This window comes from Oscillospiraceae bacterium, from assembly GCA_022483045.1.
Taxonomy (GTDB): Bacteria; Bacillota; Clostridia; order Oscillospirales; family Acutalibacteraceae; genus Caproicibacterium.
The window spans coordinates 773,179-1,003,864 of sequence record JAKVOA010000001.1; the positions used below are offsets into that span (position 1 = coordinate 773,179).

At 49.1% G+C, this 230,686-nt stretch carries 212 protein-coding genes, 8 tRNA genes, 1 pseudogene, 3 riboswitches and 1 other annotated feature (2 of these 225 running past the window's edge); of the genes and pseudogenes, 117 read left to right on the forward strand and 104 right to left on the reverse strand.

Features of this window, described 5'->3' with window-relative positions:
• From LKE53_03730 to LKE53_03830, 21 genes are all read left to right on the forward strand, one after another.
• Positions 1–243 carry the 3' end of an NAD(+)/NADH kinase gene (locus LKE53_03730; GenBank protein ID MCH3971870.1) on the forward strand. Its footprint begins 612 nt before the window's first position, so the window shows 243 of its 855 coding nt (coding positions 613–855); its start codon lies off the left edge, out of view; it ends in the stop codon at positions 241–243.
• Between the two features lie 2 nt (positions 244–245).
• On the forward strand, positions 246–695 hold the full coding sequence (locus LKE53_03735) for an arginine repressor (GenBank protein ID MCH3971871.1): 450 nt from the start codon (positions 246–248) through the stop codon (positions 693–695).
• Between the two features lie 6 nt (positions 696–701).
• Positions 702–2,378, forward strand: coding sequence for a DNA repair protein RecN (gene recN / locus LKE53_03740; protein MCH3971872.1), 1,677 nt, complete (start codon positions 702–704; stop codon positions 2,376–2,378).
• 32 nt (positions 2,379–2,410) lie between these two features.
• Positions 2,411–2,664 (forward strand) — a binding site (T-box leader).
• Between the two features lie 57 nt (positions 2,665–2,721).
• A complete protein-coding gene (gene tyrS, locus LKE53_03745) occupies positions 2,722–3,948 on the forward strand; it encodes a tyrosine--tRNA ligase (protein ID MCH3971873.1) in 1,227 nt (408 codons plus the stop codon).
• 146 nt (positions 3,949–4,094) lie between these two features.
• Positions 4,095–6,764, forward strand: coding sequence for a YfhO family protein (locus LKE53_03750; protein ID MCH3971874.1), 2,670 nt, complete (start codon positions 4,095–4,097; stop codon positions 6,762–6,764).
• A gap of 97 nt (positions 6,765–6,861) precedes the next feature.
• Positions 6,862–7,635, forward strand: a complete 774-nt coding sequence (locus tag LKE53_03755; protein MCH3971875.1) for a DUF1624 domain-containing protein — start codon at positions 6,862–6,864, stop codon at positions 7,633–7,635.
• A 166-nt stretch (positions 7,636–7,801) separates the two neighbouring features.
• Positions 7,802–8,698, forward strand: coding sequence for a MurR/RpiR family transcriptional regulator (locus LKE53_03760; GenBank protein MCH3971876.1), 897 nt, complete (start codon positions 7,802–7,804; stop codon positions 8,696–8,698).
• Positions 8,685–9,926: an NAD(P)/FAD-dependent oxidoreductase gene (locus tag LKE53_03765; GenBank protein ID MCH3971877.1), complete on the forward strand. Its 1,242-nt coding sequence runs from the start codon at positions 8,685–8,687 to the stop codon at positions 9,924–9,926. Before LKE53_03760 ends, LKE53_03765 begins: the two co-directional genes overlap by 14 nt.
• A 102-nt stretch (positions 9,927–10,028) precedes the next feature.
• The gene (gene cmk / locus LKE53_03770; protein MCH3971878.1) at positions 10,029–10,697 is read left to right on the forward strand and encodes a (d)CMP kinase; all 669 of its coding nucleotides are present in this window, start codon (positions 10,029–10,031) and stop codon (positions 10,695–10,697) included.
• 24 nt (positions 10,698–10,721) lie between these two features.
• Complete coding sequence (locus LKE53_03775) at positions 10,722–11,348, forward strand: 1-acyl-sn-glycerol-3-phosphate acyltransferase (protein MCH3971879.1); 627 nt, start codon at positions 10,722–10,724, stop codon at positions 11,346–11,348.
• 17 nt (positions 11,349–11,365) lie between these two features.
• Positions 11,366–11,971, forward strand: coding sequence for a 1-acyl-sn-glycerol-3-phosphate acyltransferase (locus LKE53_03780; GenBank protein MCH3971880.1), 606 nt, complete (start codon positions 11,366–11,368; stop codon positions 11,969–11,971).
• A 2-nt stretch (positions 11,972–11,973) separates the two neighbouring features.
• The gene (locus LKE53_03785; GenBank protein ID MCH3971881.1) at positions 11,974–13,947 is read left to right on the forward strand and encodes a bifunctional 4-hydroxy-3-methylbut-2-enyl diphosphate reductase/30S ribosomal protein S1; all 1,974 of its coding nucleotides are present in this window, start codon (positions 11,974–11,976) and stop codon (positions 13,945–13,947) included.
• A gap of 131 nt (positions 13,948–14,078) precedes the next feature.
• The gene (yunB, locus tag LKE53_03790; GenBank protein ID MCH3971882.1) at positions 14,079–14,720 is read left to right on the forward strand and encodes a sporulation protein YunB; all 642 of its coding nucleotides are present in this window, start codon (positions 14,079–14,081) and stop codon (positions 14,718–14,720) included.
• Between the two features lie 75 nt (positions 14,721–14,795).
• Positions 14,796–16,778: an NAD-dependent DNA ligase LigA gene (ligA, locus tag LKE53_03795; protein MCH3971883.1), complete on the forward strand. Its 1,983-nt coding sequence runs from the start codon at positions 14,796–14,798 to the stop codon at positions 16,776–16,778.
• A gap of 31 nt (positions 16,779–16,809) precedes the next feature.
• Positions 16,810–17,118 carry a YhbY family RNA-binding protein gene (locus tag LKE53_03800; protein MCH3971884.1) on the forward strand — a complete coding sequence of 103 codons (309 nt, stop codon included), beginning with the start codon at positions 16,810–16,812 and terminating at the stop codon, positions 17,116–17,118.
• 55 nt (positions 17,119–17,173) lie between these two features.
• Positions 17,174–17,779 carry a nicotinate (nicotinamide) nucleotide adenylyltransferase gene (gene nadD, locus LKE53_03805; GenBank protein MCH3971885.1) on the forward strand — a complete coding sequence of 202 codons (606 nt, stop codon included), beginning with the start codon at positions 17,174–17,176 and terminating at the stop codon, positions 17,777–17,779.
• 2 nt (positions 17,780–17,781) lie between these two features.
• Positions 17,782–18,363: a bis(5'-nucleosyl)-tetraphosphatase (symmetrical) YqeK gene (gene yqeK / locus LKE53_03810; GenBank protein MCH3971886.1), complete on the forward strand. Its 582-nt coding sequence runs from the start codon at positions 17,782–17,784 to the stop codon at positions 18,361–18,363.
• 4 nt (positions 18,364–18,367) lie between these two features.
• Complete coding sequence (gene rsfS, locus LKE53_03815) at positions 18,368–18,727, forward strand: ribosome silencing factor (GenBank protein ID MCH3971887.1); 360 nt, start codon at positions 18,368–18,370, stop codon at positions 18,725–18,727.
• Between the two features lie 47 nt (positions 18,728–18,774).
• A complete protein-coding gene (gene leuS / locus LKE53_03820) occupies positions 18,775–21,186 on the forward strand; it encodes a leucine--tRNA ligase (protein ID MCH3971888.1) in 2,412 nt (803 codons plus the stop codon).
• Positions 21,187–21,287: 101 nt separating this feature from the next.
• A riboswitch (cobalamin riboswitch) is annotated at positions 21,288–21,479 on the forward strand.
• 154 nt (positions 21,480–21,633) lie between these two features.
• Positions 21,634–22,953 (forward strand): DUF4430 domain-containing protein, encoded by a 1,320-nt coding sequence (locus tag LKE53_03825; GenBank protein MCH3971889.1) that lies wholly within the window; start codon positions 21,634–21,636, stop codon positions 22,951–22,953.
• A gap of 21 nt (positions 22,954–22,974) precedes the next feature.
• Positions 22,975–26,229: a cadherin-like beta sandwich domain-containing protein gene (locus LKE53_03830; protein ID MCH3971890.1), complete on the forward strand. Its 3,255-nt coding sequence runs from the start codon at positions 22,975–22,977 to the stop codon at positions 26,227–26,229.
• A 90-nt stretch (positions 26,230–26,319) separates the two neighbouring features.
• Here LKE53_03830 and ribE read toward each other — a convergent pair whose 3' ends face one another.
• From ribE to LKE53_03855, 5 genes are all read right to left on the reverse strand, one after another.
• On the reverse strand, positions 26,320–26,787 hold the full coding sequence (gene ribE, locus LKE53_03835) for a 6,7-dimethyl-8-ribityllumazine synthase (protein ID MCH3971891.1): 468 nt from the start codon (positions 26,785–26,787) through the stop codon (positions 26,320–26,322).
• A gap of 35 nt (positions 26,788–26,822) precedes the next feature.
• On the reverse strand, positions 26,823–28,022 hold the full coding sequence (locus tag LKE53_03840; GenBank protein ID MCH3971892.1) for a bifunctional 3,4-dihydroxy-2-butanone-4-phosphate synthase/GTP cyclohydrolase II: 1,200 nt from the start codon (positions 28,020–28,022) through the stop codon (positions 26,823–26,825).
• Between the two features lie 19 nt (positions 28,023–28,041).
• A complete protein-coding gene (locus LKE53_03845) occupies positions 28,042–28,677 on the reverse strand; it encodes a riboflavin synthase (protein ID MCH3971893.1) in 636 nt (211 codons plus the stop codon).
• Positions 28,662–29,762: a bifunctional diaminohydroxyphosphoribosylaminopyrimidine deaminase/5-amino-6-(5-phosphoribosylamino)uracil reductase RibD gene (gene ribD, locus LKE53_03850; protein ID MCH3971894.1), complete on the reverse strand. Its 1,101-nt coding sequence runs from the start codon at positions 29,760–29,762 to the stop codon at positions 28,662–28,664. The genes LKE53_03845 and ribD overlap by 16 nt, the downstream gene beginning before the upstream one ends.
• 170 nt (positions 29,763–29,932) lie before the next feature.
• A riboswitch (FMN riboswitch) is annotated at positions 29,933–30,048 on the reverse strand.
• Between the two features lie 87 nt (positions 30,049–30,135).
• Positions 30,136–30,423 carry a DUF1294 domain-containing protein gene (locus tag LKE53_03855; protein MCH3971895.1) on the reverse strand — a complete coding sequence of 96 codons (288 nt, stop codon included), beginning with the start codon at positions 30,421–30,423 and terminating at the stop codon, positions 30,136–30,138.
• Positions 30,424–30,505: 82 nt separating this feature from the next.
• On the opposite strand from LKE53_03855, the gene LKE53_03860 reads away from it, so the two are divergent.
• Positions 30,506–31,801 carry a family 10 glycosylhydrolase gene (locus tag LKE53_03860; protein MCH3971896.1) on the forward strand — a complete coding sequence of 432 codons (1,296 nt, stop codon included), beginning with the start codon at positions 30,506–30,508 and terminating at the stop codon, positions 31,799–31,801.
• A 3-nt stretch (positions 31,802–31,804) separates the two neighbouring features.
• Here the strand turns inward: LKE53_03860 and mtaB are convergent, their stop codons facing one another.
• The 3 genes from mtaB to LKE53_03875 all read right to left on the reverse strand — a co-directional run bounded on the left by mtaB (position 31,805) and on the right by LKE53_03875 (position 35,574).
• Positions 31,805–33,085 (reverse strand): tRNA (N(6)-L-threonylcarbamoyladenosine(37)-C(2))-methylthiotransferase MtaB, encoded by a 1,281-nt coding sequence (gene mtaB / locus LKE53_03865; GenBank protein ID MCH3971897.1) that lies wholly within the window; start codon positions 33,083–33,085, stop codon positions 31,805–31,807.
• Between the two features lie 31 nt (positions 33,086–33,116).
• Positions 33,117–35,024: an ABC-F family ATP-binding cassette domain-containing protein gene (locus LKE53_03870; protein MCH3971898.1), complete on the reverse strand. Its 1,908-nt coding sequence runs from the start codon at positions 35,022–35,024 to the stop codon at positions 33,117–33,119.
• A 115-nt stretch (positions 35,025–35,139) separates the two neighbouring features.
• A complete protein-coding gene (locus tag LKE53_03875; GenBank protein MCH3971899.1) occupies positions 35,140–35,574 on the reverse strand; it encodes a hypothetical protein in 435 nt (144 codons plus the stop codon).
• A gap of 132 nt (positions 35,575–35,706) precedes the next feature.
• On the opposite strand from LKE53_03875, the gene LKE53_03880 reads away from it, so the two are divergent.
• From LKE53_03880 to nrdR, 3 genes are all read left to right on the forward strand, one after another.
• Positions 35,707–36,690 (forward strand): asparaginase, encoded by a 984-nt coding sequence (locus tag LKE53_03880; GenBank protein ID MCH3971900.1) that lies wholly within the window; start codon positions 35,707–35,709, stop codon positions 36,688–36,690.
• A 54-nt stretch (positions 36,691–36,744) separates the two neighbouring features.
• Entirely contained in the window at positions 36,745–37,590 is an 846-nt protein-coding gene (locus LKE53_03885) for a sugar phosphate isomerase/epimerase (protein ID MCH3971901.1), read from the forward strand.
• A 67-nt stretch (positions 37,591–37,657) separates the two neighbouring features.
• Positions 37,658–38,140: a transcriptional regulator NrdR gene (gene nrdR, locus LKE53_03890; GenBank protein MCH3971902.1), complete on the forward strand. Its 483-nt coding sequence runs from the start codon at positions 37,658–37,660 to the stop codon at positions 38,138–38,140.
• 73 nt (positions 38,141–38,213) lie between these two features.
• On the opposite strand, the gene LKE53_03895 is transcribed toward nrdR, so the two are convergent.
• From LKE53_03895 to LKE53_03905, 3 genes are all read right to left on the reverse strand, one after another.
• Positions 38,214–38,594 (reverse strand): DUF4363 family protein, encoded by a 381-nt coding sequence (locus tag LKE53_03895; protein MCH3971903.1) that lies wholly within the window; start codon positions 38,592–38,594, stop codon positions 38,214–38,216.
• Positions 38,591–39,205 (reverse strand): DUF421 domain-containing protein, encoded by a 615-nt coding sequence (locus tag LKE53_03900; protein ID MCH3971904.1) that lies wholly within the window; start codon positions 39,203–39,205, stop codon positions 38,591–38,593. The genes LKE53_03895 and LKE53_03900 overlap by 4 nt, the downstream gene beginning before the upstream one ends.
• 177 nt (positions 39,206–39,382) lie before the next feature.
• Complete coding sequence (locus LKE53_03905) at positions 39,383–40,636, reverse strand: glycosyltransferase (GenBank protein ID MCH3971905.1); 1,254 nt, start codon at positions 40,634–40,636, stop codon at positions 39,383–39,385.
• 250 nt (positions 40,637–40,886) lie between these two features.
• Here LKE53_03905 and LKE53_03910 point away from each other — a divergent pair, with 250 nt between their 5' ends.
• The 9 genes from LKE53_03910 (at position 40,887) to dhaS (ending at position 51,388) form a co-directional block, all read left to right on the forward strand.
• Positions 40,887–41,951, forward strand: coding sequence for a glycosyltransferase (locus LKE53_03910; GenBank protein ID MCH3971906.1), 1,065 nt, complete (start codon positions 40,887–40,889; stop codon positions 41,949–41,951).
• A gap of 9 nt (positions 41,952–41,960) precedes the next feature.
• Positions 41,961–43,184 carry a glycosyltransferase gene (locus LKE53_03915; protein ID MCH3971907.1) on the forward strand — a complete coding sequence of 408 codons (1,224 nt, stop codon included), beginning with the start codon at positions 41,961–41,963 and terminating at the stop codon, positions 43,182–43,184.
• A gap of 11 nt (positions 43,185–43,195) precedes the next feature.
• Complete coding sequence (locus tag LKE53_03920) at positions 43,196–44,668, forward strand: UDP-N-acetylmuramoyl-L-alanyl-D-glutamate--2,6-diaminopimelate ligase (protein ID MCH3971908.1); 1,473 nt, start codon at positions 43,196–43,198, stop codon at positions 44,666–44,668.
• Positions 44,669–44,770: 102 nt separating this feature from the next.
• Positions 44,771–46,138 (forward strand): UDP-N-acetylmuramoyl-tripeptide--D-alanyl-D-alanine ligase, encoded by a 1,368-nt coding sequence (locus LKE53_03925; GenBank protein ID MCH3971909.1) that lies wholly within the window; start codon positions 44,771–44,773, stop codon positions 46,136–46,138.
• Positions 46,139–46,296: 158 nt separating this feature from the next.
• Positions 46,297–46,734, forward strand: coding sequence for a hypothetical protein (locus tag LKE53_03930; GenBank protein ID MCH3971910.1), 438 nt, complete (start codon positions 46,297–46,299; stop codon positions 46,732–46,734).
• Positions 46,735–46,985: 251 nt separating this feature from the next.
• The gene (gene spoIVB, locus LKE53_03935; GenBank protein MCH3971911.1) at positions 46,986–48,029 is read left to right on the forward strand and encodes a SpoIVB peptidase; all 1,044 of its coding nucleotides are present in this window, start codon (positions 46,986–46,988) and stop codon (positions 48,027–48,029) included.
• 127 nt (positions 48,030–48,156) lie between these two features.
• Positions 48,157–48,912, forward strand: a complete 756-nt coding sequence (spo0A, locus tag LKE53_03940; GenBank protein ID MCH3971912.1) for a sporulation transcription factor Spo0A — start codon at positions 48,157–48,159, stop codon at positions 48,910–48,912.
• A gap of 185 nt (positions 48,913–49,097) precedes the next feature.
• Positions 49,098–50,747 (forward strand): dihydroxy-acid dehydratase, encoded by a 1,650-nt coding sequence (ilvD, locus tag LKE53_03945; GenBank protein MCH3971913.1) that lies wholly within the window; start codon positions 49,098–49,100, stop codon positions 50,745–50,747.
• 44 nt (positions 50,748–50,791) lie between these two features.
• Entirely contained in the window at positions 50,792–51,388 is a 597-nt protein-coding gene (dhaS, locus tag LKE53_03950) for a dihydroxyacetone kinase transcriptional activator DhaS (protein MCH3971914.1), read from the forward strand.
• Between the two features lie 51 nt (positions 51,389–51,439).
• Here dhaS and LKE53_03955 read toward each other — a convergent pair whose 3' ends face one another.
• On the reverse strand, positions 51,440–52,342 hold the full coding sequence (locus tag LKE53_03955) for a patatin family protein (GenBank protein MCH3971915.1): 903 nt from the start codon (positions 52,340–52,342) through the stop codon (positions 51,440–51,442).
• 199 nt (positions 52,343–52,541) lie between these two features.
• Between LKE53_03955 and LKE53_03960 the strand changes: the two genes are divergently transcribed.
• The 4 genes from LKE53_03960 (at position 52,542) to LKE53_03975 (ending at position 56,348) form a co-directional block, all read left to right on the forward strand.
• A complete protein-coding gene (locus LKE53_03960) occupies positions 52,542–53,015 on the forward strand; it encodes a VanZ family protein (protein MCH3971916.1) in 474 nt (157 codons plus the stop codon).
• Entirely contained in the window at positions 53,012–54,079 is a 1,068-nt protein-coding gene (locus LKE53_03965; GenBank protein ID MCH3971917.1) for a zinc ribbon domain-containing protein, read from the forward strand. The genes LKE53_03960 and LKE53_03965 overlap by 4 nt, the downstream gene beginning before the upstream one ends.
• A gap of 182 nt (positions 54,080–54,261) precedes the next feature.
• Positions 54,262–55,584, forward strand: a complete 1,323-nt coding sequence (locus LKE53_03970; protein ID MCH3971918.1) for a MurT ligase domain-containing protein — start codon at positions 54,262–54,264, stop codon at positions 55,582–55,584.
• Positions 55,581–56,348, forward strand: a complete 768-nt coding sequence (locus LKE53_03975; protein MCH3971919.1) for a glutamine amidotransferase — start codon at positions 55,581–55,583, stop codon at positions 56,346–56,348. The genes LKE53_03970 and LKE53_03975 overlap by 4 nt, the downstream gene beginning before the upstream one ends.
• Positions 56,349–56,476: 128 nt before the next feature.
• On the opposite strand, the gene pepT is transcribed toward LKE53_03975, so the two are convergent.
• Complete coding sequence (gene pepT, locus LKE53_03980; protein MCH3971920.1) at positions 56,477–57,703, reverse strand: peptidase T; 1,227 nt, start codon at positions 57,701–57,703, stop codon at positions 56,477–56,479.
• 149 nt (positions 57,704–57,852) lie between these two features.
• On the opposite strand from pepT, the gene LKE53_03985 reads away from it, so the two are divergent.
• From LKE53_03985 to LKE53_04000, 4 genes are all read left to right on the forward strand, one after another.
• Positions 57,853–59,541: a M3 family oligoendopeptidase gene (locus LKE53_03985; protein MCH3971921.1), complete on the forward strand. Its 1,689-nt coding sequence runs from the start codon at positions 57,853–57,855 to the stop codon at positions 59,539–59,541.
• Between the two features lie 54 nt (positions 59,542–59,595).
• Positions 59,596–59,784: a hypothetical protein gene (locus tag LKE53_03990; GenBank protein MCH3971922.1), complete on the forward strand. Its 189-nt coding sequence runs from the start codon at positions 59,596–59,598 to the stop codon at positions 59,782–59,784.
• Positions 59,785–59,887: 103 nt separating this feature from the next.
• A complete protein-coding gene (locus LKE53_03995) occupies positions 59,888–60,136 on the forward strand; it encodes a hypothetical protein (protein ID MCH3971923.1) in 249 nt (82 codons plus the stop codon).
• Entirely contained in the window at positions 60,123–61,943 is a 1,821-nt protein-coding gene (locus LKE53_04000; protein MCH3971924.1) for a PASTA domain-containing protein, read from the forward strand. Before LKE53_03995 ends, LKE53_04000 begins: the two co-directional genes overlap by 14 nt.
• Before the next feature lie 103 nt (positions 61,944–62,046).
• Here LKE53_04000 and rpsR read toward each other — a convergent pair whose 3' ends face one another.
• The 5 genes from rpsR to LKE53_04025 all read right to left on the reverse strand — a co-directional run bounded on the left by rpsR (position 62,047) and on the right by LKE53_04025 (position 65,428).
• Positions 62,047–62,289: a 30S ribosomal protein S18 gene (rpsR, locus tag LKE53_04005; GenBank protein MCH3971925.1), complete on the reverse strand. Its 243-nt coding sequence runs from the start codon at positions 62,287–62,289 to the stop codon at positions 62,047–62,049.
• Between the two features lie 49 nt (positions 62,290–62,338).
• On the reverse strand, positions 62,339–62,848 hold the full coding sequence (locus tag LKE53_04010) for a single-stranded DNA-binding protein (GenBank protein MCH3971926.1): 510 nt from the start codon (positions 62,846–62,848) through the stop codon (positions 62,339–62,341).
• Positions 62,849–62,877: 29 nt separating this feature from the next.
• On the reverse strand, positions 62,878–63,174 hold the full coding sequence (rpsF, locus tag LKE53_04015; protein ID MCH3971927.1) for a 30S ribosomal protein S6: 297 nt from the start codon (positions 63,172–63,174) through the stop codon (positions 62,878–62,880).
• 177 nt (positions 63,175–63,351) lie between these two features.
• Entirely contained in the window at positions 63,352–64,236 is an 885-nt protein-coding gene (gene galU, locus LKE53_04020; GenBank protein MCH3971928.1) for a UTP--glucose-1-phosphate uridylyltransferase GalU, read from the reverse strand.
• A 79-nt stretch (positions 64,237–64,315) separates the two neighbouring features.
• A complete protein-coding gene (locus tag LKE53_04025; protein MCH3971929.1) occupies positions 64,316–65,428 on the reverse strand; it encodes a zinc-ribbon domain-containing protein in 1,113 nt (370 codons plus the stop codon).
• A 378-nt stretch (positions 65,429–65,806) separates the two neighbouring features.
• Between LKE53_04025 and prfB the strand changes: the two genes are divergently transcribed.
• Positions 65,807–66,940, forward strand: coding sequence for a peptide chain release factor 2 (gene prfB / locus LKE53_04030; GenBank protein MCH3971930.1), 1,134 nt, complete (start codon positions 65,807–65,809; stop codon positions 66,938–66,940).
• 71 nt (positions 66,941–67,011) lie between these two features.
• Here the strand turns inward: prfB and LKE53_04035 are convergent, their stop codons facing one another.
• Positions 67,012–67,992, reverse strand: coding sequence for an ATP-binding protein (locus tag LKE53_04035; protein ID MCH3971931.1), 981 nt, complete (start codon positions 67,990–67,992; stop codon positions 67,012–67,014).
• Entirely contained in the window at positions 67,992–68,999 is a 1,008-nt protein-coding gene (locus LKE53_04040) for a DnaD domain protein (protein MCH3971932.1), read from the reverse strand. The genes LKE53_04035 and LKE53_04040 overlap by 1 nt, the downstream gene beginning before the upstream one ends.
• Positions 69,000–69,331: 332 nt before the next feature.
• Between LKE53_04040 and LKE53_04045 the strand changes: the two genes are divergently transcribed.
• The 7 genes from LKE53_04045 to LKE53_04075 all read left to right on the forward strand — a co-directional run bounded on the left by LKE53_04045 (position 69,332) and on the right by LKE53_04075 (position 76,463).
• On the forward strand, positions 69,332–70,552 hold the full coding sequence (locus LKE53_04045; GenBank protein ID MCH3971933.1) for a cation:proton antiporter: 1,221 nt from the start codon (positions 69,332–69,334) through the stop codon (positions 70,550–70,552).
• 116 nt (positions 70,553–70,668) lie between these two features.
• Positions 70,669–70,744: transfer RNA gene (locus LKE53_04050), tRNA-Gly, on the forward strand.
• Positions 70,745–70,933: 189 nt separating this feature from the next.
• Complete coding sequence (gene typA / locus LKE53_04055) at positions 70,934–72,757, forward strand: translational GTPase TypA (GenBank protein ID MCH3971934.1); 1,824 nt, start codon at positions 70,934–70,936, stop codon at positions 72,755–72,757.
• A gap of 21 nt (positions 72,758–72,778) precedes the next feature.
• Entirely contained in the window at positions 72,779–73,660 is an 882-nt protein-coding gene (locus LKE53_04060) for an exonuclease domain-containing protein (protein MCH3971935.1), read from the forward strand.
• 108 nt (positions 73,661–73,768) lie between these two features.
• Positions 73,769–74,602 (forward strand): peptidoglycan editing factor PgeF, encoded by an 834-nt coding sequence (pgeF, locus tag LKE53_04065; GenBank protein ID MCH3971936.1) that lies wholly within the window; start codon positions 73,769–73,771, stop codon positions 74,600–74,602.
• A complete protein-coding gene (locus LKE53_04070) occupies positions 74,599–75,498 on the forward strand; it encodes a radical SAM protein (GenBank protein ID MCH3971937.1) in 900 nt (299 codons plus the stop codon). Before pgeF ends, LKE53_04070 begins: the two co-directional genes overlap by 4 nt.
• Before the next feature lie 62 nt (positions 75,499–75,560).
• Positions 75,561–76,463, forward strand: a complete 903-nt coding sequence (locus LKE53_04075; protein MCH3971938.1) for a polysaccharide deacetylase family protein — start codon at positions 75,561–75,563, stop codon at positions 76,461–76,463.
• Positions 76,464–76,536: 73 nt separating this feature from the next.
• On the opposite strand, the gene LKE53_04080 is transcribed toward LKE53_04075, so the two are convergent.
• Both LKE53_04080 and gltX read right to left on the reverse strand, forming a co-directional pair.
• Entirely contained in the window at positions 76,537–78,237 is a 1,701-nt protein-coding gene (locus LKE53_04080) for a glutamine--tRNA ligase/YqeY domain fusion protein (GenBank protein MCH3971939.1), read from the reverse strand.
• Between the two features lie 52 nt (positions 78,238–78,289).
• Positions 78,290–79,753 carry a glutamate--tRNA ligase gene (gltX, locus tag LKE53_04085; protein MCH3971940.1) on the reverse strand — a complete coding sequence of 488 codons (1,464 nt, stop codon included), beginning with the start codon at positions 79,751–79,753 and terminating at the stop codon, positions 78,290–78,292.
• A 309-nt stretch (positions 79,754–80,062) separates the two neighbouring features.
• On the opposite strand from gltX, the gene LKE53_04090 reads away from it, so the two are divergent.
• The 5 genes from LKE53_04090 to LKE53_04110 all read left to right on the forward strand — a co-directional run bounded on the left by LKE53_04090 (position 80,063) and on the right by LKE53_04110 (position 84,523).
• Entirely contained in the window at positions 80,063–80,527 is a 465-nt protein-coding gene (locus tag LKE53_04090) for a DUF5684 domain-containing protein (GenBank protein MCH3971941.1), read from the forward strand.
• Positions 80,528–81,084: 557 nt separating this feature from the next.
• Positions 81,085–82,269, forward strand: a complete 1,185-nt coding sequence (locus LKE53_04095; GenBank protein ID MCH3971942.1) for an acetyl-CoA C-acetyltransferase — start codon at positions 81,085–81,087, stop codon at positions 82,267–82,269.
• A gap of 38 nt (positions 82,270–82,307) precedes the next feature.
• Positions 82,308–83,084, forward strand: a complete 777-nt coding sequence (locus LKE53_04100) for an enoyl-CoA hydratase-related protein (protein ID MCH3971943.1) — start codon at positions 82,308–82,310, stop codon at positions 83,082–83,084.
• Positions 83,085–83,126: 42 nt separating this feature from the next.
• Positions 83,127–83,966 carry a 3-hydroxybutyryl-CoA dehydrogenase gene (locus LKE53_04105; GenBank protein ID MCH3971944.1) on the forward strand — a complete coding sequence of 280 codons (840 nt, stop codon included), beginning with the start codon at positions 83,127–83,129 and terminating at the stop codon, positions 83,964–83,966.
• 191 nt (positions 83,967–84,157) lie between these two features.
• Entirely contained in the window at positions 84,158–84,523 is a 366-nt protein-coding gene (locus LKE53_04110; protein ID MCH3971945.1) for a DUF6483 family protein, read from the forward strand.
• Positions 84,524–84,672: 149 nt separating this feature from the next.
• Here LKE53_04110 and LKE53_04115 read toward each other — a convergent pair whose 3' ends face one another.
• Positions 84,673–86,016 carry a butyryl-CoA:acetate CoA-transferase gene (locus tag LKE53_04115; GenBank protein MCH3971946.1) on the reverse strand — a complete coding sequence of 448 codons (1,344 nt, stop codon included), beginning with the start codon at positions 86,014–86,016 and terminating at the stop codon, positions 84,673–84,675.
• 283 nt (positions 86,017–86,299) lie between these two features.
• Here LKE53_04115 and LKE53_04120 point away from each other — a divergent pair, with 283 nt between their 5' ends.
• Entirely contained in the window at positions 86,300–87,334 is a 1,035-nt protein-coding gene (locus LKE53_04120) for a WYL domain-containing protein (protein MCH3971947.1), read from the forward strand.
• A gap of 9 nt (positions 87,335–87,343) precedes the next feature.
• Here LKE53_04120 and LKE53_04125 read toward each other — a convergent pair whose 3' ends face one another.
• Entirely contained in the window at positions 87,344–87,934 is a 591-nt protein-coding gene (locus LKE53_04125) for a manganese efflux pump MntP family protein (GenBank protein MCH3971948.1), read from the reverse strand.
• A gap of 222 nt (positions 87,935–88,156) precedes the next feature.
• Here LKE53_04125 and hisH point away from each other — a divergent pair, with 222 nt between their 5' ends.
• From hisH to LKE53_04145, 4 genes are all read left to right on the forward strand, one after another.
• The gene (gene hisH, locus LKE53_04130) at positions 88,157–88,774 is read left to right on the forward strand and encodes an imidazole glycerol phosphate synthase subunit HisH (protein MCH3971949.1); all 618 of its coding nucleotides are present in this window, start codon (positions 88,157–88,159) and stop codon (positions 88,772–88,774) included.
• A 5-nt stretch (positions 88,775–88,779) separates the two neighbouring features.
• Positions 88,780–89,541 carry an imidazole glycerol phosphate synthase subunit HisF gene (gene hisF / locus LKE53_04135; protein MCH3971950.1) on the forward strand — a complete coding sequence of 254 codons (762 nt, stop codon included), beginning with the start codon at positions 88,780–88,782 and terminating at the stop codon, positions 89,539–89,541.
• 390 nt (positions 89,542–89,931) lie between these two features.
• Positions 89,932–90,480 (forward strand): hypothetical protein, encoded by a 549-nt coding sequence (locus LKE53_04140; GenBank protein ID MCH3971951.1) that lies wholly within the window; start codon positions 89,932–89,934, stop codon positions 90,478–90,480.
• Positions 90,481–90,545: 65 nt separating this feature from the next.
• Entirely contained in the window at positions 90,546–91,049 is a 504-nt protein-coding gene (locus LKE53_04145; protein MCH3971952.1) for a hypothetical protein, read from the forward strand.
• Positions 91,050–91,175: 126 nt separating this feature from the next.
• Here LKE53_04145 and LKE53_04150 read toward each other — a convergent pair whose 3' ends face one another.
• On the reverse strand, positions 91,176–91,352 hold the full coding sequence (locus LKE53_04150; protein ID MCH3971953.1) for a hypothetical protein: 177 nt from the start codon (positions 91,350–91,352) through the stop codon (positions 91,176–91,178).
• A gap of 160 nt (positions 91,353–91,512) precedes the next feature.
• On the opposite strand from LKE53_04150, the gene LKE53_04155 reads away from it, so the two are divergent.
• The 14 genes and pseudogenes from LKE53_04155 to LKE53_04220 all read left to right on the forward strand — a co-directional run bounded on the left by LKE53_04155 (position 91,513) and on the right by LKE53_04220 (position 106,318).
• The gene (locus LKE53_04155) at positions 91,513–91,977 is read left to right on the forward strand and encodes a MarR family transcriptional regulator (GenBank protein MCH3971954.1); all 465 of its coding nucleotides are present in this window, start codon (positions 91,513–91,515) and stop codon (positions 91,975–91,977) included.
• Entirely contained in the window at positions 91,974–92,930 is a 957-nt protein-coding gene (locus LKE53_04160; GenBank protein MCH3971955.1) for a ketoacyl-ACP synthase III, read from the forward strand. Before LKE53_04155 ends, LKE53_04160 begins: the two co-directional genes overlap by 4 nt.
• A gap of 28 nt (positions 92,931–92,958) precedes the next feature.
• A complete protein-coding gene (locus tag LKE53_04165; protein ID MCH3971956.1) occupies positions 92,959–93,195 on the forward strand; it encodes a phosphopantetheine-binding protein in 237 nt (78 codons plus the stop codon).
• A gap of 4 nt (positions 93,196–93,199) precedes the next feature.
• Positions 93,200–94,144 (forward strand): enoyl-[acyl-carrier-protein] reductase FabK, encoded by a 945-nt coding sequence (gene fabK, locus LKE53_04170; protein MCH3971957.1) that lies wholly within the window; start codon positions 93,200–93,202, stop codon positions 94,142–94,144.
• A complete protein-coding gene (locus tag LKE53_04175; GenBank protein ID MCH3971958.1) occupies positions 94,132–95,055 on the forward strand; it encodes an ACP S-malonyltransferase in 924 nt (307 codons plus the stop codon). The genes fabK and LKE53_04175 overlap by 13 nt, the downstream gene beginning before the upstream one ends.
• Positions 95,056–95,079: 24 nt before the next feature.
• Positions 95,080–95,823: a 3-oxoacyl-[acyl-carrier-protein] reductase gene (gene fabG / locus LKE53_04180; protein ID MCH3971959.1), complete on the forward strand. Its 744-nt coding sequence runs from the start codon at positions 95,080–95,082 to the stop codon at positions 95,821–95,823.
• Between the two features lie 15 nt (positions 95,824–95,838).
• A complete protein-coding gene (fabF, locus tag LKE53_04185) occupies positions 95,839–97,071 on the forward strand; it encodes a beta-ketoacyl-ACP synthase II (GenBank protein ID MCH3971960.1) in 1,233 nt (410 codons plus the stop codon).
• A 3-nt stretch (positions 97,072–97,074) separates the two neighbouring features.
• A complete protein-coding gene (gene accB, locus LKE53_04190) occupies positions 97,075–97,524 on the forward strand; it encodes an acetyl-CoA carboxylase biotin carboxyl carrier protein (protein ID MCH3971961.1) in 450 nt (149 codons plus the stop codon).
• A gap of 28 nt (positions 97,525–97,552) precedes the next feature.
• Positions 97,553–97,966, forward strand: a complete 414-nt coding sequence (gene fabZ, locus LKE53_04195; protein ID MCH3971962.1) for a 3-hydroxyacyl-ACP dehydratase FabZ — start codon at positions 97,553–97,555, stop codon at positions 97,964–97,966.
• A 26-nt stretch (positions 97,967–97,992) separates the two neighbouring features.
• The gene (gene accC / locus LKE53_04200) at positions 97,993–99,336 is read left to right on the forward strand and encodes an acetyl-CoA carboxylase biotin carboxylase subunit (protein MCH3971963.1); all 1,344 of its coding nucleotides are present in this window, start codon (positions 97,993–97,995) and stop codon (positions 99,334–99,336) included.
• Positions 99,337–99,383: 47 nt separating this feature from the next.
• Positions 99,384–100,223, forward strand: coding sequence for an acetyl-CoA carboxylase, carboxyltransferase subunit beta (gene accD, locus LKE53_04205; GenBank protein ID MCH3971964.1), 840 nt, complete (start codon positions 99,384–99,386; stop codon positions 100,221–100,223).
• Entirely contained in the window at positions 100,210–100,986 is a 777-nt protein-coding gene (locus tag LKE53_04210; GenBank protein MCH3971965.1) for an acetyl-CoA carboxylase carboxyltransferase subunit alpha, read from the forward strand. Before accD ends, LKE53_04210 begins: the two co-directional genes overlap by 14 nt.
• Positions 100,983–101,807 (forward strand): DegV family protein, encoded by an 825-nt coding sequence (locus LKE53_04215; GenBank protein ID MCH3971966.1) that lies wholly within the window; start codon positions 100,983–100,985, stop codon positions 101,805–101,807. Before LKE53_04210 ends, LKE53_04215 begins: the two co-directional genes overlap by 4 nt.
• A 296-nt stretch (positions 101,808–102,103) precedes the next feature.
• Positions 102,104–106,318: pseudogene (locus LKE53_04220) on the forward strand (acyl-CoA dehydratase activase-related protein).
• A 127-nt stretch (positions 106,319–106,445) separates the two neighbouring features.
• Here the strand turns inward: LKE53_04220 and LKE53_04225 are convergent.
• Both LKE53_04225 and LKE53_04230 read right to left on the reverse strand, forming a co-directional pair.
• Entirely contained in the window at positions 106,446–108,059 is a 1,614-nt protein-coding gene (locus LKE53_04225) for an MBL fold metallo-hydrolase (protein ID MCH3971967.1), read from the reverse strand.
• 33 nt (positions 108,060–108,092) lie between these two features.
• A complete protein-coding gene (locus tag LKE53_04230; protein ID MCH3971968.1) occupies positions 108,093–108,857 on the reverse strand; it encodes an exodeoxyribonuclease III in 765 nt (254 codons plus the stop codon).
• Between the two features lie 203 nt (positions 108,858–109,060).
• On the opposite strand from LKE53_04230, the gene LKE53_04235 reads away from it, so the two are divergent.
• The 5 genes from LKE53_04235 (at position 109,061) to metF (ending at position 113,811) form a co-directional block, all read left to right on the forward strand.
• A tRNA-Leu gene (locus tag LKE53_04235) sits at positions 109,061–109,145 on the forward strand.
• A gap of 314 nt (positions 109,146–109,459) precedes the next feature.
• Positions 109,460–109,535: transfer RNA gene (locus tag LKE53_04240), tRNA-Ala, on the forward strand.
• 113 nt (positions 109,536–109,648) lie between these two features.
• A complete protein-coding gene (locus tag LKE53_04245; protein ID MCH3971969.1) occupies positions 109,649–110,545 on the forward strand; it encodes a LysR family transcriptional regulator in 897 nt (298 codons plus the stop codon).
• A 145-nt stretch (positions 110,546–110,690) separates the two neighbouring features.
• Positions 110,691–112,964: a 5-methyltetrahydropteroyltriglutamate--homocysteine S-methyltransferase gene (gene metE / locus LKE53_04250; protein MCH3971970.1), complete on the forward strand. Its 2,274-nt coding sequence runs from the start codon at positions 110,691–110,693 to the stop codon at positions 112,962–112,964.
• Positions 112,951–113,811 (forward strand): methylenetetrahydrofolate reductase [NAD(P)H], encoded by an 861-nt coding sequence (gene metF, locus LKE53_04255; GenBank protein MCH3971971.1) that lies wholly within the window; start codon positions 112,951–112,953, stop codon positions 113,809–113,811. Before metE ends, metF begins: the two co-directional genes overlap by 14 nt.
• Before the next feature lie 106 nt (positions 113,812–113,917).
• On the opposite strand, the gene LKE53_04260 is transcribed toward metF, so the two are convergent.
• From LKE53_04260 to sigK, 6 genes are all read right to left on the reverse strand, one after another.
• Positions 113,918–114,964, reverse strand: a complete 1,047-nt coding sequence (locus LKE53_04260) for a glycoside hydrolase family 5 protein (GenBank protein ID MCH3971972.1) — start codon at positions 114,962–114,964, stop codon at positions 113,918–113,920.
• Between the two features lie 220 nt (positions 114,965–115,184).
• The gene (locus LKE53_04265; GenBank protein MCH3971973.1) at positions 115,185–115,559 is read right to left on the reverse strand and encodes a metal-dependent transcriptional regulator; all 375 of its coding nucleotides are present in this window, start codon (positions 115,557–115,559) and stop codon (positions 115,185–115,187) included.
• A 102-nt stretch (positions 115,560–115,661) separates the two neighbouring features.
• The gene (locus LKE53_04270) at positions 115,662–117,011 is read right to left on the reverse strand and encodes an MATE family efflux transporter (GenBank protein MCH3971974.1); all 1,350 of its coding nucleotides are present in this window, start codon (positions 117,009–117,011) and stop codon (positions 115,662–115,664) included.
• 174 nt (positions 117,012–117,185) lie between these two features.
• Positions 117,186–117,932 (reverse strand): YebC/PmpR family DNA-binding transcriptional regulator, encoded by a 747-nt coding sequence (locus tag LKE53_04275; protein ID MCH3971975.1) that lies wholly within the window; start codon positions 117,930–117,932, stop codon positions 117,186–117,188.
• A gap of 93 nt (positions 117,933–118,025) precedes the next feature.
• Positions 118,026–118,541, reverse strand: coding sequence for a peptidylprolyl isomerase (locus LKE53_04280; GenBank protein ID MCH3971976.1), 516 nt, complete (start codon positions 118,539–118,541; stop codon positions 118,026–118,028).
• Positions 118,542–118,721: 180 nt separating this feature from the next.
• Positions 118,722–119,408 (reverse strand): RNA polymerase sporulation sigma factor SigK, encoded by a 687-nt coding sequence (gene sigK, locus LKE53_04285; GenBank protein ID MCH3971977.1) that lies wholly within the window; start codon positions 119,406–119,408, stop codon positions 118,722–118,724.
• A gap of 230 nt (positions 119,409–119,638) precedes the next feature.
• Here sigK and LKE53_04290 point away from each other — a divergent pair, with 230 nt between their 5' ends.
• From LKE53_04290 to hisE, 19 genes are all read left to right on the forward strand, one after another.
• Entirely contained in the window at positions 119,639–121,180 is a 1,542-nt protein-coding gene (locus LKE53_04290; protein MCH3971978.1) for an SH3 domain-containing protein, read from the forward strand.
• Positions 121,181–121,295: 115 nt separating this feature from the next.
• Positions 121,296–122,261: a bile acid:sodium symporter family protein gene (locus LKE53_04295; GenBank protein MCH3971979.1), complete on the forward strand. Its 966-nt coding sequence runs from the start codon at positions 121,296–121,298 to the stop codon at positions 122,259–122,261.
• Between the two features lie 161 nt (positions 122,262–122,422).
• On the forward strand, positions 122,423–123,127 hold the full coding sequence (gene pyrH, locus LKE53_04300) for a UMP kinase (protein ID MCH3971980.1): 705 nt from the start codon (positions 122,423–122,425) through the stop codon (positions 123,125–123,127).
• A 32-nt stretch (positions 123,128–123,159) separates the two neighbouring features.
• Positions 123,160–123,714 carry a ribosome recycling factor gene (gene frr / locus LKE53_04305; GenBank protein ID MCH3971981.1) on the forward strand — a complete coding sequence of 185 codons (555 nt, stop codon included), beginning with the start codon at positions 123,160–123,162 and terminating at the stop codon, positions 123,712–123,714.
• Positions 123,715–123,814: 100 nt separating this feature from the next.
• Positions 123,815–124,549: an isoprenyl transferase gene (locus LKE53_04310; GenBank protein ID MCH3971982.1), complete on the forward strand. Its 735-nt coding sequence runs from the start codon at positions 123,815–123,817 to the stop codon at positions 124,547–124,549.
• Positions 124,550–124,551: 2 nt separating this feature from the next.
• Entirely contained in the window at positions 124,552–125,394 is an 843-nt protein-coding gene (locus LKE53_04315) for a phosphatidate cytidylyltransferase (GenBank protein ID MCH3971983.1), read from the forward strand.
• 20 nt (positions 125,395–125,414) lie between these two features.
• The gene (locus LKE53_04320; GenBank protein MCH3971984.1) at positions 125,415–126,557 is read left to right on the forward strand and encodes a 1-deoxy-D-xylulose-5-phosphate reductoisomerase; all 1,143 of its coding nucleotides are present in this window, start codon (positions 125,415–125,417) and stop codon (positions 126,555–126,557) included.
• A gap of 81 nt (positions 126,558–126,638) precedes the next feature.
• Complete coding sequence (locus LKE53_04325) at positions 126,639–127,673, forward strand: M50 family metallopeptidase (protein ID MCH3971985.1); 1,035 nt, start codon at positions 126,639–126,641, stop codon at positions 127,671–127,673.
• A gap of 3 nt (positions 127,674–127,676) precedes the next feature.
• Positions 127,677–128,720: a flavodoxin-dependent (E)-4-hydroxy-3-methylbut-2-enyl-diphosphate synthase gene (ispG, locus tag LKE53_04330; protein MCH3971986.1), complete on the forward strand. Its 1,044-nt coding sequence runs from the start codon at positions 127,677–127,679 to the stop codon at positions 128,718–128,720.
• A 97-nt stretch (positions 128,721–128,817) separates the two neighbouring features.
• Positions 128,818–133,173 carry a PolC-type DNA polymerase III gene (locus LKE53_04335; GenBank protein ID MCH3971987.1) on the forward strand — a complete coding sequence of 1,452 codons (4,356 nt, stop codon included), beginning with the start codon at positions 128,818–128,820 and terminating at the stop codon, positions 133,171–133,173.
• 84 nt (positions 133,174–133,257) lie between these two features.
• Complete coding sequence (gene hisZ, locus LKE53_04340) at positions 133,258–134,451, forward strand: ATP phosphoribosyltransferase regulatory subunit (protein MCH3971988.1); 1,194 nt, start codon at positions 133,258–133,260, stop codon at positions 134,449–134,451.
• On the forward strand, positions 134,448–135,086 hold the full coding sequence (gene hisG, locus LKE53_04345; GenBank protein MCH3971989.1) for an ATP phosphoribosyltransferase: 639 nt from the start codon (positions 134,448–134,450) through the stop codon (positions 135,084–135,086). Before hisZ ends, hisG begins: the two co-directional genes overlap by 4 nt.
• A complete protein-coding gene (gene hisD, locus LKE53_04350) occupies positions 135,083–136,366 on the forward strand; it encodes a histidinol dehydrogenase (GenBank protein ID MCH3971990.1) in 1,284 nt (427 codons plus the stop codon). The genes hisG and hisD overlap by 4 nt, the downstream gene beginning before the upstream one ends.
• Before the next feature lies 1 nt (position 136,367).
• Positions 136,368–136,892 carry a hypothetical protein gene (locus LKE53_04355; protein MCH3971991.1) on the forward strand — a complete coding sequence of 175 codons (525 nt, stop codon included), beginning with the start codon at positions 136,368–136,370 and terminating at the stop codon, positions 136,890–136,892.
• On the forward strand, positions 136,819–137,433 hold the full coding sequence (locus tag LKE53_04360) for an aminotransferase class I/II-fold pyridoxal phosphate-dependent enzyme (GenBank protein MCH3971992.1): 615 nt from the start codon (positions 136,819–136,821) through the stop codon (positions 137,431–137,433). The genes LKE53_04355 and LKE53_04360 overlap by 74 nt, the downstream gene beginning before the upstream one ends.
• A gap of 35 nt (positions 137,434–137,468) precedes the next feature.
• Entirely contained in the window at positions 137,469–138,041 is a 573-nt protein-coding gene (gene hisB, locus LKE53_04365; GenBank protein ID MCH3971993.1) for an imidazoleglycerol-phosphate dehydratase HisB, read from the forward strand.
• 30 nt (positions 138,042–138,071) lie between these two features.
• The gene (gene hisA, locus LKE53_04370) at positions 138,072–138,797 is read left to right on the forward strand and encodes a 1-(5-phosphoribosyl)-5-[(5-phosphoribosylamino)methylideneamino]imidazole-4-carboxamide isomerase (GenBank protein ID MCH3971994.1); all 726 of its coding nucleotides are present in this window, start codon (positions 138,072–138,074) and stop codon (positions 138,795–138,797) included.
• On the forward strand, positions 138,794–139,144 hold the full coding sequence (hisI, locus tag LKE53_04375) for a phosphoribosyl-AMP cyclohydrolase (GenBank protein ID MCH3971995.1): 351 nt from the start codon (positions 138,794–138,796) through the stop codon (positions 139,142–139,144). The genes hisA and hisI overlap by 4 nt, the downstream gene beginning before the upstream one ends.
• On the forward strand, positions 139,141–139,467 hold the full coding sequence (hisE, locus tag LKE53_04380; protein MCH3971996.1) for a phosphoribosyl-ATP diphosphatase: 327 nt from the start codon (positions 139,141–139,143) through the stop codon (positions 139,465–139,467). The genes hisI and hisE overlap by 4 nt, the downstream gene beginning before the upstream one ends.
• A 55-nt stretch (positions 139,468–139,522) precedes the next feature.
• On the opposite strand, the gene LKE53_04385 is transcribed toward hisE, so the two are convergent.
• Together LKE53_04385 and LKE53_04390 are read right to left on the reverse strand one after the other, a co-directional pair.
• Positions 139,523–140,986 (reverse strand): J domain-containing protein, encoded by a 1,464-nt coding sequence (locus tag LKE53_04385; protein ID MCH3971997.1) that lies wholly within the window; start codon positions 140,984–140,986, stop codon positions 139,523–139,525.
• A gap of 13 nt (positions 140,987–140,999) precedes the next feature.
• The gene (locus LKE53_04390) at positions 141,000–141,962 is read right to left on the reverse strand and encodes an RluA family pseudouridine synthase (GenBank protein MCH3971998.1); all 963 of its coding nucleotides are present in this window, start codon (positions 141,960–141,962) and stop codon (positions 141,000–141,002) included.
• Positions 141,963–142,153: 191 nt separating this feature from the next.
• Here LKE53_04390 and radC point away from each other — a divergent pair, with 191 nt between their 5' ends.
• The 3 genes from radC to uvrA are packed head-to-tail and all read left to right on the forward strand — an operon-like array spanning position 142,154 to position 147,726.
• Positions 142,154–142,912 (forward strand): DNA repair protein RadC, encoded by a 759-nt coding sequence (gene radC / locus LKE53_04395; protein MCH3971999.1) that lies wholly within the window; start codon positions 142,154–142,156, stop codon positions 142,910–142,912.
• Positions 142,913–142,916: 4 nt separating this feature from the next.
• Complete coding sequence (uvrB, locus tag LKE53_04400; protein ID MCH3972000.1) at positions 142,917–144,884, forward strand: excinuclease ABC subunit UvrB; 1,968 nt, start codon at positions 142,917–142,919, stop codon at positions 144,882–144,884.
• A 1-nt stretch (position 144,885) separates the two neighbouring features.
• Positions 144,886–147,726, forward strand: coding sequence for an excinuclease ABC subunit UvrA (gene uvrA / locus LKE53_04405; GenBank protein MCH3972001.1), 2,841 nt, complete (start codon positions 144,886–144,888; stop codon positions 147,724–147,726).
• A gap of 2 nt (positions 147,727–147,728) precedes the next feature.
• Here uvrA and sdaAA read toward each other — a convergent pair whose 3' ends face one another.
• The 3 genes from sdaAA to LKE53_04420 form a co-directional block, all read right to left on the reverse strand.
• Positions 147,729–148,613, reverse strand: a complete 885-nt coding sequence (gene sdaAA / locus LKE53_04410; protein ID MCH3972002.1) for an L-serine ammonia-lyase, iron-sulfur-dependent, subunit alpha — start codon at positions 148,611–148,613, stop codon at positions 147,729–147,731.
• 10 nt (positions 148,614–148,623) lie between these two features.
• A complete protein-coding gene (sdaAB, locus tag LKE53_04415; protein ID MCH3972003.1) occupies positions 148,624–149,286 on the reverse strand; it encodes an L-serine ammonia-lyase, iron-sulfur-dependent subunit beta in 663 nt (220 codons plus the stop codon).
• A 286-nt stretch (positions 149,287–149,572) separates the two neighbouring features.
• Positions 149,573–151,102, reverse strand: a complete 1,530-nt coding sequence (locus LKE53_04420; protein ID MCH3972004.1) for a YifB family Mg chelatase-like AAA ATPase — start codon at positions 151,100–151,102, stop codon at positions 149,573–149,575.
• Positions 151,103–151,300: 198 nt separating this feature from the next.
• Here LKE53_04420 and LKE53_04425 point away from each other — a divergent pair, with 198 nt between their 5' ends.
• The 7 genes from LKE53_04425 to LKE53_04455 all read left to right on the forward strand — a co-directional run bounded on the left by LKE53_04425 (position 151,301) and on the right by LKE53_04455 (position 156,284).
• Complete coding sequence (locus tag LKE53_04425; protein ID MCH3972005.1) at positions 151,301–151,891, forward strand: sigma-70 family RNA polymerase sigma factor; 591 nt, start codon at positions 151,301–151,303, stop codon at positions 151,889–151,891.
• A 65-nt stretch (positions 151,892–151,956) separates the two neighbouring features.
• A complete protein-coding gene (locus LKE53_04430) occupies positions 151,957–152,247 on the forward strand; it encodes a zinc-ribbon domain containing protein (GenBank protein MCH3972006.1) in 291 nt (96 codons plus the stop codon).
• Positions 152,248–152,322: 75 nt separating this feature from the next.
• Positions 152,323–152,526: a DUF1858 domain-containing protein gene (locus LKE53_04435; protein MCH3972007.1), complete on the forward strand. Its 204-nt coding sequence runs from the start codon at positions 152,323–152,325 to the stop codon at positions 152,524–152,526.
• Positions 152,527–152,592: 66 nt separating this feature from the next.
• Positions 152,593–153,327 carry a class I SAM-dependent methyltransferase gene (locus tag LKE53_04440; GenBank protein ID MCH3972008.1) on the forward strand — a complete coding sequence of 245 codons (735 nt, stop codon included), beginning with the start codon at positions 152,593–152,595 and terminating at the stop codon, positions 153,325–153,327.
• The gene (locus LKE53_04445; protein ID MCH3972009.1) at positions 153,302–154,069 is read left to right on the forward strand and encodes a Nif3-like dinuclear metal center hexameric protein; all 768 of its coding nucleotides are present in this window, start codon (positions 153,302–153,304) and stop codon (positions 154,067–154,069) included. Before LKE53_04440 ends, LKE53_04445 begins: the two co-directional genes overlap by 26 nt.
• Before the next feature lie 40 nt (positions 154,070–154,109).
• Positions 154,110–155,867: an NFACT family protein gene (locus tag LKE53_04450; GenBank protein ID MCH3972010.1), complete on the forward strand. Its 1,758-nt coding sequence runs from the start codon at positions 154,110–154,112 to the stop codon at positions 155,865–155,867.
• A gap of 15 nt (positions 155,868–155,882) precedes the next feature.
• Positions 155,883–156,284: a hypothetical protein gene (locus tag LKE53_04455; GenBank protein ID MCH3972011.1), complete on the forward strand. Its 402-nt coding sequence runs from the start codon at positions 155,883–155,885 to the stop codon at positions 156,282–156,284.
• Positions 156,285–156,339: 55 nt separating this feature from the next.
• Here LKE53_04455 and LKE53_04460 read toward each other — a convergent pair whose 3' ends face one another.
• From LKE53_04460 to asd, 5 genes are all read right to left on the reverse strand, one after another.
• Positions 156,340–157,401 carry an IS30 family transposase gene (locus LKE53_04460; GenBank protein MCH3972012.1) on the reverse strand — a complete coding sequence of 354 codons (1,062 nt, stop codon included), beginning with the start codon at positions 157,399–157,401 and terminating at the stop codon, positions 156,340–156,342.
• Positions 157,402–157,575: 174 nt separating this feature from the next.
• Positions 157,576–158,037, reverse strand: a complete 462-nt coding sequence (locus LKE53_04465; GenBank protein ID MCH3972013.1) for a hypothetical protein — start codon at positions 158,035–158,037, stop codon at positions 157,576–157,578.
• A gap of 16 nt (positions 158,038–158,053) precedes the next feature.
• Positions 158,054–158,803, reverse strand: a complete 750-nt coding sequence (gene dapB / locus LKE53_04470; GenBank protein ID MCH3972014.1) for a 4-hydroxy-tetrahydrodipicolinate reductase — start codon at positions 158,801–158,803, stop codon at positions 158,054–158,056.
• Between the two features lie 28 nt (positions 158,804–158,831).
• Positions 158,832–159,719, reverse strand: a complete 888-nt coding sequence (gene dapA / locus LKE53_04475; GenBank protein MCH3972015.1) for a 4-hydroxy-tetrahydrodipicolinate synthase — start codon at positions 159,717–159,719, stop codon at positions 158,832–158,834.
• Positions 159,720–159,737: 18 nt separating this feature from the next.
• Positions 159,738–160,817 carry an aspartate-semialdehyde dehydrogenase gene (gene asd / locus LKE53_04480; GenBank protein ID MCH3972016.1) on the reverse strand — a complete coding sequence of 360 codons (1,080 nt, stop codon included), beginning with the start codon at positions 160,815–160,817 and terminating at the stop codon, positions 159,738–159,740.
• A gap of 119 nt (positions 160,818–160,936) precedes the next feature.
• Positions 160,937–161,113, reverse strand: a riboswitch (Lysine riboswitch).
• Positions 161,114–161,242: 129 nt separating this feature from the next.
• On the opposite strand from asd, the gene queA reads away from it, so the two are divergent.
• The 9 genes from queA to LKE53_04525 all read left to right on the forward strand — a co-directional run bounded on the left by queA (position 161,243) and on the right by LKE53_04525 (position 169,183).
• Positions 161,243–162,289 carry a tRNA preQ1(34) S-adenosylmethionine ribosyltransferase-isomerase QueA gene (gene queA / locus LKE53_04485; protein ID MCH3972017.1) on the forward strand — a complete coding sequence of 349 codons (1,047 nt, stop codon included), beginning with the start codon at positions 161,243–161,245 and terminating at the stop codon, positions 162,287–162,289.
• A gap of 45 nt (positions 162,290–162,334) precedes the next feature.
• Entirely contained in the window at positions 162,335–163,465 is a 1,131-nt protein-coding gene (gene tgt / locus LKE53_04490; protein MCH3972018.1) for a tRNA guanosine(34) transglycosylase Tgt, read from the forward strand.
• A gap of 109 nt (positions 163,466–163,574) precedes the next feature.
• On the forward strand, positions 163,575–164,009 hold the full coding sequence (gene yajC, locus LKE53_04495) for a preprotein translocase subunit YajC (protein MCH3972019.1): 435 nt from the start codon (positions 163,575–163,577) through the stop codon (positions 164,007–164,009).
• 114 nt (positions 164,010–164,123) lie between these two features.
• Positions 164,124–164,531 (forward strand): TIGR04086 family membrane protein, encoded by a 408-nt coding sequence (locus tag LKE53_04500; GenBank protein ID MCH3972020.1) that lies wholly within the window; start codon positions 164,124–164,126, stop codon positions 164,529–164,531.
• A 70-nt stretch (positions 164,532–164,601) separates the two neighbouring features.
• On the forward strand, positions 164,602–164,748 hold the full coding sequence (scfA, locus tag LKE53_04505; protein ID MCH3972021.1) for a six-cysteine ranthipeptide SCIFF: 147 nt from the start codon (positions 164,602–164,604) through the stop codon (positions 164,746–164,748).
• Between the two features lie 104 nt (positions 164,749–164,852).
• Positions 164,853–166,214, forward strand: coding sequence for a thioether cross-link-forming SCIFF peptide maturase (gene scfB / locus LKE53_04510; GenBank protein ID MCH3972022.1), 1,362 nt, complete (start codon positions 164,853–164,855; stop codon positions 166,212–166,214).
• 420 nt (positions 166,215–166,634) lie between these two features.
• Positions 166,635–167,213: a stage II sporulation protein M gene (locus tag LKE53_04515; protein ID MCH3972023.1), complete on the forward strand. Its 579-nt coding sequence runs from the start codon at positions 166,635–166,637 to the stop codon at positions 167,211–167,213.
• A gap of 34 nt (positions 167,214–167,247) precedes the next feature.
• Positions 167,248–168,141 (forward strand): site-specific tyrosine recombinase XerD, encoded by an 894-nt coding sequence (gene xerD, locus LKE53_04520; protein MCH3972024.1) that lies wholly within the window; start codon positions 167,248–167,250, stop codon positions 168,139–168,141.
• Between the two features lie 118 nt (positions 168,142–168,259).
• Positions 168,260–169,183: a YesL family protein gene (locus LKE53_04525; GenBank protein MCH3972025.1), complete on the forward strand. Its 924-nt coding sequence runs from the start codon at positions 168,260–168,262 to the stop codon at positions 169,181–169,183.
• 84 nt (positions 169,184–169,267) lie between these two features.
• Here the strand turns inward: LKE53_04525 and LKE53_04530 are convergent, their stop codons facing one another.
• From LKE53_04530 to LKE53_04830, 61 genes are all read right to left on the reverse strand, one after another.
• Positions 169,268–170,305 (reverse strand): tyrosine recombinase XerC, encoded by a 1,038-nt coding sequence (locus LKE53_04530; GenBank protein ID MCH3972026.1) that lies wholly within the window; start codon positions 170,303–170,305, stop codon positions 169,268–169,270.
• Between the two features lie 36 nt (positions 170,306–170,341).
• Positions 170,342–170,821, reverse strand: coding sequence for a hypothetical protein (locus tag LKE53_04535; protein ID MCH3972027.1), 480 nt, complete (start codon positions 170,819–170,821; stop codon positions 170,342–170,344).
• 542 nt (positions 170,822–171,363) lie between these two features.
• Positions 171,364–172,746, reverse strand: a complete 1,383-nt coding sequence (radA, locus tag LKE53_04540) for a DNA repair protein RadA (protein MCH3972028.1) — start codon at positions 172,744–172,746, stop codon at positions 171,364–171,366.
• 49 nt (positions 172,747–172,795) lie between these two features.
• Entirely contained in the window at positions 172,796–173,584 is a 789-nt protein-coding gene (locus tag LKE53_04545) for an N-acetylmuramoyl-L-alanine amidase (GenBank protein ID MCH3972029.1), read from the reverse strand.
• Positions 173,585–173,708: 124 nt separating this feature from the next.
• On the reverse strand, positions 173,709–175,091 hold the full coding sequence (locus LKE53_04550) for an MATE family efflux transporter (protein MCH3972030.1): 1,383 nt from the start codon (positions 175,089–175,091) through the stop codon (positions 173,709–173,711).
• Positions 175,081–175,587 carry a DNA-deoxyinosine glycosylase gene (locus tag LKE53_04555; protein MCH3972031.1) on the reverse strand — a complete coding sequence of 169 codons (507 nt, stop codon included), beginning with the start codon at positions 175,585–175,587 and terminating at the stop codon, positions 175,081–175,083. Before LKE53_04555 ends, LKE53_04550 begins: the two co-directional genes overlap by 11 nt.
• An 84-nt stretch (positions 175,588–175,671) precedes the next feature.
• Positions 175,672–175,746, reverse strand: a tRNA-Cys gene (locus tag LKE53_04560).
• A 4-nt stretch (positions 175,747–175,750) separates the two neighbouring features.
• A tRNA-Gly gene (locus LKE53_04565) sits at positions 175,751–175,826 on the reverse strand.
• A 3-nt stretch (positions 175,827–175,829) separates the two neighbouring features.
• Positions 175,830–175,905, reverse strand: a tRNA-Phe gene (locus LKE53_04570).
• A gap of 6 nt (positions 175,906–175,911) precedes the next feature.
• Positions 175,912–175,988, reverse strand: a tRNA-Asp gene (locus tag LKE53_04575).
• 5 nt (positions 175,989–175,993) lie between these two features.
• Positions 175,994–176,070: transfer RNA gene (locus LKE53_04580), tRNA-Val, on the reverse strand.
• A gap of 90 nt (positions 176,071–176,160) precedes the next feature.
• On the reverse strand, positions 176,161–177,063 hold the full coding sequence (gene hslO, locus LKE53_04585; GenBank protein ID MCH3972032.1) for an Hsp33 family molecular chaperone HslO: 903 nt from the start codon (positions 177,061–177,063) through the stop codon (positions 176,161–176,163).
• Positions 177,064–177,066: 3 nt separating this feature from the next.
• On the reverse strand, positions 177,067–177,837 hold the full coding sequence (locus LKE53_04590; GenBank protein ID MCH3972033.1) for a class I SAM-dependent methyltransferase: 771 nt from the start codon (positions 177,835–177,837) through the stop codon (positions 177,067–177,069).
• Entirely contained in the window at positions 177,834–178,154 is a 321-nt protein-coding gene (locus LKE53_04595; protein MCH3972034.1) for a YerC/YecD family TrpR-related protein, read from the reverse strand. Before LKE53_04595 ends, LKE53_04590 begins: the two co-directional genes overlap by 4 nt.
• Positions 178,155–178,292: 138 nt before the next feature.
• A complete protein-coding gene (lysA, locus tag LKE53_04600; protein MCH3972035.1) occupies positions 178,293–179,594 on the reverse strand; it encodes a diaminopimelate decarboxylase in 1,302 nt (433 codons plus the stop codon).
• A gap of 36 nt (positions 179,595–179,630) precedes the next feature.
• Entirely contained in the window at positions 179,631–180,218 is a 588-nt protein-coding gene (gene yihA / locus LKE53_04605; protein MCH3972036.1) for a ribosome biogenesis GTP-binding protein YihA/YsxC, read from the reverse strand.
• Between the two features lie 9 nt (positions 180,219–180,227).
• Complete coding sequence (gene lon, locus LKE53_04610; GenBank protein ID MCH3972037.1) at positions 180,228–182,615, reverse strand: endopeptidase La; 2,388 nt, start codon at positions 182,613–182,615, stop codon at positions 180,228–180,230.
• A gap of 97 nt (positions 182,616–182,712) precedes the next feature.
• Complete coding sequence (clpX, locus tag LKE53_04615; GenBank protein MCH3972038.1) at positions 182,713–184,044, reverse strand: ATP-dependent Clp protease ATP-binding subunit ClpX; 1,332 nt, start codon at positions 184,042–184,044, stop codon at positions 182,713–182,715.
• 12 nt (positions 184,045–184,056) lie between these two features.
• Entirely contained in the window at positions 184,057–184,644 is a 588-nt protein-coding gene (locus LKE53_04620) for an ATP-dependent Clp protease proteolytic subunit (protein ID MCH3972039.1), read from the reverse strand.
• A 56-nt stretch (positions 184,645–184,700) separates the two neighbouring features.
• The gene (gene tig / locus LKE53_04625; protein MCH3972040.1) at positions 184,701–186,164 is read right to left on the reverse strand and encodes a trigger factor; all 1,464 of its coding nucleotides are present in this window, start codon (positions 186,162–186,164) and stop codon (positions 184,701–184,703) included.
• A 111-nt stretch (positions 186,165–186,275) separates the two neighbouring features.
• Positions 186,276–186,965, reverse strand: coding sequence for a metallophosphoesterase (locus LKE53_04630; protein ID MCH3972041.1), 690 nt, complete (start codon positions 186,963–186,965; stop codon positions 186,276–186,278).
• 38 nt (positions 186,966–187,003) lie between these two features.
• A complete protein-coding gene (thrC, locus tag LKE53_04635) occupies positions 187,004–188,512 on the reverse strand; it encodes a threonine synthase (protein ID MCH3972042.1) in 1,509 nt (502 codons plus the stop codon).
• A 117-nt stretch (positions 188,513–188,629) separates the two neighbouring features.
• Entirely contained in the window at positions 188,630–188,986 is a 357-nt protein-coding gene (locus LKE53_04640; GenBank protein MCH3972043.1) for a YraN family protein, read from the reverse strand.
• On the reverse strand, positions 188,976–189,614 hold the full coding sequence (locus tag LKE53_04645; GenBank protein ID MCH3972044.1) for a ribonuclease HII: 639 nt from the start codon (positions 189,612–189,614) through the stop codon (positions 188,976–188,978). The genes LKE53_04640 and LKE53_04645 overlap by 11 nt, the downstream gene beginning before the upstream one ends.
• The gene (gene ylqF / locus LKE53_04650; protein MCH3972045.1) at positions 189,611–190,486 is read right to left on the reverse strand and encodes a ribosome biogenesis GTPase YlqF; all 876 of its coding nucleotides are present in this window, start codon (positions 190,484–190,486) and stop codon (positions 189,611–189,613) included. Before ylqF ends, LKE53_04645 begins: the two co-directional genes overlap by 4 nt.
• Positions 190,483–191,058 carry a signal peptidase I gene (lepB, locus tag LKE53_04655; protein MCH3972046.1) on the reverse strand — a complete coding sequence of 192 codons (576 nt, stop codon included), beginning with the start codon at positions 191,056–191,058 and terminating at the stop codon, positions 190,483–190,485. The genes ylqF and lepB overlap by 4 nt, the downstream gene beginning before the upstream one ends.
• Before the next feature lie 96 nt (positions 191,059–191,154).
• Positions 191,155–191,466 carry a 50S ribosomal protein L19 gene (gene rplS / locus LKE53_04660; protein ID MCH3972047.1) on the reverse strand — a complete coding sequence of 104 codons (312 nt, stop codon included), beginning with the start codon at positions 191,464–191,466 and terminating at the stop codon, positions 191,155–191,157.
• Between the two features lie 182 nt (positions 191,467–191,648).
• Positions 191,649–195,194, reverse strand: a complete 3,546-nt coding sequence (gene addA, locus LKE53_04665; GenBank protein ID MCH3972048.1) for a helicase-exonuclease AddAB subunit AddA — start codon at positions 195,192–195,194, stop codon at positions 191,649–191,651.
• Positions 195,191–198,538, reverse strand: coding sequence for a PD-(D/E)XK nuclease family protein (locus tag LKE53_04670; protein ID MCH3972049.1), 3,348 nt, complete (start codon positions 198,536–198,538; stop codon positions 195,191–195,193). The genes addA and LKE53_04670 overlap by 4 nt, the downstream gene beginning before the upstream one ends.
• Before the next feature lie 74 nt (positions 198,539–198,612).
• On the reverse strand, positions 198,613–199,218 hold the full coding sequence (locus tag LKE53_04675; protein ID MCH3972050.1) for a stage II sporulation protein R: 606 nt from the start codon (positions 199,216–199,218) through the stop codon (positions 198,613–198,615).
• Between the two features lie 72 nt (positions 199,219–199,290).
• Positions 199,291–199,515, reverse strand: coding sequence for a DUF3006 domain-containing protein (locus LKE53_04680; GenBank protein ID MCH3972051.1), 225 nt, complete (start codon positions 199,513–199,515; stop codon positions 199,291–199,293).
• 28 nt (positions 199,516–199,543) lie between these two features.
• Positions 199,544–202,147 (reverse strand): DNA translocase FtsK, encoded by a 2,604-nt coding sequence (locus LKE53_04685; protein ID MCH3972052.1) that lies wholly within the window; start codon positions 202,145–202,147, stop codon positions 199,544–199,546.
• A gap of 94 nt (positions 202,148–202,241) precedes the next feature.
• The gene (locus tag LKE53_04690) at positions 202,242–202,988 is read right to left on the reverse strand and encodes an ATP-dependent Clp protease proteolytic subunit (GenBank protein ID MCH3972053.1); all 747 of its coding nucleotides are present in this window, start codon (positions 202,986–202,988) and stop codon (positions 202,242–202,244) included.
• Positions 202,989–203,104: 116 nt separating this feature from the next.
• Complete coding sequence (locus LKE53_04695; protein ID MCH3972054.1) at positions 203,105–203,758, reverse strand: TIGR03936 family radical SAM-associated protein; 654 nt, start codon at positions 203,756–203,758, stop codon at positions 203,105–203,107.
• Positions 203,742–205,589, reverse strand: coding sequence for a TIGR03960 family B12-binding radical SAM protein (locus tag LKE53_04700; protein MCH3972055.1), 1,848 nt, complete (start codon positions 205,587–205,589; stop codon positions 203,742–203,744). The genes LKE53_04695 and LKE53_04700 overlap by 17 nt, the downstream gene beginning before the upstream one ends.
• A 66-nt stretch (positions 205,590–205,655) precedes the next feature.
• A complete protein-coding gene (locus LKE53_04705; GenBank protein ID MCH3972056.1) occupies positions 205,656–206,255 on the reverse strand; it encodes a site-2 protease family protein in 600 nt (199 codons plus the stop codon).
• Complete coding sequence (locus LKE53_04710) at positions 206,252–206,551, reverse strand: hypothetical protein (GenBank protein ID MCH3972057.1); 300 nt, start codon at positions 206,549–206,551, stop codon at positions 206,252–206,254. Before LKE53_04710 ends, LKE53_04705 begins: the two co-directional genes overlap by 4 nt.
• Positions 206,552–206,819: 268 nt before the next feature.
• Positions 206,820–208,220, reverse strand: coding sequence for an NADPH-dependent glutamate synthase (gene gltA / locus LKE53_04715; GenBank protein ID MCH3972058.1), 1,401 nt, complete (start codon positions 208,218–208,220; stop codon positions 206,820–206,822).
• On the reverse strand, positions 208,213–209,061 hold the full coding sequence (locus tag LKE53_04720) for a sulfide/dihydroorotate dehydrogenase-like FAD/NAD-binding protein (GenBank protein ID MCH3972059.1): 849 nt from the start codon (positions 209,059–209,061) through the stop codon (positions 208,213–208,215). The genes gltA and LKE53_04720 overlap by 8 nt, the downstream gene beginning before the upstream one ends.
• Positions 209,062–209,214: 153 nt before the next feature.
• A complete protein-coding gene (gene spoIVA / locus LKE53_04725) occupies positions 209,215–210,693 on the reverse strand; it encodes a stage IV sporulation protein A (protein MCH3972060.1) in 1,479 nt (492 codons plus the stop codon).
• A gap of 49 nt (positions 210,694–210,742) precedes the next feature.
• Complete coding sequence (locus LKE53_04730) at positions 210,743–212,260, reverse strand: DUF3794 domain-containing protein (protein ID MCH3972061.1); 1,518 nt, start codon at positions 212,258–212,260, stop codon at positions 210,743–210,745.
• 135 nt (positions 212,261–212,395) lie between these two features.
• The gene (gene spoVM / locus LKE53_04735) at positions 212,396–212,494 is read right to left on the reverse strand and encodes a stage V sporulation protein SpoVM (protein MCH3972062.1); all 99 of its coding nucleotides are present in this window, start codon (positions 212,492–212,494) and stop codon (positions 212,396–212,398) included.
• 243 nt (positions 212,495–212,737) lie between these two features.
• Positions 212,738–213,376, reverse strand: coding sequence for a thiamine diphosphokinase (locus LKE53_04740; protein ID MCH3972063.1), 639 nt, complete (start codon positions 213,374–213,376; stop codon positions 212,738–212,740).
• Positions 213,373–214,260: a ribosome small subunit-dependent GTPase A gene (gene rsgA, locus LKE53_04745; protein ID MCH3972064.1), complete on the reverse strand. Its 888-nt coding sequence runs from the start codon at positions 214,258–214,260 to the stop codon at positions 213,373–213,375. The genes LKE53_04740 and rsgA overlap by 4 nt, the downstream gene beginning before the upstream one ends.
• Before the next feature lie 2 nt (positions 214,261–214,262).
• Positions 214,263–216,344: a Stk1 family PASTA domain-containing Ser/Thr kinase gene (pknB, locus tag LKE53_04750; protein MCH3972065.1), complete on the reverse strand. Its 2,082-nt coding sequence runs from the start codon at positions 216,342–216,344 to the stop codon at positions 214,263–214,265.
• Between the two features lie 25 nt (positions 216,345–216,369).
• Positions 216,370–217,107 (reverse strand): Stp1/IreP family PP2C-type Ser/Thr phosphatase, encoded by a 738-nt coding sequence (locus LKE53_04755; GenBank protein MCH3972066.1) that lies wholly within the window; start codon positions 217,105–217,107, stop codon positions 216,370–216,372.
• Positions 217,100–218,122 (reverse strand): 23S rRNA (adenine(2503)-C(2))-methyltransferase RlmN, encoded by a 1,023-nt coding sequence (gene rlmN, locus LKE53_04760; GenBank protein MCH3972067.1) that lies wholly within the window; start codon positions 218,120–218,122, stop codon positions 217,100–217,102. The genes LKE53_04755 and rlmN overlap by 8 nt, the downstream gene beginning before the upstream one ends.
• 25 nt (positions 218,123–218,147) lie before the next feature.
• A complete protein-coding gene (gene rsmB / locus LKE53_04765) occupies positions 218,148–219,482 on the reverse strand; it encodes a 16S rRNA (cytosine(967)-C(5))-methyltransferase RsmB (GenBank protein MCH3972068.1) in 1,335 nt (444 codons plus the stop codon).
• Positions 219,479–220,186: a zinc metallopeptidase gene (locus tag LKE53_04770; GenBank protein MCH3972069.1), complete on the reverse strand. Its 708-nt coding sequence runs from the start codon at positions 220,184–220,186 to the stop codon at positions 219,479–219,481. Before LKE53_04770 ends, rsmB begins: the two co-directional genes overlap by 4 nt.
• Positions 220,187–220,199: 13 nt before the next feature.
• A complete protein-coding gene (gene fmt / locus LKE53_04775; GenBank protein MCH3972070.1) occupies positions 220,200–221,120 on the reverse strand; it encodes a methionyl-tRNA formyltransferase in 921 nt (306 codons plus the stop codon).
• A gap of 60 nt (positions 221,121–221,180) precedes the next feature.
• Positions 221,181–221,654 (reverse strand): peptide deformylase, encoded by a 474-nt coding sequence (gene def, locus LKE53_04780; protein MCH3972071.1) that lies wholly within the window; start codon positions 221,652–221,654, stop codon positions 221,181–221,183.
• Between the two features lie 74 nt (positions 221,655–221,728).
• A complete protein-coding gene (gene priA, locus LKE53_04785; protein ID MCH3972072.1) occupies positions 221,729–224,179 on the reverse strand; it encodes a primosomal protein N' in 2,451 nt (816 codons plus the stop codon).
• A gap of 22 nt (positions 224,180–224,201) precedes the next feature.
• Positions 224,202–224,543, reverse strand: coding sequence for a DNA-directed RNA polymerase subunit omega (locus LKE53_04790; GenBank protein MCH3972073.1), 342 nt, complete (start codon positions 224,541–224,543; stop codon positions 224,202–224,204).
• A complete protein-coding gene (gene gmk, locus LKE53_04795) occupies positions 224,536–225,144 on the reverse strand; it encodes a guanylate kinase (GenBank protein MCH3972074.1) in 609 nt (202 codons plus the stop codon). The genes LKE53_04790 and gmk overlap by 8 nt, the downstream gene beginning before the upstream one ends.
• Entirely contained in the window at positions 225,137–225,412 is a 276-nt protein-coding gene (locus tag LKE53_04800; protein MCH3972075.1) for a DUF370 domain-containing protein, read from the reverse strand. The genes gmk and LKE53_04800 overlap by 8 nt, the downstream gene beginning before the upstream one ends.
• Positions 225,413–225,442: 30 nt before the next feature.
• Complete coding sequence (locus LKE53_04805) at positions 225,443–226,351, reverse strand: YicC family protein (GenBank protein ID MCH3972076.1); 909 nt, start codon at positions 226,349–226,351, stop codon at positions 225,443–225,445.
• Between the two features lie 129 nt (positions 226,352–226,480).
• A complete protein-coding gene (locus LKE53_04810; GenBank protein MCH3972077.1) occupies positions 226,481–227,881 on the reverse strand; it encodes an oxaloacetate decarboxylase subunit alpha in 1,401 nt (466 codons plus the stop codon).
• Between the two features lie 12 nt (positions 227,882–227,893).
• Positions 227,894–228,313, reverse strand: coding sequence for a biotin/lipoyl-binding protein (locus LKE53_04815; GenBank protein ID MCH3972078.1), 420 nt, complete (start codon positions 228,311–228,313; stop codon positions 227,894–227,896).
• A gap of 34 nt (positions 228,314–228,347) precedes the next feature.
• Positions 228,348–229,703 (reverse strand): carboxyl transferase, encoded by a 1,356-nt coding sequence (locus tag LKE53_04820; GenBank protein MCH3972079.1) that lies wholly within the window; start codon positions 229,701–229,703, stop codon positions 228,348–228,350.
• A gap of 138 nt (positions 229,704–229,841) precedes the next feature.
• Entirely contained in the window at positions 229,842–230,618 is a 777-nt protein-coding gene (locus LKE53_04825; GenBank protein MCH3972080.1) for an rRNA pseudouridine synthase, read from the reverse strand.
• Positions 230,619–230,681: 63 nt separating this feature from the next.
• Positions 230,682–230,686: the 3' end of a D-alanyl-D-alanine carboxypeptidase gene (locus LKE53_04830; GenBank protein ID MCH3972081.1), read on the reverse strand. 1,141 nt of this gene lie beyond the right edge of the window; only the last 5 of its 1,146 coding nucleotides appear in the window; its start codon lies beyond the right edge, outside the window; its stop codon occupies positions 230,682–230,684.

Below are 230,686 nucleotides of genomic sequence, written 5' to 3' on the forward strand. Positions count from 1 at the left end.
TGTTCGCTGTCGCTTGCCAGCCGCCCTGTTGTCTTTGGGCAGGACGCCTGCCTGACCGTAAAGGCTTTTTCCGATGAAAATGACAAAAACTACCTTACTGTAGACGGCGACGACGCCATTGCCCTAAACGCCGGGCAGACCATTACGGTCAGCCGTTCGCCGTATACAGCACAGTTGATTAAATTAAAGAAAAATCATTTTTATGAAGTCGTAAATAAAAAACTGATAGAGAGGAGGACCTAACCATGAAAGCACGCCGACATGCAAAAATTTTGGAACTCATCAGCCAGTACGATATTGATACACAGGAGGAACTTTTGCGCCGCCTGCGTGACGCCGGCTTTGAAGTGACCCAGGCAACTGTTTCCCGCGATATCAAAGAACTGCGGCTGATTAAAACGCTTTCATCCGAGGGCCAGTATAAATACTCCACAGGAAAAGAGGAAAATAAAGATATTTCCTCTAAGTTTTATTCGCTGCTGCGTGACTCAACAGAGTCTATTACCTGTGCGGGAAATCTGGTCGTTATCAAGACCGTTTCCGGTATGGCGCAGGCAATTTGTGCGGCAATGGATACCATGCATTGGGAAGCCGTGGTTGGTACGCTCGCCGGGGATGACACGATTTTTGTCGCTGTGCGCAGCGAACATTCTGCTCAGCAGTTTGCAGCGGAGCTCACCAGAATGATGGGGTGATTTCTAATGCTGGAAGAGTTATATATTGAAAATATTGCCGTTATTGAAAAGGCAACGATTGATTTCGGTCCGGGCTTCAATGTTCTGACCGGCGAGACCGGTGCCGGTAAATCAATGATTATTGACGCTATTCATGCGGTGCTCGGGCAGCGCACTTCTAAAGAATTGGTACGCGCGGGTGCAAAAGATGCGTTTGTCAGCGCCAGTTTTTCCGGTCTTTCGCCGCAGGTACTGCAGATGCTCGATACTTTGGGCTTTTCCCCGGAGGAAGATGGTACTCTACTTTTGCAGCGCCAAATTAAAGAAGACGGCCACACAGTCTGTCGTGTCGGTGCCCGCCCGGCGCCGGTTGCCGCGCTGAAAAAACTGGCTGCGCTGCTCATCAATATCCACGGCCAGCACGAGAGCTATGGCCTGCTTTCGCCGGAAAACCATTTGCTGTATCTCGACCAGACCGGCGTGCCGCGCACCCTTTTGCAAGCATACCGCAAAGCTTATCAGCACTGGAAAGCCCTGCAAAAAGAGTTTTCTTCCCTGGATATGGATGAAGCGGAAAAAGCGCGGCGGGTGGATTTGCTTTCTTATCAGGCACAGGAATTGGAAGAGGCAAAGATCCGCCCCGGCGAAGTACAGGAGCTGCAGAACAGGCGGCTGCGCATTCGCAGCAGCGGAAAGATTACAGAAGCCCTGCAGAAAGCAGATGCCTCCCTCGGCGGTACAGAAGAAACGCCTGGCGCCTGCGATGCAGTGCAGGAGGCGGCACAGCAGCTTTCCGCTGCTGCGGAAATTGTGCCAGAGTTGTCAGACCTTGCCGGCAGGGTGGAAAGCCTCGGCTATGATTTGCAGGACTGCATGGAGGAAATCCGCGGCCAGAGCGAAGAGTCGTCTTTTGATCCGCAGGAACTGGAAGATATCGAAGCTCGGCTGGACGTGTATTATCATCTATCCTTAAAGTATGGAAAAACCGAAACGGAAATGCTGCAGTTTTTGCAGAACTGCCAGACAGAGCTTTCGACAATTCAGCACAGCGGCGAGCGGCTGGAGCAGCTGCAGAAAGAGACAGCTGCCGCTGAAAAGGAAGTGCGCACACTGGGCAGCAAGCTTTCGGCTGACCGGCGCAGAGCAGCCGCTGCTTTTTCGCGCCAGGTGCGCGCGGAACTTACTTATCTGGATATGCCAGGGGTCGTTTTTGAGGTCGAGCAGAACCCCTGTGAGCCGGGGCCGCGCGGCTGTGATGAGGTGCAGTTCCTGATTTCCGCCAATCCCGGGGAACCTGCCCGCCCGCTTGCAAAGATTGCGTCGGGCGGTGAACTTTCGCGTATTTTGTTGGCAATACAGTCTGTCCTTTCCGGAAAAGACAGCGTGGGCACGCTCATTTTTGACGAAGTGGACACCGGCGTTTCCGGCAGTGCCGCACAGAAAATCGGGCAGAAACTGCGCCAGACCGCGCGCGGCCGGCAGGTGCTGTGTGTGACCCATTTGGCACAAATCGCTGCGCTGGGGGACCGGCAGTACCAGATTGAAAAACATACAGAAAATGGGCGCACTTATACGCAGGTTGCGCTGCTTAACCACGAGGGCCGTTGCCAGGAACTGGCCCGAATGATCGGCGGTACGCAGATTACCCCACTGACTTTGCAGAATGCGGAGGAAATGCTGCGTCTTGCGGCGGAGAAAGCTTGACAGGAACCGCCAAAAGCACTATAATTCGTAGTTGAAAAGCTGTGAAGGGAACCTAAGTAAGCGAAACAGCAAACTGCAGAGAGCTGGCGGCTGGTGTGAGCCGGTGTTTGCTTTCGCCCAAATTACATCCCGGAGCTGCCCGCTGAAAGCATCTGCTGTGTAGGCTGGGCCGTGTGCGCGCGTTACTGCGCAGGGGTATCTTTCGTTATATCGAAATGTACCCGTGAGGCCGCTTTTGTGAGAAAGCGGTAAACTGAGGTGGTACCGCGGAATTTCCGCCCTCTGCAAACAAAAGCAGGGGGCTTTTTTGCGGCCTTCTGCAAATTTTCAGGAGGTATTTTTTATGGGTGTGTACGAAGAACTGAAGGCGCGCGGGCTAATCGCGCAGGTCACGGACGAAGAAGCGGTGCGTGACCTTTTAGACAACCAGAAATGTGCATTTTATATCGGCTTTGACCCCACCGCGGACAGCCTGCATGTCGGCCACTTTGTCACGATTATGACCATGGCCCGCTTGCAAAGGGCCGGCCATACGCCGATTGCGCTGTTTGGCGGCGGCACCGGCATGATCGGCGACCCTTCGGGTAAGACCGATATGCGTAAAATGCTGACCCGTGCAGAAATCGACCACAATGTCGAGTGCTTTCGCAAACAGATGGCGCCGCTGATTGATTTTTCAGAGGGCAAAGCCATTATGGCAAACAATGCCGACTGGCTGCTGGATTTAAATTATGTAGAATTTATGCGGGAAATCGGCGTACATTTTTCTGTAAACCGTATGCTTGCGGCCGAGTGCTACAAACAGCGGCTTGAGCGTGGCCTGACTTTCTTTGAGATGAATTACATGCTGATGCAGGGCTATGACTTCCTGCAGCTCAACCGCCGCTACAACTGTGTACTGGAAGTTGGCGGCGATGACCAGTGGAGCAACATTATCGGCGGCGTCAATCTCATTCGCTGCAAAGAGCAGCGCCCGGCTTATGGTTTGACTTTGGGCCTTCTGACCAATAGTGAGGGCAAAAAAATGGGCAAAACTGAAAAAGGCGCCGTTTGGTTGGACGCTAAAAAGACTACTCCATTTGAGTTTTATCAGTACTGGCGCAACATTGGCGACGGCGACGTTGAGCGCTGCTTAAAGTTTCTGACATTCCTGCCGCTGGAAGAAATCCATGACCTGACGGACTGTGACGGAAGCGCTCTCAATAAAGCAAAAGAAGTGCTTGCCTACGAGGTAACCAAGGCGATTCACGGTAAAGAAGAGGCGGAGAAAGCCCGCGAGGGCGCGCGTGCGTTGTTTGGCGGCGGTGCCCATACCGACAACATGCCTACTTCCACGATTACTGCCGCTGACATGCCGGCGGGTTCCATTGGTGTGCTCGACCTTTTAGCCAAGGTAAAGCTGGTTTCCAGCAAGAGCGAGGGCCGGCGGTTGGTGCAGCAGGGCGGTCTGACAATTAACGATGTCAAGGTAAAAGACCCAGCTGCAGTGCTGACTTCTGCAGATTTTCCAAATGGCGCAGCCGTTATCCGCAAAGGCAAAAAAGTGTACCATAAGGTTTTACTTTCATAAACCTGCCTAAAAATCGAACAGCAGAAGAGCGCAGAAATACGTTGCGGCGACTCTTCTGCTTTTGTTTTGTTCAGATTCTGCACAAATTTTACACAGTTTCTGTTATACTGAAAGATACAGGGGATAAACGAAAGGGGCTGGAACTTTTGCAGAAAGAGAGAAAACAATCGGCGGTTTTGCTGGCGCCGCTGGCGGTCTTTGCGCTGCTGTGCGTCTGCTTTGCCGTGGCCGGGCTGTTTCCATTTGGCAGCCAAACGGTTTCGTGGTGTGATATGAACCACCAAACGGTGCCGCTGCTGATGGACTTCAAAGACATTCTTTCTGGAAAAACAAGCATGCTCTTAAACTTGCAGAATGCAGGCGGCATGAGCTTTTGGGGCGTTTTCTTTTTCTTTCTGTCCAGTCCCTTTACATTCCTTGTCATATTTGTGCCAAAGGCGGAAATGTATCTGTTTATGAATGTGCTGGTGCTGCTGAAAATTCCGCTCTGCTCGGTTACGGCGGCCATCCTTTTCAGGCGGGTCTTTCCCAAGCTGAATGTGCCCCAAATTTCCTGCTTTTCGGCCATGTATTCATGTTCTGGATTTGCTTTGATGTATTACCAGAATATTGTCTGGCTCGACATTGCCTGCCTATTTCCGCTTGTGGTGCTGGGCGTATGGAAGCTGTGCAGAGAAGAAAAACCGGCTGTCTATTTGTTTTCGCTGAGTGCAGTGATTGTGGTCAGCTACTACCTGAGCGCCATGATCCTTTTTTGGCTGGTCATGATTTTCTCACTCTTTTTTTCTTTCCTGGCAAGCCGCCGGCGTCGCAGCAGGCTGGCTCTAAAAATGGCCTTGGCAACTTTGGCAGCGCTTTTGCTCACCGCTGTGGTCTGGCTGCCGTCGCTTTTGCAGTGCACGGTCTCAGGGCGCAGCATCGACCTGGTTTCCAGTCTGAGCAGCGGCAGCATTCTAACTGGCTTTTCTACTACGCTGCCGATCCTTTTCTGTACGTCTGCCGCTGTTGCGGCAGTTCCACTTTTCTTTTTAACACACCGGAAAAACAGTGCGAAACGGACACTGCTTGTTTCTTATTTGCTGCTGCTTCTGCCGCTCTTTGTGGACCCGATCGACCGCATGTGGCATCTTGGCAGCTACCAGGCGTTTCCGGTCCGCTTCGGCTATATTATCACCATGACCGGGCTTCTGCTGGCGGCCGGTTATCTTCATGAGGGGCAGCAGATGCAGCTAGAGTATCCCCCCGAAAAAAGCCGCCCGCTGCCCACACTGGCGCTGGCTGTGCTCACGGCAGCGCTGGCTGTCTGGGCTGCATATCTGCTGCTGAATCCGTCTCTGCATGAGAAACTTTCTCATTATGTCAACAACCTTTGGGGCAGTGACGAGTCTCTGTACTGGGGGCTTGCTTTTGCGCTGCCGGCGGCCGGCATTTTTGTACTGCTGTTCTTGCTTTTTCACCGCCGCCAAATTTCCGTAAAACCGCTGTGTATTCTGCTGTGCGCGCTGACCGCTGTGGAAATCTGCTTTAATATCAATGTCTATATCACACCGGCTGCCAATGACGGTCATACATACAGCAATGCGTTGAATTTGGAAAATAGAATCGAAGATCATTCCCTGTATCGGGTAAAGACCGACAGCCTTTATTTCGATACCAACCTGATGGGTGCCCTCGGCTACCCGACACTGGATCACTACACTTCGCTGACAGATGGCACCTACATGGATACCCTGCAGAAAATGGGCTATTCTTCTCACTGGATGGAGAGCCACTCCAGCGGCGGCACCGTGTTGACCGATGCGCTGTTGGCACAGAAATACAGCATTGTCAGAGCGGGAGAAACAAATGGCCGCATAGCAGTTTACCAGAATGCGCAGTATTCGATTGTAAAGCAGCCGTACACACTGCCGTTTGGGTTTGTCACGCAAAAACTAGGCAGCACTCTGCAGGAGGGAGACCGCTTTGGCGTGCAGAATACTCTGTACCAAACTTTTTTTGGCAGGACCGATTCCATTCTAACCCGCTACGAGCCGAAAAGTATGGATTTTGCGCAAATACAGAAATCCACAGACGGCAGCGTGCGCGTTTCCGGATCTTCATACAGCAGCATTGTGTATCACATTTTGGTGACGAAAAAAACGGCCCTTTATTTTGATTGCTATACCAAGGCTTCACGTGATTTACAGAATGCAAACGACAATGCTTTCAGCCTTACCGTAAATAACCAGTCGATACGCCAGACCTACCCGACCTCTGATGACAACGGCCTTGTCAGCCTCGGCACCTTTGAAAATCAGATTGTCGACATTCGGGTGGATGTGCTGCATTCGGTAAACTGCCGTTCTTTTGGCGTAGCAGGTATTGATATTGAAAAACTTCAGAATGCTCTGCAAAGCCAGCCTGCGGTGCAGCTTTCCGCAAAAGGCAACTGCCTTTCCGGTACAGTTTCTTCGGGAGGCGGGTGGCTGGTGCTGCCAATGCGCGGCGGCAGCGGCTTTACTGCTACAGTCAATGGAAAAGCGGCGCAGGTTTCACAGGCCGCTGGCATGTTTCTTGCCGTCAAACTGCAAAAAGGCGAGAATCAAATTGCTGTGCGCTATCGGCCGCCCGGCCTTGTAGCGGGTGCTGTCTGCAGCCTTTTGGGTATCCTTGCTGTATTCTTCCTGCTGTATCAGAAAAAATGGCAGAAACACCTGGGTGTATTGGAAACCCCTGTCTATATTCTATTCGAAATCTTTGCGGCAGCTCTCGGCATTCTGCTGTATCTTTACCCAGTTGCTGTTTATGTCATGTGGAACTTGGAAAAACTGATGTAGGAAAGCGGATGCGGCGTTTTGCAGGACAGCGTTTCCTGCTTTGCACAGCGGACGCTCCATCTGTTGTTCTCCGTAAACCGGAAAAGGAAAATTCATTATGAAAACACTTGCTTTGGCAGCCGCGGCGGCTGCCGAACGGCCGCGTTTTGTGCTGTTGGACCTTATTCGCGGTGCAACGGTTTTGAGTATGATTTTGTATCACACCATATGGGATCTCGTCCATCTGTTTGGTGTGCAGTGGCAGTGGTTCTACGGCGGCGGCGCAGCTTTTTGGCAGCAGAGCATTTGCTGGACCTTCATTTTCCTTTCTGGGTTTTGCTGGCCTTTTGGGCACAAGCCGCTTCGGCGGGGATTAACAGTCTTTGCGGCCGGCCTGCTTATCACGCTGGCAACGCTGCTGTTTATGCCGAAAGACCGCATTGTATTTGGCATTTTAACCTTTATCGGCTCTGCAATGCTGCTGATGATTCCACTCGAAAAACTGTTTCGGCGGGTTCCTGCCGCCGCAGGTGCGGTGGGCAGTATGCTGCTTTTTTTGGTGTTTCTTCCGCTGAACCACGGCTATGTCGGCTTTGGGGGCTGGAATTTTTCTCTGCCGCAGGTGCTGTATCACGGCGGCTTGGCTACTTACCTGGGATTTTTGGATAAAAACTTTTTTTCTACCGATTATTTTTCGCTGTTCCCGTGGCTGTTTTTATTTGCAGCCGGGTATTTTTGCTGCCGGATTTGGCGCACTTCTGGAAAAATGCCCGGCGGGCCGAAAATTCCTACCCTCAGCTTTTTGGGAAGGCATTCTCTCGGCATTTATGTGCTTCATCAGCCGCTCGTCTTTTTCATTCTTGCGCTGCTTTTCGGCAGAATGCCTTTGTAATCGGCGGCGCGGCGGCGTATGCCTACAAAAGGGAAAGGGAATAGAACCTTGACAGCACAGGAAGGCGTTTTTGCAGTTTTAAAATCATAAAAATGCAGATTATAAAGTTTTCTCTTGCATTTTTGCCGTCAAGGCTTTAAACTTGTTACCGGGAGTGAGTAATGATATGAATGACAGTTTAACAACACGAATCCAAGAAAAAATGGGTAGCTTCTCAAAAGGGCAGCGCCTAATCGCTAAATATATAATGGAGCACTATGACAAAGTTGCTTTTATGACAGCTTCCCGTTTGGGTACGACCGTGGGGGTCAGTGAATCTACAGTTGTACGCTTTGCTACTGAGATCGGTTATGACGGCTACCCTGAGCTGCAGCGCGCCATGCAGGAAATGATCCGCAGCAAGCTGACAATTCTGCAGCGTATGGAGGTTACCCGCGAGCGCGTTGGCAAAAGCGATATCCTCGACTCAGTCCTGAGCCAGGACAGCGATGTCATTCGACGCACCATGGAGTACACTTCACATGAAGCTTTTTACAAAGCGGCGGATACAATCCTCGCCGCGCGCAAAGTCTATATTTTGGGTGCGCGCAGCTGCCAGGCATTGGCTTCTTTTTTGGCGTACTATCTGGGGCTGTTGCTGGAAGATGTCATTTTGGTACAGGCAACCAGTGAAGCGGAAATCTTTCAGCAGATGATTCATATCAACAGTCAGGACGTTGTCATTGTTTTAAGCTTTCCGCGCTATTCCCGCAAGGCGACCAAAGCCATGCAGTTTGCCCATATCTGCGGTGCAAAAGGCATCGCCATTACCGACACAGCGGCTTCGCCGCTTGCAAAATATGCCGACTATGCACTTTTGGCCCGCAGTGATATTGCGGCAATTGTCGATTCGCTTGTAGCGCCGCTCAGCCTGATCGATGCGTTGGTTGTTACGCTTTCGCTGAAGAAAGAAAAGACAATGGACCCGACTTTTGAGCGCCTTGAGGCTATTTGGGACGAGTACCATGTCTATGAAACAGTAGAAAATTCCGAAAAGGATGACAGTAAAAATGCAAAATCCTGATGTCATTGTTGTCGGGGCAGGCGCGGCCGGTTTAATGGCCGCCGGCACGGCAGCACACCGCGGCCTGCAGGTTTGGCTGGTCGAAAAGAATACCCAGCCGGGCAAAAAGCTTGCGATTACCGGCAAGGGCCGCTGCAATCTGACCAATAACTGCACGGTACAGGAATTCTTAGAAAATGTGCCGACTAACCCCCGCTTTCTCTATGGCGCGCTCAGCCGTTTTGCGCCGGCAGACACGATGGCCTTTTTCGAGGGACTTGGGGTTCCGCTCAAAACCGAGCGCGGCCGGCGCGTTTTTCCGCAGTCTGACAAAGCTGCAGATATAGTAAAGGCACTGTCCGGCTGGGCTTTGGGCAGCGGTGTATCGATGGTGCGCGGCAGTGTCAGCCGCGTGCTGACCCGTGCCGGCCGTGCGGCCGGCGTACAGCTTTCAGACGGCCGCCGCATAGAGGCAAAACAGGTTGTCCTTTGCTGCGGCGGTTCCTCTTACCCGGCAACCGGCTCCAATGGATCCGGCTGCTGGCTTGCGGCGCAGGCGGGGCATAGCGTTACGCCGCTGCGGCCATCCCTGGTTCCGCTGAACTGCGCAGGGGAGGAGTGCCGCAAAATGATGGGCCTTTCCCTGCGGAACGTTTCCTGTACCTTTTACGACTGCACTGCAAAAAAAGAAGTGTACCAGGACTTCGGCGAAATGCTCTTTACCCATTTCGGCGTTTCCGGGCCGATTATTCTAAGCGCCAGCACCCGCCTGCGGAACATGGCGGTGGGCCGCTATCGGCTGGATATCGACTTAAAGCCGGCGCTCTCACCGGAAAAACTGGATGCCCGCCTGCTGCGCGATATTTCACAGCATCCGGCTCGTGCCTTTTCCAATGCGCTCGTATCGCTGCTGCCACATAAGCTGATTCCAGTTGCGGTTAAGCGTAGCGAGATTTCCCCGCTGACCCGCTGCTGCGACATTACACGTGAAGAGCGCCTTGCCCTTGGCGCCCTGCTCAAAAAGTTTTCGTTTACGATTACGGGCTTTCGCCCGATTGAGGAAGCCATTGTCACCAGCGGCGGCGTTGCCGTACGGGAAGTGGACCCCAAAACCATGCAGTCTAAAAAAGTACCCGGACTTTTTATTGCCGGTGAAATGCTGGATGTAGATGCCTATACGGGCGGCTACAACTTGCAGATTGCTTTTGCGACCGGCCGCGCGGCCGGTGACAATGTGCAGGCGATATAGTGGAAAAATAAGCGGGCAGACTTTGCCTTTTTCAGATATTTGTAGTATACTAAAATATTGCATACGCAGGTATTTTAATCTTTTTATCGGAGGCCTCTATTCATGATCCAGATTGCCATTGATGGTCCAGCTGGGGCGGGCAAAAGCACGATAGCACGAAAGGTAGCCGCAGAGATCGGTTTCCTTTACGTAGATACCGGTGCACTTTACCGCGCGCTGGGCCTGTTTGCTCTGCAGCGGGACGCCGCGCCTGACGATGTGGCTGCGGTAACTGCTTTGCTGCCGCAGATACACCTTTCTCTGCAGTTCGAAAACGGTGCACAAAAGGTTTTTCTGCAGGGAGAAGATGTTTCAGAGCAGATTCGTACTCCAGAAGTCAGCCGGGCCTCCTCTTTGGTTTCGGCTATTCCGCAGGTGCGTACCTTTTTGTTTGACCTGCAGAAGCAGCTAGCCGAGCAGAACAATGTGATTATGGACGGCCGCGATATTGGTACTGTTGTTTTGCCAGACGCACAGCTCAAAATCTTTCTTACCGCTTCCCCGGAAGACCGTGCGCAGCGCCGGTTTCAAGAGATGCAGCAAAAGGGTCAGCCGGCGGATTATGCCCGCGTCTTAGCAGATATCCGCAGACGTGACGAGCAGGATACCCACCGTGCAGTGGCACCCCTAAAAGCGGCGATGGATGCGCTGAAAGTTGACACGACCGGCAATACATTGGAAGAAAGTGTAGCTCTGCTGCGAAATTTGATTCGCGAAAAACTGGGAGTCTGAGTACGGGAAAGGACAGCATCTGCAATGAAAATGACACCTCTTTACCGGTTTGCAAAAATTGTTCCCTCATGGTTTGCGCGCCCTATCGTGCCAAACCGCGTGCGTGGAAAAGAAAATATCCCGAAAAAGGGTGCGGCAATTCTATGTATTAACCACATGCGCAATTCGGACCCGGTCCGTATTTTCCTTTCCTGTCACCGGCAGGTTTTTTTCCTCGGCAAACAGGAATTGTTTCAGAATAAATTTCTTGCCTGGGTGCTGCGCAATGTCGGCGTCATTCCCATTCAGCGCGGCCGCGGAGATGTTGGTGCAATCAACAGTGCTGGAAAGCATCTGGAGTCCGGTGATCTGCTGGGGGTGTTTATCGAGGGTACCCGCAGCAAAGATGGCTCTCTCGGCAAACCAAAGGCTGGCGCGGCCATGCTTTCGTGGCGCTACCACGTGCCGGTGATTCCCTGCTGCATTACCGCAAAAGATGGACATCTGCCGCAGTCTTTTGAAAAATGCTGCGTGACTTATGGCAAGCCTCTTACGCCAGAGGAACTTGGTCTGCTGGAAGGGAAAGGCAGCGAGTTCCGCGAAGCAAGCCGCATGATTATGGAGAAGATAGCCGAGATACGCGAAGCTGATGTAAAGGCTTTTGAAAAGTGAAGCAGCCTTCCGCTTTTATGCGCGGGGTTTACCAGGCGGTGGTGCGCGCTACAGCATTGCCTGCGGCGCTGCTGCTGCATCTGCGGTACCGGGGCATTCATAATATTCCAAAGGACGGCCCATTTATTGTCTGCAGCAATCACCAGTGTGTCGCTGACCCTTATTTTATAGCGATTGCCTTTCGGCAGCATCTTTACTTTATGGCAAAAAGTGAATTGTTTACTGAGCATGGCCGTGCAGCGGCTGGCTTTTTGCGAGCCGCAGGTGCCTTTCCGGTGCATCGAGCGGCGGCCGACCGCCAAAGCCTGCACACAGCGCTGAAAATCTTACAGCACGGCGGCTGCCTCGGCATTTTTCCACAGGGAAAAGTTGTCTTTGAAAACGAGTCTTTCCGCCCCAAAGCTGGTGCGGCTTTGCTGGCGGCGCGGGCCGGGGTGCCGGTTGTCCCGGTTTCAATATGGTGCGCAGCACCGTGGAAATTCGGTAAAAAGACGACAGTACGAATTGGCCCGCCACTTGCGGCGGAGTGCTTTGCGGGGGCGGATCGCAGCCGCGGGCGCCTGCGGCAAAGCATAGCACTGCTTGCAGAAGCAATCAATCATCAGCTGGAAATGGGGCATTAGTCTTGAAAGTTACAGTGGCAAAATCGGCCGGTTTCTGTTTCGGCGTCAACCGCGCGGTCACCATGGTCGAGGACCTGCTGGCAAAGGGGAAAAAGGTTTGTACACTTGGCCCAATTATTCACAATCCGCAGACGCTTTCCAAGCTGGAAGCACGGGGCGCAGTTGTTGTGGAGCAGCCGGAAGAAGCCCCGCCCGGCAGCACGCTGGTGATTCGCAGCCACGGTGTGCCAAAGGCAATTCGCGAGCGGGTCGAAAAGTTGCCGGTCGAGTGCGCGGACGCAACCTGTCCCTTTGTCGAAAAGATTCATCGCATTGTTGCCCAAGAGGGGGAGAAAGGCCGTACCGTTTTGATTGCCGGTGACCCCAAACACCCTGAGGTAGAGGGGATTATAGGTGACTGCACAGGGCCTGCTTTTGTCTTTCGCTCGGCGGAAGAACTGAAAAAAAGACTGCCACAGCAGCAAATTGCTCAGAAAACTGCTGTATCAGTTGTGTCACAAACCACTTTTAGTGTTGCAGAATGGCGAAATTGTCTAGAAATTCTCAATAAGGTATATACAAACATCAAAATTTTTGATACAATATGTAATGCAACTGCGAGCCGCCAGAAAGAAGCAGAGGATCTTGCGCGTACCTGTGACGCCATGATTGTGCTTGGCGGCCGCCAAAGTTCCAACACGGCCAAGCTTTATGAGGTGTGTAAACAGTATGCACCCACTTTTTTTGCACAATGCGCGGCCGAAATCCCCCGCGATGCTTTTGCGGGGGTGCATCATGTAGGTATTACTGCCGGTGCCTCCACACCGGCAAGCATAATAAAGGAGGTACTAGTTACCATGGCAGAAATTAATGAGGGCGCCAACAGCCCGGAAACCGCAGAAGGCGGTGACAACTTTGCAGAGATGCTCGAGGAGTCTCTGAAAAGTTTAAATACAGATGAGAAGGTACATGGCGTTGTCGTCGGTGTTACCCCGACAGAGGTCCTTGTGGATGTCGGCCGGAAGCAGTCTGGCTTTGTCCCGCGTGCTGAACTTACCAATGACCCCAATGCAAAAATTGAGGACCTTGTTAAGGTCGGCGACGAAATGGATCTGCTGATTATGCGTACAAATGACCAGGAAGGCACCATCATGCTTTCCAAGCGCCGTTTGGATGCAGCAAAGGGCTGGGACGAAATTGTCGCAGCAGAAGAAAACCAGACCGTGCTTACCGGCACAGTGGTCGAGGTTGTCAAGGGCGGCGTCATTGCTGTTACCAAAAATGTGCGTATTTTTATTCCAGCATCTCAGGCAACCGCATCCCGCAGCGATCCGCTGGATGCCCTGCTGAAGAAGGAAGTAAAATTCCGTATTATCGAAGTAAACCGTAGCCGCCGTCGTGCGGTCGGTTCCATTCGTTCTGTCCTGCGCGACGAGCGTAAGAAGCAGGCTGAGAAGTTCTGGGAAACCGCCGAAGTCGGCAAAGAGTACGACGGCGTTGTCAAGTCCCTCACTTCCTATGGCGCGTTTGTTGATTTGGGCGGCATTGACGGCATGATCCATATCAGCGAGCTTTCCTGGACCCGCATCAAGCATCCCAGCGAAGTTGTTAACATCGGCGACAAAGTGCATGTTTACATCAAAAACCTTGACCACGAAAAGGGCAAGATTTCTCTTGGCTACAAGCGCCCTGAAGACAACCCGTGGGAAGTGCTCAAGCGCGATTACCCAGTGGGCACCGTTGTTGAGGCAACCATTGTCGGTATGACTACTTTCGGTGCATTTGCACGCATTATTCCCGGCATTGATGGCTTGATTCACATTTCTCAGATTGCCGATCACCGCATTGACAAGCCGCAGGATGTACTGCAGATGGGCCAGACCGTCAAAGCAGTCATTACAGATATCGACTTTGACCGTCACCGTGTCAGCCTCTCTATCCGCAAGCTGATCGAAAGCGGCGAGATGCCCGAGCAGGCCGAAGATTCTGCTGAATAATTTTTGAAACGCAAAGCGCGCAAAAAAGAGCTTCGGTTCCTTTTTGCGCGCTTTCTTTTTCATGTCAGGAACCTTTTTTGTTTTTCCCGCTTATACTGGAACAGAATTTTTACAGAAGCGGGGGATGCAGAATGCGCAGATGCTGCTGTGGCCGGCCGAAAGCGTGGGGACTGCTCGTCTTATTGGGAATTTTTGTGGCAGCGGTGCTTGCCTTTGATATTGCGGTGCGCCCGTACGCTTCCGCAGTCGTGGCCTGCGAGGCGAAAAATTACGCGGTGCAGGCGGTGCAGAGCGCTGTGCTCAAGCGCTTAAACCAGAAAGGCACTGCCAACAAGGGTGACTATGTTATCATTACACGCGGCAGCGACGGCAGTGTGCAGTCCATCAGCAGCAATGTAGAAAAACAGAATGCTCTGCAGGCTGAGTTAACTCAGGCAGTGCAGGCACTTGTCAGCAGCCAGCCGCAGCAGACGGTTGGTGTGCCGCTTGGAACATTGACCGGCAGCTCTTTTCTGCACGGCTGCGGACCGAGCATTCCGGTAAAGGTCACTCTCTGCAGTACGGTGCAGACGCACCTCATCAGTTCCTTTGACAGCACCGGCATCAATCAGACCCGTCACCGCCTTTCTCTGCGTGTAGAGGTTAATATGTACACCTACTTTGCGGGAAAAGACGCGAACCAGTGTGCGCAGGTCGATATCCCGGTCGCCGAAACTGTCATTGTCGGCGCAGTGCCCGGGGTGGTGCTGCAGCAGTCTGCAAAAAGCGGCTGAGTGCTTAGAATAGGATTCTATAAATACCGCAAACTAATTTCATCTTTACGGCGGATAAAGAATGTGAGGATATACATGCAGCAGGAAGAAGCGAAAAAGCGAATTGCGCAACTGCGGGAGCAGATTCGCTATCACAATCGCAAATACTATGTAGAAGATGCACCGGAAATTGACGACTATGCCTATGATATGCTTTACCGGGAACTGCAGAATTTGGAGGCGCAGTTTCCTGCACTGCGCACGCTGGATTCCCCAACGCAGCAGGTCGGCGGCGCGGCGCTGCCGCAGTTCAGCAAAGTGCGTCATGAAGTTGTCATGGAAAGTCTGCATGATTCTTTTTCGCATGAGGAACTGCGCGAATTTGACCGCCGTGTGCGCGAGGTGGCTTCTCCGGTAACGTATGTTGTCGAACCGAAGTTTGACGGTCTGTCGGTTTCCCTTGAGTACCGCGACGGCGTTTTTGTGCGCGGCTCTACCCGCGGTGATGGCACCGTAGGCGAAGATGTCACGGAAAATCTGCGTACGATTCGCACCATACCCAAAACGCTTGCCCGCCCGCTGCCGTACCTTGAGGTGCGCGGCGAGGTTTACATGTCGCACACAAGCTTTTTCAAACTTTGTGCGCAGCAGGAACTGGCGGGGGAGAAGCCCTTTAAAAATCCGCGAAACGCAGCGGCGGGTTCTTTGCGGCAAAAGGACAGCCGCATTACAGCGGCCCGTGTACTCGATATTTTTGTATTCAATGTGCAGCAGATCACCGGAAAGACGCTTTCTCAGCACGACGAAGCGCTGGCATATTTAAAGGAACTTGGTTTTACAGTTTCACCGTTCTTTAAAACTTGTGACACCATTGATGAGGCCGTTGCCGAAGTGGAGCGCATTGGTAGCCAGCGAGGCAGCTTTGATTACTCCATTGACGGCGCCGTGATTAAAGTCAATTCGTTTGCCCAGCGGCGGGAACTCGGCAGTACGGCCAAATTCCCGAAATGGGCAGAGGCTTTTAAATATCCGCCGGAAGAAAAGCAGACAAAACTGCTGAATATTGAAGTCAACGTTGGCCGCACCGGTGTGCTGACCCCCACCGGCGTTTTTGAGCCGGTCACTTTAGCGGGAACCACTGTCAGCCGCGCGACTTTGCATAATCAGGATTTCATTACTGAAAAGAATATTCGTATCGGGGATACAGTCACACTGCGCAAAGCGGGAGAGATTATTCCAGAGGTTGTCAGTGTCGTTTCCCATGCGGACAGCGCTGAACCTTACCTGCTGCCAAAAGTATGTCCCTCCTGCGGCGGCCCGGTTGTGCGGGAGCCCGGTGAGTCGGCGGTGCGCTGTACAAACGCGGCCTGTCCCGCACAGCTTTCCCGCCACCTCATTCACTTTGTCAGCCGGGATGCCATGGATATCGACAGCTGCGGACCGGCGGTTATTGAGCAGCTGATTGCAAAGGGCCTTGTGCATTCGCCGGCAGATCTATATGCGCTGACCATGGCGCAGCTTACCGGTATTGAGCGCATGGGTGAAAAGTCTGCTCAAAATCTCTTGGATGGTATTGCACACAGTAAACAAAATGATCTGTCGCGCCTTCTGTTTGCAATGGGTATTCCACATATCGGCCAGAAAGCGGCCAAGCTTTTGGCAGCACGCTTTGGCAGCATGACTGCACTCTTTCGTGCGGATGCCGCAGAGATTGCCGCAATCGATGGCTTTGGGGATATTATGGCAGAGAGCGTACAGGAGTTCTTTAATTTGGGTTCCACTGCAGAGCTGGTTGCCCGCCTGCGTGACGCCGGCGTCAATATGGAAAGCACGCTGCAGGTTTCGGACCACCGTTTTGCTGGCAGGACCTTTGTCCTCACCGGTACGCTGGCAGATATGACCCGCGCAGAGGCCACCGCATTGATTGAAAAATACGGCGGCAAAGTTTCTGGCAGTGTCAGCAAAAAAACCAGTTATCTGCTTGCCGGCGAAGAAGCTGGCAGCAAGCTGACAAAAGCCCAGAAGCTCGGTGTTCCGGTGCTGTCAGAGAAAGAATTTGCCGCAATGCTTTCAGAATAATTTGTATATGAATGATATAAGGAGATACTTTATGCTTACCAGTAAACAGCGCGCTTATCTGCGTGCCCTTGCCAATCCGCTGGAAACAATTTTAATGCTCGGCAAAGGCGGTCTTACGTCAGACATCGTTTATCAGGCCGACACCGCCCTGGAAAAGCGAGAGCTGATTAAAGGCCGCGTCCTACCGGAAACCTGCCCGGTTTCTGCGAAAGATGCTGCCGCAGCCCTGGCAGAAAAAACAAATGCAGAAGTTGTGCAGGTCATCGGTTCCCGATTCATTCTGTATCGGAAAAATACAAAAGAACCGAAAATTGCTCTTCCCAAAGCGGGCAAAAAGTAATACAATATATTTTGTGTAGCGGCTGAAAATCTGCTTTTCAGATAGGGGATGCGCAATGGACAAGCTGCTGGTATACGGCGGCACTTTTAACCCCATCCACAATGGGCATCTGCACCTGGTGTCGTCTTTTGAAAAAATAACAGGGGCCCAGCGAGTGGTGCTCATTCCCACGCGCGTTCCTCCACACAAGGCGGCTTCCGGTTTGGTCTCGGGGAAACACCGCCTGGAAATGTGCCGCCTTGCGGTGCAGCGGCACGGCTGGCAGGTCAGCGATATGGAAATCCGGCGGAAACCGCCTAGCTATACGGCTGACACACTGCAGCAGATTGCACAGGAAAACCCCGGTACAAAGCTGTATTTCCTGACCGGGGAGGATATGTTCCTCACGTTGTTTTCCTGGCACAATCCAATGCAGATTTTAAGCCTTGCCACCATCTGTGCTGCGCCGCGCAGCCTGACCGGGTTTGACCGCATGATGTGTTTTGCCGACCGGGTTCGCCGGGCCGGCGGACATGCACTGGTAAAAAATGTGCGTTACCTGCCGGTTTCCTCTACACAGGTGCGTGCGGCTGTACAGCAGGGAAAAGATGTGCATTCCCTGGTCCCAACAGCGGTCGCGTCCTATATTCAACAGAATTCTTTGTACAGGGAGCCGATGTAGAATTGGATACACAGGAAGCTAAGCGAATCATTCGTCCATTGCTGGGCGATTATCGTTTTAATCATTCCGTTTGTGTTAGTGAGGCGGCCAAAAAACTGGCCAAACAGTATGGCGCCAATGTAGAAAAGGCCGAAATGGCCGGTATGCTGCACGATATCATGAAAGATATTCCCTGTGAAAGGCAGCTGCAGCTAATGGCAGAGTACGGCATTGTGCTGACACCGCTTGAGCAGCATGCGCCAAAGCTGTGGCATGCAATGCTCGGTGCGGGCTATCTGCGCAATGCACTGGGTATTGATGACCAGGAGCTGCTGGACTCTGTGCGCTACCATACCACCGGTCGAGCCAATATGACGCTGATGGATAAAATTATTTTTACAGCAGATTTTATTTCGGCAGACCGTACTTACAGTAATGTGGAAAAGTTTCGCAAGCTGGCAAAAAAAGACCTGCCAAAAGTAATGGAGGCAGAGCTGGCCTATACCATTGAAAAGCTCGCGAAAGACGGCGTCCCTATTCACCCCGACACATTTGCTGCTTATAATGAAATTACACTGCAAAAACTTACTGAAAAGAAAGGCTGATAGCATGGATCCCAAAACGCTGGCCGAAGCGGCCGTCAAGATTTTAGACAAGAAAAAGGCACAGGAAATTAAGCTGATTGGAATAGAGGACATTTCGTCTTTGGCAAGCTATTTTCTTTTGGCGACCGGCACCAGCAGCACGCATGTCAAGGCGCTGGCAGATGAAGTGGAGTTTCAGCTGAAACAGCAGGGAATCCCTGCATCTCACGTAGAGGGCTACCGCAGCAATTCCTGGATCCTGCTGGATTACGGTACGGTTGTCATTCATATTTTCACCAAAGAAGCCCGCGCTTTTTATGACCTAGACCGCCTGTGGCAGGATGGTAAAGTTGAGGACATCTCTGGTCTGCTGACTGAGGAATAAGCGGCCCGGCTGGCAGCTTTTAAAAAATATAAATAGAGGGTAAGAACATGAAATACGACCATAAAGCAATTGAAAAAAAGTGGCAGAATGCCTGGGAAAAAGCCGGCGTCTTTCACGCGGAAAACAACAGCAAAAAGCCAAAGTACTTTGCGCTGATTGAGTTTCCGTATCCCTCGGGCCAGGGCCTGCATGTAGGACATCCGCGCCCGTACACCGCGCTCGACATCATTGCCCGCAAGCGCCGCCTGCAGGGCTATAATGTGCTGTACCCTATTGGGTGGGACGCCTTTGGCCTGCCTACCGAGAACTATGCTATCAAAAACCATGTCCATCCGGCGGTCGTAACCAAAAAGAACATTGCCCACTTTAAAGAACAGATTCAAAGCCTGGGCATTTCCTTTGATTGGAGCCGTGAAATCAACACAACAGATCCGTCGTACTACAAATGGACACAGTGGATTTTTTTGCAGCTATTTAAGCACGGCCTTGCCTATAAAAAAGAAATGAATGTCAACTGGTGCACAGGCTGCAAATGTGTGCTGGCAAATGAAGAAGTGGTCGAGGGCGTCTGCGAGCGTTGCGGCAGCCCAGTCATACACAAGGTAAAAAGCCAGTGGATGCTGAAAATTACCGATTATGCGCAAAAACTGATTGATGGTTTGGACACCGTCGATTATCCGCCGCGCGTCAAGGCACAGCAGAAAAACTGGATTGGCCGCAGCGAGGGCGCCGAGGTTGATTTTCAGACGACTGCCGGCGATACACTGACGGTGTACACTACTCGGCCGGATACCCTTTTCGGCGCAACGTACATGGTCATTTCACCGGAGCACCCCTACATTGAAAAGTGGAAAGACTGCCTGACTAACATGTCTGCTGTCCACAATTACCAGGCAAAGGCGGCCCGCAAGAGCGAATTTGAGCGTGCTGAGATTGCAAAGGAAAAGACTGGCGTTCAGCTAGAGGGCGTTGCCGCGGTTAATCCCGTCAACGGCAAAACAATTCCAATTTTTATCTCTGATTATGTCCTGATGACTTATGGCACCGGCGCTATCATGGCTGTACCAGCGCATGATACCCGCGACTGGGATTTTGCAAAGAAATTCAATTTGCCGATTATTGAGGTTGTCAAGGGCGGCGACGTGCAGAAAGAGGCATTTACCGACTGCGCAGCGGGCACCATGGTCAATTCCGGTTTTCTCAATGGTCTTTCGGTCGATGAGGCAAAGGATAAGATTAAGTCTTACATGGAAGAAAAGGGCTTTGGCCACCGCAAGGTAAATTACAAACTGCGCGACTGGGTCTTTGCCCGTCAGCGCTATTGGGGCGAGCCTATCCCGATCGTTCACTGCGACAAATGCGGCTATGTGCCGCTGCCAGAAGACCAGCTGCCGCTGCGCCTGCCTGCAGTGGAAAGCTATGAGCCAACCGATGATGGCGAGTCCCCGCTGTCAAAAATCACCGATTGGGTCAATACCACCTGCCCGAAGTGCGGCGGTCCGGCAAAGCGCGAAACCGACACCATGCCCCAGTGGGCTGGTTCTTCCTGGTATTACCTGCGCTACACTGACCCGCACAATGATAAAGAATTTGCCAGCAAAGAGGCCATGAACTATTGGCTGCCTGTAGATTGGTATAACGGCGGCATGGAGCACACGACTCTGCATTTGCTGTACAGCCGCTTTTGGCATAAATTCCTGTATGATATCGGCGAAGTCCCTACACCGGAGCCGTACGCAAAGCGCACCAGCCACGGCATGATCCTCGGCGAAAACGGCGAGAAGATGAGCAAATCCCGCGGCAATGTCGTCAACCCCGACGATGTTGTCAATGAGTACGGTGCTGATACCCTGCGTCTGTACGAAATGTTTATTGGCGACTTTGAAAAGTCCGCGCCGTGGAGCACTTCCAGCATGAAAGGTTGCCGTCGTTTTGTCGAGCGATATTTTGCCCTGCAGGATATCTTGGTGCCGGGCGATTCTATCCGCCCGAAGATGGAAATTCCTTTTAATAAGACAATTAAAAAAGTAAGCGAAGATATTGAAAATCTGAAGTTCAATACGGCAATCGCAGCCATGATGTCCCTGCTCAATGAGATTACGCAGAGCGGCGAGATTACACGCGAAGAAATGCGCATCTTTACGCTGCTGCTCAATCCGTTTGCACCGCATGTCACAGAGGAAGTCTGGGCAAATCTGCATTATAATGACAAAATGGCCTGCCAGCAGGAGTGGCCGTCTTATGATGAAAGCAAGTGTGCAGCAGATATGGTTGAAATTGTTGTGCAGGTCAACGGCAAAGTGCGTGCTCACCTGACCGTTGCCGCGGACATTTCTAAAGAAGACGCCCTTGCTGCAGCAAAAGCAGATAAAAAAGTCGCGTCTTTCCTTGATGGCAAAAAATTAGTAAAAGAAATCTATGTGCCCGGCAAGCTTGTCAATTTGGTTGCAAAGGGCTGATACCTTAAAAAATGGACCAATCGGTCTTTACGGGCCGAAAAGTCCATTCTTACTGTCAGAATTTTTTGCACGCAGGCACCAGATGTGCTATGATACAAATAAATAAAATTTGCCTTGCAGGCGCCGCTTTTAAAAAGCGGCTCAAAAGGGAATGAGGTCAAACTCCTCAGCAGCATACTCTACTGTAAAAGCTACGAAATACATTTGCCACTGAATGTTCTTTTATTCGGGAAGGCTGTAAAGTAGGTCAGAAGCTTTAAGCCAGGATATCTGCCTGTAAGCGCCAGTGAATCCAACGGTGTGGAAGGATTACGCGAAGTCCGGTTTCTGTTTCGATGGGCTTTTGTAGTAAAATTTTGCGCTGCTTTTAGCAGCGCTTTCTTTTTGTGCACCCAATTCGCCGACCAGGTGAAAAGGGTGCTATTTTTATAGAATCGAGAGAGAAAAATGGAGAAACAAAAAAAGCGCAGACTGTATAATGCGCTGATGGGCATTGCCATTGCGGTGGTGGCATTTTCCGGCATTATGATAGTTGGCAGTGTAAAGGGATGGTTTCAGCCCAATACAACAGCTGCTGCTGCCAGCAGCGCACAGACACCGGTTTGGAGCGTCAGCCAAAAAAGCGGCGGCGCAGATATTTCCCGTAGCGGTATCGATTATGCGCTGGATACAGGCACCCGTATTCGAGATGGCGATACCATTGAGGCACTTAGCGGCGGCAGCGTTACGCTGACCTGCGGCCAAAACAAAATTTACTGCGACCAAAACAGCAGCCTTTCTTTTGCAAAAGAAAGCAAAAATGTCCTTCTGCCAAAGCTCGCAAGCGGCGAAGCCTTCTACGAGGTTTCTTCCGATTTTCATGCACAGGCGGGCGGCAAGAGTCTATCAGCCACAAATGCCACTTTTTCGGTCAGCGCGCCAAGCGGCAGTCTCAGTTTATATGTTTACGGCGGGTCGGTACAGCTGGAGGGCAAAACTTACCCGGAAAAAACAGCAGTCAGCATTGTGCAGGACAAAGCCTATTCATCCGTGCTTTCCATTCGCTCCCTCAATGATTTCTGTACCAACAGCCTAGAAAAGGCAAACAGCGAAAAGCGGTCTACCTGTTTTTCCAATGCAGACTTAAAAGCTCAGACGGTCAGCCGGGAAAAGGAAAATGCCGCTGCTTTACAAAAAGCTCTGCAGCAGTCTTCTTCTGCAGGCGGGGAGGTTTCCCCGGGTGGAAAGACGGCTGCATCTGCTTCGTCTGGGAAAAGCGGGCAGAGCGGCACATCAAACGGACGGCAAAGCGCGGCACAGCAGAAGACGGGCGGTACTGTTTCTGCGGGCGGGCAGGCCGGGCAAACTCCCTCTTCTTCAGAAAATACTTGTACCATTGAAATTCGCTGTGATACCATTCTGCACAACAAAGGAGATTTAAAGTCCGGGAAAAGCGGCTATGTCCCTGCAGATGGTACGATTCTTTCGACCGTTCAGGTCAGCTTTCAAAAAGGCGAAACCGTGTTTGACGTGCTCAAACGTGTCACCGCAAAGGCGGGTATTCAGCTGGAGTATTCATGGACCCCCATGTACAACAGCTATTACATAGAGGGAATCCATCATCTGTACGAATTCGACTGCGGCAGTCAGTCCGGCTGGATGTATAAGGTCAACGGTTGGTTCCCAAATTACGGCTGCTCTGCTTATAAGCTCAAGTCCGGCGACAGTATTGTGTGGTGCTATACCTGCAAAGGCTTGGGTGCAGATGTAGGCGGCAGTGTTGGTTAAAGCGTAAAACGGAGGGAAAAAATGAAAAAGAAGAGTTTTGCCTGCAGAATATTAGCTTCCTTTCTGTCGGTGCTTTTGGTGCTGGGCGTTGTGCCTGTTTCGGCTTTTGCATTAGATAGCGGCACGTCTGCTTTGGGCCAAGTGCATGTTGTTGTAGAAAATACAACTTACACGAAAGACCAGGGGGCCCCGTGGGACGGCACACTGGTTGATACGGAAGTCAATCTGCAAAGTGATTCTACCATGATGTCCGAAATTGTCGCGGCCCTTACCAGTGAGGGCTGTACACAGGAGGGCGCAGAAAATAACTATATTTCTAAAATCAACGACTTAGGGGAATTCGATGGCGGCTTCATGAGCGGCTGGATGGGTACCCTGAATGATTGGTTTACAAATACCGGATTCGGCAATTATACTGTCGCCAACGGCAAGCTACAGGCCGGCGATGAAATCCGTGTCATGTATACCTGCAGTTACGGAGAAGACCTTGGCACTTCTTGGAATAACACCTATAAAACGCTGAAAGGCCTTTCGGCCAATACAGGAACATTTGACAAGGCCTTTTCGCCAGATACTAAGAATTATACGCTGACAGTGCCAGTCGGCACCCAGCAGATTAGGCTGACCCCAACTGCCACAAATAAATGGTATCAGGTCACGCTTTTTTCTGATGGCCAGGAATATCGCCGAACAAAGGCCATTCCTATAAAAGACGGAACAGTCATTATTTTAAAGTGCGGGGACGATACTTCTTCAGAAACGTATACAGTTACAGTAAAAGTGCCGGCGCCTCCGGTCAACCGGCCGCCGGTCTTATCGGGCAGCAGCTCACAAACAAAAGACCTTGCCTTTGGGGGCACTTATACACTGGACCTTTCCAATATTTTCACTGACCCCGACAAAGATACAATGACCTATACCGTTCAAATAAACGGCGCCGCCGCGCTGCCAGCAGCGAAAAAGTATTCTTATATTTCTTCTCAGGCAGGGAAGACTACATTAACTTTTCGTGCCAGTGATGGAAAGGTAGCCAGCAAGACAGCATATACCGTTACCCTGAATGTCGCTGAAAAAAGTAATTTTGATACCATTTACCAGAAGACAGGGGATTACCTTGCCAAAACGGTCACTGACCCGCGGAATGCTTCCGTTGGCGGGGAATGGGCAGTTATTTCTTTGAAGCGGGCCGATTATCCGGTCAGTGCTGATTTTTACGAAAAGTACAAAGCTGATTTATTGAAAAACCTGAATCGGACAAAGGGTGTTTTGTCAAAATACAAATACACCGAATATGACCGTGGCATTTTGGCACTGACTGCTCTTGGGGAAAATCCAGCTGATTTTAACGGCTACAATCTTTTGGCGCCTCTGGCAGATTACAACAAGGTCATTTTTCAGGGGATAAACGGCCCAATCTGGGCTCTGCTGGCGGTCAATTCTCTGCCGTACACTTACCCGCAGAAACTGCCGGCAAATGCAAAAAAACTGGCAACACCTGAAAATTTAATTACGTGTATTCTCAGTAAAGAATGTAAAGGCGGCGGCTGGGCTCTGTCTGGCTCTGCTGCAGACCCGGATATGACAGCGATGGCGCTGCAGGCTTTGGCACCTTACTATAACGGCACCCTAAAGGCTTCTCTTACAAAAGAAGAATTTGCAAATCTAAAGTCTGCCGTTGACCGTGCTGTAACAGCTCTCTCTCAACTGCAAAGGAACGACGGCGGCTTTGCAAGCTGGGGCACTATCAATTCAGAGTCTATTTCGCAGGTCATCATTGCACTTACCTCGCTCAAGATCGACCCGCTAAACGACACGCGCTTTATAAAAGGCGGTCACAGCCTGCTGGAGTGCCTGTGCACCTTTGCAGACAGCGAAACCGGCGGCTTTTACCATGCGTTTCCCACAGATTTAAGTCAAGAGCCTACCGTAAACGAAATGGCGACCGAGCAGGCTTATGAGGCGCTGGTGGCGTACCACCGCTTTTCCGCACAGCGCACATCGCTGTTCGATATGCGCGACACACAGTTCAGTGATAAAATCCAATCTTTTATGAAGAAAATTGACGGCTTCACAACCGTCAGTCTTAGTAACGCCGATATCATTTTGGCGGCACAGACTACTTACAACAGCTTTTCTGCAGAAGAAAAGTCACAGGTCACCAATTTACCTAAATTAACAGAAGCTGTAGAAAAGGCTGCGGCGGTTTTGAAAAACATTCAAGCGGCAAAAACCGCAGCAGATGCAATTCCTACGCTGGTTACGAGCAGCGGAATTGCGAAAGCAGAGCAGGCAAAGACTGCATTTGACGCGCTGAGCAAAGAAGAAAAGCAGTACTTTATGCTGAACTATCAGGAAGCGTACAACACGCTTACTACGGCGGAAATCCGTGTAGAAATGCTGCAAAAAGCGGCCGCTGCAGAGGCGGAAATCAACAGAATCGGAACCGTAACCAAACAGAGCGCAAAAAAGATTGCGGCTGCACGCGCCGCGTACAATCAGCTTGATGTTTGGGAGCGGGCTCTGGTTTCCAATTACCAGACGTTGCTCTCTGCAGAAAAGGCCCTGAAAACTTTGCAGGCAGCGGCCCAGACAAAGCCGCAGGTACAGCAGACAACGGTTTTTGACAGTACACCAGTGCGTGTGCAGACAGCTGCACTGCCACCGGCACAAACGACTGCTGTTAGCAAGAGCATTCAAAGTACAAAAGTGCTGCCAAGCGCAGCTGATCGCAGCCGCATCGCTTCCCAAAACCACACCAATGCAGCGTACGGCATGACAGTCAATGGCATTGCCTGGAATATTAAAGCGGTCGTACAGAAAGAAGCAGCGGCAAAGCTGCAGAAGCTGAGTGGCAGTTTCGGAAAAAACACCCCGCTTGCATTGTTCAGCGTCACTTACAAAAATACGCTTACAAATCAAACGGCTGAGCCAGCTGGCAGCGTGTCTTTCAGCATGGACTTGCCTGCTGATACTGCAAAATACAAAAAATTCACAGTAGCCCAGTACAGCAAAGACGGCAGCCTTTCCTATACAGACTGCAGTGTCAAAAACGGAAAACTTACGTTTCGTCTGTCGGGTGCTTCTCAGTTTGCCGTTTTGGGCTGTGCAGAGGAGTCCCTGCAAAAGCTTGACAATACCGCACCTAAAACCGCTGCCGTGGTCACGCAGACGGCAAAACAGCAGCCCGATTTCCTTTGGCTGTGGATTGTTTTGGCGGCAGCCGGCGCTGCTGTGGTCATTGTGCTGGTTGTAAAACGGCGCGTAGAAAAAGAATAAAAACCATGGTACGGCCTTTTGTACCCAAAGGGATAAAGGAAAGCGGATGCAGCCTTGTAAGCTGCATCCGCTTTTTGTATGTTTTTTGCTTTATGGTTTAATTTCGTGAATCAAGTTGACCATTTCAATCGCGCCGCAGGCGCAGTCATAGCCTTTGTTGCCGGCTTTTGAGCCGGCGCGCTCCAGTGCCTGCTCAATATTTTCGGTTGTCAGTACCCCAAACATTACCGGGACTCCACTTGCAAGCGATACTTGCGCGATTCCCTTTGACATTTCACTACACACGTAGTCGTAGTGGCTGGTGCTGCCGCGAATCACCGCACCCAGGCAGATGACTGCATCGTAGGTTCCGCTGTTTGCCATTTTAGAGGCGATCAGCGGAATTTCAAATGCACCGGGCACCCATGCAACATCAATGTTTTCCTCGTCAACATCGTGCCGCTTTAAACCATCCAGGGCACCGCCCAAAAGCTTGCTGGTGATAATTTCGTTAAAACGCGCGGCAACAATGCCAATCCGCATCTTTTTTGCGACAACTTTTCCCTCAAAAATACGCATGATAAGTTCTCCTTAAAATAATTTATATATAAAAATCAATAATTTAAAATATGGCCCATCTTTGCCTGCTTTGTCTGCAGGTAAAATAAGTCGTAGTGGTTTGCCGGAATCTGAATCGGCACCCGCTCTACAATTTTCATTCCGTAATCTTCCAACTGATACACTTTGTCCGGGTTGTTGGTCAAAAGGCGCAGTGTCTTTGCACCGAGGTCTTGCAAAATCTGTGCGCCAATATAGTATTCGCGCAGGTCGCCGGCAAAACCAAGCGCGTGGTTTGCCTCTACAGTATCCATGCCACGGTCCTGCAGTTCATACGCGCGCAGCTTGTTGATAAGACCGATTCCGCGGCCCTCCTGCCGCATATAGAGCAAAATGCCGCGGCCCTCGTGTTCTATCTGCTGCATGGCAGTTGCCAGCTGCTGCCCGCAGTCGCAGCGCGCTGAACCAAAAGCGTCACCTGTCAGGCACTCAGAGTGCACCCGGCACAAAAGATTTTTGCCGTCACCGATATTGCCTTTTACTAGGGCAACATGGTGTTCGCCATTGAGTTTGTTGACATAGCCGTAGGCAGTAAAGTTGCCGTATTTTGTGGGCAGCTTTGCTTTGGCGACGCACTCTACCAGTTTGTCGTGCCTTTTGCGGTATTCCTGCAAATCTTTTATGGTAATAAATTTCATATTCCATTTCTGTGCGAGCTCTTTGAGTTCGCCAGTGCGCATCATGGTGCCGTCCTGCCGCATGATTTCGCAGCACAGACCGCACTGTTTCAGTCCAGCTAGGCGGCAGAGGTCCACAGTTGCCTCGGTATGGCCGCCGCGCTCCAGCACACCATTTTTCTTTGCGCGAAGTGGAAACATGTGCCCAGGGCGGCGAAAGTCTTCAGGACGGGCACCTTCTGCAATAGATTTGCGGGCAGTCACGCCGCGCTCTTCGGCAGAGATGCCTGTGGTGGTGCTGATGTGGTCAATCGAAACGGTAAACGCGGTTTCGTGGTTGTCTGTACTGTTGCTCACCATCTGTGGCAAAAATAGTTTGTCGCACAGCTCGCCGCTCATCGGCATACAAATAAGGCCGCGTGCATTTTTGGCCATAAAGTTTACGTTTTCAGTTGTGGCAAACTGTGCAGCACAGATAAGGTCGCCCTCATTTTCACGCTGCGGGTCGTCCGTTACCAGGATTAACTTGCCTTTTTTCAGGTCTTCCAGTGCTTCTTCTACAGTATTAAATGCAAACATCATTTTGCCCTCCGGTTTATTAAATGTTTAAGCTTTTTGCGAAAACGGTGTTGCCGGGCTGCATTTCGCAAAGTCCCAGCAGCTTTTCAGTATATTTTGCAAGAATGTCCGTTTCCAGATTTACGGGGTCTCCTTTTTTACGGTATTTTAAAGTGGTATGTTCGACAGTAAAGGGAATAATTGAAACGGAAAAATTGATGTCGGTCACTTTCGCTACGGTCAGACTGATACCGTCTATTGCAACAGAACCTTTTTCGGCAACGTAGCGCAGCAGGTTCTTTTCTGCACGGATTGTAAACCAAACGGCGTTGCCGTCAGAGAAAACGGCCGTCACGGTGCCAGTGCCGTCAATATGGCCGGAAACCACGTGTCCGCCAAAGCGGCCGTCTGCAGGCATTGCCCGCTCTAGGTTGACCGGGCTCGTTCGGTGCAGCAGCTTTAGGGCGGTACGATTCATGGTTTCGTGTACAGCGTCTGCTGTAAATGAATGTGCAGAAAGATGCGTTACAGTCAGGCAGACGCCGTTTACTGCAATGCTGTCGCCTGTTTTTGTGCCGGCGAGTACTGTGTCCGCATGAATTGTCAGCGCAGCAGATACCGCGCCTTTTCGGATGGACTCGACAGAACCGACTTCTTCGATTATTCCTGTAAACATGGTAGCACCTTGCTTTCCAGCAGAATATCGTTTCCGAGCCGCGTCACAGCGGGCGGGGAGAGGGGAAAAGCTGCCTGCGGTGTGGCTGCACCGGTACCGTCGATCGGTGATTTCGCCAGGTCTCCGCCAAAAAGCTTTGGCGCGATGTAAGCTTGCACTTTCTGAACAATGCCGCTTTCCAGTGCAGACCAATTCAGTGTGGCGCCGCCCTCCAGCAGGACACTGTCAATTTTTCGTCTGCCAAGTTCCTGCATCAGCGCGTGCATATCCACGTGCCCCTGCTTTTCCGGAAGCTCTAAGATTTCACACCCTGCAGCGGAAAAAGGGTTCTGCCGTGCTTTGTCTTTGCAGCAGGTTGCAAACAGGGTTGGCACCTCTGCAGCAGTTGTTACGACCTGTGCAGAAAGGGGAGTGCGCAGATGTGTGTCGCAGAGAATGCGCAGAGGATTTCTGCCGCTGGGCAGGCGGCAGGTTAGAAGCGGGTCATCCGCCAAAACGGTGCCCACCCCGGCCATGATTGCTGCACAGCGGTTTCGGTCCTGGTGCACTTTTGCGCGCGCTTCCTTTCCAGTTATCCATTTGGAAAGGCCCGTGGCTGTGGCAATTTTACCGTCCATAGTCATAGCGTATTTTAAAATGACATAGGGCATGCCTGTTTGAATATAGTAAAAAAAGATTTCATTAAGCGAATCGCATGCTTCTTTCAGCACACCTTCTGTGACGGCAATGCCGCGCTCCCGCAGAATCCGCACGCCTTTGCCGGCTACCAGCGGGTTTGGGTCAGAAGAGCCGATGACAACACGGCTGATTTTGTTTGCAATGATGGCATCCGTACAGGGGGGCGTCTTTCCCCAGTGGCAGCACGGTTCCAATGTTACATAAAGAGTTGCACCCTCCGCAGATTCTTTGCAGCTGGAAAAGGCGTTGCGTTCAGCGTGTAGTTCGCCGTATTTTTCGTGATAGCCCTGTCCAATAATGCGACCGTACTTTACCAGCACCGCGCCGACTAAAGGGTTTGGGTTGACTTTTCCGCAGCCTTTTTTAGCGAGCGTGAGCGCCAGCTGCATATATGACTCGTCTGACATAAAAAGCCTCCTTTTACAGAAAAAAGCGCCCGAACAGACAAAACTGCTCAGGGCGCTCTGCAAAAAAATATGGTTTGGCCGCAAAAACGAAAAAGCTCTGAAATGCTGCGGCATTTCAGAGCAAATATACACAAAGAGACCTCTGCCCAAAATGGGCAGGCCATATTCTTTCGTATCTTCTTCTATTCAGACTATTACTGCCGGCCTCGGAATTTCACCGAATCATGCCTTGCGGCTCGTGGGCTTTACCACCGATAGGGAATTGCACCCTGCCCTGAAGATCTTCTATTCATTTGTTGTTATTATAACCAGGTATTGTAAAACTGTCAAGCTTTTTAAAATTTTTGTTTCTCTTTTCGTAAATATTACCAAATCACAGCAGCCAGCCGCTGTGGAGAAGCCAAAACAGCAGAAGCAGCTGCAGGGCAAAAATGACCGGAATGCCGACCATGAATTTTTTGTGCAGGGTCTTGTGGTGAATGGCGCGCATAACAAGGTACATTGCGGCACTGCCGCCAAGGGCGCTCAAGAAAAGCAGGGTGCTTTCGGGGACACGCCAGCGGTGCTTTTCGGCTGCACGCTTGTCCCATCCTGTGACAATGGCAGAGACTGCACTGATTCCGCAGAAATAAATGAGTAAAAGCTTTGCTGCTGCAGACATTTGCGCTTTTTCTCCTTTCCAAATTTTTATAATGACAGATGGAATAACAGAATGGAAAATCAACAGACAGGAGGAAACAGGCATGGTTATTTCGCTGTTTCACAAACACAGGCAGGCGGCGGCCCTACTGATGCTGGCTTTGGCGGTGCTGGCAACCATGGCGGCCAAACAGTTTGGTACAGGAAAGCAGAGCGCCAAGGCTGCTTCACAAAGCACCACCGCTGCAGTAAAGGCTGCCGCTCCTTCGACGCAGAGCAGCCAACCAACTGCTGCGGTGGGGGCGAAAGCCAGCAGCACAGAGATGCGTGCAGTATGGGTGCCGTACTACACGCTGAGCCTTTCGGGAAAAAGCGCAAAAGATGAGAATGCCTTTATACGGTATTATACTGAAATCGTGCAGAATGCGAAAGCGCGCGGTATGAATGCCGTTGTCGTGCATGTGCGTGCTTTCAGTGACGCGATGTATCCCTCTCAGTATTATCCGTGGTCTAACATGACCGGAAATACACAGGGGGTCAATCCCGGGTATGACCCGCTCAAAGATATGGTTTCTATTACGCATGCCGCGGGTCTGCAGTTTCATGCGTGGCTGAATCCGCTTCGTGTGCAGCTAAATGGCTCGCCATCTATTTTGGCACAAAACAATCCGTGGAATCTGTTTGCAAAAGACCCCGCAAAGGCGGGCTGGGCGGTCAGCTACGAAAGCGGCAAATACCTTGACCCTGGTTTTGAGGGGGTGCGCCGCTACATTGCTGCAGGCGCTGCAGAAATCGCAAAAAAGTACGCAGTAGACGGGATTCAGTTTGACGATTATTTTTACCCGGAGGACGGGGGAGATGCGTTTGACGCTGTTTCATACAAAGCCTACTGTGCAGGGAAAAAAACAGGGCAAGCCCTTTCCCGTGCAGAGTGGCGCTGTGCCAATATCAACGACCTGCTTTCCAAGACCTACCGCGCAGTAAAAGAAAACCGCCCGCAGGCGGCCTTTGGCGTTTCCCCACAGGGCAATCTGCAAAACGACAAAAAGATCGGAGCAGACGCCGCTGTTTGGTGCCGGACCAGCGGGTATGTCGACTACATATGCCCACAGGTGTATTACAACTACAATAATCCAATCCTGCCGTACGACAAAGCGGTGCAGACTTGGCGCAGCTTAGTTACCGCAAAAGGGATAAAGCTGTATTTTGGCCTTGGCCTTTATAAAGCCGACAGCGGCGCTGACAGCGGCGCATGGAAAGACAGCACCAACACCATTGCACGCCAGATTGAAACCGCACGCACCCAGCGTTGTGATGGATTTATGATTTTTTCTTATGAAGATTTGCTTGTTCCCGGGCGAAAACAGGAAGTGGAAAACGTTATGAAGCTGTTTCAGTAAAGTTTAGGGAACCAGTATCCCATTGCAGTCATCGTCTGCTGCTTCTGTAATTTTGACCGGCAGAATCTTTCCAGTCAATTCTTTTTCGCTTTTTATAAAGACAGGGGTGTAGTTTGGCGTATACCCCTCCAGAGCACCGTTTTCCCGGCGGCGCTCAAATAAAACGGGTTCGGTTAAGCCGACCTGCTGCTGCAAAAAGGCGCTGCGCGTTTCCCGGGTGACAGCAATCATTCGGTGACAGCGGCGCTCTTTTTCTGCTTTTGGCACTTGTCCGGGGAAATCTGCTGCACGGGTTCCCGGCCGCTGCGAATACGGGAACACGTGCACTTTTGCAAAGGCAATTTCCCGGGCAAAGGCAAGGCTCTGTCTGAATTCTTCCTCTGTTTCACCCGCAAAACCAACCATAATATCCGTGGTCATGGCAGCGTTTGGAAAAGCGGCCCGCAGGTTTTGCACAATTGTGCGGTATTCATTGGCAGTATAGTGGCGGTTCATTCGCTTTAAGGTGGCGTCGCAGCCGCTCTGCAGGGAAAGATGAAACTGCGGGCACAGTTTTTTTTGTGCGGCCAGGCGTGCAATAACCGGCGGGGTCAGCTGCTCCGGCTCAAGCGAGCCGAGCCGCACACGCTGAATACCATCAATTTGGCAGGCGGCGTCGACTGCATCACACAAGTCAAGCCCCAGGTCCTGCCCATAGGCGGGCAGGTTAATACCGGTCAGCACCACTTCTTTGTAGCCGTGCCTGCCAAGCTGTGCCAGTTCGTCTTTTAAGTCGTTCAGCGGCTTTGAGCGCACCCGGCCGCGTGCGTAGGGAATAATGCAGTAGGTACAAAAGCGGTTGCAGCCGTCTTCTATTTTGACAAAGGCGCGGGTCCGCTCGTAGAAGTCTGTGACTTCCATTGATTCAAACTTTTTACCGTGCGGCTCAATATCGACAATCCGCTGATGGGTGGAGAGGTACTGCAGAATATGCGGCACCAGAGAAGCGCGGTTGGAGTTACCCAAAACAATATCCGCGTCAGAAAGAGCGGCCGATTTTTCGGGGAAAGCCTGTGGCATACAGCCGGTCAGAATCAAGACGGCAGTCGGGTTTTCCCGCCGGGCGCGGTGCAGGGTTTGGCGGACTTTGTGGTCGCTTTGTGCAGTGACTGTACAGGAATTGATTAAAATAATGTCAGCCGGACCGTCGCAGACGGTAAAGCCAGCCTGCTCCAGCATTTTCAGCATGGCCTGTGTTTCGTATTGATTTACTTTGCAGCCTAATGTAATGGCGGATACTTTCATGAAAAAATTCCTCTTTTGTATCGGTTCAGTTTTACTGCGCAGTCTCAACCTGCTGAGAAAGTGTTTCCCAGTCCTGCAGCAGACGGTCATCTTTGGCCTTTGCGTCCTGCAGCTGCTGTGTCAGGTCCAGTGCTTTTTCATAGTCGCTGGCAGTTTCCGGATCAGACAGCTGTTGGTTCAGGCCGCTCATCTGTGTCTCCAGTTTGTCTATGCGGTCTTCCAGGCGCCGCAGCTGTGCCTTTTGTTTGCGCAGAGCGGCCTGCTGCACTTTGCGCTGTTGATATTCATTTCCTTTTGGCTGTGTTTCTTTCTGCGCCTGCTCCTGTTGTTCCTGCTGCACTTTGCGCTGCTGCAGAAAGCTGTCGTAGCTGCCGGTGTATGGAATGGCCCCATCGGGTGTCAGCCAATAGATACGGTCAGCCAGTTTATTGATTAAATACCGGTCATGCGAAATAATAAAGAGTGTACCCTCATACTGCTGCAGGGCTGCTTCCAGTGCTTCTGTGGAGTAGATGTCCAGGTGGTTGGTCGGTTCGTCCAGCAGCAGAAAGTTTGCTTTGCCCAGCATCAGCCGCAGCAGCAGCACACGGGCACGCTCTCCGCCGGAAAGTGCGCTGACCGGCTTAAACACGTCCTCATCGTGAAATAAGAAAACAGCCAGTGCAGAGCGGACCTCGGTTTCGGTCATCTGCGGGTAAGCGTCCCAGATTTCGTCGATGACGCGCTTTTCCATGTGCAGGTTGGTCTGCAGCTGGTCGTAATAGCCGATCGAAACATTGGTGCCAAAGCGCACACTGCCCTCTTCTGGATGGTACTGCCCTAAAAGTGCCTTAAATAAAGAAGTCTTGCCGCAGCCGTTTGGTCCCAGCAGAAAGACCCGCTCACAGCGGTGAAGCTCCAAAGAAACATTTTGAAACAGCGTATTTCCGTCAAAAGAAAGTGAAAGATCTTCGGCGGTCAGCACATCGTTTCCGCTACGCTGCGGCACCGGAAAGGAAAACGCCAAGTGCTCTTCCTTTGCTTCCGGTGTAACCAGGGTAGTCTCTAAGCGGGCAATCGCTTTTTCTTTGCTTTCAGCCGTTTTAATACTCTTTTCGCGGTTCCAGCGCTTGAGCTGTGTGACAACACCCTCCAGCCGCTGAATCTCGTGCTTTGTGTTTTCATATTGACGCTCTTCAGAGAGAGAATTTAGATTTTTCTGCTCCTGAAAAGCTGTGTAGTTTCCCTTGTAGGTTGTCAGGTGCCCGCCGTGCATTTCAAAAATGCGGCCGCACAGGCGGTCCAGAAAATAGCGGTCATGCGAAATAACCATAAAAGCGCCGTTCCAGCCACGCAGAAAGTCTTCCAGCCACTCTACGCTTTGAATATCCAAATGGTTGGTTGGCTCATCCAGCAGCAAGAGGTTTGCGCCGGAGAGCAGCATCTTTGCCAGCTGCAGTTTTGCCCGCTGTCCACCACTTAAAACGCCGACTGTTTGCCCCATCTGCTCGTCCGTAAAGCCAAGACCCAAAAGAGCGCTGCGGGCACGTGCTCTGCAGGTAAGGCCGCCCTCCTGTACAAAGCGGTCATTTAAAACAGCCTGCCGTGCAATGCGGTCGTCGGTGGGGTGAACAGTGATTTCGTTATTCAGTTCATTCAGTTCATTTTCTATTTTCAGCAGGGGAGAGAAAACCGTGAGTACTTCAGCGTACGCGGTGCGGTCTAGGTCGCGGCAGACGTGCTGCTCCATATAGCCTAAAACAGTGCTGTTGGCTTGATAAAAGCTGCCGGCGTCCGGCGTATATTCCCCTGTCAGGGTTTTAAAGAGGGTCGTTTTTCCAGAGCCGTTTACACCAACCAAACCAATACGGTCATTCTGCTGTACCTCAAAAGATACATCCTGAAAGATCGTATTGGAACCAAAACTCTTTTCCAGGCTGCTTACGCCGAGTACTGCCATGTTGTTTCTTCGTCTCCATCTATGTATAAGATAAAAAATTTACTGTATTCTATGTATAGGCCTTTTTGCAAGGCCTATTTAGCTATTATACTGAAACAGGGCGCCAAAAGCAAGTTTACAGCATGCCTTTCAGCTGCTCAATGGACTTTTCCTCTTCACGAATCAGGTCTTCGGCAAGCTTGCGCGAGTCACTGTCCGCTTCGGGCAGGTCATTCAGGCGCTTTTGCAGATCGACAATTCCCATTTCGGTACCCTGTATCATCATTTCTGCAAGATGCCCGGCAGAGCTGTCTGCAAGTGTGTTCATCTGTATGCCGCCCCACAGCATAGCTTTCTGCATAGGCTTGCTGCCTTCTTTCGGGGCTTTTCCTTTGTTGGTCAATAGCTTTTTTGCGCGGCGCTCGGTTTCCTCGTAATTCCCCAGCTGGCTCATTATCTGGTTTCGCATATTGCTGTCTTCTACTTTTGGCAGCAGCAGGTCGGCAGCCTGTGCACCCATGCTGCACACTTTATAGACTTCGTCCAGTATTTCTGTGTTTTCTCCCGGCATTTTTATGCCCTCCTTTTGTTTGTAGTATTTTGTCCGAAAGAGGCGCGGATAAACTGGACAAGCGGCCTTTTTCTGTGCTATACTTTACAAGCGTACTTCTAATATTTTCTAAAAAGTAAAAAAGAGTATTTCATGAAAAAAATTTTACTAATTGCTACCGGGGGCACAATTGCTTCCTGCAAAACAAAAGACGGCCTGACTCCTGCGCTTTCGCCGCAGATGCTGCTCTCTTATATTCCGGAATCTGCGGCTTTCTGTAAAGTGGATCCGCTGCAGATCCTCAATATCGACAGCACCAATGTCCGGCCGCAGCACTGGCTGCTTATGGCACGTACAGTACAGGAGAACTATAAAAATTACGATGGATTTGTCATATGTCATGGCACAGACACCATGGCGTATACAGCCGCAGCGCTCTCTTATCTGGTGCGTGACCCGGACAAGCCAATCGTAGTGACCGGTTCGCAGAAACCAATCGATATGGATGTAACAGACGCGAAAACGAATTTGCTTGACAGCCTGCGCTGGGCCTGCGGCGGGGTGGGTGGTGTCTGCATTGTGTTTGGCGGAAAAGTGATTGCCGGCACACGCGCCAGAAAAAGCCGTACCAAAAGCTACAATGCCTTTTCCAGTATCAATTTTCCGGACCTTGCTGTTATTCGTGATGGCAATGTCATTCGGTACATCAATCCGGAAAAACCGCAGGGACCTTTTTTTTCTAACTGCTTAGATACCGCCGTTTCTGTTTTAAAGCTGACGCCGGGCCTTTCTGCAGAGGCTTTTTCAGCGATCGGCAGTTTGTGCAACGGCCTGATTATTGAGAGCTACGGCGTCGGCGGTGTGCCAGATCTGTATGCTGATGCCCTTGCACAGCTGACAAAAGAGGGAAAGGTGGTCGTTGTGGCAACACAGGTGCCGCATGAGGGCAGCGACATGGCGGTCTATCGTGTCGGCCATGTGGCCAAAGAGCGCTTTGGCTTGCTGGAAACCTACGACATGACCATTGAGTCTACCGTGACCAAACTGATGTGGGTACTGGGGCAGACACGCGACCCGCAGCGTGTAAAGAGCCTTTTTTACCAGACTATCAATTACGATGTCCTTTGGGTGCAGTAAAGTGCGGGGCTTTTTTCTTTTACTGCAGCATATCCATAAATAGGGGGTGTTCTTTTGCAAGTTGGAATTTCGACTGCGTGCCTTTACCCGGCACTGCTGGAAAAAAGCCTTGCAGAGCTGCTGAAACTCGGCTTTCGGCGCTTTGAGTTTTTCTTTAACACAGTCAGTGAACTGCAGCCCCAATATGTGCGCGGCCTTGCGGAGATGATGCACCGGTATGGCGCAACCGCAAAAAGCGTGCATCCCTTTACATCCGGATATGAAAGTTTCCTGCTGTTTTCCGGGTATGAGCGCCGCTTTGAGGACACTGTAGAGTTTTACAAATCTTATTTTGAGGCGGCAAATATTTTGGGTGCAAACCTGCTGGTGCTGCATGGCCAGCGCCTTGAAAAACAGGGAGATATGTCGGCAGAAGCATATTTTGAGCACTACCACAAACTGCTTGAGACCGGCCGCTCTTTTGGCATAACGGTCGCACAGGAAAATGTCAATCGCTTTCGCAGCAGCGACCCGCCTTTTCTGGTGCAGATGCGCAGCTATCTGCACAATGACTGCGCTTTTGTTTTAGATATCAAGCAGTCTGTGCGGGCGGGGTACAGCCCGTTTGAGACTTGTGCAGCAATGGGGGAGCAGCTGGTGCATGTGCACCTGAATGACAACAACCTGCCGGGAAAGACCTGCCTTCTGCCGGGCTTTGGCCGCATGGATTATTCCCGTCTGATGCATCAGCTTGTCCGCCAAAACTATCAGGGCGACTGCATTATTGAGGTGTACCGCAGCAGCTTTGACAAGCCTGCAGAGCTACTGCAGGCAAAAAAAACAACCGAGCAGCTGCAAGGAGAGTTCGAGCAGCTTGCGGCGGTGCCATATGTCTGCAAGCCCAATTTGCAGACATTGTAAGGAATGGTTTGTTTGATACTTTGACGTTGCTTTAGAGAGGACAGCAGGAAATGAGGTATGAAAACAGATGAAGTGCCCGTTTTGTGGCTATGGTGAGAGCAAAGTAATCGATTCCCGGCCGACAGATGAAGGTGAGCGCATTCGCCGCCGCCGTGAGTGTCTGAAGTGTAGTAAGCGCTTTACCACTTACGAGGTCATTGAAACAGTACCGATTATTGTAATTAAAAAAGACAAATCGAGGGAAGTGTTCGACCGCAACAAACTGCTGCGCGGGCTGCTGCGTGCCTGCGAAAAGCGCCCGGTTTCTTTGGCAACGCTGGATCAAGTGGTCAATGAAATCGAAACCAAACTGCAGAATTCGCTTGATCGAGAGGTAGAGTCCTCTCAAATCGGTGAATATGCAATGGAAAAGCTAAAGGATATCGATGAAGTTGCCTATGTCCGTTTTGCTTCTGTTTATCGGCAGTTTCAGGATATCAATACTTTTATGGATGAGCTAAATCAAATTATGCGGTCCCGCCAAAAAAAAGCTGAACCGTCAAAGAAATAAAAGATACTGAAATGATAAAAGGGCCCTGCAGGAATCAAAACCGCAGAAGCCCTCTTTTTATTTTAAAGCGCGATTACAGAATATTCTGCAGCAGCGGCAATTCGCTTTCGCGCAGGTTTTCGGCCAGCGTTTTTCCGCGGGCACATTCGCTTTCAAACTGCCCTAAGTTGTCGCAGCGGGAAAGGTCTGGCAGGGTCGCCAGAGTTTGGTCGATGGCTTCTAAGCGGGAGTGGGGCTGAAACGTGCACAAAATCTGGTGCGACTTCTGCCAGTCGCTGCAGGCTTTGCTGCTGAAAGCGTAGGCACTTTTTGCGTCGTTGGCCTGTGCAGCCTGCTGTGCTTTGTCCAGCGTGCCCGCAAGGCTTTCCGTAAGCACTTTTGTAGTATGACTGCCTGCAAAGCACAAAAAGATTGCTGTAATAAAGATGGCTGCTGCAATCGCCATGCGCTTCATACACGCTCCTCCTTTGGAATAATTTGAAAATCGCCTTTTGTATTTGCGGTCATAATAAAAATGTCCTCGGCGCGCACATTCTTTTGGCGCAGGGTATCGTTCAGCCAGGTAAGGCTTTTGCCGCACAGCTGCAGCGCTGCATTGCTGATGTTTCCGTCACTGACAACAACGGTTTCAATGCCGGTGTTTGGTACGGCAATGCCCAGCATGCCGGCAGTGGGCTGCTCTTTGTCGGGCTTTTTAATCACGCTCATGCGGCCGTCTGTTTCGACAATGGCATAGGCCACGTCTTTTAAAGAAAACACATTCTTTTCCCGCAGCTGCTCAAATAGATCCTCGGTTGTCAGGCGCAGTTTGCGCATTTCGTTCTGTTGAACAGTTCCGTCTGCAATAATGATAATGGGTTTGCCACAAATCAACCTGCGGAAACCGCCGCTTTTCATCATAGACCATGAGGTTACCAGCTCACAGACTACCAGAATTGCAATCGGCAAAATGCCGCTCACCAGCGGCTGCCCGCTGTCCTGCATCGGAATTGCCGCAATATCGGAAATCAGCAGCGTTACCACCAGTTCACTGGTTTGCAGCTCACTGATCTGCCGCTTTCCCATCAACCTGACCGCTGCTATAATGAGTATGTATAGCAGCAGAGTACGAATAAAAGAAATTGTCATGTTTTATCACCGCAGACTAGTCTTTGCAAACCGCCGCAAAAAATACGCCTAACGAAAAAGAAGCCGGCTCTTTCCACTTTAGAAAGAACCGGCTGCCTTGTATTTTGATTTGAATTAAAAAGGCTGAATCGTCTGTGCGAAAGCCTCAAAATTTTTGTCCGCCTGAAATGACTTTTCCCACAAAGCCCGGCAGGCGGCCCTTTCAGCAGCAGCTTTTTCGGCCGGCTGACCAGCGGCTGCCTGAAGTGCTTTTGCCAGCACTTCAGGGGTCAGGTCCGCAGGCAGCAGCTGACCGGTTTCACCGGTGCGCACCAGTTCACCGGTTCCGCCAACGTCTGTTGCTATTGCCGGTATGCCAAAAGAGGCAGCTTCTATAATGGAAACCGGCAGGCCTTCACTGCTGCTGGTGTTTACAAAGAGATTGACCGGCGTCGTTTGGTAAAAAGACATCAGGTCTTTGTTTGGCATAGCGCCGCGCAGGTCCGTTTCCATAAATGCAAGATGTTCTTTTGCAAAAGAACGCAAACTTTCCAGTGTATCGCCGTCACCAATATGGGTCCATTTTAGTTTGATACCGCTGTCCTGCAGAAGGGAGAGCGCCTGCGCCAGCAGTTCTACACGCTTTACCGGGGCAATATGGCAGCAGCTGACAATATGAAAAACATCTTTTTGCGGTACAGGGCCAAGGCCGTAATCGTGGGTGCCAAGATAAGAGGTGTGCACCTTTCCGCGGCCTTCCGGCCAATGCTTTAAAATATAAGCGGTGCCGTCATTACTGCAGGGATAGACAGCGTCCAGGTCTTTGAGTAGATAGGGGCGCAGCGGCAGGTAACCGCTGGGCTGCCGTTCCTGGTACAGATCATACCGGTGTGCCCGGCAGACCGCCTTGCAGGATTTTACCGGACAGTATTTTTTCAGTTGGTTTGCAGCCACGGCAACATCGTAGAACCAATAGGCGTAAAAAGTAACGCCATCGTACTGCGCCAGGTTATTTGCCATCAGCTGCTTTCTGCATTCGCCAAACACCAGTTCACTTTTGGCAATGAAGTAATGCAGAAAAGCCCATGCTTTGGGGCTTGCTACTGCGGCTTTGCGCTCGTCACGGCCGGCAAAGCCATGCTTGTTTCTAGAAAACAAAAGCGCTACCGCGGCGGCGGGCAGCCTGCGGCGGATACTGCTTGCGGCAATCCGGCAGACCGTCACATTTTCAGGTACCGTACGGGTCTGCTGAGCGTTGTCAGCCGTACTGGTCGCAATTAAAAATATGTGATTAAAGGACTTCGCCAAAAAAGAGATTTCGTCCTCAATAAATTCTTCCCCTTTGTCAAACGGGTAGACCTTTGTAAGCATAACAAGACAGTCTTTCATCCGTCTTCCTCCCCAATGCAGCCCATGCGGCTGTGCAGTGCATTTCAGCTTTCTATATCAGCATACAGAATAGCATATTCGCCGCAATTTTACAAGTATTGCCGCAGCGTCAGGCAATTTTTCGTTGTATTGAAGAAGTTGGAATGCTATAATGAAAGAACAATATGCTCGGCTTTTTAGCTGAGCAGGCCTCTGTTTCACCGGCACCGCTTTTTTGAGCGGAAAATGAAAATTTAAAGGAGCCTGCAATTTGAAACTTTCTATTATCATTCCTGTATACAATACCCAGCAGTACTTAAAGGCTTGTGTAGAGAGCATTCTTTCCCAGCCTTTTTCCGATTTTGAGCTGCTGCTCATCAATGATGCTTCCACCGATGATTCTTTGGCGGCAGCTCGTGCCCTAGAGCGGCAGGACCAGCGCGTTACCGTTTACGACAAACCGCATGGCGGCTTGGGCGATACCCGCAATTTTGGTGTACAGCGCGCGCAGGGCGAGTACCTGCTCTTTGTCGATTCCGATGACTGGATCGGGGAAGACACCCTTTCTAAAGTCGTTGAGCCGGCTTTGGCGGCCCAGGCGGATTTAGTCGTTTTTGATTTTATCCGTGAAAATACTGCCTGCAAAGTCTGCCGTACATGCAGCCTGCCGGTAAAGGCACCAGATGCGTCTAAAGAGACCAACCGCAAAATGCTTGAAGAACTGGTTGGCCCGGATGCCGGCAGTACGCCGTGGCGCAGTGTGGATATGATTGGCAGCGCGTGGCGCCGCCTTTACCGCAGAGAGTGGCTTTTGTCACACAAAATCGCTTTCCCCAATGAAGAAAAGGTTATGCTAGAGGATCTGCCTACCAGTATCAAGGCACACTGCCTCTCTCAAAAGACACTGTTCTTAAGCGTCCCACTGTATCATTACCGCTATAATACAAATTCTCTGAGTACGCGCTACCGTCCGTACAAAATGAAAAAGCTTTCCCAGTGCTTTCAGCTGACTGCTTCTTTCTTGAAGGAACAGCAGATATATACCGAATTGGAACCCCGCCACTTGGCGTGGTATTTGCGAAATGCGGCACACAGCTCCCTGGTCAATGTTTTTAGCCCCGGCAATCTGAAAGAAAAGAGCGGCAAAAAAGACGAGATTCATGATATCCTTGCGGACCCAACGCTGCGCCGCGCTGCAAAGAGCCGCTACCTTTGCGGCGGCACCGCTGCCGACCGCTTGATTCGCTCTGTCATTGGCACCGGTTCTGTCGGCATTGCCTATGCGTTTTACAGCAGGTACGCAAAGCACCTGCAGAATAATACAGATAAGCAGTAGGAGTCATTTATGTCAAAGAAACAAATTCTTTTTATCAATTATTCCCTGCACAGCGGCGGAATCGAAAAAAGCCTTGTTACACTGCTTTCCTTGTTTGATTATGACAAGTACGATGTTGATTTGCAGCTGTTTGCAAATGAGGGCCTGTTTTTGCCGCGTGTGCCAAAGCAGGTGCATTTACTGCCGCCGCTTTTCCCAAAAGAATACCGCCTCAATGTCCGGCAGGCGGTGCCTGCACTGCTTGGCGGAGGTCACCCTCTGCTGGCTTTGTGCCGTGCCGGTGTCAGCGTTGGCGGCCTGCACGGGACAATGGGCGAGCGCCTGGTGAAAATGTGGAAATGCGAGAGCCGCTTTGTCAGGGATAACCCAAAGACCTATGATGCGGCGGTTGCCTATATGGAGGGTCAGCCTATTTATTACTGTGTGGGCCATGTGCGTGCAAAACGCAAAATAGGTTTTGTCCACGGCGACTACACCGCCATGGGCCTTGACCGCACATTCGATACGCCGTATTTTGACAAGCTTGACGCTGTCTGCACCGTGTCAGAGTCCTGTAAAGCAGCGCTGCAGACCAACTTTCCGCAGGACGCTCAAAGGTGCCATGTGCAGTACAATCTGCTTTCGCCGAAGCTTTTGCGGCAGATGGCCGAGGAGCCCGCACCTTTTTCAGATTCTTTCAGCGGTCTGCGGGTGCTGTCTATTGCGCGCCTTTCTGAGCAGAAAGGGTTAGATCTCGCTGTGCCTGCGGTTGCAAATCTGCTGAAACAGGGCATTCCGTTTCGCTGGTACATCATCGGCGTTGGCCCGTGCAAAGAGTCGCTTGCAGCACAGATTCAGGCGCTTGGCGCCGAAAAAGAGATTGTCTTCTTAGGGGAACAGGGAAATCCGTATCCGTTTATTAAGGCATGTGATATTTACATGCAGCCTTCCCGCTTTGAGGGCAAAGCCATTGCGGTCGATGAGGCTATGGCACTGTGCAAACCTATTTTGCTGACGGATTTTTCCACTGCAAAGGACCAAGTCACCGACGGCGTAACCGGCATGATTGTACCGATGTCGCCGGAGGGAATCGAAAAGGGCCTTGCCCGCCTGCTGCAGAACAGTGCCCTGCGCCAATCTTTTTCACAGGAACTCTCAAAACACGATTATTCTAATATTGAAGAAATACAGAAGTTTTATGCGCTGATCGACGGCATACAGCCCGCAGAAAATACAATCCATCAAGAAAAATGAGGGGTACAAAAATGACAATCAAAGAATTGCTGGAAGATATGCCTTGTCAAGTCACCGGCTCTGCGGATACAGAGGTGACCGGCATTGTCTATGATTCCCGTCTGGTCAAGCCGGGAAGCGTTTTCATCTGCCTGGTCGGCAGCAAAACAGACAGCCATGTTTACGCGGCACAGGCAGCACAAGACGGCGCTGCTGCTGTGGTCACGCAGCATGAGATTCCACCGATTTCCTGCACAGAGATTCGTGTCAGCGACACCCGTGAAGCGCTTGCGCTGCTTTCTGCCGCATGGTTCGGCCACCCAGCGAAAGAACTCAAAGTCATCGGTGTCACTGGCACCAAGGGAAAAACAACCTCTACGTATATGATCCATTCTATCTTAGAGGCCGCAGGCATTACGACCGGTATTATCGGCACGATCGGCACGGTCATCGGCAGTCAGCTGATTAAGACCAACAATACTACGCCGGAGTCTTACGATATACAAAAATTTATGCGCATGATGGTAGACGCCGGCTGCAAAGCCTGTGTTTTAGAGGCAAGCTCTATCGGTTTGCGCGACCACCGGGTAGATGGCTTTACATTTGATATCGGTCTGTTTACCAATTTCAGTGAAGACCATATCGGCGGTTTGGAACACAAGAACATGGAAGAATACCTTGCCTGTAAAGCGTTGCTTTTTAAAAAATGCCGTCTGGGCATTGTCAATATTGATGATGCAAACTGGAAAGGCGTTACCGCAGGCCATACCTGTACTTTGACAACCTATGGCTTTGGCAGTGAGGCAGAGCTGCGCGGAGAAAACACAAAGCTGGTTTCGGCCCCCGGCTATCTTGGCATTGCATTTGATTTGTGCGGCAGCATGCAGGGAAGCGTGCGTGTTGACATTTCCGGCAAATTCAATGCGTACAATGCACTTGGTGCGGTTGCGGTCTGCCAGCAGTTCGGCGCTACGCTGGAAGATGTGCGTAAAGGCCTGGATACGGTCAAGGTAAAGGGACGCGTAGAGCCGGTCGAGGTTCCCGGAAATTACACACTGCTTATCGATTACGCGCATAATGCGGTCAGTATGCAGAATATTTTGACAACCTTGCGCGAGTATCATCCGCGCTGCCTGGTCTGCATGTTTGGTGCCGGCGGCAACCGCCCGAAAATCCGCCGCTATGAAATGGGCGAGATGAGCGGTAAATTAGCGGATCTTTCCGTTATTACAGCAGATAATTCCCGCTATGAAAAGGTCGAGGATATTCTGGCGGATATCGAAGTAGGCCTGCATAAAACGGATGGAAAGTATATTGTCATTCCCGACCGCCGCGAGGCTATCAAATATTGTATGGATCATGCCCAAAAAGGCGATATTGTCGTTTTGGCTGGCAAAGGACATGAGGATTATCAGGAAATTAAAGGCGTCAAGTATCCGTTCGATGAGCGGGACGTTATTCATGATATTTTAGTACAGGAAGGCAAACTCCCTGCGGAAGAATAAGGACTTTTTCAAAAGCAAACAGATCTGCAGAAATGGTGCAGCGCGCGCTGCACCATTTTTCTGCAAACGGTGTCGGAAGCAAAAAAGGAAAGGACAGCCAAAATGAAAATTACAGTACAAGAAGCGGTGCAGATGTGCGGCGGCAGGCTGCTGTGCGGAGATGCGGAAAGCGTGATTACCTCTGTCACAACGGACAGCCGCACGGTTTGCCCGGGTTCTCTGTTTGTTCCGATTAAAGGTGAAAAAACGGATGCGCATATCTATATTCCGGCGGTATTTGCTGCCGGTGCGACAGCGGCTTTCACACAGGAAAACCTGCCTGCCCCGGCAGCAGGTGCCCTCATTGCGGTGCAAGATACTTCCGCTGCTCTGCAAAAGCTGGCTGCGGCTTATCGCCGCCGCTACTTAGGCCCAGTCGTCGGTATTACCGGCAGCGTGGGAAAGACAACAACCAAAGAAATGGTGGCTCTTTCACTTTCTGCACGCTACCGTGTGATGAAAACACAGGGAAACCAAAACAGCCAAATCGGCGTACCGCTTACTATGTTCCAGCTGGATGAGAGCACCGAGGCGGCTGTTGTAGAGATGGGCATGAGCCAGTTTGGTGAGATGGCGCGTTTGGCGAGGATTGCTGCGCCGCAGTTTGCCATTATGACAAATATCGGAATTTCTCATATCGAAAACCTGCATTCGCAGGAAAATATCATGCGCGAAAAACTGCATATTACAGATGGCTTTACACCTGAGTCAGTGCTGATTTTAAATGGTGACGACAAAATGCTTGCAACCCTGCGGGGAAAGCTGCCGTTTCATACAGAATTTGTCGGTACAGCACCGTGGTGCAGCTATCGGGCTGTACAGGTTACCGCACAAAACGGCGGCATGCACTTTTTCCTGCAGCATGGGCAAACGCTTTTGCCGGTGGCCATTCCGGTCTTGGGTATGCACCAGGTGACAAATGCGCTTGCGGCGCTTGCAGCTGCGGATGTTCTGCATATCCCGCTTGCCGAAGCGGCAAAAGCGCTTGCCGCATACAAGCCGCTTGCCATGCGCCAGCAGATTCATAAAGCTGCCGGTATGACAGTCATTGACGATTCTTATAACGCCAGTCCGGACGCTGTACGCGGTGCACTGGATGTCCTGTGCAGTTTTCCGCACCGGCGGGTCGCCGTGTTGGCGGATATGCTGGAGCTGGGCACCGCATCGCAGCAGGCACACCGGGCATGCGGCCGTCATGCTGCACAGGCGGGCACAGACCTGGTGGTCACAGTAGGGCTGCAGGCCAGGGAAATCGCCGCAGGCGCTCGCGAAGAGAATCCTAAGCTGCCTTGCAAAAGCTGCAGCAGCAATCAGGAAGCAATTTCTTACTTGAAAGAAACGCTGCGTCCGGGAGACACCATTTTGGTCAAAGGCTCACGCGGTATGCACACCGATGAAATTGTTTCGGCTATTTTGACATTTTCTTTTTAAATTTGCATAAAATACAGAAAAAGCCCCTGCTTTAAAAGGAATGCGCTTGCCTTTTTCATCTCTCTATGATAACATGTAACTTGTTTGTTACATTTGGGTAACAATAGCGTAATTAATGATTTTTCGCTTCAATACGCTATTTTGGGGAGGAATTCTTTATGAAAAAGCACAGGCTGCTTGTGCCGGCAATGGTGCTGGCAGTGGCCGCTTCTGTGCTGCTGTTTCCCGGTGCTGTGCGAGCGGCTTCCAATGGGACAGGCACGGACTCTGCTGCCTCTGTGCAGAGTGTTTCTGTCCAGAATTCAGAAAAAGAAGCGGGAAATGCACAAAACGTTTTGCAGCTCTCCGCCGGTGCTGTTGCTGCTGTGCCGACAGAGAGGTACAGTGTCGCTTTGCCTGCTGCAAAAAGTGAGGCTACAGCCATTCAGACGGCGGTAAAGGAGCAGCGCATCGGCGGCATTGGCTTTTTTCTGGTGCTGCTCAGCGGCATCCTTTCAGGGATGGCAGTTGTTTCCCGCGGCCGTCGCGGAAAACTGAAAAGCAGCCCGATTGACCTTGGCTCTAAGCACGGCCGTGCAAATGGCCCGCTCATTTAGAATGAAATAGCAAAAAGAAGACCGGCATCGTCTTTGTACGCTGCCGGTTTCATTTTGTAAAAATAGTTTTGTGTTTTTGTAAAAAGGACCTTTCTGTTTTTGGCAAAGCAGGATTCCGTCTTTTTACAAATGCGTCTGTCTGCCGAAAAATTCGTTTATGCGCACCAGTTCATGCCGCCGGGTGTCTATATTTCCAGTCGTAACGGCACCTCTGTGAGGAAAAGTAACCTTGCGGCTGAGGAGGTGCGCTTATGATAACGAAAAAAAACGGAAAACAGATGGCAGCTGTGCTGGCTGCCGCGCTGCTGCTCAGTACAGCGGCGGCTTCGGCGGCAGGTCCGCCGGTTGCGCTCACTGCCAGTGCAGGTGTGTGCATGCTGGTTCCATGCGGTACTCCTTTTGGAATCAAAATGCTTACAAATGGGGTTGTCGTAGTGGGTACAGCGGATTTGCAGACCTCCACGGGGGCGGTGAATCCCGCGGCGAAGGCGGATGTGCATGTTGGGGATATCATTCGTACGGTCAACGGTAAAGCAGCGACGGGCAATGACCAGCTGGGGCAGATGATTCAAAGCAGCGGCGGCAAAGCCCTACAGCTGAAGCTGCTGCGCGGCGGTACCGAGCTGACGGCAAGCTTGCTGCCTGTACAGAGCGCAGGCGGCTGGCGGGCCGGCTTGTGGGTGCGTGACAGCGCCGCCGGGGTCGGTACCCTGACTTTTTACGACCCACAGACCAAAACCTTTGCCGGCTTAGGACATGGCATCACTGACCCGGACACGCACACCATTATGCCGTTTGGCTGCGGCGATATTGTGCCGGTTACGGTTTCAGGCGTTCGCAGCGGCACGCCCGGTTCGCCTGGGGAGCTGGAGGGCTATTTTACTTCGGATTCTCCGATAGGTACGCTGTACGCGAATTCCGAACGCGGTGTTTTTGGCAAAATGAAACAGGCACCCAGTGGTAAGGCGGTACCCCTTTGTCCGGCAAGTGAGGTCAAAAGCGGCCCCGTACAAATTTTATGCACAATAGACGGCGGTGCGCCAAAAGCATACAGTGCAGAAATTGAGCTGCTGAATATCCGCGGAACGCAAAACAAAAATATGATTCTGCACGTAACCGATGAAGCGCTGCTCAGCAAAACGGGCGGCATTGTGCAGGGAATGAGCGGCAGCCCTGTTTTGCAGCAGGGACGCTTAGTAGGCGCTGTCACGCATGTCTTTGTCAATGACCCCACGCGCGGATATGGCATCCTTGCGGAAAATATGCTGAAAGGCGAAAGCGCCTCTGCTGCCTAAAAAGCGGCAGAATTTTGCGGCGTTTGCGAATAGTGTTCCCCAAAAAGAAAAATATTTCAATAATCTATTGCCATTTATACCAATATATGGTAATATATTCATGTAAAAATTCTTAGGGGGACTAAATATGGATAACAGCATAAAACTCATGATTGCCAACGAAAACCCGGAATATCAGCAGGAGAGCACCCATGTCTTTGAGGAGAACGGATTCCAGGTAACCTATACCCAAAAAGACGGCACCAGCCTGCTCAAAGCGATTGAAACCGACCAACCGGACGCCGTGCTTGCGCCCATCTTTATGCCCGGCCTGGATGCAGTTGGGGTGCTGAATGCTTTAAAAGAAGACCACATGAAGCATCAGCCGGCATTTGTAGTCGAAAGCAACTTTACCAGCCCGACAATCGAGCGCGAAGTGCTTTCTTCCGGTGCAGCCTATCTTGCAGTGCAGCCTTATGAAACAGTTCAGCTTGCCCACCGCATTCGCCAACTGCTTACTATGGAAAATCCGGCAATGCCTTGCCAGGAAACACTGGAAATTCAGGTGACAGAAATTCTGCACCAAATTGGCGTGCCGGCGCATATTAAGGGTTACCATTATCTGCGCGATTCCATTCTCATGGCTGTTGAAAATCCAGATATTATCAATGCTGTTACCAAACAGCTTTACCCCGGTGTAGCTAAAAAATATGGCACAACACCCTCACGGGTAGAGCGCGCAATTCGCCATGCGATAGAGGTCGCGTGGGACCGCGGAGATGTGGATATTTTAAATTCTTATTTCGGCTACACTATCCACAACACACGCGGCAAACCGACTAATTCTGAGTTTATTGCCATGATTTCCGACCGCCTGCGCCTGCATATGAAAACGGCTGGCTGAGTTTTTTGTACAACCCTTTTCTGCCGCTCAAAAAGGTCCTTTTAGCAGTTCTTTTGCTGAAAGGACCTCATTTTTTTGACAAAACGGCAAAAGTGTTTGACAGGCCCGCAGATATTCTTTATAATAAGTCATACCTAACAATTTATTATTCAATCAGCCACCTGCTTTGGGAGGGAACATACGTAATGAACAGTGATGCAATTAAAAAAGACGTACCAAAACGCGCTTTGTTTCATGCGCTTGGTCTGACGAATGAAGAGATTGACCGCCCGCTAATCGGTGTTGTCAGCTCTTACAATGAAATCGTCCCAGGCCACATGAATATCGACAAAATCGTTCAGGCAGTGAAGACAGGCGTCTCCATGGCCGGCGGCACACCGCTCGTTTTTCCGGCGATTGCCGTTTGTGACGGTATTGCCATGGGTCACCGCGGCATGAAGTACAGCTTGGTTACACGCGAGCTGATTGCGGATTCTACAGAGGCGATGACCATTGCGCACGCACTGGATGCTTTGGTTCTGGTCCCAAACTGCGACAAAAATGTTCCCGGCCTGCTGATGGCTGCAGCGCGGCTCAACGTACCGGCAATTTTTGTCAGCGGCGGCCCCATGCTTGCAGGACGCGTGCAAGGGAAAAAGACCAGCTTCTCCAGTGCCAGTGAGGCAGTGGGTGAATACGCTGCAGGCCGCATTTCAAAAGAAGTACTGGATGAATACGAAGCAAATACCTGCCCAACCTGCGGCAGCTGTTCCGGTATGTACACAGCCAACAGCATGAACTGCCTGACAGAGGCACTGGGCATGGGCCTACGCGGCAACGGCACCATTCCTGCTGTTTATTCTTCCCGTCTGCAGCTTGCCAAACACGCCGGTATGCAGATTATGAAGCTGCTCAAAGACAACATCCTTCCGCGGGACATTATGACCATGGATGCTTTTGAAAATGCTCTGACGGTGGACATGGCCCTCGGCTGCAGCACCAACAGCGCCCTGCACCTGCCAGCAATCGCACACGAGTGCGGGCTGGAGCTTAATCTCGATATCCTCAACAATATCAGTGCACATACACCAAACCTGTGCCATTTGGCACCAGCAGGCCATACCTATATTGAGGACTTGAATGAAGCCGGCGGCGTTTATGCCCTGATGAATGAGCTGGCTTCGGCCGGCCTGCTGCACACGGACTGCATGACCTGCACCGGCAGGACCGTGGGCGAAAACATCAAGGGATGTATCAATAAGAATCCGGAAGTCATTCGTCCGCTCGACAATCCATACAGCAAAACCGGCGGCATTGCGGTTTTGCGTGGCAATTTGGCACCAGATGGCAGTGTCGTAAAACGCAGCGCTGTTTCTCCCGAGATGCTCAGACACAGCGGCCCTGCCAGAGTCTTTGAGAGTGAAGAAGAGGCAATGTCAGCTATTTTGGGAGGCAAGATTCATGCGGGCGACGTGGTTGTCATTCGCTATGAAGGCCCGAAAGGCGGCCCTGGCATGCGTGAAATGCTGAATCCGACGTCCGCCATTATGGGCTGCGGTTTGGGCAGCAGTGTTGCCCTGATTACAGACGGCCGCTTTAGTGGAGCTACCCGCGGCGCCGCAATCGGCCATATTTCGCCAGAGGCAGCTGTGGGCGGCCCGATTGCTCTTGTACAGGAAGGCGATACGATTGAAATCGATATTCCAGCGAATACCATTCAGCTGGATGTTTCGGACAAAGAGCTGGCTGCCCGCCGTGCCCAGTGGAAACCGAAAGAGCAGCACGTAACCGGCTATTTGGCGCGCTATGCGGCTTTGGTTACTTCCGGCAGCAAAGGAGCAGTCCTCTCACTGTAAAGCAAAAGAAAAGGAACAGCAGCAAAGGTAAAGGAAATGATGCTATGGCAGATTCAAATATCACAAAAAAGGCACTTGCCGATGCAATGAAATCATTGATGCAGGAAAAGTCGTTTTCTAAAATCAGCATTAGTGACATCTGCACCCGCTGTTCGATGAATCGCCAGAGCTTTTACTATCATTTTCGCGATAAATACGATTTAGTAAACTGGATTTTTTACACAGAATTGATCGAGCGCCTTTATAAAAAAATGCCGAACAGCGGCTGGAACCTTTTGTTGGATGTTTGCAGCTATTTTTACGATAACCGCCAGTTTTACGTCAATGCCCTGCAGGTAACCGGGCAAAATTCCTTTACCGATTACTTTGCTGATGTTATGCGGGCAATTGTACAGCCCTATTTTGAGGAAATTTTCAGCGGTAGCACAGAAGACGAAAAAGACATGGAGTACTATGTGCAGCTTTTTACAGATGCCTGCAAAGCAGTTATTTGCCGCTGGCTGTTTGACTGGCCGGATATGCAGCCTGCACAGTTCGTAGCGCTTCTGCGCAGGGCGGTTGTCAGCTCTTCTAACTGCGTGATGCAGGATGAGGAACAGAAAAAGCAAGGCACGACAGCTGCGGATAAAGCACAGAAATAAAAAGGCCGCCTGTATGCAGTGTTTTGATCTGCGTACAGGCGGCTTTTTTACTTATTTTTTCAGTGGAACGGAACTTGCGTCGGGGAAGCCTGCCGGCCAGAGCGGCAGGGTAAGGCCCCAGGTTTTCTGTGCACGCTGCAAAGCTTCTTTTCCTTTTTCAAGACCAATGTTGTAGGCTGCCAGCAGCTGCTCGTGGTTTGTGCCAAAACGGTCAAGCGGCAGCGGTTCGTCCGGTGCGGCGATAATAGCGCTGCCCATGTGTTCCATGCGCTGAATGGTCTGCAGCATACTATTGTAAACCTTGTGGCGCGTATCCATAATGTGCACCAGTGCCGGATAATGCCGGTATTTCTGCGCATAGACCGGTCGGCCAATCTGTGGTTCTTTCCGGTAGCCGCGTTCGCGGGTCAGTACAATTATCAGCTTGTCACAGCCGTCTGCCAGGGCTTTCTGTATAGGAATCGGCGCTAAAAGGCCGCCGTCCAGGTATTCGCCGCCCTTATACGGCACGACTGGTGAAAAGACTGGCAGCGAGCAGGAGGCACGCAGCACTGTACACGGCGGCACAATTTCTTCTTTGCCAAAGTAAATGGTCTTTCCCGTATGCACTTCTGTAGCGCCCGCATAGAACTTACAGGGATTCTTTGCAAAAGTTTCGTAATTAAACGGGTCCAGCTCTTCCGGAATTTTGCCAAAGATATAATCCATGCCAAAAAGGGATTTTGTTTTGATAAAATTATGCAGACTGATATAGTCTTCCTGTCCCGCATAGTTTACAGTGGTGCGCAGGCCGCGCTCGTACTGCATAGAAACATAAGAAATGCCGATTGAAGCTCCGGCCGACACACCGACCACTTCATCAGCCATAAATTTTTCCTGCAAAAAAGCATCCAGCACGCCGGTAGAGTAAATGCCGCGCATTCCGCCGCCTTCCAGCACAATACCAATTTTCATGTCTATTCGCCTCTTCTTCGTCATCGTCTTACAAAAACATGAGACACTGCATGTTATTATAAACCTTAAGGCAAAGCTTGGCAAGGCAAAGCAAAAGGCGGGGCTTTTGTGAAAAGGGAAAATGTGCTATACTGTACCTATGTATAAATTTTTCCGAAATAAACATAGAAAATTGTCGGCTGCTCAAAGCAGCGCGAAAATGGGGCAGGCAGAGAGCAGTCTGCTTTTCCGGCGGCGGCTTTTTCTACTGCTGGCCCTCTGCTGTATGGTGCTGATTTTTTGCTTTTCGGCGCAGAGCGGACCTTCCAGTGACCGTGCCAGTATGCCGATTGCTGTGTGGCTGGGGCGGGCGCTTCCGCTTTCGGTGCCGGTGCTGCATCATTTTGTACGCAAAGTGGCTCACTTTACCGTTTACCTTTTGCTGTCCGTTTTTGTTTCCGGATGGCTTTCCACGTTTCGCCTGCGGCCGGCAGCGCGGCTTTTTGCCGCGGTCCTGTTCTGTGCGGCCTATGCGGCAGGGGACGAGTTTCACCAGTCCTTTACAGCTTTGCGTACGCCCTCTGGGTGGGATGTGCTGCTGGATACCATGGGCGCTTTGACAGGGGCTGTCCTTTGGTCACTGTTTTTCCGGATGTATCAAAAAAGAATGCTGAGAAAGAAGGTGCAGCCTTGATTTGCCCAAACTGCGGATATGATAATCTTCCCAATGCACATTACTGCACGAAATGCGGCAAAGCGTTGAAGCCGGGCGAGCCGCCTGCGCCCGATGAGGACCTGTTGCGTGAAGAAGACGATTATGATGAGGAAGACGAGTACTATGAACCGTATGATGAAGAAGGACCAAAGCATCATACGTATGCGCCGCTTATTACGCTGATTGTTCTGCTGTGCATAGCCGGTGTCGCTGCCAGCTTTACCTTTGCGTGGCATCAGGAGCGCGGCGCATGGCCGTGGGAAAGCTTCTTAGTCAGCAGCGCGTCGTCAAAGCCTGCGGCTGTTTCTTCTTCTCAAGCGCCGCTGTCCCCGCAAAAAGCAGTGACTTCCTATACAGCTGCTGAGATTGCTGCCCAGGTGCGGCGCAGCGGCTTCCAAACATTTACTGTAGCGGAAGCAGAGATTTCTTCTATTAAAGTTGATTCACAGTCGTTATCAGATGCAGACCTGGTGCAGTTTACCGTCAATAAATCCATGGCGCAGGTGCATATGCAGCTGCGGGTTCCCACGCAGTCGTCTGTCTCCAGCACTTCACAAAGCACTGCCTCGTCACAAGCTGCTGCATCTTCGGCAGTGGTGAGCAAGCCCACTGTAACCGCGTGGGGAGTGGATACCTGGAAACTGACGGGTACTTGGAATGACTCAGACGGCAATGCGCTGTTAATTGATACTTGCAATTCCGGCAGCATGACTGCGCGCTATATTCCCGCCGGTACTGTGGAAAGCCGCTCTGTTTCCGGTACGATTTCGGGCAGCGGTGATATTTCCCTGATCAGCAGCAAAACTCGTTTAAGCGGCCGCTTTTCGCCCAGTGGCACTGCGCTGCTTACGGTGACTGTCAATAACGGCAGCCCGGCCACACAGCAATTTGTCATGCTCTCTTCGGCGATTGCAACACTGCCAAGCGCCTCTGCGGCGTCTTCTGCATCCTCCTCTTCGGGGGCCTCCAGCCCGGCAGCCCCATCGGCTTCGTCTACAGGCAGTTCTGCGTCTTCTGCTGTTTCCTCTTTACCCGGTGCTTAAAGGATTTTTGCCTCGCAAATCTGTATTTTTTGTTTACAAAATCCCTAAAAACTGTTATAATTCAACAGATGTATAGGAACAGCAGCCAGATGCGGCGCAGCATCTTCCTGCTGTTTTTCATTCATTCCGTTTGCATAAAATTATAAATACTGCCGCGCATGCGGCCGGAAGGATATGAAAGAATGCGGTTAAGAAGTGCGTTTGCGGTTTTTGTTGCCCGCCTGGTCAGCTGGGGAGAAAGACACATCCTGCACGTAGGGGCCAGTGCCATGCCGGGGCGCTTTGCCCTGCGGATTGACCCGCAGGTGCTGGGACAGCTTGCCCCAAAACTAAAAAAAGGTTCTATTGTTGTATGTGGAACCAACGGAAAAACAACGACGAATAATATTATCTGCCGCGCGGTGCAGAGCAGCGGCTGTTCGGTGCTGTGCAACCGCGCAGGTGCCAACATGGCTTCCGGAGTGGTGACGGCGCTTTTGCCCGGGAAAGGAGCAGATTGGGGCGTGATGGAAGCGGACGAGCTTTCTACGCCGCACATTGTTCCTTTTTTAAAGCCAAAATACATGGTGCTGCTCAATATTTTCCGCGATCAGCTCGACCGCTGCGGCGAGATCGATACCGTAATGCAGGCCATTATTTCTGCACTGGAGCAGTCGCCGGAAACTGTTTTGATTTACAATGCAGATGATCCTTTCTGCTCCTTTATTGCTTCTCATGCCAAGCACACCATTGCTTTTGGTATTGCAGAAGACCTGCACCTGCCGCAAGACCGGGTTACCGGCGGACGTTTCTGTATGAAGTGCGGCACGCAGCTGGAGTACGATTACCGGCAGTATGGGCAGCTGGGCGCATTCCACTGTCCGAAGTGTGATTTCCGCCGTGCACCGCTCGATTTTGCCGCGACAGATGTCAAGTTAGGCGGCGGTATTGCTTTTACGGTCGGCGATACAACAATTCAGACGCGCTACAGCGGCGTATATATGGTGTACAACCTGCTTGCAGCGTACGCGGCCGCACGCAGCCTTAACTGCAGTGCCGAGAGCTTTCAAAAGACTTTGGACCAGTATGACCCGAAAAACGGCCGTCTGCAGAAGTTTACCGTACAGGGGCACCCGGTCATGCTGAACCTGGCGAAAAACCCAACGGGCTTTAATCAGAATATGGCTCTGCTCCTGCAGGACCAGGGCCCAAAAGTCATCTATTTTATCATCAACGACAACGACAACGACGGCAACGATATTTCCTGGCTGTGGGATGTTGACTTTGAGCGCTTGGCGCAGGAAAAAGAAATGATTGTTTACGCCGGCGGCCACCGCATGAATGATCTTCAGGTACGTCTGAAATATGCCGGCATTCCATCAGAGCTGGTCAGCACTGTAGCAGAGGCTGCGGAAAAGACCCGCGCCTTGCCGCAGGAGCACCGCCTTTATGTGCTGACAAATTACTCAGCGCTTGCGCCCACCCAGCGGGAACTGCGCGCTTTGAGCGGGGAGGATAAATCATGAAACTGAAAATTGCACATCTTTATCCGGAACTGCTGAATCTTTACGGCGACGGCGGCAACATCATCTGTATGCAAAAGCGCTGTGCATGGCGCGGCATAGAGGCAGAGGTCTGTACGGTGCACTGTGGCGACCCGGTTGACTTTTCTGATGTCGATATCGTCTTTATTGGCGGCGGCACCGACCGCGAGCAGAAAATTGTCTGTGACGCTCTGTTAGCAGAAAAAAAGCAGCTGCATGACTATGTTGAGGCAGGGGGAGTTCTCTTGGCGGTCTGCGGCGGCTACCAGCTTTTGGGGCACAACTACCTGCTTGGCGACGAATTGGTTGAGGGAATCGGTGTTGTGGATCTGAAAACCGAGCGCGGCGAGGGCCGCTTAATCGGCAATGTCATGATTCAAAGCGACATCTGTGAAATGCCGATTGTCGGCTATGAAAACCATGGCGGCCGCACCTATCTGGGCGACTGCCAGCCGCTTGGAAAGGTCATTTCAGCCGGCGGCTACGGCAATAACGGAACCGACGGACATGAAGGTGTGCATTACAAAAATGTGGTTGGTACATATCTGCATGGGCCGTTGCTGCCAAAGAACCCGCAGGTGTGCGATTACCTGCTGCGTACGGCGCTGACCCGCCGCTATGGCGAGGGGTACGATTTTCCGAAACTTGATGATACGATTGAAATCAATGCCAACCGTGTGATGCAGGAACGCCTGAAAGAGTCAGTTGCTAATAAAATGAAAGTTAATGCACGCGGTAAAAGTTGAGCGTACACAAATTATAAAAAAAACAGACTGCAGGCAACCGGGAATACCGGCGCTGCAGTCTGTTTTATGTTTTGTAAAAAATGGTAGGCCTACAGCAGTTCTCTGCAGAAATCTGCCAAGGCTTTTACTTATTTTCCGGATTTTGCGAAGCGGCGGATAATTCCTACCAGGATCGAAGTACACATATCCATATCTTCCGCTGCAATGTGTTCATACGGGCCGTGGTAAGCGTGGCCACCTGTGCCTAGGTTGGGGCAGGGCAGCCCCTTTGTGCTCAGGACAGCACCGTCTGTGCCGCCGCGGATTGGCTCCTCAAACGGCGTAAGGCCAAGTGCGCGGATAGCGGCGCGTGCGTTGTCAATCAGCTGCGGATAGGGCTTGACAAAAGGAAGCATATTTTGGTACTCGTCGGTGATCTTCAGGTCGACGGTTCCTTTTCCGTATTTCTCATTTAAGGTCCTTACGATTTGGCGCAGCATGTCTTTGCGGATAGCGAAGTGCTCTTTTGAGTGGTCACGAATGATATAGGAAAGGTGCGCTTCTTCAGTGCAGCCGCTCATGCTGATAAGATGGAAAAAGCCCTCTCTGCCAGAGGTATGCGCAGGAATTTCCGCGGCGGGCAGCATGCTGTTGGCTTCGATTGCGAGAAGGGAAGCATTATTCATCACATTCTTTGCGTCGCCGGGGTGTACATTAAAGCCGTGAAAAGTCAGTTCGGCGCCGGCCGCATTGAAGTTTTCATAGGTGATTTCGCTCACTTCACCGCCATCTACAGTATAGGCGAGCTTTGCGCCAAATCCGGAAATATCAAAATGTGTTGCGCCGCGGCCGACTTCTTCGTCCGGCGTAAAGGCGATGCACACCCGCCCATGCGGCAGGTTTTCCGCAGCCAGCCGCTCACAGGCGGTCAGAATTTCAGCGATGCCTGCCTTGTCGTCCGCACCGAGCAGAGTTGAGCCGTCAGAAGTAATCAGCGTTTTCCCTTTCATCTTTGCAAGGTCCGGAAATGCCGCCGGTGAAAGGATGCGTCCACTGCTGCCGAGTTTGATTTCGTCGCCGTCGTAGTCTTTGTGGATTTGCGGATGTATATTTTTGCCGCAGAAATCCGGCGCGGTATCCATGTGGGAAATGAAGCCGATTGCCGGTGCGTCTTCACAGCCGGGTGTTGCGCTGAGTTCTCCGTAAACATAGCAGGTGTCTGTTACACGCACCTTCTGCAGGCCTAGTCCCTTCATTTCTGCTGCCAGCAGGTTTGCAAGGTCAAATTCTCTTGCCGCGGTTGGCACAGTGTCGGACAATTCGTCAGAGGTCGTGTAGATCTGTACATATTTTAAAAGTCTTTGAGCTGCTTTCACATTGGTTCATCCTTTCCGCCATGCCTTTGCGGCAATAACAAAATTAGTATACGCTGTTTACAAAAAAGAAGCAAGACAATTTGATTTTTACACATTTTTGCAGTAAACTAACCATGCTGTTTGAATTATTTGTACAAAGGAGTGTCACAATGAAATTTTCCGAAATGCCCTATACACGTCCTAATTATTCTGCTTTGTTTCAGCAGATAGATGCAATGACAGCCCAGCTGTCAAGTGCTTCTGCCGAAAAGCAGCTGGAAATTTATCATCAGATGGAAAAGCTGGAGTCTACCGTTGTCACGCAGGCGACAATTTGTGAGATTCGCAACAGTATCAATACCCGTGACCAGTTTTATGAAGCTGAGCAGGCCTACAATGATGAGCATTCCCCCATGCTTGATGAGCACATGCAGGCTTTTAAAAAAGCGCTGCTGCATTCTACACACCGAACAGAACTTAAAAAAGCGCTCGGCAGTATGCTGTTTCAAAAATTGGAAATGGAGCAAAAATCTTTTTCCCCCGAAATTGTTCCGCTGCTCCAGGAGGAAAACCACCTGGTTAATGCGTATCAAAAACTTTATGCAAGCGCAGCTATTTCATTTGACGGCAAAACATGCACACTCTCCCAGTTAGGGCCGTACCTGCAAAATACCGATCGCTCTGTGCGCCGCAGCGCTGCAGAAGCTTATGGCGACTTTTTTGATGCGCATCGCGAAGAATTTGATACCCTTTATGATAAAATGGTCAAAAACCGTACTGAACAGGCACATAAACTCGGCTTTGCTAATTTTGAGGAGCTCTCTCTGCTGCGTCGAAATAGAATCGGCTACAGCATTGAAGATATCCGCAGCTTTCGCAAAGAAGTTGTGCGCGACTTGGTGCCAATTACGGTTGAAATTAAGAAGCGCCAGGCAAAACGAATTGAAATTCCGGATTTTTCTTTTTATGATAACGAATTAAAATTCAAGGACGGCAGTGCCGTGCCGCAGGGAACACCGAAAGAGATTATGCAGGCCGGCAAAAAGATGTATACGGAGCTTTCAGCCGAAACCGCAGAGTTTATTGACCAGATGTTCCGCATGGATTTGTTTGATGTGCTCGCGAAAAAAGGCAAAGCGCCGGGCGGCTACTGCACAGATCTGCCAGACTACCACTGCTCTTTTATTTTCTCAAACTTCAACGGCACTTCCGGAGACGTGGATGTGCTGACACACGAAGCAGGCCATGCGTTTGCCAGCTTTGTTGCACAGCGCACGGTGCCGCTGCTTGCCCTGCGTGATCCTTCCTATGAGACAGCAGAGACGCATTCCATGAGCATGGAGTTTTTGACTGCCCCGTGGCATTCGCTTTTCTTTGGTGACCAGACTGATAAATATGAGTTGACCCATGCAGAAGATGCCCTAACTTTCATTCCGTATGGCTGCCTGGTCGATCATTTCCAGGAGGAAGTCTATCTGCATCCGGAAATGACACCGGAGGAGCGCAATCAAACATGGCTTCGCCTGGAAAAGCTCTATCGTCCGTATGTCAATTTTGCAGACCTGCCGTTTTTCGCACGCGGTGCCGGCTGGCAGCGTCAGCTTCATATCTACATGGATCCTTTCTACTATATTGATTACTGCTTGGCACAGACAATGTCCCTGCAGTTTTTCAATGCCTCTAACTATGACCGCAAAGATACGTGGAAACGCTATATAAAATTTGTAAAACAGGGCGGCACGGCTTCTTTTGTCGACCTTGCACATTCGGTTGGGTTTCGGTCCCCGCTGGATAAAGGATGTGTCTACAGCGTGTGCCAAGAGACTGCAAAGTGGCTGGAAGTACACGCCGTTCAGTAATTTCCAATTATAAAACAGCAGGAAACGGAACACACTAGCCCTGAGGTGGTTTCCATGATGGACAGTATCTATTTTCAGCCAGGGTATCCGTTTCGCTACGACCGCTTTTTTAATGCCGAGCCTGACTTGCAGGAGAGATTCCTTTCTTTGCCGGAAGACGCCCAGCAGGCCATTTTAAGCCGTGGCATTGATTCTGCTGAGGACTTGCAGCGTGCCCTTCATGAATATCAACTTAAAGACTAAAAAAGCGGGGCATATTGCCCCGCTTTTTGCATACTTTCTCTAAAAAAGAGAAAGCAAAGCCAGAAAAGAAACAGAAGTGTAACTTTGCAGTAGCCTGCATTACTTGATTACAGTTATTTGCTGTGCTATAATTGAAACAATTATTATGGAATTTAGTGAAAATACAAAAAAATTGTTGAATAATATAGCCAAACAAATGAAATGTGCAGCGCTCAAAATGATAGAGAGCTTTCCTTGCGGTGCGGCAGGAGCTGTCAGCGTCTTTCCGAAAGGAAAAGGCTGTGCAGACCCTGCCACTGATTTTGTATGGCAATTCAAAACGAAGGAGCAGGCACCCTATGACAGGTTATGAACATCTGTGTGTGAACTGCATGGCTGAGACAGAGGGGCAGGAAAAGTGCCCGCACTGCGGCTTTTCACAGAAAGAACCACAGCGAAAGGACGCCCTGCCTTACCGCACTGTCCTGCAGGAGCGGTATATGGTTGGCCGCGCGAAAAAACAGGATCCCGAGGGATTCACCTATATCGCCTTTGATATGCAGCAGCTCTGCATGGTGCAGATACGTGAATTTTTCCCCCGCGAAATCTGCGTCCGTATTGTGGACAGTACGGATATTGCAGTTGTTGCCGGCAATGAAACGGCGTTTGATGAGTACCTCAATGATTTTATCAGTTACCAGGAATCAATTGAAAAGTTTACTGACCAGCCTGCGCTGCTGGCAGTAGAAGACCTTTTTGAAGAGAATTACACTGCCTATTCGGTTTCACCGTGGGAAGAGGCAATCACGCTGCGCTATTTTGTCGAGCGCAGCGGCGGTTCCCTTTCCTGGAATGCCGCGTGGAAGCTGTTTATGCCGGTGATCAATGCCGTTTCCGCTTTGTATGCTGCCGGAGTGGGGCATTACGGTATTTCGCCTGACACCCTCTTTATTATGCAGAATGGCAGCATGAAACTCGGCGGATTTTGTTCGCCTACGGTCCGAATGGCCGCAGGCGGGCTTCCCGGCTGCCTGAAATCCGGCTGTGCCGCTGAAGAACAGTACAATAAAGAAGGAAAAGTCGGGGAGTACACCGATGTATACGGTATGGCGGCAACTCTGTTTTATGCACTGACCGGCGTCCTGCCCAAAGATGCACGCAAGCGCTGCAAAGACCCACGCTTATTGCTGCCTGCCAGTACGCTGCGCAGTATACCGCCGCATGTTGTCACTGCGCTGGCAAATGCGCTGCAGGTTGTGCCTGACAACCGCACACCAACCCTAGAGCGCTTCCGTGCCGAGCTTTCTGCGGCGCCCACAGCTACGGCTTCACTGGAAGAAACCCAGAGCCTGCGCCGCATCCCCAGCCCGTACGATGACTCATCTGACCGCGCAGCGCGTGCGCGCCGTCAGCAGGAAAAAGAAAAAGAGGATGAGCACAAGTCTATTCCCAAATTTGTGAGTGTCATTTTGATTCTCGTTGCTGTTTTGGTCTGTGTCACCATCGGTGTAGTAGCCTATCTTTCCAATCATAATATCCTGGGGAATATGCAGACGGCCTCTGCAACCGCATCGGTAAGCACCTCTGCAGTTACTTCTACCGCACAGAAAACTTCGTCAGTGACTTCTGTTTCCAAACAGTCGTCGGCTTCTTCAGCAGCATCGCTGCCGGACGGACAAATTGAAGTACCGAATCTGATTGGTAAGAATTTTTCTAATCTGAGCAAAAATTCAAATTATCAAGTGGTAGAGACTCGCAAGGAATTCAGCGATACTGTAGAAGAGGGCTGCATTATTTCCCAGACACCCAAATATGGTTCTGGTACCATGGTAAAAGGTGCAGCAATTTCCGTTACGGTCAGCCAGGGCAAAGCGCTGCGTGTGCTGCCAAAGATTGCCGGTCTGACTTACAGTGAAGCAAAGAGCAAAGTAGAGTCGGCGGGCTTAATTCCGAAAAACCGCACGCTACAATTCAGCGATTCGGTTTCTAAGGGAGTGGTTATCGGCTATGGCGATGGCTTGACAGCCGGCAGTCAGCTGAATTATCAGTACCCTGTAACGATTCTTGTCAGCGCTGGCGCGGAAGAAAGCAGCAGTACAGACTCGACTTCCGGTGACAATACAACGGGGGATACTACCGGCAATACAGACAGCACGACAGATAGCAGTACAACAGGTTGATTTTCAGCAGGCTCGCAGAGAGCCTGCTTTTTTGTACAGAAAATAAAAAAGCAGGCCGGCAAACAGCTTTTCACTGTCTGCTGGCCTGCTGATTTACGCTTTATTAGTCACTGCTGAAAGGCAGCAGTGCAAGATGCCGTGCACGCTTAATTGCAATGGTCAGCTCACGCTGGTGGCGGGCACAAGTGCCGGTTACACGGCGGGGCAGAATCTTTGCGCGCTCTGAAATGAAGCGGCGCAGCTTTGCAACATCCTTATAATCAATATGATCCACTTTGTCAACACAGAAACTGCAAACTTTGCGGCGGCCCTTGCGTCCACCGCGACGATTATCTCTGTCAGCCATAATTACTGGAACCTCCTTTTAGAAAAATACAAGTCAATTTACTCAAACCTTAAAACGGCAGATCGTCGTCGTCAGGCAGAGACTGAAAGTCGCCGGTGTCGCCACTGGAGTAAGCCGGGGCGGCGGGGGCGGCTGCTGCGGGCGCAGCAGAAGGGGCAGGCTGCTGATAGCTGTCTTTTGCGGGTGCCGGTGCGCTGCTGTAAGAAGAATCGCCACCATAAGAGCCGGTACCGGATTCGCGCTTGCTTCCGCAGAATTGGGCATTGTCTGCTACCACTTCATAGCGGGTGCGCTTATTTCCGTCGCGGTCGGTGTAGTTGTCCACACGCAGGGAACCCTGAATGGCAATCATCGAGCCCTTTGTGAAATAGCGGCAGATAAACTCTGCAGTCTGTCTCCACGCGGTGACATCGATAAAGTCAGTCTGCTTTTCTGCGCCGGCTCGTGAAAAGCTGCGGTCAACCGCAATGCGAATTGAGGTAACAGCGATATCGTTGGGAGTGTGGCGCAGCTCTGGGTCAGCTACCAGTCGACCCATTAAAACAACAACATTCAGCATTTAAAACATATCCCTTCTCTGCAGCGGCATCAGGCTTCTTTGCGGATAATCAGGGAACGCAGCACGCCGTCCGTAATCTTATAGATACGGTCCAGTTCAGCTGTGAAAGCCGGTGCGCTGGTGAAGTTGATCAGCACATAATAGCCCTCTGTTTCCTTGTTGATTTCATAAGCAAGTCTGCGCTTGCCCCATTCATCAACTCCGTCGACCGTGCCGTTGGCAGCAATCAGATCTTTGAATTTTTCAACAAGGGCAGCGGTGTGCTGCTCATCCAGTTTGCTGGAGAGAACAAATACGGTCTCATAGGCATTTTGATTTTTTTCCATTGATAAGCACCTCCTTTTGGACTTATGGCCCCGGGATCTGCCCGGAGCAAGGATGTGTCAGCCATAAACAGACTAACAAAACTAGTATATCAAAAAAGATTTGTCTCGTCAAGCAATTCTGCTGTGAAACAAATCTTTTTCTGCTAATCTGACTTATGAAATTTTTTATGAATTCCCTTACAGGGTTTTTGACAGTTCTTTCAGATAAGCGCGGAAGTCCTGTCCAATTTCTGGGTGCTGCAGACCAACCTCGACCTGTGCTTTTAAGATACCAAGTTTGTTGCCCATGTCGTAGCGCTTTCCGGTAAAATCAACGGCAATCATACCTGTCGTGCGCGCCAAAGTGCGCATGGCGTCGGTCAGCTGAATTTCCCCGCCGGCTCCAGGAGGCGTTTGGTCAATGATGTCAAAAATCTCTGGCGGCAGCACACAGCGTCCTAAAATGGAGTATAGGCTCATTACTTTGTCAGGTGTTGGTTTTTCAATCATATCCGTGCAGGAAAAAAAGTTGTCGTGCAGCGGCTCTACCTTTATAGAAGAGTACTTTGAAATATCATCAGGCGATACTTTTTTAACGCCCAGCACGCCTTTTCCATATTCTTCATACGCGCGGATTAGCTGCCCGCAGGCCGGGTCTTTTCCAATAATTACATCGTCACCGTACAGAACAGCGAAAGGCTCGTTGCCGACAAAAGAGCGGGCACGGCTGATGGCATGACCCAGACCTTTTGTTTCTTTTTGGCGGACGAAGTAAAAGTTTGCAAGATGCGCAATATCGGTCACCTGTTTCAGGATAGCTTCTTTCTGCGGACCGCCGTTTTTTAGTTTGGCTTCCAGTTCAGGCACGCGGTCAAAGTGGTCCTCAATCAGGCCTTTGCCACGGTTTGTGACAATGAGGATATCGGTGATGCCAGCACGCACCGCTTCCTCTACAATATACTGGATTGCAGGCTTATCTACAATCGGAAACATTTCTTTCGGCATACTTTTGGTAGCAGGAAGCACACGCGTTCCAAGACCGGCTGCAGGGATAACAGCTTTGGTAATTTTCTTTTGTTTCACTTCAATACACTCCAATATATAAAATATAAAAATGGAAATCATATTTCAGCGCCCTTCAAAAGGGCGGGGAAAGCATAGCTTAGAAAAAGTAGACAACATTTGAAACAATCAGCGAGCAAATCAAAATCAAAGTCAGTAGCATGGTATTGACGCCGCCTTTTTCCTGGTAGTGAATGGTGGATTCACTTTCGTTTAGCGAAACAGACAGCACAGACTGTACCGTCTTGACGCAGTGCTTGCGGTACATTTTGTTTGCCATAAAGCCGATGACCAAGTGTGTGACAAAGATGCCAATTGAAAAAATTTCCGGCAAAAAGAAAAGGAGCTGCTGGTTAAATGGAAGTTCCAGCACTTTGCCGGCAATTTGGTACATCTGCTGCATGGACATAGAGCTTGCAGTCGAAATACCCAGGCTGCTCATCATACTTGTCAGCAGCGGGTTAGTAAAGCGCGCTGTTATAAATTGACTGATAACTTCTAAAGCAAGTATGATAACGGTAATAATGCTGCCAACCTTGTACAGCTTGCGGTACAGCAGCCAGCCGCCCCCCAAAAGCAGCGCAGCAAAGTTGAAGCGGCGCTTGTGATATTTAGAGGCATTGTAAAAGACCGGTAAATAATAGCTTGTGTTGCTTTGCACTACTTTTGCGAGCTCACTGGCTTTTGCACCGTCAATTTCTTCATCAGGTTTAATCCCTGCAAGCGGATCAAATACAAAGGGCATCTGCCCATAGGGCCAGCCGTTTGGCGGGGTTTGGCCATATGGGGACTGTCCATTGCTGCCGTAGGGAGGCTGCTGCCCATAAGGGACATTTTGCTGTCCGTTATTGTATGGCTGCCTTTGCTGCGGGCTGCCATAAGTGGGGGATTGCTGCCCATTGCCGTAAGGCTGTGTGTTGGTCGGCTGTGCCGACAGGGGTGCACCGCAGTGTTCGCAAAAAAGAGCACCCGGGGTATTGTCGTGCCCGCAGCGCGGGCAGCGCAGGCTGTCTGGCCCCGAAGCGTTCTGCTGGTCCTGCGGCGGCTGCCAGGCCTTGCCGGTGCCGTGCTGATCCTCATAAAGGCAGTGACCAACTTTTTGGTAGCATTCACGGTGGTAGGGGGCGCCGCAGTCCGGGCAGACAACAATGTCGTCTGTAGGAAGAAAGGGCTTGCCGCATACGGGGCATTTAATTCCGGTAAAGTCGGTCATAAGTTTATCCTCCCAGGTCAAGTTGAAAAAGTCTGGCGAATTGTGCAGTCCACATAAATAAATACATATTCTATATTGTATCGATTTTTTGTTTATACTGCAAGTTCTTTATAGCAGAAGTTTTTACTTTGTTTACAAAATACAGCCTTTTCGGTACTTTCTCAGCGGATAAACCCAAAAACTGCTGAATCGGGGCAGGCCATCTTTTACCGGCAGCAATTTCTTTACAATCGGTTATGAATAGCATATAATAATACCATTACTGATTATGCGCGAAAACGTCACAGGCGCATGGCCTTTTTGTGAAAAGTCTATGAAGACCCGCCGCAGGGCTTTGCAAAAGATAGAGGACACTTGAGAAAGTAGGATGTAACTTTTATGCTGCAATATGAAGAACAGAAACAAAAACTGCAGGAAATGCTGCCGGCACTAAATGATCTGGAGGATGCGCTGGGCTTAAAGACCATGCGCAGCGAGATTGAGGAGCTGGACATGAAAGCAACCGAACCCGGCTTTTGGGACGATATGGAAAAGTCACAGAAAATCCTGCAGCGCTCTGCACATTTAAAGGATAAAATCGGTGCATATGAAAAGTTGCGCAGCAAATGGGAAGATACCAAAGCGCTGTGTGAGCTGGCGGATGAGGAGGGAGACCTTTCCCTTCTGCCGGAAGCTGAGCAGAGTGTTAAAGAGATTGAGAGAAGCTTAGAGCAACAGCGCCTGCAGACACTGCTGACTGGCGAATATGATGCCAAAAATGCGATTCTTACTTTTCATGCCGGCGCGGGCGGTACAGAAGCACAGGATTGGGCCGAAATGCTCTACCGCATGTACAACCGCTGGGGTGAGCGCCACAACTTTAATGTCAAGCTGCTGGATTACCTCGACGGCGAAGAGGCGGGCTTAAAAAGTGCCAGTATCTTAATTGAGGGTGAAAACGCCTATGGCTTTTTAAAGGGTGAAAATGGTGTTCACCGTTTGGTGCGTGTTTCCCCGTTTGATGCTTCTGGCCGCCGTCATACTTCTTTTGCGTCGCTTGAGGTTATGCCGGAAATTGATGATACTGTAAAAGTGGAAATCGACCCAGCTGATATTAAAATGGATGTTTATCGTGCCAGCGGCGCTGGCGGGCAAAAGGTTAACAAGACCAGCTCTGCTGTCCGCTTAACGCATATCCCGACCGGCATTGTAGTGGCCTGCCAGGTAGAGCGCAGCCAGTACCAAAACCGCGATGTTGCTATGCGTATGTTAAAAAGTAAGCTGATGGAAATAAAAGAGCGCGAGCATTTGGAAAAAATTGATGATATTAAAGGCGTGCAGAAAGAGATTTCCTGGGGCTCACAGATTCGCTCCTATGTCTTCATGCCGTACACAATGGTAAAAGACCACCGCACCGGCTATGAGACTGCCAATGTCAATGCGGTTATGGATGGCGATATTGATGGCTTCATTAACGCCTACCTAAAAGCCCTCAGCCAAAACGCCCTGGGCAACTATATGTCAGATGACTGATCAATACTAATAATAGATATACTAAAAGGCCGCTGTCTGTAAAGACGGCGGCCTTTTAGTCACAGTATATATCAGAAGTTTTTGCGCCTTAATTGGCGCACGTCATTCCCACAGAAGGGAATGGAGGTGTAACTGCCGATTACACGGGAAGAGAAGCGCTCAGTGTAGTATTCCATCAGTTCCTTCATAGAAAGGTTGGTACTGATAATAACCGGCTTTTCGGTCAGCTGGCGAGAATTGACAATATTATAAATGGCAGAAATCGTAAAGCTGCTGCGAAATTCCGTACCAAGGTCATCTAAAATCAGCAGGTCGCAGTTTAAAAGGCTCTGCATTGTATCGCCGCCGCTGCGTCCGAAGTGCTCGTCCTGCAGGCGGTTCAACAGGTTTTCGGCGGAACTGTAAACAACACCGTACCCGCGCTCAATCACTCTGCCAGCAATCGCAAGGGAAAGGTGCGTTTTGCCAAGGCCAGTCTTGCCGTGTAGTAAAAGGCTTTCCGTAGTATGTGCATTAAAATTTTCGGCGTATTTTCTGCAGTACAGAAAGACGCGCTCCATAATATCGCGCGGTGACGCGCCGTTTTGCATAGGTGTAGTTGGATAATAAGAAACATTAAAGCTGTCAAAGCTGCATAGGTGCAGCGGGGTATCAGCATTTAGGCGGCGCAGGGCTTCTTCTTTCAGCAACTCTTTCATGCAGGTGCACATACGGCCGTCTACACTGCCGCGGTCTTTGCACAAAGGGCAGTGGTACTGTGGTTCCAAGTCTTTTGCAGACATGCTCTGCCTTGCCAGCAGAGCATCAAGTTCAGCACGAAGCGCCTGGCTCTGCCGGCGCAGCTGCTCTAAATTCTGCCGTACATTGCCCCCGCGTACAACAGCTTTTGCGGCAGCACTGCCTGCGCGGCTCAGCGCCTGCTCTATTTCCTGCGCGCGCGGCTCTACCCGGTAAAAATCCGCACGACGGCGGTCGGCTTCCTGCTCAGCATGCAGGCGGCGCTTATTTAAGATTTCATAGGCGGTGTCATATACACGCCGGTCATAGCCCATCAGCGGTTTCCTCCCGTAAATTTCAGCATACTGTCGCGTTCGTAAGCGTCCAGGTCAAAAGAGGGCTTTTCCTCTTCGCTGCGCGTCTGGCGGTGCCGGTCATTTTCTGCAGCGGCCTGCTCAGGGGCAGCAATCCCCTCACGGTGCCAACGCTCCAAAATTTTATTGATATAGCCGGCCCGGAAAGACCCGATTGCATCTACACAGCGGTCATAGGCAATTTTCAGCATGTCCGGGCTGAAATGCCATTGCAGCACCCAGCTGTCTGCATATTTCTTTTCACGCTCGGTGGGGGCGCGTTTCGGTAGCCCCATTGCTTTTTGTATGGTGCTCCATGCACGGTTCAGATTTGTCAGCTGCTGCAGGCGCTCTTCTGCCTGCACATGGGTCGTGATACCCTCATCGGCCCAGTTTAAAGCGACTTTTTCTATGTAGCGCATGTTCCCTTTTCCGCTGCTTGCAGCATACTGGATGAGCATAATGATTACATCGACCGGCAGCCCGTAGTTGTCATGAATCAATAATAATGCACTCAGGTCAGAGGAGGAAAGCGTACGTCCCAAAATCTGTTCTGCGTCCAGCATCATGCAGTGCAGGGATTCATCTTCCTCTAAACGTTTACTTACGAAGACGGGATCCGGGCGTTCCGGCCGCGGCAGCGGAGGGAAAAGCTGCTTGGGCGGCTGCGAAACGACCGGTGCGGTTTCTTTTGCAGGCACCGGTGAAGGGGGAGACTGCGGCTGAGCCGGCGTTTCTTTTTGTGCTGCAGCGGAAAACTGCAGCACGCCGGTCTCCTGCCAGTAAGAGAGCGCATCGCGCGCATCTGCAGGTGAAACACCGAGTGCGTCCGCAAGCTCAGTGTCAGAAAAAGAAGCCCCGCCCTGCCGCAAAACCCACAGCAGGGCTTTTAGCTGCACACTGCCGGCAAGCTTTAGGTGGCGGTCTACCACGGCTGTCGGCACTGCAAAAACACTGCCCCAAATTCCGCTGTTTGTCATATACTGCATGAAGAAACCTCCGATATAGAATCCATAAAAACTCTTTATAAGCAATATTATAGCATTGCAAAGGACCAAATACAACAAAGAGCGACAGCCTCCTTTTTCCCCGCAAAGCCTATCTATATCTGCAAAAATCCGCAAAAAAGGAACCAATCAGTAAAACTGCAAAGAAAAAATGAAAATTATGTTCCCTTTTCTCCTAAAATGGTTCTTTCCTTTTTCTTGAAAAGAGATTATAATACTGAATGCGTAAATTGAGGTTTGCACAAAAGGCAGCGCCGCCTTTTTGTGGGCCTTATCTTTTACTGCTTTTATTGGATTTCTAAGGAGGAATCTGGATGACCAACTACAATTTTCTGTTGGATATCGCGTTGATTTTACTTTCGACAAAGTTCTTAGGGCTGGTAACCCGTAAGATCCGTATGCCGCAGGTTGTTGGTGCTTTGCTGGCAGGCTTGGTCCTTGGCCCTGTCCTTCACGCCATCACCAAAACGGTTTACATGACAGAGACAGATTTTTTGTCCCAGTTAAGTGAAATCGGTGTTATTACACTGATGTTTACCGCTGGTGTAGAAACCGATCTGAAAGAAATGAAAAAAGCTGGCAAAGCCTGCTTTGTCATTGCACTCATCGGTGTTCTAGTGCCGTTGTTTGCCGGATTTGGGCTGGCCTGTGTCTTTAATACACAGCCCAATGACGCAAAAGCTTCGCTTTTCCTGCAGAATTGGGCCATCGGTGTTGTGTTGACAGCGACCAGCGTCAGCATTACCGTTGAAACCCTGAAAGAACTCGGCAAGCTGAGTACCCGCGCCGGCAGTGCTATTTTGGGCGCGGCTGTCATTGATGATGTACTCGGGATTATCTGCTTGACACTTATCACTTCTATGGCAGATGCTTCTGTAAATATTGGCGTCACCATGCTGAAGATTGTCGCGTTCCTTGTCCTGGCAGTTGTGATTGGTATACTCTTCAACAAGCTCTTTGAAAAGTATCAGGAGCGGTTTAACCGCGATATGCGCCGCTTTGTCATCATCGCCTTTGCGGTCTGCCTGATCTTCTCTTACTGTGCAGAAAAATTCTTTGGCGTTGCAGATATCACTGGTGCCTACATTGCAGGCATGATGATCAGCAATACCCAGCGTGCAAAGTATATTTCCGCAAGATTTGAAACAATCAACTATGCATTCCTTTCTCCAATTTTCTTTGCAAGTGTTGGCTTAAAGGTATCGCTGCCAAACATGTCAGCATCTCTGCTGCTCTTTGCAGTCCTTCTGGCGATTGTTGCAATTCTGTCCAAGGTCGTTGGCTGCGGTTTAGGCGCAAAGATATGTGGTCTTACCAATCGTGAGTCTGTTCAGGTTGGCATGGGCATGATCTCTAGAGGTGAAGTTGCACTGATTGTAGCTTCCAAGTGCGCAACTTTGGGCCTGATGAGCAAGACAATTTTTGGGCCGGTCATCATTGTAGTTATCGTTACTACCATTGTTTCGCCAATTCTCTTAAAGCTCAGTTTTAAAGATAAAAAGTCAGACCCTGAGAAAAAGCAAATCACAGCCTAATCGAGTCTGTTCCATATCGGCGCTGCTAGCATGGCTGTAAGAGAATCTTTGCATAGAATGCAAAAAGTTGTTGACAAATGCAAACTGGTGTAGTATGATATCTCTTGCAGTCGAGTGCGAACGTAGCTCATCTGGTAGAGCGCCACCTTGCCAAGGTGGAGGTAGCGAGTTCGAGCCTCGTCGTTCGCTCCAAGTTTTAGCCGCGTATCTGTTTTGGTACGCGGCTTCTTTTTGCCCGTTTTCATTTGCTGCGAAGTGTGCTATAATAGTTTCGTTTGCGGGAAATGTAATATCCGGGCTTTTCGGGTGCTTTTCTGCAATCTTTACTGTCCGCCGCAAAACAGAGCGCAGGCAGATACAAAGTAAAATGAGGTATGACTAATGGATACAAGAAATGACATTCGCAATGTTGCAATTATCGCCCATGTTGACCACGGCAAAACAACCCTGGTCGACCAGTTGCTGCGGCAGAGCGGTGTTTTTCGAAGCAACGAGGAAGTACAGGACCGCGTAATGGACAGCAACGCCATCGAAAGAGAGCGCGGCATTACAATCCTTTCCAAAAACACAGCAGTCATGTACAATGGTGTAAAAATCAACATTGTCGACACTCCCGGCCATGCGGATTTCGGCGGCGAAGTAGAGCGTATTCTGATGATGGTCGATGGCGTTTTGCTTTTGGTCGATGCTTTTGAGGGCTGCATGCCGCAGACACGCTTTGTTTTGAAAAAAGCGCTGGCACTCGGCAAAAAGCCTGTGGTGGTTATCAACAAGATTGACCGCCCCGGCGCGCGTCCTAAAGAAGTCGTAGATGAAGTACTCGATCTGTTCATTGAGCTCGGCGCAAATGATGATCAGCTTGATTTCCCAGTTGTCTATGCTTCTGCCCGTGACGGCTATGCCATGAACGACCCTAAAGAAAAGGGTACAGACATGAAGCCGTTGTTTGATGCGATTTTGAAATATATTCCTGCACCGCACGGCGACCTGAGCGGCCCGACACAGGTGCTATTTAGCAATATTGATTATGATGACTATGTGGGCCGCATTGGCATTGGCCGTGTAGAGCGCGGAGAAGTGCATCTTGGCGAAATGCTGACCCTGTGCCACCGCGACGGAACAACGCATACAGAACGTGTGACAAAGCTCTATCAGTTTGAGGGCCTTAAGCGTATAGAGTGTGAAAGCGCAAAAATGGGTGATTTGGTCGCCGTCTCCGGTATGCCTGACTTAAATATCGGCGAAACTGCATGTAATCCCGACCACCTTGAGCCGCTGCCGTTTGTCAAGATTGATGAGCCCACTGTTTCTATGATGTTCATGGTCAACAACAGCCCCTTTGCCGGCCGTGAGGGCAAATTTGTCACTTCCCGCAATCTGCGTGACCGCCTTAAGCGTGAGATAGAAACCAACGTTGCACTGCGTGTGGAAGAAACCGACTCTGCAGATACCTTTAAGGTTTCCGGCCGCGGCGAGCTGCATCTGTCAATTTTAATTGAAGAACTGCGCCGCGAAGGTTATGAGTTTCAGGTTTCCAGCCCGACAGTTATTTACAAGCAGATTGACGGTAAGCGCTGTGAGCCTATTGAACTGCTGATGATTGAGGTGCCCGATAATTACGTTGGCCCGGTTATGGAAAAGCTTGGCTCCCGCAAGGCAGAACTTGTCAATATGGGCACCCGCGATACGGGCATGACACACCTGGAGTTCCGTATTCCGGCGCGTGGCTTGATGGGTTATCGCCAGGAGTTCCTGACGGATACCAACGGCAATGGCATTATGAATAATATCTTTGACAGCTACCAGCCGTACAAGGGTGAAATCATTGTCCGCAACACCGGTAGCTTGGTTGCTTTTGAAACCGGTGAAGCCACTGGCTATGGCCTTTGGTATGCACAGGACCGCGGCCGTCTCTTTATCGGGCCTGGTGTTGAGGTGTACGAGGGCATGATTGTCGGTGAAAATCCGAAACATGAAGATATTGCCGTCAACGTTTGCAAGAAAAAACATGTTACCAATACCCGTGCAGCTGGCTCTGACGAGGCAGTGAAACTGACCCCGCCGAGTGACATGAGCCTTGAGCAGTGCCTGGAGTTCATTCAGGAAGACGAGCTGCTTGAAGTTACGCCGAAGTCTTTGCGTATGCGCAAAAGAATTCTGAATAAGGAACAGCGCATGAAAAAACAAATGGGCAAAAATAAATAAGCCCGCGCAAAAGGAATAGATATGAAACCAATCGTCATTTTAGACCTGGAGTGGAACGGCACCTACAGCAGGCGACTGAAAGGCTTCATCAATGAGATTATCGAATTCGGCGCAGTCAAAGTTGACAGCAGTTTGCAGATACAGGATACCTTTTCTATGCTGGTACGGCCGCAGGTGGGCAAAAAAATCAGCGGGAAAATTGCGACACTCACTAGCATTACCGACGAAGAGCTGGAGCACGGGGGGCCGTTTATGCGGGTTGTCAGTCTTTTCCGCCGCTGGGCGGGCGACTGCCTTCTCATGACATGGGGAACTTCCGATATTTTGGCCCTGATTGAAAACTGCCGCTATTTCAGCGGTTCGGGGCACATTCCGTTTCTGCAAGAGTATGCTGACCTGCAGGCGTACTGCGAATCCTGCCTTTCTTATAAAAAGGGACAGCAGATTGGGCTGTCCACTGCGGCACAGATGCTGGGTATAGATGAAGAACCATACGACCATCACCGTGCGCTGGATGACAGCCTGCTCTCCCTGCAGTGCCTGCAAAAGCTCTACAAAAGAGACCGCTTAAAACCTTTTGTACAGAATGCCCTTACAAAAGAATTTTATGACCGCATGGAATTTCGTACGGTTATTTTGTGCGATATTGAAAACCCAATGCTGAAAAATGCGGATTTAACGTTCAAGTGCCCTTTCTGTGGCAATACAGCCAAGAAAAAAACAGACTGGGTCCTGCATAACAAAAGTTTTCACGCCGTTTTTGCCTGCCCTTCCTGCGGAAAAGACTTTGGCGGTCGGGTACAGTTTAAGCTGAAGTATGAGGGCCTTTCTGTACGGAAAACAGCCCGTGCGCTGCTTCCCCCGAAACCGCCGGAAGATAAGGCTGAGGAGCCGCCTGTATAACAGCAAAATTTTTTGCAAAAGCTGCCTGCGGGCAGCTTTTTTGCTGTCTTGCTTTTTAAAATACAGAATGTTACACTAAAAAGAAAAAATTTGCTTTCGGAGGAAACCATGAAAACTGCCGAAAATATGCTTTTGTTAGAAAAAGATGGTGTCCCTTTTTTGCAGCTGCCTTCTTTTGCCAGGCAGACTTGGCTGCATCACGCCTTTGCCACTCGGCGCGGCGGAGTCAGCAGCGGCATCTATCAGTCAATGAATCTCGGTTTTGGGCGCGGAGACCGGGATGAAAATGTTTTGGAAAACTACCGACGCTTTTGCAGCGCAGCTGGTTTTGCAGTAGAGGACCTTGTTGCGACAGCGCAGACACATAAAACCAACATCCTGCGTGTTGGGCAGAAAGAACGCGGCATGGGTATTCTTCGCCCAAAGCCATGGCATGATATTGACGGCCTGATTACAAATGAACCGCACGTTGCGCTGTGTGTTTACGGAGCAGATTGCGTTCCCCTACTTTTTGCTGACCCGGTTCATCGGGCTATTGGCGTTGCACATGCCGGCTGGCGCGGTACGGTTGCTGGTATGGCAGGGGAGGCTGTCGCCGCCATGCAGCGCAGCTTTGGTACAGAGCCGCAGGATTTGTTGGTTGGCATTGGCCCATCCATCGGTCCTTGCTGTTTTGAGGTAGATGAACCTGTCGCAAAAGAATTTTTAAATAATCCGCGTTTTTCTGCTGATACCTGTGTTACTAAGAAAGGCGGCGGAAAGTGGAACATTGACTTATGGGAAGCAAATGCGCAGGTCCTGCGGCGGGCCGGTGTAACAAAGATTGAAAAGGGAATGCTCTGCACCCGCTGTCATCCAGATCTCTTGTGGTCACACCGGGCAACTGCCGGAAAGCGCGGCGGCATGTGTGGAATCCTCTCTTTGGCGGAGGAGGAACAATGAAGATGGATTCCTGCAGACTGTGTCCGCGCAGCTGTGGCTGTGTGCGTACAGAGAATGAGGGAAGCGGGTACTGCAAAATGGGCACTCTGCCTGTTGTGGCGCGCGCGGCGCTGCATTACTGGGAAGAGCCATGCATCAGCGGCAAACAGGGGAGCGGCGCTGTTTTCTTTACAGGCTGTTCGCTTCAGTGTATTTTCTGCCAAAACCATCAAATCAGTACAGAGCGCGCTGTGGGCAGGCAGGTTTCCGTGCAGCAACTTTCAGACATCTTTTTCCGCCTGATTGACCAGGGCGCACTGAATATCAATTTGGTAAGCGCGGCACACTTTGTTCCTGCTGTAGCAGAGGCTCTGAAGCTGCGCCCGCTGCCGGTGCCGGTTGTCTACAATTCCAGCGGATATGAGTCCCTTAAAACACTGCAAATGCTGGACGGCTTGGTGCAGATTTATTTACCCGATTATAAATACGATGATGATACCCTCGCTGTTCGTTTTTCCCATGCGTCGGATTACACAGAAAAAGCGCGCGCAGCAATTTTAGAAATGACCCGTCAGACCGGCCCCTGCCGCTTTGATGATAATGGTATTCTGCAGAGCGGCACCATTGTGCGCCACCTGTTGCTGCCGGGGCATACACGCAATACGATTGCTGCGCTTGACTGGCTTGCGGAAAACCTGCCCAAAGGGACACTAGTCAGTCTGATGGGGCAGTACACACCCTGTGGGGATGTCAAAGCGTATCCGGAGCTGACCCGCCGGGTAACCACCCGCGAGTACAAAAAAGTAGAGCAGCACTTGTTTGACCTCAATTTAGACGGCTTTGTCCAGGACCTGTCTTCTGCAAAAAAGACGTATATTCCGTTGTTCGACTTGACAGGTGTCTGTGAAGACAGATAATCCCACATAAAAAAGCATAAAATCAGTGCATTTCCCGTATGTAAAGAAGGGGGGTGCACGCATTGAAACTAGTACAGCGGAAACTGCGCAGGGCAGCTGCTACGCTTTGCGCAGCAGCAGTCATTTTAGCGGGGGCCGGCTGCCTGCACGCAGCAAGCAGTGCGGTGCCTGTGTCGGCAAAGGCAGTGCAGCCTGCCGGCATTTCTCTGCCGATTCTTATGTATCACAGCATGCTGCCGCCGTCTGTTTTACACGGCCGCTACATTGTTTCTCCAACACTTTTTGAGCAAGACCTGCAGTATCTGCAAAAAGAGGGCTATACCGCCGTCACTATGCAGGACTTGCTGAATGCAGTCAATGGAGAAGGCACTTTGCCTAAAAAACCGGTTATGCTCTCTTTTGATGACGGCTACTACAACAATTATAAATATGCTTTTCCGCTGGTCAAAAAGTATCATATGAAAATGGTCCTGTCGCCCATAGGCATTTGTACAGAGCAGTTCAGCAAAGCAGACAGCGACCACCTGACCTACTCCCATGTTACGTGGAAAGAGCTGAATGAAATGCTGCAGAGCGGCTGTGTCGAGGTGCAGAATCATACCTATAATCTGCACCAAAACCACCATGGTCGGCTTGGTGCCAGCAAGCGCCGCTCTGAAAGCGTTGCAGATTACCAAAAAATGCTGCAGGAAGATCTGACGCATAATCAGGCGTTGTTTTATGAGCATACCGGTGTCCACATGAATACCTTTGTCTATCCGTTTGGTGCGGTAAGCGAAGCGGCAGGCGATGTGATTCATGCCGTCGGATTTCGTGCAACGTTGACCTGTACAGAAAAAATGAATCACATTACACAGGACCCGGCTTGTCTGTATGAACTCGGCCGCTTTCTGCGTCCGCCAGATCTCTCCCCGGCACAGTTCTTTGCCCAAAAGATTCTCCCTGCCGAAAAAAAGACAAAATAAAAAGAATCGCTTGTTTTTTCGCATACAGCGGAAAGGACAGGCGATTCTTTTTAATATTCAACAATAGGAAAGCTTATTTTTTCTTTTTGGGTTTAAAGCTGTCTTTCAGAGAAACAGAGCGATTAAAGACCATGTGCGTTGAAGCAGAGTCTTTGTCAAAGCAGAAGTACCCTTCCCGCATAAACTGAAAAGCGGTTTTCGGATCTGCATTCTGCATAGCCGGCTCTACTTTGCATCCCTGAAGGATTGTAAGGGAATTTGGATTGATGACCTGCAGAAAGTCCTCTTCCTGTTCCGGCTCTGCTACAGTAAACAGACTGCCGTACAGCCGAACTTCTGCATCAACACAGTTGTGTGCGTCGACCCAGTGAATTGTGCCGCGCACTTTGCGGCCATCCGGTGTATCTCCGCCGCGTGTAGCTGGATCATACGCAGCAAAAACAGTTTTAATGTTTCCATTTGCATCTTTTTCGCATCCGGTGCAGCGCACAATATAGGCTGCTTTCAAGCGGACTTCATTTCCGGGAAAGAGCCGGCGGTAACCTTTGACTGGCGTCTCCAGAAAGTCGCTTGCGTCAATCCATAGTTCGTGGGAAAAACTTACTGTGTGACTTCCATCCTGCTCACGCTCAGGGTTATTCTGCATGACAAACGTTTCGGTTTTATCTTCCGGGTAATTTGTAAGGATCAGCTTAATCGGGTGTAAAACCGCCATGGTGCGCTGTGCGTTGAGATTCAGATCTTCCCGCAGGCAGTGTTCCAAAAAGTCATAGTCGACGGTTGAGTTCACTTTTGAAACACCGATGCGCTCACAGAAATTGCGGATAGATGCCGGCGTAAAGCCACGGCGGCGCAGGCCGCAGAGGGTTGGCATACGTGGATCGTCCCAGCCGGAAACATAGTTGCCCTCCACCAGTTTGCGCAGTTTGCGCTTGCTCATAACGGTGTTGTTAATGCCCAAACGGGCAAATTCAATCTGCCGCGGTTTTGCCGGCAGGTCAATGTTGTTGATGACCCATTCGTACAGGGGGCGGTGGTCCTCAAATTCTAGTGTGCACAGCGAGTGGGTGATTCCTTCAATAGCATCTTCAATCGGGTGGGCAAAGTCATACATGGGGTAGATGCACCACTTTGTGCCGGTGCGGTGGTGTGCTGTGTGATTGATGCGGTAAATGACCGGGTCACGCAGATTGAAATTGCCCGAGGCAAGGTCAATCTTTGCACGCAGGGTCATACGTCCATCGGCAAATTCGCCTTTTTTCATGCGTGCAAACAGGTCGAGGCTCTCTGCAACTGGGCGGTCACGGTAGGGACTCACCGCCGGATGAGAGAGGTCGCCGCGGTTGTCGTGCATCTGTTCTGGGGTCAGTTCACAGATGTAGGCGAGGCCTTTTTTAATCAGCTTTACCGCCAGGTCGTACATGGTGTCAAAGTAATCAGAGGCGTAATGAAAGCGGTCGCCCCAGTCAAAACCGAGCCAGTGAATGTCCTCTTTGATTGCGTCGACGTATTCGGTATCTTCTTTGGTTGGGTTTGTGTCATCCATGCGCAGATTGCACAGACCGCCGAATTTTTCTGCGGTGCCGAAATCAACGCAGATCGCTTTTGCATGTCCGATGTGCAGGTAGCCGTTTGGTTCCGGTGGAAAGCGGGTGTGCACCTGCTGACCGGCGTAGCGGCCGTTTTCCGCAATATCTTCTGTAATAAATGTATGAATGAAGTTTCCGCTGCCCGTTTCTTCAGGTGCGGGGCACTTGTCAGTCGTTTCGCTCATAAAGAGTCCTCCTGATTTTCTAAACATAATATATATAGAATAGGGACAATCATTAGCCGGCGCTTTTTACTTTTTCTAAACCGCTCTGCAGCCGGCGCAGAGATTCCTCTTTGCCAAGCAGGGAAAGAATCTCCATAGCGCCGCCGGGGGTTACTTTCTGTCCCGCAGCCGCTATGCGGACAGGCCACAGAAGTGTGCCGTTTTTCACTTCCAGTTTCTTTGCCAGGTCCAGCAGGTTTTCGTGCAGGGAGCCGACGCTCCAGTCAGAGAGCGCAGTCAAATTCGCAATAGCTGCCTGCAGCATGACCGGTGCATTTTGCAAAGTTGCCTTGCTCTTTTTATTGACAAAAAGTTCCGCATCGTACTGGGGCAGTTCACGGAAAAACTGCAGCATCTCCGGAATTTCCGGCAGCTTCAGCACACGCGGCTGCAGCATGTCTGCCAAAATGCCCCAGTCTTTTTCTGCACTGCCAAAGATTTCGCGGAAATACGGCATGGCTTTTTCAATAAAGGTTTCTTTGGGCATTTTCTTAATATATTCGCCGTTCATCCAGGTCAGCTTTTCGTAGTCAAAGACGGCAGGACTTTTGCTGATGCCGTCAATGCTGAAAGCTTCGGTGAGTTCTGGCAGGGTAAAGAGCTCCTGCGTATCTTTGGGCGCCCAACCTAGCAAAGCAATGTAGTTGATAATTGCTTCCGGCAGATAGCCCTCTTTCAGCAGGTCTTCAAATCCGGTGGAGCCGTGCCGCTTAGAAAGCTTGCTGGTTGAGCCGTCCGGGTTGCGGCCCATAATCAGCGGCAGATGCACATAGGTTGGAATCGGCCAGCCAAAGGCTTCATACAGCAGGTCATACTTTGGCGTGCTGGTCAGGTATTCGCAGCCGCGCACTACATGTGTAATGTGCATTAGGTGGTCATCTATAACATTCGCGAAGTTGTAAGTTGGGTAGCCGTCTGATTTAATTAAAATTTGGTCTTCCAATTCGCTGTTTTCAATCGTGATGATTCCAAAGACACTGTCGGTAAACGAAGTGCTGCCCTTTAAGGGCATTTTCTGCCGAATAACCCACGGCGTGCCGGATTGCAGCAGCCTTTCAGTTTCTTCCGGCGGCAGATTGCGGCAGTGACGGTCGTATCCGCCTATCCCGTTTTCATCGTGCAGAGAGGCAAGGCGTTCTTTGCTGCAGAAGCAGTAATAGGCTTTTCCTTCCTTTACCAGCTGCTGTGCGTAAGGCAGGTAGATATCTTTTCGCTGACTTTGCACATAGGGGCCGTAGGGGCCGCCGATGTCTGGGCCTTCATCATGCTGCAGGCCGACTTGCTGTAATGTATGATAAATCACATCTGTGGCGCCTTCTACAAAGCGCTCTTGGTCTGTGTCTTCAATGCGCAGGACAAAGCTGCCTCCCTGTGACTTTGCAATCAAGTACTCAAACAGGGCGGTACGCAGGTTGCCAACATGCATAAACCCCGTTGGGCTGGGTGCAAAGCGGGTCCTGACTGTCTGTTTTTCCATAAAATTTACCCCTTTTCGTTGACGTTCTTTTATTATACCGAAAAAAGGCGGCTGGTGCAATCGTTTGCCCCGGCATTTTCGCAAATAACAGATAAAGCAGAACCCTGTGCGCCAAAAGAGTTGGTCCAATATGTGGGGAATAGAAGTCAAGAAAGGATTAAATTATTAAAAATAAATATATTGTTTAAAAAATATCAAATTATAATTGATTTTTTGTTGAATATATGTTAATATGGCAGAAATAGAGAGGAGTATAAGAAAAAACACACTTCATCACCGCAAAGACGCCCCAAAAAGGAGATAAGCAGCATGAAAGCAGTTATAGCATTTGTGGTAGCGCATCACGTTATCTTGACAGTGATATATGTTTTTTATGTGGTTGCTCTCTGGCGTGTATTTACAAAGGCGCATGTTGCCGGCTGGAAATCCGTAGTCCCATTTTATAATTTATACCTGCTCTTTAAGATTAGCTGGGACAAAAAGATGTTCTGGGCTCTTTTTGGCAGCCTGCTGCTGGCCGCACTGATGAGAAGCTTTTCGGGAATGTTTGTTCCAGAAATGCTGGCATCCCTGCTGACAATCGTAGCAGACATTGTTTACATTCTTATGAATGTGAATTTGTCACGCTCCTTTGGCAACCAGGGCTGGTTTACGCTGGGGCTCATTTTCCTAAATCCCGCTTTCATTGTGATATTGGGCTTTTCTACACGGCAGAAATATTTGGGTCCGCAAATTGAGACGCAAAATCATTTTCAGACAGCACAAAAGCGTTGAAAGTAATTTACCGGGTACAAAAATGGCTGTCCTTGCGGTGAAGTGTGCTTTTTATTTTTTTATTTCTTTTAATAGGTAGGACCTTCTGCTGCAAAAGAAAAAAGCGGGGAAGGGCTTTCTTTTGTAAGAAACAGCGTTTTGACTGCTCAAAAGATGGGCCATGCAAAATCGGTCTTACGGGAGTAAATGAAGAAGAAGCACCCAATAAGCCCAGTTTTCCAGCATTATTTCAGGTACAATCGGCTTTTGCCCGCTAAATATGCGGCTATTCTGTTTTTTACAGTATTTATTTTGAATTAATAATAAATTTTATAAAAAAATAACCTGATAGGGCTTTCCAAGCGCCTAATTGTATGTTATGATAATTTAGACGAAAGCAAGGGGGGGTATCTGTGTATTTTTCGTGAAAATATTGTAAAAAGTTTGCTAAAACTTTAACAAAATCCTTGCAATCGGCAACAGTTTGTGATATATTTAACTTGTGTTAAAAAGCTGGTTTCCCGCACCGGCATGGGGCGGCAAAAACAGCTGAAATAAATGAATGGGGGAAACAACAAATGTCTAAGAAAATCGTATTAGCAGGTGCCTGCCGTACTCCAATCGGCAAAATGGGTGGCGTATTTGTAAACACTTATACTCCTGAGCTGGCAACAATCGTTGTAAAAGAGGCTCTGAAGCGCTCTGGTGTACCGGCAGAGGCTGTCGATGAAGTTATCCTGGGCTGCGTATTCCAGGGCGGCATTGGCCAGAATGTTGCTCGTCAGGCTTCTGTATATGCTGGTATTCCGATCAGCACGCCTGCTTTCACACTGAACAACCTTTGCGGTTCCGGCCTGAAGAGCATCAACGTCGCTGCTGGTCTGATCCAGTCTGGCCAGGCAGACGTTATTGTTGCCGGCGGTGCTGAGAACATGTCCAACGCTCCTTACCTGCTGAAAAAAGCTCGTTTCGGCTATCGTTTGAATGACGGTGTCCTCATCGACTCCATGCAGAACGATGGTCTGTGGGATACTTTCCATCATTACCCGATGGGCATCACTGCAGAAAATGTTGCTGAGAAATACGGCATCACTCGTGAAATGCAGGATGAGTTCTCTGCAAACAGCCAGCAGAAATGCCAGAAGGCTATTGCCGAGGGCAAGTTCAACGATGAGATCGTTCCTGTCGAAGTGAAGCAGAAAAAGAAGACTGTCCTTATCGACAAGGATGAGCCGCCGCGTGCCGGTATTACTGCTGAGAGCCTTGCTCACTTGAAGCCTTGCTTCAAAGAGGGCGGCACTGTTACCGCTGCCAACTCCTCCGGTATCAACGATGCAGCTTCCGCTGTTATCGTAATGACAGAAGACAAAGCAAAAGAACTCGGTGTCAAGCCAATGGCTTATTGGATCGACGGCGCTTCTGCTGGTGTTGATCCGGCTTACATGGGCCTGGGCCCGATCGATGCAACAAAGAAAGTTATGAAGCACAGCGGCATGTCCGTAAAGGATATGGACCTGGTCGAAGCAAACGAAGCTTTTGCTGCACAGTCCATTGAAGTTTGCCGTGAACTGGAATTCGACATGAGCAAAGTCAACGTCAACGGCGGCGCTATTGCTCTGGGCCATCCGGTTGGCTGCTCTGGTTGCCGTATCCTGACCACCCTGATGTATGAAATGCAGAAGAGAAGCAGCGAGTATGGCCTTGCTACTCTTTGTGTTGGCGGCGGCATGGGTGTTGCTACAATCGTTAAGAGATACGAATAATCTCTTTCGGTATTGTATAGTAAAAGAAGGCTGAAAAAATGAGCTATGTAAAATATGAACAAAAGGATTTCGTCGGTATTGTTACCATTGACCGCGAAAAAGCCTTGAATGCTTTAAATCCTGAGGTCCTTGCTGACTTGGAAGCTGTCATTGACGCAATCGATGCGGACAAGACCCGCTGCGTCATTGTCACCGGTGCTGGCAAGAAATCGTTTGTCGCCGGCGCAGATATTGGCGCCATGAGCACCATGGGCTCTGCAGAGGGCCGTGCGTTCAGTGCAAACGGCAATCAGGTTTTCCGCAAAATTGAAAAGCTGCCGATGCCTGTCATCGCTGCAGTAAACGGTTTTGCACTTGGCGGTGGGTGCGAGCTCTCTTTGAGCTGTGATATTCGCCTTGCTGCTGAAAATGCTGTCTTCGGACAGCCTGAGGCTGGCTTGGGTATTACCCCCGGCTTTGGCGGCACACAGCGTCTTGCCCGCACGATTGGTGTCGGCAAGGCAAAGGAAATGATCTATACCGCCCGCAATATTAAGGCTGATGAAGCTTATCGCGTGGGTCTGGTAAATGCCGTTTATCCGGCAGAGCAGCTGATGGATGAAGCCATGAAGATGGCACAGCGTATTTCTGGCAACGCACCAATCGCCGTTCGTCAGTGCAAGAAAGCCATCAACATGGGTCTGCAGATGGATATTGATTCTGCAACTTCTTTTGAGCCGGAAATGTTTGCTGCTTGCTGCGGCACACAGGACCAGCACAATGCGATGACTGCTTTTGTTGAAAAACGGAAGCACGATCCATTTATCAATAAGTAATTGATGCTTTAAAATTTTATATTTGATAGGAGGACTTTTCTCATGATCGTTGGCGTTATTGGCGCAGGAACCATGGGCTCCGGCATTGCACAGGCTTTTGCTCAGACAGAGGGCTATGAAGTCCGTCTTTGCGACGTAAAGGCAGAGTGGGCAGCAGGCGGCAAGGGCAAGATTCAGAAGAGCCTTGATCGTCTGGTAAAGAAGGGCAAGATTGATCAGGCTAAAGAAGACTCCATTCTTGCTAAAGTTACAACTGGCACAAATGAAATTGCGGCTGACTGCGATCTGATTGTTGAAGCAGCTCTGGAGAAGATGGACATTAAGCAGGGTATCTTCAAGCAGCTCGATGAGCTCTGCAAGCCCGAGTGCATCTTTACTTCCAACACTTCTTCTCTGTCTATCACAGAGATCGGCCATGGCATTAAGCATCCGGTTGTTGGCATGCATTTCTTCAACCCGGCTCCTGTTATGAAGCTGGTCGAAGTCATTGCCGGCATCAACACCCCTGACGAGGTTGTTGAGCGCGTAAAGGCTATCTCTACTGAAATCGGCAAGACCCCTGTGCAGGTCAAAGAAGCTCCTGGCTTCGTTGTAAACCGCATTTTGGTTCCGATGATTAACGAAGGCATTGTTGTCCTCTCCGAGGGCACTGCTTCTGCTGAGGATATCGATACCGCAATGAAGCTTGGCGCAAACCACCCGATGGGTCCGCTGGCTTTGTCCGACTTGATCGGCAACGATATCGTTCTCGATGTTATGGAAGTTCTGTACTCTGAGACAGGCGACTCTAAGTATCGTCCTGCTCCGCTGCTGCGCAAGATGGTTCGCGGCGGTCTGCTCGGCCGTAAGACCGGTAAGGGCTTCTACGATTACTCCAAGTAATCTTTAACTTTCAGGTGCTTTCTGTGGCACTTTACATGTTTGTTTTCTCGTAATGCAGAAAAACATAGGCAGTTTAGGCTGCAGGAAGATAAGATTTGTTAAAAAGTTCAGCTGTGAAGAGCAATCTTTGCAGCTGGGCTTTTTTGTGTTATAATAATGCAAATACTTTTTTGAAATCGGGGTTTCAGTCCATGCTTGAAAATAACTGGGAAGAAGAGCAGGTTGATGTCGATGCAAAATTGCTTGCAAAGATTATTTTTGATAAAGAAACGCCAAACTATCTTCCACTTGAACATGAAAAAGACACACAGGTCAATGCTTTGTATGCACAGCTGAATGACCTTTTGCAGAAGAATCAGCTGAATGCAGCGGAAGATCTGCTGTATGCAGATCTTGATACAAAAAACTACCGTTACCTAGAAATGGCAATCGACTTCTATGTAAAACTAAACCATAAAACGGATGATGAACTTGACAAAGCCGGCTTTGAGCGTACAGAAATATCCGAGGGCCTGCAGGATATGATTCATCAGTTTAATATTACATTGCCAGCATAAACAAAAGGGGTGGAAGTACAGATGCCCTATCAGCGGATAAAAGCACCCGTGTTCCCATTCTTTTAAACGATAATGTGCATTTTCACAGAAACAGTAAAAAAGGCGGCACAGCTTTTACGCTGTACCGCTTCTTTTGTAAAAAGGGAAAATCAGATTTTGTTGCTTCTGCGCCAAATGCCCTGTTCTTCTGCAGCTTTAATCAGCTGTTCGCGGCAGTCCGGATGCGCAATGCTGATCAGCTTTTCTGCACGGCCCCAGGCAGAGGTGCCTTTCAGGTTTACCATGCCATATTCTGTTACGACATACTGCGTGTTGGGGCGGGCGTCGGTGACAGCCGAGCCGGGATGCAGAACCGGCAGAATGCGAGACTGAACCTTGCCCTGTTTGTCCTTGAAAGTGGAAGAGCAGCAGATGAAGCTCTTGCCGCCGTGGGACATATAGGCACCAAGAACAAAGTCAAGCTGACCGCCGGCACCAGAAATCTGACGGAACCCGTTAGATTCACCGTTAACCTGGCCGTAAAGGTCAATGTTTACGATGTTGTTAATTGAAATCATATTGTCGTGCTGCGCGATAATGCGCGGGTCATTGACATAGTCGACAGGCATTGCCATGCAGGTCGGGTTGTCGTCCAGGTAATCATAAAGTTCCTGCCGTCCGGAAGCAAAAGCATAGACCTGCATACCGGGGTTGAGTCCCTTTTTGGCGCCAGTGATAATGCCGCGTTCTGCCATCTTTACATAGGAATCTACGTACATTTCGGTGTGTACACCAAGGTCTTTCAGGTCAGACTCTGCCAGCAAAGAACCCACGGCGTTGGGCATTCCGCCAATGCCCAGCTGCAGGCAGGCACCGTTTGGAATCTCTTTTACAATCTGCTTTGCTACAGCAAGGTCAACTTCAGTAGACGGCTTTGCTTCGCCCATGCAGCGTACATAGGGGTCTTTCATTTCAACAATCGCGTTTACGCGGGAAATCGGGATTCTCTCCTGATAGTTGCCAATACAGCGCGGCAGCTTTGGGTTTACCTCTACGATAATATACTTTGCACGTGAAAAAGCGGCATCTTGCATGGCGCCGGAGGGGCCAAAGCTGAAATAGCCGTGTTTGTCCATCGGCGAAACCTGGCACATTGCCACATCAATCGGTGGAAGCTCATTGCGGTAATAGCCCGGCATTTCAGAAAAGCGGTGAGGGACGGTGGTGATGAAGCCCTTTGATGCGTAGCGGCGCTCAAAGGCAGTGTAGAACCAAGAATAAACAGTAAAGTGATCAATCGCATTGGGTACATCATAGATAGCGGGCTGCTCCATTTCGATACCAAGGCGAATCTTTACATCTTTCAGGTTTTGTACATGTTTGGCAAGTGCAATATCCAAATCATGTACTGTGCCGCAGTTAAAGCCAAGGTCGACCCAGTCGCCGGACTTGACGGCCTGAATTGCCTGGTCAGCGGACATCAGTTTTTGTGCATATTCTTCTTTAAAACTCATAATTTTTTCCAACTGCCTTTCCTAAAAATAAGGTTCCAACAAAACAAGATCACTTTAAAAATACTTCGTTAATATTATAACATTTTTCCAAATATAAGACAAGTATCTGCTTAGTGATTTTTTCTAAAACTAGGCAAAATTTTCTATGACTTTTGTAAAATCACGTAAAAATATATAAAAAGAAGAAAAAGGGAAGCGGAGGCTTTGTTGGTGCTTGCAGCTGCCGGTATAAATGCGTTAAAATATAGGGGAACAAACTCAAAATACGAGGAAGCGAAAACCTATGCCTAAAACGGAAAAAAAGGACCTGCGCCTTTTGCAGATTATGCAGTTTTTAAGTCGCGAGTCTTCTGATGATCATCCGCTCTCTATGGCGGATATTCTTCATTATTTGCAGAATAAAGGCATTTGCTGCGCCCGTAAAGCCGTTGGACGCGACATTGCTTCATTACGCGCGTTCGGTTACCCAATTCTTTTTACACGTACGCCCACAGCCGGCTATTATCTTGCTTCGCGCGACCTGAAAACACCGGAAGTGCGCATTTTAATTGATGCCGTCAATGCTGCGCCGTTTCTTACGGAAGAAATGACGTGTAATTTAACGGAAAAGCTGCAGAATATGGTCGACCGGCGCGACTGCGCAGCTTTGCAGAAACAGATTTATTATGACCCGGTATATAAACAGAGTAACGCTGAAATTGGAAGTACCATTAACACCCTTTATCAGGCTATCGCCCTCGGGAAAAAAGTAAATTTTCGGTATTACCACTGTGCCATTCGGGACAGCCGGATTCAGCCAGATGAGGGGCGCCTGTTTTCCATTAGCCCTTATGCGCTTTTTTGGCATGGTGATTATTATTACTTAGCCGGCAATTATCAGAAATACAGCAATGTTGCAAATTATCGCCTGGACCGTATGTATGGTGTACAAAAACTTCCTGAAGATGCACGTCCTTTTTCAGAAGTTACCCGCTACACGAAGCGCTTTGATACCGCGGACTATCTGCGCCATCAGTTTTTTTTGTTTGGCGGGCGGGAAGAAGAACTGCTGATTCGCTGCGAAAACAATCTGCTGGATGTTGTAAATGACCGCTTCGGTGCTGCCATTGAAATATTAGAGTACAGTGAAACCCAGTTTACTGCTCACGTGTCGGTTTGCGTTAGTGAAGGACTGTATGCGTGGATTTTGCAGTGCGGCAGCCGCCTAGCCGTTTTGGCGCCGACTTACGTGCGGGATGAGGTGCGCAGCCGCATTGATGCTCTGTGCCGGGTTTACCACATGACAGAAAAAGAAGAGCCGCCGGAAACCGGCGGCTGAAAAAAGCTTTTAGGAAAACCACATGTGTTCTACAAATATTTTTACGCCGATGCCAATGAGCACCAGTCCACCGATGATCTGTGCTTTGTCTGTAAACCGGTCACCAAACTTTTTGCCGATATAAATGCCGATATAGCATAGTGCAAATGTAATCAGACCGATTAGGCAGACAGAAAATAGAAGCAGCTGCCATGTATCGGCCCCCACTGCACTGGGCAGCAGAATGCCGGTTGCCAGTGCGTCAATGCTGGTAGCTACGGCGAGTGTCAGCAGCCGCTTCAGCGGAATGTCGTCCTGCAGGCAGGTGTCGTCTCCTTTGCATTGATGTGCTTCCCGCAGCATTTGGATACCGATAATTGACAAAAGAATCAGAGCAATCCAGTGGTCAACTGCGCTGATGAAGCTTTCGCCGGCTTTGCCGATCAGCCAGCCGATCACCGGCATAAAAGCCTGAAAAGCGCCAAAACATCCGGCAACTTTCAGCGCAAAGGCTGGACGAATGTTTCGTGTAACAGCTCCGTTTGCAATGCTCACTGCAAATGCGTCCATGCTCAGCCCTACGGCAATGCCGATCAGAGAAACAATTTCCCGATAATCCATAAATTTCCGTCTCCCAGCAAAAGTCTTGCTCTCTATCATAATCGTGAAAAAAGTGTTTGTCAAATTCCCTTTTATCTGTATGTTTTTGTCTGCAAAAATATAGCTCTGCGGCCCGTAAAACAGGGAATACAAAGCAGAAAGCAAATTGACTTTACCACTTGAACATGCTAAACTGTTTTATATCTTCAGCTTGACCACAGTAAGGAAAAACAGGAGGGTCTTATGATAGCAGTTATTGATTACGGTGCTGGAAATCTGCAAAGTGTCATCAAGGCATTTCAATATATTGGCAGTGAAGTACAGGTAACGGCAGACCCAGCGGTTCTTCATGCAGCAGATGCCGCTGTGCTGCCCGGCGTTGGGGCTTTTGCCGACGCTATGGAACATTTGCAGCGCTCCGGTTTGGTGGATACTGTGCGCAGCCTAGCAAATTCGGATAAACCTTTCCTTGGCATTTGCCTTGGTTTGCAGCTGCTGTTTGATGAGAGCGAAGAGGCCCCGGGGGTAAAGGGCCTTGGCGTTCTGCATGGCAAAATCTGCCGGATTCCGCCGTCCCCCGGTCTTAAAATTCCCCATATCGGCTGGAATAGCCTTACGGTAAAGGATTCCTCCGGCATTTTCCAAAACCTGCCCCCAGAGCCTTATGTCTATTTTGTACATTCTTATTACCTGAAAGCGGCTGACCGGAACGTCGTTGCAGCAACAGCGCAGTACGGTGTAGAGATTGATGCAGCTGTACACCGCGGCAATCTGTATGCGACACAGTTTCATCCGGAAAAAAGCGGTCGTATCGGTCTGCAGATGCTTAAAAACTTCGTCGCTTTGGCAAAGGAGGCATAACCATTATGTATGCAAAACGAATTATCCCCTGTCTGGATGTTAAAGATGGGCGGGTTGTAAAGGGAACCTCATTTGTTCATTTGCGCGATGCCGGCGACCCGGTAGCGTGTGCGGCCGAATACGACAGGCAGGGTGCAGATGAACTGGTACTGCTGGATATTACGGCTTCTGCACAGGCACGCGGAACACAGCTGGCCTATGTCAGCAGCGTAGCCAAACAAATTTTTATTCCTTTCACGGTTGGCGGCGGCATTCGCACAGCGGAAGATTTTCAGGTGCTGCTGCGTGCTGGTGCCGACAAGGTATCGGTTAACAGTGCGGCTGTCCAAAATCCACAGCTGATTACAGAAGCTGCCGAGAGATTTGGCAGTCAGTGTGTCGTGTGTGCAATCGATGCCAAACGTCGGCCGGCCGGCGGCTGGACAGTGTACATCAACGGTGGCAGAAAAGATACTGGTCTAGATGCACTGGAGTGGGCAAAGGAAGCCGTCTCTCTTGGTGCCGGCGAGATTTTGCTGACCAGTATGGATGAAGATGGCGTAAAACAGGGCTATGACCTTGCACTGACCGCTGCAGTCAGCGGGTCGGTTTCGGTACCGGTTATTGCCTCCGGCGGTGCCGGAAAACTGGAACACTTTTACGACGCTTTCACCAAAGGAAAAGCAGATGCCGTTTTGGCGGCTTCTCTGTTCCATTTTGGGGAAATCACAATTCCGCAGCTAAAAGAATACTTAAAAGGGCGGGGTATACCAGTTCGCATAAACTGAGACGCCTTTAAAAATCTAATCCCTGTTTTGCAGACCTTGCATGCAGGGATTTTTTTATGCCCGCATTTCTGTAAATATCTTCTTGAAATCCTGGTTATAGGGAATTATGTATTAATAATTCTGCATTTTAACCGCCTTTTTACATGCTTTTGCGAAAAAATGAACATTGCTGCCTTATCCTATTTTTTGACGGATGAGTTCACAGTAAGGAGGGGATTCAAAATAGAAGCCGGCCTGAGGCAGAGTCGCTTCCGGCAGGAACCAGCATAGCGTCCGCCTGGTCCTGACCAGCTTTCAAAAGAAAATTCTGTTGTCAGGTATATTGGCTTTATAGGTACAGAAAGTCATTTTTTCGCCGCATATTTACAGAAGCAGGAAAGGAAGATTTTTATGAAAACCTCAAGAAGAATTGCAGCCGTTATTGCAGGAGCAGCCCTTGTATGCAGCATGGCAGTTTCCGCCAGTGCAAGCGATGGCGGGAAAACTAATTTTAGCCTTTATGTTCCCAACGACCCAACCTATGAAATTACGGTTCCCGCGACCGTTAATATCAGTGCAAAAGAAGCTACAAATATCCCGATTACTGCCAGCAATGTAGACTACATTCCGGCAAACAAGAAAGTCTCTGTCACACTGGCAAATGGCTGCGGCGTTTACGGCCGGCTGTATCTGCAGGCAAAAAATCCAAACGGCGGCAATGACTACCTGATGACCCTGGATGTTAAGGGCACCGACGGCGAGTGGAAGACTGGCGCTGTGGAAAACCAGATTAAAGGAATGGAGCTTGCTTCCTTTACAGCAAATGGCAGCAAAGATTATCAGATTAAGCCCTGCGCATTAGATTACCCCGGTGCGACTAACCAGAACCTGGTCATTCAGAAAGGTGCGAAATACACCGGCTATGTTACTTACGGCGTTTCCCTTACTGACAAAGCCTGAGTAAACAAAAAGGCTTTTTTACAGATAGAAAATTTTCGGCAATGAAAGGAACATAAGAAACCGCCATGGGAAAAACAAAGAATCGGAAAAAGGTTATAATTTGCTGGCTTGTGGGAATCCTCGCTGTACTGGGTTGTGTATTTGCGTTTTTGTGGATTCACGCCGGCCAAAGCAAAGCTGCTCCAAATACTGGCGGCATGGTCGTTGCTGAAGGCACAACAGAATGGGACAAAACACTTTCGGGAAGCAATTCCTCGGCCGGTATCAAAATCCCCGGGTACAGCAATCTGACGATTTACCGTTCTGCAGATTCGGTCAATATCAGCCTGGTCAATCCGAAAGGAAACCCCTGTTATTTTCAGTATACACTGGAAGTTGCCGAAACAGGAAAGACCCTGTACAAGTCAGATTTGATTAAGCCCGGCAAAGCAATCACTTCGTTTCAAGGCAAAAATATTCCGGCCAAAGGGAACTATACGCTGCTGCTGCGCATTTCCACTTACTCTATGGATGGAAAATATACCGCAATGAACGGCGCACAGATAAAGGCAGCGCTGACAATTGTTTAAAAGTTCCTACTGCAGATTCAATTTGCTTCAGTTTTATCTTAATCATCTTATACAGAAATCCCCTGTTAAAAAAGGGCCGGTCTTCCGCAGAGACCGGTCCTTTTTCTGTTTAACGGCAGGCTTTGCTCAAGGTCTGTCAGTTTCTTCCTGTGCAAAACTTTCTGCAAACTGCTGAATGTTTTCTGCTGAATTTGCACTTAAACCTGTCTGATATATGGTCTCCTGCAGATAAGCGGGAAGCTGCGACATCACTTCTTTTACTGCTGTCTCTTGGGCTTCATTCTTTCCTTTTTCTGGCTGCATCACTTTTCACCTCCGCAGGGTTAGTGTTTGCGAAAAGTGTGAAAATACACGGCTCGCGGCCACGCCTTGTGCAGATGGGTATACTTGACAGACAAAATGAGATTTATTATAATACTTAATTAAGTAAACTAATCAATCTTTATAGAGGAGAGTGAGCAGAGTGACACCACTTGAGACAGAACTCGACGAACTGCTGACACTGTCCTTTCGTTCTATTGGGGAAATAGAAGAAGACATGCTGAAAAACAGTACCCGGCTTAATCTGTCTATCAGCGAATTCCATTTGCTGCAGGCAGTTTCAGATGCCGGCTATGGCTGTACAATCAGCAGGCTGTCTTCCGAGCAGCGAGTAAGCTTGCCCAGCGTGACGACCGCGGTCAACAAACTCGCTCGCAACGGTTATGTCACCAAAAAGAAATGTCCCTCTGACGGCCGTGCCGTTTATGTTGAGCTGACGAAACTGGGCAATAAGGCGGTATTGGCGCACCGCTATTTTCACACCACTATGGTGCGATCAGTTTCAAGGGCACTGGATACAGAGGAGCAGGAGGCTATGCTGAAAGGAATTCGGAAACTAAATCAGTTTTTTTCCGATAAACTGCATCGGGAGGACAAAGAATCATGAGCTTTACCATACTTGGCACCGGCAGTGCGCTGCCGGCCCGCACGGTTACAAACGACGAGCTTTCTACATTTTTAGATACGAGCGATGAGTGGATTCATTCACGCACCGGCATTCGCTCTCGCCATGTTTTGACAAATGAGTCCATTACGCAGCTATCGGTGCGTGCCGCCCGCGCAGCGCTGGAAATGGCAGAAGTTAAGCCGGAGGAACTGGACTGCATTATCTGTGCGGTGGCTGAGGGCGACTGGGTTTCGCCAACTACGGCCTGTATGATTCAAAAGGAAATTGGTGCTTCCTGCCCAGCATTCGATTTGAATGCTGCCTGCAGCGGATTCCTGTATGGCATGGATACAGCAGACGGCATGTTTGTCCGCAAAAAAGTGAAGCGTGTGCTAGTCGTCGCTGTGGAGGGAATGAGCCGCCTGCTGAATTGGAAGGACCGCTCAACCTGTGTGCTGTTTGGCGACGGCGCTGGTGCGGCGGTTCTCGGTGAGGGCAGTGCCTTAAAATATATCAACCTTACAGCGACAGGATCGCTTGCCATCCATGTACCGCGCGCTTCCAGCCAGTCACCGTTTGATACCTTTTCTTACCTTGCGCCCGGTTTGTGTATGGATGGCAAAGAGGTTTACCGCTTTGCAATTCATTCCATTTGCGGCGGCCTGCAGAAAGCCAGTGTCGAGACAGGAATTCCGCTGTCACAGGTTGACCATTTTCTGCTGCACCAGGCCAATCAGCGTATTTTGGACGCTGCCGCCAAAAAATTAAAACTGCCCCGTGAAAAAATTCCTACGACCATTTCAGATACTGCGAATACATCTGCGGCCAGTGTGCCGATTTTACTAGATACGGAAGTGCGTGCGGGTCACCTGCATAAAGGGGATTTGATAATGTTGTGCGCTTTTGGTTCCGGTCTCACCAGCGGCACAGCGGTGCTTCGCTGGGAAATTTAAAAACATATTTAAAAGGAGAAACTTACAAATGGAAAACAAAGAAATGCTGGAAAAACTCGAAAAAATCGTTCGCGACTATCACGATGACTTAAAGCCTGGCAGCCTGAAACCAGAGACAACTTTTGAGGAGCTCGACCTTGATTCCCTCGATTTGGTTGACTTGGTAATGGCCTGTGAAGATGAATTCGACATTAAAATTCCGGATGATGCAAATTTGAAGACTGTGCAGGACTTGATGAATTTGATTCAGAAAGCGAAGGCTTAATATGCTGCAGACACCGATTTGTGATCTTTTGGGCATTTCTTATCCTGTTTTTCAGGGTGGCATGGCATGGATTGCGGATGCCGACTTGGCGGCAGCTGTCAGCAACGGCGGCGGCTTGGGCATTATTTCTGCAATGAATGCAAATGGGGATTGGCTTCGTGGACAGATTCGCAAAGCAAAAACGCTTACGAAAAAGCCCTTTGGCGTCAACATTATGCTCATGAGTCCCTTTGCAGATGAGGTGGCCAAGGTCGTTGTGGAAGAGGGCGTCAAAGTCCTGACTACCGGCGCGGGAAATCCGGGCAAGTATATGGCGGCGTGGAAACAGGCCGGTATTCAGGTGATTCCGGTTGTAGCCAGTGTTGGTTTGGCGCGCATGATGGAGCGCAGCGGCGCGGCGGCCGTGGTTGCCGAGGGCTGTGAAAGCGGCGGCCATATCGGTGAGTCAACAACCATGGCCCTGATTCCGCAGGTCTGTGATGCGGTGTCTATTCCGGTGATTGCTGCCGGCGGCATTGCGGATGGCCGTGGTATGGCGGCAGCCTTTATGCTGGGTGCCTGCGGTGTACAGATGGGCACCCGCTTTTTGGTTGCAAACGAATGCAATGTACATGAAAACTATAAGAAACGCATATTAAAGGCAAAAGACATAGATACCATTGTCACAGGCAGACGGCAGGGCGATGCAACTCGCAGCTTAAAAAACCGCTTTAGCCGTGACTTCGCAAAAGCCGAGATGTCGGTTGACAGCTCTGTCGAAGATTTGGAAAAGCGCGGTGTCGGTGCCCTGCGGCGTGCCGCCGTTGAGGGTGACGAAATTAATGGTTGTTTCCTTGCGGGGCAGATTGCCGGTTTGGTCAAGGAAGAGCAGCCCGCTGCGGAAATCATTCAAGAAACCTGCACTCAGGCAGAAGCTCTGCTGAAAGGAGCGGCAAAATGGGTAAAATAGCTTTCCTATTTGCCGGCCAGGGGGCACAGTATCCCGGTATGGGCAAGTCCTTATATGACAGCAGTCCCGCATCAAAGGCAGTGTTTGATGCGGCGGAATCCGTCCGTCCTGGCACTTTGCAGCAATGCTTTGCCGGTACGAAAGAGGAATTGGTAGAGACTGTCAATACTCAACCGTGCGTTTTTGCGGTCGACCTTGCGGCCGCCCGCGCTTTGGAAGAAGCCGGTATCTGCGCGGAAGGCGCAGCCGGCTTTTCTTTGGGCGAAGTAGCTGCGCTGACTTTTGCAGATACTTTCCGCAGTGATGCAGAGGGCTTTTCTCTGGTTACCGAGCGCGGACGTCTGATGCAGAAAGACAATACGGAAAATCCGGGGTCTATGGTTGCTGTGCTGAAACTTTCTAATGAAAAAGTTGAGGCACTCTGCAAACAGTTTTCCGGGCTCTACCCGGTAAACTACAACTGCCCTGGGCAGCTGGTCGTTGCCGGTCAAAAAGAAAATATTCCACCTTTCTGTGAGGCAGTTTCAGCTGCCGGCGGGCGCGCAAAAGCGCTGGCTGTTGGCGGTGGATTTCATTCTCCGCTAATGCACAATGCGTCTGCGGCTTTTGAGTCCATTTTGCACGACACCGGCATGAAAACACCTCGTCTGCCGGTTTATGCGGACTTTACAGCACAGCCCTATACACAGGAAACAGACCTTGTGTCTATATTGGCTCGACAAATTGAAAATCCTGTTCGTTGGCAGCAGATTCTTGAGAATATGTCTGCCAGTGGATTTGATACTTTTATCGAGGTCGGCCCCGGAAAGACCCTTTCCGGGCTGGTCAGACGCACCCTGCCAAAAGCCGTAAATCTGCGGGTCGGTTCAGCAGAAGAACTTGCTTCTGTTGTCGAGACACTGCAGAAATAAAGGCGGCATCAGAAAGGGAATAACATGAGTAATCAAAAGAAAAATGCTGTTGTCACCGGCGGCAGCCGCGGCATTGGCCGGGCAACTGCGTTGCAGTTGGCAAAAGACGGCATGAATGTCGCCATTTTGTATGCAGGAAATACAGAGGCTGCTTCACAGACTGTTGCAGAGCTTCAGTCTGTGGGTGCAGAGGCAAAAGCGTACCGTTGCGATGTTTCCGACAAAGACACCGTACAGAAAACGGCTTCACAGATTCTGCAGGACTTTGGCGGGATAGATGTGCTGGTCAATAACGCCGGTGTCACACGCGATGGACTTTTGCTGTCGGCTGCGGAAGAAGACCTTGACCGGGTTTTAAGTGTCAGCTTAAAGGGCGCGTTTCATATGATTCAGGCATTGTATCGGAATTTTATGAAAAAGCGCGCAGGACATATTATCAATATCTCGTCTGTTGTCGGCCTGCACGGAAATGCCGGCCAGGCCAGCTATGCCGCCGCAAAGGCAGGCGTTATCGGTTTGACAAAAAGTGTAGCAAAAGAGCTTGCCGGCCGCGGCATTACCTGCAATGCTGTTGCGCCAGGGTTCATTCAGTCAGATATGACGGATGCCCTGCCGGAAAAAGCACGTTCGGCAGCTATTTGTGCGGTCCCGCTGCGGCGGGCAGGTCTGCCGCAGGACGTGGCAAACGCAGTGTCGTTTCTTGCAAGTGACCGCGCAGCTTACATTACAGGTACAGTCCTTCGCGTAGACGGCGGAATGGGTATGTAGAAAGGAAGGTATTTCATGCGCAGAGTAGCAGTAACAGGATTGGGCGCCGTAACACCGGTGGGAAATACGGTGGAAGAAACCTGGAACAATCTTGTACAGGGCAAAAACGGAATTGGAACAATCACCAAGTTTGATTCTTCCAATATGAAAGTCCATCTGGCGGGTGAAGTAAAAGACTTTGACCCGTTGCAGTATTTTGCAAGAAGTGACTTGCGAAAAAATGATCTTTTTACTATTTATGCGGTCGCTGCAGCTGAGCAGGCGATGCAGGACAGTGGTATCAAGGGGAAAATTGCTCCTGAGCGCCTGGGAATCTATATTGGCAGCGGTATTGGCGGCATTTCTACAACCATGAAAAACTATGAAAAGCTGCTGAATGGTAAACGCGTTTCTGCGTACATGATTCCCAGTATGATTGTCAATATGGCTGCTGGTGAGGTTTCTATTCGTACCGGGGCAAAAGGTCCCTGCGTGCCAATCGTTACCGCATGCGCGACCAGTACACATACTGTCGGCGAAGCGTTTCACTGTATCCAAAACGGATATGCTGACGCGGTGATCGCCGGCGGCAGTGAAGCAGCTGTCAATGAACTGACCATTTCCGGCTTTACTTCCTGCATGGCTTTAACGACAAATTCTGACCCCGCAACGGCCTGCCGTCCTTTTGACAAAAACCGTGACGGCTTTGTCTTAGGCGAGGGCGCTGGCATTTTGATTCTCGAAGAATACGAGCACGCGAAAGCGCGCGGTGCTAAAATTTACGGAGAAGTTTTGGGGTATGCCAATACGAGTGATGCTTACCATATTACAGCGCCGCAGCCGGAGGGCGAGGGAATCACCCGCTGCATCCAGCTGGCTGTCAAAGAAGCAGGCGTCACAGTAGGCGCTGATACTTACATTAATGCACACGGCACTAGTACAAAGCTGAATGACAGCTGCGAAACAGCTGCCTTTAAACAAGCCTTTGGCGAAAGCGCAGCGCATCAGGTAAAAATCAGCAGCACCAAGAGCATGACAGGGCATCTGCTGGGTGCGACCGGTGCTGTTGAGGCAATCGCGTGCCTTAAAGCCCTTGAAACCGGCATGGTCCCGCCGACCATCGGCCTTGCGCAAGCAGACCCTGTGTGCGACCTTGACTATACACCAGGTAAAGCGGTACATGCCAGCTTAAAAACAGCTATTTCCACTTCCCTGGGCTTTGGCGGCCATAACGGCTGTCTGGTATTTGGCAAGGCAGAGGAGGCGTAAAGCATGGATTTGCAGTCTGTAAAAGAATTGGCACAGATTATGCAGGACAATGGTTTGACTTCTCTGGAAGTAGAGGAGGAGGGAAAACGCATCTGCCTGAAAAAAGAGCAGCCGCCGGTGTCTCAGCTGGTTTCTGCGCCAGCTGTGCCTGCTGTACAGCAGGCCGAAAAACCAGTTTCTGCGGAAGAGCCAGAGAAAGATGTTGTAAATTTCAACGACGTTACAGAGGTCAAATCGCCAATGGTTGGCACCATCTATGTTGCGCCGTCTCCGGGGGCTGAGGCTTATGTACATGTGGGTGATAAAGTAAAAAAGGGGCAGGTCCTCTGCGTCATTGAGGCCATGAAGCTCATGAATGAATTCACCGCACCGCAGGATGGCGAGATTGTAGATATCTGCATTGAGGACGGCCAGCTGGTGGAGTATGGCCAGTGCCTCTTTAAAATGTACTGAATTTAAGGATACAGGAGGCGTTTTTGCTTTGAATCGAGAAGAACTTAAACAGATTTTGCCGCACCGTGAGCCAATGCTGCTGGTAGATGAAGCGGAACTGCTGCCGGATGGCACCGCACGGGGCAGCTATACAGTGCGCGGCGACGAATGGTTTCTGCAGGGCCATTTCCCGGGAAATCCGACTGTGCCCGGCGTCATTTTATGCGAAATGATGGGGCAGACCTGCAGCGTAATGCTTGCTGAAAAGCTAAAGGGGAAAACGCCCTATTTTACTGGGCTGGATAAAGTGAAGTTCCACCGGCCTGTTAAGCCCGGTGATAAGCTGGAGATTTCCTGTAAAGAAACCAAAGAGTACAGAGGCTTTTATTTTACAAAGTGCCGCGGAACAGTCAACGGAAAAACAGCGGTTGCCGGGGAGCTCAGCTTTGCTATCGTTGGCTGAAAAGTTAAAAGATGAGGTGAAACAATGTGTTTTCAAAAATTCTGATTGCAAACCGCGGCGAAATTGCAGTGCGTATTATCCGCGCCTGCAAGGAAATGGGAATTGCAACCGTTGCGGTTTTCAGTGAAGCCGACCGGGATGCCCTGCATGTCAGCTTGGCAGATGAAAGTGTCTGCATCGGGCCTGCAAAAGTTCAGGACAGTTATCTGAATATGCCGGCCATCCTTTCTGCCGCGGTAAAAACAGGCGCGCAGGCAATTCACCCGGGGTATGGCCTGCTCAGTGAAAACGCAAAGTTTGCCGAACTGTGTGAAGAGTGCCATATTCAGTTTATTGGGCCTAATGCAAAGCTGATCGCAGAGCTGGGCGACAAAGATGAGGCAAAGCGCACCATGCGCACGGCCGGCGTGCCGGTCGTCCCGGGCAGCGGCCTGATTCAAAGCGATAAAGAAGCTTTGACAGAGGCCCGCAAAATTGGCTTTCCGCTTTTGGTCAAGGCCCGTGCAGGGGGCGGCGGCCGTGGAATCCGCTTGGTCAATGGGGAAGAGGAACTGCTTCCGGCTCTTCACGCTTCTTCACAAGAGGCCGCTAGTGCTTTTGGTGATGGTGCCTGTTACCTTGAAAAATACCTTGATCCGGTCAAACATATTGAAATGCAGATTTTGTGCGACAATTACGACAATGTTTTGTGCCTTGGCGAACGGGAATGTTCCATTCAGCGCAAGCACCAGAAACTATTGGAAGAAAGTCCCGCTGTCTGCGTTACGTCCCAGCTGCGCGAAAAAATGATGGCGGCGGCAACCAAAGCTGCAAAAGCTGTGCATTATCGCAGCCTTGGCACGATTGAGTTTTTGGTCGACAATGATTTAAATTTTTATTTTATGGAAATGAATACCCGCCTGCAGGTGGAGCACCCGGTAACTGAGATGGTTACCGGCATGGATTTGGTCAAGTGGCAGATTCGGGTAGCTTCGGGTACAAAGCTGCCGTTTGTACAAGACGATGTGCGCCTGCGCGGGCACGCAATCGAGTGCCGCATTAACGCCGAGGACCCCGACAACGGTTTTACGCCGAGCTGCGGAAAAATCAGCCTGCTACATATTCCGGGCGGCCCCTGGGTTCGCTTTGATACAGCGCTGTATCAGGATTATACAGTGCCGCCGTTTTACGATTCTCTGCTGGGAAAATTGATTGTGCATGCGCAGACCCGTGAGGAAGCTATTCGCAAGATGCAGGCTGCACTTGCCGAGCTTGTTATTGAGGGAGTCAGCCACACGGCGGGGCTGCAAATGGATATTCTGGCCGACCCCAGCTTTTGTGACGGGACCTATCACACTGACTTTATGGAGAAGAGGGAGAAGCTGTGCTGAAGCGTTTTAATTTTAAGCCGAGCCGCAATCCGCTTGAGAATTTCGGCATTGCTACTGCGAATACAGACGCAACAGAGCAGCCGCAGATTCCAGACCGTCTTTGTGTAAAATGCCCCGGCTGCGGAAAAATGATTTTTACCGCTGACCTAAAACAGAACAGCCATGTCTGTCCCGAGTGCGGCTATCATTTTAAAATGCCTGCCAGAAAGCGCCTGCTTTCGCTGTGCGATAAGGAAAGCTTTACCGAATGGGACGCTTCGCTTTACAGCAAGGATTTTCTGTCTTTTCCCGGCTACAAAGTTAAGCTGAAAAGCAGCCGCCTCAACAGCCGTGAAAATGAAGCAGTCATTTCCGGATGCGGGAAAATTGATGGCTCTGTCTGTGCACTATTTGCAATGGACAGCCGCTTTATGATGGGCAGCATGGGTAGTGTTGTCGGTGAAAAGGTGACACGCGTTTTTGAGCGCGCCACGCAGCAGCATCTGCCGGTTGTCGGTTTTACGCTTTCCGGTGGTGCTCGTATGCAGGAGGGGACACTTGCCCTGATGCAGATGGCTAAAACGAGCGGTGCAGTCAAGCGTCACAGCGACGCCGGTCTCCTGTATATTACGGTATTGACAAATCCGACTACGGGCGGCGTCACGGCCAGCTTTGCAATGGAGGGCGACATTCTGCTTTCCGAGCCGGGTGCACTCATTGCTTTTGCTGGCCCGCGCGTAATTGAGCAGACAATCCGGCAGAAACTGCCTAAAGGATTTCAGCGTGCGGAATTTCTGCTTGAAAAAGGATTTTTAGACGGGATTGTTGCCCGCAAAGATATGCGCAATGTCCTTTCACATCTGCTGAAACTGCACGAAACGGAGGTGCGACCCGGTGGAAGCGTATAAAAAGCTGCAACTTGCACGCAAATCTAACAAACCAACCGGCCTCGATTTCATTAATCACATGATTACGGATTTCTTTGAAATGCATGGCGATCGCCGTTTTGCAGATGATCCGGCCATCGTGGCGGGGATCGGGCGCCTGTGCGGTCGGCCAATTACTGTGATTGCGCAGGAAAAAGGTCACACGATGCGCGAAAGAACGTACCACAATTTTGGCAGTGCTCACCCAGAGGGCTACCGAAAAGCGCTGCGCCAGATGAAACTTGCCCAGAAATTCGGCCGCCCTGTGCTTTGTTTCGTCGATACGGCCGGCGCTTTTTGCGGCACTGGCGCCGAAGAACGCGGACAGGGCGAGGCAATCGCTGAAAATCTCTGTGAAATGATGACTTTGCAGGTGCCGATTCTTTCCATATTTATCGGCGAGGGCGGCAGCGGCGGTGCGCTTGGTTTAGCGGTGGCAAATGAAGTATGGATGCTGGAAAATTCAGTGTATTCTGTTATCAGCCCAGAGGGCTGTGCCAGTATTTTATGGAAGGACCCCAATAAAGTGCAGGAAGCAAGCGACAGCCTGCATATACAGCCGGAAGACCTTTTGCAGCTCGGCATTATCGAGCGCATAATACCGGAAAGTGATCCAAATGAACTTTGGAATACCCTGCCGAAAGAATTAGACGAAAAGTTTACAGAACTTTCCCGGCTTTCTGGCGGAGAACTCAGCGAAGCGCGTTACCGTCGCTTTCGCAAAATGGGGGTGTATGGCGAATGATTGCTATCGTAACAGACAGCACAGCGCCTGTTACCCGCCAAGAAGCGGAAGATCTCGGCGTGTGTGTCGTTTCGCACAGTTACCTTGCAAACGGTACTGCCTATCTTGAAAATTACGAGGATCGCAATTTCAACTACCCCCAGCGACTTATAGAGGCTGGCGATACCGCATCCACCGGTCAGAGCACTTCTGCGGCTTTTTCTTCTGTATTTCGCCGCCTGCTTTCTCAAGGCTATGATGTTTTGTGCATTGTCATTTCTTCACGCCTGAGCGGTGCGTGGAGCAGTGCCGTAACAGCGGCGCGGGAAGTAGGTAGTTCCAAAGTCGCAGTTATTGATTCTTTATCAACAGCCGGCGGACTTTACTATCAAGTCGTGCGTGCACGTGAGCTTGCCGACCGTGGCCTTTCCCTTGCGGAATTGGCTGATCGCTGTACTGAAATGCGCCAAAGCTCCGGCGTTGCGTTTTCTGTAGAAAACATGAGTGCACTGCGCCGCAGTCACCGCTTAGGGCCGCTGAATCAGTCTGTCAATACAATTTTAAATTGCCGGCCTGTACTGCTTCTCAAAAATGGCACAATCGTGTACCGCGGCATGGCGCGCGGCAAGGTAAACCGGATTCGCATGTTGACCTCCATGGTATCAAAAGATGCGACACAGATTATGGTACAAGGTTTTGGCGGGGCTCCTATCGAAACCAGCCTGACCCATATGCTCCAGCGCCGCTTTCCCAATATCAAAGTCCAGCACCGTGAACTTGGCCCGGTTATCAGTATTCGCATCGGTGCACAGGGGCTGAGCGTTTCCTGGCGTCTGGATTAAAAGCAAATAAAAACAAAAGCAGCAAAGAGTGTTCGCAGACTTTTTTGCTGCTTTTTCCTTTGCTGTGGGGAATGCAAACAAGCTTTTCCTTGACAGAAAAGTATGAATACGATAAAATATAATGATTGCTTGTAAACTGTGAAAAGAAAGGCAGACGTAGCCCAACGGGCGGCTTTTTTAAGCCTGCCGCCTTTGCGGCTGCTTTTTCATTGCAAATTTGCACCAATTTATTTTGGGCATCTGGACGAAAATGCTTTCTGTATGGTTTTTCACTGTCCAGGGGAAAGGGGTTCCATATGAAAATCGGACTTGACGTTGGCTCTACAACAATAAAAAGCGTCGTGCTGGATGATGATAACCAGATTATTTTTAAATCCTATGAGCGCCATTATTCGCAGATTACGGAAAAGATTACGGCCCTGCTGACAAAAATCCGCAATGAAGTGGTCTGTGGGCAGGATGCCCAGCTGACCATTTCGGGTTCGGCAGGCATGGGAATCAGTGAAACCTGCGATTTGCCATTTGTACAGGAAGTGTATGCAACACGTATTGCCACAGGGCGTTTGCTGCCCAAAACCGACTGTATTATTGAGCTCGGCGGCGAAGACGCGAAAATCCTTTTCCTGACAGGCGGCCTTGAGGTCCGCATGAACGGCTCCTGTGCAGGCGGTACCGGTGCTTTTATTGATCAGATGGCAACTTTACTGAATATATCTCTGGAAGAAATGGATTCTCTTTCGGAACACTACGAAAAAATATACACAATTGCTTCCCGCTGCGGCGTTTTTGCAAAAAGCGATATTCAGCCGCTGCTTAACCAAGGCGCGCGCAAAAGCGACCTTTCGGCGAGCATCTTTGCCGCGGTTGCCAACCAGACGATTGCCGGTCTTGCGCAGGGTCGGCCGATTACCGGTAACATTCTGTATTTAGGCGGTCCGCTTACGTTCTTAAAAGGACTGCGCCGTGCATTTGATACTGCCTTGAAAACCACCGGCCTATGCCCGGAAAACAGCCTTTATTATGTTGCTTTGGGTGCGGCCTATAGCAGTGAAATTGAAATTGACCTCGATACAGCAATGAAAAATATTGCACAGTATGGCTTAACTGGCAACTTCCGCAGCATTGACCCGCTCTTTAAAGACCAGGCAGAGTATGACGCCTTTGTTGAGCGCCACAGCAAAAGCAAAGTTCCGCGTGGTGATCTGCTTGCTTATCATGGCCCGTTTTATTTGGGCGTAGATTCTGGTTCTACTACTATTAAAGCAGTTGTTATGGGCAGCGACGGGCAGATCTTGGACAGCGTTTACCGCAGCAACACCGGCAACCCGGTGCCGATTGTGCGAGACTATCTGCTGCATCTTTATCAAAAACGCCCGGATATTACCTTTGCCGCTGCTGCGGTCACCGGCTATGGAGAAGAGCTGCTGAAAAATGCTTTCAATATTGATTATGGCGTAGTAGAAACCGTTGCGCATTTTACGGCAGCAAAGCGTTTTATGCCGAATGTGGATTTTGTTATCGACATCGGCGGGCAAGATATGAAATGCTTTAAAGTACGCAATGGCGCAATCGACAACATCTTCTTAAATGAAGCGTGTTCCTCCGGCTGCGGTTCTTTTCTGCAGACCTTTGCCAACACACTTGGCTATAAAATCGAGGATTTCGCAAAACTAGGGCTGTTTGCAAAACACCCGGTCGACCTTGGCAGCCGCTGCACAGTTTTTATGAACAGCCAGGTCAAGCAGGCTCAAAAAGACGGTGCAACAACAGAGGATATTTCCGCAGGGCTGTCTGTCAGTGTTGTAAAAAATGCGCTGTATAAAGTTATCCGCGTTTCTTCCGCACAGGAGCTTGGCAAAAATATTGTTGTGCAGGGCGGCACATTTTTAAATGACGCGGTACTGCGCGTCTTTGAAAAGGAAATGAATGTCGATGTCATCCGGCCTGATATTTCCGGCCTGATGGGTGCCTATGGTGCTGCAGTTTACGCGATGAACAAATCTGTGCATAACCCGGAAGCTGGCAGTGCGCTGATTTCCCGTATAGAATTGGAAAACTTTAAGCATGAAGTCAAGGTAACAAACTGCGGGCTGTGCAGCAACAACTGCCGTCTGACGGTCAATATCTTTGACAACGGCCGCCGCTTTATCGGCGGAAACCGCTGCGAGCGTCCGGTTACTAAGCGCAGCGGCACCGGCGCGAAATATGACTTGTATTCCTATAAGTTACAGAAGCTGCAGTCTTATGTGCCTGTACCTGCTGGCAAGCGCGGAAAAATCGGCATTCCTATGTGCCTGAATATGTACGAAATGCTGCCGTTCTGGCATACTTTCTTTTCCATGCTTGGCTTTGAAGTGGTCACTTCGCCGCTGTCAAACCGTGAATTGTACCTAGAGGGGCAGAGCACCATTCCCAGTGATACGGTCTGTTTCCCCGCAAAGCTGGCGCACGGGCACGTAATGCGTCTGTTGGATGAGGGAATCGACACCATCTTTTATCCCTGCCTCAGCTATAATTTTGATGAGCACCGCAGTGACAATCACTATAACTGCCCGGTTGTCGCTTATTACCCAGAGGTGATTGCCGCAAACATGCCGCAGCTGCACGGCAAAAAGTTTATCCATGATTATGTTGGCATTCACCGTCCATATGATTTTCCTAAAAAAATGCTCAAAATTCTAAACTATCACTTTAAAGACCAGCCGTTTGACTTTAAAGAGGTGAAAATTGCTGCCAATGCTGCCTATCAGGCATACTATGCCTATATGAAAGATGTGTGCAAAAAAGGCAATGAAATTGTTGACCGGGCTCGGCTGGAGCATAAGCAGATTATTGTCCTTTCCGGCCGCCCATATCATCTCGATCCGGAAATTAACCACGGTATCAACAAACTGATTACAAGCCTTGGCGCGGCGGTTGTCAGTGAAGATGTCATTGCGGCCCGCGAGCATAAAGAGCCGGTCAAGGTCTTAAACCAATGGACTTATCACGCGCGGTTGTACTCTGCTGCCGAATATGTTGCGACACAGTCGGATATGAACCTGGTGCAGCTGGTTTCCTTTGGCTGTGGACTGGATGCCATTACGACCGATGAGGTCCGCCGTATTTTGGAAGAAAAAGATAAAATTTATACACAGATTAAAATTGATGAAATTACAAACCTGGGTGCCGTAAAGATTCGCCTGCGCAGCCTGTTTGCCGCGCTGGAACAGTGAGGGATATAAAGTATGGCTGAATTGGTATACGATAACACTGGCCGTCTGCTCTTTACAAAGGAAATGAAAAAGGATTACACAATCCTGATTCCCATGATGCTGCCGGTCCATTTTAAGCTTTTTGTCGGTGTTCTGCGCAATGCCGGCTATAAAATTGAGCTGCTGGAAAACAGTGGCGCAGCCATCGTGCAGGAAGGGCAGAAGTATGTGCACAACGATGCCTGCTACCCTGCGATTTTGGTAATTGGGCAGTTTCTGGATGCTTTGCATTCTGGAAAATATGACTTAGACCATACCGCTCTGTTGCTTACCCAGACTGGCGGCGGATGCCGCGCAAGCAACTACATTCCGCTATTGCGCAAAGCCCTGCACAAGGCAGGCTTTGATCAAATTCCGGTCATCAGTTTAAACCTGGTCGGGCTTGAGAAAAACCCGGGGTTTTCCATTGGCCTGCCTATCATCAGCCGTCTGCTTGCTGGTGTCGTTTATGGCGATGTAATGATGTGCCTCAACAACCAGATTAAGCCCTATGAGCTGCAAAAAGGCCAAAGCGAGGCTTTACTGGATAAGTGGGTAAAGGAACTGAATGACCAGTTTGCGCATACGCGCGGTATCAGTATGGGGGACCAGCGCAAAAATGTGGCCGCCATCATGCGCGACTTTTCAGAAATTTCTGTAAAAAAAGTACCGAAGATTCATGTCGGTATTGTCGGCGAGATATACGTAAAGTACGCGCCGTTTGCTAACAACCATTTGGAGGATTTCTTAGCGGAGCAGGACTGTGAAGTCAACGTGCCCGGCTTAATGAATTTTCTGCTCTTTATGGTCAGCCACGGACTAGATGAGCGCCGGCTTTACGGTGGAAATATAGCCAAAGCTGCCGCGGTAAAAGTCTTATTCAATTATGTTACAAAGATGCAAAAAATCATCACGGACGGATTTAAACCCTATCCGCAGTTTCTTGCGCCGACTGAATTTTCACATATCCGTGAGCTTGTCAAAGGCGTTATCGGCTACGGCGCTAAAATGGGTGAGGGCTGGCTGCTAACAGCAGAGATGTTGGAGCTTGCCGAGTGCGGCTTTGAAAATATTATTTGTGCACAGCCTTTTGGCTGCCTGCCAAACCACGTTGTCGGAAAAGGTATGATTCATAAGATTCGACAGGTCAACCCAAAAGCAAATATCGTCCCAATCGATTATGACCCGGGTGCCACCCGCGTCAATCAGGAAAATCGCATTAAGCTGATGCTGGCCGTTGCACGAGAAAACTTAGAAAAAGCAGATCAGGGAAAATAAGCATAACAAAAAGCCGTCCGGGAAATTTTTCCCGGACGGCTTTTTATCAGCATGGCCTATTTTAACCGCAGCCATACACTTAGAACGGCAATCCTTGTCTCTATGCGATATTACCTAAGTTATGCTGTCAGCGGTCCCACTTTTCACACATAGCCAGTATTTGGTCTGCAAAGCGGCCCAGGTCTTTGTTTGTTCCACCCTCATTATGCTGAACAACCTGCTCTAAGCGCTTCTGAGCCTGCACCAAGCGCTTGAACGCGGGTGAGTAGTAGTATTTCCCTTTTCCGCTTGCCGGCTTTGCCGGGTGCAGAATTTCCGGTGTAATACCTTCGTCGGTCATCCGGTTGGCGATCAGGTCATAGGTCGCACTAAAATTAGGCGCGTAGGCATCATAGCCTTTCGTACACAGCTCTGCAGTAAAGCCTTCACAGCAGGCACGCTCGCCGTGTACAACGAAAACTTTGCGCGGCTTCGTTTCAAAAGAAGAAATCCATTCCAGCAGACCGGTGTGGTCTGCATGCCCGGAAAGAGCTCTGAAATTATAAATATGCGCTTTTACGGCAATTTGTTCACCAAAAAGCTTTACGCTGTCTACACTGTCAATCAGCATGCGGCCTAAAGTTCCGTTTGCCTGGAAACCAACGAAAACGATTGCACATTCCGGCCGCCAAAGATTATGCTTTAAATGGTGCCGGATTCTGCCAGCTTCACACATGCCGCTCGAAGAGATAATCACTTTCGGAATCCCATCTTCATTGAGTGCTTTGGATTCCTCAACACTGTTTGTAATATTCAAATTTGGGAACTGCAGCGGCTCAAAGCCATCCATAATCATGTCGGCGGTCTCTTCATCTGCATAGCCATGCAGATCGCCACTGTAAATCGCAGTTGCTTCCGCTGCCAGGGGAGAATCTACGTAGACCGGGAAATTCGGGCACTGCGGTGTTAGATGCTTTTCTTTGATTTCTCTGATAAAATACAGAAGTTCCTGTGTGCGGCCGACAGCGAAAGAGGGAATTACCACGTTGCCGCCGTTTGCCAGGGTGTTGTCAATGATTTTTGCAAAGACTTCTGGGTAGTTTTCTTCTTTATCGTGTTCGCGGTCGCCATAAGTGGATTCCATCACTACGTAATCGGCTTCTTTGATATATTGTGGGTTGCGGATAATCGGCTGATTTTTGTTGCCGATGTCGCCGGAAAAAACGAGCTTGCGTGTAATGTCCTTTTCTGTAGCCCACACTTCTATAGAGGAACTGCCTAAGAGATGCCCTGCGTCGACAAAGCGAACCTTTACGCCAGGGAAAAGCTCTACCATTTCCTTGTATTCGCAGCTTTCCATCAGCTGAATAGCATCTTCTGCGTCGTCCAGCGTGTAAAGAGGCTCTTTCGGTTTTCGGCCCGCGCGCTTTCCTTTGCGTGCAGCCTGCTCAGCATCCATCACTTGGATATGTGCGCTGTCGCGCAGCATAATCTTCATCAGATCTGTTGTCTTGCGGGTTGATAAGATCTTGCCCTGAAAGCCCTGCTTGACCAAAAGCGGCAGTCTGCCGGAATGGTCGATATGCGCATGTGTAATTAAGACATAATCGACCAAATTTGCATGAAAGGCAAGGTCGGCGTTGTCAATTTCATCTGCGCCCTGCTGCAGGCCGCAGTCGATTAAGATATGCTTGCCATTTACCGTTAAGCAGTGGCAGCTGCCAGTAACTTCTTTGTCCGCGCCAAAAAATGTAAGTTCCATAGATCTCCCTGCTTTCCTATCAAAAATCTGTTTTTATTTGAAACAGTCGTTTAACTTCAGCAGCACGGGGCAATGGTCGCTGCCGTAAATGTCAGATAAGATTTCACTTTCCGCGACCTGCGGAAAGAGCCGCTCTGATGTGAGAAAATAGTCAATTCTCCAACCGGCGTTTGTGTCGCGTGCATGAAAGCGATAGCTCCACCAGCTGTAGGCACCGGTCTGTTGCGGGTGTATCTTGCGGAAAGTATCTATAAATCCTGCCTGCAGCAGCTGCGAAAACTTTTCACGTTCTTGGTCAGAGAAGCCTGCGTTTCCGCGGTTTGGTCCCGGATTTTTCAGGTCAATTTCTTCGTGTGCAACGTTTAAATCGCCGCAGATAATAACGGGCTTTTTTGCGTCCAGTTCCTGCAAGTATGCGCGAAAAGCGTCTTCCCACTGCATACGGAAATCAATGCGCGCAAGATCTTGCTGGGAATTTGGTGTATAGACAGTTACCAAATAGTATTCCGGAAACTCCAGAGTAATGCTGCGGCCTTCTTTGCTCATTTCGGGTACACCGATATCGTATGTCACAGCAAGCGGTTCTTTTCTGGTAAAGACAGCCGTGCCAGAGTAACCTTTCTTTTCAGCAGAGTTCCAGTATTGAGTATAGCCTGGCAGCTGCAGGTCAGCCTGCCCAGGCTGCATTTTTGTTTCCTGCAAGCAGTACACATCTGCGTCTGATGTCTGAAAAAAATCTAAAAAACCTTTTTTCAGGCAGGCACGCAGGCCGTTGACATTCCATGAAATAAGCTTCATATAAAGAACCTGTCAGGGCAAAAGCTTACCCTGTCCTTCCTAAGTCTTATTTTTGTAGCAAAGCAACCATGCTTCTTTCTTAAAGTATACTCATTTTTGTGCATTTTTGCAACTTTATTTTTCTATTTTTGCAGAAAATTCTCCATGCAAAAAAAGATTGACTTTTTAAGAATGCAATGTTATAATATACCTCGTTGCGAAAAGCGCGAGTGCTGGAATTGGCAGACAGGCACGTTTGAGGGGCGTGTGTTGTATGACGTACGGGTTCAAGTCCCGTCTCGCGCACCAAATGAGCTCCCGGAATACCGCATGGAATGGCGGCTCCGGGAGCGTTTTTTTGCAAATTTCCTCTTTGGGAATACCACGCATTTTCTGCCTTTGATAAGTGTAAGGGGAGAGCATCAGAGATTGCTTCACTGGCTTTCACCTGAGCGGCTGCAAATGCTTAAACCTTAAACACAGTATTTACATGAAAGGCTTTCGGCGATGCACACCATTTCCGCCTGAGAATTTTGTAAAATCACTTGACAATAAGGCTAAATCATGCGATAATATTTTACGTTGCATTTGTGGTTTTACCAAAAATGCGGTAGTATAGTTATGGGGCATTAGCTCAGCTGGGAGAGCGCAAGGTTCGCAATCTTGAGGTCAGGGGTTCGATCCCCCTATGCTCCACCATCACTGATAAAAGGCACTCTGCAAAGTTTTTTACTGCAGAGTGCCTTTTTCAATTATCGATAGATTTATTCAGATGCAGCAGTATTTACACAGAGGGGAGGCAGCAATTTATCATGACACTGCAACAGCTCAAATACATCATTGCGGTCGCCGAAAAAGGAACGGTAAGCGGCGCAGCAGAGGACTTGTTCCTTTCGCAGCCTAGCCTTACCAAGTCCATTAAAGAACTTGAAAAAGAAATGGGAATCACAATTTTTGACCGCACAAATAAAGGGGTATCCCTTTCGAAAGATGGCGAAATCTTTCTCGGATATGCCCGGCAGGTAACTGAGCAGGCTGCACTCCTTGAGGAAAAATACAAATCTCACGCAGAAAGAAAGCAGGAATTCTGTGTTTCGACACAGCACTATTCCTTTACGGTCAATGCGTTTGTTGATTTAATCAAGCAGTGCGGCAGCGACCGCTATGATTTCAGTCTGCGCGAAACCCAGACATACGAAATCATAGAAGATGTCGCAAAGATGAAAAGCGAAATCGGTATTCTGTATTATAATGATTTCAATAAAACAATCCTGCAAAAAGAGATTCGGGCGAATGATTTGAAATTCACGGAATTGTTTACTGCGAAGCCGCACATTTTTGTGAGTTCCGGCAATCCACTTGCAGACAAAGAATCGGTGACAATGGAGGAACTGGCACCATACCCGTATTTGTCTTTTGAGCAGGGGGAGCACAATTCCTTTTATTATTCTGAAGAGATTTTCAGCACTGCTGTCCGCCCGAAAAATATTCGTGTGCGAGACAGAGCCACTTTGTTCAATCTGCTGATTGGCCTTAATGGATACACGGTATGCAGCGGTGTGATTGACAAGAAACTAAACGGTAAAAATATTGTTGCGGTTCCGCTCGAAGCAGAGGGGGATATGCACATCGGGGCTATCACACACCAAAAGCTCCACCTCAGCCATTTGGGCATCATTTATATGGAAGCCTTGAAAAAATATATCTAAAACATACATGCAGAAAATTTTGTATAGGCAGTTTGCTATAACTTTTTATTATAGCAAACTGCCTGTTTTTTGTATTTCACAGCTTTTGGTAATACTGCTATACTAAACTCACACTACAAACACAACAGCCACAAGGAGAAAAACTATGCTGACATCGATTATCGGCTACCCAAGGGTGGGAGCTTTCAGAGAACTAAAATTTGCTACAGAGAAATATTTTCGGAATGAAATTTCCGCTGAAGAATTGCAGGGGACAGCAAAGAATATCCGAAAAGAGCAATGGACTGTTCTAAAAAACAGCGGCCTGGATTTTGTCCCGTCGAATGACTTTTCGTTTTACGACAATCTGCTTGACACGGCTGTCTTATTCGGCATTGTGCCAAAGCGGTATCAAAACTTAAAACTGCCTGTACTTGACACCTATTTTGCCATGGCAAGAGGATATCAAGGCAAAAATGGTGACGTAAAAGCACTGGCAATGAAAAAATGGTTCAACACAAATTACCATTACATGGTGGCAGAAATAGAAGACGATACTAAGATAGAACTGATTGGCACAAAGCCTTTTGCCGAATACGAAGAGGCAAAAGCCTGCGGCATACAAACAAAGCCGGTTGTAATCGGTGCATTTACGCTGCTGAAGCTTCTACACTGCACTGGCAAAAAAGAAGCTGGTGACTTTGCGCAGGACTTCATCAGCGCTTACGCTTCATTTCTTTCTAAGTTTTCCGCCCTTGGCGCAGAGTGGGTGCAGTTTGACGAGCCGTATCTTGTACATGATTTAAGCAAAGAGGATATTGCATTGTTTCAAAAGCTCTATCAGGGGATCCTTGCCCAAAAGGGCAGCACCAAAACGATTTTGCAGACCTACTTTGGCGATGTCCGCGACGTTTACAGCACCCTGATGTCCCTCAATTTTGATGCTGTCGGCCTTGATTTTATCGAGGGCAAAGAAACAGCAAAGCTGATTCGGCAAAACGGTTTTCCGCAGGATAAACTCCTTTTTGCGGGTGTTGTAAATGGCAAAAATATCTGGAAAAACAACTACAAAAAGACGCTGTCGCTTTTGTCCGAATTGAAAGCGGCGAAAATTCATACGGTTATCAATACTTCCTGTTCACTTCTGCATGTGCCGTATACGCTGAAAAGTGAAACAAAGCTTGCCACAGAGTATACAAAACACTTCGCTTTTGCAGAAGAAAAGCTAGCCGAGCTTGCAGAACTCAAAGTGCTTGCACAGGAAGAGAACTATACCGGTGACAGAGTTTTTCTTGCGAATGCCGCACTTTTTGGCAGCCGAAAGGACTGCAGTGACCCCGCGGTCCAAAAAAGAATGTCCAAAATCAAAGAGAGCGATTTTACGCGGCTTCCTTCTTTTGTCGAAAGGGAAAAGATACAGAAAGAAGAGTTTGGTCTGCCGCTGTTTCCGACAACCACGATTGGTTCCTTTCCGCAGACTGCCGACGTAAAAGCAAATCGAACTGAACGGCGTAAAGGAAATATCAATGAAGAAGAATACGAGGCATTCAACCGCAAAAAGATTGCCGTGTGCATTGCTTTTCAGGAAAGCATTGGTTTAGACGTGCTGGTCCACGGAGAATATGAGCGCAATGATATGGTCGAGTATTTTGGGGAACAGCTGAAAGGCTATCTCTTTACCGAAAAGGCGTGGGTGCAATCCTACGGGACCCGCTGTGTTAAACCGCCGATTATCTGGGGCGATGTTTCCCGCACAAAGCCAATGACCGTGAAGTGGTCTGTGTATGCACAGAGCCTTACGAAAAAGCCTGTGAAAGGGATGCTGACAGGGCCTGTCACGATTCTGAATTGGTCTTTTCCTCGTGAAGATATTTCGCTGAAAGACAGTGCCTGCCAGATTGCCCTTGCTATTCGTGATGAAGTGCTGGACTTAGAGAAAAGCGGCATTACAATCATACAAATTGATGAAGCTGCTCTGCGTGAGAAACTGCCACTGCGCAAGTCCGATTGGTACAGCGAATATCTGGATTGGGCAATTCCTGCATTTCGCCTTGTTCACAGCGGTGTAAAAGCGGAAACGCAAATTCACACGCACATGTGTTACAGTGAATTTACAGATATTATCCCGGCAATCGACAATATGGATGCAGATGTCATCACTTTTGAGGCCTCGCGCTCAGATTTGCAGATTCTCGATTCCTTAAAAGAAAATCACTTTCAGACTGAAGTCGGACCCGGTGTATACGATATTCATTCTCCGCGGGTACCTTCTGTGCAGGAAATTAAAAATGCGCTCGAAAAAATGCTGAAAAAAATCGAACCCGAAAAACTGTGGGTAAACCCTGACTGCGGGCTGAAAACGAGAGGAGTAGCCGAAACCTCAAAAAGTTTGAAAAATCTGGTTGAGGCGGCACGCAAACTGAGAAATGAAAACAGCTGAGTTATTCCAAAAAAAAACGGTCCTTTCTTATGAAGTCTTTCCGCCAAAGCGCACTGCACCAATCAGTACACTGGAAAGTACGCTGAATGTACTGAAAGACCTGCATCCTGATTTTATCAGCGTCACTTACGGTGCCAGCGGCGGTCAAAACAACGGTGAAACTTTTCGCATTGCTTCGGTTATCAAGAAAAAATACGGAATTGAGAGTGCTGCACATCTCACCTGCATCGGTCTGACAAAAGCAGACGTCGATAAAAAACTTGCTGAGCTGAAAGAGGGGGGAATTGAAAACATTCTCGCCCTGCGCGGGGATATTCCCCCATGCGGCTGTCCGTCCGGAGATTTTCAATATGCAAGTGACCTGATTTCCTATATCAAAAGCCACGGCAGTTTCAATATTCTTGCAGCCTGCTATCCAGAGGGGCATATTGAATCTCAAAGCAAAGTGGAAGATATCCGTCATTTGAAAGCTAAGATAGACGCCGGAGCTGACCAGTTGATTACACAGCTGTTCTTCGACAATCGTTATTTCTATTCTTTTTTAGAGCGCTGCCAGCTTGCAGGCATTTCCGTGCCGATTGAGGCAGGTATTATGCCAGTCATCAACAAGAAACAGATTGAGCGCATGACGTCGCTCTGCGGAGCGACAGTCCCCGATAAGTTTGCAACCATGATGGAAAAGTATGAAGATAATCCAATCGCTATGCGGGACGCGGGAATTGCTTATGCGGTTAATCAAATTGTCGACCTTATCGCACACGGTGTTGATGGCATTCACCTTTATACGATGAACAACCCGTATATCGCACGAAAAATTTACGAAGCCGTACAAAACATTATTGCTTAAAGGCACTTTATAAATCGATCTTAACACGAAAAAAGCCACCGGATTATTCCGATGGCTTTTTTGTACGAAGTGTTTTTAGACTGACCGTGTGGCTTTCTTTATGCAGTCAACTGTTTTGGAAAAGTGCCTGTAAAATCAATGGCCGTACGACTTCGCTGCCGGTATTCACTAGGCCAAAGTCCATTTCTTTATAGGACCAGTAGGCATGCCCAATTTTTAAAGAGTCCAGAGTATTTCGCACATCTGTTACCCAGGCTGCTGCATCTTTTTCCGGTGCACCGATAATTGCGCCAAACTCGCCGCAGTAAAGTTCCCGCCCGGTATAGCGGACAAAATTTGCCGCATTGGCAAGATATCTCTGCATCAGAGGCCGGTCATTTTCGTCATCCCAAACGGTACGGTAAAATTTATCAACATACTGCCGGTGCGCAGCGAGGTAAGCGGGGAATCCGGCTATTTTCCCCGGGTAATGCACAGTAGTATTAAAGTCACGCAGGTCTTGGCTGAAATGCGCTTTTTGGTGTGTAAATGTCATGGGGTCATAAAAATGAAAATTGTACACAACATTTGGGTCATCAAACAAATGAAGCTGATTCAGCGTAAAGACACTGTTGGCCTCGTTGCTGCCCACCAAAATGGTACGGCTGCTGTCAATTCCACGAATTGTTTGAATCGCGTCTGCACAAAGATTATTCCACAGGTAGCCGCTTGCGTCTGAAATTTCATTGAGCAGTTCAAATGTAAGCTGCTTTCCAATGCCCCGGTAGCGAGCCGCCAAGGTTTTCCATATTTTTAAAAAGCGTGTACGTAGGACGGGGTCTGTGAAAAGGGGAACAATCTTTTCCATTTCTCCATAGACGTGTCCCTCTGCATGGTGCAGATCTAAAATCACATTTAGATGATACTTTTCACACCACTTCAGGCAGCGGTCGACATAGGCGATTCCGGCTTGGTTGAGGTCAAAAGGCTGCTGCGGGTTTTCCAGGACATCACAGTCAACCGGTAGACGCACATGGTCGGCACCCCATTGGGCAATTTGCTGAATATCTTTTTCCTGAACAAAAGACTGAAAATGCTCTTGGCGTGCCAGACTGAACTGTGACAGCCAGCCGCCCAGATTGACCCCGTTTTGGTACTGTGCAAAGAATGACATGAATCTGTTCCTCCCTTTGTATTCTCAAAGAATTATTTCGAGTATACAGCGGACATAAAAGGGATAAAACCTGCTGAATTAGAGTGAAAGTGCAATAGAAAATCGAAAAATGAATTCCTTCACTTCCTTTGTCTTTTTGGGAAAAAAGAACCGCGGAAGCAAAAAATGCTTTCGCGGTTGCAAATTTTACAGAAGCTGCCTTTGACAAGAACAACAAAGCTCAATCTTTCAAATGCTTTTTTGCGTGCTCCTGAATTTTCTCAAAGGTTGTTTCGCTTAAGTCATGTTCTACCCGGCAGGCATCGGCTGCGGCGGTTTCTTCGTCAACGCCAAGACTGACCAGCAGCTTCGTTAAAACCTTGTGACGGGTATATATACGCTGAGCAATCGCCAAACCGGATTCTGTCAAATTGATGTATCCCTCTGTATCCATTGTAATGTACCCGTTTTCACGCAGGTGCTTCATGGCAACGCTGATACTTGGTTTTGAGTAGCCGGTTTTGTTTACCACATCGATTGAGCGCACAAGTCCCTGCTTTTCTTTCAGCATAAGGATAGATTCCAGATAATCTTCTGCAGATTCATGTATTCTCATAAGTAACTGCCTCCATTTGTAAATGGTAACATAAAGGAAGTCATTTCGCAAGGAGATTTTTGTCAGCAAAAGTCTAAAATAGAGATTTGGCCGCTTTTTTCGTTACAGTTTCAATTCATTTTTAAAGAAATGGACCTGGAACGGCAAGGAAATAACAAATGTTAGAAAATCAGAAGCAGGCTGTGCCAAAGTAACACCGGTCAGACCCAAAAAGACCGGCAGCAACAAAATCAGCGGGATAAAAAAGATTCCCTGTCTGCAGCTTGCTAAAAAAGTGGCCGGGCGGCTGAAGCCCAGGCATTGATACAGCTGATTTACAAAAGTGGAGTAGGCCATAAACGGCATGACTGCACAGGCAAAGTACAGTGCTTGTGTACCAATGCGAATGACCGCCGGATCATCTTTTCGAAACCATGTGATGACCTGCGGCGCATACAACGCAAGCAGCAGCGCTGCGGCTGTGCATAAAACTGTACCAACTTTGCAGGAAAAAAGGAAAGCTTCCCGCACACGCTTTTTGTTTTTTGCACCATAGTTGTAGCCAGCCACCGGCTGAAAGCCCTGCCCGATGCCAATTACCAGGTTGCGTACAAACATATAGATTTTATTTAAAATGGTCACAGCGGCTACAGCGGCGTCACTGTAGGCGGCAGCCTGATTATTCATCAATGCAGAAGAAAGACTGCCCAGCATCTGCCGGCAGATAGTCGGCATTCCGGTTTTTAATATGACACCATAGTCTGACAAATATCTGCTTATCCACTGGGGCCCAAGTTTTACAATGCTCTTTTTGCGCAAAAAGATGCTCAGCAGAATCAAGAAACTTACAATTTGGCTTAAAACAGTGGCGACAGCGGCGCCATCGATGCCCATGTGCAGGGTAAAAATAAAGATAGGGTCTAGCAGCATATTTAAGATGCCGCCAGCGCACAGCCCCCACATGGCAAACATTGCTTCGCCTTCTGAGCGCAGAATGTTGTTGAGTACAAAAGAGGAACACATTATAGGTGCGCCGAGCAAAATGTATTTTCCATAGCCGCAGGCATAGGGGAGGATTGTCGCCGTTGCACCGAGCAAACGCATACCGCCCTGTATCGTTGGAAGACCGGCCAGCATTAAGACAAAGCCAAAAATAACGGCGGCAAAGAATGCACTGTTTCCATAGCGGCTGGCGGCAGCAACATCCTTTTCGCCAAGCTTTCGGCTGATTAAGCTGCTGGCACCCATACCAAGGCCAAAGCCGACCGCCTGTATAATTGACATCAGCGAAAAAACAACCCCAACTGCCGCTGAGGCACTGGTACCTATTTGAGAAACAAAGTAGGTGTCTGCCGTGTTGTAAACCGTTGTAATCAGCTGACTGATGCAGGTGGGGACAGCCAGTGACGTGATGAGCTTTGGCATGGGCGTTTCCAGCATTCGTCTGTACTGTTTATCATTATTAAGAGTCATGAAACATCCACCAGTAATTTTTGAGATTTTTGTATGCGGAAGCACATTTTAAGAAAAGGGAAAGACTGCTGATTATAGCAAAAGCAAAAACCGCCTATCTTGTCAAAAAGCCATTTGAACTGTACTTTTCATACAGTTCAAATGGCTTTTAAATCAGAAAATAGAGAGAAACGATTATTCGTCGGTATCTTCTACATCAGACATATCCCAGTTGTGCCATACATTTTGCACATCGTCCAAGTCTTCCAGGGCGTCCAGCAGCTTCTGCATACTGGCCTGCTTTTTTTCCGGCACCTTTACGTAAGTAGAGGGGACCATTTGAATTTCAGCGGTTTCAAATTCATAGCCCTTGTCGGTCAAGTCGCTCAGGACTCCGGAAAAGTCCTCAGGCTCTGTGAAAATTTCAAAAATATCTTCGTCTGCCTGCAGGTCGGCAGCGCCGGCCTCCAGAGCATCTTCCATAACCTTTTCTTCTTCATGTCCTTCGCGCTCAATGATTAAAACGCCTTTTTGGTTAAATATAAAGGACACACAGCCGGTTGTACCAAGATTGCCGCCAAATTTATCAAAATCATGGCGAACGTCCGCCGCGGTGCGGTTGCGGTTGTCAGACAAAGCCTCTACAATGACGGCAACGCCGCAGGGACCATAACCTTCATATACAATATTTTCGTATTTGGTGTCGTCGCCGTCACCGGCAGCACGCTTGATGATACGGTCAATATTGTCATTAGGCACATTGGCAGCTTTTGCTTTTGCAATGCAGTCCTTTAGTTTTGAGTTGCTGTCAGGGTCGGGTCCGCCGCCCTCTTTTACAGCGACAGCCAGCTCACGACCGATTTTTGTAAAAACTTTTGCTTTTGCGCCATCGGTTTTTTCCTTTTTCCGTTTGATGTTATTCCATTTTGAATGGCCAGACATATTTTCTATTTCCTCCTGACAAAAAAACTAAATTCAGTATACCATAAACTGCTGAATGGAGCAAGACGAAGTAAGTGGGCAGGGGGGCGCTCCTTATAATTTTACCGGTGCGGGGTAGTCAGCACCAAATGTTTCAACAGTTACTTTTTGCATAATTTGGTCTTTCAGGGGGCGGTCATTGTAGTCGCGGCGTGCAGCGACAATCTTGTCGGCAACCTCCAAGCCCTCTGTCAGCTTGCCAAAGGCTGCGTATTGACCGTCCAGATGCGGTGCGTCCGCAACCATGACAAAGAACTGGCTTCCGGCAGAGTCCGGAATCATTGTGCGGGCCATGCTGAGCACACCGCGGGTGTGTTTTAGGTCGTTTTGAAAACCATTTTCAGCGAATTCGCCGCGAATGCTATACCCGGGGCCGCCCATGCCGGTTCCGCCTGGGTCGCCGCCCTGAATCATAAAGTCAGGAATGACTCGATGAAAAATAGTTCCGTCGTAAAAGCCTGAGCGAACCAAGTCGATGAAATTCCGCACAGTATTTGGGGAAGCTTGCGGGTAAAGCTCTGCTTTCATGGTCCCGGCAGTTGTTTCAAATGTAACCACAGGGTTTTGCATAAAGAAGATACCTCCATATTCTAATGAAAACTTTTGTAATTTCCCCTAAAAGTTTTCTATATTACTTGGACAGTATAACCCAAAACGACTGTAAGAGCAAGGGCTTTGCGGGGATTTTCACGGATTTGCGGCATAATACGCGGATTTGCTCGCCTTTCTTGGCCTTTTGCTGTATCTCTTTTATTTTTCAAATTGTCTGTGCAGGTTTTCCAGCGCTTTCTTTTCAATGCGGGAAACATAGCTGCGCGAAATGCCAAGCACCTGTGCTACCTCGCGCTGGGTACGCGGGCGGGTTCCGCTTAGGCCGTAGCGCAGACGGATAATCGTCTGTTCCCGCGGGGAAAGGCGGCTTATGTGGCGGTACAACTGTTCACATTTAATTTTATGGTCAAGGTTATCAAAAATGTTGTCATCGCCGGCTAAGACATCCATTAAGGTCAGCGCGGTGCCGTCTTTGCCGCTGTCGATCGGCTCATTCATAGAGATGTCCTGTGCGGATTTTTTTGTGCTGCGAAAGTACATTAAAATCTCGTTTTCAATACATCTGGCGGCATAACTGGAAAGGCGGATTCCTTTGCTTTGGTCAAAGGTGTTGACTGCTTTAATTAAGCCAATCGTTCCGATGGAAATGAGATCTTCCTGGTCGGCACTGTTTACAGAGCCGTATTTTTTTATGATATGGGCCACCAGCCGCAAATTGTGTGCAATTAGCTGATCCCGTGCATCGCTGTCGCCTGCGGCCAGCCGCTGCAGACATTCCCGCTCCTGTTCAGCAGAAAGGGCGCGCGGAAAAGATCCGGAACCAGTAACACGCAGAATAAATACCAGCAGTCCCGCTGCCATACCGGAAAGCAGTGCTTCAAACATGACTCGGCCTCCTTTGCCGCAGTGAATGCAGAACTTATAAATAAACTATGTTCTCATCAGACAAATTGTTGCAAGTCCGCACCATCTTTGAGCTGTAAATTTTTTAAAAATTGTATCGCATTTTTTTTAACCCTGTGTTATAATAAATTTAATACAATTTTGTAATGATTGTAACAAACAAAAAAATGAATGAAATAAACAAATATACATAGGAAATGAGGAACCTGTTCATGTATCGAAATCGTCCTATCGTCGGAAAATTTGCAGCAGTTGCCGCTGCAGCGGCTATTTTGGCCAGTAGCCTTTCTGTTTCGGCATTTGCTGCGCAGCCTTACGCTACTGCATCTTTACTGGCTCAAACTTCTGCCGCAGCTGCTATACTGCCTACAGAAAGCAGCGGTATTCTTACAGTGAATTACGGTGCTGCAGCCTCTACCGGTACCGTAAAAGTACAGAGCTCCCTCAACCTTCGCGCGGGGGCAGGAACCGCATACAGCGTGATTGGCCAGCTGACAAATGGCATGCAGGTAACTATTTTAAATAACTCAAATGGCTGGATGCAGGTGAAAACTTCTTCCGGTTTGACAGGCTACTGCAGCAGCAGTTACATAACAATGAATGCCACAGTTGTAGCAACCAAAACAGCCACCGTTAAGGTGAGCAGTGCACTGAATCTGCGCTCCGGTGCAAGCACCAGCAGCAGCGTTATCGGTCAGCTCTCAAACGGCCAGGTTGTTACCGTATTAAGCACCAGCAGCGGATGGTCTTATGTACAGACATCTTCTGGACAAAAAGGTTACTGTAATTCCACTTATCTACTGACGAACAGCACCTCTTCCGGGACAACTACCACGGCCAAAACAGCCACAGTTAAAGTGGATGATGCGCTGAACCTGCGCTCCGGGGCAAGCACCAGCAGCAGCGTTATCGGTCAGCTCTCAAACGGCCAGATTGTTACCGTACTGAGCACCAGCAATGGTTGGTCTTATGTACAGACATCTTCTGGACAAAAAGGTTACTGCAATTCCGCTTATCTGCTGACAAACAGTACCTCTTCGGGAACAACCACCACGACCACAACTAAAACAGCCATCGTTAAGGTGAGCAGTGCGCTGAACCTGCGTTCCAGCGCAAGCACCAGCAGCAGCGTTATCGGTCAGCTCTCAAACGGCCAGATTGTCACCGTACTGAGCACCAGCAATGGTTGGTCTTATGTACAGACATCTTCCGGACAAAAAGGCTACTGCAGTGCTTCCTATCTGGTTGTGACCAGCAGCACGCAGTCTGCTTCCAAACTGCTCGCCGGCTTGCCTGCCTATAAACAGAGTGATTCGGCATGGTCCGGTACAACACTTGGCTCCAGCGGAAAAACCATCGGCACTATCGGCTGCACCATTACAAGCCTTGCTATGTCAGAAAGCTACCGCACAAACAGCAGAGTTACCCCGAATGATATTGCAAGGGAATGCAGCTTTACAAGCGGCGGCGGCCTGTACTGGCCCTCCAATTATTATGAAATGGCAGGTTCCAATCTCACGGCGGTCTACCAGCAGCTGAAAGCAGGAAAGCCGGTCATTGTCGGCGGTTCCAGCTCCACCAGTTCCCACTGGGTCATTATAAAAGGCTATCAGAACGTTCCCGCAGATACAAACGGGAATCCTACATCTTTGGCAGCGTCCATGTTCTTAATCAATGATCCTGGGTATAACAACAGTACTTTAGCGGAATACTTTACACAATTTCCGTCCGGTCATGTTTTCCGCACATATTAATCATTGATGCCCGTTACAAAAGAAAGAGGGCAGTCTATAGAACGCCAGAGAGGGCTGTTGCAAACCGCAACAGCCCTTCTTTTTTGCAAAATTCAAAAGTTAGGGAGGCTGCAATTTGAAAACACTTACGAAAATCAACCGAACACTGAATAAATGTATGCCGATTATCACACCGTCTTGTTTGGTGTTTGGTGTTTTGTTCCCACAGATCACCAGCCATTTTCTTCCTTATGTTGTAGCACTCTTTGCGTTTATGACCTTTCAGGGCAGCCTCGGCTCTAGTTTTCATCAATTTGGCAAGGTCTTTCAAAACCCGCTGCCGCTGCTTGTCATTCTAGCAATGCTGCATCTGCTGATGCCCTGCCTTGCTCGAGTACTTGGCGGAGCTTTATTTGGCTTTGACTCTAATTTAGTAGCAGGTATTGTTCTGGAATATGTTATTCCGACCGGCATTGTCAGCTTTATGTGGGTAAGCATTTACGGTGGCAGCGGTGCGCTTACACTTTCAGTCATTTTGGTAGATACGCTGCTGGCACCGCTCTTGGTACCGCTCAGCTTAAAGCTGTTGCTGGGAACTTCTGTGCAGGTAGACGCAGTCGGCATGATGAAAGATATGGTCCTAATGGTTGCCATTCCCGCAGTGGCCGGCATGTTGGTGAATCAACTGTCGCATGGAAAAGCAAACGATACATTGAAGCCAGCTCTGGCGCCTTTGGGAAAGGTTGCTTTGATCCTGGTTGTTTCCGGCAACTCTAGCCGTGTGGCACCGTTTATCCGTCACCTGACCCCTGTATTGGTTGGCACAGCCGTGCTTATGCTGTGTCTTTCGGCTTCTGGATACTTGTGGGGCTGGTTTGCAGCAAAAGTACTGCATCAGCCAAAGCCAACATTGGTATCTATGACTTATAACAGCGGCATGAGAAATATCAGCGCAGGTGCTGTTTTGGCAGGTTCTTATTTCCCGCCTGAAGTCATGTTCCCGGTTATGATCAGCACTTTGTTCCAGCAAATCCTAGCAGCTATTTTTGGCGTGCTGCTGCAGAAGAGGGTCTGGAAAGGTTCTGTACCAGAGGAAGCGTAAAGTGAAACGCTTTGCAAGATTGTTCCTTTGTAAAGGGTCTGCCTTTCCGTCGGGTGCAGCAAAGCATTTGTACCGGGACTTGTAAAATGTTATGAAATATTGTAGAATAAACCTGTTCTGATATTGCATAAATTCTGATTGCATTTTAGGAGTGTTTTTTCATGCAGCCACAGTATAAACGTGTTCTTTTAAAACTGAGCGGCGAGTCCCTGGCCGGCAAAGAGGGACATGGAATTGATTTTGATACCGTTATCAATATTTGTCGCCCGATTAAGACCTGCTCCCTAATGGGGGTGCAAATCGGCATCGTTGTGGGCGGCGGAAACTTTTGGCGCGGCCGCTCCAGCGGAAAAATGGACCGCACGCGCGCTGACCATATGGGCATGCTCGCGACTGCGATCAACGCACTGGGCGTTGCAGATGCACTTGAGCAACTCGGGGTACAGGTTCGTGTACAGACAGCCATTACCATGCAGCAGGTTGCAGAACCCTATATCCGCAACCGCGCTGTCAGGCACCTTGAAAAAGGCCGTGTCGTTGTCTTTGGCTGCGGAACCGGCAACCCGTTTTTCTCCACCGATACAGCTGCTGCTCTGCGCGCCGCTGAAATTGAAGCAGATATCATCTTAAAAGCGACTATGGTAGACGGCGTTTATGATTCTGACCCCAAAGCCAACCCGAATGCTAAAAAATATGAAACGCTGTCCTTTACAGAAGTCTTGGACAAAAATCTGAAAGTAATGGACAGCACGGCTGCCTCTATGTGCCGCGACAACCAAATTCCAATTTGTGTTTTCAGTTTGGAACACCCCGAGAACATTGAGCGTGTAATCTGCGGCGAGCAGATTGGCACAATCGTTAAATAAATTTGATACGAAACAAAGGAGGATGTTGTTTTATGAAAGAAGTCATGCAGCAGACCGAAGACAAAATGAAAAAGACTGTTAGCTTTTTGAAAGAAGACTATGCAGAAATTCGTGCCGGCCGTGCAAATCCAAACGTGCTCAATAAAGTGACCGTCGATTATTACGGTGCACCGACCCCGATTAACCAGCTGGCAGCTGTCGCTGTTTCTGAAGCGCGCGTGCTCACTGTGCAGCCGTGGGATCCTTCTGTATGCAGAATGATTGAAAAAGCAATTCAAACTTCCGACATCGGCATCAATCCACAGTCTGATGGCAAAGTAATTCGTCTAGTCTTTCCGTCTTTAACAGAAGACCGCCGCAAAGAGCTGGCAAAGGATATTTCTAAGCGAGCAGAAGAGGGCAAGGTTGCTGTACGCTCCATTCGCCGTGACGCCATGGAGCACCTGAAAGGAATGAAGAAAAAAGGCGAACTCACTGAGGACGACCTGAAAATTGCCGAAAAGAAAACACAGGATTTGACCGACAAATACTGCAAACAGATCGGCGGACTTTGCGAAGACAAGAAAAAGAGTATTATGGAGTTGTAAAAAGCTTCTGTACGTTTTCTGCCTGTCAAGAGCGCCAATAAATTTTATTTGCTCCCTTTTCCGTACTGGCGGGGGAGCAAATACCATATAGAGGGTTCCTATGGAAAAAACAACTCAGAAAGTTACTCTGTCGCCGGAATTATTACCCAAACATTTGGGCATTATTATGGATGGAAACGGCCGCTGGGCCAAAAAGCGCGGGCTGCCACGCTCTGCTGGTCATAAAGTCGGCGCAGCTGTCTTTAAAAAGATTGCCCGCTACTGCAGCAGCATTGGTATTTCGTATCTCACCGTTTACGCGTTTTCCACAGAAAACTGGACCCGCCCGCCGGAGGAAGTCGGCGCGCTGATGGTTCTGTTTAAGCAGTATCTGCAGGAATCCCTGCGCGACTTTCGTAGCGATGACATTAAAGTGAATTTTATAGGAGATACAGCCCGCTTTGCGCCCTCTTTGCAAAAGCTGATTAAAGAGACCGCCGAGGTCTGCAAAGACAGGCAGGGCATGGTGCTGAATATTGCCATGAATTACGGCGGCCGTGCAGAATTAGTTCGTGCAGTTCGTGTGTTGGCGGCAAAGGCTGCTGCAGGCGAAATTGCACCAGAAAGCATTGATGAACAGTCTATTTCACAGGAATTGTATACCGCCGGTCAGCCGGACCCTGATCTTATCCTTCGCCCAAGCGGAGAGCACCGGCTTTCCAATTTCCTTTTGTGGCAGGCGGCTTATGCTGAATTTTTGTCCATGAACGTGCTGTGGCCTGATTTTACAACGGACGATTTAGACAATGCACTGAATGAGTATGCGCATCGCAACCGCCGTTTCGGAGGGATTTAAAGATGAAAGTACTGGATTCAATCAGAAAGAGGCTGATTTCAGCGCTTGCGATTCTTATCCTGTTGGCTGCAGTCGTTTTGTGCAACTCACGGTTTCCGCTTGCCCTCAATATCGTCATCGCCATTATCAGCATTATGGGTGTTTGGGAAATTTCCTCTGCGCTGCAAATGACGCGGCAGGTAGCGCTTGTGGTTCCCAGCATGCTCTTAGCAGCAGTGCTGCCGTTTACGGAAAATGGTTATCTGCGGTATTTGTGCTTTTTTATTTATACCATTGCACTTTTTGGCGCGATGATTCTTTACCATTCCGTTATCACGTTCCGCGAGGTTGCCATTATTTACAGCATGGCAATTCTTATACCGACTGCGCTGCAGACTTTGGTGCTGCTGCGCGATGCGGGTGGAAAGCATGGGATGTTTCATGTGATTGTTGCAATTTTCGCGGCGTGGGTCGCGGACGCGGGCGCCTATATTTTTGGCAGCTTGTTTGGTAAACACAAGATGTGTCCCAATATCAGCCCTAAAAAGACAGTAGAGGGCGCTGTCGGTGGTATTATTGCCGATATTGCCATTATGCTGCTCTTTGGCTTCATTTTTCAAAATCTGTACTGGTATGGTTCTGTGCATGTCAACTACTGGGTCCTTGCAGTAATCGGCTTAGTGGGTTCTTTGCTCTCCATGCTGGGCGATCTCAGCTTTTCTATCATCAAGCGCAGCTGCCATATCAAAGATTTCAGCGAGATTATTCCCGGACATGGCGGCATTTTAGACCGCTTTGACAGTGTCATTTTTGTTGCGCCGTTTGTTTATTTGTTTTTACAGGTATTCCCGATGGTATATCATTAAATACTTATATGGGGCATAAAATGAAAAAATGTATTTCTCTTTTGGGCTCTACCGGCTCTATCGGCACCCAAACGCTGCAGGTTGCACGCAGTCTGCGGCTGAATGTCTGTGCACTTGCCGCATATTCTAATATTGATTTGCTGGAAAAGCAGATACGTGAATTCCATCCGCAGCTGGCAGCCGTTTATCAGGAAAAGGCAGCGGCAGAATTAAAGCGCCGTGTAGCGGATACCGATACAACAATTCTTACCGGTCTTGACGGGCTGTGTGCTGCAGCCTGCATTCCGGCAGCAGATGTCGTTCTCAATGCAGTCGTTGGCATTGCCGGATTACAGCCTACCCTGGCAGCAATTTCAGCCGACAAAGATATTGCTTTAGCTAATAAAGAAACCCTGGTGGCGGGCGGCGCTCTGGTACAGGACGCTCTGCAAAAGCACAAAGGCACCCTGGTGCCGGTCGACAGCGAACACAGTGCTATTTTCCAGTGCCTGCAGGGAACTCCGCGGAAAGCTTTGAAAAAAATTCTGCTGACAGCATCCGGCGGACCTTTTTTCGGCAAAAAGCGGGAGGAACTTGCTTCTGTTACGCCGGAGCAGGCGCTGAAGCACCCTAATTGGAATATGGGCGCTAAGGTCACCATTGATTCTGCTACCCTGATGAACAAAGGACTGGAGGTCATGGAAGCCGGCTGGCTGTTCCATGTGCCTTGTGAGCAGATACAAGTAGTGGTACAGCGAGAAAGCATCATCCATTCCATGGTCGAGTTTGCCGACAACGCCATTATTGCGCAGCTCGGCACAGCAGATATGCGTCTACCAATTCAGTATGCGCTGACTTATCCGGACCGTGTGCCCGGTCCTGTGCAAGAACTTGACCTTGTCAAAGTGGGAAAACTCACTTTTTATGAGCCAGACCCCAAAACGTTTACCTGTTTTTCCGCCTGCATGGAAGCCATGAAACGTGGCGGTGCGGTACCGGCCGCAGCGAATGGCGCAAATGAAGCAGCTGTTTCGCTTTTCCTGCAAAAGAAGGTTTCTTTTCTGCAGATTGGCGATTTGGTAAACGCGGCTGTTCGCAGTCAGCCGGACGTTTCCGATTTATCATTGGAAGTCATAATGAAAGCAGATAAAAATGCGCGTGAATACGTGCTGTCACATGTGTAACAGGGAGGGATTCTCATCCGAGCGGCTGAGATTGTTTTACTGATTTTAATCGGCGTTCTGCTTTTTTGCCTAACCATTTTAATCCACGAAGCAGGGCATTTCTTCACGGCGAAAGCCTGTAAAATTCGTGTAGACGAATTTTCTATTGGAATGGGTCCACGCCTTGCGCATAAGCAGATAGGGGAAACAGACTACTCTCTGCGTGCTTTGCCAATTGGCGGTTTTTGTGCCATGCCCGGTGAAGACGGCCAAGATGAAGACGGTAATCCCTGTGTAGACCCGCGCGCTTTTTGTAACAAACCCAAATGGCAGCGCTTTTTGGTCCTCATCATGGGCGGAACAATGAATATTCTTTTAGGCTTAGTCCTGATGAGTATCCTTTTAGGGCAGGAGTCTGTCTTTGCCTCTGCTACAATCAGCAAATTTGACAGCCAGTCGGCACTGCAGAGCGCTGGGCTGCAAGTAGGCGACCGTTTTACCAGCATCAATGGTTATAAAATTCATACGTATAATGACCTAGCTTTTTCACTTGCACTGGCAAATCCAGATTCTGTAAATCTGCAGGTCAGCCGGGCAGGGAAGACGGTATCTCTGCAGAATGTAAAGCTCCATACCACAACAGCATCTAACGGCAAAAAAATGACACGACTGGATTTTTACGTGAGTCCTATCAAAAAAACACCGCTTACCCTGCTGCAGCATACTTTCACAGATACGGTTTCTGTAGTACGACAGGTCTGGGTCAGCCTTGCCGGGCTGGTGAGCGGTCGGTTTGGCCTGAATGATGTGACAGGGCCTGTCGGTTTGGTGCAGGTTATCAGCGAATCCGCCAACGCGGGTTTGCAAGAAAGCTTTGCTTCCGCTGTCAACAATATCGTTTATGTCATTATGGTCATTACGGTCAACTTGGGCATTGTCAATCTTCTGCCGATTCCCGCTCTGGACGGCGGAAAAATTTTGTTCTTACTGATTGAGGCAATCCGCCGCAAACCGCTGAATCCAAAATACGCGGCAGCAGTGGAGTCTGCTTTCTTTGGGCTGCTGCTGGTGTTTATGGCTGTTGTTGCCGTCAGTGATGTGCTGCGCATTGCGACCGGTCACGGACTGGGAGGTTAAAAAATGAGGAAAAGCAAGCAGGTTATGGTGGGGAACGTTGCAGTTGGCGGCGGTGCACCGATCACTGTGCAGTCTATGCTGAATATTCCCTCTACAGATATTCCCGACAGTGTGCAGCAGGCTGTAAAGTTGCAGCAGGCTGGCTGCCAAATTTTACGCGCGGCGATTCCAGACGAGGCGGCAGTCAAGCTGATTCCCGTCATCAAATCCACAGTATCCATTCCGCTTGTCGCGGATATCCACTTTGACTATCGCCTGGCTTTGGCCGCAGCAGATGCCGGCGTTGACGCAATCCGTATCAATCCGGGCAATATCGGCGGCGAAGAGCGCGTAAAAGCAGTTGTAGAAAAGTGCAGGGAGAAACATTTGCCGATTCGTATCGGGGTCAATTCCGGTTCTCTAGAAAAGGACCTGCTGCAAAAATATGGCGGCCCCACACCAGAGGCTTTGGTAGAGAGTGCACTGAAGCATGCCGCTCTGCTGGAAAAATTTGATTTTACGGATATTGTTATCTCCATTAAGTCCTCAGATGTTGATACCACCATTCGCGCCTATGAGCTTTGTGCTAAAAAGTGCCCGTACCCGCTGCATTTGGGTGTTACCGAAACTGGCACCGAGCGAATGGGCCTTATCAAATCGGCTATTGGCATCGGTTCACTGCTGCAGCAAGGCATTGGCGACACCATTCGGGTTTCGCTGACAGCAGACCCAGTGCGTGAAGTGTATGCCGGGCAGGATATTCTGCGTGCGCTGAAAATGGGCAGGCCCGGTCCCACACTGGTTTCCTGTCCAACCTGTGGGCGCACGCGCATTGATATTATAAAAATTGCGAATGAAGTGGAAGAACGGCTGCGCGGCTGCAGCAAGCCCATTACTGTGGCAGTCATGGGTTGTGCCGTAAATGGCCCTGGGGAAGCCCGGGAAGCTGACGTTGGCATAGCCGGCGGTGATGGCGTTGGTCTGCTCTTTAAAAAAGGAAAGATCGTTCGCCGCGTACCAGAAAGCGAGCTGGTACCGGCACTGATGGAAGAAATTGATCGATTATAGTTCTGCTTTTACTAAATACCCTGCCGGGATCTTTCTGTGCGGGGTATTCCTGTACTGGCAAATATGATCAACATTCATACAGGGAACTGAGGCATACATGAACACCTTTAAAAGCTTTTTTGGTACATATATCGACTGTTCCGGCCTGCCGGAAGATCTGCTTTCCGGCGAACTGCAGCAGATGCAGATCAATGCAAAAAAGAGGGCGATTTCTTCTGAAATCCTTTTACAGCGTCTAGTTCCACGTCAAACTCTTTACGGCGCGGAAAAGCGTATTGCCAGTTGCAAGCCGCTGCATCTGTCTTTGGCCCGCATTCTGCCGCGGTATGACGCGTCTTTATTTAATCTTTCCTATTACCCGGATATGGTCTTGGAGCTGAAGCGCCGTGAAGCAACCATTAATGGCACCTTGCAGGACTCGACAGCAGAACTCTGTGATGATACATTAAAAATCACATTAAAGCACGGCGGCTACAGCCGCCTGCTTTCTCACCATGCAGACCGTCTGCTTTCTCAGTTGATTCAAGAGGAATTTCATTGCAGCGTAAAGGTCCAGTTTACCGGCCTTTTAGAAGTGGACGGCGAAAGCAAACGCTATCAGGAAATGCAGGCACATCAGACCGAAAAAGTGCATCGGGAAGAGCTGGTTACACGGCAGGAAGACTATGACATTTCACAGGCGCACACAACTTCTCCCAGTGTCATTGAGGTCCGCGAAGGTGCCTCACTGCTTCCGACCATTTTGTTGGAAACCGCCCGCCCGCTTTATAAAACCCTGCCGAAAGCAAAGCCAGAACCTATCAGCGACTTAAACCCGGACATTGGTTCTGCAACAGTCTGGGGTGAGATCTTTTCCATGGAAACGCGCCTGACGCGTGATAAGCAACATAAAATCTTTACAATTTTCATTACGGATTATACCGGTTCTGTTACTCTGAAACTTTTTGAAACCGTGCAGGACAGCCGCACATTGGATACTCTGCACAACGGTATGAGCCTTTTGGTCCGCGGCGACTACGAATTTGATAAGTACAGCCGTGAATTTGTCATACGCCCGCGCGGCATGGGCACTGTACAGCAGGTAAAAGTAGAGGACAAGGCCCCCGCCAAACGGGTAGAGCTGCATTTGCATACTAACATGTCACAGATGGATGCAGTCAATTCTGCATCTGATTTGATTACGCGGGCTGCCGAATGGGGACACCCTGCTGTGGCAATCACTGACCATGGTGTTGCACAGGCCTTTCCAGAGGCCATGAATACAGCTGCCAGCCTAAAAAAGCAGGGCAAACCAATCAAGGTGATTTACGGAACAGAGGCTTACTTTGTCAATGACCTAGTTCCTGCAGTGACCGGCGAAAGCGACCGTTCCCTGGATGGAGAGTTTATTTCATTTGATATCGAAACGACTGGACTTTCTGCAAAAGAAGAGCGTATTACCGAAATTGGTGCCGTGCGTATCTGCGGCGGAGAAATCGTTGAAAATTTTGACACGTTTGTTGACCCCGAGCGCCCGATTCCGCAAAAAATCACGCAGCTGACCGGCATTACCGACAGCATGGTTGAGGGTGCTCCCAGTGAAGAAGAGGCCATTCAAAAGTTTTACGATTTTTGCGGAAAAGATGCTGTACTAGTGGCGCATAATGCGGATTTTGATACTTCCTTTATCCGTATTGCCGCACAGCGCCACAATATGGAGTTCCCGTATGTTTACATTGATTCTCTTCCAATGTGCCGGGCTATGTTGACAGATATAAAAAATTACAAGCTGGATACCGTAGCCAAGTACCTGAAACTCGGAAAATTCAATCACCACCGTGCCTGTGATGATGCGGCCATGCTGGGGCAGATTTTCATTGTTCTGCTGCAGCGCCTGAAAGAGGACGCAAAGGCAAAAACTGTGGCGGATATAAACAGTTCTTTGGCGGCTTACCACAATCAGGGCAGTGCGAAAAAGATTCGTTCTTATCACCAAATTATTTTGGTGCGCAATCAGACTGGTCTGAAAAATCTTTATAAACTGATTTCTATGGCGCACTTAAAGTATTTTTATCGCAATCCGCGTATTCCCAAAAGTGAGCTGATTCAATACCGCGAGGGCCTGCTTATCGGTAGTGCCTGCGAAGCAGGGGAACTTTACCGCGCTGTCTTTGCCGGTAAACCGTGGAACCAGCTTATGGAAATCGCCAGTTTTTACGATTACCTTGAAATACAGCCTGACGGCAACAATATGTTTATGGTGCGCAACGGTTCCCTTGCAAGCGCAGAGCAGCTGCACGATATCAACAAAACAATTATCCGGCTGGGCCGTGCCCTGCACAAGCCGGTTGTAGCTACCTGTGATGTGCATTTTTTGGACCCGAAAGACGGCTCTTACCGCAAAATCCTGCAAACAGCACAGGGCTTTAATCCCAACGAAGAGCAGGCGCCGCTTTATTTCCGCACAACGGCCGAAATGCTCAAAGAATTCGACTACTTAGGCAAAGACCTTGCTTACGAAGTCGTTGTTAAAAATACAAATTTAATTGCAGATATGTGTGAAGAAATCCGGCCAATTCCAAATGGTGTTTTCCCACCATTTATCGACGGCGCCGAAAAGCAGCTGAACGAAATCTGCTGGAAGCGTGCAAAACAGATTTACGGCGAGCCTTTGCCAGAAATCGTTAAAAAGCGGCTTGACCGAGAACTGGGTTCTATCAACAAACACGGGTTTTCTGTTTTGTATATGACAGCACAGAAACTGGTCGCAGACAGTGAAGACCACGGCTATTTAGTCGGTTCGCGTGGTTCCGTTGGTTCTTCGTTTGTCGCCAGTATGTCCGGTATTTCGGAAGTCAATCCGCTGGCGCCGCATTACATCTGTCCTTACTGCAAATACAGTGAATTTATTACAGATGGCAGCTATGGCTCTGGCTTCGACCTGCCACCAAAGACCTGCCCGGTCTGCGGCTCACCGCTGCGGCGGGACGGACACAACATTCCTTTTGAAACCTTTTTGGGCTTTGACGGCGACAAAACGCCGGATATTGATCTAAACTTTTCCGGTGAGTACCAAAGCGGCGCACATCGATATACAGAAACACTTTTCGGCAAAGGCCACGTATTTAAGGCAGGTACCATTGCTACCGTTGCGGACAAGACTGCTTACGGTTATGTAAAAAAATATCAGGAAACCAACAATGTAACCCTGCATGCTGCAGAAGAGCTGCGCTTGGCACAGGGTTGCACCGGCATTAAGCGCACTACCGGTCAGCACCCCGGCGGCATGGTCGTTGTACCGCGCGGATACGAAATTTACGACTTCTGCCCAGTACAGCACCCTGCCAATGACCAGAAAAATGATAATGTCACCACACACTTTGATTTCCATTCCATACATGATACGATTTGTAAACTGGACGAGCTCGGTCACGATGTGCCGACTATTTATCGGTATCTTGAGGAATACACTGGCATTCCGGTGATGTCAGTCTCTATGAGTGACCCCAAGGTCATGAGCCTGTTCCATTCACCAGAAGCATTAGGCGTTACGGCAGAGGATATCGACTGCCAGACAGGCACTTTTTCTATGCCAGAACTGGGTACACCTTTTGTGCGGCAGATGCTGATGGATTCTCAGCCGAAAACTTTTACCGACCTGCTGCAGATTTCTGGTCTGTCACACGGCACCGATGTTTGGCTGGGCAATGCGCAGGACCTGATTAAGGACGGCACCTGCACAATTTCAGAGGTTATTGGTACACGTGACTCCATTATGACTTACCTGCTGCAGAAAGGCCTTGAACCCAAAATGGCATTTAAAATTATGGAGATTACCCGTAAGGGCAAGGCTCCCAAGCTGCTGACAGAGGACCACATCAAGGCGATGAAAGAGCACAATGTTCCGCAGTGGTATATCAATTCCTGTTTCAAAATCAAGTACATGTTCCCAAAGGCGCACGCAGCAGCTTATATGATTTCAGCACTGCGGCTAGGCTGGTACAAAGTGCATAAACCGGTGGAGTACTACGCCGCTTACTTTACGGTGCGCGGAGAAGACTTCGATGGTGCCACGGTCGTAAAAGGCCGCGCCGCAGTACAGAAACGGATGCACGAAATTCAGCAGAAGGGAAAAGAAGCCAGTAAAAAGGAAGAAGACGCATTCGGTACATTGCAGATCGTCAACGAAATGCTTGCGCGCGGCATTGGTGTACTTCCGATTGATCTTTACAAATCAGATGCGCGCAAATACTTAGTCGAAGATGGCAAAGTCCGCCTGCCGTTTGCCTCCATCAGCGGTGTCGGCGAAGCCGCTGCCAATGCGCTGGCTGCCGCAAAAGACGGCGGCGTATATATTTCTGTAGACGACCTGCAGACACGCAGCAAGGTCAGTAAATCTGTGATTGAAAACCTGCGTGACGCCGGTGCACTAGACGGTCTGCCGCAGAGCAGCCAAATGACTTTATTTGCATAAATAAAAAAGACTGTTGACAGCGATAATTTATCATGCTATTATATTAGCACACTAAAGTAAAGACGTAAGGATTGAGTGCTTTATATGAAGAAAAACAATTTAATTACGCCTGAGGGCACCCACGACCTCCTCTTTGAGGAATGTCTTGCGCGCCGGGCAGTAGAAAACAAGCTGACCAACGCTTTTCGTACGCGCGGGTACAATGAAGTGATGACTTCATGTTTAGAGTATTACGATGTGTTTGACCCGGATATTTCCGGTATCAGCGCAGAAGAAATGTACAAAATGACAGACCGCCGCGGACGCCTGATCGTAATGCGCCCGGACTCTACTCTGCCGATTGCACGCCTCGTTGCAACACGCCTGCAAAATCATCAGCTTCCGCTGCGGCTGTTTTATACACAACCGGTCTACCGCAGCAATCCCGGTCTTGCTGGCCGGCTGGATGAAAATGCGCAGGCGGGAATTGAGCTGATGGGTGCCTCCGGCATTCGCTCGGACTTAGAGGTGTTGACTACCGCGGTAGAGGCACTTTCTGCCTGCTGCCCTGATTTTCGTCTAGAGCTCGGCCACGCCGGCTTTTTTCGCGAACTCGCGCGTCAGCTTCCTATTTCGGATGAGCAGCGGGAAGATATCCGCAGCGCAATCGAAACCAAAAACTATGCGGCCCTTGATACAATCTTAGACGCTCTGCCGCAGACGATTGCTGTCAGTGGCATGCGGCGCCTGCCGCGTCTGTTTGGCGGAGAAGAGGTCTTTCAGCAGGCAAAGGAAGTCTGCCCGACAAAGGCTGGTCTGGAAATGCTTTCTTATTTACACAAGGTGTACCACGCGGTACAGGACCTTGGCCTTGGCGGCCGGGTTATTGTTGACCTTGGCCTTGTACAGCGCAATGATTATTATACTGATTTGATCTTTACAGCCTATACAGAGGGCTACGGTGACTCTATTTTAATGGGAGGCCGCTACGACAACCTGCTGAAGCATTTTCACTGCCCTATGCCCGCTATTGGTTTTGGCATCAATGTAGACGCACTGACACGAATTGCCCTTGCAAACGGACATTACAGTGCGCCGCCTGCCGCACAGATTTTGGTATACAGTGAAAATGGATATTCCATTAAAGCGCTTGCACACGCGCGTGCACTTACCCGGCAGGGCCTGCGCTGTGAAACCAGTGTGGCAACAACCCAGGCAGAAGCAGAGTCTTATGCGCGCTCTTTAGGTATCGGCAGACTGGATGTTGTCGGAGCGCAGATTTCGGAGGTGCTGCTATGAAACCGCTGCGGATTGCACTGACCAAGGGCCGCTTAGAAGAAGATACAATTTCTCTTTTAGAAACAATCGGGATGAATTGTGATGCGGTGCACAACAAAGGCCGCAAGCTGATTTTGCCGATTGGTGACGGATCTATTGAAGTCGTTTTAGCAAAGGCAGCTGACGTAATCACTTACGTAGAGCACGGCGTCTGCGACCTTGGTGTTGTCGGCAAAGACACTATCATGGAGCATGGCGGCAGCTTTTATGAGCTGCTCGACCTTGGCTTTGGGCGCTGCCGCTTTGCGCTGGCTGGACCAGCCGGGAAAAAATTCTTTACTGGCTATCAAACCAAAACGATTGCAAGCAAATACCCAAATATTGCCCGCGCCTACTTTGAAAGCAGGGCAATGGATGTGCAGATTATCAAAATTGAGGGCAGTGTAGAGCTGGCACCGCTGCTGGGGCTGTCGGATGCAATTGTTGATATTGTAGAGACCGGCAATACTCTGAAAGAAAATGGCCTTGCTGTTATCGATACAATCTGTCAAATTTCCGCACGACTGATTGCAAATGAAGCAAGCCTGAAGCTGCGGAAAAAAGAAATAGAAACGCTGGCAGCACGCATGGAAAAGGCAAAGGAGAAACAGGTATGATACAGGTAGTCAGGCAGGGCGGCAATTTTGCCCGTGATTTTGTCAAAAAGTTTCGGGAACGCAGCGATGCAGCTGGTAAAAAGGTTGATTCCGCAGTCGCAGAAATTTTGGCAAATGTCAAAAAAGACAGAGATGCTGCAGTGAAAGCATACACGCTGAAATTTGACGGTGCAGTCCCTGAAAACATTGAAGTAACCCACGAGCAGATGGAGCAGCTCACTGCACAGTGTGACCCAAAGTTCCTTTCTGCGCTTCGTCATGCGGCCGAAAATATTCGTGACTTTCATGCGCGCCAAAAGCAGCAGAGCTGGGTTGAGCCCCGGGCAGATGGTGTTATGATGGGCCAGCGTATTCGCGGCCTTACCCGTGTGGGCCTTTATGTACCCGGCGGTACGGCTGCTTACCCAAGCAGCGTTTTAATGAACGCTATTCCTGCTAAAATTGCCGGTGTTAAAGATTTGATTATGACGACACCGCCCGGAAAAGACGGCAAACCGAATCCTAACATTATGGCAGCAGCGCTGATTGCCGGTGTTGACCGGGTCTTTTTGGTCGGCGGTGCGCAGGCAATCGCTGCATTGGCCTATGGCACAGAAAGCATTCCGCGTGTAGATAAAATTGTCGGTCCCGGTAATATTTATGTTGCAACGGCTAAGCGTCAGCTGTACGGAACTGTTGGCATCGACATGGTGGCGGGTCCCAGTGAAATTTTAATCGTTGCCGATGAAACCGCAAAGCCGAAGTACCTTGCAGCTGACCTGATGAGCCAGGCAGAACATGACCGCATGGCTTCTGCAGTCCTGCTGACAACCAGCGAAACTGTTGCAGATGAAACCGTGAAGGAAATCTACAAGCAGATCAAGACTCTTTCCCGCAAAGAGATCATTGAGGATTCTCTAGACAATTTTGGCGCTGTCATTTTGTGCGAAAGCATGGACGAAGCAATCGAGTTTGCCAATGACCTTGCACCAGAACATTTGGAAGTCTGTGCAAAGGCTCCAATGGAGTATATCGGGAAGATCGACAATGCCGGCAGCGTGTTCTTAGGTAACTATTCGCCGGAACCGCTCGGCGATTATTTTGCCGGTCCCAACCATGTTCTGCCTACCAGCGGAACCGCGCGCTTTTTCTCGCCGCTCTCTGTTGACAGCTTCATTAAAAAATCCAGTTTTATTTACTATACCAAAGATGCACTTTCTCCTGTCAGTGATGAAATTATCAAGCTCGCCGAAACCGAGGGCCTGACCGCCCACGCAAACAGCATTCAAGTGAGGAAATAACATGGCTTATCAGGTAAACGAAAAATTAAGGCTTTTGCAGCCCTATACGCCGACTGAGGAAACACCCGGCATCATTCATCTGGATGCAAATGAGTCTTTTCTAAATCTGCCGCCGGCGCTCACTGAAAAAGCCGCCTCTCTGGTACAGCAGACAGCATTTAACCGCTACCCTGACCCGTATGCTACACAGCTCTGTGAAGCTTTCGGCAGCTATTACCAGGTAGATAAAAAGCATGTGACTGCTGGAAACGGCTCTGATGAGTTAATTAGCCTCCTTGTTTCCAACTTTTTAATGAAGGGGGAGACCCTTGTCACCACAGCACCTGATTTTTCCATGTATGCTTTTTACCCAAAGCTTGCTGAGGCAGTTTGCATAGAAATCTGCAAAGGAGACGGCTTTACCGTTACGCCGCAGCAGATGATCGAGCAAGGTAAAAGAAAGCCACGCTCGTATGCTCCTTTTCAGCAATCCCTGCAACCCCACGTCACTTGGGCTGACAAAAGAGCAGATTCTGCAGATCGTTGAGAATTTACCAGAAGTTTTAGTCGTAGTTGACGAAGCATATATGGACTTTTGGGAAAGTGAACAGTCTGTTTTAGGGAAAGAATCTCAGTACGAAAATCTGATTGTTTTAAAGACCTGTTCTAAAATGGGCCTTGCAGCCATTCGTCTTGGTTTCGCTGTGGCAAATGAAAAGCTGACCGGCTTGCTGCACAGCGCTAAATCTCCCTACAATGTCAACAGCCTCACCCAAAGAATTGGCTCACTGCTGCTGCAAGAGGGCAGCACACTACATAAAAACACCGAGAATATCAAACGCTCACGCGATGACCTGCAAAGCGGCTTAGCTGCGGTGCTTAGGTGTCATCCAGCTGCTTTTCAGCTTTATCAAAGCTGCACCAACTTTGTAACCCTTCGTTTTGCAGATGCAGCCAAAGCGTACGATTTTCTTATGGCACGAAAAATTTCGGTGCGGAAGTTTTCGGGCTTTTTGCGCGTTACGGCAGGCTCTGCAGAAGAAAATCAGGCTTTTCTTTCTGCTATAGACGAATTTTTCACAAAATAAACCGGCGGTAAAACAAGATGGAGGATACACCTATTATGCGAACAGCAACAGTTACGCGCAAGACAAAAGAAACAGACATTACCATATCAATCTGCCTGGACGGCGGCGCAGTCGATATCGCTACCGGCATTGGCTTCTTTGACCATATGCTCACTGCCTTTGCCGTACACGGCGGGCTTGGGCTGCAGCTGCACGCAGAGGGTGATTTGGTTGTCGATGGCCACCATACCGTTGAAGATACCGGCATTGTCTTAGGCAAAGCGCTGGCTGAAGCCCTGGGCGACAAAGGCGGCATTTCCCGCTATGGCTCTTTCTACATTCCCATGGATGAAGCACTTGCGTTTACGAGCTTGGATATCAGCGGGCGTCCTTACCTTGTTTTTCACGCGGATTTCCAGCAGGAACGGGTAGGGGAGTTCGACACCTGCCTTACCGAAGAATTTCTGCGTGCGTTTGCTGTGAATGCAGGTATTACGCTGCACTGCAGTGTTTTATATGGCAATAATGCACACCATGAAATAGAGGCAGTTTTCAAGTCGCTTGGCCATGCGCTCAAGCAGGCTGTCAGCCAGTATAACGGCACACTTTCGACAAAAGGCGTTCTGTAAGTAAACGGAATAGAAAAGGATGAAACAGCCATGTTGATTTTTCCCGCAATCGATATTAAAGACGGCCGCTGCGTACGCCTGCGCAAAGGGGATTATGCCACTGCGCAGCAGGTAGCGCCGGACGCTCTGCAGACCGCAAAAGCATTTGAGTCTGCTGGCGCCAAATGGCTGCACATGGTCGATTTAAACGGTGCAAAAGATGCCCACCCGGTCAATGCAGAATTGGTCTTTCAAGTCGTACGAAATACTGGCCTGAAAGTGGAAATTGGCGGAGGCATTCGTTCTATGGAAACCATTGCATATTATCTGCAGGACGGTGTTTCCCGGGTAATTCTCGGCTCTGCCGCGCTTAAAGACCCGGATTTTGCAAAACTCGCAATTAACACTTACCACGAGAAAATAGCCATTGGTATTGATGCCCGAAACGGCATGGTTGCCGCAGAGGGCTGGTTGGATACTTCTTCGGTTCATTACATTGACTTTGCAAAAAAGATGGAACAAATTGGCGCACAGACACTGATCTTTACGGATATTTCCCGCGATGGCATGCTCAGCGGGCCCAACCTCACCATGCTGAATACACTGAACAAAGCGGTTTCCTGTGATGTAGTCGCCAGCGGCGGTATTCGCGACCGCAGGGATATCACCGCACTGCAAAAATTAGAGCTTTACGGCGTAATCTGCGGCAAATCTCTGTATGCCGGTACGCTTACAGTAAAAGACGCATTGGCTGCAGCAGGAGGACAAAACGAATGACACCTGATGTACAGAATTTTGATTTTGAGAGATACTTTCAAAAAGGGAACTTGATTCCTGCGGTCGTGCAGGAATATGGAACAGGCGAAGTGTTAATGCTTGCCTATATGAACCGTGAATCTTTTAAAAAGACATTAGAAACTGGATACACCTGGTTCTGGTCGCGTTCCCGTCAGGAATTATGGAATAAAGGGGCTACTTCCGGCCACTTGCAAAAAGTCATTTCCATCCGTGGAGATTGCGATGACGATACTTTGCTGGTCACGGTCCTGCAAACCGGAGCAGCCTGCCATACCGGCCACCACAGCTGCTTTTTCAGAAAAATCATGGAGGTACCAGTGATATGAATGATACTTTTGAAAACCTTTACCAGACGATTATCAGCCGCAAAAGCGCAAAAGAAGAAGGCTCTTATACCTGCTATCTGTTTGACAAAGGGCTGGATAAAATCTTAAAGAAAGTCGGCGAAGAGTGCAGCGAAACCATTATCGCGGCAAAAAACGGAGTTAAGGAAGATACCGTTGGTGAGATTTCCGATTTGCTGTACCACTTGACAGTAATGATGGTAAACGAGGGGATTACACTAGACGATGTAAAAGCAGAGCTTGACAAGCGCTCTGAAAAAACCGGAAACCTAAAAACTTTTCATAAGGTTGACCACAACACCTGAAAATCATAAAAAGAAAATCCGCAGCCAATGCTTTGATATGTTGGCTGCGGATTTTTTAATTCATATAAGCTTTTGGCACAGCAAATTTTCCAATCAAATCTTTGCCGTTGCTGTATTTTGAGATCCAGATACCATCGTTGTCAAAAGAGGCAATATGCGGCGAAAACGAGAGGTTGTACTGTGTTTTATCAGTGTAAACAAAGTCGTCACTTTTGGGGTCATAAATCTGCAGGGCATATGTCTTTTCTGTAAAAGATTCTTTTACAGAAGCCTGCGTAAAGAAATAGTACCTGCCGGAACAGGAAAAAAATTTGTAGATAGATTCACCCTTTAACTGCCAGCTATGCAGAATGGTTCCGGTAGATTGCTGCACTTCGGCGGCAATACAGGAATAGCTCCCGGAAACATCCTCAACCGTGAAAGAAATCAGCAGGTTATGATTTGGCAGCAGGACAGCTGCCATGTTTTCAGAAGAAATAGTGTTCATCAGAGGCTGACCTGCAGCATTCTTTAGGGAAAGATTATTTAAATCAACAGAAAGCACCGGGCTTTTCTGACTACCGGCAGCCTTTTTTTCGATGACTAATTTTTTTGTGCTGCGCTGCAAATACAGGCTTTTTACACTCGTATTTCCTTTTAAATCGATATAAAAGCTGTCACCGATACAGTTGATCAGGCGGTGCTCTAAAGAACGGACCTCCACTTTCCCTGCAGCATGGGTATGCGGCAGAAAGGTGACAACGGCCTGGTGTACCTGGCCGTTTGGGTCCTCAAACAGCTGCTTTGGAATATAAATTGTCGTATTGGTTTTTCCCCTGTAAGTGTACAGGTCGCCAAAGGCGTTGTTAGTTTGTACGGGGGCGTCCTCAAAGAGCGTGCTCTGGGTAACGCATAAGTTGTTGTTTTTCAGTGCGGAAACGTCCGACAGCAGAGAATACGTATTGATGAATTGATTCTGTGGAAAAGAAAGCCCTATCAGCAAGATGAAGAAGCCATACACAAAGCCATGCCGCAGATGACGCATTCCGTTTATTTTTCGTACAAGGAAATAGTAAAAATAAAAAGCATAAACTGCAAGATAGGCCACAAGCCGCACAACAGCCGCAACCAGCCGCCCGCTGAAAGTTTTTGCAAGCAGTGGGTATTGGCTGCCAGGGAAAATGTTGGGTGTAATTTTTTCTAAGACAATGTATAGTACCCACGACAAAACAACAATCGCAACTGCAGTAAGCAGATCGCGCAGGCCAAAGCGCTGCAGCATATTGCGTGCCGCATTGCTGCCACGCGGGCCTGTGTAGCGGGCACGGGACTTTTTTGAGGTTTTCCAAAATCCACGCTGCTTTTCCTGAATGCTGCACTGCTTAATGTCTGCCAGCACTTCCTGATATGCACGTACCAGCTTCTGCTCACCGATCAGGTCTCCAGTTTCCAAATGAGCCATGGCGTTCATATAGGCTGTTTTTAGTTCTTTTTTGCTGCAGCCGGGCGCAAGGCCCAATAATTCGTAATACTCTTCCATACTTTTCTTCACCTTACACCCATTGCTGAAAGATAGGCAAAAACCAAATATTCTTTACCTCAAAGCATTTCCCATTTAAGTACGTTAAAATACCGGCATCAGTTGTAAAATGGAACTCCAGCTTATAGGAATAAAGGGCCTGATAGGGAAAGCCGCAGGCCTTATTCAGTGCATTTGTTCCGTATTTTCCGTCCCCAAGCAGCGGATGGCCAATGCTTGCCATGTGCGCACGTATTTGGTGTGTTCGTCCAGTCAGCAGGTCCACTTCAACCAAAGAGCAGTCTTTCTTTTCCTGGAGGACCCGGTACTTTGTTAAAATTGTCTTTGCTTGAGGGGACGAGTGCGTGGAAATATAAACGCGGTTTTGTTTTTCATTCTTTGTAAGGAATCCTTTTAGTGTAGCTTCACGGGGACTTAAATGGCCATGCACTAGGCAAAGATAAAGTTTACGCAGCTCCCGGTCTTTCACTTTTTGGTTGAGAATCCGCAGGGATTCCGCATTTTTAGCAGCAATCACAATGCCACCCGTGTTGCGGTCAATGCGGTTTACCAAGGCGGGCGCAAAACTATTTTCGTCCTGCGGGTCATATTCGTTTTTGTCGTATAGATAGTGCTGTACACGGGCAATCAAAGAATCAAAATGATAGGTTTCATCAGGGTGCACAATTAAGCCTGGCTTTTTGTCGAGCAGCATCAGGTTTGCATCTTCATAGAGAATGTTCAGCTTAACAGGTGCTTTCAAAAAATCAAAAGATTCCGGCTCCTGCTGCAAAAAGTCGTCTTTCAGGTAAAGAGACAGCACATCTCCCTCCTGCAGGTGCACATTAAACTTGTTGCAACGCTTTCCGTTTAGTTTAATATCCTTTTTCCGTACCGCTTTATAAAGCATCGACTGCGGAAGGTTCGGGTATGTTTTGGTCAAAAATTTGTCTAGCCGCTGTCCGGCATCGTTTTTTTCAATCGTTACTGTTTTCATACAAAAGCTCCATACATCAAAATTCCTTAAAATTATAGCATACTATGCTGAAAAGGGAAAGAGTACAAAAGGACTGTCAACAAAAGCTCCGCAATAAATAGAACATCCTTTCGAAAAAAGCTTTCCAAATCTGCTCGTTTCGTGTATAATAGTAGCACATAAAACCACGGGAAAGGAAGCGCCCAGCACTTATGGCAGCGGAAAAAAGCAATTTACACAGCGGACATCGGGAGCGCCTGCGGAACCGCTGCCGCAGAGAGGGACTAGATGGCTTTGCAGAACATGAAGTTTTGGAGCTGCTTCTTTACTATGCAATTCCTTATCAGGACACGAATCCGCTTGCACACCGCTTATTAGAGCGCTTCGGCTCCTTGGCTGGTGTTTTAGATGCACCGGAGGAAGACCTAATGACAGTAAAAGGAATTGGAGAAAATGCGGCTTTTCTGCTGAAACTGCTGCCGGATATTTACCGCCGCTATCAACTCAGCCTGCAAAAAAACGTGCACTCTATTGCCGGCGAAGAGGACGCCGCAAAATACCTTTGCAACTGGTTCCTTGGTAAAAAGCATGAGTTTGTCCTGCTGATGCTGCTCAATTCCCGTCACCGAATCCTTTTTTGTGATGCGATCAATGAAGGCAGCGCAACAACTGCTAATATTTATATTCGTAAAATCGTACAGACATCTGTTAAGTATGAAGCTGTATTTGCTTTCTTGGCGCACAATCACCCCAGCGGTGAGCTGCTGCCCTCGGTGCAGGATTTGCAGGCGACAAAGTTGATACAGCAGGCGCTTGCCAGTGTGGATGTTCACTTAGTCGATCATTTTATTATCTCACAAAACGATTATCTTTCCCTCAAACAAAGCGGATATTTTGACAGCGCAGAAAAAGCACCGAAAGATCCTTCTGCATATGAATATGAAGTCGCGGATACAAACCAACAGGAGTAATAACATGGATTTTCAGCTAGTTTCACTGTATCAGGCCACTGGTGACCAGCCACAGGCAATCGACAGCCTGGTGCGTGGCCTGAAAAGCGGGGATAAAGAGCAGGTATTAAAGGGCGTTACAGGTTCAGGTAAGACCTTTACAATGGCAAACGTCATCGCCCAAATGAATCGCCCTACACTGGTGCTGGCACACAATAAAACCCTTGCGGCACAGCTTTGTTCTGAGTTCCGCGCTTTTTTCCCAAACAATTCTGTAGAATACTTTGTCAGTTACTACGATTACTATCAGCCGGAAGCCTATATTGCGCAAACAGATACCTATATTGAAAAAGACTCTGCCATAAATGACGAAATTGATAAACTGCGCCATTCGGCAACTTCTGCTTTATCTGAGCGGCGGGATGTGATTATCGTTGCCAGTGTCAGCTGCATCTATTCTTTGGGTGACCCAATTGATTACCGCAATATGGTTATATCTTTGCGCCCAGGCATGCAGAAAGACCGGGACGAGCTTTTAAAGAAGCTGGTTGAGCTGCAATATGAGCGGAACGACATAGAGCTTTCGCGCAATAAATTCCGCGCTCATGGCGACGTAGTCGAAATTTTTCCGTCCTACTCCAATGATACTGTTATTCGGGTCGAATTTTTTGGCGACGAAATTGACCGCATCAGTGAGCGAAACGCTTTAACCGGGGAACTGAAAGCAGACTTAAAACACGTTGCAATCTATCCGGCTTCGCATTATATTGTTCCGCGGGAAAAAATGCAGCGCGCCCTTACGGATATTCAGGCCGAAATGGAAGATCGGGTCAAATTTTTTGAAGAACACGGAAAACTCATCGAGGCACAGCGGATACGGGAACGCACAACTTATGATATGGAAATGCTGCAGGAAATTGGTTTCTGCAAAGGCATTGAAAACTATTCGCGGGTCATGTCCGGCAGGCCGGCAGGCAGTGCGCCCTTTACCCTGCTGGATTATTTCCCAGATGATTTTTTAATGTTTGTAGATGAGTCGCATGTCACACTGCCGCAAGTGGGAGGCATGTACGGCGGCGATAAAGCACGCAAAAAGAACCTGATTGACTTTGGTTTTCGCCTGCCCAGCGCTTACGACAACCGGCCGCTTAATTTCGATGAATTTTATCAACATATTAATCAAGCAATCTTTGTCAGTGCAACTCCGGGTGATTTCGAGCTTGAGAAAGCGTCGCAGGTCGTTGAGCAGGTCATTCGTCCGACCGGACTGCTTGACCCGGAAATTGATGTGAAACCAACAGAAGGGCAAATTGATGATTTGATTTCTGAAATTCATTTGCGCGCAGCAAAAAAGCAGCGCGTGCTGGTAACAACTTTAACTAAGAAAATGGCAGAAGATTTAACCGCCTATCTGGAGAATATGGGCATTCGTGTGCGATACATGCACCACGACATTGACACTGTCGAGCGGCAGGAGATTATTCGCGATCTGCGCCTTGGCGAATTTGATGTTTTAGTCGGTATTAACTTGCTGCGTGAGGGGCTGGATATTCCGGAAGTCAGTTTGGTCGCCATTTTGGATGCCGACAAAGAAGGATTTCTGCGCAGTGAGCGCAGCTTGATTCAGACAATCGGCCGTGCGGCGCGCAACGCTGAGGGACACGTCATTATGTATGCCGATACTGTAACGCCCAGTATGGAGGCGGCTATCCGTGAAACCAACCGCCGCCGCAGCCTGCAGCAAGCTTACAATGAAGCGCATGGCATTACACCCAAAACCATTACCAAAAAAGTCGCGGATGTCTTGGAGATTTCGACTGGAAAAGATAAAGCAAAAGGTCGTAAAAAGCAAAAGCGCAGACTTTCGCCGATTGAGCGGGAAGAAGAGATTGCCCGCTTGACCAGAGAAATGAAAGAAGCCGCACGGCAGCTTGAGTTTGAGCGCGCCGCTTCTTTGCGCGACCGGATCACGGAAATGAAGAAAGGAAAATGATATGCCTTCCAAAACGATTTTTATTAAAGGTGCAAGGGAGCACAACTTGAAAAATATCGATCTGGAAATCCCGCGTGATAAACTAATTGTTTTTACCGGCCTTTCCGGATCAGGGAAAAGCAGCCTTGCCTTTGATACCATTTACGCTGAGGGCCAGCGCAGATATATGGAGTCGCTGTCGTCGTATGCACGTCAGTTCCTGGGTCAGATGGAAAAGCCGGACGTCGACTATATCGAGGGCCTTTCTCCTGCTATTTCTATTGACCAAAAGACAACCTCTAAGAACCCGCGCTCCACTGTTGGCACCGTAACGGAAATCTATGATTACCTGCGTCTTCTATATGCCCGTGTCGGTATTCCGCATTGCCCGATATGTGGCAGAGAGATACAGCAGCAGACCATTGACCAGATTGTCGACCGGATTTTAAAAATGCCGGAGCACACAAAAATTCAAATTATGGCACCAGTCGTACGTGCCCGCAAAGGTACCCATGTCAAAGAACTTGAAGCAGCCCGCAGAAGCGGGTTTGTCCGCGCGCGTGTTGACGGAATTCTGTATGATCTCTCTGAAAAAATCGAACTTGAAAAAAACAAAAAGCATACGATTGATATTATTGTTGACCGCCTGATTATCAAACCGGAAATCCGCTCCCGCTTGGCAGACAGTTTGGAAACAGCTTCATCCCTTACCGGTGGGCTGATTGTTGTCAGCCCCTCTGAGGGAGAAGATATTCTTTTTAGCCAAAACTATGCCTGCCCTGAGCACGGACTTGGTGTTGATGAACTGACACCGCAGATGTTTTCTTTTAATAATCCCAGCGGTGCCTGCCCTAAATGCACAGGTCTAGGCGTCTTTATGAAAATCGATCCCGACCTTATTTTGCCAGACAAATCGCTGAGTGTCCGTAAAGGCGGCGTAAAGGGCAGTGGCTGGGCAATGGAGGGCAGCTCCGTTGCTGCCATGTATATGGACGGCCTTGCAAAGCACTATCATTTTTCTTTGGATACGCCGATTGCGGATCTACCGCCAGAAATTATAGATATTCTGCTCTATGGCAGCAAAGGCGAAAAAATACCGGTAGAGCGCAACAGCAGCTTCAGCCACAGCAAATATGAAGCTGTATTCGAGGGAGTCATTCCAAACTTAGAGCGTCGTTTCCGTGAAACAAGCAGCAACTGGATTAAAGAAGAAATTGAGTCTTACATGAGTGCAATTCCCTGTGATGCCTGCCACGGGAACCGGCTAAATCCAATGAGCCTTGCTGTTACAGTCGGCGGCAAAAACATTGCGGAGTTCTGCAAGATGTCAATCCTAGAGGCACTTGACTTTTTAGATACACTGACACTTTCCGGCCGCAATGCGGCCATTGCCCAGCCAATCCTCAAAGAAATCCGTTCCCGTCTGACTTTTCTAAAGAGCGTAGGGCTGAGCTATCTCACGTTGTCGCGTTCTGCAGGAACGCTTTCCGGCGGCGAAAGCCAGCGCATTCGTCTTGCAACACAAATTGGTTCTTCGCTTATGGGGGTTGTGTATATCCTAGATGAACCTAGCATTGGCCTGCACCAGCGCGACAATGCAAAACTGCTGGCAACCTTAAAGCATCTACGGGACTTGGGCAATACTGTTATTGTCGTTGAGCACGACGAAGAAACCATGCGTGTGGCCGACCATATTGTAGATATTGGTCCGGGTGCAGGCGTACACGGTGGTGAAGTGATTTACAACGGCCCGCCGGCAGGCATTGTCAACTGCGAAGCTTCCATCACAGGCCAGTATTTAAGCGGCAAACGCAAAGTTGGAGTTCCCGAGACCCGCCGCAAAGGAAACGGGAAAAAGCTGAAAATCATCGGCGCCAAACAGAACAACCTTAAAAATATCAATGTAGATATTCCGCTGGGTAAGTTTGTCTGTGTCACCGGTGTTTCCGGTTCGGGAAAATCCTCCCTAATCAATGAAATCCTATATAAATACCTTGCAGCAAACTTAAATGGTGCAAAAACGCATGCAGGAAAGTTTAAGGAAATCCGCGGACTCTCTGCACTAGATAAAGTCATTCAAATCAATCAAAGTCCTATCGGCCGCACACCGCGCTCAAACCCAGCAACATACACCGGTGTGTTTACAGATATCCGCAACCTGTACGCCAGCACGCAGGACGCCAAACTGCGCGGCTACACATCCAGCCGTTTCTCTTTCAATGTAAAAGGTGGGCGCTGTGAAGCCTGCCAAGGCGATGGCATTATCAAAATTGAAATGCACTTTCTGCCAGATGTTTACGTTCCCTGTGATGTCTGCCAAGGCAAACGCTATAACCGTGAAACGCTTGAAATCAAATATAAAGGAAAGTCCATTTATGATGTACTGGAAATGACAGTCGAAGAGGGTGTTGAATTTTTTCACGCAATTCCGCGCATTGCGCGCCGCCTACAGACCCTGCAGGAAGTTGGCCTAGGCTATATTAAAATCGGCCAGCCTGCCACAACCCTTTCCGGCGGTGAAGCGCAGCGCGTAAAATTGGCCGCTGAATTAAGCAAGCGGCCAACAGGAAGGACTATTTATATTTTGGACGAACCAACGACCGGCCTGCATATTGCCGATGTGCATAAGCTAATTGATGTTCTGCAGCAGCTTGTCGATAATGGCAACACTGTTGTTGTCATTGAGCATAATCTTGACTTAATTAAGACGGCAGATTGGATCATAGACCTCGGGCCAGAGGGAGGAAATGCCGGCGGCAGCATTGTAGCACAGGGAACACCAGAACAAGTTGCCGCCGTTTCGGAATCTTATACAGGACAATATCTGCGCCGTATGCTGCCGGCATTTCAAGAGAAAAACTGAAATTAGTTTTTAGGTATTCCAACCGAGAGCTTTTGGGCGATTTTTTGTCCGGTCGGCGTTGCGGCCAAACCGCCTTTTCCCGTTTCGCGCAGAGATGTAGGCATTTGGTCCCCGATACTTCCCATGGCATCAATGACTTCATCTGCTGGAATATGGCAGGTAACACCGGACAAAGCCATGTTGGCTGCCCCAATGGCATTTAGCGCTCCTGTGACATTTCTCTGTACACATGGTACTTCAACCAGCCCGGCAACCGGGTCGCACACCAGCCCTAAAAGGTTGCTGAGCGCCATGGCACAGGCGTGCGCACACTGCTCGCCGCTGCCGTCTTTCAGCCAGACCAGTGCAGCAGCAGCCATAGCTGACGCAGTTCCAATTTCCGCCTGACACCCACCGGATGCACCGGCAATCGAAGCTCTCTGTGCAATTACTTCCCCAAAGCCTGCCGAAACATACAGTGCCTGCACAATTGCTGTATCTGGCAGGCTTTCTTTTTTTGCAAGCGGAATCAGCACTGCCGGTAAAACGCCGCAGGAACCGGCGGTCGGGGCGGCAACAATGCGCTTCATACAGGCATTGCATTCACTGACACGCAGCGCCAAAGAAATGATTTCATTCAGAAAGGAATCACCCAGCAGAATACCATCTTTTGCGGCTTTGCTGACCTTTGCGCTGTCTCCGCCGACCAATCCGCTGTGTGAGCGCTCCTGCGGCTGATAGGCGCTGCAGCTTTTCTGCATGGTCTGCCATAAAGTCTGCATCTTGTGCAGGGAAGCTTCTCGGGTAGTGTTCTGCGCTGCTGTGTCGTCCAACAGAATACTTTCCCAAAGGGGCAGATTCTTTTCCTGTGCATCTGCCAGCATTCGTTTTACAGAATCATAAGCCATTTATCTTGCCTCACTGTTCTATATTTATATACGATACTTTTATAATCCCTTTCAGTTTCATGAGCCAGTCAACCAGGTCGGTTGGAATCGGCTGGTCACATTCTATAACCATAACTGCATAGCCACCCTGTACATTGCGGTAAAGCTGCATAGTGGCAATGTTTACGTTTCGCTGTGCCAAAATGGTAGTGACCTGTGCGACATGGCCAGGCTGGTCCAAATTGTGCACAATCAGCGTATTGTATTCACCGGAAAAATTCGTGTCAATTCCATCTATTTTGCAGACTCGAATCCGGCCGCCGCCAAGAGAAGCAGCTTCAATTTCCAGCTTTCTGTTTCCGTCCGCTTCTACAGTGAGCACAGCCGTATTTGGGTGCGCACCGCGCAGATTTACCGTGCCAAAAGAAAACGCTAAGCCTTGTTTCTGTGCAATCTCAAAACTATTTGGTATCCGCTCATCGTCCGGCTTCATTCCAAGAAGGCCAGCAACAATGGCTCGGTCGGTGCCGTGACCTGCTCCTGTACTGGCAAAAGAACCATACAGTAGAATCTTTGCTTTCTGCGGTTGTGCACCAAGTAATTGACGCGTGACTAAGCCAATGCGTACAGCACCGGCCGTATGTGAACTGGATGGCCCGATCATAACCGGACCTAAAATATCAAATAAATTCATGTTTTCCTCTTCCTAAAAAATAAATTGCGCTGAAGCTAATTCATATCTTACTACTCGCTTGTTCAATTTTCAACATATCCGTTTTTCTGCAGGTGATACAAAGGAAAAAAGTTTCTTAGCAGTCTTTTATTAAGTGTTACAGTATCAAAAGGCCTGCTTTCTGCTGCAGATTATAGCTTACCGAAAGGCAAAGTGCAGGGAGCTTCTATTGCAAACTAAGTATAAAAAATACCGCCAAGCGTTACACTGAGCGGTATCGTCTTCAAGAGAGTTCTGCATACACTGGTTAGTGCCGCTCCCAATATTTACGGTCAAGGCTGCGGTACTGCACCGCTTCGGCGGCATGCTCTGGTTCTATATCTTTTGAACCGGCAAGGTCTGCGATGGTGCGGGAAACTTTCAGAACACGGTCATAGGCACGGGCAGAAAGGCCCAGCTTTTCAAAAGCGGCTTTCAGCAGCGCTTTACCGGCAGGGGAAAGGCGGCAGGCATCATTTAAAATGTCCGGCGTAATATGTGCATTGCAGGTAATTTCCGTACCTGCAAAACGCTCATTTTGAATTTTTCGGGCAGCATTAACACGCTCACGAATTGCAGCACTCGGCTCTGCTTTCTGGCAGTCAGAGAGTTCTTCAAAGTCGACTGGAGGTACTTCAATATGTAAATCCAGTCGGTCAAGCAGCGGACCGCTGACGCGGCTTAAATAGCGGCTCACTTGGTCGGGCTTGCAGGTGCATGGCCGTGTCGGGTGCCCAAAATAGCCGCAAGGGCAGGGATTCATGGCCGCTACCAGCATGAAAGAGCAGGGATAAGTTACTGTACCGCTGACGCGGGAAATCGTAACTGTGCCATCTTCCATTGGCTGACGCAGCACTTCCAAGGTAGCACGGGCAAATTCGGGCAGTTCATCTAAAAACAAAACGCCGTTGTGTGCCAAAGAAAGTTCACCGGGGCGGGGAATAGTGCCGCCACCGGAAAGGCCAGACGGTGAGATTGTGTGATGCGGTGCACGAAATGGCCGCATGCTGACCAAAGAAGTTTCGTGCGGCAAAACACCGGCAATCGAATGGATTTTTGTCGTTTCCATCTGTTCTTCCAGTGTCATATCCGGCAGAATCGAAGGCAGACGTTTTGCAAGCATGCTTTTCCCAGAGCCGGGGGGCCCGATTAGAAGCACGTTGTGTCCACCGGCAGCGGCAATTTCCAAGCCGCGCTTTGACTGCAGCTGCCCCCGCACATCGGCAAAATCAAGGGAGCGATCAAACGCACTTTTTTGCAAAGGCAATGGTTCTGCCGGCCGAATTTCTCTTTTTCCCTGTAGAAATTCTATCAGCTCTGAAACATGATGCAGCGGAAAAACTTCAATTCCTTTTACGGCAGCTGCCTCTGGTGCATTTTCAGCCGGCAGAAAAATGCGGTGAAAACCGTTTTCCTGTGCACCGATTGTCATAGGAAGCACACCCTTTACCGGGCGCAGACCGCCGCTGAGTGAGAGCTCCCCTAAAAACATGCTGTCCCGCGGGTCTGCATCCATTTGTCCGGAAGCACGCAGCAGACTGACAAATAGGGGCAGATCGTAAATCGGGCCTTCTTTTCGTTTGTCTGCAGGGGCCATGTTGACGGTGACTTTACCCTCAGGGAAAGAGAACCCACAGTTTTTCATAGCTGAACGCACCCGGTCTTTTGATTCCTTTACCGCTGCGTCTGGCAGGCCAACCATATCAAAAGACGGCAGGGTTCTTGTAATATCTGTTTCCACTAAAACAGGGAATGCGTTCATTCCATAAAGTCCCATACTGTATATCTGCGAAACCATAAACAGACCTCCTGCGTAAATTTGCGGGAATTCCCCCGAAAGACATCTGCACAATATTATACGACTTTTCTGTTGTAAAAGATATCTTTCCCTGCTACTTTCTGCTTTATTAGGGAAAATCAATTCCGCCTGCCGCTATTGACTTCCCTATAATGATGCTGTAAAATAAACATAAAGTTTGGGAATAGGCGGTCTAAAATGTTTGATGAGGAGAACCCTGACGAAAAAGTGTTGGCTGCCTGCACAGATTTGCAGCTTGCGCAGATGATTAAAAGCGGCAGTTCACGGGCTTTTGTCGAGCTGACTGCACGCTATGTCGACCTTGTACAAGCAAAGTCTGCACCTTTTCACGGAACTTTTTTAGACCGCGACGATTTTTATCAAGAGGGTTTATGGGGGCTTTACACGGCTGCCTGTACATTCGACCCAAACCGCGGTGCTAAGTTTGCTACTTATGCGGGTACATGTATTCACAACCGCATGGTTATGGTTTACCGCAGTGCAAAAAGCGGACGCAGCCAGCCGCCAAACGGCTTTGTTCCTCTGAGTGATGCGGAACTTTCCGCAACAGATGCAGCAGATCCCGAGGCACGCGTCTTAGCAAAAGAGCGTCTGCAAAAAGTTCGCTTTGCAATACAGAATATTCTGACCCCAATGGAGCAGCATACACTGCAGCTGTACTTAAGCGGCTGTACCTATGCAGAGATTGCTCAAAAAATGCAGATATCTGTAAAAGCAGCCGATAATGCAATGCAGCGTGTACGCCAAAAGCTGCGCAAGCATTGTTAGTTCATTCATTTACCGACGTAAGCAGTTCTTAAGCCCCTAAACAGCAAAAAATGAGGGAATTAAAAATGTATCAGGACAAAACACTGATTTGTAAAGACTGCGGAAAAGAATTTGTCTTTTCTGCCGGCGAGCAGGAATTTTACGCGGAAAAGGGATTCATCAATGAGCCCTGCCGCTGTAAAGAGTGCCGCGCAAAGCGCAAGCAGGGCGGTCAGCGTCGTACAGAACGCCCCGAGCGGAAGATGTATTCGGCCGTGTGCGCAAGCTGTGGAAAAGAAACGAAGGTTCCTTTTCAGCCGCAGGAAGGCCGGCCGGTCTACTGTGCCGAATGCTTTGCAAAAATGCGGAGAAAATAAAGGTTGTTCCAATGTGCGTTCTATCAGCCTCGGGACTTTTCCCGGGGCCTTTTTAAAACAAGGAGGCAAAACAACATGGTCGTTACAAAAGATTCTGTAATTGGTGAAATTATGGATGCAGACAACTCTACCGTTCCTTATTTCCTGCAGATGGGTATGCACTGCTTAGGATGCCCGGCGTCCCGCGGCGAAACTTTGGCAGAAGCCTGTGCCGTGCATGGTGTGGATGTAGAAGAACTGGTTGAGGTTTTAAATCAGCACTTAGCAGACAAAAAATAAAAGAATCTAATGCCGCTCGGTAACGGTCTTTGTTTTCCGGGCGGCATTGTTTTGGAGTCATTCAATATGAAAGAACCATCTCTAAAGCTTGGCGACAGGCTGCAGCTTTGCGCTTCTTTTGTTCGTCAGGGTACCCGCCTGTGTGATGTAGGCACAGACCACGCTTATTTGCCTATCTGGCTTGTTTTAAATGGCTGTGTTTCTTCTGCTTTAGCGTGTGATGTGCGTGAAGGCCCGCTGGAAACTGCCCGTGCAAATGTCCTCCATTACGGGCTGCAGCAAAAGATTTCGCTGCGTTTGTCTGACGGCCTAAAAAAGATCTCTTCACAAGAAGCCGATGACATTGTCATTGCCGGTATGGGTGGGGACTTGATTTCCAGAATTGCAACAGAAACAGCATGGGTAAAGGATCCGAAAAAGCGGCTGATTCTTCAGCCGATGACAAAGCCGGTGCGTCTGCGCACCGCCATGGCACAGTCTGGTTTTTCCCTGCTGCGGGAAGAGGCCGCTTTTGATGACCACCGGGTTTATACTGTGATGCAGTACCAATATCTGCCCCAAGAGATACAAAACTGCAGAAAAGCAGAACTGTATACAGGTGGTATGACCGGGAAAAATGCCGCTGAAAAGGAATATTTACAGCGGCAGTGTGTAAATTTAAAGCGCCATTTAGCTGGCCTTTTGCGTACAGGAAAAACAGAAGAAACAGAAAAGCTGCGCCTGGCTGCGGCACAGATTGAAAAGATACTTTTTATGAAAGGAGAAGATGAACAAGATGACGACAACCGGAGAAATTTATGATTATATTGATTCCTTTGCGCCTTTCGCATCAGCAATGGATTTCGACAATCCCGGATTGCTGGTAGGAGAAAGGACAACATCGCTGCAAAGGATTCTTTTTGCGCTGGATATCACCCCTGACGTTGTGCGGGAGGGAAATAAACTTGCTGCACAGCTGATTGTCAGCCATCATCCGGTCATTTTTAATCCACTTAAGCAGCTGAAAAAGAATTCTGCACCTTATTTGCTGGCGCAGTACGGAATTGATGCAATCTGTGCACACACCAACCTGGACATGGCGGCAGGCGGAGTCAATACTGCATTGGCAGCCTGTCTGCAGCTGCAGCATGTGCACACGCTTGCAGAGTACCAGCCTGAACTTCCAGAAGCGCTGATGGGAGATCTGCCGACGGCCTTAGAGCCTCAGGCATTTGCAAAACAGGTCAAGAAACAGCTTGCCTGTGACGGCTTACGCTATACAAACGGAAAGCGCAAAGTGAAAACAGTTGGTCTGTGCAGCGGCGGTGGAGCAGATTTGCTTTACGCAGCAGTGGATGCCGGCTGTGAGGGCTTTGTAACTGGCGAAAGCAAACATAATCTTCTGCTAGATGCAGAGCAGTTGCAGCTTACCTTGGTGGATGCAGGACACTACGCGACAGAAGTGATTGTCCTAGACCCCCTGATGCAGCGTATCTCTGCACAGTTCCCTGCAGTACGCTGCATTAAAAGCCAGACAATGCACAGCCCAGCTGCTTATTTGTAATTTATTATTCTATATTTCTATTGATTAAAGGAGGGAGAGCATGGCACTTGATGGTGCTTTTCTTAGACATATCAAAAAAGAGCTGGAAGCTGCTTTGCTTGGCCGCAAAGTAGACCGTATCTATCAGCCAAACCATGATGAACTTTTTTTGTTCATGCGCAGCAAAGAGGGTACACAAAGGCTGCTGCTTTCCGCCCGTGCAAACAGTGCCCGCGTGCACCTGGTAAATGCAACACCCGAAAACCCAAAATACCCGCCGATGCTCTGCATGCTTTTGCGCAAGCGCTTAGCCGGTGCGCGCTTAGTACAAATTCGCCAACCGGGCCTCGAGAGAGTCCTGCTTTTTGATTTTGACGGAACCAATGAACTAGGCGACACCGTTCGGTTAACCTTAGCTGTTGAAATCATGGGACGCTACAGCAACGTCATCTTTATTGATGAAAACGGAAAAATTATAGATGCACTCAAGCGTGTAGATGCTGAGATGAGTTCAGAAAGACTGGTCCTTCCCGGTTTGACTTATCATCTGCCGCCACCGCAAGACAAGCTTTGCCTTTTACAAATCACACCACAGCAGGTAATAACGCATATAGAAGCCCTGCCGGGAGAAATGCAGCTGCAAAAAGCCCTGCTGCGGACTCTGCAGGGTTTGTCGCCGGTTGTCTGCCGCGAAGTTCAGTTTCAAACCGGGCAGGGACAGGATGTGCTGATTCATGCAATGACTTCTACACAAAAAGAAAGCTGTCTTGCATCTCTTACTGCTTTGCAAAAAACAGTCTTGGAACAGTCAGGCATTCCCTGCATGGCTGTCGGCAAACAAAAGCCGCTGGACTTTTCTTTTTTGCCCATTCATCAATATGGAAGCCAGGCAGAATGTATAGAGAAGTCAAGCTTTTCTGAGCTGCTGGATTCTTTCTATGGTGATCGCGACCGCATTGAGCGTATGCGCGTAAAGAGTCAAGATTTGCTTCATATTTTGGCAACCGTAACTGACCGTATCAGCCGCAAAATCAATAATCAGCGCGCCGAACTGAAAAATTGCGCAAAGCGTGACGAACTGCGCATGTGCGGAGATTTGCTGAATGCGAACCTTTACCGTATTACCAAGGGAAGTACAAGCGTAAAGCTGGAAAACTTTTATGCAGAGGGACAGCCGCTGGTTGCAATTCGTTTGGACCCAGCCCTTTCGCCAAGTCAAAATGCGCAAAAGTATTATAAATCTTACCGGAAAGCGCGCACTGCACAGGAAGTGCTAACCGTACAAATTCAAAATGCCGAAGCCGAGCTTGCTTATTTAGACAGTGTCTTTGATGAGCTTTCGCGCGCAGAAAAAGAACGCGACTTAAATGAAATCCGTGCAGAGCTTACTGAAAGCGGCTATCTGCGCCGCCAAAAGGCAAAGCGGCAGAAAGAAGCTACTGCTCGCCCGCTGGAGTTTCGTACAAGTGATGGGTTTCGTGTACTGGTTGGCCGCAATAACCGCCAAAATGACCAGCTGACCTTAAAGCAGGCACATAAAAACGATGTTTGGTTGCATACACAAAAGATTCCAGGCTCTCATGTAATTCTCGTAACAGATGGAAAAAAGCCGACAGATACAGCCATTTTGCAGGCTGCCATTCTGGCTTCCTGCTACAGCAGGGGAAAGGACGCAGCAAAGGTGCCAGTGGATTATACCCTGGACCGTTATGTCAGCAAGCCGCAAGGAGCAAAGCCCGGCATGGTTATCTATGCGAATCAAAAGACTTTGTATGTGACACCGGATGCCTCTTTTGCAAAGCAGCATACACTCCAATAGAAAGGAAGTACCGCCGTGGCAGAAGAAAACACACAGGAACGCAAAGCAGAGCTGGATGAAGCCAATCAGCTGAAAGATGAAGTAATGCAGGGGCTTCAGGTAGGCGAACCTGCAGAGCGTCTTTTGCTCAAGGCAATTCATGCCTTGGCCCTCATCGATAACGACAGTGTTTCGTATAACGAAGCAAAAAGTACAATGATTGCCATTTACGGTGACACTCTTGGGCAGGAAGTACCGCTGCAGATTGAACTGGAAGCTTTTACAAAGCGCCTTGCAACAATTAAAGCATTTTATGAAAAGGCAAAAGCAGAGGAAAGTGAAGAACCCGATACTCTTTCCAGAGCGTTAAACGCGATTCGCGCACATGAGCGCCGCATTGCTTACCTAAAAGAAAGAATAAGCAAACTGAAAAAATAAAAGAACGAAAATTGCAATAACAAATTGAACACTCAGAAAGAATAAAAGTGTGGGGTCATGGCCGAGCACAAATCAAGTCAAGTTGGGCATCGAACAGTTCTTCTGGTGCGAGGTAACCAAGCCGCTTTCTCGGCAGTGCGTTTATCTCATCTGCAAACATTTGGACAGCTTCATTAAAGTAGTTTTGAATGGACACCCCTTTAGGTATGAAACGCCTCAAGACACGATTTGTACGCTCATTTACTGGCCGCTCCCAAGCGGAATAAGGATGTGCGAAATAGACGGTAGTTCCCAATGCCTCAAATGCAGAAAAAGCTGCGAATTCACTGCCATTATCCGTTGTAATACTGCGGAATATCTCGCCGAATCGTTCCCCAAACTGGTCGTGCAACTGCCTCATAGCATCGGCGATTCCGTTCGTTGTTTTCCCATCTACCCGAAAGGCGAGACAGTAGCCGGTCAATCGCTCCACAATGGTAAACACTACTGGCTCACCTTTCTTTTTTCGTCCAAGCACCGTGTCCGATTCCCAGTGGCCAAAGGTGTTTCGCTGATTCACTTCGGCCGGCCGTTCATCCAGACTTTTGCCGTTCAAACGTTTGGAAATGCGGGGGTTCCCACGCTTTCTCCTTGTCAGAGCCTCAGGAAGATCAAAGGGCGTAAGCACTATTTCGCCTTTCCAAAGAAGGTTATAGAGTGTTTTGGTACAGGAGATTTCATCTGCGGGAAACAAGCCTTTGCTCCTTGCATGGCCTACGCAGGCATCGAACGACCATTTATGCACACGCACCTGCTCCGCTGTCCAGCGAAGGAAGGCCGAGTCTCTTGGTATGCTTCTGGTGCGGCGGCAGTGGCTGCGGTTCGCACAGTATACGGCGGCTTTTCTCTTTGCAGTGTATCCGGGCCTGCGACCGTGACCGCAATAAGGAGGCGTTCCGCGCTGCAGCTCATAACCGACGGTTGATGGGCTGCAATTGATCATCCGGGCGACGGCTCTGTTTGAATATCTTGAATATCCTAGCTTTTTTAGTTGTTGGATTGCTCCCCGTTCTTCTGCTCCCAGGTTCTGTCCACGCTTGCGTTCTGCCGAGATTATGATAGAATGACTATATTCCATGGCGTTTGGTCCCTTCTGTCAGAGTTTTGTGTGGTAACTTTATTCTAACAGATGAGTCCATTCACCATGGACCTTTTTATGTGTTCAATTTGATTTTACAATTTACCAAAAATAAAAGAAACCGCCACCGGAAAAACCGGTGGTGGCCTTTTTAATTTTCATAGGTTTTGTAGATCAACAGGAAAGTGCTTTTTTCAAGGCATCCAAAGTAACCACAAAGTCTGCCTCTGTCATCAGCATTGAAATATCTTCATCAGATGTTGTAACAATACGAATATCCGAATTGACAGAAGATACCGCAGAAAGCACCTTGGCGGCAACACCCGGGGTGTGTACCATATCTTTATCAAAAACGTTGATTTTGCAGTTTCCGCTGCTTACAATCGTTTTGATTTTTGCTTTCTCCTGCAAAGAAGAAGTAAATTTCAAGATTTTTCCGAGATCATCATCACTAATCGTAAAAGAAACCGCAGTGTGAGAACCATGATTTGGAGAAAGAGAAATCATGTCAACATTTACACCGAGGTCCGCAATTTTCACAAAGATATCCGCAAGGAAATCCGGACGTGCCGGACAATTCTGCAGGGTAATCAGCGTAATTTCGCTGGTGGTATTGATGGTTTGTTTTGCTGCCATCTTCTCTTTTCACTCCTTATTTCAGCAAATTTGACATATCGTACAGGCCTGCCGGTTTGCCAGCCAAAAATACGGCGGCATTTACTGCGCCAGCTGCAAAGACTTCTTTCGATTGCGCTGAGTGCGACAGCGTAATCACTTCATGATGACCAGCAAACAAAACTTCGTGTTCACCAACAATTGTTCCGCCGCGAATCGAATGAATGCCGATTTCACTTGGCTCCCGCTTTTTACGCTGAGAATGACGGTCGTAAACATAGTGCATATCGCCGCCGCGTGCCTGTGATACTGCATCGGCAATCATCAGTGCAGTTCCGCTGGGTGCATCAATTTTTTGGTTGTGGTGCTTTTCTATGATTTCCACATCAAAAGCTGGGCCTAAGACCTGTGCAGCTTTTTTGCTAAGCTCAATCAGCAGATTAATACCCAAAGACATATTGCGAGAATAAAAAACGGGAATCGCCTTTGCTGCTTCTTTCAGTTTTTCAACCTGAGCACTGTCATATCCGGTTGTGCACAGCACAACCGGGACTTTGTTTTGTTTAGCATAGTCGAGCAGGGGAAGAAGTGCAGAGGGATTAGAAAAATCTATCACAACATCTGCCGGCACATTCACTTCTGCAGGCGAAGAAAAGACCGGGAAATCACATGCGCAGGAACGCACATCTACACCAGCCACTGCCTGCACGTCTTCACGGCCGGAAATCTCAGCGGCAACTACATGACCCATGTGACCGCTGCAGCCGCTAATTAAGACATTTATCATTTTACATATCCCTCTTTCGAGATTTTTCTTAGATACATTTGTACGCTTTTAGTGCTGCAAAAAGCTTTGCCTTTGCAGCATCATCCATTTCAACCAGCGGCAGGCGGCAGATGCCACAGTCAAACCCCATCATGCGCATAGCTTCTTTTACAGGAATCGGATTGATATCCATAAACAAAGCGTCCATCAGGGGCAGGTACTCTGCTTCCATCTCTGCTGCTTTTTTTGTATCGTGCTGAAAGAAAGCTGTGCACAAATCATGCATCTGCTTTGGCATGCAGTTGGCAAAAACCGAAATAACACCTTTTCCGCCAAGAGAAAGCATAGGCAGCGCCTGGTCATCATTTCCGGAGTAGACATTAAAATTGTCTTTGCAAAGGGAAATGGTACGTGCTACAGATGTAATATCACCGTTTGCTTCTTTTACGCCATTGATATTGGGGTGCTGTGAAAGGATCTGATACGTTTCCGGTTTTACATTGACGCCGGTACGCGACGGAACATTATAGATAATAATTGGTTTCTGGACACGGTCAGCAAGGTATGTGTAGTGGGCAATCAAACCTTTTTGTGAAGTCTTGTTGTAGAAAGGTGTTACAACCAACAGTGCATCTGCACCAGCAGCCTCGGCTGTTTTGCACAGTTCTAAAGCATGTGCTGTGCAGTTGCTGCCGGCGCCGGCAATAACCGGTACACGGCCGGCAATCTTTTTTACGCCGTGCTGCAGGATTTTCTCATATTCTTCCGCTGTCAGAACCGGAGATTCGCCCGTGGTCGCACACAGAACAATAGCGTCTGTGCTATTGGCAAGGTGAAAGTCCAGCAAGCGGTCCAGCATTTCATAGTTTACAGAACCGTCCTGCGAGAAAGGCGTGACCAGCGCAACCGCAGATCCAGTAAAAATTGGATTTTTCATAAGAAATGCCCCCATAAATTAATCCATATAGCCCTTTGCTGCAAGCAGCTCAGCAAGCAGCACTGCACCGCCTGCGGCACCGCGCAGAGTGTTGTGAGACAGGCAGACAAATTTAATTGTATATTGGCTGTCCGGACGCAGTCGGCCGATAGATACAGCCATTCCTTTTTCAAGGTTGCGGTCCAGCCGCGTCTGCGGGCGGTCTTCCTCACGGAAATAATGCAGAAATTGCTTTGGAGCACTCGGCAGTTTCAGCTCCTGCGGAACACCCTTGTAGGTTTCCCAGCGCTCGATAATTTCTTCCATAGTAGCCGGCTTTTCAAAAGTTGCAAAGACTGCCGCAGTGTGGCCATCCGAAACAGGGACACGCAGGCACTGAGACGTGATATTCGGCTCTGTAGCATTTACAATCTTTCCGTCTTCAATATGGCCCCAGATCTTCATCGGCTCGTTTTCGCTTTTGCCCTCTTCGCCGCCGATAAAAGGAATTACATTATCTAAAATCTGCGGGAAAGTTTCAAATGTTTTTCCGGCACCGGAAATTGCCTGATAGGTGCAGGCCAGTACTTTGGTCACATGCAGGTCCATCAGCGGCTGAATTGCTGGGACATAGCTTTGCAGAGAACAATTTGATTTGACAGCGATAAAACCGCGCTTTGTTCCCAGGCGCTTGCGCTGTGTTGGGATAATCTCTGCATGGTCTGCATTGATTTCCGGGATAATCATCGGCACATCCGGCACCAAGCGGTTTGCACTGTTGTTGGAAATAACCGGGCACTCATGCTTTGCGTACATTTCTTCCAGCTGACGGGTAGCGTCCTTTGGCATATTGACCGCACAGAAAACAAAGTCGACCATGTTCGTGACTTTATCTACATCTTTTTCTGCGTTAAAAATCACCATGTTTTTCATTGCTTCCGGCATCGGCGTTTTCATCAGCCAATGGTCGCCGACTGCTTCTTGATATGTTTTTCCTGCGGACCGCGCACTTGCCGCAAGCGCTGTGACATGAAACCACGGGTGGTTTTCCAACAGCGTTGCAAAGCGCTGGCCGACCATACCTGTTGCACCGATAATACCGACATTGTACTGTTTCATTGTTTACAGAAGCCTCCTATAAGGGTGTGGAAAAACTTGCAGGTACAAAAAAGACCGGTTGCAAACCGGTCGTCTCACATCTATAATAGAGAAGTTCGGCAAAATGGAAAAGGACTTCTTTTGCCGATAGCGCTCCATCATATTGCTATGACGACAGTTGAGGCGATTTTCACGCGTCAACCAGGAAACCGGTGTACCAAAACCGCTCCTTCGGCGAATTTCCCTTTCGCAGGCTTTCATAAGCTTTGGCAGCTTCCGGCTCTGCTACTCTTTCAATCCGCACCTCTATCTCTTGCATATCATAGCAGACTTGCTATTGGATGTCAATTTATTTATAATAAAGATGCGGTGCTGTCCCATAAAGATACCGTAATTTTTTCAGGAAGCCGCAGCCGCGGTTTTTTGAATACTATAGGAGAAACAGTATGCAACTAGACCTGAATAATTTACAGACCAAAGATTTTTATTATGACCTTCCAAAAGAATTGATCGCCCAGACACCTGTAGAGCCAAGAGATGCTTCACGGCTGTTAACGCTGAATAAAAAAACCGGCGAAATTGCTCATTGCCATTTCCATGATATTACAGACTGGCTGCGCCCAGGCGACTGTTTGGTACTCAATGATTCCCGTGTGCTGCCTGCACGCATTTACGGTATTAAAGAAGACACCGGCGCCCGTGTAGAGTTTTTACTGCTGACCAACCAGGGAAACGACACCTGGGAAGTTTTGTGCAAGCCAGGCAAAAAAGCAAAGATCGGCACACACTTTACATTTGGGGACGGTCTCTTAAAAGCAGAAGTGACAGATGTGCATGATGATGGCAACCGCATTGTCCATTTTTCATACAGCGGCAGTTTCTTTTCTATTTTGGACCAGATAGGACAGATGCCTCTGCCACCGTATATTAAAAAGAAACTGGAAAACCAAGAACGGTACCAAACTGTCTATTCCCGCGAGGTCGGCTCTGCCGCAGCGCCAACCGCCGGCTTACACTTTACCAAGGAGCTCTTAAACAAGGCGAGAGCTATGGGCGTAAAGACGGTCTTTGTCACCCTGCATGTCGGTTTGGGGACTTTTCGTCCTGTTACTGCCGATAAAGTAACTGATCACAAAATGCACTCAGAACATTACCTGCTGCCGCAGGAAACGGCGGATGTCATCAATGCCACGAAAAAGGCCGGCGGCCGCGTGATTTCGGTTGGCACCACCAGCTGCCGCACACTGGAAAGTGTCGCTGCAAAAGAAGGCTGTATAAAGGAAAGCGAAGGGTGGACCGACATTTTTATTTATCCCGGCTTTCAATTTAAAGTGCTTGACGGCCTCATTACAAATTTTCACCTGCCGGAAAGCACCCTGATTATGCTGGTGAGCGCCTTTGCCGGCTACGACCATATTATGAACGCTTATCGGGTTGCTGTGCAGGAAAAATACAGATTTTTTTCCTTTGGAGATGCAATGTTCATCTACTAATTCTCCCAAATTTTAATTTTGTATAATAGAAGGATTGCAAATTATATGTATACGCTTTTAAAGCAAGAGGGGCTGGCCCGGCGCGGTACCTTTCAAACACCGCACGGCACTATTCAGATGCCGGCCTTTATGAATGTTGCAACCGACGGTGCAATTAAGGGTGCAGTTTCTGCACTGGACCTAAAAACAGTGCACTGCCAAGTACAGCTTTGCAACACATATCATCTTCATCTGCGCCCAGGTGATAAGCAAGTTTACCAACTCGGCGGGTTGCAGCAGTTCACTCAATGGGACGGCCCCATTTTGACCGACAGCGGCGGCTTTCAGGTCTTTTCTCTGGCAAAGCTGCGGAATATCAGGGAAGAGGGCGTCACTTTTGCTTCTCATATTGACGGACACAAAATCTTTATGGGTCCAGAGGAAAGCATGCGCATACAGTCCCACCTTGGCAGCACGATTGCCATGGCTTTTGACGAGTGTATGCAGAACCCAGCGCAATATGACTATGCGAAACGTTCCGTGGCGCGCACCACGCGCTGGCTGTACCGCTGCAAAGCAGAGCTGAGCCGGCTCAACACACTTCCCGGCACTATTAACCCGAAGCAAATGCTGTGGGGCATTAACCAAGGCAGCATCTACGATGATTTGCGTATTGAGCACATGAAGCAGATCGCGGAACTTGACCTGCCCGGCTATGCCATTGGCGGGCTGGCAGTAGGGGAGAGTACCGACATCATGTACCATATTCTTGAGATACTGTATCCCTATATGCCAAAGGACAAGCCGCGCTACCTGATGGGGGTCGGTACACCTGCAAATATTTTGGAAGGGGTGCGCCGCGGCGTTGATATTTTTGACTGTGTCATGCCTACCCGCAATGCACGCCACGGACATGCCTTTACCATGCAGGGCGTGCGAAATATGATGAACGCAAAATATGAGCTGGACCAAAACCCGCTGGAAGAAGGCTGTCAATGCCCAACCTGCCAGCACTTTACACGTGCCTATATTCATCATCTGCTGAAAGCAAAGGAAATGCTGGGTATGCGCTTAATGGTTTTGCACAACCTTTATTTTTACAATACTTTTTTAGAAAAAATTCGTGCTGCCCTGGATGCAGGCGCATTCGAGCAGTTTTACCGCGAAAATATAGAAGCAGTCAGCAGACGTATTTAGAGCTTTTTTCTGTTTTTAACAAACTACAGTAAACTTTCTGTGATTTTTCTTGCAAGCTTGTTAAGAAATTGTTATAATGGTTTCATTCACTTGGAGGTGCTGAAATATTATGTTTAACCCTGTAACCCTGTCCTCTTCTTCATCAAGCAGTGCATCAGCCGCATTAGTTACCTTTATTCCCATCATTTTAATCTGTGTTTTAATGTGGGCTATGATGCGTCCGCAGAGCAAACGCCGCAAGGAAGAAGAAAACATGCGCAAAAATGCGCAGATCGGCGATGATATCACCACAATAGGCGGTATCTGTGGGCGTATTGTCGGTATGAAAGAAGACAACGATACACTGATTATTGAGACCGGAACCGACCGCGTAAAGCTGCGCATTAAGCGCTGGGCTATCGGCAGTGTAGATACCATCCACGATACTCCTGCTGCACCGCCGAAAAAGAGAAAGTTCTTTGGCAGCAAAAAAGCAGATGATACTGAAACCGCACAGGACAGCAAAGAGAAAAAGCTTGAGGATTCCGCAACAAAGGACAAGTAATCAACCAGCACCGCTGCGCCTTTGTCGTGTTCCTTTTGCTTTTTGAAAATGAATACTTTCGTCGCCTCTCTCATATGATTTTGTAAACAAGATTGTATGAGGGAGGCATTTTTTATGAAAAGCAGCAGAATTATTTCCACAAAGCCTGGCACGCTGCTGCTGCGGTCTGTCTTGGTCGGCATGATCGGCGGCGCAGCGTCCTGTGCATTGCTGCTGCTTCTTGCGGCTGCGGTAATTCAGTCCGGCGGAAAACTGCCGCAGCAGTTTTTACAGCCGCTCATCCTTATTATCTGCAGCATTAGTGCTTTTCTTTCCGGATTTTTAGCATCAAAAATCGGTCGCCGGCGTGGCTTGCTGACAGGCGCCGTCTGCGGGCTGCTCTTATTCCTACTCTGCCTTATTGGCGGTATTGTCAATACACATGATGTTTTTAGCATTTCTGCGCTTACGCGGCTGCTGGTAATGATGCTTGCCGGGGCTCTGGGCGGCTACCTTGGAATGTACCAGAGGCGAAAAGTCTGATAAATTTCTTTCTTTTGCAGTCTTTATGTGTTATAATAAGAGAAACTCTGAGGAAAGGTCGGAAATTCTCATGAAACAGATTAAAACACTGAATCAGGCTAACCTGAAAGAAAGCTGTGTAAAAGGCGGCTGCGGCGAGTGCCAGGCTTCCTGCCAGTCTGCCTGCAAAGTATCCTGCACAGTTGCAAATCAGAAGTGCGAAAATAAAAACCGCTGAGAAACAGACATTGCTGTTTGCTTTTCATTAAAACCGCACAGTTTCAGTTAAAGGGGCAGGCTTTGTCTGTCCCTTCATTTTTGTAAAAATGGAGTTAAGTAAAAATGATACACAAGTACATGCTAAACGGATTTCGCATTGTGATGGATACCAATTCCGGTGCAGTTCATCTGTTTGACCCCGCGCCATATGACCTGCTGGACTACTTGGAAGACTCGGTCCCTCCGCAGATGCCGCCAGCTGCCCGCGAGGCTTTGCTGAAAAAGTATGACGCCGCTACTTTGGATGAAGCTTATCAAGAACTGCTGCAGCTGCAGGAAAAAGGACAGCTTTTTTCATCAGATGATTACGAGCAGTTTGCTGGCATGATGAAAGATGCACCAATCAAATCCATGTGCCTCAACATTGCTCATGACTGCAACCTACGCTGTGCCTACTGCTTTGCCGCACAGGGCGATTTCGGCAAAGGGCGTATGCTTATGCCCTTCAAAGTAGCAAAATCCGCAATCGACTTTTTAGTACGCGAATCTGCAAACCGTCATAACTTGGAAGTTGACTTTTTCGGCGGTGAACCGCTGATGAATTTTGATGTTGTCAAGCAGACCGTTGCCTATGCACGCGGCCTTGAAAAGGAACACAACAAAAACTTCCGGTTTACTATTACCACCAACGGCTTGTTGCTGGATGACGACAAAATTAACTTTATCAACCGGGAAATGTCAAACTGTGTTTTATCTCTAGACGGCCGCAAAGAGGTCAATGACCGCCTGCGTGTTTGCCCAGATGGCAAAACCGGTTCTTATGATATTATCGTTCCTAAATTTCAAAAGCTGGTCGCCGGCAGGGGAGACAAGGACTACTATGTCCGCGGAACTTTTACAAAGCATAACTTGGATTTTGTAAATGATATTCTCGCAATGGAGAAGCTGGGCTTCGAGCAAATTTCGGTCGAACCGGTCGTCTCTGATCCAGAGCTTTCCTACGCGATTCAAGAAGAGGACCTTCCCATCGTCTTTAAGGAATATGAACATTTGGCACAAGTGATGATTGACAAAAAGAAAACAGGAAAATGCTTTAACTTTTTCCACTTCATGATTGATCTGAATCAGGGTCCCTGCGCAATCAAGCGGCTTCGCGGCTGCAGCTGCGGAAACGAATATGTCGCTGTAACCCCGCTCGGTGAAATTTTCCCATGTCACCAGTTTGTCGGCAATGATGAATGGATCATGGGGAATGTACTGGATGGTACCTATGACCATGAGATGAAAAACCGCTTTGCCGCAGCAAATGTTTATACGAAAAAAGAGTGTAAAAACTGCTGGGCTAAATTTTACTGCAGCGGCGGCTGCAACGCCAACAATCAAAAGTATGAGGGCGATATCTTAAAGCCGCACAGCATTGCCTGTCAGCTGGAAAAGAAGCGCCTAGAGTGTGCAATTATGATTCAAGCTGCAATGGCTGAATAACAAAAGAATGTCGTTCCACCTACATCCATGCATAAAAATGCATGGATGTATTTTTATGCAAAAATCAAAATATACATTAGTTTACATAACTTGTTGTCAGGTTACATAATTCACTCTACATAAATTCGTGAGTCTTGCATAAAGTTTCAAAATTAACCGCTGAATAGTTGAAACCCCGATGAAAAAGGTATATAGTTAGTAAATACAAGAGCTTTTGCCGTGATTTTTCAGTATTCCCCGGCCATATCGTTTCTTTTGTCTCTTGCAACTATGTATATAGCATATCCGCTCTCTCTGCATCATAATCTTATGTAAAAAAGATTATGAGTGAAAGGGCAGTAAAGAATTATGAAAATCATTTTGCAAAATCTACCGAATACTAGATCTTTAAAATCTTCAAAAACAGAAATAAAGCACACGATGACACAAAATCGCCTGTTGGTTCTTTTAGGCACTGTGCTTTTGGGCGGCTTAGTCTGTGGGGCGCTGCTGGCCGGTCAGGCAGGCATTTCTGCACTGCAGAAGCTTGATTTTCTATTTAATAGCAATTACATTCTACGCAGCGGAACTGCGGCGCTTTCTGTATTTCTTGCTTCTGTATGTTCGTCTTTTCTATTTGTATTTGCAGATTTTCTGTGCGGACTGTCCGTATGGGGAACTTTTCTGGTTCCTTTCGTTCCGTTTATCCGTGGAATTGGCCTCGGTATGACGGCTGGATATTTATATGTAACACATGGCTTTTACGGCGGGCTTTTTTACGCAGTTGTTTTGCTGCCCGGTGCCTTCTTCAGTTGTCTTGCCATTCTGTGGTCTGCAAAAGAAGCGCTGCTCTTTTCACATCGGCTTTCCCGTGCCGGTTTGTCTGAAAAGGGAGAACCCCCTAATTTTTTGAATTACCTTTCGCAGTTTGTCCGTGTGCTAGTACTGGTTTTTCTTGGTGCTGGCGCAGACACTTTGTTTTCCTGGGCATTTGCGAAATCTATGATATCTTTGCTTTAGACTTTTCTTTTACAGTACATGGAAGGAGAAAATTATGAAAGATTATTGTGCTGAATTTCATACATATCTTTCAGAAGTGAAAAGGGTATCTCCCAATACGCTGGATTCTTATCTGCGTGATACGGCTGATTACCTGCGGTTTCTGCAGGAAGAACAAGTTGCCTCACCGGCGCTGGCACAGAAAAAGACGGTGGAAGATTATGTTGCACATCTGCGCAAACAAAAAAAATCGATTGCAACTATTACGCGCCATACTGCCTCTATCCGCTGCTTCTATCAATTTCTGATTTTAAATGGGGAAGCAGACAGCAACCCTGCAAAAGAAATCAAGCTGGAAAAAGCGCCGCAGAAACTGCCAGAAATTTTAAGCGGCAGTGAAATCGAGCTGCTGCTGTCACAGCCGGATACAACACATCCGAAAGGCTGCCGCGATAAGGCTATGCTGGAGCTTCTGTATGCTACCGGCATTCGCGTTTCTGAGCTTGTAAATTTAAACGTAGGGGACGTTAATCTGCACACCGGCATGCTTTACTGCCGCGGAGAAAAAGCAGACCGGATGATTCCTGTTTATCGCAAAGCGGTGACAGCTGTATCCGATTATATTTTTCGTGTGCGCCGTGTAATTGCTGACCCGGGCGAAAAAGAAGCCCTTTTTACTAACCTAAACGGTCACCGGCTGACACGGCAGGGATTTTGGAAAATCATCAAGGGCTATACGCAGCAAGCTGGCATTACCAAAGAGATTACGCCGCATACACTCAGGCATTCTTTTGCGCTGCATCTTTTGGAAAATGGAGCCGACCTTAAAGATATTCAGCACATGCTTGGGCATGCCGATATTTCTTCTACGCAGGTTTATCTGCATCTGCTGAATAATCACACAAAAACGGTGTACAACCATTGCCATCCACGGGCAAAACTTGGCTGAGAAGAATCCAGGCATTGCGCAAATGACTTCTTTGGTGTATGATATAAAAAGCTGTATTTACCTTGCAGCACAGATGAAACAGGCATCCGTAAACTAAAGAAGAAAAGGAAGAAATGCAATGGGTTTTTTTAGCTCGCACTACAATCGTCCGGGTCCTGGTGTTTCTAAAGATGAACCGAAAGAAAACGGATTCATTCATTACTGGAAAATTTACGGCCGGCATTTTTGGGATTTGATGAAACTCAATATGCTGTTTTCTATTCCGGCAATTTTGCTTTTAATCGTCTTTGTTGCGATTGATGCAAAGACACAAAACTTTTTCCTTGCGGGAATTCCGTTAATTGCTTTATCGCCTTTCATGGCAGGTTTAACTTATGAAACGCGGAATTTTATTCGTGAAGAACATGTCTTTATTTCCAGTGACTTTTTTAGTAAGCTGAAAGAAAACTGGAAGCAGTTTTTAGCAAACGGAATTATCTGCTACTTCGTTTATGAAATCCTAGATGTGGCATTTCGCTTTTACGGCTCTGCACAAAATCAAAAGCAGCTTGGCAATGTTATGACAGTTATTGCATTTGCGATTAGCATTGCGGTTCTATTCATCTTTACAGTCATGCAGTTTTATATCCCGCTGCAGATTATTACATTCGATATGAAGTTGTCACAGATTTACAAGAATGCAGGTATTTTTGCGATAACTGCATTGGGGTGGAATTTTCTTGCCTTTTTGGTCAGCACTTTCTGCACGCTTTTCCTGCTGATGTTTATGTGGATGGGCCAGTATGCACCGCTATTCCTGGTTATCCTTGTTGCAGTTGCTATCTTCTTTTTGTGGAGTTTCTGGTCGTACACCGTTAACTCGTTGGTTTACCCAACGGTTGACCGCTACATGCTTCAGCCGGCCCTTAAAAAGAATGCCGCTGAAAAGCAGGGAGGGGACACTGCAGCTTCTACAGAAGAAAGTAATTTGTCTGATTTTACTGACTGGGATTCTGTGCACGATGATGATGACAACAACGACGACGATGAAGACGAAGATTAACATATTTACATAAAAAATTAAAAAAGGAACAGGCTGTGCGTTCTTGCACAGCCTGTTCCTTTTTTAATTTTTTTAATTATTATTTTATCCTTTCTTTTCTTGATTTGTATTTTTCTTTTGTACTTCTGCATTTGCTTGATCCGTATCTTCCTGCGTAACATGGGACAGAGGATTAGCTTCTGCAGCTTTTTGCATTTGTTTACTGGAGAGGTGCGTGTAGATTTCAGTTGTGCCAAGATTTTCATGTCCTAATATCTCTTGCAGTACGCGAATATCTACATTGCCGACCTGGTACATCAGGGTAGCCGCCGTATGGCGCAGTTTATGTACACTGTATCCGGGACCGCCAAGCTGTATGCCCGACAAATATTTTTTAACCAAATACTGCACTGTTTTAGGGCTGATGCGTTTATTCTGCCGACTAATAAACAACGCATACTTGTCTTTTAAATGATCTTTGGGGCGCACTTTTAGGTAATTATCGATTGCGTGCAGGCAGGCTTCATTTAAATAAATAATCCGTTCTTTGTTACCTTTTCCGACAATCCGCAGCGTATTGCTGCCGCGGCGAATATCGTTAATATTGATACCGACAAGTTCTGACAAGCGCATTCCGCAGTTTAGAAAAAGCATGAGAATACAGTAATCCCGCTCTTTATAGGGGCCACTAACTTGTTTGAGAAGATCAATGCTCTGGTTCAGCGTCAAATACTTTGGTAGACTACGTTTTACTTTGGGCGACTCTAAATCACGAATCGGGTTTTCTTCCAGCAAGTGTGCCTTTGAGGTAAGATAATTGAAAAAGGCACGCAGGCTGCAGCATTTGCGTGAACGCGCCGATGGTCCATTGTGGCGCACTTCCGCTAAATAATTCATATACTCATAAGTCTCAGTTAAAGTAACCGACTTGACAAAATTCAAATCAATATCGTCGATATGAATTACAGAGAGCGGTTTATCATGCAGTGATGGATCGCGCTGCTGTTTTAGGTACCGAAAAAAAGTACGCAAATCCAAATAGTATTCTTCGACAGTACGCGGTGATTTGCCCTTGATGGTCTGCAAATAGCCGAGAAACTGCTTAATGATAACAGGCGCCTCGTGCATATATTTTTCTTTCATTTACTCTTTAAGGCCTCCCTCAATTATACAAAATGTTCATTTTGTATAATTCCTTATAGCGAATTTTTCCTTCCTTTCAGAAGGTTCTTCAGTAGCCTGTTCTTTTTCAGTGAGAGGCAATATTCCCCCAATATCCTGTAACGGTCCATCAATAAGTGACACCGCTTGTACATGATGTTTCTGCAGAAAGCTTAGAATCTGTCTTGCTTCGGGGTGTCGCATAATACACCCAGCAAACGCCAGTTTGTTTTTTGCAATCTTTCCGCATGTCCCGCCTATGAATCCGTACGGATAGCCCTGCAAAGCCACAGCACCGGGCCGCAGACGCAGCACATCGATTCCGGCACTTTGGACAGCATCTGCAATTCCACTGTCTTCTGTTATAGCAGCGTCCTCATTGACTGGTACAATGCTGCATTTTGCATATCCCTGCTGTACCGGTATTAAGTGCAGGCCCTGCTTTTGATATGCCTGTTTCAGTTCCGGACAAAGACACTTTGGGTTTGCAAAGATCAAATGACCGATTCTTGCCGCATTCAGGCTGCAATCCTGCGGGTACTGCGAAAAGTCATAAACATTTGTTTGTAAAAGAAAAATACCTGCAGCTGCAAACCTGCGCTGTAAAAGCTCATTCGTGCAAAAGCCTTTTCCGCCGCTTAAGAAATGACACTGCATGTCCGCGTGTGAAGAAACCGGTGCCGAAAAGCGCGGATCTCCGGGAACTTTCAGTACAGTAATCTTCATCGTTTCTAATGCCTGTATAACGTCCCCTGCCCTTTCCGATACAGCAACAGCTGAAACTGGATTCTGCGGTAAATTCGGGCTGTTGACCCAGCGCAAAGTTTATCCCCTTTCCTAAAACGACCTGCATAAATTTCTTTGAGGATTCTCATACTATAAAGCAGAGGTGATTCCTATGCTTATTCACTGTGACCAGGACTGCAGCTATCAAAAAGACGGATACTGCACGATTGAAGTCCTTGCAAATTATCAACCAAATGGCTGTGTGCGGTGCATACAGGCAATTTCCCGTACTGATTTAGAAAGCGGAAATGCCGCTATTCCTGCTGTAGAGCCGCAAAAGCCTGTCGTACATTTTTAACGCCAATCAGCTGTATATCTGAAAAAGTACTGCCAAGCTGCTTTAAATTGTACCAAGGCAACACACATTTTTGAAAGCCCATTCGCTTTGCTTCATTGATACGCTGCTCTGCATGCATCACAGAGCGAATTTCGCCTGTCAGTCCTACTTCGCCAAAAACAATGGCATTGTCTGCAATCGGCACATCTTTTAAACTGGAAACCAAAGCCATAGCCACCGCTAAATCACAGGCAGGCTCATCCAGCCGCAGACCACCGATAACATTTAAATAGGCATCTAAATTTGAAAAATAATAGCCCGCTCGCTTCTCTAAAACTGCCAGAAGCAAATTCATGCGGTTGTAATCAAACCCAGTGGCCATTCTGCGCGGATTCCCAAAGCCAGATGAAGTTGCCAACGCCTGAATTTCCGCCAAGATAGGCCGGCTGCCCTCAATTACGCAGGTTACACAGGTTCCAGAAACATGTGTGGGACGGCCGGTCAGCATAGAAGCAGACGGGTTTTCTACCTGGTGCAGGCCGTCTTCTGCCATATCAAAAACGCCGATTTCGTTGGTTGAACCATATCGGTTCTTAACTGCCCGCAGGATTCGGTAGCTCATCTGGCGGTCACCCTCAAAGTACAAAACAGCATCTACAATGTGTTCCAGCACTTTCGGGCCGGCGATTGCACCGTCCTTGTTGACATGGCCAACTAAAATGGCAGGGATTTCCAATTCTTTAGCGGTGTGCATAATCGCATTGGTACATTCTCGCACTTGTGTTACACTGCCGGGAGAAGAATTCAGTGCAGCATTATTCATGGTCTGAATAGAATCCACCATTAAAAGGTCCGGCTTTTCCGTACGTACATGCTCCAGTACCCGCTGAATATCTGTTTCGGTCAAAATATAAAGATTTTCAGAGTTCACTCGCAACCGGTTTGCACGCAGCTTAATTTGTCGGCTGGATTCTTCTCCGGAAACATAAAGGATTTTCAACGTGCTGCCTAGATAATCGCATATCTGCAAAAGGATTGTTGATTTACCAATGCCCGGTTCGCCGCTAATCAAAATCAGAGAACCTTTTACGATTCCGCCGCCCAAGACGCGGTCCAGTTCGGAAACACCGGTTTTATAGCGTGGCTCCTCCTGCAGGCTGATTTCACGAATTGGCATAACTTGTGCGGCCTGCTGGTGAAAAGTGGAACCAGAGCTGCCCTGGCGTGTCGAAACAACAGGCTGCTGCAGCTCTTCTGTCATGGTATTCCATGCACCGCACCCGGGGCATTTTCCGTACCATTTGGGGGATTCATATCCACATTCTGAACATATATAAATACTTTTTAATTTTCCAGACATAGTGCTTCCATTCCTATTCGTAAGCCTTTTATCTTATCTGCTTCTCTTTTTATTTTATTATAGCGGAGGTTTGCGAAGAATACAAGGTTCCTTTCCCAGCGGCAACCGAAGAGGCTGTGCTGCTCTGACGCAGATACTGCAAAATACCGTTTGTAATAGCATCTGCCATTTTTTGCTGATAAGCTTCCTCATTTAAAAGTTTTGCTTCCGAAGCGTTCGACAAAAAGCCACACTCCACAAGAACCGCTGGGTCCTGTGCGTGCGTTAACAGGTAGATTGAGCGCGTTGCAGCCTTATTGCTGCGCTTATTTTCCGGCTGTGTGCGCAAAACGATCGATTGACGCAGCTGCTCAGCGAGCAGCTTGCTTTTAGGATGATTTGGAGAATAAAAAATTTGTGCACCGCTGTAATACCCATCTGAAAAATGGTTTTGATGAATGCTGACAAAAATGCCGCCGGGGTTCCCCTGTAAAATTGCAAAGCGTTTATGAATATCAGAAGCTTTTCGTTCGCGCAGAGTGGAAAGTGAATGGTCACCAAGCATTACATCTTCGCTGCGGGTCATCAAGACTCTGCATCCACCGTTTGTCAGTCCCTTTTCAACTTTTTTGGTGATCGAAAGATTGATTACTTTTTCTGGCACCGGAGAGCACCCCACAGCGCCCCCATCCTCCCCGCCGTGACCGGCATCCAAAATAACCAGCGGACGCAGCACTGCAGCCGCTGCAGCGGCTGTCTGTGCCGTATGGAAGCAAGAAACAGACAGCAGAAAGAAAAAGAAGACGCAGGCAGCTACTAAAACCGCCAGCATCCAGATATTTGTACATTTTGCTTTCATTATGCCATTCCTCCTCCCTGCATGTATATGCCGGGGAAGCAGGAAATAGCTCTTAAAAAGAAAGTGCTTTCCCCTGTACAGCAAAAAGTCGGATATCTGCTGCAATGCAGATATCCGGCTAAATTTAATTATTTACAGGCAATTTATCAAAAACGGTCTTTTTTAAGTGCAGATGTAGAAGAATACTGGTAATCAGCGAAACAACTTCTGCGATTGGGAAAGCAAACCAGACCGCGGTGATTTGATTTGTCATCTTGGCCAGCAAATACGCTGCAGGCAGCAGCACACACAACTGACGCATCAGGGTGACAATTAAACTGTATGTTCCTTTGCCGACCGCTGTAAATTCTGCAGAAATTAAAATGCCAAACGCTGCCGGCAAAAAGCAAAGACTGATTGTACGCAGTGCCGGTATACCCATGGCAAGCATTTTGGGCGATGCGTCGAAAATACTGAGCAAAGGCCCGGGGATTGTCATAAAAAGAATCATGCCAACCAGCATAATTGATGCCGCGATAGTCATGCCGATGCGCAGGGCGCTTTGTACGCGTTTCTTTTTGCATGCGCCAAAGTTATAGCCCATAATCGGAATAATGCCTTGATTCAAGCCAAAGACCGGCATAAACACAAATGACTGTAGCTTGAAATAGACACCGAAAATAGCGACTGCTGTTTCCCCGACATTCTGAAAAGAAATTAAAATGCGGTTGATGCCGCCGGTCATCACAGAGCCAATCGCATTCATGACAATAGATGGCAAACCGACTTCATAAATATCTTTAATCGTATCCCAGCTGAAATGAAAATCTTTAAAAGAAATATGTACATCAATTTCTTTATGAAGGACTACATAGATGGCAAGAAGCATAGAAAGGAACTGCCCAATAATCGTTGCCACAGCTGCGCCGGCAACATCCATATGCAGTGTGAAAATAAAAATAGGGTCTAGAATAATGTTTGCAATCGCACCGGTCAGCTGAAACAGCATGGGGTAAACCATGTTTCCTGTGGCACCAACGACCTTTTCCAAATTAACCTCAAAGCACATGCTGAAAGAACCAATACAGACAATCTGCATGTATTGAATGGCCCAATTTAATATTTGCTCATTCTGTGTAAACAGCTGTGCAAATGGCCGCGCGAAAAAGAGGCCGAGAATCAGAAAAATAGCATAGTTAAAAACACTCAGTAAGACCCCGTGTTCTGCGGCCAAGTCAGCTTCATCGGTTCGCTTTTCGCCTAAGCGCCGGGCAATCAGCGAATTTAAACCAATGCCTGTGCCAATGCAGACAGCGATCAGGATATTTTGAACCGGAAATACTAAAGAAACGGAAGTTAAAGCATTCTCATTGATACGGGAAACAAAAATACTGTCTACAATATTGTACAGCGCCTGTACCAGCATAGAAAAAATCGTTGGCAGCGACATGCTGACAACCAGCGGCAGCATTTTTTGTACACCCATACGGTTTTGTGTTGCAATTTGTTTTTTGTCGTCAGTCTTCAATTTTTCCTCCTGTTTGCAGTTCTTTGGCAATAGAGTAATAAGCCGTTATCAGCTCTTCTATGGAATACCTGCAGTTTGCCGGGCTGGTAGACGGCAGACAAACCGCAGGTATCTTTACTGTGGGAAAGACTAATTTTTCGTATAATAAAAAGGCCTTGCGGCCAGTCGTAAAGACAGCATGAATCTTTGTCTTTCGCAGCAGTGCCGAAATATCATTCGGCTTTGGCTCGCGGATACTGGAATCATCTGCACCACAAATGGAGCAGGAATGCAAAACGTCCCACAGGGCAATCTGATTTTGCAGCAAAAGTTCTTTTTTCGCAGGAATCGACCCTGGAACCGGCTGCTGCAAAACAGCGGCTAAAACACGCCAAAAGCGGTTTTGAGGATGCCCGTAGTAGAACCCGCTTTCGCGGGATTTAGGCGACGGCATAGTCCCCAAAATAAGCACCTGTGAGTCAGCCGCAAAAACAGGAGACAGCGGGTGAATAATCATTTCTGAAGCGATAGGCTTGTCCCCCCTCATTTCAGGTAAAAAAAAAGTAAACAGAGAAAGCAAAGCTCTCTGTTTACTACGACATGGAGGCGTCACCCAGATTCGAACTGGGGCATCAGGGTTTTGCAGACCCATGCCTTACCACTTGGCTATGACGCCAACTTGGAGCGAACGACGAGGCTCGAACTCGCTACCTCCACCTTGGCAAGGTGGCGCTCTACCAGATGAGCTACGTTCGCAAATGGTGCCTCCGAGCGGAATCGAACCACTGACACGGGGATTTTCAGTCCCCTGCTCTACCTACTGAGCTACAGAGGCAAAAAATGGCGACTCGGAACGGGATCGAACCGTCGACCTCTAGCGTGACAGGCTAGCGTTCTAACCAGCTGAACTACCGAGCCACTGCTGGTGGGAACAATAGGACTCGAACCTATGACCCCCTGCTTGTAAGGCAGGTGCTCTAACCAGCTGAGCTATGCTCCCAATTTTTTGTTTTGTGTTGCTGTTGTTCATCAGCGACGTGTATTATAATACAACAACTTCACGTGGATGTCAAGGCTTTTTTCAAAAAAACTAATTGTTTTTTTGGTGTTTTTTGGCTTGTGCTGCCAAACGCTGCAGTTCCTCCTCGGAAAAGTGATATGCACGCCCACAATACTGGCACTTTGCTTCAGCAATCCCTGTTTTAGGGTCTGCCAGCGTCAAGATTTGTTCTGGCGGCAGCGTCAACAGCGCCCGCTCTACCCGCTGCCTAGAACAATCACAGGCATAAGCGACGCGGGATTCATCCAGCTTTTCAAAAGGCATTCCCAGTAAAGCTTTGCCGCACATTTCTTCTATGCTGTCACCGGCTGCCAGCATTTTTGTCACAGCCGGCAGTGCCGCCGCGTTTGTTTCCAGCCGAGAAAGCTCTTCTTCCGTAATACCAGGCATTCCCTGTATCAGCAGCCCGCCCGACAAAATCTGTGAAGAGTCTTTTGTCCCCACCAGGACACCCAATGCGCATACGGTTGGGATCTGCTCACTGTAAGCATAATAAGCTGCTAAATCTTCAGCAATCTCTCCCGAAATCAATTTTGTATGCCCTGTATAAGGGGTGCGTTCCCGGTCGTCACGCATTACAGTCAAAAGGCCATTGTGCCCAACGGCTCCGCCAATATCTAATTTGCCATTTGGTTTGAGCGGCAAATCAATTTCCGGATGGGCGACATATCCGCGGCAGTTACCGCAACAGTCTGCAATCGCTGTTAAGGGGCCAAGCGGTCCACCGCCGTTTACCTTTACCTGTACGGTAGCGCCCTGATTTTTCAGCATAGCACCCATCATAGAGGCCCCAGATAGCAGCCGCCCCAGGGCCGCTGCTGCGGTTGGGCTGGTGTGATGAATTTGCTGCGCCGTTGCCACCATGTACGTAGAGTCAACCGCGCAGGCCATGACATGCTTGTTTTTAGTCAGGCAGCGAATCATTCTATCCATATTTTAAAGTCTTTCCTTTTCATTAACTTTAGCCTTTGCTTTGCGCGCAACATAAACAATGCGCTCTGTCTTTTCCTGTGGACTGTCAAACGTCATCTCGGAAAAAGCACCTGCCAGCTGCATTCCTGCAGATTTCAGCATGGACGCAACCTGTGTTTCTTCATAAGCGCGCTCGAAAAATTCTTCGCTTTCACGCGTATATACAGCCCCATTGCGCTTGAAAAAGTCCAGCGCAATGTCTACACGGCACCCCGCGGGGTGATAATGGTTCTGCCAGACACAGTATACAGAATCGGTATCGTAAATAAAAGTATTGTCCCCCAGAATTTTCTGGTGCTTGTATGGTGTATTCATATCAAATACAAAAAGGCCGTCTGGCTCTAAAAACAAAGAGACCCTTTCAAACGTGCGTTGCAAGTCTCTTTGGGTCTGCAGATGATTTAAGCTGTCAAGGGTGCAGAATACGGTATCTACGGTGCTGTACAAGTCTATGGCCTGCATCTGCTGGCATACAAAAAGAATTTTTTCACCGGCCGCCAAGGCCTTTTCCTGTGCCTGCATCAACATTTCAGAGCTGCCGTCTATTCCATAGATATCAAAGCCTCTTTGTTTTAGTTCCAGCGTCAGGCTGCCGGTCCCACAGGCAAGGTCCAGCGTAACACCGGAATTATGCCCATAGCGCTTCAAAAGCGCGCATAAATAATCTGCGCGCTTTTGATAACCTACATTATGGGTTAGGGCATCGTAATACTTTGCAAATGTCGTGTAACTCATTTGTTCTCCTGAATTTTGTTATCTGGTGCTTTATCACCAATGCGGTCAAAGACCAGACTGTAGCCGTCACTTCCATAGTTTAAAGAACGGTTTACCCGGCTGATGGTAGCAGTAGAAGCATGTGTAATATGCACAATATGCTGATAATTCTGTTTGGTGCTAAGCATGTGTGCCACTAAAAGGCGCTGAGACATCGCTTTAATTTCTGGTACTGTGCACAGATCCTCAAAAAAAGCATAGCATTCTTCCGGGGTCTTTAAAGAAAGAACAGCCTGAAACAGAAAATCGACACTGTCATCTTTAATTTTTGAATTCAACACTACTCACTCCTATGAAATGAAAAGATCAAGCAGGCATTATTGCCTGTTTAAAAGTTTACTCTAAAAAAGCGCAAAAGTAAAGGGCAGCAGCTGCCCTTTACTCAATTATTATTTATTTTGTTTGTTGATTTTGATTTAAACGTCATTCCGTACTAAGTCTGCATAAGATTCCCGACGCACCCCTACACGTGGCACACCATCTTTCACAAAAACAACAGCAGGGCGCGGCACACGGTTATAATTAGATGCCATTGAGTAATTGTAAGCTCCGGTAGAAAGAACAGCTAATATATCGCCAGGCACACATTGCTGTATGGCGGTATTCTCCTGAATCAGGTCACCGGACTCACAGCAGCGCCCCGCTATGGTTACTGTAAAGTTCTTTGGAGCAGAGGCCTTATTTGCAACAAGCGCCTCGTAAGGCGATTGATACAAAATGTAGCGCGGATTATCAGTCATGCCGCCGTCAACCGAAACATATGTCCGAATATTCGGTATTTTTTTCACAGCGCCAATCGTGTACAGTGTCAAGCCGGACTCGCCAACAATCGAGCGGCCAGGTTCAATATAAATTTTGGGTGGTGTTAAGCCATATTCCCCGCAGCAGCTATGTATGGTCTTTGAAACAAGCTGCATGTATTGGTCATAAGGAACCGGTTTATCTTCTGGAACGTACTGAATACCAAACCCACCGCCAAGATTTAATTCCTGCAGTTCCGTTCCGGTTTCTTTTTTAATATCCCGTATAAAGCAAAGCATAACTTTGGCGGCAAGCTCAAAGGGGTCGATTTCAAAAATCTGCGAACCGATATGGCAGTGAAGGCCTTTCAGAGTAAGATTTGGCATCTGCAGTGAAGCTTTTACAGCTTCCATTGCCTCGCCGGTTTCCAGTGCGAAGCCAAACTTTGAATCAATTTGACCAGTACGAATAAACTTATGTGTATGTGCATCAATGCCTGGCTTGATACGCAGCAAAATATTGGCGGGGTGGTGCATTTTCCCCGCAATTTCATTTAAAAGTTTCAGCTCAGTCAGATTATCAACAACGATATGTCCAACTCCGCAGGTAAGTGCATAAGATATTTCTTCGGGCGTTTTATTGTTCCCGTGGAACTGAATTTTTTCCGGTGGAAAGTCGGCCTGCATCGCTGTATACAGTTCCCCGCCGGACACGACATCCAGGCCCATGCCTTCTTCTTTGACAATTCGGCAGATTTCTTTGCAGCAAAACGCCTTGCTCGCAAACAAAGGCAGGCCGTTACCCTGATAGCAGGTTTCAATAGACTGTTTATACATCCGGCAAATTTTGCGTATGCGGTTTTCGTCCATAACATACAGCGGTGTACCAAATTCTTTTGCCAATTCTACTGTATCTGCGCCGCCAAACAGCAAATGACCGGCCTCGTTGATTTGCAAATTCTTGTTCAGTTCCTTCATTTTCTTCCCACCAATCTGGTCTATTCAGTTTATGTGTTATCCTGCAGGTTCACAGGCTTTTTCAATGCACTTGCGCAAGTCTAGTACGCCTTCTCCTTTGGTCGAAGAAAAAACCAGGCAATCGGCGCCTGTCTGCTGCGAAAGCAGATGCAGCGCAGAAAGCCGTTCTTTACGCTGTGTTGCATTCAGTTTATCGCTTTTTGTAGCCAGCAGCAAAAAAGAAAAATTGTTTTGCAGTAAAAAGTCAATCATCTGCTGGTCATCAGTTGTCGGTTCGTGACGAATGTCAAGGATTTGTACCACAAGGGCAACCGGCCGATTCGCGGCAAAATAGCCATTCACTAATTCTGCCCAACGCATCTTTTCGCTCTGTGATACTTTTGCATAGCCATACCCGGGCAAATCGACAAAGCGGCAGGTATCCAGCCGGTAAAAATTGATGGTTCCCGTTTTGCCAGGCTGAGAGCTGACGCGTGCCAAAGCCTTTCTATTTAAAAGCTTATTGATTAAAGAAGATTTTCCAACATTGGACTTCCCGGAAAAGACCACTTCCGGCAAAGATGCAGCCGGAAGCTGGCTGCTTTTTCCAGCAGAAAGCTCAAATTGCGCAGATTCTATTTTCATGCGGTCTCCTTACTGTGCCTGAAAGGGATTTTTCGTTAGTGCTTTGTCAAGCACCTGATCAATTCTTTCCATTGGCAGGAATTGTACAGCATCTTTTACGACTTTGTCCACTTCCTCCAAATCAGACACGTTCTCTGCTGGAATCAGTACCGTCTTAATACCAGCGCGATAGGCAGCCATTGTCTTTTCACGAAGCCCGCCAATCGGCAGGATTCTGCCCAGCAGGGTAATTTCACCCGTCATAGCAATATCGTGCCGCACCGGTATATTGGTTAAAGCACTGGTAATTGCCGTAGCCATGGCCGCACCGGCGCTTGGGCCGTCTTTAGGGACAGCCCCTTCCGGCGCATGGATATGAATGTCATATTTGCTGTAGAAATCTTTTGCAATGCCAAGCTGATTTGCGCGGGTACGAATGCAGCTGATTGCCGTACGTGCGGATTCTTTCATCACATCGCCAAGGGAACCGGTCAGTTCGATTTTTCCGGTTCCGGACATCACCGCAACTTCGATAGGTAGCATCTCACCGCCAACAGTGGTCCATGCAAGTCCATTGACAAGACCGACCGTATCCTTTTTATTCAGCGCTTCTTCACGAAACTTCTGCGGTCCTAAGAAAGTTTCCAAGTTTTTCGGTGTTACACGCACGGTGGTTTCCGGGTTTTCTACAATCTTAACTGCACTCTTGCGGCAGATTGTTGAAATCTGGCGCTCCAATCCGCGGACACCAGCTTCTCTGGTGTATCCATCAATTATCTTATGAACCGCAGCTTGAGAAATCCGCAGATTTTTCGCGGCAATTCCGCTGTTTTTTAGCTGTTTAGGAATCAGGTATTTCATTCCTATCTGAAATTTTTCTTCATGCGTATAACTGCCTAGTGTAATTACGTCCATGCGGTCATACAGCGGCTCAGGAACGCCTGAAATGTCGTTGGCTGTCGTTATAAAGAAAACCTTGCTCAAATCAAACGGCAGATCAATGTAGTGATCTTCAAAGGTACTGTTCTGAGCACTGTCTAGTACTTCCAGCAAAGCAGAAGAAGGATCCCCATGATAATCGTTCCCGAGTTTATCCACTTCGTCCAGCAGCAGGACTGGATTGTTAGTGCCCGCTTTGCGGATTGCATCAATAATACGGCCAGGCATAGCGCCAATATACGTACGCCGATGCCCGCGAATATCAGATTCATCATGCACACCGCCCAAGCTTACCCGTACATATTCGCGTCCCATTGCCTCTGCAACAGAATGCGCAATGCTGGTTTTGCCAACACCGGGCGGGCCGACAAGGCAGAGAATCTGGCCCTGTACGTCTGGGTTGAGTTTCTTTACAGCCAAAGATTCAATAATTCTGTCTTTTACTTTTGTCAGGCCATAATGGTCCCGGTCCAAAATGCGGCGAGCTTTCTTTAAATCAATATGTTCCTTTGAAGATTTGCTCCACGGCAGGGACAAGCAGGTTTCGATATAGGTGATAATAACGCTGCCCTCATGGGAACCTTCTGGCATACGTGCCAAGCGGTCGCATTCTTTCAGCAGCTTTTCTTTTTGCTCCTGCGGCAGACCTGCCTCGTTAACACTCTTGCGCAGCTCGTCCGCTTCTTCTAGCGGATTGTCCCCTTCGCCCAGTTCATCGGCGATTGCCTTCATCTGCTCACGCAGATAATAATCGCGCTGATTTTCGTCAATCTGGTCTTTTGCCTTCTCAGAAATATGAGATTCTATTTCAAGAATCCGCAGCTCAGCTTTCAGCATTGCGCTTAATTTTTTCAGCCTGCGGTATGGATGAAGTTCCTCCAAAATCTCCTGCTTTTTGTCAAAGTCGAGAGAGATGTTCATTGCAATGTAGTCCGCCAGTTCGCCGCAGTCTTTTTTCTGCACGACTCCCATGACAATGTCCGGCGGAACATGCGTATATTTCTGAATATACTCTTCAAATAAAGACTGTGTATAGCGAATCAGTGCCTCAGAGTTTGAAGTGGGACGGCTGGAGGTCTTATCAACAATTTTCTTTACTTCCGCTTGAATAAATGGCTCTTCTGTCGGAATAGAGCAAATCTTTGCCCGGCAAAGCCCTTCTGTAAACAGGCGAATGCCGTCATCTGTTTTGCGAACGATTTGACGAATGCGCGCGATAACCCCGATTGAATAGAGATCATCTTTACCCGGGTCATCTACAGATAAGTCTTTTTGTGTAACCAAAAAAATCAGTTGACCCTCTTCCATGGATTTTCCAAGAGCCAAGACAGATTTTTTGCGGCCAACATCAAACTGAAGCATCATGCCCGGAAAAATGACCAATCCGCGCAGAACCAAAGTTGGCAGTACCTGTGTTTCTTCAGAAGAGGGCTGCACAGACACGGCAGGCTGCACGGGGTCAACTTTTTTTATTTCCATGCTCTGTCTCCTTACTGAAAAGGGCCGCTGCAGGTAACGACTTCATGGGTTACCACACGCAACAGCCCTAATACTTTCTATTACAGTGCAGTGGAACTTAAGCGGTATCCCGTTTTCCTTTCTTTCTGGAACTGGAAGGATTCGGAAGCGCCATCTTAATTTTCACCGGCTGACGGTCCGGATTGTAAACTACATCCGGCTTTGTGTTATTCTTTACCGTATCAGCATTGATCACGATTTTTTCAACGGTGTAGTCAGAGGGAACATCGTACATCATCTGTGTCAGCAGCTCCTCCATAACTGAGCGAAGACCGCGCGCACCTGTATGACGTTCGATTGTCTTGCTTGCAATCGCCTGCAAAGCGTCATCTGTAAATTCTAAGTCAACTTTATCAAGCTGGAAGAGACGCTTGTACTGACTGACCAAGCTGTTCTTTGGCTCAGTTAAAATACGAACCAAAGCTTTTTCGTCCAAACCGTTTAGGGCAGTGATCACCGGCAGACGACCGACTAGCTCCGGAATTAGGCCAAATTTGACCAAATCATGCGGATCTACTTTTGCCATCCAATTCATGGCGTCGAGTTCTTTTTTGCTGTGAACTTCTCCGCCAAAGCCAAGTGAAGTGGATACATTGCGGTCCTCTATAATCTTAGAGAGGCCATCAAATGCACCGCCGCAGATAAAGAGAATGTTACTGGTATCGATTTGCAGGAATTCCTGCTGAGGATGCTTTCTGCCGCCTTGGGGCGGTACATTGGAAACTGTGCCTTCCAATATTTTCAGCAGAGCCTGCTGTACTCCTTCACCGCTTACATCACGTGTAATGGACGGGTTCTCGGATTTACGCGCAATTTTATCGATTTCATCGATATAAATAATGCCACGCTCCGCACGCTCAATATCGTAATCGGCAGCCTGAATCAGACGCAGAAGAATGTTTTCAACATCTTCGCCGACATACCCCGCCTCTGTCAGAGTTGTAGCATCTGCGATTGCAAACGGTACATCCAAAATGCGAGCCAGGGTTTGTGCCAGCAAAGTCTTGCCAACACCTGTGGGGCCAAGCAGTAAAACATTGCTTTTGGAAAGGGAAACGTGGTCATCTTCACCGTAATAAATGCGCTTATAATGATTGTATACAGCAACAGACAGTGCAACTTTTGCTGTATCTTGCCCAATCACATATTCATCCAACCGCTTTTTGATTTCGTGCGGCTTCGGCAGTTCTGCTGCAGCTTCTTGGGTCGGCTCAGGATGATGCTGAGAAGAAAGATTCATCTCATCATTTAAAATAGACTGACAAAGCTCTACACAAGCATCGCAAATATAAACGCCCGGTCCGGCAATCAGCCGGCGCACCTGACTTTGCGGTTTGCCGCAAAAAGAGCAGCATATTTCGCGATCGGTAATATCACCATTGTTGGACATGCAATCACCTGCTTATCTTTGCGTAATCACTTTATCGATCAGGCCATATTCACAGGCCTCTTCGGGTGTCATAAAGTTGTCACGGTCTGTATCACGCTGGATAACCTCCAGCGGTTGCCCAGTGTTTTTGGAAAGCAGCTCATTTAACAGCTGCTTCTTTTTATCCAAATAATGCGCATGGATCATAATATCGGAAACCTGTGACTGCGGCAGACCACCGCTTGGCTGATGAATCAGGATATCTGTATGCGGAAGCGAAAAGCGCTTTCCCTTTGTGCCGGCAGCCAGCAGGAACGAACCCATGCTTGCAGCAAGGCCCAGGCAGATGGTAGAAACATCGCACTTCACATATTTCATGGTATCATAAATTGCCATGCCGGCAGTCACAGAGCCGCCGGGGCTGTTAATATACAGGTTGATATCCTTAGAGGGATCTTCTCCTTCCAAAAACAGCAGCTGTGCAACAACCAGACTTGCAGTGGCATCTGTAACTTCGTCATTCAACATAATGATACGGTCATTCAGCAGCCTGGAGAAAATATCATACTGGCGCTCTCCGCGGTTTGTTTGTTCAATTACATAAGGTACCAAATTGCTCATGATAACCCTCCAATAAAACTGCACGCAAAAGGCAGTATTGGTAAAGACACGAAAAATTATTCAGCAGGATCTTCTTTTGTCGCTGCCTTTTTCGTTGTCTTTTTTGCTGTATCTTTTGCTGCAGGCTTTTTCCGTGGCTTTTTAGCAGGGGCTTTCTTTTCCGGAGCTTTTTCGTCTTTAGCTTTTTTGTCTTCCTTAGAGTCTGCTTCTTTTTTGGACTCATCTTCCGGCGCAGCATCGGTTATGACAGCGTTGTCGCGCACAAAGTCAATGGCTTTCTGTACACCGAGGTCTTGAGCAAGCGCTTCTTTTGTGACAGCAGCTTTAATCTTTTCAACATCAGTTTTGTACTCATCGGCCATCTTCTTGTACTCTTTTTCAATCTCTTCATCGGAAGAAGTCAGCTTCTCGATTTCAGCGATTTTTTCAAGGGCAAGGCGAATCTTCACCTGGCGCTCAGCCTGCGGCTCAAATGCCTTACGCAGCTTGTCAGCATCCATACCTGTATACTTCATATAGGTGCGGATATCAAGTCCCTGGCTCTGCAGGCGATAGCCAAAGTCACGGATATCGTCATTTGCTCTGTTGGTATACATAGCAGTCGGGATTTCGCCCTCCAGCGCAGCAACCAGAGCATCAATCAGCTGATTGTCAACATCGTCCTGAACAGACTCTTTTTTCTGCTCTTCCAAATGCTTTTTGAGGTCTGCTTTATACTCATCCAATGTATCAAATTCGCTGACGTCTTTTGCAAAGTCGTCGTCCAGTTCAGGCAGTTCACGAACTTTGATTTCATGAATCTTTACTTTAAAGAGAGCAGCTTTGTCCTGCAATTCTTTTGCAGAATAATCTTTCGGGAAAGTGACATTGACATCAAATTCATCATTGGTGTTTTTGCCAACGATCTGCTCCTCAAAGCCCGGAATAAACTGGCCAGAACCCAGCGTCAAAGAAAAGTTTTCTGCTTTGCCGCCCTCAAAGGGCTTGCCGTCAACGGAACCGTCAAAGTCGATATCAACAATATCGCCATTTTCAGCAGGGCGATCCTCTACAGTAACCATACGTGCATCACGGTCCTGCACCTTTTTCAGCTCTGCGTCTACTTCTGCGTCGGTCACATCAGCAGATTTGCGTGTTGCCTTAATGCCTTTGTAATCTTTAACAGAAACTTCCGGTTTAACCGTAATAGTTGCTTTAAAGACAACGCCATTGGTTTCATCTGCAGAGACAAGGTCAAAGTCCACTTTATCCTGAATTACATCGAGCTTTGCTTCTTTGACAGCAGCCTCCATTGCATCCGGATAAACTTCATTGATTGCATCTTCATAGAAGATGTTGGAGCCATAGTACTTCTCAATGAAAGCACGGGGTGCTTTTCCTTTACGGAAACCGGGAATGTTGATACGGCTTCTCTGTTTTTTATAGGCATGGTCGATGGCAGTATTAAAGGTAGGCGCGTCAACCGTGACCTCCAGCTGCCAGCGGTTGGTATCGACCTTATTGGATGACTTCAGACTCATATTGATTTCCTCCTGCAAAATTGCAAATTATCGGTTAACAGTATAACATACTTATAGCTGATTTTCCATAAAAACTGACAAGAATTTAAAAATGCGTAACATTATTCGCGATTATCGCACGAAAAGCGGGCAAAAGGAGAGATAATCACACGAAATCAAGTGCATGTGTATTCCGTGATATTCGCCGATAATGGCACGCTTAGCGGCCTGGCTGCCATGAATATGCCCAAAGTAGCAGTCTGTAATATGGTGATTTTCCAACACTTTAAAGATTTCATCACAGCACAGATTATCGTAAACAGGCGGATAATGCAGAAACACAATCGGTCTTCCGCCCAACTTCTCCCCCGCCTGCAAAGATGCTTCCAGCCGGCCGACCTCTCGATTGACAATTAACATATCATGGTCGGTCTGGGGATTGTAAAGCCACCCGCGGCTGCCGCAAACGGTTTGGTCCCCTATGCGGGCTGCAGAATTGTGGATAATAGAAATTGTAGAAAATCCGCATGCAGAAAAAAAGTTTTCCAGCTTTGTACGGGTAGACCACCACAAATCGTGGTTGCCTTTTAAAATCAGTTTATGTCCCGGCAGGTTTTCAATATAACGGAAGTCCTCTTCTGCCTCTTCCAGCTTCATAGCCCAGCTGATATCCCCGGCAATAACAACCGTGTCCTCTGGCCGGATCAACGCCTGCCAATTCTTTTTTAATCTGTCTGTGTAATCTTCCCAGCCGGGAAAAACATCCATCGGCTTGTCTGTACCAAATGACAGATGCAAATCCGAAATTGCATAAAGTGCCATCTTAACTGTCCCTTCTACGGTCTTTTAGCAAACTATCTTTACCTGCTGCAGGCCCCTGTCAGCTCCAGTGTTTTAGCCGGCATGTCTGCCGGGCTGCAACTGTCCGTAAAACGAACAGCTTTATTCTGCAGTGCAGCAATCGGCTGCGGAATTTCTGTTTTAGTAAGTGTGGAAAGCTCGCTGATCTTTGCGAAGTCGTCACCGTCCGCCTTTTCGCCACTGACTGCCTGCAAAACGCTGTCCGCAAATTTATAGGGACTTGCAGTCGATGTAACGATAACCGGGGTTTCCTTATCCCCCGTTGCCTTAGCATATTGTTTATATACGTTAACCGCAACTGCGGTATGCGGATCACACAGGTAGTTTTCACGCTGGTAAAGGGCGGCAATTTCCTTTTTGGTCTGCTGGTCATCACAATAACCAGCCCAAAAAAGAGTATGCAGTTTCTGCAGGGTAGCACTGTCTACCTGATAGCTGCCCGTTGCCGCAAGCTGCTGCATCCATGATTTCACCTGATTGTCAGACCCAGTCATTGCACTGAGCAGGCGCTCCAAATTGCTGGAAATCAAGATATCCATCGATGGAGAAATTGTTGTGTAAAACGCACGATTACGATTATAGCAGCCGGTCTGCAGGAAATCGGTCAAAACGTTGTTTGCGTTGCTGGCACAAATCAGCTTTTTAATTGGCAGACCCATTTCTTTCGCATAATAGGCAGCTAAAATATTGCCAAAATTGCCAGTAGGTACTGCGACATTGACTTCCTGCCCGTATTGAATGCTTCCGTTATTAACCAAATCACAGTAAGCCGAAATATAATAAACAACCTGCGGCAGCAAACGCCCGAGGTTTATTGAATTGGCACTGGAAAACATCATGCCGTGTTCAGCAAGTTTTTGGCAGGTTTCCGGATTTGTGAAAATCTTTTTGACACCGGTTTGTGCATCGTCAAAGTTACCCTCTATCGCACAAACAGCAACATTATGCCCCTCCTGCGTCACCATCTGGCGCTTCTGCATGGGGCTGACGCCGCTCTGCGGATAAAAAACCAGGATCTTGGTTCCGGGTACATCCTTAAAACCTTCCAGAGCAGCTTTGCCAGTGTCACCGGAAGTGGCCACCAAAATGACAGCCGTTTTATCGGAATGAATCTTTTTGCAGCTTTTAGTCAGCAGATGCGGCAAAACCTGCAGCGCCATATCCTTAAAAGCACAGGTTGGCCCATGCCAAAGCTCAAGCAGATACATCTGGCAGGAATCTTCCTGCACTGCAGAAAGCTGTGCCGGTCCGCCGGGAAATTTTTCTTCCGTGTAGGCAGAGGCTACGCATTCCGCAATTTCTTCTTCGGAAAAATCCGTTAAAAAATACGAAAGAATTTTTTGTGCACGATCAATATAAGAATCCTTTTGCAGCTGCTGAAAAGCATCCTTGGAAATGCGGGGAATTTCCCGCGGAACAAACAGTCCGCCGTCCTGACAAATTCCCTGCGCAATCGCCTGCGCTGCAGAAACGGTCTTGCCAAAGTCACGGGTCGATAAATACTGCATCATTTATAAAGCCCTCACTTTCCGGGTTGAAACGCTGTTTCTAATTTTTTTGTTGCTCTACCATTTTAGTGTACTTTTATGAAAATGTCAAAAGCATTTGCTGCCTTTTGTCATTTGTCAGCAGAAAGCATTTTTTAAATATACATAATTGGTTACAGAAGCGGTATTTCCGTCCATCGTAATACCCATCACATCAAAGCGCGGCTGTAGCCGGGTCGGAAAGCGCATTAAGTAGGCCTGCGCTGTACGAATAATCTTTCTCTGCTTCTGCGGCGTGACTGCAGCAAGCGGTGAAACCATCGCACCTGGTGCACGTGCCTTTACTTCTAAAAAGATAAGATGCACTTCATTTGCTGCAATGACATCGATTTCTCCATATCGGGAGTGATAATTGCGGGTAACGATTCTGCAGCCGCGCTGCTGTAAATAGGCCGCCGCAAAATCCTCTCCGGCCGCTCCAGTTTTATTTTTCATCGGCGCTTTTCAGTATCTTTTTTAAGAACGTTTTACGGTGGATAGGACATGGCCCATACTGAAGTAGTGCCTGCCGGTGCTGTGCTGTACCATAGCCCTTGTGCTTTGCAAAGCCGTACTGCGGATAAAGCTCATCCAGCTGCAGCATTAGGCGGTCACGACTTACCTTAGCTAAAATAGACGCCGCCGCAATACTTTCGCAGCAGCCGTCACCTTTGATAATTGCCTCTGCCGGTACCGAAAGCGGCGGGACACGGTTGCCATCCACCAGCACAAGCTGCGGCGGCGTATTCAGCTTTTGCACAGCGCGCTGCATTGCCAAAAAAGTTGCCTGTAGAATATTGATTCCATCAATTTCCTGTTCCGTTGCAAAACCAACGCCCCAGGATACCGCTTTTTGGGTGATGATATCATAAAGTTCTTCCCGCTTTTTTGAGGAAAGCTTTTTAGAGTCATTGACTCCTTCAATCACACAACCCACAGGCAAGATGACTGCTCCGGCAAAGACAGGTCCTGCCAGAGGGCCGCGGCCGGCTTCATCTACCCCACACACAGCCGTATAACCCTGCTGCAAATATTTTCGCTCATAAAAAAGCCAGTCGATTGGCGGCTTTGGGGTTCGTTTCATACTTTTGTACCTGCCTGTTCCAGCGTTATGCGGCCAATCTTTCCCGCACGGAATTCCTCTAAAAGCATTTTTGCGGTACGCTCTGTATCAATCTCTCCGCCAGAAATCAGCATGCCGCGCTTTTTGCCAATCAGCTGCAGAATCTGCCAACCTTCCATACCGGAAAAGTCTGTACTTCCCAGCTTATAGCGGCTGCAGACAGCGGCAGGATACAGTTTACAGAGCAGCTCAAGCAACCGGGCCGCAAGAGATTCTGTATCCAGAATATCATCCTTTACAGCGCCCGTAAAAGCAAGGTGTTCACCAACAGCTTTATCAGAAATTTTAGGCCAAAGAACACCGGGGGTATCTAAAAGGTCAAGCCCTTTTCCGATGGAAAACCATTGATTGGAGCGCGTTACGCCAGGTCGGTTTTCTACAGCTGCACGGCTGCCGTGCGCTAAACGATTAATTAAAGACGACTTTCCCACATTAGGAACACCAATCACCATGACACGAATGGTGCGGCCAACCATTCCCTTTTGTTTCCATGCTGCTATTTGCGGCACCAACACTTTATGGACAGCGGGCTGAAAGGTACTGAGACCTTTTCCGCTCTTGCAGTCGACTGCAATTGCCTCAATTCCATGTTCCCGGTAAAACGTTATCCATTTTTTTGTGGCAGCGGCATCGGCCATATCGCTCTTATTTAATAAAATAATGCGTGGCTTCTGCTGAATCATACGGTCGAGCACTGGATTGCGGCTGCTCACCGGAATGCGGGCATCTGCAATTTCTGCAACTGCATCTACTTGCTTTAAGGACTTTTCAATTTGTCTTTTGGCGCGGGTCATATGCCCCGGAAACCACTGTATTGATTGTGCTTCGCTCATTTTTCACCCTTAATCTTTCCAAACTGAGAAAACGGAAAAAGGACAGCCTGTGCTTTTCCCAAGATGTTGCTCTGATCAATAAGCCCTATCTCACTGCTGCGGCTGTCCATAGAAATGGAGCGGTTGTCACCCAAAACAAATACTTTCCCTGCTGGGACGGTCAGCGGATACTTGACTGCTGTGCCCTCAGGCTCTGTTTTAACATCTTTTGACAGATATGTACTTTCATTCAAGGCCACACCGTTTACGCTGACTTTCCCTGTTGTATCAATATTGACCGTTTGCCCCTCTGTTGCAATGACTCGCTTGATAATCGGGTCACCGGATTTTGTAGAGTGCTGCACCACAATCACGTCGCCGCGCTCTAGTGGTTTGCAAAAACTGGTCAGCAGTACTTTATCACCGGAATAAAGCGTCGGCTGCATGGAAGGCCCGCTCACATTTACAACACGCAGGAAAAAGGAGAATCCAAGCACTACAACCATCAGCGCAATAATCAAAGCATCGGCCCATTCATAGCACGAGCGGGCTCTGTCACTGACTCTACAGCGGCTTTTTCCATGTTTCGGCATGAATGCAACTCTCCTTGCAACATCTGTTTTTAAGTATGAGTAGCAAAAAAGGGACACATCCATGTCCCTTTTGCTTGCTTATAAATTCGTGTCAGCTTATTTTACTACTTCACGCAGTTTTGCAGCCTTGCCAACACGGCTGCGCAGATAATAAAGCTTTGCGCGGCGTGTATGACCTTTGCGGATAACTTCCACTTTTTTCACATTGGGGGAGTATACCGGGAAAACACGCTCTACGCCAACACCATAAGAAACACGGCGTACGGTAAAGGTTTCGCTTACACCGGAGCCGCGGCGTGCAATCACGGTGCCCTCAAACATCTGAATTCTTTCGTTGTCACCTTCACGGATATTGACGCTGACCCGTACGGTGTCGCCGATGGCTATCTGGGGCTTTTCTTTTTTCATGGAATCTTGTGCAATTAACTGTAATGCGTTCATGACTTTTCCTCCTGTATTCAGGCATTCTTGCTTCTGCAGAGGACTGCCCGCTTCAATGTCATTTTAGCTGGCATTGACTCCCGCCTGGAGCGGCGGATTTCAAATGCCTATATAGTATATCACAAACGAAATGTAGAAGCAAGAATTTTTTATTTATATGCCGCATAAACGGGAATCACCTGTCCGGAAGAAAAAGCATACAGCAGGCATTCTTTTACGGCCTTTCCTGTACATGCTTCTAATGCTTTCTTATAAATCTGCAACTGTACCTGATAGCGCTTTCTGAGCTCTTCTGAGTCCTGCACTTTATCCGTTTTATAGTCGAGCAAAACAAAACTATCCTCTTCCAAGAAAGCACAGTCAATGGCGCCCTGTATGATGACGGGCTCTTTTCCCATCTCCTGCGACAAAGAAGCTTCCACCCGGGAAGCCGGCACTTCTACCGTAAAGCGGTATTCGCGCAGCACTTTTGGGCTTTGTAGAATTCTTTTTGCCAGGGAAGACGCAAAGAAAGCAGAAATTTTTTCTAGGTTAATAGAGTCAGCCTGCTCTTTTGTAAGGTACGCCTGCTCGTACAAGCGAGAAAGTTCTGCGTACGGGTCTTCTGCGGCTTTTTGATAATTGATATACTGCATATAATTATGCAGTGCAGTTCCCCGCTCAGCCGGCGTCATGCCGCCTTTCCCCAGAAAGGCCGGCCGGCTCATTGCTGCATAGCCACGCTCAAATGGCGCAGCAGCTACTTCACTGGCTGCTGTTTTTGCGCGCACTTCACCCAGCTGCCGATATGGATAGACAAACGCTGTTTCTTTTTTAAGTACCTGGTAAAGTTCATCATCAAGTGTGGGCGCACAATTTTTCTGTTCATTTTCCGAAGACGTTTTTTTTACAGCATCCGAATAATGAAAAAGCTGGAAGCTGCACGGCTCTTTGCTGGGAAGAACAGAAATCCCCTCAGCGCCGGCAATTTGCCGCAGCCTGCCGGCATCTGGGTGGCGCAGAGCACACAGCATCAGCCAGTCTGCTGCGTTGGATGCTTTCCGTACCAAAAACGCTGGGAAACGCTCTTCTTTCCCTAACTTTGCGGCTAAAGAGGCCAAGTGCTTTTCCACGCCGGAAACAGAGCAAAGCATCAGCAATTTTTCTTTTGCGCGCGTCATGGCAACATAAAGCACCCGCAGCTCTTCGCTCATTTCGTCCTTTTCCTGCGCAAGCAAAGCTGCTTCGCGCGGCAGAGTCGTGTAGCGGCAGCCAGTTGTTTTATCACGCAGCCTGACCCCAAACCCCAGCTTTGGGTGCAGACATACGCTTCCGGTCTCTCGATGAAAACGGCGGCAACATCCAGCTAAAATAACGACTGGAAATTCAAGTCCTTTGCTGCGGTGAATGCTCATAATGCGAACAACGTCCGCGCCTTCCGTAACAGAACTGGCCGCGCCAAGGTCGCTTCCCTCCTGCTGCATTCGGTCAATAAAGCGGATAAACCCGGAAAGCCCCCCTGCGCTGCTGTGCTCATATTTTCGGGCATACTCCAGCAAAAGATGCAGATTTGCAAGCCGGGTATCGCCGTTGTCCATAGCAAGGACTAAATCCTGATATCCGCTTCTGCGCAAAATAAAATCGACAAAGCGGTCCGCTGGCAAGGCAGCTGCCTGCGCTCTGCATACCTGCAGGTCTTCCAAAAATGAAGTGCAGCGCTGACTGCCCGCTTTGGCAGCTTTTTCAACTGCCAAATAAAGAGGAATCTGCCGGCTGGGAATACGAATTTCCGCCAGTTCATCTGGTGTAAAACCATATACAGGACTTGTCAGAACTGCCAGCAGCGGAATATCCTGCAGGGGGTTGTTCACTGTGCGCAAAAAAGAAAGGGCTGTGCGCACTTCCGGCGTACCAAAGAAACCGCCGCCTGGGTCTGCCCATGCAGGAATACCCAGATCGTTAAGAGTACGCGCATAGAGTGGAGCATATGGGTTAGCGCTGCGCAGCAAAATACAGATATCCCCCAGACGCCCCGGCCGCTGTTTTCCGTCTTCCTGGACAACACCATTCTGTAAAAAATCAGAAATGTATTCTGCTATGCGGCGGCACTCGACAGCAATCGGATCAAGGTCATTTCCCGCTGTTCTGCGCTCTAAAATATCCAGTTCTGTGTCTGGAGAACCGCTTGGCGGATACTCTGCCCCGCAGATCAGCGCATCACGGTCTGTATAATTCAAGCCACCGGCGCCCTGACTCATCAGTTGACGAAAAATAAAATTGACTGCTTCCGTTACGCCCGCACGGCTGCGAAAATTGCGTCCGAGCGTAATACAGGCGGGAAACTGCGATGCATTTTTGTCATAGACTGTAGAAGCTTCTCTTCTGGCAAGGAAAAGACCTGCCTGCGCCTGACGAAAGCCGTAAATACTCTGTTTGACATCGCCCACCATAAACAAGTTGCTCTCGTCCTGTGAAACTGCGCGAAAAAGCAAATCCTGCAGTTCATTGGTATCCTGATATTCATCTACCAGAATTTCGTCATACCGCTCTCCGATCAATTTTGCGGCAGGTGTGCGCTGCCAGCCATCTGCCGTTTCTTCGACTAGAAGGCGTAGAGCCTGGTGCTCTAAGTCCCCAAAATCGGCCAGCTTCTTTTCCATTTTGGCAGCATCCAACTGTGCAGCGAAAGTCTCGACGATAGAAAACAAAGTTTCAATCATGGGCAGCAAACGCGCAAAATCCTCTCGGCATGCATCTTTGCTACAGCTGAAAAGAGTTTGCAGTTGCCCTGCCGCCTGTTTTACCTCTTTGCGGTTTGCGTCCGCCGCCTGCTTACAGGGATTATCTCGATAACCACGGACAGCAGCCATTTTTTCAAAAGCAAGATTCTGCGTAAGGTCACAGACTTCATTCCAGTCTGCATTCTGTATCTTTTGGGCGGCATTTTGCAAGGTATACAGATCCTGCATCAGAATCGGCACACATTTTTCCTGCAGTTTGCTGTCACTTTGCAGCAGCGCAATGGAGTGCTGTGTAATATGGATACAATAAGAAAGTGTTTCGGCGGCATACTGTCTAGCTATTGTTCCCCAAGGGGTCTTGTCCGGATCGTCAGCACGGTACATTTCCGCCTTTTCCCGCAGCCAACGGTGCGGAAACGGGTGGCTGCGAACAAAGTCATACAAAGTCTGCACAATGACTGACAGTTGACTGTCATCGCGGCCTGTCGACACCGTATCAATCAGCTCATAAAAGCTGTCGCTGCCGGCAGCGTAAAAATCATCTAAAACATTTTCAAGGGTCTGTGCGCGCAGTACATTCATTTCGCTGCTATCTGCTACGCGAAAATCGGCCGGCATGCCCAGCTGACTGAAATTTTCCTGCACTAATTCCTTGCAAAAGCTGTCTACTGTGCCGATATGCGCATGAGAAAGCAAAATTTTCTGTCGCTGCAGGAAAGTACTGTCGGGGCTTTTCTGCAATTCCAATGAAAGACGCTGCTCGATACGGTCTTTCATTTCAGCAGCAGCCGCCCTTGTAAAGGTAACAATCAGCAGCCGGTCGGCATCGACGGGAGCATCTTTGTTTAAAATCAGCCCGACCACGCGTTCAACCAAAACAGCAGTTTTGCCGGAACCAGCCGCCGCCGAAACCAGCAGCGGCCCTCCGCGGGCACAAATTGCGTCCTGCTGGGCCGGGGTCCATTTTCTGCTCATTTACTCTCCCCCTCTTCCTCCATGATCTTTTGCAGAGCCTGCTCTGGCTTTGGCGAATCCATCGTACGCACAGTATCGTTTACGTCATGCCCGCAAACCGGCGCATAGGGACACCATGTACAGGCATCGTAATTTTTGCCATTCAGCGGAAGGGCAGCCACACAGCCGCTGTGCAGCTGCTGCGCCATTTGCTGTATTTTCCGTTTTACGTATTTCAGCAGCATTTCCATCTGCGGCCCCGAGACTGCGCTGCCGGCACCGTTTGGTACACCTGCCTTTAATTTTACCGGAATATACTTGCCGGCAGCGTTCTTTTCCATGGCGGTCAGTATAGCGGGGTCATCCCGCACAAGACCGCTCATGCGCAGCTTTTTTTCCTGCTGCTCCGTTTGCTTCTGGCGGGACATGGTACGCTCTGCAGGCGTTGATGGTACTGCGGCGGGCATATACAAAATACCTGCTGGCGCTGGATTTTGGTACTTTTCACAGCCATTTTCATACAACGCTGCAAGGTACAAAAGCATCTGCATATTCATTCCGTAAAGGATATCTGAAACAGAAAACTTCTTTTTCCCTGTCTTATAGTCAACCACGCGCAACCATGTGCGGCCATCTGCCTGCCAAGTATCGACGCGGTCTATTTTGCCCACAAGCTCCACGCTGCCGCCGTCCGCAAGCGTCAGGTGCAGACTTGGAATACCGTCTGGCCCTATTGGCAGCTCAAAGTCTGACGGAACAAAGTCACTTTGGCAAAGTTCCTCTGCAATATGCGCTGTGATCACAGCGGCCGCACTGGCAAGGCGCTTGAGCAAATAATGGAAGCGCGGCTCGTCCTGCGCGCTGACGCCCATCTGCTGACTGACATAGTCTGTAATCAGTTTAGCAATCATCTGCTGCAGCTCTTCGTCGGACATTTCATGCAGCTGCTTTGCACCTGTTTGACGAAAAAGTTGCTCCAAAAGATAGTGCATCAGGCTGCCGTACTCCATTGGGTCCAGTTCAGCCGCACGGCGTTCTTTTGCATGCAGACCATACTTGCAGAAATACTGGAATGGGCATAGCGCATAGGTTTCTGCCTGCGAAGCAGAAATGTGCATATCTTTTTGAAACAAAGTCTGCGCGCAGACAGGGTCTGTAAACTGCTGCGGAGTATGGTCTGATGCACGCTCTAAAGCAGCTAAACGCGGTGCGTCGGTTTCTTCCGCAAACAGCGCTTTCAGTGCCGCCTCCTGTGCTGTCCCCTGCTTCCAGCAGCGGGACAGCTGAGAAAAGGCAGCTTTTCGGCTGCTGGCAAAAAAGCCTGCAGGCAGGGTCTCTGCCGTTTGAATTTTTGGATGCAGCAAAATGCGCTGCATTTCTGAAATAATTGTGGAAGGAAACTTTGCTTTGCCATCTGTTCCCGCGGCCGGCCAGGAAAGGTACAGTCTGTCGGAAGGGGCACTGACCGCCGCATAGGCAAGAAAGCGTTCCTGAATATCGACCCCTGCCAGCGTGTCATTCAGTGGCAGGCCGCCGCGGATAAGCGACAGCCGCTCAGGAAAGCTGAAAACGCCGGCAGTACCGGGAGCTTTGGGGAAATCATCTTTTGCAGTATCTAAAATGAATACCACTTTAGGATTCTCTACACGAATGCGGTCCGCACTTCCCACTGTTACCTGGTCCAGTCCCTGAGGAATGCTGCTCATCTGGCTGTTGGCAATCACCATGCGCAGCAGTTCTTCAAAACGGCTGCGCGCAATGGGCTGCTCGCCAAGCGTCAGCGCACACTGGTCCAATGCCTGCATCAGCACGTCCCACAGGCGCAGTGTATCGTCCGCCAAGGCAGGCGTACCTGCCTTTTCTAAAGATGCTGCCAAGCCTTTCAGATGCTGCGGGGCCTTAGTATCTATCAGCAGCTGATACGCAGATTTTGAAATGGAAATGCCGTCTGTATCTGCAGTGGCAGCCGCAAATTTTTCCAGCGGCTTCACAATCCGCTGCCTTGCTTTTTCCAAACTCTCCAGCTGACGCTGTGCTTGCGGTGTAAAATTCTGCGCAAAACCCTCTGGATTGGCCGTAAAGGGACTGTGCCATGCTTTCCCGCTGATTTTCCACGTAAAGCAGTAATTTTCAAGTGCAGCAGATTCATCTGCAGAAACCCCTGCGAGGCCGGTTTTTATGTAAGTAAACAGTGTTTCGCTGTCAAATCCAGTTCGTACGACCGCAAAAGCAGAAAGCAAAAAGCGCATCAGCGGTTCATGCGTAATGTCGCGCGACATATCCATAAAGTAAGGAATTTCGTATGTTTCCAGCGCAGTATCGATAATTCCGCGGTAACTGTCAATATCCCTGGCAATCACCGCTATATCGCGCGCACGGCACTTGCCATCAATCAGCAGCCGGCGGATTTGCGCTCCTGCAAAGGCTGCCTCTTCATAGGGATCAGCCGCTTCGTACAAAGTAATCCGTTCATTTTCCACTGTCGGCACAAAGGATTCTGCCCGGTAAAAATGTGCTTCCGTTTCCTGCAGGTCACGGCTGGCGTAGCGGCTGCTGTTTTGCAGAATTTCCGGCGGTGCCACACGCACAGATTCTTCCTTCGCTGTGCGAATTAGCGCAGCGGCCGTTTGGCGGACAATTGAAAACAGACCCATGCCGTGGTCAGAGTCCTCCAATTTATCCGTACAAAGCGCAGCGGTTGTTTCTGTGGCCTGCCGCATAAGCTGCCGCAAAACCGCATACTGCTGCTTTGTAAAGCTTTGAAATTCATCAATATATACAATAGAATTCTGAAAGAACGAATGCTTTCCCAGGCAGGCTGCCGCGCGGGTCAGGTCATCCTGAGGGTCAAGCCAGCTCTGTGCCACCAGAGCTTCATAGCATTCCAGTATTTGAGAAAGTTCTGTCAACTTTTGGCGAAACAGGGGTAAGTCAAACTGCCCTGCCGCCTCTCTCAAATCCTGCGGAGAGATACCGCAGGTCTTAAATTCCGCGTGGGCGTTCAAAAGCATCTGTACCAGTTCGGTTCCCTGAGCACTGCGGCGGTAAAACTGCAGGGAATCTTTCATTTGGTCTACTGCCTGGCTCATTAAAACAGCGCGTCCGCCGTCATCCAGCCGACGCCCGGCGCCCCCGCCATAGTGGTGGAAAAGTGCGTCACACAGCCGTGAAAAACTGAGCACAGATATGCGTCCTGCATCCTTTGGGCCCAGCAAATGCAGCAGGGCACGTTCGTTTTCAAAAGAAGCTTGCTCTGGCACCAGTAAAAACAGGCGTTCGTTTCCGGCAGCTGCCAAATGCTGCAGCCGGCTGCGTACGGTATATGTTTTTCCGCTTCCGGCTCTTCCCAGCAATAAATGCAGCATATTACCCCTCCTGATAAAGCAAAACAGCAGTGGCAGCGCAGCCGTGCGCTTTTTCCGCTGCTGTTTCCGTATTTTCAGCTGTTTCCTTTCAGCCGATTTTCTAATTTTTCGTATAATTCAACTGATTTAAATTTCACTTGATAGGGACAGCTGGTCAGCTTTTCCTGCGGTTTTGTCAAAACAGTATCCATCCTTTGTTTCGGTTGTGCACAGGGCAGACACAGTGCCGGGAACAAAATGCACCACCAGTTATGCCCCTGTCCTTTCCCGATGACAACACGCAGCGCACGGTACGTACCCGCAGGCAGGGTGACATTCTGGTACTGCCGAGTAGGAAACCATGTGTTTTCCAGGCTGACGCTTACCGCATCTGTGCAGCCGTCTTTGTGCAGTTCTGCTTCCGCCTGGCTTTTTAAATCAGACAGGTGTGCTTGTGCTGCTTTTTCCGCCTGTGTGCGTGTCTGTACATTTACAAAATAATTTCCGCTGTCCTTTAAAATGCGGTCACGGACTTTATATTTCAGCGCTTGGTCAGATGCAGAGTTGCTGTTTGCAAGGACGTGCAGACGAAGCACGCGCCCCGGTATACCCTCGCTTGCGGCAACGGACACCGTAAATCCAAAAGCAAAAGATAAGATGAGGCCCAGCAGCACGGCACGTTCCCAAAGTTTCCATTTCATAACGAAGTTCCTCCTTGCTGTTCTGCAGGGAGTATGGGAACAAAATGGAAAATTTATGCAATTATTCGCTGCTTATTTTGCAAAAACGTCATTTTGTAGTTTAGCATTTTTCTTTCTGCGCCGGTCGGTTTCTTCCTGATCAATACAAAGGGTCCCTTCTATATCATCAATCTGCAGCACGGTTCCCTCTTTTGCCCCGGCGGGCAGTTCAGAAGCTTCGATTCCAAAGAACTTTCCGTCCTTATCCTCACAAATAGCATAGATGCCCTCGATACGGTCAATCGTTACGACTTTCATATTTAACACCTTCCTCATTTATCTTTTATTATTTTGAAGAGGCAGAATCCTCTTTTTCTGCGGGTGCTGCAGCGTTCATGTTGCGCTCCAGCCACTGCTGATAAGTAACCAATACTTTTCGCGGTTTGCTTCCTTCATGTGGGCCGATAAGGCCCATCTGCTCCATTTGGTCCACAATGCGCCCTGCATGTGCGTAACCCAAACGCAGGCGTCGCTGCAAAAACGATGTAGAAGCCTGCCCCGCCTCAATCACACATTTTACTGCATCATCCAGCATGGGGTCCATATCAGGATTTGTAGAAGTGCCGCTGTCTTTCTGCTCAGATACTGCATTCTTTTCAATTTCCTCGGCAATTTCTTTGTTGTAACCAGGCTCCTGCGATTCTTTAATAAACTCGACAACACTTTCAATTTCGCTGTCACTGACAAAGGCTCCTTGTATACGCACAGGCTTTTGCGCACCGACCGGTGAAAACAGCATATCGCCGTTGCCCAAAAGCTTTTCTGCACCGCCGGTGTCCAAAATAGTACGGCTATCGACCTGTGAAGAAACCGCAAGTGCAATACGGCTTGGAATATTTGCCTTAATCAGTCCGGTGACAACGTCGACACTGGGGCGCTGCGTCGCAATAACCAAGTGCATACCTGCCGCACGCGCCATCTGTGCTAAGCGGCAAATGCTGTCCTCTACTTCGTTTGGCGCAGCCATCATCAGGTCAGCCAACTCTTCAATGAAAATGACAATCTGCGGCATGTGCTCCATCGGCAGACCGTCTTCGGTTACAAAGCCATGCTGAGCAGCCTGTGCATTATAAGATTTAATATCCCGCACGTTGTACTCTGCGAAAAGCTTGTACCGCTTCAGCATTTCAGTAACAGCCCACTGTAAAGCACCGGCCGCCTTGCGCGGGTCGGTAACGACAGGCACCAGCAACTGCGGAATTCCATTGTAAATAGAAAGCTCGACCACTTTCGGGTCAATCATCAAAAAACGAACGTCATCCGGTGTAGATTTGTAAAGCAAACTGACAATAAACGAATTTAAGCAGACTGATTTACCGGAACCTGTCGTACCTGCAATGAGCAAATGCGGCATTTTCGCAAGGTCGGTCACTTTGGGTTCGCCGGCAATGTCACGGCCAAGACAAACCGTTAGCTTGCTTTTTGCTGTAATAAAGGAATTGGATTCTATCAGGTCACGCATACGTACAATGCTTTTTTTCTTATTTGGTACCTCAATACCGACAGCAGCTTTGCCGGGAATAGGTGCCTCAATACGCACGCCGGAAGCCGCAAGGTTCATAGCAATGTCATCGGAAAGATTGGTTATTTTGCTGATTTTTACACCCGCGGCAGGCTGCAGTTCATATCTAGTAACAGATGGGCCCCGGCTGATATCTACAATTCGTGTAGATACGCCGAAACTGTCAAGCACTTGTACTAAGCGCTGCCCGTTTGTCTGCCACTCTTTCTGTTCGGCAGCAGAATCCCCCGCGGGTGTAAGCGCCAGCATGGAAGTTGGCGGCACATGATAGCCGCTTTCCTCGGGCTGCAAGCTCTGTGTCAGCTCAGACTGCTGCACTGCGGCAGCTTTCTGTCCTTCTTTCTTTTCTGCTTTTTCTTTGCTGCGTTCCATCAGCTTTTCAGAGATTTCTTTAAATCCGCTGTCAACTTTTGTGGCAGCAGCGCTTTCCGACTGCTGCGAAGCGGTGCGCATGGGCTTTTCAACAATTGCAGAGGGCGGTACTACATTTGTAAAGACAGATTTATCCGCATTTTTCCCAAAGGTTCTTTTCATGCGGGAACGCAGTTCCCTGTTTTTGGGGGAATCTGGCTGCGGGGTCTGCACAGGGTGCATCGGCATTCCCTCGTCGTCCAGCGGAATGTCAATATTGCGGTTGCGGCTTCTGGCCTGCATGGATTCGATATGGTTTTCGCGGGCTGTACCCACCGCCTGCCCTACAGCCTTAGCCGGTTTCTGAATGCCATGCCACAGCCTAACCAGTGTTGTGCCGGTCAAAAGCATGAGAGAAACAAACAGCAAAAGCAGCAAAAGGATACAGGCACCGGTTTTGCCAAGCCCGGCAATCATAGGAATTCCAATAAGACCGCCAACCAGCCCTGCACCGCCTTTTTCTTTGCAGTCCTGAAAAATCTGGAGCAGTTGGTTTCCAAAGTTTCCTGCAGCTGCTGTACCAGAGGGCTGCAAAAATGCGGTAACAACCGCACAGAGCAAAACAATAGAAACAGCCGACAAGGCTACTTTAGTACCCATGTTATCACTCTGCCGCTCAAAGGCCGCAGTAAACGCAACATAAAGCAGTAAAACGGGCCACAGCAGTGCACAGTCCCCAAACAGACCGCGCACCAGGTGATGCAGCATCAGCCAAATATGTACACCGGGAATCATAGCAATGCAGGCCAAAAGGATGGCCAATGCAAACAGCAGAATTGCCGAAACCTGGCGGTGGCGCTGCTCCATTTCTACCGTGCGGCGGTTGACCAGCGGCTTTGTCTGGCTGCGGGCAGCCGCAGGTTTGCGGCCGGAAGACTGCTTTTTTTGTGACGCTGCCTTTCCGGCAGAGCGCCGGCTGGCAGCAGAGCGTGAACGTACTGCTTTCTTTTGTGCCAATTTGAATACTCCTTAGCTGAGAAAACTTACCCCAAAGGTAAGCAGCTGGTTTCATACCTCTCTTATGTACTAACGGCGCAGCTGCGCCGTCTTTTTACTTATGCGTTTTCTTCGCTGCCTTTGCTTTTTTCTTTCTGTTCTTTGCAATCATTTCATAAAGGCAGTCGACCGCATCAGAAAGGCCGCCAAGCGAATCAATCAGCCCTTCCTCTACGGCATCTGCTCCATCCAGCACCGTACCGACATCCATCACCAGTTCCTTGGTGTTCATTGCCAGCTGCATAAAGCGTTTTTCAGATATGTTGCTGTTGGAGGTCACAAACTGCGTAATGCGTTCCTGCATACGCTGAAAATAGTCCATAGTCTGCGGTACGCCAAGCATCAGGCCATTCATGCGCACCGGGTGGACTGTCATAGTTGCGCTGGGTACAATGAAGCTGTGCTTTGCAGCTACGGCCAGCGGGACTCCAATGCTGTGGCCGCCCCCAAGCACCAGGCTGACGGTCGGTTTTTTCATACTGGCAACCAATTCCGCAAGTGCAAGCCCTGCCTCTACGTCGCCGCCAACGGTATTGAGCAGCATTAGCAGGCCCTCTGTCTTTTCATCTTCTTCAATATCGACCAGCTGCGGAATCACATGCTCGTATTTGGTTGTTTTATTGCTGCTCGGCAAAATGGTATGGCCCTCTATCTGCCCAATAATCGTCAGGCAGTGAATAGTATGGTTACCGCTGCCGGTGATGATTGTGCCGGTATCAAATGGGCGGTCGCCCTCCTCTTCTTCTGGGCCAAGGCCGCTTCCTTCTGCTGAAAGATAACTGCTGTTTTTCCCTACTTTCATTTTCTTTCCTCCTGTGGCAATAGTTTGTCACAGAAAGGAAAATTTTATGTATGCAAAGAATTCATAATAGTATACCATAAATTTCTGTAAAAAGCACGAATGGGAAAAGGAGGAAATCAGGCAAAAGGCTGCATGGCTGCATTGTAAAGGCCAGTGCGTACAATCTGTGCGGGCTGCTCTACCTTTAAGTAAGTCTTAATACAGGAAATCAGCAGCGTCGGGCTGATATTGAAATTGCTGCCAGCGGGCAGGACTGTATCAATATGCACAGCATTTTTTTCTGCAGTTACTTTCGTGCGGTCAAGTTCCGGGTGCAGGTCTAAAGTCAAGACACCGTGTTTTGACTTTTTTTCTACTGGAAGCGGTTCGCGCGCAAACAAAGACGAGATATCATCTGCCAACTTCTGTGAATCCTGCGAAGGGATCTGTACCTGATAAGCCGCAAATTCAATCTCTCCCGGTTTCATTTTTGGTTCTGTTACTTCCAGTATATGAATATCGGGCGGCAAGACACGATTCATACGGTCAGCTATTTCCTGCCCTGCCATTTCCTCTTCCAGACGCAGATCCATACTTTCCCGCAGGCCGCTGACCCCCAGACTGAGCGGCAGCGCAAAAGTCATGTAAACGCGGGAATTAAAGCCCTGTGTATACCACAGCGGCAGATGTGCACGGCGCACAGCTCGAGTCATACAGCGCATAATATCCAGGTGCGAAATGAACCTTGCGGACCCGGTCTTTGAAAACCAGACTCTAATGTCTTTTTTCATAGCAAATGCCTCCCCCAAACTGAGCCGCGCCGCAGTTTGAGCAGGCCTGGCGGCAATTTGGCGTTGTCTTTACCGCATAGGCGCGTTTACATTCCTCTATTAAGAATGCTTTTGAAATACCGTAATCCATGTGGTCCCAGGGAAGGACTTCATCAAAGCTGCGCCGGCGGTTTGCATAAAAGGCCGGGTCTATTCCGCAGTCATGAAATACTTGAAGCCATCTCTCAAACGAAAAGCCGTCTTCCCAGCCATCCATTTTGCAGCCGCGGCGGTGTGCCTCCAGCAAAGCCGGGCCCAGCCGGCGGTCTCCACGCGCAAAAACAGCCTCGATCAGGCTGGTAGAGGCATCGTGCCACATGGGGTTGATCTTGTGCGACTTGACAGAATGCAGCATGTGCATCTGCTTTTCTTTCATCTGCTCCATGGTGTCCTGCGGTTCCCACTGAAACGGTGTATGCGGCTTTGGAATAAACGCAGAAGCGCTGACTGTTACTTTCACGCCTTTCCCTTTTCTACGCTCCGGATTTGCATAATAAGCATCCACTACTTCTTGCCCAAGTTGTGCGATACCCTCTACGTCCTCCATCGTTTCTGTAGGCAGGCCAAGCATAAAGTAGAGCTTAATGGTGCTCCATCCGCCGGAAAACGCGGTTTTTACGGTTTTCATCAGTTCTTCTTCTGTTACATTTTTATTGATAACATCACGAAGCCGCTGAGTGCCAGCCTCCGGCGCAAAAGTAAGGCCGCTGCGCCGCACCGTTTTGATTTTATCCATCACCTGCGGCTGAAAGCCGTCTACGCGCAGGCTGGGCAGAGAAATGCTGGTCTTTTCCGGCTTGGACCACAGAAGCATTCGGTCCAGCAGAGGATTGATCTGTGTATAATCGCTGGTGCTTAAAGAAGAAAGAGATACTTCGTCATAGCCGGTGCTTTCACACAAATCATGGCACTGCCTGTCCACAACTTTGGGGCTTTTTTCCCGTACCGGGCGGTAAAGAAAGCCCGCTTGGCAAAAGCGGCAGCCACGAATGCAGCCCCGGAACACTTCCTCTACTGCGCGGTCATGTACAATATCTATATAGGGTACAACGAATTTATCCGGATAAAAACTCGCGTCCATATTTAGCATCAGGCGCTTTTTTACCCGCGCCGGCGCACCGTGTGTCGGCGTAATGGATTTGACAGTGCCGTCATCATGATAAGCAATATTATAAAAAGCGGGTACATAAACGCCCTGTATCTGCGCTGCGCGTGTCAAGAATTCTTCTTTGGTTGCGCCGCTTTTCTTACATTCACGGTATAGGTCACAGACCTCAAGGTCGACCTCTTCCCCTTCGCCAAGGAAGAAGAGGTCGATAAGGTCGGCAATCGGCTCTGCGTTGCAGACACATGGGCCGCCTGCCACGACCAGATTCTTTAAACCCGTGCGCTCTCGCGAAAGCAGTGGCACCCCTGCAAGCTCCAGCATGTTCAGTACATTGGTATAACATAATTCATACTGTAAAGTAAAGCCGATGATGTCGAAATCTCCTACAGAGTCGCCGCTTTCCAGCGCATAAAGAGGCAGACCGGCATTTCGCAGTTCAGCCTCCATATCCAGCCATGGTGCAAAGACACGCTCGCACCAAAGATAATCTCGCGTATTCAGCTGACTGTATAGAATTTTCATGCCAAGGTGTGACATACCGACTTCGTAAGTATCCGGAAAACAGAACGCAAACCGGACTTCAATATCCTTTTTATCTTTTACAATACTGTTCAGTTCGCCGCCGACATAGCGGCCGGGTTTTTGCACACGGCTGAGCAGCGCTTCGGTTTCTTGATTGATCATGCAATCCTCCTGGGGCAGTTTTTGTTCACTGCGGTGCATTTATTATACCCCAGTTGTCGGGTTCCTTCAACCCTGCCCAAAGCGCTGCGGCTTCATCAGCAGCAAAAACAAAAGATAAAGTGCTGCCAGCAGCAAGGTTACATTCCAGCGCGAACGGAACAGCACAAAAAAGCCAGCGGCAGCAACCGGCACCAGCACAAAAAAGGAACAGATATGTACCGCCCTTTGCGCTTTTTCTCGCTGAAAGCGGCAACTGAGCAGGCTTAACAGCACCTGGCCGCCATCCAGCGGCTCAACCGGCAATAAATTGAAAACCGCTAAAACAGCATTTGCCAACGCAAAGAAGCGGCCGTTTGTGCTGAGTGGAAACCAAATTTGCCAAAGCAGCAGATTCAAAAGCGGACCTGCCGCAGAAACCACAGCGTCCGCAGCATAAGAAGCCGTAGCTGCATTGGCACAGATTTCAGCGCCAAATGCAGTCAGACGGATTTTCTGCGGCGGTCTGCCACAGAAAATCATGGCAAGCAAGTGCCCCGCTTCATGGGAAGCAGCAGCGCACAATCCCCAAAAAGCTGCACCGCTGCGGTCTGCCAACAGCAAAAATGTCACCAACGCAAAAAAAGGAACGGTCATTTCAATATGGCAGTGCCGGCATTTAAATTTCACCGTTTACTGCTGGCTGCAGAACCTGTTCCCTTCGCAGAACTGGAAGCGGCAGAGGCCGATTTTCCCTGCGAAGAGGTCGTCAATGAAGCTTTCGGTAAAATATCATAAAACTTTTTTTGCAGGTTCTCTGCTGAAAGATTCGGCAAAACAGATTTTTGCATTTGCTGTGTATACCACGCCTTACTTACCGAATATGCATGCCCGCCTACTCCATAGCGCAAGCCCAGTGCTGTCGCTAATGCCGCTGCACACACAATAACACGGACCCGCCACAAAATTTGTTTTCCTTCTTGCACTTTAATTCCTCCCGTCAAGATTCTGTTTGATAAATATGCAGCAGCATTTATAAACAGAACCCTGCAAAGCATTTTAAAAAGAGTACGGAAATCAAGTCACAGGCGGCTTTTGGCCGACAGGTGTATGACATTTGATTCTCTGTGAGCATGTATCAATGTTTCAACAGCCATCTTTTATTGGTTAGCTTCAGGGATTATACAGAAAAAGCACCGGCAGATAAAAAGGTCTGCCGGTGCTTTGTAATATTAGAAATTTTTAAGTTTCTACTTACTTATTTTTCTTCTGAATATACTCGTCAATCGACTTAGCCGCAGCCTTGCCGCCGCCCATCGCCAAAATAACGGTAGCTGCACCGGAAACCGCATCACCGGCAGCGTAAACACCTTCGCGTGATGTTTCCATCGTCTCATCATTTACGACAATGCAGCCCTTGCGGTTTGCTTCCAACCCTTTGGTTGTGGAGCGAATCAGCGGATTCGGGCTGTTGCCGATTGCCATAACGACACAATCAACAGAAGTTTTAAAGTTGCTTCCCGGAATTTCAACTGGGCGCCGGCGGCCAGAGGCATCCGGCTCGCCAAGCTGCATCTTTACACACTCAATGCCGCTGACATGTCCATTTTCATCCCCGAGAATGCGGACAGGGCTGGTCAGGAAATTAAAAATGACACCCTCTTCTTTTGCATGGTGTACTTCTTCTTTTCTGGCAGGCATCTGTTCCTCTGCGCGGCGGTAAACGACATGCACTTCCTCTGCGCCAAGGCGCAGTGCTGTACGTGCAGCATCCATGGCAACATTGCCGCCGCCGACTACTGCAACTTTGTGTACAACCGGAGACGGTGTATCGTACTCAGGTTTATATGCTTTCATCAAATTGGTGCGGGTTAAAAATTCATTGGCCGAATACGTTCCGACCAGCGCTTCGCCCGGAATATTCATGAAATTCGGCAAACCGGCGCCTGTGCCGATAAAGACAGCCTCATAGCCCATATCGAATAATTCATCGACTTCCAGCACTTTGCCGATAACCATATCCGTCTTGACTTCAACGCCTTTGGCTTTCAGTTCGTCAATTTCCTTTTGTACAATTTCTTTTGGAAGACGGAACTGCGGAATGCCATACATCAAAACGCCGCCTGCGACATGCAGCGCTTCAAGTACCGTGACCTGATAACCCTTTGCAGCAAGGTCGCCTGCACAGGTGAGGCCGGCAGGTCCGGCACCAACAACTGCAACTTTGTGGCCATTGAAAGTTGCTTTGGGTGCCGACACGGCCTGCCCTGCATGCTGCATGTGCCAATCGGAAACAAAGCGCTCCAGCCGGCCAATACCAACCGGCTCGCCCTTAATGCCGCGCACACACTTACTTTCACACTGTGACTCCTGCGGGCAAACACGGCCGCAGACAGCCGGCAGAGAGTTGGTCTGCTTGATGATCTGAAAAGCCTCTTCGTACTCGCCTTTTGTGACACACGCAATGAAATCTGGAATATGCACACCGACAGGACATCCGGAAACACAGGGCTTGTTTTTGCAGTTAAGGCAGCGCTGTGCCTCATTTTTTGCCATTTCTTCTGTATATCCCTCTGCCACTTCTGCAAAGTTGTGGCAGCGCACCTGCGGCGCCTGCTCTGGCATAGGTGTCTTTTGTTGTTGCATATTAGGCATTTTTCACACCCTCCATCAGCTTGCAGTTTTCTTCTCTGGCCATTGCACGCTCCTGGTCAAAGTATGTGCGGCCGCGCTTAATTGTCTCGTCAAAGTCAACCTCAAAGCCGTCAAAATCCGGGCCGTCCACACAGGCAAACTTTGTTTTGCCGCCAACCGTCAGCCGGCAGCCGCCGCACATGCCGGTGCCGTCTATCATAATTGGATTCATGCTGACAATGGTCTTAATGTTTTTCGGCTTTGTCACGCCGACCACAGCGCGCATCATCACCAGCGGGCCGATTGCCACAACCAGGTCGTAATCTGCGCCATTTTCAATATTTTCTGCCAATGCAGCCGTTACAAAGCCCTTATTGCCGTTGCTGCCGTCGTCTGTCATTAAAAACAGCCGGTCACTGGCCTCACGCATTTCATCTTCCAAAATAATAATATCTTTGTTGCGAAAGCCTGCAATCATATCGACTTTTGCACCCATTTGATGCAAAGCCTTTGCCTGGGGCCATGCAATAGCACAGCCGGCGCCGCCGCCAATAACTGCAGCACGGTGGTATCCCGACAGTTCGCTGGCTTTTCCCAAAGGTCCGACAAAGTCTAAGATTGCGTCCCCTACATTGAGCTGGTCCAGTTTCATGGTCGTCTTGCCAACGATTTGATAAATGATGGTTACGGTACCGGCTTCCCGGTCATAGTCTGCCACCGTCAGCGGAATACGTTCGCCAAACTCATCGACACGCAAAATAATAAACTGCCCTGCTTTTGCTTTTTTTGCAATAAAGGGGGCCTTTACAATCATGAGTGTCATAGAATCGTTCAGTTTGCGCTTACCTACGATTTGAAACATGATTTCACATCCTCACCAGTTATTTGCATCTCTGTGCTTAAGAATCAGCTGTACACAATGATTTTATTATATCTATCTTTCCATACAAAAGCAAGAAAAATCGGGTAATCAGCCAAACTTGACCGATTACCCGCTCTTTTTTTGAAAAATACATTACAAAATTATGCAAATCAGGCCGTTGCAGCCGTCGTTGATAATCCGCTCGATTGTTTCCCGCACCTTTTCGCGCGCGTCCTGCGGCATACGGTAAAGCTTGTTGTGCATCCCCTCATTGACAAGTTCATGCAGGCTTTTCCCGAAAATATTGGATTCCCAGATTTTCGAGGGGTTTTCTTCAAATTCTTTCAGAATGTATGATACCAGTTCTTCGCTTTGTGCCTCTGACCCGACAATCGGCGTAATTTCTGTTGTGATTTGTGTTTTCATCATGTGAATGGAGGGTGCGGTGGCTTTCAGGCGAATGCCGTATTTACCTCCTTGTCGCACAATACGCGGTTCCTCCAGCGTCAGCTCATCAGTTGCCGGCATAACAATTCCATAGCCGGTTTCCTGCACCGAATGATAGGCATCCTTGATTTTGTCGTATTCTTTCTGCATCCGCGCAAAGTTCATCATGCTGTCGAGCAGGTCTTCTTCTGTTTCCAGCGAAAGGCCGGTCTTTTCGCCCAGCACTTTATAAAACAGCGACTGCTCCAGTGAAACGGACATTCTGATTTTTCCTGTACCTAGATCAATACTGGAAACGGTGGCTTTCTGCACGTATTCGCAGGCAGAAATCTGCTGTGCCATGCTGCTGACTTCCCGAATGCAGCTTATTTTAGCGGCACTGTCACGAATTGCCTCATATACGGCTGCGCGCAGCCAATGTTCTTTTTCCAAAGTTGAAATCCAGTGCGGCATATCGATTCTAATCTCTTGTACTGGAAATTCAAAGAGAACTTTCGACAAAATTTCCCGAATACCGTCCTCTTCAAGTTCCAGACAGTTGACCGGCAAAACCGGAACCCCATATTTTGTTTCCAGCTGCTTTGCAAGCTCTTTGGTTCCCGCAGCAGCGGGGTCTGTGGAATTAAGCAGAACAATAAAGGGTTTATGGATTTCTTTAAGCTCTGTAATAACACGCTCTTCAGCATCCTCATACTCTTCCCGTGGAATATCGCTGATGCTGCCATCGGTGGTAACTACCAGCCCAATAGTAGAGTGCTCTGTAATCACTTTTTTCGTACCGATTTCCGCCGCCATATTGAATGGGACCGGGTCATCAAACCACGGCGTCATCACCATACGCGGGCTATCGCCCTCAACATAACCTAAAGCACTGGGCACTATGTAACCGACACAGTCGATTAAGCGCACCGAAAAAGTAGCGCTGTCGTCGATTTGCACTTTCACAGCCTGCTCTGGTATGAATTTAGGCTCTGTTGTCATAATGGTGCGTCCGGCGGCTGACTGCGGCAGCTCATCTACAGCTCGGTCTTTACGGGCCTCTTCATCAATATTGGGTATCACAATGGTATCCATAAACTTTTTGATAAAAGTAGATTTTCCTGTACGCACCGGACCGACAACGCCAATGTAAATATCGCCGTTTGTTCGTTTTGCAATGTCCCGGTAAATCGTGTGTTCTGCCATTTTCTTCCCTCCTGCGCTCATTGTGTGCTGCCTGCTGCAAACATATTTCTTACATGGGAATCAGCAGCATCCCCTGATTCTCTACGGTTTCTCCGGTAAGGCCGTTTTCCTGCTGAATGGCACCTACGCTGGTGCTGTAGCGGCACGCAATGTCCCACAGCTTTTCGCCCGCATCTGCAAAATAAATGCACAGCGCAGCGGGGTCCTTTTCTTTGGTGCGAGTTGTATCTTCTTCGATTTCCGTAATGAATTTAATGGTCTGCATTTCGTAAACTTCCGCTGTCAGCAAAAGCTCAGCCTTCATGTCAATTTCACCGCCGGTCAGGTGGTAGCTGAGGCTGAGTACACTGCCCTCTGCCATGCAGCGGGTATCGTACTGAATCTCGATTGGTTTCGCACAGGAAAATTCTGTAGAACGTTCAAAATAGAAAGGTGCATTTTCCTGGTTTAGTGCCAGCACACAGAGCAGCAATTTCCCAGTAAACTTCAGCTGGCCGTTTTCTACGGCCGCGGAAACCGTGCAGGGCTCACTCCAAAGGTCTAGAACCTTTGTAAGGCTGTTGTCACACTGTACCGTAAAGCGGTGCGAGCAGGTGTCGCTGACAATGCTGTTCAGACTTTCCAAAGTCTTTTGGCGCCGTGTAATGTTCAGCTCACAGGCATGTGAGTAAGCATCTGTCAAGGCCGCAATCGTCTTTGGAGCAAAGCAGGTAACAGCAGCCAAAAGATGCACATGTGTATCAAATGCAGAGGATTCTCCGCTGTAATCGGCGTGCACCTGAATTTCTACACCGGAAACATTCAGCTGTACCCGGCAAGTTGTCTCAGTAGAAATGCCCTCGCAGTCGAGCAGCTGCGTAAAGGGCATTACATATTCCATAAATTCTGGCTCAGCTGCCTCTTCTCCGGTACTGTAAAGGATATGCAAACGAATTTCACCTGCCGCCATGACCTGCCCCTGCATAGGCTCGGCCGATTTTAAAACAGCGCAGGTGTCAATGCGTAAAATTGTCTCTGCCGGCATTTTCCCCGGTGTAAGTTCCAAAGTATCCTCCACTGTAAAAGGCTGCTGTGAAAAGCTGGAAAAAGCAGTGCAGGTAAATTCTTTTTTCTGCTGCTCGGTATCTTTGTCATCAGAAGAAGTTACAATCTCCATGTCACTGCGTCCGCAGACCCGCGCACAGACAGAAAAAGCACCGTGAATATCCAGGCGGCGCGGGCTGGTTGGGCGGCAGTTGACATACTCCACCCTGGTAAATGCGGAGATTCTCGGGTTTTCTGCCGGCTGTTTGAGGGTAATTGCAGCAAGATAGGGACTTTCGGTCTCATAGCAGCGCACCGCCGTGCCACCGGAGTCCAGATAGTATACGCTGACAGCGCAGGTACCCTCTACTTCCAGCCGGTCGCCGGACACGCTGCGGGAAGTGATGCTCGGGCATACCTGGCACTTTAAAATGCGCTGTATATCCGGGCAGTAATCTGGCAGGCTGATGTCCAAATCGATTGGCTGCTCCTGGCAGCCGTCATAAATTGCTTCGCTTGCAGAAAGCACCTCACGGTTAAGCATATAAACAATCTCTCCTTTTCCTTTTCTGGAATATCATATTCCATTGGCAGGAAAAATATGACCTATCTATAAAAAAGCGCGGCCCGCTGTCTGTATCAATACAGACAGCGGGCCGCATACATTTATTTTTGCAGCCTACTCGTGCCGAGGTTCCGGCTGCTCTTTTTGAATATGGAAAAATTTACGCAGGAAAAAGCCGAGCACTTTAGGGCTGTGTACCACTACAATTTTCACAGAAAATCCCTCCATTATCCGCAGCGCCGGATAACCGATATGCCCAGACAAACCAAAAGGACTGCCACAATGAAGAAGATTAGCCCAACCGGGCAAAAAGAAGAGAGAACAAGCCCTACTCCAAAGGCTACCACACAGGTAGTTCCTTTTCCCTTCATACATTGCTGAAAGCGTCCGCGCATCGGCTCACCGCCTTTACTGGTTGATAACCCAGTATATACGCTTGAGAGAAATTCTGTGCTTTTATTTTTTGCTTTTTTCGCTGAGAACATAAATAATTACACTGCCGCCCAGCACGGTAATTGTCGCATCATCGCTCTCAATGATATTGCTTGTGCCAATTGGATTGTCAGAGCTGATAACACTTTCCGTCAGTGGATATTTCATTCCGGTATAAGTAACTGTAGCGTTGGGTACGCCAAACGGGTACACAGAAGCTGTGCAGCCTTTCATATCCCGCAAATGCAGCCGGCCGCCGGGCATAAAGAACAGTTTTTCATCGTCAGAGATAATGACGCCGTGGCCGCCGAGTTTGCTGATATACTGCAGAATAGAAACATTTGCATAAGAATGATCAAATCTGGCACCCAGCGCGCCAAAAAACACAAAGTCTTTATATCCCCTATGCATACCTTCCTTGACTGCGGCAAGCATATCGGTATCATCTTTTTCACGCATCAGGCGCACAGTCTCAAGGCCCTCTGGCGGTGCAGTCTTAAGAGAATCAAAATCGCCAATCAAAAGGTCCGGCTTGATTTTTGCAGCAACAGCAGTGTCAAATCCACCGTCTGCGCAAATGACAAAAGAACCTTCTGTAATCGAATCTTTAATAATAGATAAATTTTGTACGGGAGCAGAGCCAATAATGACACATTGATTCATTTTTTATAACATTCCTTTCTATCCTTTAATTCCTGATAGATTTCTACATAGCTTTCATGGCGTGACTGCAGAATTTCTCCATTTTCTACTGCCTGCAAGACAGCGCAACCCTTTTCACAGGTGTGCGAGCACCCCTGAAACTGGCAGCGGCCGAGATACGGCCGAAACTCCCGGAAGCAATTCTGCAGCTGCTCTTTTTCGATTAAGTGATAGCGCTCTGTACAAATAGAGGAAAAGCCGGGCGTATCGGCTGCAAGTCCCCCCTGCGGCAGATGAAGCAGCTCTACTTGACGGGTCGTATGCCGGCCGCGGCCGAGTTTGCGGCTGATTTCCCCTGTTGCAAGGGAAAGCTGCGGGTATAGTGCATTGAGCAGAGAAGATTTTCCCGCGCCGGTATTTCCGGTAAGCACAGTCACCTTTCCCGTAAGATAGGGCCGCACCTGCTCAATGCCGCTGTTCGTTGCCGAAGAAAGGATAAAACAGGGGAATCCGGCTTTTTTATAAATTTCATACAACCAGTCACCGCTTTGCAGATCTGTTTTAGAAACAGCGACCGCTGGCTCGATTTTTTGGTGCTCCGCCGCAGCAATAAGTTTATCGATCACCAGCGTGCTTGGGGCTGGGTCACAAACCGACACTACAATCAGCAGCTGATCAATATTGGCAACCGGCGGGCGCACCAAAGAATTCCTGCGGGGCAGGATTTCTTCGATATAGCCATCGTCCCCTTCAGGGCGGAATAAGACATGGTCGCCGACAACCGGCTTTTCACCTGTTTTGCGAAAACGCCCACAGGCACGACACTCTACGCTGTCCCCTGTTTCTGTTTCGACTTTGTAAAATCCGCTCAGACTTTTCAGAATCGTTCCTTTACACATTTTCATGCTTATGCCCCATCCTGTCCAGAAGACTGGGAAGAGGAAGACGACGCGGCAGGTGCAGAAGACTGCGGCTGATGCGACGACGAAGCAGAGCTGCTTGGGCGAGAGGAAACGCTTGGCGCAGAAGAAGCCTGTGAATCCTGATAGGTTCCCTGCCACGTAATGGCCCAGTTGCCTGTTGTAAAGTCTAGTTTATATTTCACATATTTCTGGCCGTCCAGCTCGACCAAAAGCTCTTTGGAACCGCTGCTGTCCTTAAACTGACCGGTCCAGGTATTGTTAGAAGAAGGATTGACAGCGGCACTGCCCTGCTGCACACCGTCCAAATAATAAACTAGAGAAACACTGTGCTTTACATTTGCCGGCAGCTGCACAACCACCTTAATTTCTTTTTCATTCTGCCCAGAGCTGTAATACACCGTAATCGTACTGCCTTTTGCAACAGAATTTCCCGCGGCAGGTGATGTGGAAACGACATAATTGGCTGGTTTGCCGGTGTTGTCCTGCGCAGCTACCGAAACTTTAAATCCAGCATTAGTCAGAGTATCTTTTGCACTGCTTACCGTCTGTCCTACGACATCCGGTACACTGACAGATGCCGGGCCGGTACTGATATAAACCGTTACGGTCTTTCCTTTTTCAATGGAAGTGCCCGCTGCAGGGTCTGTGGAAATCGCATTTCCTTTGTCTATGGTATCACTGGACTGCTCTTTAAAGGAAGCGAGAAGTCCGTTTTCTTTCAAAGTCTGCTCGGCAGTTGCCTTTGTCTGATTTGTCACATCCGGTACCATTGCGGTATCTTGGCTCTTTACAACCGTCAGCGTTACCTTAGAGCCCGCCGGCACAGCTGTGCCGGCGGCAGGGTCCTGCGCTGTAATGACACCGGCATCTTTTGTGCTGTCTGTCACATATTTAATAGTGAATTGAAAATTATTGGAATTATCAGCCTGCACTGTAGAAAGCGTTTTACCTACAAAATTTTCTAGTGTTACTTTTTTCTGAGACTTCAGCGCACCAGAAAGAACCAAAATTGCCGCTACAACCAAAAAAGCTGCAATGATGCCCGTCGCAATCAGCGGCGCCTTGTTGCGCGTTTTTTGTTTGACTTCCGGCTGTGTTTGGCTGTCGGCATTTCCGTCTTCGGTATAGACATAATCATCCCTGTACTCATTCTGAGGGTCTATATCCATGGTTGTGTCGGTATCCAGATATTTTGTCGGCTTGTCCCCGGCAAAGTATTCATAATGGAAACGCACACTGGGGTCCTGCTCAAAAATATTAATGTCCCGCAACATCTGCGCAGCAGACTGGTAGCGCTGCATAGGGTCTTTCTGCATGGCTTTCAGCGTGATTTCCTGCAGGCCCATCGGGATATCAGGATTGATTTCCCGCGGCGGGCAAGGGTCCGTCTGCAGCTGCATAATTGCGACAGATACCGCGTTTTCTGCCTCAAATGGCAGCTGGCCCGTGGTCATTTCGTACAACATGACGCCGACGGAATAAATATCCGCCTTTTCGTCTGTCAAGTCGCCGCGGGCCTGTTCCGGGGCAATATAATGCACAGAGCCAATGGCTTTGTCGGTCATGGTGCGTGTTTCGCTGCGAGCAAAGCGGGCAATGCCAAAATCGGTCACTTTAATGTGACCATTTGGCAAAACCATAATGTTCTGCGGCTTAATATCGCGGTGAACAATACCGCGCTCGTGTGCATGCTGCAGTGCCTGCAAAATTTCTGTTGTAAAGTGCAGGGCCTTGTGCCAATCCACGCCGGGCTGCTGGTCAAGGTACTGCTTGAGCGTAATACCATCGATATATTCTTCAACAATATACTGAATTTGGTCGCCAAAGCTGACATCGTAAACTTTAACGATATTGGGATGAGAAAGCAGTGCAATCGCTTTGCTTTCATTTTTAAAGCGCCGGATAAATTCTGCATTGTGCAGGTATTCATCTTTTAAAATCTTAATTGCAACCACACGCTGGTCCAGGGTATCGTACGCGCGGTAAACAAGTGCCATGCCGCCCATACCGACCAACTCATGGATTTCGTATCTGCCGTCCAGGCGTTTCCCAGTATATTTATCCATTAACCGAAGTCACCTCTCCCGCGCGTCAGTTTTCAATGATGGCAACGGTGATATTGTCGCTTCCGCCGCTATCTTTGGCCTGGCTGACCAGCTTTTCTGCAAGCTGCTGCCCGGCATACTGCTGTGAAAAAGAATAGAAATCTTCTTTTTCAATGTAATTTGAAAGGCCGTCTGTACACAAAAGCAGCAGGCTGCGCCCCTCAAACGGGACCTCGTTGTAATCCACTTCTACAGTAGGTTCAATCCCCAAAGCACGTGTAATAATGTTTTTCTGAGGATGAAATTTTGCCTGCTGCTCTGTTAAATCTCCACTGTCGACTAGCTCCTGCACAATGGAATGGTCGGTAGTTACCTGCCGAATACCGTCAGGAGTAATTAGGTATGCACGGCTGTCGCCGGCATGCGCAATATGTGCAATGCCATCATAAACGATTGCCGAGACAACCGTGGTACCCATACCGTGCAGTTCCTCTTCTGCGCACGAGCGCTCGTAAACCGCCGTATTGGCATTATAAACTGCCGCGACCATCAGGTCGCGTATGGAATTGTCACTGTAAGACGGATTCCCCTGAAAAAAGCTGTGATACTGGCGCACCATGGTTTCCACTGCGATACTGCTGGCAACATTGCCGCCATTGGCGCCGCCCATACCGTCACAAACAACGGCCCAGGCAATTCCGTTAGCAGTCAGGCCGCTTCGGCAGGCATCTTGATTTGACTCGCGCACCAGCCCAATATCTGTTTTATGACATACTTTAAACATGGGACACCTCTTCTTGCCTTCTGCGCCGCAGCTGGCCGCAGGAAGCATTGATATCTGACCCCAAGGTACGCCGCACAGTCGCGGTGATTCCATGAGACTCCAGAATATGAATAAAACTTTCTTCTCTCTCTTTTGAACTTTTTCGATAGCTGGTACCTGCTACGCTGTTCACAGGAATCAAATTCACATGGCACAGGGTGCCCTCCAGCCTGGCGGCAAGCTCCCTGGCACAGGCATTGCTGTCGTTTAGTCCTTGTATCATAGCATACTCAAAAGAAACCCGCCGTCCTGTCACTTTTTCATAGTAGCGGCAGGCTTTCAGCAGCTCTTCTATAGAATATTTTCTGCTGACGGGCATTGTCTGCTGCCGAATACTGTCATTCGGCGCATGCAGCGAAACGGAAAGCGTAAGCTGCAGCCGCTTCTCTGCCAAGTCATAAATGCGGTCAACTAAGCCGCAGGTGGAAAGAGAAATGTGCCGCATGCCAATATTCATGCCGTCCGGGTCTGTAATGAGCGATAAGAAGCGCAGTACATTTTCGTAATTATCCAGCGGCTCACCCATACCCATAAGCACAATATTGGAAATGCGGGCCGCGCCGTCGCGCTGGGCTGCCTGTACCTCGGCCACCATTTCACCGGCAGTCAGATTTCGGGAAAAGCCGCTTTTGCCGGTCGCACAAAAGGAACAGTTCATTTTACAGCCAACTTGCGTAGAAATGCAGATACTGCGCCCGTGATGATAATCCATCAGCACAGCCTCTACCAGCTCTCCGTCGTGCATCTGGAAAAGGTATTTGCGGGTGCCATCAATTTTAGAGACCAGTTTCTGTGCAATCGCGGCATCTGCTATGTAGCAGCGCTGTGCCAGAGTCTGCCGCAGAGATTTGCTAAGGTTGGTCATTTCATTGAAATCCTGTACCCCGATTTTTTGCAGCCAAGAAAAAGCCTGCTTTGCACGGTAGGCAGGCTGCCCAAGCTCAGCAAAGAGTGCCGAGAGTTCTTCCTGGTTCATTGACCGAATATCTTGTGGCGACAAATTATTCTTCCTTCCTGAACAAGCTGATAAAGAATCCATCCGTATCGTTTGCCTGCGGAAAAAGCGTCAGCTGATTTTCCGGCTCTGCAATGGTATGTGAAACAGCTGCCGGCAAAGTGAGCGGTGCCGCAGTGAAATTTGGATGCTCCTGCAAAAAGCGGCGGGCATTTTGGCTGTTTTCTGCCGGATTTAAGGTACAGGTCGAATACAGCAGAATTCCGCCCGGCCGCAGTAAATTAGAAGACTTACACAGGATACCGTACTGCAAATCGGGCAGGCTGTCAATAGTTTCCCTTGATTTGTAGCGAATTTCAGGCTTTCTGCGCAAAATGCCATACCCAGAGCAGGGCACATCACACAAAACACGGTCTGCCGGCGGCAGCAAAGCGCTGTCCCTTGCAGCATCACGCACAGCAGCAGAAACATTCGTTATTCCTAATCTTTGGGAGCCTTTTTGAATCAGCCCAACTTTTCCGCGGTACTGGTCAAAGGCTCTTATTTCTCCTCTGTTCTGCATTTCCTGCGCTATGGTAAAGGTCTTTCCACCAGGTGCTGCACAGACATCATAAATGCGCTCGCCCGGTTTTGCCCCCAGCAGACAGCAGCCAAACTGACTTGACAGGTCCTGTATATGGAACAGTCCTTCTTGAAAGCATTTACCTTCCGCAATGGAGCCGGTATGATTAAGTTTCAGCGCATTTGGCAGCCAAGTAACCGCCTGTGCTTCGATTTCCTCTTCCTGCAAAAGCGCAGTCAGCTTTTCGGGAGTAGTCTTTAAAGAATTCACCCGGGCATAAAGCGGCGGGCGCTGAAAACCGCACGCCAGCATTTGCTCTGTGACAGCCACCCCGTAGGCAGCCTCCCAGCGGGCAATCAGCCACGCCGGACAGGAATTCTGTATTGATAAACTTTCGAGGCGGTCTTTCCCTTTTGGCGGGAAAGGTCTGTTTTCTTTTTGGCGCAGCAGGCTGCGCAAAACGCCGTTGACAAAGCCCGCAGCACGGTTTTTTCCGATTTTTCGCGTTAAAGTAACCGCCTCATTGACAGCAGCACTGTCGGGAATGCGGTCCATATAATAGATTTGATAAGCTGCCATACGCAGAATTTCCCAAACAGCGGCATCCACATGTGTTTGAGGACTGCGCAGGTATTGGCGCAATGCTGTGTCCAGTGTAATCCGGCGCTCAAGCACGCCATAAAACAGAGCCGCGGTCAGTGCTTTGTCACGCACAGACAACCCACTGGTACGCAGCGCTTTATCCAGCACTAAATTAGAGTACCCCTCATTTTCATCCACATGCAGCAGAGCTTTCAGTGTGACTTCGCGTGCATTCAAGAATCGTCTCTCCCCCGGCCGCCGGCAATCATCAGCAGGCGAAAGAGCTGAAGCAGTGCCGTAAAAGAAGCCGCTACATAGGTCATGGCAGCAGCTGAAAGCACTTTTCTCGCGCCGTTGATTTCATCCGGTGTTAATAAATTTGTTTCGTCCAATGAGCGCAGCGCACGGGCGCTTGCGTTAAACTCTACTGGAAGCGTCACCAGCTGAAACAAAACTGCAATGCTAAACATCAAAATGCCGATGTTAACAACAGCGGTGTAGCGCACCGGCAGAATTAAACCGATAAAGATGAGCGGAAACGCCAGCCGGGAAGCAAACTGCGTGGCCGGCACAATCGCCGTACGCAGGCGGTTTGGCAGATATCCCTGCGCGGTCTGAATGCTGTGCCCGGCTTCGTGTGCTGCAACGCCGATGGCGCTGATAGAAGTGCTGTCGTAAACATCCTGCGAAAGGCTGATGGTGTTATTGCGCGGATCAAAGTTATCGGTTAAGTTGCCGCCAATTCGGCGGACATTCAGTCCGCGCACGCCGCCGTAATACGCCACGGTTTCCGCTGCCTGCGCACCGGTACAGCCGCGCAAAGAGCGCACTTTGCTGTAGCGGTTAAATGCTGCCTGGACCTTAAATTGCGCATAGGCTGTCAACAGAATAGCAGGAAGCATCCACAAAAAATAGGAATAATTATAATAATAAAAGCCCATACCATTGCTCCTTTCAGAAGGGCAGCACTGCCCCCTTCGGTACAGGATGCCCCCGAAGGAAGTCTGACGCCGCCATACGCTTTTTGCCGGCCGGCTGTACTTCTGTAATCTGCAGTGCTGTACCGCCGCCGCAGGCAACTACAAACTGGCCGCTGACACTGCCCGGCTTAGCTGCAGCAGGCTCTGGACTGACAACACAGCTGGCAAAGATTTTAAGCCGCATTCCCTCATAAGTGGTAGCCGCAGCAGGCCATGGATTTAAGCCGCAAATCTGGTTGTGTATCTGCTGTGCCGGCTTGTTCCAGTCTATTGGGCTTAAGGATTTATCAAGCATAGAAGCGTACGCGGTCGTCGTTTCTCCCTGCGGACGAGGCTGCAGAGAATCCAGTTCATCCAGGGTACGCACCAAAAGTTCTGCGCCCATCTGTGAAAGGCGGTCGTGCAACTGACCGGCTGTCTCCTGCGGACCGATTGCTGTTTTCTCCTGCAGCAAAATATCCCCGGTGTCCAGTCCCTCAGCCATATACATTGTTGTTACGCCGGTCTCTTTTTCGCCGTTGAGCACGCTCCACTGAATCGGTGCAGCACCGCGGTACGCAGGCAGCAATGATGCATGCACATTAATGCAGCCCTTTGGCGGAACAGCAAGGATCTCTTTGGGAAGGAGTTTTCCGTAAGCGACAACTACGACAACTTCCGGCTGCAGGCAGCGCAGCTTTTCCGTCTCATCGGCTGTACGCAGAGAAACCGGCTGAAACACAGACAGGCCCGCCTTTTGTGCAAGTACCTTGACTGGCGGCGGCGTCAGTGTAAACTTTCTACCCTTTGGCTTATCCGGCTGCGTATAGACGCCGCACACGGTATGTCCGGCATCCAGCAGCGCCTGCAGACAAGGCACTGCAAAATCTGGTGTACCCATAAAAACCACACGCATTTTGTTCACCATTCCTGATACGAGTTTCTTTCAATTTCTGCAAAATATACGTTTGCAGTTTCATCCCATTTTTTTCATTTCTTCATCCGTCAGGAAATGCTCCACATGCGAGAGGAAGACAATGCCGTTGAGATGGTCAATTTCATGGCAGCAAGCCAGTGCAAAAAAGTCATTTGCCTCAAACTCAAAGGAAGTTCCGTCGCGGTGCTGTGCACGAACTTTCACATGGTTTGGGCGGTGTGTCACACCCCAGCGGTTTGGAAAAGAAAGGCAGCCTTCGACACACTCCTGCTCCCCTTCCTGCAGTAGGAATTCCGGGTTAATCAGCTCTACACGGCCTTCACCTACATCGATGACAATCGCGCGGCGGCGGATTCCCACCTGCGGTGCAGCCAAGCCAACGCCATTTGCCTGCTTCATTGTTTCATACATATCGTCCAGCAGCTGCCCCAACCTGTCATCAAATTTATCGACCGGGCGGCAGACCACCCTTAAGCACGGATCATTTCCTGTACGAATGTTGCGAATTGCCATCACAATTTCCTCCTTGAACCAATTTTTATGATTTATTTAGTATAAAAGAAAATATTTACTGATTTATGAATAAACTAAAGAAGCGTATCTGGATTCATATCTGCAAAGACGGTGACGTTTTCTGCCCGCCGATCCCGGCCAAAAGAAACCAGCAGCCGGGAAAGCATCTGCCGTAGGGGGCGGCTGTTCCGGCACTTCATAAAAAGCTTGTAGCGGTATTTCCCGCTCATACGGGCAACCCGTGCCGGAGTAGGGCTGAGTACCCGCAGCGGCAGCTGTATATACTCTGCAGCGGCAAGTTTTTGCAGCTGCTGCAGAAATGCCAAACTGACCCGGCGGACCTCCTCCTCTTTGCCGCCGACAAAGCCGACAACGCAAAGATCGGAAAAAGGCGGATACAGCATGATTTTTCGCAGCGGAAGTTCCTGCTCATAAAAAGCGGGATAGTTCTGTCCAGCAGCAAGTGCAAACACCGGATTTTCCGGTGTAAAAGTCTGCACATAAGCTTTTCCGCACAGGCAGCCGCGACCTGCACGGCCGACAACCTGCGTAAGCAGGTCAAACGTGCGCTCGCTGCTGCGAAAGTCATTGCTATAAAGAGACTCATCTGCCGAAAGCACGCCGACAACTGTTACATTTTCAAAGTCAAGCCCTTTGGCAACCATTTGCGTACCGACAATCAGGTCATATTCCTTCTGTGCAAATGCTTTCAGTTTATCTTCATAAGCATAGCGGGACATAGTGGCATCGGTATCCAGCCGCAAAATACGTGCCTGCGGCAAAAGCTGCTGCAGCTGCTCCTCTGCCTTCTGTGTACCGGACCCTCGGTACTGCAGATGCAGGCCGTGGCACTCTGGGCACTCGGCAGTCATAGGAACAGAATAGCCGCAGTAGTGGCACATCAGACGGTTGTTTGCCGAATGATAGGTGAGAGAAACACTGCAGTTGGGGCAGGTCATTACGTGGCCGCAGTCTGGGCAGGAAGCAAAGGTGTTGTATCCGCGCCGATTGAGCAGAAGAATTGACTGCTGTCCATTTTTTAGATTTTCCTGCAGTGCCTGCAACAGTGGGCGGCTGAAAACCGAGGCATTGCCCTCCTGAAGCTCTTTGTTCATGTCACAGATGTGTACTTCCGGAAGCTGCGCTTCCCCATACCGCTGTGAAAGGGTTTCCAACCCGATTTTGCCGGTCTTTGCGGCGTAATAGGTCTCAATACAGGGGGTAGCCGAAGCAAAAAGCAGCAGTGCCTTGTTATATCTACAGCGAAACCATGCAACTTCTTTCGCGTGGTAGCGCGGGGAGCTTTCTGATTGATAAGCTGACTCCTGCTCCTCATCTACAATAATCAGGCCCAGATTAGAGAGCGGTGCAAACACCGCCGAACGTGTGCCTACCACAATCGTTGCTTCGCCGCGCTGCACCCGCTTCCATTCATCCATACGTTCACCGACCGACAGTCCGCTGTGAAAGACGGCAACTTTTTCCCCATAGCGCTGCTGAAAAATATGTACTGCCTGCGGTGTCAGTGAAATTTCCGGCACCATCAGCAGCACACTGCGCCCTTCTTTTAAAACCTGGTCAATTAAACATAAGTAAACGCTGGTTTTGCCACTGCCTGTAACTCCGTACAGAAGCGACGCAGAGGCCTTTCCTTTATGGTACTGCTGGTACAAATCCATATAGGCAGCCTGCTGTTCCTCGGAAAGGACGATTGGCGTCTGTTCTCCTTTAACAGAAGAAGTTTCAGCAGAATAAGGTGTTCGATAACGCTCCTGCTCATAGGTTTCGCAAACGCGATGGGTCTCCATATTCTTAATGACAACCGGCGTAACACCAGTAAAGTAGCAAATTTCTTTTACCGAAGCACAACCCGCGTCCTGCAGTACACGATAAACTTCCTGCTGACGGGGCGTCAGGTGCAGCGGCTCTGGCGGCTTTGCAGAAAGACGCACCATTTTCATGGAGGCATCTCCCATGCGGCGGACCGGATTGAGTGTTTGATGCAGAATACCGGCCCTGCACAGGTTGTCTAAGACAGAAGAATCTTTTGGCAGACCGGCTTTTTTAAGAAGTTTGTCTTTTTCTACCGCCGCATGATTTGCAAGCTGCGCTATAACAGCCTGTTCTTCCGGCAGCAGGCGCTGCACATTTTGTGCGGAAACGCCATCACAAAGTCCATAAAAAGAGTGCAGTTTATAGGTCATACCAGCCGGCAGCAACAATTTGACCGCCTCAAACAGTGTACAAAAGTAGCGTTCTTTCAGCCATGAAACTAAAAAAAGCATTTCACGCGAAAGAAGCGGTGCCTCATCCAGCACCGCTTTTAAATATTTCAGCTTTGCAGTATTCTGCACTTCAGCTGCAGCAAGAATCATACCCAGGCGAAGATGACTGCCGCTGCCAAATGGCACCAGCACGCGGCAGCCCGGCACTGCCTTTGCCTGCAGCGTTTGCGGTACCAGATAGTCAAAGTCTTTATCAAAATGATAAACCGTTTTTTCTACAGCGACTTTAACTGTCTGCATCACTTGCTCTCCTCCGCTTTTATCAGTCGACAGGGGACTTGGTTTCTTCGTCTGCCGGCGCTTCTTCACTGCTTGTTCCCGCAGCATTTTCCTCTGCAGCGGCGGCCTCTGCAGAGCGCTCCTGCTCAAGCTGCTGTGCTTTGGCCTCATCGGCCTCTTCATCTTCGTTGCGGTTGGATTCTACAATTCTATATTTATGATCCATCAATTCCTGTACGGCGATTTCAACCGGCTTTTCGTCCATAACAATATGCTCTGCCTCTGCTTTTTCGGCAATTTCACGGGAGCGCTTGGAAACGCCCACGCAAAGCGCATAGCGGCTCTGGCCCGGTTCTGTTAAAAGATCTGCAATAGGTTTAATCATGATTCAGTACCCTTTCTATCAGCGCCGGATTGCGGCTGGTCTTGTGTTTTTCAGAAGTAAGAATTGCATCAATTTCACTGGCAGCTTTCTCTACTGTGTCATTGACAACAACATAATCATACTGCACTGCCTGCGGAATTTCCTTTTTGGCGGTCTTAAGCCGTTTCTGCACGACTTCTTCGGCCTCAGTACCGCGGCCGCGCAGACGCTCTCCCAATTCCTTGACAGAAGGCGGCAAAATAAAGATGCCGACGCTTTCGGGTAGCAGCCTGCGCACCTGTGCCCCGCCCTGCACTTCAATTTCCAAAAAAACGTCGTGGCCGCTCTCCAATGCCTTTTCAATCGGTGCGCGCGGGGTTCCGTAGCAGTTGCCGCAGTACTCTGCACTTTCCAGCAGTGCACCCTCAGCTTTCAGCTGCGCGAATTTTTCTTTGGTCACGAAAAAATACTCACGGCCGTTTTGCTCGCCGGGGCGTGGCGCACGTGTTGTGGCAGAAATAGAATAGCGGGCCTCGGGATGAGCTGCGAAATAAGCTTTCAGCACCGTTCCCTTTCCGGTACCGGATGGACCGGAAAAAACGACAAGCAGTCCTTTATTCATCTTCGTCCAGCTCCTCACCTTCCATGCCGTCTTCTTTGTCATTCAGACGGTTTGCAACCGTTTCAGGCTGTACAGCCGACAGGATTACATGCTGGCTGTCCATAATAATGACTGCACGGGTGCGGCGGCCGTAGGTAGCGTCAATTAAAGTACCGCGCTCTTTTGCGTCCTGAATAATACGCTTAATTGGCGCCGACTCTGGGCTGACAATGGCAATCAGCCGATTTGCAGAAACCATGTTGCCAAAGCCAATATTGATCAGCTTCATAGGATTATTTCCCCCTGCTTTTCAGGATGTTTACTCAATATTTTGAATCTGTTCCCGAATCTTTTCAATTTCCGCCTTGATGTCTACTACCAAATAGGCAATTTCTGTATTCGAGCACTTAGAGCCAATGGTGTTTGCCTCCCGGTTCATTTCCTGCACCAGGAAATCAAGCTTGCGGCCCACCGGCTCGTCAGATTCGAGCATGGTGTCAAACTGTGTAAGGTGACTGCGCAGACGCACCGTTTCTTCATCTACAGCAATTTTATCGGCAAAAATTGCTGCTTCTGTTACAATGCGCTGCTCATCAACCGCTTTGTCCTGCAGAACCTCTTCAAGGCGGGTCTGCAAACGCTTGCGATAAGCTTCCACGGTTTCGGGGGAATGCTCTTCCACCTGTTTGACCATCTGCAGGATCTGCTTAGCACGCGCAGAGACATCCTCTTTCATCTTTTTGCCCTCTGCAATACGCATCTGCATAAAAGAATCCAGCGCATGGTCCAGTGCCTGTCTGACCGACATCCACACAGCTTCTTCGTTTTCCGGCTCATGGTAAACAGTAAAGATATCGCTGAAACGTGTTAAGTCAGAAACAGAAAGGTCTTCTTTCAGCCCATAGGTACTGCAGAGTTCCCGCATAGCCGCAACATAGTCTGCGGCAAGCTCATGGTTTACGGAAATACGTGCGGTAGTGTCCTGCACCGGCTCTATAAAGACGGTGACATCGACCTTGCCCCGGGAAATATAGCTCTGCAGGTATTCGCGAATCTTTTCCTCAAGGAAGCCGTAGCCGCGGCTGACCCGCGCAGAAAGTTCAAAATAGCGGTGGTTGACGGATTTTACTTCTGTCTGAATATGGCGTCCGTCAATGACTGCTTCATACCGGCCATAGCCGGTCATGCTTTTTATCAAAAAACCATCTCGTTTTCTGTATCCACTCATATTTGCATACTTATTTATTGTATCAGATAGGCCCCCTGCTTGTCAAACGGAAGTACCGGGTTTTACCAATTCAGTAAATAAAGGCGCTGCTGATACACACAGTGGAAAATAAAAAGCTGTAAAGAAGGCTTATACAGGGTAAATCTGCGCTTCCTTATCACCGTGCCGGTAATCAATCCCATATTTTTTCGCAGCACGCTCCTTAAAGAAATCGACCGCTACCTTTGGAAACATCGCATAAGACAGAACGTCCTCTTCCTGTTCTGTCCACTGGGCACACTCCTGCCGCAGGCTATCTAGTTCTGGCTTTAAAAGGTCCGCAGGGCGGCAGGTAATGCGTTTGCGGTCACCGATGATCTTTTTCGCAAAGGCCGGATCAATCGGCATGGGGGTCGTGCCGTACATACCGGCTATTAAATCTTTAAACTCATTGGTACACATCTTATAGCGTTCTCCGGTCATGACATTAAAGACCGCCTGTGTGCCGATAATCTGTGAAGTCGGCGTAACCAAAGGCGGATAGCCGGCATCTTTGCGCACCCGCGGAACTTCTTTTAAAACGTCCTCCAGCTGATCTTCTCTGCCTGCCTGTTTTAACTGCGACAGCAAATTGCTCAGCATACCTCCCGGGACTTGGTACAGCAGGGCCTTTGTGTTGGTTGCAAGCATACTTTGGTCTAGCAGACCGGTTTCAATGTATTTTTTGCGCAAGCCCATAAAATACTCTCTGACAGGTCCAAAGGCTTTTAGGTCAAGACCGGTGTCGTATGGGGTTCCCTGCAAGGCCGCTACCATAGACTCAGTCGGTGCATGAGAGGTGCCCAGTGCAAGCGGAGAAATTGCCGTATCAATACGGTCGGCACCTGCCTCAATGCCTTTTAGCAGGCACATAGAGGCAAGCCCGGAAGTATAATGAATATGCAGCTGAATAGGCAGAGATACCGCTTTTTTCAGAGCAGATACCAATTCATAGGTTTTATACGGTGTCAACAGAGCCGCCATGTCTTTGATACAAATAGAGTCGGCGCCTGTTTGCTCAATTCTCTTTGCATACTGTACATAGTAGTCCGTCGTAAAAACAGGACCGGTCGTATAGGAAATGGCAACCTGTACTTCTGCGCCTTCTTTTTTTGCCGCCCGTATGGAGGTCTGCAGATTTTTAAGATCATTCAGTGCATCAAAAATGCGGATAATATCAATTCCGTTTGCTACACTGCGCTGCACGAAGTACTCTACAGCATCATCGGCATAGTGACGGTAGCCAAGCATATTTTGCCCGCGAAAAAGCATTTGCAGCTTGGTATTTGGGCAGTTTTTGCGTAGGATGCGCAGCCGCCGCCAGGGGTCTTCATGCAAAAAGCGCAGGCAGCTGTCAAACGTTGCACCGCCCCAGCATTCCAGTGAATAATAGCCTATTTTGTCCAGTCTGTCGAGAATAGGCAGCATATCTTCTATCGGCATGCGGGTCGCAATCAAAGACTGCGGTGCGTCCCGCAGCGCAACTTCTGTAATTCCAATTTGTTTTGCCATTCTGCCGCCCCCTCAGCGCAAGGAAATCAGCGGTTCGCCGGGTTCGACACTCTGCCCCTTTGTCACCATAACACTGTCTATTGTGGCATCGTGCGGCGCCATAATCTCATTTTCCATCTTCATTGCTTCCAGAACCATTAAAACTTCCCCGGACTTTACCTGCTGGCCGGGCTGCACGGAAACGCGCAGAATCGTCCCGGGCATCGGGCAGTCGATTACTTCTGCATCTGCCGCAGGGGCCTGCGGCGCGGCAGCAGGAGCCGAAACCAGCTTTTGAGCCGGGGCCGGAACTGAAGCAGCGGAAGCCGCTGGCACAGGAGCAACTGCAGGAGCCGGCTGTGCCGGTGACGGGCTGGTCACGGATGAAGTCTCTGCTTCCTCTACCTGCACATCATAAGGGACGCCGTTTACCGTAATTTTCAGATGTTTCATGGCATCTTTCCTCCTATATTTAAACCAATGTGCTTCAAAGCTGCACATTGCTGTGCTTTTTCGGTATAGGCCGCTCTCGTTTAGCGGAAAGCATACCAAGGGCACAGATGAGTTCTTCTCGTGTATCTTCCGGTTTGACAACATCCTGCACCAAGCCCAAGGCTGCCGCGCGCAGCGGGCTGCCCTCGGTGCAGGCATAGTCTTCAATCAGCTGTTTGCGGTCTGCAACCGGATTTTTAGACGCTGCAAGCTGTTCCTGTCTAAAGAACACAGCGCCTGCTTCGGGTGCCAATAGAGAAACAACTGCCTGAGACCATGCTATGGTATAGTCGGCATTCACACCCTGGCCGGAAAATGCAAGGTAGACCGGACCATAAGCTTTTCCTACCAAAACGGTGATTTTTGCAGCAGTAGCCTGTGCGTACCGGTCAGAAAGCACATTGGCTGCACGCAGAGAGCAAAACCGGTCTGCATTTACAAAGCTGACAATAGGCAGACTAAAAGCATCGCAAAAGCTGACAAAGCGTGCTGCCTTTGTGCAGGCGTCTGCATCTAAGGTTCCATCATAGGCTAATACGCCTGCCGATGTTCCCGGACCAACTGATGCAAGCGCTGTGTATGCCGCTTTGCCAAAATCCGGGGTTAGTTCCAACAGGGAGCCTCGGTTTGCGACTGCTTTGGCAGCCTCTTGTGCAGAATTTCCGGCTTCAGGAACACCTGCTGCATCGTTTTCGTCGCAGCAGGCAACGGAATCTAAGTTATTAGATGGAAGTTTCTGTACCAAATTCTGTACTGCTTCTACTGCAGCTTCTTCGTTTTCCGCAGTCACAGCGGCAATTCCGGCAAATGCAGCTTCTTTTGCACTGCCGCCCATTCCATCCGCGGAAATCGTCAATTCGCCCTCTTGGGACATAACAATGAAATCCGCGCAGGAAGCAAACAGCGCCGAGGCACCAATGCAAGGCCCAAGTACCAAAGAAATCTGCGGAACTACCCCGGAAAGTGCATGGGCTCTATACATAACTTCACCGTAATCATTCAAAAGGCCCGCGCCTTCCTGTACGCGGCTTCCCATAGAATCATAAATACCGACAACGGGAGCTCCATTTTTAGCTGCCATATCATATAATTTTATAAGCTTGCGGGCCTGCGCATGGCTCATAGCACCGCCGCACTGATCGCTGTTTTGCGCAAAAGCAAATACTGGGCAGCCGCCAACTGTGCCATAACCGGCCGCCGCCTCTGCCGGCTGCTGTGCCGACTCTGAAAAACGGTCAACGGGCAGAAAACTGTCTTGATCAAACAGCAGACTCAGCCGCCGGCTGCCAACGGTTTCGTCGGCCCTGCCGCAGGCACTTTGCAGAGCATCTGCTTTTTCCATACTGTTCATTTACTGTTCCTCCATGTACAGGACTAAAAAGCGGAAGGCCGCGCAATCATCCGCGGCCTAACTGTAATGCTTTCTATAAAATTATAAAGGCATCTGGCTGAAAATACAAGCGAATTTCCAAAGATACGACCCGCAGGTTCAGTTTTTCTCCTTAACGCGCCTGTTTCCTGCGGGGCGGGCGCTGTGCTTGTCTTCCTTTGCAGCCGCAGCCAGCTGCTTTACCTCCTGTGCTGTCAACTGCCGCCACTCACCCGGCTGCAGCATACCCAGACGCAACGGCCCTATTGCCGTGCGCTTTAAGCGGGCAACCTCCAGCCCGAGAGTCTCGCACATTTTGCGTATTTCACGGTTTCTGCCCTCGTGAAGAATCACTTCCAGCACGACGCGGCCCTTTTCCTGGTGGAGCACCCGCACCTGTGCCGGCGCGGTGCGCCGGCCGTCAATGACAACTCCCACGGCCATTTGGGTCAACTGGTCCTCTGTAATGCCGGGGTGAATGGTGACACGGTATGTTTTGGGTACATGGTGAGAGGGATGGGTCATAGCGTTTGCAAAGGCACCGTCGTTGGTCATCAACAGCAGGCCCTCGCTTTCCCTGTCAAGGCGGCCAACCGGATAAACCCGCTCTGGCACCTCTTTAACCAAATCCGCTACACATTTGCGCCCCTGCTCGTCGGACATAGTGGTGATAAAGCCGCGCGGCTTGTGTAATAAAATGTAAATAAGGCTGTTATGCGTTTTCAGCAGTTTTCCCTTTACTGTAATCTTATCGTGCTTGGGGTCTGCTTTATCCCCCACCTTTACCGGCTTGTCATTGACGCGCACATCGCCCGCCGCAATGATTTCTTCGGCTTTTCGGCGGGAAGCGACACCGGCATCTGCCAATATTTTCTGCAGTCTGATTTTTTCTGCCATATCATTCGTCCTTACTTGACTGATTCTGTCAAATTATTATGTAAAATGTTTTGCGGCAGGCGCTTATG

Excerpts from the sequence above, each read along its gene's own strand:
- LKE53_04390 (MCH3971998.1), bottom strand. The coding sequence starts at position 141,962 with ATGAAAACAGTAACGATTGAAAAAAACGATGCCGGACAGCGGCTAGAC.
- tgt (MCH3972018.1), top strand. The coding sequence starts at position 162,335 with ATGTATACGCTTTTAAAGCAAGAGGGGCTGGCCCGGCGCGGTACCTTT.
- prfB (MCH3971930.1), top strand. The coding sequence starts at position 65,807 with ATGCTGCAATATGAAGAACAGAAACAAAAACTGCAGGAAATGCTGCCG.
- frr (MCH3971981.1), top strand. The coding sequence starts at position 123,160 with ATGAAAGAAGTCATGCAGCAGACCGAAGACAAAATGAAAAAGACTGTT.
- LKE53_04525 (MCH3972025.1), top strand. The coding sequence starts at position 168,260 with ATGGGTTTTTTTAGCTCGCACTACAATCGTCCGGGTCCTGGTGTTTCT.
- LKE53_03905 (MCH3971905.1), bottom strand. The coding sequence starts at position 40,636 with ATGAAAGACTGTCTTGTTATGCTTACAAAGGTCTACCCGTTTGACAAA.
- LKE53_04105 (MCH3971944.1), top strand. The coding sequence starts at position 83,127 with ATGATCGTTGGCGTTATTGGCGCAGGAACCATGGGCTCCGGCATTGCA.
- yunB (MCH3971882.1), top strand. The coding sequence starts at position 14,079 with ATGCGCAGATGCTGCTGTGGCCGGCCGAAAGCGTGGGGACTGCTCGTC.
- addA (MCH3972048.1), bottom strand. The coding sequence starts at position 195,194 with ATGAGCAGAAAATGGACCCCGGCCCAGCAGGACGCAATTTGTGCCCGC.
- LKE53_04315 (MCH3971983.1), top strand. The coding sequence starts at position 124,552 with ATGAAAGTACTGGATTCAATCAGAAAGAGGCTGATTTCAGCGCTTGCG.
- thrC (MCH3972042.1), bottom strand. The coding sequence starts at position 188,512 with ATGCAGTATTTATCGACCCGTGACTTTGGCAAGACCGTTTCTGCAGCG.
- LKE53_04090 (MCH3971941.1), top strand. The coding sequence starts at position 80,063 with ATGAAAGCAGTTATAGCATTTGTGGTAGCGCATCACGTTATCTTGACA.
- rsfS (MCH3971887.1), top strand. The coding sequence starts at position 18,368 with ATGGATCCCAAAACGCTGGCCGAAGCGGCCGTCAAGATTTTAGACAAG.
- hisI (MCH3971995.1), top strand. The coding sequence starts at position 138,794 with ATGACACCTGATGTACAGAATTTTGATTTTGAGAGATACTTTCAAAAA.
- LKE53_04310 (MCH3971982.1), top strand. The coding sequence starts at position 123,815 with ATGGAAAAAACAACTCAGAAAGTTACTCTGTCGCCGGAATTATTACCC.
- LKE53_04150 (MCH3971953.1), bottom strand. The coding sequence starts at position 91,352 with ATGCAGCCAGAAAAAGGAAAGAATGAAGCCCAAGAGACAGCAGTAAAA.
- radA (MCH3972028.1), bottom strand. The coding sequence starts at position 172,746 with ATGTCTGGAAAATTAAAAAGTATTTATATATGTTCAGAATGTGGATAT.
- dapA (MCH3972015.1), bottom strand. The coding sequence starts at position 159,719 with ATGAAAAATCCAATTTTTACTGGATCTGCGGTTGCGCTGGTCACGCCT.
- LKE53_04385 (MCH3971997.1), bottom strand. The coding sequence starts at position 140,986 with ATGGAAGAGTATTACGAATTATTGGGCCTTGCGCCCGGCTGCAGCAAA.
- LKE53_04080 (MCH3971939.1), bottom strand. The coding sequence starts at position 78,237 with ATGAGCGAAACGACTGACAAGTGCCCCGCACCTGAAGAAACGGGCAGC.
- lon (MCH3972037.1), bottom strand. The coding sequence starts at position 182,615 with ATGGAAATAAAAAAAGTTGACCCCGTGCAGCCTGCCGTGTCTGTGCAG.
- LKE53_04800 (MCH3972075.1), bottom strand. The coding sequence starts at position 225,412 with ATGAAGCTGATCAATATTGGCTTTGGCAACATGGTTTCTGCAAATCGG.
- LKE53_03830 (MCH3971890.1), top strand. The coding sequence starts at position 22,975 with ATGAAAAAGAAGAGTTTTGCCTGCAGAATATTAGCTTCCTTTCTGTCG.
- recN (MCH3971872.1), top strand. The coding sequence starts at position 702 with ATGCTGGAAGAGTTATATATTGAAAATATTGCCGTTATTGAAAAGGCA.
- LKE53_04095 (MCH3971942.1), top strand. The coding sequence starts at position 81,085 with ATGTCTAAGAAAATCGTATTAGCAGGTGCCTGCCGTACTCCAATCGGC.
- rpsF (MCH3971927.1), bottom strand. The coding sequence starts at position 63,174 with ATGGAAAAAAATCAAAATGCCTATGAGACCGTATTTGTTCTCTCCAGC.
- asd (MCH3972016.1), bottom strand. The coding sequence starts at position 160,817 with ATGAAACAGTACAATGTCGGTATTATCGGTGCAACAGGTATGGTCGGC.
- hisE (MCH3971996.1), top strand. The coding sequence starts at position 139,141 with ATGAATGATACTTTTGAAAACCTTTACCAGACGATTATCAGCCGCAAA.
- LKE53_03970 (MCH3971918.1), top strand. The coding sequence starts at position 54,262 with ATGCGGTTAAGAAGTGCGTTTGCGGTTTTTGTTGCCCGCCTGGTCAGC.
- LKE53_04260 (MCH3971972.1), bottom strand. The coding sequence starts at position 114,964 with ATGTCATTCTTTGCACAGTACCAAAACGGGGTCAATCTGGGCGGCTGG.
- LKE53_04000 (MCH3971924.1), top strand. The coding sequence starts at position 60,123 with ATGACAGGTTATGAACATCTGTGTGTGAACTGCATGGCTGAGACAGAG.
- LKE53_04100 (MCH3971943.1), top strand. The coding sequence starts at position 82,308 with ATGAGCTATGTAAAATATGAACAAAAGGATTTCGTCGGTATTGTTACC.
- LKE53_04225 (MCH3971967.1), bottom strand. The coding sequence starts at position 108,059 with ATGGAACTTACATTTTTTGGCGCGGACAAAGAAGTTACTGGCAGCTGC.
- LKE53_04825 (MCH3972080.1), bottom strand. The coding sequence starts at position 230,618 with ATGGCAGAAAAAATCAGACTGCAGAAAATATTGGCAGATGCCGGTGTC.
- metF (MCH3971971.1), top strand. The coding sequence starts at position 112,951 with ATGAAAACAGCTGAGTTATTCCAAAAAAAAACGGTCCTTTCTTATGAA.
- LKE53_04420 (MCH3972004.1), bottom strand. The coding sequence starts at position 151,102 with ATGGTTTCGCAGATATACAGTATGGGACTTTATGGAATGAACGCATTC.
- LKE53_04790 (MCH3972073.1), bottom strand. The coding sequence starts at position 224,543 with ATGATTAAACCTATTGCAGATCTTTTAACAGAACCGGGCCAGAGCCGC.
- LKE53_04045 (MCH3971933.1), top strand. The coding sequence starts at position 69,332 with ATGACCAACTACAATTTTCTGTTGGATATCGCGTTGATTTTACTTTCG.
- LKE53_03900 (MCH3971904.1), bottom strand. The coding sequence starts at position 39,205 with ATGGGAAAGCGGCAGATCAGTGAGCTGCAAACCAGTGAACTGGTGGTA.
- LKE53_03915 (MCH3971907.1), top strand. The coding sequence starts at position 41,961 with ATGTCAAAGAAACAAATTCTTTTTATCAATTATTCCCTGCACAGCGGC.
- LKE53_04805 (MCH3972076.1), bottom strand. The coding sequence starts at position 226,351 with ATGAGTGGATACAGAAAACGAGATGGTTTTTTGATAAAAAGCATGACC.
- ribE (MCH3971891.1), bottom strand. The coding sequence starts at position 26,787 with ATGCGTATTTTTGAGGGAAAAGTTGTCGCAAAAAAGATGCGGATTGGC.
- ylqF (MCH3972045.1), bottom strand. The coding sequence starts at position 190,486 with ATGAGCGAAGCACAATCAATACAGTGGTTTCCGGGGCATATGACCCGC.
- LKE53_03780 (MCH3971880.1), top strand. The coding sequence starts at position 11,366 with ATGCGCGGGGTTTACCAGGCGGTGGTGCGCGCTACAGCATTGCCTGCG.
- LKE53_04120 (MCH3971947.1), top strand. The coding sequence starts at position 86,300 with ATGCCTAAAACGGAAAAAAAGGACCTGCGCCTTTTGCAGATTATGCAG.
- LKE53_03875 (MCH3971899.1), bottom strand. The coding sequence starts at position 35,574 with ATGCCGGGAGAAAACACAGAAATACTGGACGAAGTCTATAAAGTGTGC.
- LKE53_04160 (MCH3971955.1), top strand. The coding sequence starts at position 91,974 with ATGAGCTTTACCATACTTGGCACCGGCAGTGCGCTGCCGGCCCGCACG.
- LKE53_03800 (MCH3971884.1), top strand. The coding sequence starts at position 16,810 with ATGCTTACCAGTAAACAGCGCGCTTATCTGCGTGCCCTTGCCAATCCG.
- fabG (MCH3971959.1), top strand. The coding sequence starts at position 95,080 with ATGAGTAATCAAAAGAAAAATGCTGTTGTCACCGGCGGCAGCCGCGGC.
- radC (MCH3971999.1), top strand. The coding sequence starts at position 142,154 with ATGGCAGCGGAAAAAAGCAATTTACACAGCGGACATCGGGAGCGCCTG.
- LKE53_04770 (MCH3972069.1), bottom strand. The coding sequence starts at position 220,186 with ATGGGCTTTTATTATTATAATTATTCCTATTTTTTGTGGATGCTTCCT.
- scfB (MCH3972022.1), top strand. The coding sequence starts at position 164,853 with ATGATACACAAGTACATGCTAAACGGATTTCGCATTGTGATGGATACC.
- LKE53_04335 (MCH3971987.1), top strand. The coding sequence starts at position 128,818 with ATGAACACCTTTAAAAGCTTTTTTGGTACATATATCGACTGTTCCGGC.
- tig (MCH3972040.1), bottom strand. The coding sequence starts at position 186,164 with ATGAGTCTGAAGTCATCCAATAAGGTCGATACCAACCGCTGGCAGCTG.
- LKE53_04430 (MCH3972006.1), top strand. The coding sequence starts at position 151,957 with ATGTATCAGGACAAAACACTGATTTGTAAAGACTGCGGAAAAGAATTT.
- hisH (MCH3971949.1), top strand. The coding sequence starts at position 88,157 with ATGATAGCAGTTATTGATTACGGTGCTGGAAATCTGCAAAGTGTCATC.
- LKE53_03735 (MCH3971871.1), top strand. The coding sequence starts at position 246 with ATGAAAGCACGCCGACATGCAAAAATTTTGGAACTCATCAGCCAGTAC.
- LKE53_03765 (MCH3971877.1), top strand. The coding sequence starts at position 8,685 with ATGCAAAATCCTGATGTCATTGTTGTCGGGGCAGGCGCGGCCGGTTTA.
- LKE53_03955 (MCH3971915.1), bottom strand. The coding sequence starts at position 52,342 with ATGAAAATTGGTATTGTGCTGGAAGGCGGCGGAATGCGCGGCATTTAC.
- LKE53_04035 (MCH3971931.1), bottom strand. The coding sequence starts at position 67,992 with ATGGGCTATGACCGGCGTGTATATGACACCGCCTATGAAATCTTAAAT.
- nrdR (MCH3971902.1), top strand. The coding sequence starts at position 37,658 with ATGAAGTGCCCGTTTTGTGGCTATGGTGAGAGCAAAGTAATCGATTCC.
- LKE53_04500 (MCH3972020.1), top strand. The coding sequence starts at position 164,124 with ATGAAAAGCAGCAGAATTATTTCCACAAAGCCTGGCACGCTGCTGCTG.
- LKE53_04215 (MCH3971966.1), top strand. The coding sequence starts at position 100,983 with ATGATTGCTATCGTAACAGACAGCACAGCGCCTGTTACCCGCCAAGAA.
- ligA (MCH3971883.1), top strand. The coding sequence starts at position 14,796 with ATGCAGCAGGAAGAAGCGAAAAAGCGAATTGCGCAACTGCGGGAGCAG.
- mtaB (MCH3971897.1), bottom strand. The coding sequence starts at position 33,085 with ATGAAAGTATCCGCCATTACATTAGGCTGCAAAGTAAATCAATACGAA.
- LKE53_04695 (MCH3972054.1), bottom strand. The coding sequence starts at position 203,758 with ATGAAAAAAGACATTAGAGTCTGGTTTTCAAAGACCGGGTCCGCAAGG.
- gltX (MCH3971940.1), bottom strand. The coding sequence starts at position 79,753 with ATGGAAAAACAGACAGTCAGGACCCGCTTTGCACCCAGCCCAACGGGG.
- metE (MCH3971970.1), top strand. The coding sequence starts at position 110,691 with ATGCTGACATCGATTATCGGCTACCCAAGGGTGGGAGCTTTCAGAGAA.
- LKE53_03990 (MCH3971922.1), top strand. The coding sequence starts at position 59,596 with ATGATGGACAGTATCTATTTTCAGCCAGGGTATCCGTTTCGCTACGAC.
- gltA (MCH3972058.1), bottom strand. The coding sequence starts at position 208,220 with ATGCCTAATATGCAACAACAAAAGACACCTATGCCAGAGCAGGCGCCG.
- dapB (MCH3972014.1), bottom strand. The coding sequence starts at position 158,803 with ATGATAAATGTCTTAATTAGCGGCTGCAGCGGTCACATGGGTCATGTA.
- LKE53_04690 (MCH3972053.1), bottom strand. The coding sequence starts at position 202,988 with ATGAAAGTAGGGAAAAACAGCAGTTATCTTTCAGCAGAAGGAAGCGGC.
- cmk (MCH3971878.1), top strand. The coding sequence starts at position 10,029 with ATGATCCAGATTGCCATTGATGGTCCAGCTGGGGCGGGCAAAAGCACG.
- LKE53_04670 (MCH3972049.1), bottom strand. The coding sequence starts at position 198,538 with ATGCTGCATTTATTGCTGGGAAGAGCCGGAAGCGGAAAAACATATACC.
- rsgA (MCH3972064.1), bottom strand. The coding sequence starts at position 214,260 with ATGAAAATGTGTAAAGGAACGATTCTGAAAAGTCTGAGCGGATTTTAC.
- LKE53_04440 (MCH3972008.1), top strand. The coding sequence starts at position 152,593 with ATGAAAGAACCATCTCTAAAGCTTGGCGACAGGCTGCAGCTTTGCGCT.
- spoIVB (MCH3971911.1), top strand. The coding sequence starts at position 46,986 with ATGATAACGAAAAAAAACGGAAAACAGATGGCAGCTGTGCTGGCTGCC.
- LKE53_04680 (MCH3972051.1), bottom strand. The coding sequence starts at position 199,515 with ATGAAAGTCGTAACGATTGACCGTATCGAGGGCATCTATGCTATTTGT.
- LKE53_04290 (MCH3971978.1), top strand. The coding sequence starts at position 119,639 with ATGTATCGAAATCGTCCTATCGTCGGAAAATTTGCAGCAGTTGCCGCT.
- LKE53_04545 (MCH3972029.1), bottom strand. The coding sequence starts at position 173,584 with ATGAAAGCAAAATGTACAAATATCTGGATGCTGGCGGTTTTAGTAGCT.
- queA (MCH3972017.1), top strand. The coding sequence starts at position 161,243 with ATGCAACTAGACCTGAATAATTTACAGACCAAAGATTTTTATTATGAC.
- LKE53_04275 (MCH3971975.1), bottom strand. The coding sequence starts at position 117,932 with ATGTCTGGCCATTCAAAATGGAATAACATCAAACGGAAAAAGGAAAAA.
- LKE53_04820 (MCH3972079.1), bottom strand. The coding sequence starts at position 229,703 with ATGAACAGTATGGAAAAAGCAGATGCTCTGCAAAGTGCCTGCGGCAGG.
- LKE53_03975 (MCH3971919.1), top strand. The coding sequence starts at position 55,581 with ATGAAACTGAAAATTGCACATCTTTATCCGGAACTGCTGAATCTTTAC.
- def (MCH3972071.1), bottom strand. The coding sequence starts at position 221,654 with ATGGCAATTCGCAACATTCGTACAGGAAATGATCCGTGCTTAAGGGTG.
- LKE53_03880 (MCH3971900.1), top strand. The coding sequence starts at position 35,707 with ATGAAAAAAATTTTACTAATTGCTACCGGGGGCACAATTGCTTCCTGC.
- typA (MCH3971934.1), top strand. The coding sequence starts at position 70,934 with ATGGATACAAGAAATGACATTCGCAATGTTGCAATTATCGCCCATGTT.
- LKE53_04245 (MCH3971969.1), top strand. The coding sequence starts at position 109,649 with ATGACACTGCAACAGCTCAAATACATCATTGCGGTCGCCGAAAAAGGA.
- nadD (MCH3971885.1), top strand. The coding sequence starts at position 17,174 with ATGGACAAGCTGCTGGTATACGGCGGCACTTTTAACCCCATCCACAAT.
- LKE53_04425 (MCH3972005.1), top strand. The coding sequence starts at position 151,301 with ATGTTTGATGAGGAGAACCCTGACGAAAAAGTGTTGGCTGCCTGCACA.
- LKE53_04040 (MCH3971932.1), bottom strand. The coding sequence starts at position 68,999 with ATGCAGTATATGACAAACAGCGGAATTTGGGGCAGTGTTTTTGCAGTG.
- LKE53_03930 (MCH3971910.1), top strand. The coding sequence starts at position 46,297 with ATGAAAAAGCACAGGCTGCTTGTGCCGGCAATGGTGCTGGCAGTGGCC.
- sigK (MCH3971977.1), bottom strand. The coding sequence starts at position 119,408 with ATGTTTGAAGCACTGCTTTCCGGTATGGCAGCGGGACTGCTGGTATTT.
- sdaAA (MCH3972002.1), bottom strand. The coding sequence starts at position 148,613 with ATGGCTTATGATTCTGTAAAACGAATGCTGGCAGATGCACAGGAAAAG.
- fabF (MCH3971960.1), top strand. The coding sequence starts at position 95,839 with ATGCGCAGAGTAGCAGTAACAGGATTGGGCGCCGTAACACCGGTGGGA.
- LKE53_03920 (MCH3971908.1), top strand. The coding sequence starts at position 43,196 with ATGACAATCAAAGAATTGCTGGAAGATATGCCTTGTCAAGTCACCGGC.
- hisF (MCH3971950.1), top strand. The coding sequence starts at position 88,780 with ATGTATGCAAAACGAATTATCCCCTGTCTGGATGTTAAAGATGGGCGG.
- rlmN (MCH3972067.1), bottom strand. The coding sequence starts at position 218,122 with ATGAACCAGGAAGAACTCTCGGCACTCTTTGCTGAGCTTGGGCAGCCT.
- ilvD (MCH3971913.1), top strand. The coding sequence starts at position 49,098 with ATGAACAGTGATGCAATTAAAAAAGACGTACCAAAACGCGCTTTGTTT.
- LKE53_03870 (MCH3971898.1), bottom strand. The coding sequence starts at position 35,024 with ATGGCAGTACTCGGCGTAAGCAGCCTGGAAAAGAGTTTTGGTTCCAAT.
- LKE53_04700 (MCH3972055.1), bottom strand. The coding sequence starts at position 205,589 with ATGATCAATCAAGAAACCGAAGCGCTGCTCAGCCGTGTGCAAAAACCC.
- pyrH (MCH3971980.1), top strand. The coding sequence starts at position 122,423 with ATGCAGCCACAGTATAAACGTGTTCTTTTAAAACTGAGCGGCGAGTCC.
- LKE53_03855 (MCH3971895.1), bottom strand. The coding sequence starts at position 30,423 with ATGTCTGCAGCAGCAAAGCTTTTACTCATTTATTTCTGCGGAATCAGT.
- LKE53_04755 (MCH3972066.1), bottom strand. The coding sequence starts at position 217,107 with ATGTTTAAAGTATGTCATAAAACAGATATTGGGCTGGTGCGCGAGTCA.
- LKE53_03895 (MCH3971903.1), bottom strand. The coding sequence starts at position 38,594 with ATGAAGCGCATGGCGATTGCAGCAGCCATCTTTATTACAGCAATCTTT.
- rpsR (MCH3971925.1), bottom strand. The coding sequence starts at position 62,289 with ATGGCTGACAGAGATAATCGTCGCGGTGGACGCAAGGGCCGCCGCAAA.
- LKE53_04515 (MCH3972023.1), top strand. The coding sequence starts at position 166,635 with ATGACACAAAATCGCCTGTTGGTTCTTTTAGGCACTGTGCTTTTGGGC.
- LKE53_04115 (MCH3971946.1), bottom strand. The coding sequence starts at position 86,016 with ATGAGTTTTAAAGAAGAATATGCACAAAAACTGATGTCCGCTGACCAG.
- LKE53_04110 (MCH3971945.1), top strand. The coding sequence starts at position 84,158 with ATGCTTGAAAATAACTGGGAAGAAGAGCAGGTTGATGTCGATGCAAAA.
- priA (MCH3972072.1), bottom strand. The coding sequence starts at position 224,179 with ATGCAGACAGTTAAAGTCGCTGTAGAAAAAACGGTTTATCATTTTGAT.
- LKE53_04025 (MCH3971929.1), bottom strand. The coding sequence starts at position 65,428 with ATGACCGACTTTACCGGAATTAAATGCCCCGTATGCGGCAAGCCCTTT.
- LKE53_04060 (MCH3971935.1), top strand. The coding sequence starts at position 72,779 with ATGAAACCAATCGTCATTTTAGACCTGGAGTGGAACGGCACCTACAGC.
- LKE53_03860 (MCH3971896.1), top strand. The coding sequence starts at position 30,506 with ATGGTTATTTCGCTGTTTCACAAACACAGGCAGGCGGCGGCCCTACTG.
- LKE53_04555 (MCH3972031.1), bottom strand. The coding sequence starts at position 175,587 with ATGATTATTCACCCGCTGTCTCCTGTTTTTGCGGCTGACTCACAGGTG.
- tyrS (MCH3971873.1), top strand. The coding sequence starts at position 2,722 with ATGGGTGTGTACGAAGAACTGAAGGCGCGCGGGCTAATCGCGCAGGTC.
- sdaAB (MCH3972003.1), bottom strand. The coding sequence starts at position 149,286 with ATGAATTTATTTGATATTTTAGGTCCGGTTATGATCGGGCCATCCAGT.
- LKE53_04675 (MCH3972050.1), bottom strand. The coding sequence starts at position 199,218 with ATGAAATGGAAACTTTGGGAACGTGCCGTGCTGCTGGGCCTCATCTTA.
- LKE53_04465 (MCH3972013.1), bottom strand. The coding sequence starts at position 158,037 with ATGGCAGCAAAACAAACCATCAATACCACCAGCGAAATTACGCTGATT.
- lysA (MCH3972035.1), bottom strand. The coding sequence starts at position 179,594 with ATGAAGGAACTGAACAAGAATTTGCAAATCAACGAGGCCGGTCATTTG.
- LKE53_03985 (MCH3971921.1), top strand. The coding sequence starts at position 57,853 with ATGAAATTTTCCGAAATGCCCTATACACGTCCTAATTATTCTGCTTTG.
- uvrA (MCH3972001.1), top strand. The coding sequence starts at position 144,886 with ATGCCTTCCAAAACGATTTTTATTAAAGGTGCAAGGGAGCACAACTTG.
- LKE53_04460 (MCH3972012.1), bottom strand. The coding sequence starts at position 157,401 with ATGGAATATAGTCATTCTATCATAATCTCGGCAGAACGCAAGCGTGGA.
- accB (MCH3971961.1), top strand. The coding sequence starts at position 97,075 with ATGGATTTGCAGTCTGTAAAAGAATTGGCACAGATTATGCAGGACAAT.
- LKE53_04720 (MCH3972059.1), bottom strand. The coding sequence starts at position 209,061 with ATGTTTCAAATCGTAGGTAAGCGCAAACTGAACGATTCTATGACACTC.
- LKE53_04730 (MCH3972061.1), bottom strand. The coding sequence starts at position 212,260 with ATGCTTAACCGTGAGGTGCTTTCTGCAAGCGAAGCAATTTATGACGGC.
- LKE53_04265 (MCH3971973.1), bottom strand. The coding sequence starts at position 115,559 with ATGAGAATACATGAATCTGCAGAAGATTATCTGGAATCTATCCTTATG.
- uvrB (MCH3972000.1), top strand. The coding sequence starts at position 142,917 with ATGGATTTTCAGCTAGTTTCACTGTATCAGGCCACTGGTGACCAGCCA.
- ribD (MCH3971894.1), bottom strand. The coding sequence starts at position 29,762 with ATGTCAGACGAGTCATATATGCAGCTGGCGCTCACGCTCGCTAAAAAA.
- leuS (MCH3971888.1), top strand. The coding sequence starts at position 18,775 with ATGAAATACGACCATAAAGCAATTGAAAAAAAGTGGCAGAATGCCTGG.
- LKE53_04815 (MCH3972078.1), bottom strand. The coding sequence starts at position 228,313 with ATGAAACATCTGAAAATTACGGTAAACGGCGTCCCTTATGATGTGCAG.
- LKE53_03775 (MCH3971879.1), top strand. The coding sequence starts at position 10,722 with ATGAAAATGACACCTCTTTACCGGTTTGCAAAAATTGTTCCCTCATGG.
- LKE53_04450 (MCH3972010.1), top strand. The coding sequence starts at position 154,110 with ATGGCACTTGATGGTGCTTTTCTTAGACATATCAAAAAAGAGCTGGAA.
- LKE53_04070 (MCH3971937.1), top strand. The coding sequence starts at position 74,599 with ATGAAGATGGATTCCTGCAGACTGTGTCCGCGCAGCTGTGGCTGTGTG.
- LKE53_04640 (MCH3972043.1), bottom strand. The coding sequence starts at position 188,986 with ATGAAAAATAAAACTGGAGCGGCCGGAGAGGATTTTGCGGCGGCCTAT.
- LKE53_03755 (MCH3971875.1), top strand. The coding sequence starts at position 6,862 with ATGAAAACACTTGCTTTGGCAGCCGCGGCGGCTGCCGAACGGCCGCGT.
- xerD (MCH3972024.1), top strand. The coding sequence starts at position 167,248 with ATGAAAGATTATTGTGCTGAATTTCATACATATCTTTCAGAAGTGAAA.
- hslO (MCH3972032.1), bottom strand. The coding sequence starts at position 177,063 with ATGGATAGAATGATTCGCTGCCTGACTAAAAACAAGCATGTCATGGCC.
- hisG (MCH3971989.1), top strand. The coding sequence starts at position 134,448 with ATGAAACCGCTGCGGATTGCACTGACCAAGGGCCGCTTAGAAGAAGAT.
- LKE53_03845 (MCH3971893.1), bottom strand. The coding sequence starts at position 28,677 with ATGTTTACAGGAATAATCGAAGAAGTCGGTTCTGTCGAGTCCATCCGA.
- LKE53_04175 (MCH3971958.1), top strand. The coding sequence starts at position 94,132 with ATGGGTAAAATAGCTTTCCTATTTGCCGGCCAGGGGGCACAGTATCCC.
- LKE53_04320 (MCH3971984.1), top strand. The coding sequence starts at position 125,415 with ATGAAAAAATGTATTTCTCTTTTGGGCTCTACCGGCTCTATCGGCACC.
- pgeF (MCH3971936.1), top strand. The coding sequence starts at position 73,769 with ATGAAAACTGCCGAAAATATGCTTTTGTTAGAAAAAGATGGTGTCCCT.
- lepB (MCH3972046.1), bottom strand. The coding sequence starts at position 191,058 with ATGCCGAAACATGGAAAAAGCCGCTGTAGAGTCAGTGACAGAGCCCGC.
- clpX (MCH3972038.1), bottom strand. The coding sequence starts at position 184,044 with ATGTCCAACAATGGTGATATTACCGATCGCGAAATATGCTGCTCTTTT.
- LKE53_04360 (MCH3971992.1), top strand. The coding sequence starts at position 136,819 with ATGCTCCTTTTCAGCAATCCCTGCAACCCCACGTCACTTGGGCTGACA.
- LKE53_04630 (MCH3972041.1), bottom strand. The coding sequence starts at position 186,965 with ATGGCACTTTATGCAATTTCGGATTTGCATCTGTCATTTGGTACAGAC.
- rplS (MCH3972047.1), bottom strand. The coding sequence starts at position 191,466 with ATGAAAAAAGAAAAGCCCCAGATAGCCATCGGCGACACCGTACGGGTC.
- yihA (MCH3972036.1), bottom strand. The coding sequence starts at position 180,218 with ATGAAAATAGAATCTGCGCAATTTGAGCTTTCTGCTGGAAAAAGCAGC.
- hisA (MCH3971994.1), top strand. The coding sequence starts at position 138,072 with ATGTTGATTTTTCCCGCAATCGATATTAAAGACGGCCGCTGCGTACGC.
- LKE53_04445 (MCH3972009.1), top strand. The coding sequence starts at position 153,302 with ATGACGACAACCGGAGAAATTTATGATTATATTGATTCCTTTGCGCCT.
- LKE53_03925 (MCH3971909.1), top strand. The coding sequence starts at position 44,771 with ATGAAAATTACAGTACAAGAAGCGGTGCAGATGTGCGGCGGCAGGCTG.
- gmk (MCH3972074.1), bottom strand. The coding sequence starts at position 225,144 with ATGAATAAAGGACTGCTTGTCGTTTTTTCCGGTCCATCCGGTACCGGA.
- LKE53_04435 (MCH3972007.1), top strand. The coding sequence starts at position 152,323 with ATGGTCGTTACAAAAGATTCTGTAATTGGTGAAATTATGGATGCAGAC.
- yajC (MCH3972019.1), top strand. The coding sequence starts at position 163,575 with ATGTTTAACCCTGTAACCCTGTCCTCTTCTTCATCAAGCAGTGCATCA.
- LKE53_04590 (MCH3972033.1), bottom strand. The coding sequence starts at position 177,837 with ATGAGTTACACGACATTTGCAAAGTATTACGATGCCCTAACCCATAAT.
- LKE53_04355 (MCH3971991.1), top strand. The coding sequence starts at position 136,368 with ATGGCTTATCAGGTAAACGAAAAATTAAGGCTTTTGCAGCCCTATACG.
- LKE53_04645 (MCH3972044.1), bottom strand. The coding sequence starts at position 189,614 with ATGAAACGAACCCCAAAGCCGCCAATCGACTGGCTTTTTTATGAGCGA.
- ispG (MCH3971986.1), top strand. The coding sequence starts at position 127,677 with ATGAGGAAAAGCAAGCAGGTTATGGTGGGGAACGTTGCAGTTGGCGGC.
- LKE53_03825 (MCH3971889.1), top strand. The coding sequence starts at position 21,634 with ATGGAGAAACAAAAAAAGCGCAGACTGTATAATGCGCTGATGGGCATT.
- LKE53_04280 (MCH3971976.1), bottom strand. The coding sequence starts at position 118,541 with ATGCAAAACCCTGTGGTTACATTTGAAACAACTGCCGGGACCATGAAA.
- LKE53_03840 (MCH3971892.1), bottom strand. The coding sequence starts at position 28,022 with ATGTTTGCATTTAATACTGTAGAAGAAGCACTGGAAGACCTGAAAAAA.
- pknB (MCH3972065.1), bottom strand. The coding sequence starts at position 216,344 with ATGGATAAATATACTGGGAAACGCCTGGACGGCAGATACGAAATCCAT.
- LKE53_04165 (MCH3971956.1), top strand. The coding sequence starts at position 92,959 with ATGGAAAACAAAGAAATGCTGGAAAAACTCGAAAAAATCGTTCGCGAC.
- LKE53_04810 (MCH3972077.1), bottom strand. The coding sequence starts at position 227,881 with ATGGCAAAACAAATTGGAATTACAGAAGTTGCGCTGCGGGACGCACCG.
- LKE53_04140 (MCH3971951.1), top strand. The coding sequence starts at position 89,932 with ATGAAAACCTCAAGAAGAATTGCAGCCGTTATTGCAGGAGCAGCCCTT.
- LKE53_04620 (MCH3972039.1), bottom strand. The coding sequence starts at position 184,644 with ATGAGCAATTTGGTACCTTATGTAATTGAACAAACAAACCGCGGAGAG.
- LKE53_03760 (MCH3971876.1), top strand. The coding sequence starts at position 7,802 with ATGAATGACAGTTTAACAACACGAATCCAAGAAAAAATGGGTAGCTTC.
- hisD (MCH3971990.1), top strand. The coding sequence starts at position 135,083 with ATGATACAGGTAGTCAGGCAGGGCGGCAATTTTGCCCGTGATTTTGTC.
- LKE53_04125 (MCH3971948.1), bottom strand. The coding sequence starts at position 87,934 with ATGGATTATCGGGAAATTGTTTCTCTGATCGGCATTGCCGTAGGGCTG.
- LKE53_04010 (MCH3971926.1), bottom strand. The coding sequence starts at position 62,848 with ATGCTGAATGTTGTTGTTTTAATGGGTCGACTGGTAGCTGACCCAGAG.
- scfA (MCH3972021.1), top strand. The coding sequence starts at position 164,602 with ATGAAACAGATTAAAACACTGAATCAGGCTAACCTGAAAGAAAGCTGT.
- LKE53_04530 (MCH3972026.1), bottom strand. The coding sequence starts at position 170,305 with ATGAAAGAAAAATATATGCACGAGGCGCCTGTTATCATTAAGCAGTTT.
- LKE53_03960 (MCH3971916.1), top strand. The coding sequence starts at position 52,542 with ATGGGGCAGGCAGAGAGCAGTCTGCTTTTCCGGCGGCGGCTTTTTCTA.
- LKE53_04270 (MCH3971974.1), bottom strand. The coding sequence starts at position 117,011 with ATGACTCTTAATAATGATAAACAGTACAGACGAATGCTGGAAACGCCC.
- hisB (MCH3971993.1), top strand. The coding sequence starts at position 137,469 with ATGCGAACAGCAACAGTTACGCGCAAGACAAAAGAAACAGACATTACC.
- LKE53_04740 (MCH3972063.1), bottom strand. The coding sequence starts at position 213,376 with ATGAATCAATGTGTCATTATTGGCTCTGCTCCCGTACAAAATTTATCT.
- LKE53_04230 (MCH3971968.1), bottom strand. The coding sequence starts at position 108,857 with ATGAAGCTTATTTCATGGAATGTCAACGGCCTGCGTGCCTGCCTGAAA.
- spoIVA (MCH3972060.1), bottom strand. The coding sequence starts at position 210,693 with ATGGCAGAACACACGATTTACCGGGACATTGCAAAACGAACAAACGGC.
- LKE53_04145 (MCH3971952.1), top strand. The coding sequence starts at position 90,546 with ATGGGAAAAACAAAGAATCGGAAAAAGGTTATAATTTGCTGGCTTGTG.
- dhaS (MCH3971914.1), top strand. The coding sequence starts at position 50,792 with ATGGCAGATTCAAATATCACAAAAAAGGCACTTGCCGATGCAATGAAA.
- spo0A (MCH3971912.1), top strand. The coding sequence starts at position 48,157 with ATGGATAACAGCATAAAACTCATGATTGCCAACGAAAACCCGGAATAT.
- hisZ (MCH3971988.1), top strand. The coding sequence starts at position 133,258 with ATGAAGAAAAACAATTTAATTACGCCTGAGGGCACCCACGACCTCCTC.
- fmt (MCH3972070.1), bottom strand. The coding sequence starts at position 221,120 with ATGCGTGTGGTTTTTATGGGTACACCAGATTTTGCAGTGCCTTGTCTG.